The sequence below is a fragment of the Campylobacter sp. 107 genome (assembly GCF_002383835.1).
GTDB lineage: Bacteria > Campylobacterota > Campylobacteria > Campylobacterales > Campylobacteraceae > Campylobacter_D > Campylobacter_D jejuni.
On the sequence record NZ_NXBA01000018.1, the window covers coordinates 1 to 165,356 of the forward strand.

The following is a 165,356-nucleotide window of genomic DNA, read 5'->3' on the forward strand; positions in this document are numbered from 1 at the left end:
CTCAAGATGATAATTCAAACAAAACTTTAGAAACTCAAAATTTAGAACATGACAATTTAGAACAAGAAACAATTAAAGAACAGACTCAAGAAGACACTCAAACTGATTTAGATTTAACTTTAGAAGATGGTGAAAGCGAAAAAGAAGACTTAAGCCAAGAACATACAGCTTTGGATACTGAGCCTAGTTTAGATGAGCTAGATGATAAAAATGATGAAGATTTAGAAGATAACAAAGAATTACAAGCTAATATAAGCGACTTTGATGATCTTCCTGTGGTTGAAGAGCAAGAAAAAGAAATGGATTTTGATGATCTTCCTGAGGATGCTGAATTTTTAGGTCAAGCAAAAGATAATGAAGAATCAGAGGAAGTTTTAGAGGAGTTTGCTCCTGTTGTGGAAGAAGATGTTCAAGATGAAATGGATGATTTTACTTCAAATTTGAGTACTCAAGATCAAATCAAAGAAGAACTAGCTCAACTTGATGAGCTTGATTATGGTATTGATAGTGATAATAGTAGCAAGGTCTTAGAAGATTTTAAAGATGAACCAATTTTAGACGATAAAGAATTAGGAACAAATGAAGAGGAAGTGGTTGTGCCAAATTTAAATATAAGTGATTTTGATACATTGAAAGAAAGTGATATACAAGAAGCTCTTGGAGAGGAAATCTTAGAAAAAAATGAAGAGCCTATAGTAAGTGATGTAACTAAAGATGATAATAGCGAAGAGATAGTTAATGAGCTTAGCCAAAGCATAGCAGGAGCGATCACTTCAAGTATTAAAGATGATACCTTAAAAGCTGCTCTTAAGGGTATGAATATGAATATAAATATAAACATTAGTTTTAAAGAGGATTGAAATTGCAAGGTTTTGTTTTGTTGATTTCAGGTCCTAGTGGTGCTGGAAAATCAACTCTTTTAAAAAAACTTTTTGATGAATTTGAAGATGAGCTTTATTTTTCTATTTCTTCAACAACTCGCAAACCAAGAGAGGGTGAAAAAAATGGAATACATTATCATTTTATATCCCATGAAGAATTTCAAAAAGGTATAGATAGTGATCATTTTTTAGAATGGGCTAGAGTGCATGAAAATTTTTATGGTACTTCTTTAAAGCACACTCAAAATGCTTTAGATAATGGAAAAATAGTTGTTTTTGATATTGATGTGCAAGGATTTAAAATAGCCAGACAAAAAATGGCCGATAAGATTGTTTCTGTTTTTATTACTACAAAAAATAAAGATGAGTTAAAAAAAAGACTTATTAAGCGAAATACTGATACAATAATACAACTAGAAAGAAGATTACAAAACGCTAGTGATGAAATGAAAGAGCTTAGCGAGTATGATTATCTTATCATTAACGATGAGTTAAAGCAAAGTTATGAAGCATTGCGAGCGATTTTAATCGCCCATAAATTTAGAACCAAAGGGCAGAATCTAGGGCAAATTCAAAATATTTGGAATGAAGGAGAATAAAATGGGTGGTTGGTCAAGTCCAAGTCATTGGTTGATTATTTTATTGATTGTTGTATTGCTTTTTGGAGCAAAAAAAATTCCAGAACTTGCAAAGGGTTTAGGCAAAGGTATTAAAACTTTTAAAGATGAAATGAATAATGATGATGAAGTAGCAAAAAATACTCAAAAAATAGAAGAAAACAAAAACACAACTAATAATACAAATGCTGATGCAAGTATAGACGAAACAAAAAAAGCTTAAGGTTTAGTCTTTTGAAAAGTATTATTTTTAATGAAATTAAAAAGATTTTAGAGTGTGATTTTGCGCTTGAAAATCCAAAGGATAAAAATTTAGCACATTTTGCCACCCCTTTGGCTTTTTCACTGGCTAAGGAATTAAAAAAATCCCCTATGTTGATCGCTAGCGACTTAGCGAGCAAATTTCAAAATCATGATTGTTTTGAATCAGTTGAAGCTGTAAATGGGTATTTAAATTTTAGAATTTCCAAAACTTTTTTAAATGAACTTGCAAATCAGGCTCTAGCAAATCCAAATGATTTTACTAAAGGAGAAAAAAAACAAGAAAGTTTTTTGCTTGAATATGTGAGTGCAAATCCTACTGGGCCTTTACACATAGGACATGCAAGAGGCGCTGTTTTTGGAGACACCTTAACAAGACTTGCAAGACATTTGGGTTATAAATTTGATACAGAATACTATGTCAATGATGCGGGTAATCAAATTTATTTACTAGGGCTTTCTATTTTACTAAGCGTGAAAGAAAATATACTTCATGAAAATGTTGAATATCCAGAGCAATATTACAAAGGCGAGTATATAGCAGATTTAGCAAAAGAAGCTTTTGAAAAATTTGGTAAAGAATTTTTTAGCCAAGAAAATATCCCTAGTTTGGCTGATTGGGCAAAAGATAAAATGCTTGTTTTGATTAAACAAAATTTAGAACAAGCAAAGATTAAAATTGACAGCTATGTAAGCGAAAGATCGTATTATGATGCTTTAAATGCAACTTTAGAATCTTTAAAAGAGCATAAAGGAATTTACGAGCAAGAAGGTAAAATTTGGCTTGCTTCTTCGCAAAAAGGCGATGAAAAAGATAGGGTAATTATCCGTGAAGATGGACGCGGGACTTATTTGGCAGCAGATATTGTTTATCATAAAGATAAAATGAGTCGTGGTTATGGAAAGTGTATTAATATCTGGGGAGCAGATCATCATGGTTATATCTCTAGAATGAAAGCTGCGATGGAATTTTTGGGATTTGACTCTAATAATCTTGAGATTATTTTAGCACAAATGGTTTCCCTACTTAAAGATGGAGAACCTTATAAAATGAGTAAAAGAGCAGGAAATTTTATCTTGATGAGCGATGTGGTTGATGAGATAGGAAGTGATGCTTTGCGTTATATCTTTTTGAGCAAAAAATGCGATACGCATTTGGAATTTGATATTAGTGATTTGCAAAAAGAAGATAGTTCTAATCCTGTGTATTATATCAACTATGCACACGCTAGAATTCATCAAGTATTTGCTAAAGCTGGTAAAAAAATCGATGATGTAATGAAAGCTGATTTACAAAGTTTAAATCAAGATGGTGTAAATTTACTCTTTGAAGCTTTGAATTTAAAGGCTATTTTAAATGATGCTTTTGAGGCTAGAGCTTTGCAAAAAATTCCTGATTATCTTAAAAATTTAGCTGCAAATTTTCATAAATTCTACAATGAAAATAAAGTTGTAGGCTCTGCAAATGAAAATGATTTGCTTAAATTATTTTCTTTGGTTGCTCTTAGTATTAAAACCGCATTTTCTTTAATGGGTATTGAAGCGAAAAACAAAATGGAACATTAAAACAGCATTTTGCTGTTTTAATAATTTAGCAAAAATACTGCTATTATTACGATAATGATACCTAAAATTCCTATTTTGTTTAATTTTTCTTTATATAAAATCCATCCACCAAGACAAGTTCCTATGATGCCTATAGCACCCCAAGTTGAGTAAGCTATGCTTAAAGGAACATATTTTAAAGAAAAAGAAAGTAGAAAAAAAGCAAGTATAGCATTGACAATCGCAGCTAAGCCCCAAATTTTATTCTTAAAACCATCTGATTTTTTTAGCAATAAATTTGCTACGATATCTAACAATGCCGATAGAACAATAATAAAAATATACATTATTCTTTAACCTCGCCTATATTAATCATGATAATTCCAACGATAGAAAGAACAATGCCTAGAATTTGAGTTAAGGTTAAACTCTCTTTAAAAACTATAAAAGAAACTAAAAGTATAAGAATAATCCCTAAAAGTTCCCATACAGCATAGGCTATGCCTACTTGAATTTTTTTAATCGCCTTGCCCATAAAAAAATAAGAAAAAGCTATAAATAAAGCCATAAATATATAGCCTAAAATTTGATTTTCCATTTTTAAAAAACTAGTACCTAAAACTTCAAATACAATAGCAGCAATCAAGAAAAACCAAGCAACAAAAAGTTCTTTTTTTGCGATATTCAAAAAGCTTCTCCCTAAAAATAAATGGTAAAATCATACCATTTAAAGCTTTAATTAGCCTTTTTAGTTTATACTTTTAAGTTTAAAAATCTTTAAAGAAAGTGAGAATTTATGGGACGAGCGTTTGAATACCGAAGAGCTTCTAAAGAGGCTAGATGGGATAAAATGAGTAAGCTTTTTCCTAAGCTTGCTAAAGCCATACAAGTAGCTGCTAAAGAAGGTGGCACTGATCCTGATATGAATCCAAAATTAAGAAGTGCTATAGCTACAGCAAAAGCAAATAATATGCCAAAAGATAATATAGATGCGGCTATTAAGCGTGCGAGTGGAAAAGATAGCGCAGATATTAAAAACATTCATTATGAAGGAAAAGCTGCACATGGAGCTTTGGTTATAGTTGAATGTATGAGCGATAACCCTACACGCACCGTGGCTAATGTAAAAGCTATTTTTAGTAAAAATGGAGGAGAAGTTTTACAAAATGGATCTTTAGGCTTTATGTTTACTAGAAAAGCGGTTTTTCATCTTGAAAAATTTGCAGGAGATTTAGAAGAATTAGAGCTTGATTTGATCGATGCAGGGCTTGAAGAATTAGAGCAAAATGAAGAAGAGTTAGTAATTAGCGGTGATTATACTGCCTTTGGTGAGCTAAGTTCTGCTATAGAAGCTAAGGGTTTAGTTCTTAAAAAAGCAGGGCTTGAGTATATACCAAACAATCCTGTAAGCTTTAGCGAAGAACAGCTTAGCGATATAGAAAAACTTTTAGATAAGTTAGAAGATGATGATGATGTTCAAGCTGTTTATACAAATATAGATTAAGGAGAAATAATGATAAAAACAATCGACACAAGCAAAGTAAATGAATACAAATTTGCTCTTATAGAAACTGAAAAAGGCACAATGAAATTAAAACTTTTTGGCGATGAGGCTCCGCAAACGGTTTGTAATTTTGCTACTTTGGCTAATGAGGGATTTTATAAAGATTTAAATTTTCATCGTGTGATCCCAAATTTTGTCATACAAGGAGGTTGTCCACACGGCAATGGTGTAGGTGGGCCTGGATATGAAATCATTTGCGAATGTGATGATCAAGAGCATAAACATGAGCGTGGAACTTTATCTATGGCACACGCAGGACGCGATACGGGTGGTTCTCAATTTTTCATTTGTCACAGCCCTCAAGCTCATTTAGATGGGGTTCATACTGTTTTTGGGCAAATTGATCCAAAAGATGAAGAAAGTTTAGAAGTTTTAGACTCTATACATCAAGGAGATAAAATTTTAGACATAAAAATTTGCGATAAAATTTAAAAATTTAAAATTTTAAAACTTTTTTGAAACTACAATATTTACAAAGCTAGTCATAAGTTTGATTAGCTAAAAATGATTAATGTATAATTTTTTTTTAAACTTTTTTTTCTATAATCACAATTTTAATTTGCTAAATGTAACAAAATTACAAGGAGTTATGATTATGAAAACTAAGTTTTCACTTATTTTAAGTGCTTGTCTTCTTTCATCTTCACTTTTTGCTAAAAATACAGATGATGAGATAACCAAGCTTCAAAAACAGCTTGCACAAATTCAAGCTGAACTTGCACAAATCAGAAAAGAAAGGGAAGCTCAAGCTAAGCAAAATGAAGCTGTAAAAGCTGAACTTGCTGATCTTAATGATAGAGCCGATGAAACAGAATTCCAAGCTGCTTTGAGCAAGGTTAAATTTGGACTTGAGTTTTCAACAGCAGTTTCAAATACAAACTATAAAGTTAGCGGACAAGATTATAGTGCTAATAACAAATGGATGAATGAGCTTCATTTAAATATGAATGCTGATATTAATGATAAAACCAAATTCTATGGTCGTTTATCTATGGCTAAAAATTGGTCTCAAATGGGTTGGAGTGGTACTCCTTATGACTTAGATGCAGGAAGAAACACAAGATCAAGCGGGCCTGTACTTTATGTAGATAGAGCTTATCTTGACTACTACATCACACCTGAATGGATTGCGACTGTAGGAAGACAACCAGGAACCGATGGACCAGGAAGTAATCTTAGAAACAATGCTTTAAGACAATCAACTTATCCAGCCTTAGCGATTAATGCTCTAGGTGATGCAGCAGTGATCACTTATAAACCTGAAAGTTTGCAAGATCATAAAGTAGCTATCCGTGCAGCTTATGGTAAAACTTATCAATGGGATGAAGAAGGCAAGGTAAGAGACTGGATGAGCGATCAAAAAGATGCTGATGCAAATCTTTACTATGCTGCAGTAGAAGGAGAGCTTCCTATAGAAGGCATGGGAGATAATTTAATATTATTTAATATTGCATATTTAAGTGATTTTGCTTTACCGCTTAATAATGGTCCAATTGGTTCTAATGGTATTATTCTTGATGATGATGGTGTGGTAAATTTAGGAGATTTAACTATAGCAAATCTTCATTTTGAAAATTATAAAGCTTTTGGAACGAATTTTAATTATTTTCTATCTTTAGGTTATTCTCACGGGAACAACAGTCAATTAAGCCCTATATTAAGTGGAATTCTTCAGACACAAGGTTATAATGGCAAGTTTAATGAAGAAGATGGTTATGCTGTGCATGTAGGCGGACGCTATGATTTTACCAAGGCTTTAAAAGTAGGGTATGAGTTCTTCTGGGGAAGTAGATACTGGTATACTATGAGCCGTCCAAGTATCAACGATCCACTTAATATAAGGATGACAAGAGGAACAGCACATGATTTTTATGTGATTTATCAACTTGATAGATATCAATTCTTACGCTTAAGTTATACTAATATCCAAAATATTTGGGGCAATCGTGGCTTACCATTTGGTGGAGCGAAAAAAGATAAAGCAAGAGCTGATAATATCATGTTAATGTATAATGTAAAATTCTAAGGAGCAAAAGATGAGAAAAATACTTTTTGCAAGTTTATTACCTATCATTGCTTTGGCTGATTGTGCAAGTTTGATGGCAAAATACGAAGCTCCAGAGCCAGAGTCAAAAACAATGAAACAAGTTGAACGCTGGATTAATAAAAAAGTTAGCGATCCAGCTGATGCTGCTGTTTTAAAAGAGTGTATGATCGCTCGTGCAGCGGACAATCCAAATCAAGTTTCAGTTGCAGGTAAATAAAAAAAAGCGGTATAAAACCGCTTTTTACTATTTAATCTTTTAAGCTACAATTTTTTAAAATTTTCTTCAAATAAGGCTAATATGCAAGAAATCATTTCTTTTATTGTTGAGACGGCTAGTGCTTGGGGGTATTTGGGTATTATTATCCTAATGACCTTAGAGAGTTGTTTTATACCTTTTCCAAGTGAAGTTGTTATGATACCTGCTGGATATTTGGCACATAAAGGTGATCTTGATATCACTCTTTGCATACTTAGTGGGACTTTAGGTTCTGTTTTAGGGGCTTTGATTAATTACTATATTTGCTTTTTTTGGGGCAAAAATTTTGTATTAAAATGGGGTAAGTATTTTGGTATAAATGAAGCTAAATTTGCTAAATTCGAAGAATTTTTTAACAAACACGGGGAATTTTCAACCTTTACTTGTCGTCTTTTACCAGGGATTCGTCAGTATATTTCTATGCCTGCAGGTTTGGTAAGAATGAAACTTATAAATTTTATACTTTTTACTGCACTTGGTAGTGCTATTTGGGTGGCTATACTTGTATTTTTGGGTTATTATATAGGGCAAAATGAAGAGTTGATTAAAACTTATTTAACTCAAATTTTAATCATTATAATTGTTTTTGTGGTTTTAGCAAGTTTAATTTATATCAAAATCAAAAAGCCTTTTAAAAAGGCTTAAATTTTATCTTTTACGCTTTGTATAGCGTTTTTGATTTGTTGTTTTGAATTTTCTAATTTTGTTTTTTCTTTTTCATTGAATTTTAATTCAAAAACCTTTTCTATACCATCTTTTCCTATGATAGCGGGCATTGAAAAAGCTATATCATCAAAAACCACACTTACAGGATGTAAACTTTTTCTATCTTCTAGGATTGCTTTGGCTAAATTTGCACAAGAAGTTCCTATGCCAAATTCTGTCCTTCCTTTGCGTTCATAGATGAAATATCCCTCGCTAATCACGGCTTTTTCGAGTTCTTGTATATCTAAATCTTTGCCTAATTTTTGCTTATAAAAATCTAATAAATTTTGTCCTAAAACGCTTGCATTAGAAAGTGCTGCAAACTGAGAATCTCCATGTTCACCAATCATACAAGCAAAAATATCTTTTGAATTTATGTTTAAATCTTTGGCTAACAATTTCTTAAGTCTTGAACTATCTAAATTTGTTCCACTACCAAAAACATGATTTTTAGGTAATTGGCTTAATGCTTGAGTGTAGTAAGTTATGGTGTCATTTGGATTTGTTGCGACAATGTATTTGCCTTTAAAATTAGCATTTTTTAAGGTTAAGACAATGTCTTTAAGTTCGAGAATATTGTTTTGAAGTTCTACTAAGCGACTAGGTAGTTCTTTTAAACTTTCTTTTCTAAAAGCTAAAATGATAATATCACAAGAAGCTAAATTTTCTAAATTTAGCGCATGAAAAATTTTTGTATAAGAAAAATGAATGGCTGACATATCTTCCAAATCTCTTGCATGAGCTAGAGCTAAATCTTGCTTTATATCATATAAGTAAAGTTCTGAACAAATTCCTTGAGTAGCTATGCTATAAGCACTAGCAGCTCCTACATAACCTAAACCAACTATACCGATTTTTGCCATTTTTTCTCCTTATTTATTTTAAAATTTGCTATAATTATAACAAATTCAATCAAAGATTATTAAAATATGGAAAAACCTGATATACAAAGATTAACTAATTTTTTAATCGTATATACTAAAACTTTGCTAGGTGCTGGAACTTATACAGCTAGGGTGGCAAAATGCGTAGGAAGAATAGCTGAGGTTTATGGCTATGAGATAAATATCAATTTCTTTTTTCATCATATTACTTTAAATGTTGTAGATATGGATGATAACTCCATTCAAAGAACTTATGTTATACCCAATCATCATGCTCATGTTAATTTTAAACTTATTTTTGATTTAAGTGCTTTAAGCTGGGCTATATATGATCACAAATACGATCTTGAAAAAGCAAAAGTCGTTTTTGAGCAAATTTCTCAACAAAAAAAGCATTCTTATTTGCTTAATCTTTTATTTGTTTCTATGGCAAATTCAGCTTTTTGTAGGCTTTTTGGTGGTGATTTTGGCGCTGGAATTTTAGTGTTTTTTGCAACTTTTGTGGGATTGTTGTTAAGATATATTTTAACTAAAGCAAAGATTGATTTAAGAATTCAATACATCCTTTGTTCTTTTGTCTCATCGTGGTTTGTATTTTTTGGACTGGATATGGGATATACCAATACCTCTGATGTGGCTTTGGGTTCTAGTATCTTGTATCTTATACCAGGGGTATTTTTTATAAATTCTGTGATTGATATATTAAAAGATCATATTTTAATGGGGCTTAGCCGTATTATCAGCGTGGCTATTTTGATTTGTTGTATAGCACTTGGAATTTACATGACACTTAGTATTTCGGATTTTGGGATTTTAAGATGATTGAATTTATTTTAAGAGATATGTTTTTTGCTGCTGTGGCGGGATTTGGCTTTGCTTATGCTTGCAATCCACCTTTAAAAACCCTTATTTTATCCGCTCTTTTAGCGGCAATTGCACATGGGCTTCGTTTTACTTTGGTGGAATATTTTCATTTTCAAACTTTAGCAATTGCAACTTTTGTTGCTTCATTTTGCATAGGATGTTTAGGAATTGCTTTAGCAAAAATCATCAAAACCCCTGCTGAAATCATCGCTTTTCCTGCTCTTATTCCTATGATACCTGGAATTTATGCTTATAAAGCGATTTTGTATCTTATTTCTTTTATACGCAGTGATGATTTGAAGGCTAAGTCTGAATTTTTGGTTCAATTTTTTGATTATTTTTTTACAACTGTTTCTGTGACTTTGGCTCTAGCTATAGGAGTGAGTGTTACTTTACTTATATTTTTTGAGCAAAGTTTTATGATGACTAGACATGTAAAAAAACATTAAAACTTGTTGTAAATTTGTTTAATATTTCTTTTTATAATTTTAAATCAAAAAAAATAAAAAGGTATTGTATGTTATGTCCAGTTTGTAATGTGGATTTGGTTATGAGCGATAGGAGTGGAGTTGAGATTGATTATTGTCTAAAGTGTCGTGGCGTTTGGCTTGATCGTGGAGAACTTGACAAAATCATAGAACGCAGTGTCCCTAATACAGCAAATTTTAACCAAGCTCCAAGACAAGAGTCAAGATATAATGACTCAGCTTATCATCAGCATAATGATTACTATAAAAAGAAAAAGAAAGAAAGTTGGCTAGGCGAGCTTTTTGACTTTTAATTTTTATAAAAATAACAAATATTTATATCCTTTTTAGCTTAATATCTTAAAATGTCAAGCAAAAAAGGATATAAGATGTATAAATTTTTATCACACGAGCCTTTAGCTAACAAATCTTGTCATCATAATCACGAAGAACATTCTCATGAACATCATCATTCCCATGCCGATGCAAGGAGTGTGGATAAAAAGATTTTAAAAATTTCTCTTTTAATGACTTTTTCTATGATGCTTGTGCAATTTATTTATTCAATCCTTTCAAATTCTTTGGCACTTTTAAGTGATACTTTGCATATGTTTTTTGATGTTTTTTCCTTAGCTCTTAGTTTTTTAGCCATTATAGCCGTAGAAAAATGGCAAGATCATCAAAAGACATTTGGGTATTTTCGTCTTGAAGTTTTAGTGACTTTTATCAATGCTTTAACCATTATTTTATTGGCTTTATTTATCATTTATGAGGCTATAGAAAAATTTATCAATCCAAAAGAAATTGATGCTAAAACCATGATAATTGTAGCTATTTTGGGCTTTTTGGTAAATGGGATTAATGCTTTGATGATGTTTAAGGGTGCAAATTTAGAAAATGTCAATATGAAGTCCGCTTTTTTGCATATGATGAGCGATTTATTGGGTTCTTTAGCGGTTATTATAGGTGGGATCGTGGTGTATTTTAGCGGTATTGTTTATATAGATACGATTTTAGCTATTGTATTATCAATCTTGCTTTTAAGATGGGCGATTATCTTGCTTAAACAAAGCGCTAATGTCTTGCTTGAAAGTTCTCCTGTGGATATAGAAAAAGTAAGACAAGTTTTGCTTTTAAATCCTAGTGTGGATGAGGTAGTGGATTTGCATATTGCTCAAATTACCAATAAAATGCTAGTAGCTTCTATGCATTTAAAAGTGAAAGTTTGTGATCTAAAGGAATTTGAAAAACTATCTCAGGATTTATCCCATAAGTTACTACATGAATTTGAAATCGGGCACATTACCATACAACCTATAAGGAGTGAAAATGAAATTTAAAGTAAAAAATGTTAATTGCATGAATTGTGTAAATTTGATCAAAAATTCTCTTGAAGATGAATTTGGAAATATAGAAGTGGATTTGGAGCAAAAAATTTTAAGTTTAAATTTAGAAGAAAATCAAGTATCAAATTTTACGAAAGAATTTCAAGATTTAGGTTTTGAGATCGTAGAGCGTTTATAATGGAAGAATTGCGTATAAAAATAGGTAAAATGACTTGCGTTAATTGTTCTAACGCTATAGAAAGAGCTTGTAAAAAAATTGGTGGTGTTAAAGATGCTAGTGTTTCTTATGTGAATTCTAGCGGGGTTTTTTTACTTGAAGATCAAGAAAAACGCAAGGATATCATCGCAAAAATTCAAAATTTAGGCTTTGAAATTTTAGAAGATGAACAAAGCTTGAACGCATACAAGGCAAAAAAACACTTAGAATTAAGAAAAAATTTGCTCTTAAGTATAGTTTTGAGTGTGATTATTATGTATTTTGAAATGTTTGTTAGAAGTTCTTTTTCGCAAAATATTCAAATGGCTTTGAGTTTTTTTGGGATATTTTATTGTGGGAGAGACTTTTTTTCTCATGCTTTTTTGGGGTTTAAAAGTAAAAATTTAGATATGAATACTCTTGTAGCTTTGGGGACTTTGAGTGCTTTTGTGTATTCTTTTTTAGTGTATTTGCAAATTTTTAAAGAAGAAGATTTGTATTTTAGTGGTGCAATGATGATTATTTCCTTTGTGCTTTTAGGAAAATATCTTGAAAGTAAGGCTAAATTTAAGGCACAAGATTATCAAAGAATTTTAGAAAATATAGACACAAAAAAGACAAAAATTTTGCTTGAAGATGAAAGTATCAAAGAAATTTCAAGTTCTTTTGTCAAAAGTGGCGATGTACTTTTGGTAAAAGAAGGAGAAAGCATTGTTGCAGATGGAGTAGTGCTTTTAGGGAGTGCAGAGCTTGATATGAGTTTTTTAAATGGGGAGTTTTTGCCTGTTTTAAAAAAAGAAGGCGATGAAGTTCAAGCAGGAGCAGTAGTTTTAAATGGTGCTTTAAGGATCAAAGCAAACAAAAAGGCTATGGATAGTACTTTAGAACAAATCAAAAATCTAGTTTTTGAAGCAGGAAGTATCAAAAGTCCTTTGGTAAATTTAGCAGATCAAATTTCTAAATACTTTGTAGGGGGTATAATATTTTTTGCTTTTTTAGTTTTTGTTTTTTGGGTGCTAAAAGCAGATTTAAATACAGCTTTTTTACACTCTTGTGCTGTGCTTTTGATCTCTTGTCCTTGTGCTTTAGGTCTTGCAACGCCTATAGCTTTGGTTGTGGCAAGTGCAAATGCGGCAAAAAATTTCATTCTTATTAAAAATCCTGCTGCTTTAGAAAAATTAGCCTTAGTTAAGTATGCTTTTTTTGATAAAACAGGTACATTAACAAAGGAAAATTTGAGTATTTTTAAACACAATCTTTCTAAAGATGATTTTGATAAATTATGTCAAATTGAAAGTTTAAGCTCTCATCCTATAGCTAAGGCTTTACATAAAGATCATTTTTTTGATTTAAAGGGTGAGGGAAGAGTGATTGTGGGTTCTGGTATAAAATACAAAGAAGATAATGATAATTATCTCGTAGGCAATGCACAGTTTTTACACGAAAATGAAATTGACACAAAAGAAAGTGATATCTTTTTTGATACTTTTAAAGAATATGTTAGGGTGTATTTTGCTAAGAATAAAAAGTGTTTAGGCGGTGTTTTGTTAAGCAATGCTTTAAAAGATGGAGCCAAAGAGCTTGTGTTAAATTTAAAAAAGCAAAATCTTAAAACTTTTATTTTAAGTGGTGATCATGTAAAAAATGTAGAAAAAATAGCCAAAGAATTACAAATAGACGAATTTCACGCTCAACTTAAGAGTGAAGAAAAACTACAAATCATCCAAAAATTTGAAAAAACTCTTTTTGTAGGAGATGGGATCAATGATGCGGCGGCTTTATCTGCTGCAAGCGTGAGTATGAGTTTTTCAAAAGCAAATGAACTTGCTAAAAAAACAGGAGATTTTATCTTGATAAAAGATGATTTATCAGCGATTTTTAAATGTTTTAAACTTGCTAAAAAAACACGCGGTATTATTAAGCTAAATCTTTTTTGGGCTTTTATTTATAATGTGCTTTGCATTCCTATCGCGGCAGGATTTATACCTTTTATCACTTTAAGTCCTCATATAGCAGCACTTGCAATGTGTTTTAGTTCTGTTACTGTAGTGCTTAATTCTTTAAGACTTAAAAGAATTTAAAAATTTAATTTTTATTAATAATATATTATATATAATTAATATTATAAAAATATATTATTAAAGGAGTATAAATGCAACAAAAATGTTTTTGCATAAGCAAAATGATTAGATTTTCAAAAATTATTATTTTGCTTACCGTTGCATCGTTAGCAGGTATAGTGGTTTTTGGAAATGTGACAGATTACAATTCTAATTTCCAATTTGTTTCGCATGTGATGAGTATGGATACAAAGCCTGATTTATTTAGGTAATGCTATAGTTTATATGGCTATTACTTCTCCCGTGATTCATCATATAGGCTATATAGCAATTATTCTTTTTGAAACTTTTATTGCCTTAACAGCTCTAAAAAAGGTGCTTATGATATGTTAAAGCTAGAAATTTAGATGCTCAAAGCTTTCATAATGCTAAGATTTTTTGGGATTATTTCTTTAACTTGTGTATTTTATGGTTTTTTGCCTTCCAAGTAGTTGTTGCAGAATGGTTTGGAATGTGGATGAGTAAGGTTTAGAACGGTTTACCTGATACTACAAGATTGGTAACTTATATGTTTTTAGCTTTGATTTTCATCTCTCTTAAAAATGATGATTAATTTTCTATACTAGGCTCTCCAAAACAATCTTTAAGAGCCTCTTTAAGATCTTCTTGTGGGTCAAATTTTTTGGCCCCTTCTTTAAGCATATTAATAGAACTTTGAATATCTATGTTTTTATTTTCATTGTTTGGTAATTCTTGAGTTAAGGATTGAAGCTTATTTTCATCAATTGTTAGTACTTTTTGCACATTAATTTTAGCATTTTCCCCAAATTTAGCCTTAAAAAGTTCTTGTATGAGTTTAAAACCTTTATTGAGTGTATCGCGATTTTGTCCTTGTGCGTTTGAGTTTATATTTAAAGTATTGTTTTCAAAACTAATAAAATTTGTACTTTGTTTAAAGCATTCTGCAAGATCAAAATCCCTATCATAAATACTATCAAGTAAGATTTCATAAGCATTTTTTTCTGTTTTTTTCTCAAGATGAGGTATGATAGGAGAAGGTGTGATCCTAGGTATAATATTTGTTGTATTTTCTTGTTTGATTTCTTGGATTTGTGCGTCAATTTCTTTTAAATGACTTGCTTCCATCATCATAAAAGCCATAACACAAAGCGTAAAGCCATCATCATCGCAAAGCATATTCTTAGCTTTTGATAAAATACGGAAAAATCTTTCATAAATTAAAGTAGAAAATTCTGTACTTTTTGCAAAAAAACTTTCTTTTAAATAAAAAAGCATTTCATCAATCACGCTTGAGGCTTCATAGTCTTGTAATTCCTCTAAATACGCAAAAACTTTTTCCTTGTCTTTTGTTAAGATAGCCTGATAAAAGGCTTTGATTTTTTGAGGATCTAAAAAGCCTAACATATCTGTAATTTTACTAATGCTGATTTCATTTTGACAAAAAATAATAGCTTGGTCAAGCAAGGTTAAAGTATCTCTTAAAGATCCATTGCCGCTTCTTGCTATAAATTTTAAAGCTTCTTCTTCAAATTTAACATTTTCTTTAAGTAAAATTTCTTTAAGATGATTTAAAATTTCACTCTGTGGAATTTGTTTAAAGCGAAAATGTTGTGTTCTTGAAAGCACAGTAGCTGGAAGTTTTAAAGGATCTGTGGTTGCAAGTATAAATTTAACATAACTTGGGGGTTCTTCTAAGGTTTTTAAAAGCGCATTTGCAGCCTGTGGGGTAAGCATATGTACTTCATCAATGATGAAAATTTTAAATCTTGCCATAGAAGGGGTGTATTTGGTTTGTTCGATTAAGGCTTGTATATCTTCAAGCCCACGGTTGCTTGCAGCATCCATTTCTATAATGTCTATATGTTTGCCTTCAAGTGCTGCAAGACAGTGTTTGCAAGTGCCACATGGAGTATCACTTGGTCCTTGTTCGCAAACTAAAGCACGAGAAAAAATTCTAGCACTTGAAGTTTTTCCACTTCCTCTAAGTCCTGAAAAAAGATAAGCATGAGCTAAGCGATTATGATTTAGGGCGTATTTTAAACTTACGCTAACTGTCTTTTGTCCTATGAGTTCATCAAAGGTTTTTGGTCTGTATTTAATCGCTAAAGCTTGAAGCATTTTCTACTCGTTCATTATAGATAAAAGTTCTACATTGTCTTTGGTTTTAAGCATTTTAGAATATAAAAATTTCAACGCTTCAACATCATCCATTTGAGAAATCGCTGAACGGATTGCCCAAATTTTTTGAAGATTTGCTACGCCTTGGAGCAATTCTTCTTTTCTTGTTCCTGATTTGATGATATTAATTGCAGGATAAATTCTTCTATCGGCGATATTTCTATCAAGAACTATTTCGCTATTTCCTGTGCCTTTAAATTCTTCAAAAATCACATCATCCATTCTTGAACCTGTATCAATTAAAGCTGTAGCAACTATGGTTAAAGAGCCTCCATTTTCTATATTTCTAGCTGCACCAAAGAAGCGTTTTGGTTTGTGTAGGGCATTAGCATCCACCCCGCCGCTTAGGACTTTTCCACTGCTTGGAGTTGCGGTGTTATAAGCACGTGCCAGTCTTGTGATACTATCAAGTAAGATGATAACATCTTTGCCTGTTTCTACCATTCTTTTGGCTTTTTCTATCACGAGTTCGGCTACACGCACATGATTATAAGCAGGTAAATCAAAAGTAGAACTAAAAACTTCGCCTTTTACACATCTTTGCATATCGGTAACTTCTTCAGGCCTTTCATCGACTAAAAGTACGATTAAATGCATTTCTGGGTGGTTTTTTGCAATAGCAGTAGCAAGTTCTTTCATAAGCTCTGTTTTACCTGTGCGTGGTGGAGCAACGATAAGCCCGCGTTGTCCTTTTCCTATAGGAGTAAAAAGATCCAAAACACGACCTGTAAGCTTCATTGCATCGTATTCGAGTTTGATTTTTTCTGTTGGAAAAATAGGGGTTAAGTTATCAAACAAAGGTCTTTCTTTGGCTTCTTGTAAAGGTAGATAATTGATCGCTTCGATTTTTAAAAGAGCGTAGTATTTTTCTTGATCTTTTGGTTCTCTAACTTGTCCTGTAACGATATCGCCTACACGCAGAGCAAATTTTTTAATTTGTGAATTTGAAACATAAGCGTCATTAACACTATCGCTAAGATTAGAGTCCATACCTCTTAAAAAGCCATAACCTTCGGAAGAAATTTCTAAAATCCCTGTAAAAAGTATAAAACCGCCTTTTTTTGTTTGTGCTTTTAAAATTTCAAAAATAAGTTCTTGACGGCGAAATTCTCTCGGGTTTTCGATTTCACATTCATTAGCGATTTTAACTAGATTTTCTAAATCTAATAATTTTAATTCTTCGATTTTATAACCTTCCACTGGAACGTGGGTTCTTTGATGTTGTTTTTTTTCTTTTTCCATAAGTCCTCGTAAGATTTAGCAGAATAATTTTTGTAAAATGTGATTTTAATAAAAAAATGCACTTTTTGTCAAATTTGTTTATAATTATAAAAAATATTTTTTTAAAGAATGATTATGAAATGTGAACATTGCAAACTTGATTATAAACAAGCCCAAATGATAGAGTATAAGGGTAAATTTTTTTGTTGTAAAGGTTGTGAGAGCGTTTGGGAAATTTTGCATGAAAGTGGATTAGATGAGTTTTATGAAAAGCTTGGAAATCAAACTTTAAGCCCTGTAAATTTTCAAAATGAAATGAAAAATTATGATGAGTTTATCACTAAAACCAAAGAAGGATTTAGTGAAATTTATCTCATGATACACGGTATAGAATGTGCAGCTTGTGTGTGGCTTAATGAGAAAATTTTAACCAAACAAGAAGGAATTTTAGAACTTGATATTAATCATTTAAACCATAAAGCACGCATTGTTTTTGATGAGCAAAGCATTTCTTTGGTGCAAATTTTAAGACTTATTGAAAGCATAGGCTATAAAGCGAGTGCTTATGATGCGAGCAAGGCTTCAAAAAAAGCGGATTTACTAAAAAGGGAATTTTATTCTAAGCTTGTTGTGGCTATAGCTTGTGTGATGAATATCATGTGGATAGCAGTGGCAAAATACGCAGGATTTTTTAGCGGTATGGATAAGGATACTAAGGATATTTTAAATTTTGCTGAATTTATCCTTTGTTCTCCTGTGCTTTTTTATACGGGATCTCATTTTTATAAAAGTGCTTTTAAAACTTTAAAAATGCATAGTTTAAATATGGATGTATTGGTGATTAGCGGAGCGAGTTTGGCTTATGTTTATTCTTTATGGGCCATGTTTTTTAGGGTAGGGGAAGTGTATTTTGACTCTGTGGCGATGATAATTTGCTTTGTTTTTATAGGTAAATATCTTGAGATGTTTAGCAAAAAGCGTGCTTTAGATACTATAGATGGGCTTAATGATTTTTTGCAAAATGAAGTTTTAGTTTTCAATGGTAAAGAATTTGTCTCTAAAGAAGTGCAAAAGGTTTGTTTGGGGGATAGAATTTTGCTTAAAACTGGAGATAAAATTTTAATCGATGGGATTTGTAAAAGTGGTGAAATGAGCGTGGATACTTCTTCTTTAAATGGAGAAAATACCCCAAAACTCATACAAAAAGAAGATGAAATTTTTTCAGCTTGTATAGTGCTTGATGGAAGTGTGGAGTATGAAGCAACAAAGCTTTACAAAGATTCAAAACTCAGTCAAATTATCCAGCTTTTAGAACTTGCAAGCTCTAAAAAAGCAAAACTTGAAAGTTTGGTTAATAGTCTTTTGGCTTATTTTTCTAGAACGGTTTTATTGATTGCTTTTATTTGTTTTGCTTTTTGGTTTTTTTATAAGGAAGAGAGTTTTGAAATTTCTTTAGTTAATGCGATTGCAGTTTTGATTATCGCTTGTCCTTGTGCTTTGGCTTTAGCAACGCCCGTGAGCAATCTTGTAGCTTTAGGTAGAGCTTTGAAAAAACATATTTTGTTTAAAAGTTCTAGCGTGATAGAGGATTTAAGCAAATGTGATTGTGTGGTGTTTGATAAAACGGGTATTTTAACCAAAATAGAGCTTGAACTTAAAGAGGTTTTTCTAGATAAAGCGCTTGATTTAAATGAGCTTTATAATTTTGTAAAACTTTCTAAACATCCTATATCTCAAAATATTGCGTCGTATTTAAAGCAAAAAGGAGCTAAGGATTTAAATTTGGATTTTAAAAAGCATTCGAGTATTCAAGCTAAAGGTTTAAGTGCTGAGTTAAATGAAGAGTTGCTTTTAGGCGGAAGTTCTAAATTTTTGCAAGAAAAGGGTATTGTGGCTAAAGAATTTGATAATACGCATTTTATTTTTACCAAGGAAGGTAAAATTTTAGCTTTTTTTGAGTTTGATAGTGTTTTAAGAGAAGGTGCAAAAGAGCTTATCGCTTATCTTAAAAAAGAAAAGAAAGAATTAATGATACTCAGTGGCGATCATCAAAAAGCAGTGGAAAAAATCGCTAAAAAGTTAGAAATTCAAAATTATCAAGCTTCTTGTTTGCCTGAAGATAAGATGAAAACTATAGAAAATTTAAGTAAAAATTACAAAGTTTTATTTGTAGGTGATGGGGTAAATGATGCACTAGCTTTAAAATACGCAAGTGTTTCAATGACTTTAAGAGAAGGAAGTGATCTAGCTATAGAAAGTAGTGATGTTTTGCTTTTGAAAAATGACTTGCTTTCTTTAAAAAAAGCCATCAAATTATCTAAAAACACCTTTAAAATTATCAAGCAAAATCTTGCTTTTTCTTTGTTTTATAATGCTTGCACCATACCTTTGGCTTTTTTGGGTATGATAAATCCTTTATTTGCTGCTATTTCTATGTCTTTTAGTAGTATAATAGTCGTTTTAAATGCTTTAAGGATTAAAGAATGAATAGTATAATCATGATGATGATAGGAGTTTCTATCTTAGCGTTTTTTATCATTTTGGCAACTTTGCTTTGGGGGATTAAAAATAAGCAATTTGATGATGATTATAAATTTACTACTTTAAATGATGATGAGGATTCTTTAGGTGATGCTATAGAATTAGAAAGACGTAAAAAAGAAGCTTTGGATAAAAAAAGGCTTTCTTAAAAAGGAAAGCCTTTTTTAGAAATTATTTTAAAGTTTCAATATGAGCTTCGATAGCTTTAAAATCTTCTTCAGTTAAACCTTTAAGGTTAAGTTTCATGATCGCACCTTGACCATAAGCATTTCTTTTACCTTCTGAATATTCTTTCATGTATTGAAGTCTTTCAGCAGAAGAAAGAGTTTTTAAGGCTGGAACTTTGTTTAAGTAAACTTTGTCAGCATTTGCACCATGGCATACTGCGCATTTTTTAAAAAGTGTAGCACCATCTGCAGCAAAAGCAGAAACACCAAGACATGCCAAAGCAGAAACTACTAATAATTTTTTCATTTGATTTCTCCTCAGTAAAAATTAGATTGCTAGATATTATATATCTTTATTTTTATAAAAATCTTAAGAAAATAAAGATAATGTTTATTTTCTTTTCAAAAAAGCTATATTATAATGTTTTTTATGAAAACAAAAGCATTATTTTTAGATAGAGACGGTGTGATTAATATAGATAAAAAATATGTCTATAAAATAGAAGATTTTGAATTTTGTGATGGAATTTTTGAACTTTGTAGATATTTTTTAGCTAAAAAATATTTGCTTTTTATAGCGACAAATCAATCAGGCATTGCAAGAGGATATTATAAGGAAAGTGATTTTTTTAAGCTTTGTGATTATATGCTTAAAGAATTTACTAAACAAGGTATAAAAATTGATAAAATTTATCATTGTCCGCATTTAGAAGGTTGTGAATGTCGCAAACCTAAAGCAGGAATGCTTTTAAAAGCAAAAGATGAGTTTAATTTAGATATGAAAAATTCTATTTTTATCGGAGATAATCTAAGCGATATGCAAGCAGGGTTAAATGCTAATATTGGCACTTTGATTTTGGTAAATGAAGAAAAAAAAGAAGGCGATTTTTTTAGACAATTTCAAAATTTAAAAGAAATTTTGAGCTTTTTTAAAGAAAAGGACATTTAAATGAGAGTAGCAATCACAGGTGGTGCAGGATTTATAGGTTCGCAACTGGCTTTAAATTTGCAAGAAAAACATGAAATTTTAATCATTGATAAAATGCGTAGCAATGCGACTTTTGAAAATGGAAATTTACAAAGTTTTGGGCATTTTAAAAATTTACTTAAATTTGATGGAGAGCTTTTTGCAGGTGATATTAACGATGAAAAAGTTTTAAAAAAGATTGAAGATTTTAAGCCAGAGATTATTTTTCATCAAGCAGCAATTTCAGACACTACGGTTTTTGATCAAACTAAGGTTTTACAAACCAATTTAAATACTTTTAAAGATTTTATAGAACTTAGCATAGATCTTAATGCAAAGCTTATTTATGCAAGTTCAGCTTCGGTTTATGGTGATGCAAAAAGTCCACAAACTGTAGGTAAAGATGAAGAACCAAAAAATCCTTATGCTTTTTCAAAATTGATGATGGATAAGTTAGCGAAAAAATACTACGATAAAGCTCATTTGGTAGGACTTAGATATTTTAATGTTTATGGAAAAGGCGAATTTTATAAAAACAAAACCGCTTCTATGGTTTTGCAATTTGGCCATCAAATTTTAGCAGGAAAAAATCCACGATTGTTTGAAGGAAGTGATCAAATTTATAGAGATTTTACTTATATTAAAGATGTTATTAGTGCTAATTTAATCGCCCTTGATTCAAAATGCGGGGTTTATAATGTAGGCAGTGGTAAAGCAAGAACCTTTCAAGATATAGTTGATATTTTGCAAAAAGAGTTAAAGACTGATTTGCCTTGTGAATATATCCCAAATCCTTATGTAAAATCTTATCAATTCCATACTGAAGCAAAACTAGATCAAACTTGGGATTATCAGCCAAAATTTAGTCTTGAAGAGGGGATTAAAGATTATTTAGATGAGATAAAAAGACTTTTTGAAAAGGAAGTAAATGCTTGAGTTTTTAAGCCAGAAAAAACCTAAAATTTTAATTATAGGGGATTTTATGGTGGATAATTACACTTGGTGTGATTGTTCGCGTATCAGTCCTGAAGCCCCTGTTTTGGTAGCTAAAACTCTTAAGGAAGATAAAAGATTGGGCGGGGCTGCGAATGTTTATGCAAATTTAAAAAGTTTAGGGGCTGATGTTTTTGCGCTTGGTGTTGTGGGTGATGATGAGAGTGGGAAATTTTTACAAGAAAATTTAAAAGGAGAATTTTTGATCCAAAAAGGACGCAAAACCCCTTTTAAAAATCGCATTATGGCACACAATCAGCAGGTTTTAAGACTAGATGAAGAAGACATAAGTGAGATTTTGCTTGAAAATGAGCTTATTGCTTTGTTTGATGAAAAGATTAAAGATTTTAAAGCTGTGGTTTTAAGCGATTATGCTAAGGGTATTTTAACGCCTAAGGTTTGCAAGGCTGTGATAAAAAAGGCTAAGGCTTTAAATATTCCTGTTTTAGTTGATCCTAAAGGCAGTGATTTTAGTAAATATAGCGGTGCAACCTTACTCACGCCTAATAAAAAAGAAGCTTTAGAAGCTTTGAAATTTGAAAATTTAGAGGGTGAAAATTTAGAAAAAGGGATTAAAAAATTAAAAGAAGATTTTTCTTTGCGTTATTCTATCATCACTCTTTCAGAAGCGGGGATTGCGCTTTTTGATGAGGGTTTAAAAATCGCACCTGCTAAAGCCTTAGAAGTTTATGATGTAACAGGAGCGGGCGATAGTGTGATTGCCGTTTTGGCTTTTTGTTTGGCAAATGAGATTGAAATTTTTAAAGCTTGTGAACTTGCCAATGAAGCTGCAGCCGTTGTGGTAAGTAAAATAGGTAGTGTGAGTGTGAGTTTTGATGAGATTAGAAGTTTTAAAAGTATGAGTTTTGAGAAAAAGATCAAAAATAAAGAAGAGCTTTTAACGCTTTTAAAACAAAATGATAAAAAGATTGTTTTTACAAATGGTTGTTTTGATATCGTGCATTTTGGACATATAAAATATCTTGAGAAAGCTAAAAGATTAGGCGATATTTTGATTGTAGGTTTGAACTCAGATGCGAGTGTGAAAAGACTCAAAGGCGAGAGTCGTCCTGTAAATTCAGAGTTTCAAAGAGCTTGTATGTTGGCAGCTTTTTATTTTGTAGATTTTGTAGTGATTTTTGATGAAAACACACCTTTAGAACTTATAAGCTTTTTAAAGCCTGATATTTTGGTTAAAGGAGCTGATTATAAAGATAAACTTGTTGTAGGTTCAAATTTGGTTTCAAGAGTTGAATTAATCGATTTTGAAGAAGGATTTAGTACGAGTAAGATTATAGAAAAGATTAAGGATAAAAAATGATAAATTTAGTAGAAAAAGAATGGCAAGAGCATCAAAAAATCGTTCAAGAAAGTGAAATTTTAAAAGGACAAATCGCTAAAGTAGGTGAGCTTTTATGTGAATGTCTTAAAAAAGGTGGTAAAATTTTAATTTGCGGAAATGGTGGAAGTGCAGCTGATGCACAGCATTTTGCAGCTGAACTTAGTGGGCGTTATAAAAAAGAACGCAAGGCTTTAGCAGGTATAGCACTTACAACCGATACTTCAGCGCTTAGTGCTATAGGAAATGACTATGGTTTTGAGTTTGTTTTTTCAAGACAAGTGGAGGCTTTAGGAAATGAAAATGATGTTTTAATCGGCATTTCAACCAGTGGAAAAAGTCCCAATGTTTTAGAAGCTTTTAAAAAAGCAAAAGAACTTAATATGCTTTGTTTAGGGCTTAGTGGAAAGGGCGGTGGAATGATGAATAAGCTTTGTGATCATAATCTTGTTGTGCCAAGCGATGATACGGCTAGAATTCAAGAAATACACATTTTAATCATACACACACTTTGTCAGATTATAGATGAGGGTTTTTAAGTAAATTTCTAGCTTCTTCTATAACCCTTTGAGGCTTTAAATCTTTCATGCATTTGTGGTGTTTTAAAGGGCAGATTTTTTGCATACAAGGCATACAAGCTAGATCTAAGTGTACTAATTTTGCGTTTTCATTTTGCCAAGGTGAAGTTTGAGTAAATTTCGTAGGGCCAAAAATAGCCACGGTTTTTACCTTATAAACCGCACTTAGGTGCATAGGACCACTGTCATTTGTGATGAAAAGATCGCAAAAAGCGATATTTTGACAAAGGGTTTTGATGGTGGTTTTATTGCAAAGATTTTTTACTTTTATATTTTGTTCTTTTAAAATTTGATAAATTTCATTACAAAGTTCTTGTTCGACTTTTCCTGCACCAAAGATTAAAATTTCATGACTTTGGCTGAAATTTAAAGCCACTTTAGCAAAATAACTCGCATCCCATCTTTTTGCACTTCCAAAGCTTGCGCCAGGGTTGAATCCTAGAATTTTTTTACCATTGTTTAAGATAAGAGGGTTTTGAAATTTTAGCTTAAAGGGAAGCTTTAAGTCTTTAGAATGAGCTTTTATGCTAAGTGAGTTTTCTATAAAATAAAGGTATTTTAAAACTTGATGTTCTTCTTTGTGCTTGTTTTTGTCAAAAAAATATCTTTGTTTCGTTTTAAGAATGTGCAAGATAATCTTAGAAGAAAACGCAGATCTAAAAGCAAAGCTAAGATCGATTTTACCAAGTTCTTTGCGTAAAGATAGAGCTTGTTTATAACGGGATAGTTTATTTTCTATGATGATTTTAGAATTAGGAAATTCTTTAAAAAGTGCTGTGGAAACCAAAGATCCATAAAGGATAAATTGGGCATTTTTAAAATGTTCTTTTATGGCGTATAAAGCAGGTGAAGCCATCACTGCATCGCCTAGCCAAGTGGGAAGATGTATAAAAATTTTCATAAATTTCCTAAACTTTGATAGAATTGTTTTTATTATTTTAACAAAATTTAGGAAAAATATGCCACAACTTTCGATCATAATCCCGCTTTTTAATTCTTGTGATTTTATTTCAAGGGCTTTGCAAAGTTGTATAAATCAGACTTTAAAAGATATTGAAATTTTGATTATTGATGATAAAAGTAAAGATAATAGTTTAAATATAGTTTTAGAATTTGCTAAAAAAGATCCAAGGATAAAAATCTTTCAAAATGAGGAAAATTTAGGCACTTTTGCAAGTAGAAATTTGGGAGTTTTACATTCTAGTTCTGATTTTATAATGTTTTTAGATAGTGATGATTTTTTGACGCTTGATGCTTGTGAAATAGCGTTTAAAGAGATGAAAAAAGGTTTTGATTTGCTTTGTTTTGATGCCTTTGTGCATAGAGTAAAAACCAAACAATTTTATCGTTTTAAACAAGATGAAGTTTTTAATCAAAAGGAATTTTTAGAATTCTTAAGCAAACAAAGGCATTTTTGCTGGTCGGTTTGGGCGAAGTGTTTTAGAAAAGATATCATCTTAAAAAGTTTTGAAAAAAATAAAATAGATGAGCGTTTGAGTTACGGCGAAGATGTACTTTTTTGTTATGTTTATTTTATGTTTTGTGAGAAAATAGCCGTTTTTAAAATTTGCATTTATCATTATGAATTTAATCCAAATGGAAGATATGAAAACAAAAATAAAGAAATTTTAAATCAAAATTATCATGATAAAAAGAAAAGTAATGAAATCATAAAAAAACTATCCAAAGAGTTTGCACATGATAAATTTCATCAGAAATTATTTGAAGTTTTAAAGAGAGAGGAAGTAGGGGTGAAAAATAGATTAAAATAGATTAAATTTTTTGATTTTAGTTCTAAAATATCTCTAAAATAAAGTTTATTTGGATTATAGTAGGAAATTGATTTTTTTATGATTTTTTCTTCTAGTAGGTCAAGATATTGGTTTATTTTTAAATTAAGATCAATATCATAAAAATCAGCAAAATGATATCTCCACCATTGAATTTTTAATAATCTTTCTATTGTTTTTTCATCAAATCTATATTTGATAATTTTGGCTGGAATTCCTGCAACTATAGCATAAGGTGGTACATCTTTAGTAACTACAGCTCTTTGTCCTATGACACATCCAGTCCCAAGTGTGATACCCTTGTTTAAGCAAAACATCTTTTCCTATCCAAACATCATCTTGTATAATTAAATGCGTTATTGATGAGCTTGGATTATGGTTAACTATAGGAAATGTTTTGTTGATGTGATTTTGACAAGCATCGTTAATAAAACTATGATTTGTTTCATAGGTAAAACTTGCAGTGCTGATTCTATCCATAGGGTGTTGAAAGTTAAACATAGAAACCCCATCAGCAATTGAACAATACCTTCCAACTTTTACATAATGAGGTAGAAAAGATCCACTAAAAGAAAATGAACCCATTTCATGTAAGATATTGCTAAATTTAAAAGCACAATATTCTTCTATCCCCCCCCGCACTCTCTAATTGATTGTTTTCCAATGGAATGGTTATAAAATCTTTGGTTTTTAGTCTTGAAAATCTTCTAGGATTTTCTATGTAAGTTTTTGTATAAATATTATATTGCTTTAATATATTTTTAATATATTTTTAATATATTTTAAGGTTATTTTTTCCATATCTGTTCAACCTTTTTTAAATCCTCCAAACAGTCAATATCTAAACTTGAGCTTTCATCCATTAAAAAATGCTTAGTTTTGCTTTGTAAAAAGCTAGGATTGTTTAAAAATTCTTTTATCTTTAAAATATAAATTGCACCATTGCTCATATAAGTTTTAGGCAATTTTTGCCTTGGTATAAAAGGATATTCATCATTACAAATCCCTGCTAAATCGCCACCATCATTGCAAACAAAGGCTTTTAGAATTTTATTATCACATTCGCTTACGCTAATTAGGGCATTTGCATTGCTATTTTTATAAAGATTAAAAGCCTCATCAATATGAATATTTGTTCTTAGCGGCGAAGTGGGTTGTAAAAAAACTACATCTTCATAATCTTTGTAAAATTTTAGAGCATGTAAAAGCACTTTATCGCTTGTAATATTATCTCGTGCAAGGCTAATTGGGCGTTTTAAAATATCAACATTTTGGCTTTTTGCATAATTTAAAATTTCATCACTATCACTGCTTACAACGACTTTACTAATGCTTTTAGCATTTAGTGCAGCTTTAATGGTGTAGTAAATTAAAGGTTTATTGTTTAATAAAACCAAATTTTTATTTTTAATACCCTTTGAGCCACCACGAGCAGGGATTATTGCTAAGCTCATTTTATATCCTTAAAAACTTTTTGCGTGCTGAGTTTAAAAAATTCTCCGCTTAATAAATATTCAAAAAATAATTTTGAGCTATCTAAAATCTCTAACTTAGCGCTAAATAGATCTTGTTTTTTATGAATGGTGTTAATAGCTTTTAGTATTTCATCGCTATTTGCATTAACTTTTAGTGTATTTTCATTGCCAAGTCTTCCATTTTGCCTAGAGCCAACTAAAATCCCTGCTGTTTTTAAGTATAAGGCCTCTTTTAAAATACAACTTGAATTACCTATTATAAAATCAGCATTTTTTAACAAAGTTATAAAATACTCAAATCTAAGCGATGGAAAAAGCTTAAATCTAGGGTTATTTTTAAGTTCTTCATAGCTTTGCAAGATTAATTCAAAGCCTAAATCATTATTTGGACAAATAACAATATAATTTTTGTTACTTTGTATTAGTGCTTTTACTAAATTATCTGCTTGATTTTTAATGCTTGTAATTTCAGTTGTAACAGGATGAAACATAAGTAAAGCATAATTTTCATAATTTATATCATAATATTTTTTTGCTTCATTAAGTGAAATTTTATTATCGTTTAAAAGTTCTAAATCAGGAGAACCTATAATAAAAATAGATTTTTCATCTTCTCCAAGTTGGATTAAACGCCTTTTTGCAAACTCATCATTTACTAAATGAATATGTGCTAGTTTTGATATAGCGTGGCGTAAGCTATCATCAATAGTTCCTGAAATCTCTCCACCTTCAATGTGTGCTACTAAGATATTATTTAATGCTCCAACAATAGCTGCTGCTAAAGGCTCGATTCTATCTCCATGCACTACGATTAAATCAGGTTTTAGCTCATTTACATATCTTGAAAATCCATCAATTGTAGTGGCTAAAGCCTTATCGGTTTGATAATATTTATCATAATTTATAAATTCATAAATATTTTTAAAGCCATTTTTATAAAGCTCTTTAACTGTATAGCCAAAATTTTTGCTTAAGTGCATTCCTGTTGCAAAGATGTAAAGCTCAAATTCGCTTGAGTTTTGCACCCTGTACATTAAAGATTTAATCTTAGAATAATCAGCCCTAGTACCTGTTATAAAAAGGATTTTTTTCACGCAAAATCCTCATAGCTTAACTGAGTATCATTTTCTATATCTCTTAATGCTTTTTTGCCTAAAATATTTTCAAATTCAGCCGCACTAATTCCACCAAGTCCAGGTCTTTTAACCCAGATATTGTCCATAGATAAAACTTCGCCTTTTTTAATATCTTTAATGCTAACTACGCTTGCAAAAGCAAAATCAATTGTAACTTGTTCTTGTTTAGCTGCTTTTTTGCTTTCATTATTTCCTCTCATTATAGCCATTTGCTCACTTTGCATAATTAGCTCTTTTAAAGCCTTTGTATCCATAGAACAAACTATATCAGGGCCACTTCTATTCATGCTGTCAGTAAAATGTCTTTCAAGCACACAAGCACCAAGTGCAACCGCACCTAAACACGCAAGATTATCTGTTGTGTGGTCGCTTAAGCCTACCATGCAAGAAAATTCTTTTTTTAATTCAAGTATAGCGTTTAATCTTACAAGATTATGTGGGGTTGGGTAAAGATTGGTCGTGTGCATTAAAACAAAGGGAATTTCATTGTCTAATAAGATTTTTACAGTTGGTTTTATACTTTCAATACTATTCATTCCTGTGCTAACTATCATAGGCTTTTTAAAGGCTGCTATGTGTTTAATAAGCGGATAATTATTACACTCACCTGAACCAATCTTAAAAGCACTAACTCCCATATCTTCTAAGCGGTTTGCACCTGCACGAGAAAAAGGTGTGCTAAGATAAACAAGACCTAATTTTTCTGTGTATTCTTTAAGTGCTAGCTCATCTTTATAATCTAAAGCACATTTTTGCATAATCTCATAAATGCTTATTTTTGCATTACCAGGAATTACTTTTTTAGCGGCCTTACTCATCTCATCTTCAACGATGTGGGTTTGATGCTTTATAATCTTAGCACCTGCGCTAAAGGCTGCATCTACCATAATTTTAGCTAGTTCTAAACTGCCATTATGATTAATGCCTATTTCAGGCACGACTAAGGGTGTTTTTTCTTCACTTATGATTATATTTTGTATTTTTATTTCTTTCATTTATTTTCCTTTGAAATAATGCTTTATATCACTAGGTAATCTTAATAGATCTTTTATCAACTTGTAATAAACATTTTCTTTAATTTTTATTTTTTTAAAATTAATATTTTTTGAAAATTTTCCATAGGCCTCACTAGAAGGTATGAGTATATCTTTAGTGTAGTTATTTTTTTCTTGTATGATAAAATTTGAATTTAAATTTGGCGCTAGTTCTATAAAATTTGCTAAAAGACTGTTAGGACATAAGCAATATAGTTTTATTTTGTAAGTTTTTTCTAGAAATTCTAAAGCTTTTATATCTGTATTTTTGCTGTGTCCGATATAGTGTGAGCGATCATTTTTAAAATCAGGGGCTAGTTTTAAAAGATTTTCTTGTTTGGTATCAAAAGCATAAGATGATCCATTTTGATAAAAATCGATTCCCGAAAGATAAATTTCTTTGTATCCTAGAGCTATAGCTACTGCACACATATAGATTCCTGAGGTAATTCTTTGATTGAAATAAATTTCGTGAAATTTAAAATAAGCATTAAATTCTTTAAGTTGTTTAAAAAAATCATATCCTAAATGAGCATCAGGAAAATAATCGTAAAAAGTTTTTACAAAATTTTCATTTTCTAGATGAGCTTGGTTGTAATTAGAACACATAATTAGTTCGGTCTCATATTCTTGATTTTGGATTAAATGTTTTAAAGTGTAGTATTGCTCAAAGAAGAAACCAGGGGTGTAAAACACTGCTTTGCATTTTTTACCAAGATAGTATTTATCTTCAAAATAAAATTGATTACATCTAAATACATCAAAATCATTTGGTAGCCTTGAATAATCAATTTCTTTTAAACTTGGTCCATTTCCAGCAATAATAACTTTTTTCATGATTATTTTCCATCAAGATTTATTTTTAACGATTTTATCAAAATAGATTTTATGTTATAATTAAATTATAATAAAATAAGGAATAAATATGTTTAAAATTTCAATCATCTTACCAACTTATAATGTGGAACAATATATAGCAAGGGCAATAGAAAGCTGTATCAATCAGACTTTTAAAGATATAGAAATAATTGTAGTTGATGATTGTGGAAATGATAATAGTATAAGTATAGCCAAAGAATACTCTAAAAAAGACAAAAGAATAAAAATAATCCACAATGAAAAAAACTTAGGTCTTTTAAGAGCAAGATATGAAGGTGTGAAAGTAGCAAACTCTCCTTATATAATGTTTTTAGATCCTGATGATTATTTGGAACTAAATGCTTGTGAAGAGTGTATAAAAATTTTAGATGAACAGGATGAAGTTGATTTAGTGTTTTTCAATGCTATTGTTGAAAGTAATGTTATTTCATATAAAAAGTTTGACTTTAATTCTGGTTTTTATAGCAAAAAAGAGTTTGTGAAAAAAATTATTGCAAAGAAAAATTTATATTGGACTATGTGGGGGAAACTTATAAGAAAGAAATTGTATTTAGAAGCTTTTGCGAGTTTAAAACTCGAGAAAGATGTTAAAATCAATATGGCTGAAGATGTATTGTTATATTATCCAATGTTAAGTCAAGCTCAAAAAATAGCATATATGAACTGTAATTTATATCATTACGTGCCTAATAATAATTCAATTTGTAATACTAAGAATGAAGTGCTTGTTAAAAATAATATTCAAGAGTTGCAGTTGGTTTTAAACTATTTAAGGCAAAATTATATTTTAAACAAGTATTGTAGCGTTCTCTATGTGCTAATTAAATATTTGCTATATATTCAAATATATAAAATAAAAAGAACAAAATTAATGGTTACATTGTTAGCTAAAATAAATATTTTAACTTTAAAAATTTTATTTAAATATAAAAAATTTTTAAAACAATGTTAAGAATATTTTTTTTAGAGTTTCTTTTGAAATCATAGAAGGTTCTATTTTATGATTAATATTTTGTAAATAGAATTTTTTAAATTCTTCAATACTTATCCAATTATATTTATAAATATCTTGAGCTCTATGTTTTTTTAAAAAAGGAAAATGATAATTATTTAATTCAGTGTGAAATAATATCCTGTGTTTATACTTTAATTGCTCTAAAGAGTGTATATTTGAAGAAAAACTTTGTTTTGTTGCTTTTTTCCAATTGTTATTGATTCTGTCAATTAATACTTCTTTCCATTTTAAGTTATAATTATTGATAAGCAAGCAATCTCCTGGTTCTTTCAATATATTGCCATTATTATCTTTACAAAGAAAAAAATTATCATTAAAATAGTGAATATCAACCCTTGAATAACTAATTACATCATATTTGTTTTTTGGTATATAGAAGCTTTTATAAAGTTTTTTAGCATCATAGATATGATCCACATCTATTTTTATAAGCCACTCATCTTTTGGTATAAAACTTGCAACATAATTATAATAGCTATAGAGTTTATTTTCTTCTGATTTTGGGTTTTGAATTTGAATTTCATAAGGATATTTTATTGGTATAAATGAAGGATATTGTTTGCAAAATTCTAGAATTATTTCTTCACTTCCATCGGTACAATCATTATATCCTATAACACCTCTTTGGATAGCAGGCAATATGCTTTCAAGAGAAGCTTTTAAGGTAATAGCTTCATTTTTTACTCGTATAAAAGCCCAAGGATTCAAAGGAGATTTTGGATCTTTAGATTTTTCATCATAATTAAAATATCCTTTATGCCCCTCCCGTATAATAGCTTTATTAAGTTTAATTAAATCTTCATTGTTGTATTTATTAATTTGCACAAGAGTTTTTTTTGGTAAATAAGAATCGATTTTATCTCGTTGTATGTTTTTTAGTAAAAATGTTTTTTTTATTTTATGTCTAATTTTTCTAAAAGGGATGAATAAGCAAATTATTTTCACAAAGTATGATTGAAATAGCATATAAAATATTTTCTCCTATAATTATAGTGATTATACCTAAAAATTAATTAATTTTTTATATTTTTATTATTAAATATTTTTTATTTTTTGCCAAAATTTCCAAATATCATAAGGAAGTTTTGTTTGAATAAAAGGTTTAATTAAAACTAATTGTTCCTTTAAATTTAAAGGATCTTTTTTAAATTTTTTAATCATTAAAGCTTTTTTGGCATAGCAAGGTAAAAATGTTTCTTTTATAGCAAGTGCATTTTCGTTTTTTTGATCTTTAAAAAATTCTATCAATTTTAAAGCAGTTATAACCCTGCTTGCTGCTTTTAAATAATTTTTTGCTTCCTTAGCGTTTTCCCCGAAAGTTTCATATATATCTTTAAAATACTCTGACACATTTGCTTTTGTAATCTTCTTATCATGATTTGATATACTGTTTGCTCTTAAACGACACAAATACAACTTTTGTGATAAAACATAAATTTTATTAGCACTAGCAAACAAAATTATCCCAAAGTGTATATCTTCATTGATAATAAAATTTATAAATTTAAGTTTAATTTGCTTTAAAAAATTAAAATCAATCATTCCATTCCATCCAAAAGAAATATCTCTAGATCCTACACTTAATGCTCGATTTGCATATTCTTTTGGAGTGATTATACATTCTTTTTTAAAATCAAAAATTTCCATCCTTGTTTTTTTGTGCTTATTTTTTATATTGTCTTCATAGGTGCAATCATGGTCAAACCACAATACATCCACATTTTTCATTCTTATAACACATTCTTCTATACAATTTAATTCCCAATAATTATCACTATCTAAGAATATAATATAATCTATACTAGGATAAGTAAAATTGGTTAAATCTTTTTCATTATTAAAAGCTTGAGAGCTTTTATATGCTTTATATATATTATAAGGATTATTACTATCCAATTGAAATTCTATTAAAGAATTTTCTTTTATATGTTGAGTTTTGTTTTTTAATTTATACTTTCCACTAAAGTATTCTATACCTACGTTTCTAGCTGAACTTAAACCCCCATTTTTCTTATCAAAAAGAGTTATTCTTTTATCTTTTAAGGTATATTTTTTTGCAATATTGAGTGAGTTTTCATCTGTACTACCATCATTTACAAGTATGATTTCTAAGTTGGTATAGGTTTGATTAATTACGCTATCTAAGCACTCTCTTAGATATTTTTCCACATTATAGATTGGTATAATTACACCTATTTTCTTCATGTTTTATCTCCAAGAAATCTTTTTATTTTTAATGGTATCTAAATAAATGTGATGATTGCTTTCAAGCATTTTTTTGCTATTTTCTTCGTGATAAATATGATAAGCAATAGCTTTAAATTTTAAGCGTCTAAAAATGCCTTTATTAAATAAAAATCTAGCAACAAATTCACTATCTTCCCTACCCCAACCAATAAAATTTTCATTAAAACCATCAAGTTCATCAAAATCAGTTTTAAAAAAACTCATATTGCAACCCCTAATACCTTTAATAAGAGTGGTTTTTTTAAAGATTTTTTCATCTTTTTTTGAAAGATTGTAAAGTATTTTAGCTAAAAAAGAATTTTTAGAACTTTTAAAATCTTTTTTATTAAAAGCTATGCGATAATCATCTTTGTTTAAAATTTCTTCGCTTTCTTTTTTATTTAAAATTACTCTTGAACCTTGTAAAAAAAGCTTTCTTTGTGCAAATTCTAAATGTTCTTTTATGAAATCTTTTTCCAAAATCATATCACCATCAATAACTATTATATATTCACTATCAGCGTTTTTTATAGTTTTGTTGCGACTTTTGCTAAGTCTAAACCCTTCATCTTCTTGCCAAATGTGTTTTAAAGGGCAAGGAAAATCTTTTTGATATTCTTTAATAAGCCTTGCTGTATCTTCTTTGCTACCATCATCTGCGATTAAAACTTCATTGGGTAAAAAAGCTAGATTTTTAACACTATCAAGTACTAATTTAAGGCGTTCTTTTTGATTATAGGTTGTTATTATTAAAGCACAAGTTTCTGGCTTTTGTCTTTGAAGTTCATATAATTTCATGTATTTAAAAAACACCCCTAAAGCATTGCAAACGCTAATTATAAAGCCTTTATAGCCGTATAAAAAGCCACTTTTTAAAAAATAATTTCTAAAAAAAGTCCAAAAAGCTCTTAAATTTGCTTTTAAAACACCACTTTTTTTGTGTATATTTTGTTTTGTCCAAAGGCTTGAGTAGTACTGCATTTTATTAATTAAGTGAGAGATGTCTTTATAAGAATAATGCCTTAATCCATTTTTAAGATGAATTTTTTTAGCATTGCTTGGTAGAATAAGACTTTCATGTACTAAATTATCATTAAAATGAGTAAAATTTTTATTAAAAATCCTTAAAACATAATCAGGCCACCAACCACATGCCTTTATCCATTCGCCTTTATAGAGATTTTTACGACTAAGCGCGATGATATTATTTTCTTGAAGTTCTAAATTTTTAAGCTCTTTAATACACTCATTTTCAAGCACTTCATCAGCATCAATGCTTAAAATCCAATCATTTTTTACATAGCTTAAAGCAAGATTTTTTAAAGCTCCAAAACCTATAAAAGCACTGTGGTAAATGTGCAAATTAGCAAAATCTTTTTTAAATTCATTAGCTATATTTAGGGTATTATCACTACTTTCATTGTTAAGTAAAATAATTTCATCAAAATCTTTTAAAGAATTTAAACACTCAAGCAAGGTTTGCTCTGCATTTTTTACGATGATAATAACGCTTATTTGCTTTAGATTCATTTTGCATCCTTGTAAATTTCCTTATTATAACTTGCAAAGCGTCTATGGAAAAAAAAGTATTCCCAAGGTCTTTTTTTAATCATTTCTTCGCAACTTTGTGCTTGATAAAGTGTCAGTTCTTCTAAGCTTGCATTTTGAGAATCTTTTGCTTTAAAAAACTCTATGCAAAATTTACCAGCTTCTTTATAGGCATAAACAGGGATGATCAAAGCATTGCTTCTTTGTGCGATAAGGCTTGCTCCCATTTGATAATTTACTTCTTTATTAAAAAATTTTAATCTTACACTTTCTTTTTCTACGCAGTCTTGATCAGTTAAAATTCCCAAAGCTCGCCCTTTTTTTAGGGCACTTAGCATTTGTCTTATACCGTCTTTTTTGTCAATAAGCTCTATGTCAAATTGAGTACGACTTTGGCTTAAAATTTCATACATAATTTCACTTTTTAACTTTTTTCCCACTATGGAAATCGCACCATATTTAGCTGCATAAGCAAGGCTTAAAATTTCCCAGTTTCCATAGTGTGCAGTTGTGAAGATAATAGGACGATTTAAAGCTAGAGCATCTATAAGAAAATTTTCATTGATGAAATTTACTTTATTGAGAATTTTTTCTTTAGTGGTGTTTTGATTTTGCAAACAATCAATCCCAAATTGAGCAAAATTTTCATAAATTTTTAAAGACAATTTATCGCGTTCTTTTTGAGTGTATTGAGGAAAACAGATTTGCAAATTTGTATCGATGATTTTGCGGTGTTTTTTGTTAAGATGAAAAGCGATTCTTGCTACAATCAAAGCTAAAAAATGCAAGATACAATCAGGCATAAAAGTAACAAAAAATTTCAAAATATAATAAAGACTAAGATATATTCTATCGCTATTTTTCATCAAGTAAGCCTTTGGCAAGTTTGAAGATATTTTCTTCTTCTATACGCGTGATACAAAAATCACTTTTATCGATATGCTTGGCATTTTGAATTTTTTTACCTGTATCAATGATTTTATTGATATGAGTTTGAAAAGCATTGCGGTAGCTTGGTGTTGCACCAAAAATCGTAATAGATGCTTTATTTAAAGCAAAAGCTAAATGTGTTGGACCACTATCATTTCCTATGATAAGATCCATCATTTTTGTAAAAGCCATTAGCTCTTCAAGATTAAATTTTGGCGCTAATTCTATATGTGTTTCATCAATACCACTAAGATTTAAAACCTCTTTAGCAAATTCGTATTCTTTTACATTTCCCCAAGCGAGCCAAATTTTTGTTTGTTGAAATTCATTGATTAAAAGTTTGCAAAGTATAGCAAGTTTTGTTTTAGGATAGATTTTATTTTCTACACTTGAGCCCACATGTATGAGTATGTTTTTTTCGTTTTTGTCGAGTTTGAGTTTATTATTTAAGAGTTGTTTTAAATTTTCATCTACGCTAAAAATATCTTGTTTAAAGGCTAAATTTTTGACATTAAAATCAGTATTTAACATAAAGGAGGTAAGACTTAAGTATCTTACAAATACATTTTCATTGTAATCTAACTCAAGTTTTTGGTTGTAGAAATTATGAGCAAAATTTTCTTTAAGACTATTTTTATCAAAACCAAAATTATTTCTACTTAAAATTCGACTTACAATAGCAGATTTTATGAGCCCTTGTAGATCTATTACTGCATTATAGTTGTTTTTTCTTGCTTTAAGAAGAATTTTTAGGCTTTTTAAAATTTTTTTGTCTTTTAAGGGCAGGGCATAGAGTTTGTCTATTAAAGGATGATTTTTGAGTATACCTTCAAATTTTTCATCTACAAACCAATGAATTTCTATATCTTTTTTAAAATTTTTGATAAATTGCAAAACCACGGCACTTTGTATAATATCACCAAGTGCTGACAAACGAACAATTGCTATTTTCATTAAAAGCCTAATATTTTAAAATTTTTGCTATGATTTTAGCGAAATTATTTAAAAAAAGGTTAAAAATGGCAAAAAATGAAGGTTATATTTGTGTTTTTGATTGTGAGAGTGTGCCAGATGTTGAGCTTATCCGCAAAACTTTGGGTTTTGAAGGAAGTGATTTAGAGGTAAGTTTAAAAGCACTTCAGTGGCAAAAAGAACAAAGTGGGAGTGAGTTTTTGCCTTTGCCTTATCATAAAATTATCAGTATTTGTGCGGTTTTAAGTGATAATTTTGGAAAATTTATCAAAGTAAATAAAATTGATGGACAAAATGAAAAAGAAATGATTGCTAATTTTTTTAATTTTATAGAAAATTATGAGCCAAAATTAGTCAGTTTTAATGGTAAAAATTTCGATATGCCTGTTCTCGTTTTAAGGGCTTTAAAATACAATTTAAAAGCAGCAACTTATTTGGATACTCAAAGTGATAAATGGAATAATTATAAAACAAGATTTTCAGAATTAAAACATTGTGATTTATTAGAATCCTTAGGATCTAATGGGCGCGGAATAAAGCTTGATACACTTTGTTCTATGGTGGGTTTGCCAGGAAAATATGATGTGCATGGCGATGAGGTAATGAAACTTTTTTATGAAAATAAACTTGAAAAAATCCACGAATATTGCGAAAGCGATGTTTTAAACACTTATATGCTTTTTTTAAAATATGAACTTATTAAAGCTAATGTTGATGAAGAAGATTATGTTGATTTTCTTTCTTATATGAGAGATTTTTTGCGTGAAAAAAAATCAGATCGTTCTTATACAGAAGTTTTTGCAAAAGCTTGTGAGAGTGAATTTTCAAAAGTTCGATCTTAAGTATTTAAGAAAATATATTAAAATTTATTTTTGACATTTTTAAAAAAAAGGAATGATGATGAAAATTCTTATTAGCGGTGGTGCAGGTTATATAGGTTCTCATACTTTAAGACAATTTTTAAAAACAGATCATAAAATTTGTGTTTTAGATAATCTTTCTAAGGGTTCTAAAATCGCAATAGAAGATTTGCAAAAAATAAGAGCTTTTAAATTTTTCGAACAAGATTTAAGTGATTTTCAAGGCGTAAAAGCATTGTTTGAGAGAGAAAAATTTGACGCTATTGTGCATTTTGCAGCAAGCATTGAAGTTTTTGAAAGTATGCAAAATCCTTTAAAATATTATATGAACAACACTGTTAATACGACAAATCTCATCGAAACTTGTTTGCAAACTGGAGTAAATAAATTTATATTTTCTTCAACGGCAGCCACTTATGGCGAACCACAAACTCCTGTTGTGAGTGAAACAAGCCCTTTAGCACCTATTAATCCTTATGGGCGTAGTAAGCTTATGAGTGAAGAGGTTTTGCGTGATGCGAGTATGGCAAATCCTGAATTTAAGCATTGTATTTTAAGATATTTTAATGTTGCAGGTGCTTGTATGGATTATACTTTAGGACAACGCTATCCAAAAGCAACATTACTCATAAAAGTTGCAGCTGAATGTGCCGCAGGAAAACGTGATAAACTTTTCATATTTGGCGATGATTATGATACAAAAGATGGTACTTGCATAAGAGATTTTATCCATGTAGATGATATTTCAAGTGCGCATTTAGCGGCTTTGGATTATTTACAAGAGAATGAAAGTAATGTTTTTAATGTAGGTTATGGGCATGGTTTTAGCGTAAAAGAAGTGATTGAAGCGATGAAAAAAGTTAGTGGAGTAGATTTTAAAGTAGAACTTGCCCCACGCCGTGCAGGTGATCCTAGTGTGTTGATTTCTGATGCAAGTAAAATCAGAAATCTTACTTCTTGGCAGCCTAAATATGATGATTTAGAGCTTATTTGCAAATCTGCTTTTGATTGGGAAAAACAGTGTTAAAAAAACTTTTTTTTATTTTAAGTAAGGAAGATAAAAATTTTTTATTTTTCTTGCTTGTTTTTTCAATATTTGTTTCTTTTATAGAAACTTTTGCAATTTCTTTAGTAATGCCTTTTATCACTTTGGCTAGTGATTTTTCTTATTTTGATCGTAATAAATATTTAATCAGCCTAAAAGAATATCTTAATATCCCTGTTTTTGAAATCATTGTTTATTTTGGAGTGGGGCTTATTGTTTTTTATGTGTTTAGAGCTTTGTTAAATGCGTATTATTTTCATCTTTTGGCAAGATTTTCTAAAGGGCGTTATCATGCGATCGCTTATAAGGTTTTTTCTAAATTTTTAAATATTAATTATGAAAAATTTACTCAAAAAAATCAATCTGAAATTTTAAAGTCTATTACAGGAGAAGTTTATAATCTAAGCACTATGATTTCATCATTTTTGCTTTTGATGAGTGAAATTTTTGTAGTGCTTTTGCTTTATGCTTTAATGCTTTTGATTAATTATAAAATCACTTTATTTTTAAGTATTTTTATGGTGTTAAATGCCTTTATTTTAGTGAAAATTTTAAGCCCTATCATTAAAAAAGCAGGAGTAAGACGCGAAGAAGCGATGAAAAATTTCTTTGAAATTTTAAATACAAATTTAAATAATTTCAAATTTATTAAGCTTAAAACCAAAGAAGATGGAGTATTAAGTCTTTTTAAAGCGCAAAGTGAAGCTTTTTCTAAAGCAAATATTACCAACGAAAGCGTAGCTGCGGTGCCTAGAATTTATCTTGAAGGAATAGGTTTTTGTGTACTTGTTTTTATCGTGGTATTTTTGGTGTTGAAAAATGAAAGTGATATTTCAGGTATTTTATCTACGATTTCTATTTTTGTTTTAGCACTTTATCGCTTAATGCCAAGTGCAAATCGTATTATTACAAGTTATCATGATTTGCTTTATTATCATTCTTCTTTGGATATTATTTATCAAAATTTAAGACAAGAAGAAGAAAATTTGGGCGAGGAAAAATTAAGCTTTAATCAAGAGCTTAAAATTTGCAACCTTAGCTTTGGTTATGAGGGAAAAAAATATTTATTTAAAAATCTTAACTTAAACATTAAAAAAGGCGAAAAAATCGCTTTTATAGGGGAGAGTGGTTGCGGAAAAAGTACCTTAGTAGATCTTATCATAGGACTTTTAAAACCAAAAGAAGGGCAAATTTTAATTGATGAGCAAGAATTAAATGCAAATAATACAAAAAATTATCGCCAAAAAATAGGCTATATCCCGCAAAATATCTATCTTTTTAATGACAGTATAGCTAAAAATATCACTTTTGGAGATGCGGTTGATGAAGAAAAACTTAATAGGGTTATCAAACAAGCAAATTTAGAGCATTTTATAAAAAATTTGTCTCAAGGAGTGCAAACAAAAGTGGGTGATGGGGGGAGTAATTTAAGCGGGGGACAAAAACAACGCATAGCTATAGCAAGAGCTTTATATTTAGAGCCTGAAATTTTAGTGCTTGATGAAGCAACTTCTGCGCTTGATACTCAAAGTGAAGCAAAAATCATGGATGAAATTTATAAAATTTCTAAAGATAAAACCATGATTATTATCGCACATCGCCTTTCTACGATAACGCAATGTGATAAGGTTTATCGTTTAGAACACAGTAAGCTTAAAGAGGAGAAATGATGAAAATAAGCTTTATTATCGCAACTTTAAATTCAGGAGGCGCTGAGCGTGTTTTAGTAACCTTAGCTAATGCACTTTGCAAAGAGCATGAAGTAAGTATTATTAAATTTCATGCAGGAGAATCTTTTTATAAGCTTGAAAATGAAGTTAAAGTTACAAGTTTAGAACAATTTAGATTTGATACGCTTTATTATAAAATCGCAAGTCGTTTTAAGAAATTTTTTGCTTTAAGAAAGGCTTTGAAAGAAAGTAAGGCTGATGTTTTTATTTCTTTTTTGGATACGACTAATATTGCTTGTATTGCTGCGAAAATAGGGTTTAAAACTCCACTCATTATAAGTGAGCATAGCAATGAAGCGTATTTAAAACCTAAAATTTGGCGTTTTTTAAGAAGGGTAAGCTATCCTTTTTGTGATGCTTTAAGTGTGCTTGGAAGCAGTGATAAGGTGTATTATGAAAGATTTGTAAAAAGGGTTAGGCTTTTATTAAATCCTTGTCATTTTAGCGATGAAATTCCTTTTGATTCTAGTTTTGAAAAGGAAAATTTGGTTCTTTTTATAGGGCGTTTAGATCACAACAAAAACCCTGCAATGTTTTTAAAAGCTATAGCGCATTTGGATAAAAATTTGCAAGAAAATTATAAATTTGTTATAGCAGGAGATGGAGAGTTAAGGCAAGAACTTGAATACAAGGTAAAATCTTTAGGAATAAAAGTTGATTTTTTAGGACGAGTTGAAAATGTCAAGACTCTTTATGAAAAAGCAAAAGTGCTTTGTCTTTGTTCTTTTGTAGAGGGTTTGCCAACGGTTTTAATTGAAAGCTTGTATTTTGAGGTTTGTAGAATTTCAAGTTCTTATTATAATGGTGCTAAGGATTTAATCAAAGATAATCATGATGGGCTTTTGATAGGTTGTGATGATGAAATAGCACTTGCTAAAAAACTTGAACTTGTTTTAAATGATGAAAATTTTAGAAAAGAACTTGTAAATAATGCCAAACAAAGGTGTAAAGACTTTGAAATTTCTCATATCAAAGAAGAATGGCTTAAGCTTATAGCTGAGGTTAAAAATGCCTAAACTTTCTGTGATAGTACCAACTTTTAATCGTCAAGTTTTGTTAGAAAAGGCTATTAAAAGCATACAAAATCAAGATTTTAAAGATTTAGAAATTATTGTAAGCGATGATAATTCTAGTGATGATACTAAAAGTGTGGTGCAAAATTTACAAAAAGATGATGATCGCATTAAGTATTTTTTAAATCAAAATTACAAACAGGGCCCAAATGGCAATAAAAATAATGGCTTAGATCAAGCAAGTGGCGAGTTTGTAACTTTTTTAGATGATGATGATGAGCTTTTATCTGGGGCTTTAAGTACCTTGATGCAAAAAGCAAATGAGGGTTATGCTCATGTTTTTGGAAATTGTTTGATAGAAAAAGAAGGAAATTTAAGCAAGGAATTTAGCGGTAAGGGCTTGGAAAAAGATAGTGAAATTTCTAAAAAAGATTTTTTAATGGCTAAATTTAGCGGAGAGTTTTTTTCTGTTTTTAAAAAATCTCTACTTGAAAACAAGCGTTTTAATGAAGAATTTTATGGCAATGAAGCCACGCTTTGGGTAAATTTATACAAGGAAAAAAGTTTTTATATCCATAAGGCTTTTAGGATTTATAGGATTTTTAGGCAAGATAGCGTGACTTTAGGGGCGAGTAAAAATGCTCATAGGGTGTATTTGGGATATTTAGAGCTTGCTAAAATTTTAGAAAATGAACTTAGAATGAGTAAGGATAAAGATTATAAAAAAACTTGTGCGAGTTATTATAAAATGGCAGCTTATTATGCAAAACTGGCAAAAAATTATAAAGCCCTTTATAAATGTTTGTTTAAAAGCCTGAATATAAAAATCAATGCTCCTGCTTTGATATTACTCATTTTAAGTATAATTCCAAATAATATGATTGAAAAATTATCAAAAATTCGGGTGGCTTTATGCAAAAATTAGGCATTTTTATTTATTCTTTAGGAAGTGGTGGTGCTGAAAGAGTTGTGGCGACTTTATTGCCTATTTTAAGTTTGAAATTTGAAGTGCATTTGATCTTGATGAATGATAAAATTTCTTATGAAATTCCAGAGTGTCAAATTCATTTTTTAGAATGTTCAAAACTTAGTGAAAATCCTATTTTGAAATTTTTAAAACTACCTTTTTTGGCTTTAAAATACAAAAAACTTTGCAGCAATTTGGGTATTGATACAGAATTTGTTTTTTTAAATCGACCTAATTATATAGCCTTAATAGCAAGAATGTTTGGAAATAAAACCCGCCTTGTGATCAATGAATGCACTACGCCAAGTGTGATGTATGCGAAAAATAATTTTAATTCTTTGGCAAATAAATTTCTAATTTCTTTACTTTATCCAAGAGCTGATTTAATCTTGCCTAATTCTAAGGGAAATTTAGAAGATTTAGTGCAAAATTTTAGTATAAAACCAAAAAAATGTGAAATTTTATACAATGCCATCGATTTAGAAAACATAGAGCAAAAAGCTCTTGAAGATATAGCTTTAAAAGATAAATTTATTTTAAGTGTGGGTAGGCTTGATAAAGGTAAAAATCATGCTTTATTAATTCGTGCTTATGCGAGATTGAAAACAGATTTAAAGCTTGTGATTTTAGGTGAAGGTGTGCTTAAAGATGAGCTTTTAACTTTGATTAAAGAATTAAATTTGGAAGAAAAGGTTTTGCTTTTAGGATTTGATAATAATCCTTATAAATACATGGCTAAATGCGAATTTTTTGCTTTTGCTTCTGTGTTTGAAGGTTTTTCAAATGTTTTAATCGAAAGTTTGGCTTGTTCTTGTGCAGTGGTTTGCACTGATCATAAAAGTGGTGCAAGAGAGCTTTTTGGCGATGATGAATTTGGACTTTTAGTAGAAGTAGATAATGAAAACTCTATGTTTCAGGGTTTAAAAACTATGCTTGAAGACGATAAATTAAGAAAAGCGTATAAAAACAAAGCTAAAACTAGGGCTAAAGCCTTTGATAAAGTAAAAATTGCACGCGATGCTTTGAAATATTTATTAGGATAAAAGATGTTGAAAAAAGAGTATTTAAAAAACCCTTATTTAGTTTTGTTTGCGATGATTATATTAGCTTATGTTTTTAGTGTATTGTGTAGATTTTACTGGATTTGGTGGGCAAGTGAGTTTAATGAGTATTTTTTCAATAATCAATTAATGATCATTTCAAACGATGGCTATGCCTTTGCTGAGGGCGCAAGAGATATGATAGCAGGTTTTCATCAGCCTAATGATTTGAGTTATTATGGATCTTCTTTATCTACGCTTACTTATTGGCTTTATAAAATCACACCTTTTTCTTTCGAAAGTATCATTTTATATATGAGTACTTTTTTATCTTCTTTGGTGGTGATTCCTATTATTTTACTAGCTAATGAATATAAACGTCCTTTAATGGGCTTTGTAGCTGCTCTTTTAGCAAGTATAGCAAACAGTTATTATAATCGTACTATGAGTGGGTATTATGATACGGATATGCTGGTAATTGTTTTACCTATGTTTATTTTATTTTTTATGGTAAGAATGATTTTAAAAAAAGACTTTTTTTCATTGATTGCCTTGCCGTTATTTATAGGAATTTATCTTTGGTGGTATCCTTCAAGCTATACTTTAAATGTAGCTTTAATTGGACTTTTTTTAATTTATACGCTTATTTTTCATAGAAAAGAAAAGATTTTTTATATAGCTGTGATTTTATCTTCTCTTACTCTTTCAAATATAGCATGGTTTTATCAAAGTGCCATTATAGTAATACTTTTTGCTTTATTTGCCTTAGAGCAAAAACGCTTAAATTTTATGATTATAGGAATTTTAGGTAGTGCAACTTTGATATTTTTGATTTTAAGTGGCGGGGTTGATCCCATACTTTATCAGCTTAAATTTTATATTTTTAGAAGTGATGAAAGTGCGAATTTAACACAGGGTTTTATGTATTTTAATGTCAATCAAACCATACAAGAAGTTGAAAATGTAGATCTTAGCGAATTTATGCGAAGAATTAGTGGCAGTGAAATTGTTTTTTTGTTTTCTTTATTTGGTTTTGTATGGCTTTTGAGAAAACATAAAAGTATGATTATGGCTTTACCTATATTGGTGCTTGGTTTTTTAGCCTTAAAAGGAGGGCTTAGATTTACCATTTATTCTGTACCTGTAATGGCTTTAGGATTTGGTTTTTTATTGAGCGAGTTTAAGGCTATATTGGTTAAAAAATATAGCCAATTAACTTCAAATGTTTGTATTGTTTTTGCAATTGTTTTAACTTTGGCTCCAGTATTTATCCATATTTACAACTATAAAGCGCCAACAGTTTTTTCTCAAAATGAAGCATCATTATTAAATCAATTAAAAAATATAGCCAATAGAGAAGATTATGTGGTAACTTGGTGGGATTATGGTTATCCTGTGCGTTATTATAGCGATGTGAAAACTTTAGTAGATGGTGGAAAGCATTTAGGTAAGGATAATTTTTTCCCTTCTTTTTCTTTAAGCAAAGATGAACAAGCTGCAGCTAATATGGCAAGACTTAGTGTAGAATATACAGAAAAAAGCTTTTATGCTCCGCAAAATGATATTTTAAAATCAGACATTTTACAAGCTATGATGAAAGATTATAATCAAAGCAATGTGGATTTATTTCTAGCTTCATTATCAAAACCTGATTTTAAAATCGATACACCAAAAACTCGTGATATTTATCTTTATATGCCCGCTAGAATGTCTTTGATTTTTTCTACGGTGGCTAGTTTTTCTTTTATTAATTTAGATACAGGAGTTTTGGATAAACCTTTTACTTTTAGTACAGCTTATCCACTTGATGTTAAAAATGGAGAAATTTATCTTAGCAACGGAGTGGTTTTAAGTGATGATTTTAGAAGTTTTAAAATAGGTGATAATGTGGTTTCTGTAAATAGTATCGTAGAGATTAATTCTATTAAACAAGGTGAATACAAAATCACTCCAATTGATGATAAGGCTCAGTTTTATATTTTTTATTTAAAGGATAGTGCTATTCCTTATGCACAATTTATTTTAATGGATAAAACCATGTTTAATAGTGCTTATGTGCAAATGTTTTTTTTGGGAAATTATGATAAGAATTTATTTGACTTGGTGATTAATTCTAGAGATGCTAAGGTTTTTAAACTTAAAATTTAAGGGTTGAAAATGAGAATAGGATTTTTATCACATGCAGGAGCGAGTATTTATCATTTTAGAATGCCTATTATAAAAGCGTTAAAAGATAGAAAAGACGAAGTTTTTGTTATAGTGCCGCAAGATGAATACACGCAAAAACTTAGAGATCTTGGCTTAAAAGTAATTGTTTATGAGTTTTCAAGAGCTAGTTTAAATCCTTTTGTGGTTTTAAAGAATTTTTTTTATCTTGCTAAGGTTTTGAAAAATTTAAATCTTGATTTTATTCAAAGTGCGGCACACAAAAGCAATACTTTTGGAATTTTAGCAGCAAAATGGGCAAAAATTCCTTATCGTTTTGCCTTAGTAGAAGGCTTGGGATCTTTTTATATAGATCAAGGTTTTAAGGCAAATTTAGTGCGTTTTGTTATTAATAGTCTTTATAAATTAAGTTTTAAATTTGCACACCAATTTATTTTTGTCAATGAAAGTAATGCTGAGTTTATGCGGAATTTAGGACTTAAAGAAAATAAAATTTGCGTGATAAAATCTGTAGGGATCAATTTAAAAAAATTTTTTCCTATTTATGTAGAATCGGAAAAAAAAGAGCTTTTTTGGAAAAATTTAAACATAGATAAAAAACCCATTGTGCTTATGATAGCAAGAGCTTTATGGCATAAAGGTGTAAAAGAATTTTATGAAAGTGCTGCTATGCTAAAAGACAAAGCAAATTTTGTTTTAGTTGGTGGAAGAGATGAAAATCCTTCTTGTGCAAGTTTGAAGTTTTTAAACTCGGGTGTGGTGCATTATTTGGGTGCTAGAAGTGATATAGTCGAGCTTTTACAAAATTGTGATATTTTTGTTTTGCCAAGCTATAAAGAAGGCTTTCCTGTAAGTGTTTTGGAGGCAAAAGCTTGTGGTAAGGCTATAGTGGTAAGTGACTCTGAAGGTTGTGTAGAGGCTATTTCTAATGCTTATGATGGACTTTGGGCAAAAACAAAAAATGCTAAGGATTTAAGCGAAAAAATTTCACTTCTATTAGAAGATGAAAAATTAAGATTAAATTTAGCTAAAAATGCCGCCCAAGATGCTTTACAATACGATGAAAATAATATCGCACAGCGTTATTTAAAACTTTATGATAGGGTAATTAAGAATGTATAAAAAAGTTTTTAAAAGAATTTTTGATTTTATTTTAGCTTTAGTGCTTTTAGTGCTTTTTTCTCCGGTGATTTTAATCACTGCTTTGCTTTTAAAAATCACTCAAGGAAGTGTGATTTTTACCCAAAATCGCCCTGGGTTAGATGAAAAAATTTTTAAAATTTATAAATTTAAAACCATGAGCGATGAAAGAGATGAGAAGGGTGAGTTATTAAGCGATGAACTTCGCTTAAAAGCTTTTGGAAAAATTGTTAGAAGCTTAAGTTTGGATGAGCTTTTGCAACTTTTTAATGTCTTAAAAGGGGATATGAGTTTTGTGGGGCCTAGACCTCTTTTGGTTGAGTATTTGCCTCTTTACAATAAAGAGCAAAAATTGCGTCATAAAGTGCGTCCAGGTATAACAGGATGGGCGCAGGTAAATGGCAGAAATGCTATTTCTTGGCAGAAAAAATTCGAACTTGATGTGTATTATGTGAAAAATATTTCTTTTTTGCTTGATTTAAAAATCATGTTTTTAACAGCTTTAAAGGTTTTAAAACGAAGTGGGGTAAGCAAAGAAGGCCATGTTACAACAGAGAAATTTAATGGCAAGAACTGAAAAAATTTATATTTATGGTGCTAGTGGTCATGGGCTTGTTTGTGAAGATGTGGCTAAAAATATGGGTTATAAAGAATGTATTTTTTTAGATGATTTTAAAGGAATGAAATTTGAAAGCACCTTGCCAAAATATGATATTTTTATAGCCATAGGAAACAATGAAATTCGAAAAAAGATTTATCAAAAAATTTCAGAAAATGGCTTTAAAATCGTTAATCTTATTCATAAAAGCGCGCTTATAAGTCCTAGTGCAAGTGTGGAAGAAAATGCAGGAATTTTAATCATGCCTTATGTAGTAGTTAATGCTAAAGCCAAAATAGAAAAAGGCGTGATTTTAAATACTTCAAGTGTGATTGAACATGAATGCATGATAGGGGAATTTTCTCATGTGAGTGTGGGGGCTAAATGTGCAGGTAATGTAAAAATCGGTAAAAATTGTTTTTTAGGGATTAATTCTTGTGTTTTGCCTAATTTAAGCTTAGCAGATGATAGTATTTTGGGTGGTGGAGCAACTTTGGTTAAAAGTCAAGATGAAAAAGGTGTTTTTGTGGGAGTGCCTGCAAAAAGAAAAATATGAAATGATTATAAAAAGATTTTTGTTTGATTCTTTGTAAATTTTTTTAGGTAAAATAGAGTCAATTTATAAAAATTTTGTTTTATACAAAGGATAAATCATGAGATTTTTTCTTTCTCCTCCGCATATGGGCGGCAATGAATTAAAATACATAGAAGAAGTTTTCAAAAGTAATTATATAGCACCTTTGGGTGAATTTGTAAATCGCTTTGAACAAAGTGTAAAAGATTATAGCAAAAGTGAAAATGCCTTAGCTTTAAATTCAGCTACAGCGGCTTTGCATTTAGCTTTAAGGGTGGCGGGGGTAAAACAAGATGATATTGTTTTGGCTTCTTCTTTTACTTTTATCGCTTCAGTAGCACCTATTTGTTATCTTAAAGCAAAACCTGTATTTATAGATTGTGATGAAACTTATAATATCGATGTAGATCTGTTAAAGCTTGCTATTAAAGAATGTGAAAAAAAACCAAAAGCATTGATTTTAACTCATCTTTATGGTAATGCTGCAAAAATGGATGAAATTGTTGAAATTTGCAAAGAAAATGACATTGTTTTAATCGAAGATGCTGCCGAAGCTTTAGGAAGTTTTTATAAGAATAAAGCTTTAGGAACTTTTGGAGAATTTGGAGCTTATTCTTATAATGGTAATAAAATCATCACCACTTCAGGTGGAGGTATGCTTATAGGAAAAAATAAAGAAAAGATTGAAAAGGCAAGATTTTACAGCACTCAAGCAAGGGAAAATTGTTTGCATTATGAACATTTAGATTATGGTTATAATTACCGTTTAAGCAATGTTTTAGGAGCTATTGGTGTAGCACAAATGGAGGTTTTAGAACAAAGAGTGCTTAAAAAAAGAGAAATTTATGAGTGGTATAAAGAATTTTTAGGAGAGCATTTTAGCTTTTTAGATGAGTTAGAAAATTCAAGAAGTAATCGTTGGTTAAGTACAGCTTTGATTGATTTTGATAAAAATGAACTTAATGCTTGTCAAAAAGATATAAATATCAGTCAAAAAAATATTACTTTGCATCCAAAAATTTCAAAACTCATAGAAGATTTGAAAAATGAACAAATAGAAACAAGACCATTATGGAAAGCTATGCACACTCAAGAAGTATTTAAAGGAGCTAAGGCTTATCTTAATGGCAATAGTGAGTTATTTTTCCAAAAAGGAATTTGTTTGCCAAGTGGTACGGCGATGAGTAAAGATGATGTTTATGAAATTTCAAAACTGATTTTAAAGAGCATAAAGGCTTAAAATGATTTTTTATAAAAGCAAAAGATTAGCATTTTTTTTAACTTCAGATATTGTTTTAATTTTACTTAGTGTTTATCTGGCTTTTTCTTTGAGATTTAGTGGAGATATTCCGAGTATTTTTTATCATGGCATGATGGTTTCTGCTATTATTTTGCTTATTTTAAAACTTTCATTTTTGTTTATTTTTAGAATTTATAAAGTAGCTTGGAGATTTTTTTCTCTCAATGAAGCAAGAAAAATTTTTATTGCTTTGCTTTTAGCTGAGTTTTGTTTTTTTCTTATTTTTTATTTTTTTAGTGATTTTTTTAATCCTTTTCCAAGAAGTGCTATTGTGATAGATTTTGTTCTTTCTTATATGTTTATAGGTACTTTAAGAATTAGCAAAAGAATGCTTGTGGATTTTAAACCTTCTAGAATGAAAGAAGAAGAAACTCCTTGTATTGTAGTAGGGGCAACTTCTAAGGCATTGCATTTGTTAAAAGGTGCAAAAGAAGGTTCTTTGGGACTTTTTCCTGTGGGTGTGGTTGATGCGAGAAAAGAGCTTATAGGGACTTATTGTGATAAATTTGTTGTAGAAGAAAAAGAAAAAATAAAATCTTATGTAGAACAAGGGGTAAAAACTGCCATTATTGCTTTAAGACTTGAACAAGAAGAGCTTAAAAAACTTTTTGAAGAACTTGTAGCTTATGGTATTTGCGATGTAAAAATATTTTCTTTTACAAGAAACGAAGCAAGAGATATTAGTATAGAAGACTTGCTTGCTAGAAAACCAAAAGATTTAGACGATAGTGCTGTGGCAGCTTTTTTAAAAGACAAGGTAGTTTTGGTAAGTGGGGCAGGTGGAACTATAGGTAGTGAACTTTGTAAGCAATGTATTAAATTTGGTGCTAAGCATCTTATTATGGTTGATCATAGTGAGTATAATCTTTATAAGATCAATGATGATTTAAATTTATATAAAGAAAAAATTACTCCTATTTTACTGAGTATTTTAGATAAGCAAAGTTTAGATGAGGTGTTAAAAACTTATAAACCTGAGCTTATTTTACATGCAGCCGCTTATAAACATGTGCCTCTTTGCGAACAAAATCCACATTCAGCAGTAATCAATAATATTTTAGGAACTAAAATTTTATGCGACAGCGCTAAAGAAAATAAAGTAGCTAAATTTGTGATGATAAGCACAGATAAAGCAGTACGACCAACAAATATTATGGGTTGCACTAAAAGAGTTTGTGAGCTTTATACTTTAAGTATGAGTGATGAAAATTTTGAAGTTGCTTGTGTGCGTTTTGGTAATGTTTTAGGTTCTAGTGGTAGTGTGATACCAAAATTTAAAGCACAAATTGCTAATAATGAGCCTTTAACTTTAACACACCCTGATATAGTGCGTTATTTTATGCTTGTGGCTGAGGCAGTGCAACTTGTTTTACAAGCTGGGGCTATCGCAAAAGGGGGAGAACTTTTTGTTTTGGATATGGGTAAGCCTGTGAAAATCATAGATTTAGCTAAAAAAATGCTTTTACTTTCTAATCGCAATGATTTAGAAATTAAAATCACAGGCTTAAGAAAAGGTGAGAAGCTTTATGAAGAGCTTTTGATTGATGAAAATGATGCTAAAACGCAATATGAGAGTATTTTTGTAGCAAAGAATGAGAAGGTTGATCTTGATTGGCTTAATAAAGAGATAGAAAATTTACAAATATGTGAAGATATTTCAGAGGCTTTATTAAAGATTGTACCTGAATTTAAACACAATAAAGAAGGTGTATAATGTATATAAAAGATATACAAAGATTTGAAGATAATCGCTATCGTGCTAGAGCTTATATGAGTTATATTTTAACAAGAAATCTACCCAATAAACTTCCTGACATTCACCTTGAAACGATTAAAACAGCTTTGGATAAAATAGCTCATGAAGTTGTTGTTTTTGATGCTTTGTATATTTTAGATATTTCAGGCATGCAAATAGAAAATGCGATTTCCTTAAATAAGGCTCATGAAATAGGACAGGGTGAGGATAGAAGTACTCGTTCTTATTTTTATAGAGCTGTAAAATTAAGACGATGTGTTTTAAGCGATCCTTATCCTTCGGTTTTAAATAATGAGCTTTGCGTGACAGCTTCTATGCCAATTTACGATGATAAAAATAACTTGCTTTTTGTTGTTTGTATTGATATCAAGCTTGAAGATATTTTAAAGATTATTCAAGCAGGAAAATTTGAGTTTGTTTTTACTCAATTTAGTCGTTCGGTATATTTTTGCTTCGCACTGGTTTTATTTGTGATTACTTGTTTTTTATTTCAAAAAGGTTTTTTTAGTCTTTTTGATAATCAAGCTATAGGTATAGAACATATGTTTGAAAGTACCATCGCTATAACTTTGGCTTTAGCTATTTTTGATTTGGCAAAAACTTTGATCGAACAAGAAGTATTAGGAAGGACAAAAAAAGAAGAAGGTGGAATTCAAAAAACTATGGTGAGATTTTTGGGTTCTATTATCATTGCTTTAGCTATAGAAGCTTTGATGTTGGTATTTAAACTTGCTATTGGTGATCTTTCTCAGATGATTTATGCGATTTATCTTATCGGTGGAGTGAGCTTGCTTCTTTTAGGTTTAAGTGTATATTTATTTACGGTTAAGTATAAAAATAATAATATTTGAGTAAAAATTTAAGTAAAAGATGATATAATGCTGTTTTTTAAAATTTTTTAGCTTGATTAATAAGGCTAAAAAGGGTAAAATAAAACTATAAAAACTTTGAAAGGACGAAATTGTGAAATTGTTAGTTGTTGATGACAGTTCTACTATGAGAAGGATTATTAAAAATACCCTAACAAGACTTGGACACGATGATGTTTTAGAAGCTGAGCATGGCGTTGAAGCTTGGGATTTATTAACTAAAAATGAAGATGTAAAAGTTTTAATTACAGATTGGAATATGCCAGAAATGAATGGCTTGGAGTTGGTAAAAAAAGTAAGAGCAGAGAAAAAATATGAAGATATGCCTATCATCATGGTTACAACTGAGGGCGGAAAAGCTGAAGTGATTACTGCCTTAAAAGCTGGCGTAAATAACTATATTGTAAAACCTTTTACTCCACAAGTTTTAAAGGAAAAACTTGAAGATGTTTTAGGAACAGGAAGTGGAGAAGGTGCAGCTGAGTAAAGGCTGATTTTTAAAATTCTAAATGCAAAAAAAATATTATGAATTGTTCTTTATCGTAGAAGAGCGGTATAAAAATTTATTTCTTGATTTTGCTTTTGATTTAGGTATAGAAGCCGTAGAAGAGAAAGATAATGGTGTTTACATTAGATCCCATGAGAGTTTAGAAGAGTTTTCATGGGCACTTGAAATATTTGCTCAAAAACTTACAACTACTTTCAATTTAAACCATAAAATTATTTCTAATTTAAGTCTTGTAGAGAAAGAAAACAAGGACTGGATACAAGAATATAAAAAAGGCATAAAACCTATCTTAGTGGATAATGTTTATATCCATACAACTTGGCAAGAAGAAAAGAAGAATTGTATAAATATAAAGATTAATCCAGCCTTAGCCTTTGGCTCAGGACATCACGAAAGCACATATTCTTGTGTAAAATTTTTACAAAAATTTTCTAAAAGTAAATTAAGAGCTTTAGATCTTGGTTGTGGTAGTGGAATTTTGGGTATTATTATGGCAAAGTTTGGTTGTAATGTTGAAATTTGTGATACTGATGAATTGACTATTGATAGTTCTTTAGAAAATGCAAGATTAAATGGTGTCGATTTTCACAAGGCTTGGTGTGGATCTATAGATAAAGCAAATGGTTTATATAATCTAATTGTTGCAAATATCATTGCAGATGTGATTTTAATTTTAGAAAAAGATATTAAAAACCATTTAGAAGATAATGCTATACTTATTTTGTCAGGAATTTTAGATAAATATTCAACAAGAATTAAAGAAAAATTTCAAGATTTGGAACTCATTGATGAAATGCAAATCAATGAGTGGTGTAGTTTTGTATATAAAAATAATAAAAAAAGGATAAGTAATGAATAATAATACCCAAAATAATAAGGGTAATCCGCAGGGTAATAATTTTTTTAACAAAAATCCCATTTTTATTTTTGCGATTTTTGCAATTGTAATGATAATTATTTTTAAGGGATTTTTTGATGGCAATGGTTCTTTTGGCGGGGCATTGAATGGCAATGAAGTAAATAAAAATGTCCCTTATTCTGAGTTAAAAAAGCTTATTGAAAGTGGACAAATCAATCAAGTTAGTATAGGACAAACAACAATCAAAGCGATTTCAAGCTCTCACAATACTGTTTATACAGCAAAAAAAGTTAATGATCCTGAGCTTGTGAGTTTACTAGATAGTAAAAATATCGCTTATGGTGCGTATTCTGAAACAAATTGGTTTACGGATATACTTTTTTCATGGGTTTTGCCAGTATTTATTTTCTTTGGTATTTGGATGTTTTTGGCAAGTCGTATGCAAAAAAATATGGGAAGTTCTATATTGGGTATAGGAAGTTCTAAGAAGCTTGTAAATTCAGAAAAACCTAAAGTAAAATTTAGCGATGTAGCTGGTGTTGAAGAAGCTAAAGAAGAAGTAAAAGAAATTGTAGATTTTTTAAAGTATCCTGAAAGATATATTAAATTGGGAGCTAAAATTCCAAAAGGGCTTTTACTTGTTGGGCCTCCAGGTACAGGAAAAACTTTGCTTGCAAAAGCAGTTGCAGGTGAAGCTGATGTGCCGTTTTTTAGTGTTTCAGGTTCGTCTTTTATAGAAATGTTTGTGGGTGTAGGTGCTTCTCGTGTGAGAGATTTATTTGAAAATGCAAAAAAAGAAGCTCCTGCTATTGTTTTTATAGATGAAATAGATGCTATTGGTAAAAGTCGTGCAGCAAGTGGCATGATGGGTGGAAACGATGAAAGAGAGCAAACTTTAAATCAGCTTTTGGCTGAAATGGATGGCTTTGGGACAGAAAGTTCCCCAGTCATTGTTTTAGCAGCAACAAATCGCCCAGAAGTTTTAGATGCAGCGCTTTTAAGACCAGGAAGGTTTGATAGACAAGTTTTAGTTGATAAACCTGATTTTAAAGGTAGGTGTGATATTTTAAAAGTGCACATGAAAGATGTCAAAATCTCCCCAAAAGTTAAAGTAGAAGATATAGCACGCTTAACCGCAGGGCTTGCAGGAGCTGATCTTGCAAATATTATTAATGAAGCAGCGCTTTTAGCGGGTAGGGATTCTAAAAAATATGTAGAACAAAATGATTTAGTTGAAGCTGTTGAAAGAGCTATAGCAGGGCTTGAGAAGAAATCACGTCGTATTAATGAAAAAGAAAAGAAAATTGTTACTTATCATGAATGCGGTCATGCTTTGATTGCTGAAACTACCAAAGGCGCAAAACGTGTAAGTAAGGTTTCTGTGATTCCGCGTGGTCTTGCGGCTTTAGGTTATACTTTAAATACTCCTGAGGAAAATAAATTTTTAATGCAAAAACATGAACTTATCGCTGAAGTAGATGTACTTTTGGGTGGTCGTGCAGCTGAAGAAGTGTTTATAGGTGAAATTTCAACGGGTGCAAGTAATGATTTAGAAAGAGCAACCGATATCATAAAAGCTATGATTTCTATGTATGGTATGAGTGAAATTGCAGGACTTATGGTACTTGAAAAACAAAGAAATACTTTCTTAAGTGGTGGACAAACTATCAAAGATTATTCTGAAAAGATGGCAGAATCTTTAGATGATTATGTAAAGAAAACCTTGGATGAACGCTATAAAGATGTTAAAGATACTTTAAATACTTATAAGGGAGCGATTGAGACTATGGTTGCAGCCCTTTATGAAGAAGAAACTATTGAAGGTAATAAAGTGCGCGAGATTATTAAAGAGTTTGAGGATCAAAATAGTCTACCAACTCGTTTACAAGAACTCGAAGAAGTTAAAACTGAAGTTAAAGTAGAAGAATGAAAGATTTTATTGCAAAAGATGGATATTTAAGTCTTATTGTTTTAAGCTTGATTTTTATTTTTGTGTGGATTTTTTATTCTTTTTCCATCTTACTATTAACATTAATTGTAATTTGTATTTTTCTTTTTAGAACACCCAAAAGAGAACTTGTTTGTAGTGATGAAAAAGCTATTTTTGCACCTATAGATGGTAGGGTTGCTAAAATAGAAAATATTCATCATAAAGATTTGGGTGAATGTGTTGAAATTACTATTAAAAATGCTCTTTATGATGCTGGAAATTTTAATACACCTTTTGCAATGTCTATAATAGATATTCGTTTACGACATGGACTTTTTTTGTGCAGTGAATTAAAATCTGTAAAAATGATGAATGAAAGAGCTTTTATTTTGGCAAAAGTTAAAGAGAGTAAAATGATAGCCTTGCGAATCTATGCAGGTTCTTTTGATAGAAAATTAAAGCTCGATAATATTTCTCATGATTTAAAAGCAGGAGATAGAATGGGTTTTTTAATTAATGGCTCTATAAGTTTACTTTTACCAAAAGATACTAGAATTCATATAGGCTTAAATGATGAAATTAAAGCAGGTTCATTGCTAGGCTATTTTGCGTAAGGAAAAATAATGAATAACAGACCGCAACTAATTTATATTTTACCCAATCTTTTTACAGCTGCTTCAGCTTTTTTAGGGGTTATTTCTATTATAGCTTCAATACATGGAAATTATTATACAGCTTTGATTTATATTATTTTATCTTTGATTTGCGATGGGCTTGATGGCCGTGTTGCAAGACTTACAAATTCTACTTCAAAATTTGGGGTAGAATTTGATTCTTTGGCTGATCTAGTAGCTTTTGGAGTTGCTCCAGCGGTTCTTTTTTATATGGCTATAGGTTATGATTTTGGAAAACTTGGATCTTTGATTACAGCTTTTTTTGTGGTTTTTGGAGCTATTCGTTTGGCGAGATTTAATGTTACCACAGGCACTTATGAACCCTCCGTTTTTATAGGTCTTCCTATACCTACTGCAGCAGTTGTGAGTGCTATATGGACTTATGCGTTTATCAGTTATGATTTTTTAAAGCCTTATGGCGTAGTTTTTTTGGTGCTTCAAGCAATTTTAGGGCTTTTAATGGTAAGTAATATACGTTATCCTAGTTTTAAAAAGCTTGATTTTAATCGTTCTAGTGTTTTAAAAGTTTTGATTATTTTAATTATAATATTTTCATTTTTATATCTTTACCCTCTTGAAAGTTTAGTAATTTTAGCAAGCTTGTATGTGCTTTATGGAATTATTCGGGTTTTATATACCATTATCGTTTCAAAATTTAAGATAAGAAATCAAGAGTAAAATTTTTCAATGACTTCGCATTCTTCTTGAGTGAAGCCAGCTTTGATTCTTGCTTGAATGTTAAGTTGTTTTCCCGCAAGAGAGAATTGTTTAAACGTTTTGCAAAGCTCAATAAAATCATACCTGTTTTGATTTGCAAATTTCCACCAAGTATCTCCTTTTTTAACGTGTTTTATTTCATCATTAAGTATAATTTCAAGATATTCCATTAGAAGATTTTTAATGGAATGATTGGAACTTTGAAGTTTTTGAACAACAAAGGGGTTGGCATCAAGCCCTTTAGCTTCTAAACCTCTATGAACTACTCCCATTCTAAAGCTTAAAGAGTCTTTTGTAGCTTCTAGAGCAGATTCTAAATTATCATGCACTGGAAAATTTCCATATTTGTAACCAAGTTCTTTAAGTGCTGAATTTAAAAGTTTGAAATGTTTAATTTCCTCATCTGCTACCTCCAGCCAATCGTAATAAAATTGCAAAGGTAGATTTTTAAAGCGATAACTCGCATCTAAAGCCAGGTTAATTGCATTAAATTCTATATGAGCGACTGAATGAATTATTTTAGCAAGCGCATGAGTTGAATTGACAAATTTAGGCCTTCTTATACGCGTAGGATGAAGCAAGGTAATTTGTTTCGATGTATTTTTTTTGAAAATGCTTTGATGCTCGTGATTAAAAATAAATTTGTGGCTTTTAAAGTCTTCATAAAAATTTTGAAAAGAGTGAAATTTTATAGTTATATTTTTTTCATATAAAATATCTTGAAGTTCTTGAAAAAATTCTTTTTGCATTTAAAACTTTCTTGAAAATTGTAAAAATTTATCATTTAAAATTGAAATTTTAATTATATAATATAAAAATTATTTTACAAGGGTAGATCATGAAAGAATTAAATGAAGAAGAAAAAAAAGTAATTTTAAATAAAGGAACAGAAGCTCCTTTTAGTGGGAAATATAATGATTTTTATGAAAAAGGAATCTATCAATGCAAGCAATGTGGAGCTTCGCTTTATAAATCCGAAGATAAATTTAAATCAGGTTGTGGATGGCCTAGCTTTGATGATGAAATAAAAGGGGCTGTTAAAAGAATTCCTGATAAAGATGGGATTAGAACCGAGATTGTATGTGCAAATTGCAATGGACATTTAGGTCATGTTTTTGAAGGAGAAGGATTTTCTGCTAAAAATGTAAGACATTGTGTAAATTCTATTTCTTTGGAATTTGTAAAAACTAAGGATTGATAGTGTTTTCTAGTATGGGTTCTGAGCTTTATTTGATGTTTTTTGCTGCAATTACTTTACTTGCTATATTAAATCCTTTTGGTAATTTAACTCAATTTTTGGCTATGAGTGATGGATTGCCTTTAATGCTTCGAAAAAAACTTTTTAGAACTATTCTCTATACAGCTTTTACTATAGTTTTGGTGTTTTTATTATCAGGACCTTTATTTATGAACTATATTTTTAGAGTTTCATTGGATGATTTAAGGGTTTCTGGTGGTTTGGTTCTTATTATAATGGCTATTAAAAATTTACTTTTTTCAACAAAAATTGCAACTAAGGATTTTAGTTCTTATCAAGATATGGATGATAAGGAAATTTTAAGACAGAGTTTAATACCTATGGCATTTCCTATGCTTGTTGGGCCTGGAACTTTAGCTAGTGTTATTGTTATAGCCGAAGATGGTGGGCTTGATGTTGCTCTTGGCGGAGTAATGATAGCTTTTATTTTTATGTTTATACTTTTTCATTTTGCAGCTACTATAGAAAAAATAGTTGGAAAATTGATTTTACATGTTTTTTCTCGTATAGCACAAGTATTTATTGTTGCTATGGGGTTTAAGATGATTATTGTAGGTTTAAAGGATATATTTAACTTATAAATTAATATAATTTTAAGTAAATAATACTATATAAATATGATATAATTTTAAAATAATTTATTATTAAAAAGGTGAGTTTTATGTTTGGTGCTAAGAAAAATAATACTAAAATAATTGAACAACTTGAAAAAAAATGTAATGGTTTAGGAGATATTTTAAGATCTATTGGGAATACCATGGCGGTAATTGAATTTACTACCGATGGCGTTATTTTAGAGGCAAATCAAAATTTTTTAACAACTATGAAATACTCCCTTTCAGAGATCAAGGGTAAGCATCATAGTATGTTTTGTTTGCCTGAAGTTGTTAATTCTTCAGCATATAGTGATTTTTGGAAAGATTTAAGAGATGGAAAAGCTAGAAGTGGTCTTTTTAGACGTATAGCTAAGGGAGGGATAGATGTTTATTTAGAAGCAAATTATCTTCCAATTAGTGATAATAATGGTTATGTTTATAAAATTATTAAATTTGCCAATGATATAACTCAAAGACATTATGAAATGCTTGATCTTAGAAATACTATTGCTGCTGCTAATCGTTCTATGGCTATTATTGAATTTAAACCTGATGGGACTATTATTACGGCTAATGAAAATTTTTTAAGAACTATGGATTTTAATATTGATGAGATTAAAGGAAAGCATCATAGTATGTTCTGTGATTCTAATTATAGACACTCTAAGGATTATGTTCAATTTTGGGAAGATTTAAGAGAGGGCAAATTTCAATCAGGTAAATATATAAGATACGGAAGAAATAATAAAAAAGTATACCTTGAAGCAAGTTATAATCCAGTTAAAAATGATGATGGAAAAATTTACAAGGTTATTAAATTTGCTACAGATATAAGCGAACAAGTTAAAAAAGATCAAGAAAAACTTCGTCTCATAAGCGAACTTGCAGAAAAAAATGACAATCTTACTCAAGATGGAGATCGTGTAATTGAAAACACTGTTTCAAATGTTCAGAATATTGCTGATATGATGTCTCAAAGTTCAAATCTTGTTTCCTCTTTAAATCAACAATCAGATGAAATTAAATCTATTATTCAAACTATTAGTGATATTGCTGATCAGACTAATCTGCTTGCTTTAAATGCTGCTATTGAGGCAGCACGTGCTGGTGAACATGGAAGAGGTTTTGCTGTTGTTGCTGATGAAGTAAGAAGTTTAGCTGAAAGAACAGGGCATTCGGTTAATGAAATTACCACTACGATTAATTCTATTCGTAATGTTACATCACAAGTGGTTGAGAGTATTAAAAGCGGTTTAGAGGATGTTAATCAGAGTGTTGAACTTGCAAAAGAAGCAAGAGAGTGTATGGAGAAAATTCGTGAAAGCTCTGCTGAAGTTGCTAAAGCGATGTCATAAGCGTGATTTTCACGCTTATTTTTAAGTAATTAAATCTTTAAAATTTTTAAAACCACTTTCTTGATTGCATTTTTCTTTTAAAATATTTAAAAATTCTTTCCTAGAAATATTATGAGCACCCATAAATTCTAAATGTTGGTTATAAACTTGACAATCTATGATAAAATCATAAGGTTTTAATAAATCACAAAGTTTAATCATGGCAACTTTAGATGCATTTTTTTTAATGCTTACCATGCTTTCACCAAAGAAAACCTTGCCTAAAATTAAACCATAAATTCCACCTATAAGTTCATTATTTTCATAAAGTTCAAGGCTATGCGCATAGCCTTGGGTAAATAACTTATAATAAGTGGTAATAAATTCATCATCTATCCAGCTTTGAGAGCGTGTATCGCGACATAATGTAATTAATTTTAAAAAATCATAATCAAGTTTAATTTGATAGAGATTAATAAATTTTTTCATATTTTTTTGGATGTGAATTTGATTTGGAATTAAAATGCATCTAGGATCTGGACACCACCAAGTTACAGGTTTACTTGTCCATGGGAATAGACCAAAAGTATAAGCTTTTACAATAAAATCAGCTTCTAAATTTTGACTTAAAAATACAGGAGCATTTTTAGGCGCATTGAGTAATTTAGAATATAAATTCGAGCTTTCCATTTTTACCAAGTTTGATTTTAGCTATACCACCTTTTTTAAGCTTTCCAAATAAAATTTCATCACTGATTTTTTCTCCTATTTCCTCAGAAATTATGCGTTTTAAAAGCCTTACTCCAAATTCTTTATTATAGGCTTTTTTAGCTAAATAAATTTTAGCTTTATCATCCACTGATAATTTTATATTATTTAAATTTTTAGAAATTTCGTCAAGTTCTTTTTCGATAATTTTAACAAGTATAGCATCGTTTAAATCATTAAAATGTAAAATTTTATCAATGCGATTAATAAATTCTGGAGCAAAAAAGTCTTTGATAGCACGATTACTTTTTTCTTCATTTTTACTTAAAAAACCAAGCTCATTGCTTTCTTTAAGTCCTAGATTAGATGTCATAATAATGATTGTATTTTTAAAATCTACTTTAAGACCACTATTGTCGGTGAGTTCAGCATTGTCAAAAATCTGTAAAAAGGTATTGCTTAAATCAGGATGAGCCTTTTCTATTTCGTCAAAAAGAACAAGACTGAAAGGATTTTTGCGAATAGCATTGCTTAAAAGTCCACCCTCTTCAAAACCTATATATCCAGCTGGAGATCCTATTAGTTTACTTATAGCATGTTTTTCTGCATATTCACTCATATCAAAGCGTTCTAAATTTAAACCTAAAAATTCAGCTAAAGCTTTGCAAAGTTCTGTTTTTCCAACTCCACTTGATCCAGTAAACAAAAACACTCCGCGTGGTGTATTGGAATTTTTAAATCCTGCGAAACTTTGCTTAAGTGATGAAACAAGGCTATCTATAACTTCATCTTGGCCAAAAATTTTTGCTTTTAAATTTGTTTTTAAGTTCATTAAAGCTTTATTTTGATCGAATTCAAACATTTTGTGATGGTGGGTCATTTTTGCTAAAACATTTTCTAAATCTTTTAAATTGGCATTTTTTTTAGCTCTTGGATTTAAAGCAAAAGAAGCGCCAAGTTCATCGATCAGATCTATAGCGCTATCAGGTAAAAATTTATCATTAAAAAATTTTTTACCCCAAATTACAGCATATTGAAGAATTTCATCGTTTAATTTGATATGATGAAATTCTTCATATTTGTTTTTTAATCCTTTAAGAATTTGCAAGCTTTCTTTTTGGCTTGGTTCATCTACATTTATTTTAGCAAAACGGCGACTTAGGGGTTTATTTTTATCAAAAGTATTTTTATATTCCATAAAAGTTGTTGCACCTATGCATTTTAAAGTTCCATTGCTTAGAGCTGGTTTTAAAAGATTGGAAAAATCAGTATGAGATTCTCCTGTGCTTCCAGCTCCTACTATAGTGTGAATTTCATCAATAAATAAAATAGCATTGGGTATTTTCTCAAGTTCACTTAAAATTTCTTTAATTCTTTTCTCAAAATCTCCACGGTATTTTGTTCCCGCAAGTATACTAGCCATATCAAGACTAAAAATTTTTGCATTTTGTAAGTTTTTAGGCACCTTTTTTTCAGCAATAGCCAATGCTAATCCCTCTACAATGGCTGTTTTTCCAACTCCTGCTTCTCCTACTAAAATAGGATTATTTTTCTTGCGACGTGAAAGAATTTGCATCATTCTTTCAAGTTCAAATTTTCTTCCTATTAAAGGATCAATTTTGCCATTTTGAGCTAAAAGTGTTAAATCACTTGTGTGGTTGTTTAAATTTTGTATATTTTCATGATTTTGAAGTTCTTGAATTTTGTTAAGATTTATGTTGTGTTTTTTTAAGAGATAGCTAGAATAACTTCTTGAATCCTGTATGAGCTTTTCTAAAAAATCTATAATTTTAATTTCATTATTTTTATTTTTAGATGAAAGTAAGATTTCATCTAAAACAACAGATATTGTAGGTTCTATTTCTTGTTTAATAACTTGATTGTTTTGAGAAATGTAATTTTTTAATTCAGTTTCTAGAAGTTCAAGATCTCCATCTGAAAATTCTTCAAATATATCCTTAAAATCAGTGCTTAGTTTTAGTAATGCAAACAGTACATGCTCACAGGTAACAAATTCATGGTGGTTTATTAAGCTTAGATTTTTGGCATTATCAAGATATTTTTGTAAATTTTCTTGGTATTTCATTCTTCTTCTACCTTTACTTGTAGTGGAAAATTAGCAAGTTTAGCCGCATCTATAACTTTTTTTTGTTTTGAAAGAGCTATTTCTTGAGTGTAAATGCCACAAATTCCAGAACCATTGTGATGAATTTCTAACATTGTTTGACTTGCTTTTTCAAGGTTTTGATGAAAAATATTCATCAAAATTTCTATGACAAAATCCATGGTTGTTACATCATCATTTAAGAGTATAACTTTATACATTTTTGGTTCACTAAGTTTTGTCTGCTCTAGAGTTTGGATTTTTGGCATTATTTTCCTTTGTAGATTTTATTTAAATCTTCTTGCATGAGTTCTGTTGGAATTTTACCAAGATAAAAATTTGTTGGAGCATTATTATTCCAGTAATCGCTTATTTTTTGATAAATTCCATTTTTTAAAACAACTTTAAAAGGAAGTTGCTCCATATTTTGATAGTCTATATCTTTTAAAATTTGAGCAATAATACGATCATTAGATCTGCCATTGCTTAGAAAATAGTAAGCACCATAATCATCCGCGAATTTTTTAACTGTTTCATCGCTAACATCTTCAAAATGTGTAAGTCCTATAATGATAAATTTGCTAGAATTATTTTTCCAAAGTTTGCTAAGATCTAAAGCTTCTTCTTTACATGGGGTGCAAAAAGTGCCAAAAAAATCAAACATTAGAACTTTTCCTTCCTCTCCTTCCACCACAAAACCTTTATCTGTTCTTATTAAAGTTTTGCTTCCACCATTTACACTATTTAAGACTATTTTATCTCCTTTGTGATACTCTTCAAACATAAAATCATTTTGAATTTCTTCTTCCTTGGAGCAAGCATTAAGAAAAAATGCTAAACTTATTAAAAATAGGGCTAAAATTTTTTTCATTTATTTTCCTTTATTTGTAATTTTTCATAGCAGCTCTAGCTTCTAAATCGGCTTGCTTTTTCTTTAAAGTTTCACGCTTGTCGTGCAAATTTTTCCCTTTAGCTAAAGCAAGGGTAGCTTTTACTTTATTTTTTGTGTTAAAATAAAGATCTAATGCAACGATAGTATATCCTTCTATACTTACTTTACCTAATAATTTATCAATTTGCTTTCTATGCATTAAAAGCTTTCTAGCGCCTCTTTCTTCGTGTTTATAGAAAGAATGTGTAGTATGAAGTAATGAAATATGAGAATTAAGTAAAAAAATCTCATTTTTTATAATGCGAACAAAAGAGTCTTTAAGATTTGCTCTTCCTGCCCTTAAGGCTACAACTTCACTTCCTTTAAGGACAATTCCGGCTTCAAAGCGTTCTATGATGCTATAATCAAATAAAGCTTTTTTATTTCTCGCAATAATTTTCATCGATCAACCTTAAAAACACTACTACCGCTACCGCTTAGAAAAAAATCTTCTTGTAAGTAAGACTTCATTTTAGGATATAAAGTTGCACAAGGAGTAAATAAATCATTTAATTCTTTGTTTTTAAAATTTTGTAACAACTCTTTTGTGCTGAGTTTTTTGTATATTTGCGCTTGATTATTGTTTTTTTGAAAGTCAAATATTCCTCTATCAAATTCATCATAAACAGCTTTAGTTTGGCAAGATATTTGTGGAAAAGTCCATTTTAAATTAGGTATGTCATCTTCAAATTCTTCTATAATTTCGCCACAGCTACTTACATTAGCAGAGTGAAAGCCACTTAAAAAAAAGGCAATATCACTTCCTAGTTGTATGCTTAAATTTATAAGTTCTTGTAGGTTTAATTTTAAATTTAAGGTTTCATTTATTAGCAGTAAAAAACTCGCACAATCGCTACTTCCACCTCCAAGCCCAGCACATACTGGGATATTTTTTGTGAGTTTTAGACTTTTTTTGCTAAATAATTCTTTTAATTCGTTATTATATCTTCTAGAAAGTAGCAAATAAGCCTTTTGAATAATATTATTTTCGCATTTAAAATTACTAATGATTTCAAATTCTTTTTTAGAATCTGATTCTTTGTCAACAAGCTCAAGCTCATCAAAAACATCTTTTAAAAGTATAAATCGTGATTCTAAAAGATGATATTTTCTTGAGTCAAAACCGGTAAGTTTTAAAAAAATATTTGCTTTAGCGTAAGCTTTCATTTGATTAGTTTTTTGCTTAAGTCATCAAGTTTAATATCATTCTGAACAACAGAATGCAAATTTTCATCCTTTACTTGTTGAACAAGTTCTTTTCTAAGTATCATAAGGGATTTTGGAGCTTCTATACCTATTTTGGCATATCCTTTCCCTGTTTGAACGACTTTGATTTCTATACCTTCTCCGATAATTATACTTTCATTTTCTTTTCTTGATAATATTAACATTTTTCAACCTTATTTAGAAGATATTTTACTGTATTTTCTTTAATATTAATTATGCTAAAATATTTTTCTGTTTCAATATAATAATCTCCTTCATCATGAAATTCTAATTCTTCGACAAAAATTTTAGCACCATTTTCGAGTTTATTTAAATCCTTGATAAAATTTGGCTTTAGGTTAATGTATTTTAACACATTTAAGCTTTTCTCATTATTATAAACAAATTTGCCTTCTTTAATACGCTCTAAAGAGCTTAAAGTCGCATTAATACCTAGTTTTCTAGCAAAAAGTTCACAATAAGATCTTATATAAGCACCTTCACTGACTGTGATTTCAATATTTAAAAAAGGATGATTATAGCTTAAGATCTTGCAATCAAATACTTCCATTTGACAAGGTTTTAAATTTGCTTCTATACCTTTTTTTGCAAGTTCATAGGCGCGAGTTCCATTGATTCTTTTGGCGCTAAATTGAGGTGGTGTATAGGAGATAATTCCTTGCATTTGATCAATAATTTGTTTTAAATTTGCAAGATCAAATTCTTTTATATTTTGAATTTCTTTTATATTTTGATCATCAAGACTTAAGGAGTAAACTCCAAGCCATAAAGTAGCTTTATAGGTTTTTGGAGTTTTTTTTAAAAAACGGAAAAGTTTTGTGTATTGTCCAAATGCAACGATTAAAACCCCTTTGGCGAAAGGATCAAGAGTGCCAGAATATCCTGCTTTTTTATTTTTATATTTTTTCTTTAAAGTACTTAAAAAGGCATTAGAACTCAAACCCTTTGGTTTAAAGGCTGCAAAGATCTTGTTCATACTGCTTTTTCCACAAAGCTTGCCATGATTACACGCATTATACCACCAAAATTAATATTAAGCTTTTCCTCTTTTCCGCTTTTATTAACTTCAACAACCCTGCCAATGCCAAAAATTTTATGTTTAACTAGATCTCCTTTGCAAAAACTAGTTTTTTGTATATTTTGATTTTTTGATTTTTCATTGATTAATTTACTTTCTTCTAAGAAGCGACTAGGATTGATATTTGCTCTTGAACCATGATAAAAACGAGAATTTGCAACACTTATTGTGAGAAATTTCTTGGCGCGAGTGATGCCAACATAAGCAAGACGGCGTTCTTCTTCGAGATTTTCTTCGCTATTTAAAGGAAAAAATCCTTCGTCAAAGCCTATTATAAAAACATAATCAAATTCCAAACCTTTGCTAGCATGAATGCTCATCAAGCAAACACATTCTTCATCTAAATTATCTTGATCGCTTAATAAAGAAATTTCACTAAGTAGATCTTCTAAAGAAGCTTCGGGATCTTCTTTGAGTTTTTCTCTTAGATTAGCATAAAACTCATCAAGATTTCTGATTCTTTCATCTCCATCATCTTGCTCTGAAAAATAATCTTTAATTTTAAATAATTCTTCTATATTGTCAAAAACCTTTTTTGCATTATCGTAGCTTTTTAGAGTGTGAATATTTTGTATAAAAATATTTGCTTCATTTTGTGCTTTTTTTGTTGTTAAAATTCTTACACCACCATCGCTTTCGCATAGGGCATCAAAAAGTGAAATTTGACGTTTTTTTGCATATTCTTCTAAATTTTTTAGGGCTTTTTCTCCTATGGATCTTTTAGGGCGATTAATAATACGTTTAAACGACAAATCATCGTTTGGATTTAAGATAAGTCTAAGATACGAGATTAAATCTTTTATTTCTAATCTCTCATAAAAACGCATACCGCTAAGTAGTTTATAAGAAATTTTTTCCTTCATAAATGCTTCTTCTATTGCTCTTGATAGTGCATTAACTCGAAATAAAATGGCGATCTCTTTAGCTTCTACTCCAGAATTTAGCAATTTTTTTACTTCTTGAGCGATATATAAACCTTCATCTTTTTCGTTTTCGTTTTTTAATATTTTAATATTTTCCCCAGTATCTTTAGTGCAGATTAAAGTTTTTCCAAGTCGTTGCTCATTGTGAGATATGAGATTATTTGCTGCTTGTAAAATAGTCCCTACTGAACGATAGTTTTGTTCAAGTTTTACAAGTTTAACATTTTTAAAATCATTTTGAAAATTTAAAATATTTTCAATTTTTGCTCCACGCCAACTATAAATACTTTGATCATCATCACCAACAACTGTGATATTTTCATGCATACAACATAGATTTTTTAGAATTTTATATTGCAAGGTATTAGTATCTTGATACTCATCAACTGTAATGTAATTATAAAGTAAGCTTTGTTCTTTGGCAAAATTTATATCATTTTCTAAAATGAGATTGCTTAGCAATAAAAGATCATCAAAATCTACAAAATTTTGTTTTAATAAGTATTCTTCATAAGCACGGTAATAGTTGGCAAATTTGTATTCATTTTGATATTTTTCAAAATTATGTTCTTTTAGTAAATTTAAATCTTCAAAGACATTGCTTACTCTTTTGCCTTCATTTTTGCAATAAGATATGTATTTGATAATATCATAGACATTATCTTTGTTTTTATCATGGATTAAGTCTTTAATTATTTTTTTTGTATCATCTGTATCGATAACAATAAAACTATTTTTACGCTCCAATCTTTCAAAATGGAGTTTTAAAAATAAAAGTCCAAATTTATGAAAGGTGCAAAGCAAAGGATTGTGATTGCCTTGTAGAAAATTTAATGCTCTATGACGCATAACACTAGCTGCTTTATTTGTAAAAGTAAGAGTAAGAGTGTTATGTGAGGGGATGCCTACTTCACCGATAAGATAAGCAAGACGAGTGGTGATAGTTTTGGTTTTTCCACTACCTGCACCTGCTAGGATAAGCATGGCTCCATCAATGTGGCTTACCGCTTGTTTTTGACTATCATTTAAATCTTCAAATAGATTCATTTTTTGAAAATATCTTTATTTTTTGGATTATTTAAAAATATATTTTTAGATTTTTGTAAATTTTTGCTATCTTCACGTTTATAAAGACTAAAATTAACAAATAAAATGCTATTTTCTACTTGAATTTGCGTGATAGCTCCTAAATCAACCTTTACAAAACTATCAAAATCATCATTTCCAAAACCTGCGTGAAATTGAATGAAATCTTTATTTAGTTGTATGGATTCAAAGGTGTATCCTCCAAGAGCAAAAAGAGCATAAGGATTTTGTTTAATATCAAGCTCTTTGGGAAGCTCAGGGTTAAAATCTATGAAATTTGTATTTGCAACTATGGAAAATTCTATATTTTCTTCTATAAGGTGTGAAATAACTTCATAACAATGCTTTTGCATGGTATGGATAAAATTTTCATTTTTTAAGATTGTTTCTAGCATGATTGTAACTCCATGAATTCATTGATGAGTTTTTGAATTTCTTTTATGCCTATTTCCCAAAAATTTTCATCTTCTATATCAAATCCAAACATTCCTACTAGTTCTTTTGGACTCACGCTTCCGCCTAAAGAAAGCATTTTGATATAAAGTTCTTTAAAATTTTCACATTTTTTACTTTTGTAAAGTCCATAAAGAGCTAAAACTAAAAGTTGTGCATAAGCATAAGCATAGCAGTAAAAAGGAGAATGGATAAAATGAGGAATATAACTCCACCAAGAAGCATAATTTTTTGTAAGTTTTACGCTGTCTTGAAACATTTTTTGAGATTCTTCCATCCAAATTTTATTGATTTCTTCAGTGTTAAGTTCATTTTCTTGAGCATGTAAGCGTCTTTCAAAACAAGTAAAATTAATTTGTCTATAAAAAGTTGCAAAAATATCTTCGATTTTATTTGCATATAAAGATAGGAGTTCTTCTTTTTTTAGCTTATCTTTAATAAAATCAAATACGAGCATTTCAGCAAAAACTGAAGCTGTTTCTGCGGTGGTTAAAGGCGTATTTTGATTTAAGTAGCTTACATTATAAGAAAGTTTTTGATGGATAGTGTGTCCTAATTCATGTGCGAGTGTAAAAAGATCGCGTCTTTTATTGGTGTAGTTTAATAAAACAAAAGGATGTGCATCAGAAGTTGCAGAATGTGAAAAAGCACCCCCTTGTTTATTTTCTTGCGGATAAACATCAATCCAACCTTGATCAAAAGCATTTTTTGCTATATCATGAAATTGCGGAGAAAAAGCTTGAAATGCCTCTAAAACAATATTTTTACTTGTTTTAAAATCAAAACTTGCTTCTTTTCCTATGGGTGCATATCTGTCATAGTCTTTAAGTTCATCATAGCCTAAAATTTGTTTTTTTCTTTTGTAAAATTGCGATACTAAGTTAAAATGTTTTTGCGCACTTGCTATCAAGGAATCAACACTTTTTTGTGAAATTTGATTGCTGATATGTCTTGAAATTTCAGCATTTTCATAACCTCTTAATAAGCTTATGTTTTTTCTTTCTGTTTTTATCATATTGATAATAAAACTTAAAAGTCTGCTATTTTTTTGCAAAACTTTACTGAATTTTTTGGCAGCTTTTTTACGTATTTTTCTATCTTCATCATACATTTTGCTTAGAATTTCTTCTTCGCTAAGTTTTTTACCTTCAAAAGGGATTTTTAAAGCGCTCATGCTTTCATCAAAAAGTCTACTAAAAGCATTTGCGCCTGTATTTGAAAGATAAAGCATAATGCGTTCTTCATTTTTGCTAAGATTATAACGTTTGTTTTGCAATAAATTAGAAAGATAAAAATCATAATCTTTGCAAAAAGTTGTAAATTCTTGACTTTTTTCAGGAGCCAACTCACAAAATTCAAGCTCGAAAAAGAGTAAATTTTCTTCTATTTTTTTACACTCTTCTTCGTATTGTGCATAAAAAGAACCATTTTGAGTGTTTTTAGCAAAAAGTAAATAAACATAAGTCATGATTTTGCCAAGAGCTTGATTTAAATTTTCATAATCTTTTAAAGCTTGCAAAAACTCATTAGTATTTAATGTATAAAGTTTATTTTCATAGTTTTTTTTGAAATTTAAACTTTGTTGGATTTGATCTTGTGTAAAATTTTTCAATGCTTCTTTATCGTGAAATAAAGCACTTAAATCCCATTCTAACATTTTTTATCCTTCATTTTCTAGTATGAGTTTTTTAAGAACAGCCATTCTAATGGCCACTCCATTTTTAACTTGTTTTAAAACTAAAGTTCTTTCATCACTCATCATTTCATCGCTTATGTCAATATTGCGATTAACAGGGCCTGGATGTAGTAAAATAAGCTTTTTATCTTTTACTAAGCTTTTTTGAATGCAAAAATCATTTGCATAGTCTTTAAGTGAAGCATAAACGGTTTTATTATGTCTTTCTGTTTGTGTTCTAAGACTCATGATGATATCTGAATTTGCTATGATATTCTCATCAAGCTTATAATGTTTTTTAAGATGGGTATTAGGCATAAAATGTGGTGGAGCTACTAGGGTAATATCAAGATTAAATCTGCTTAAAAGTTCTATATTAGACGCTGCAACGCGGGAATTTTTAATATCACCTACGATGCAAATTTTCTTACCTTCGACATCGCCTTGAAAATGATTATAAATAGTAAATAAATCTAGTAAAGCTTGGGTAGGATGGGCGTGTTTTCCATCTCCTCCATTAACAACTGGACAATGCATATGCTTTGCTAATATCAAAGGAACTCCTGAGTTTGCGTGTCTTACAACAATAGCATTAGGACTCATGGCATCTAAATTAGCAGCAGTATCATAAAGAGTTTCTCCTTTGCTAGAGCTTGATCTTGAAACATCAAGGCGTAAAACCCTAGCACCTAATCTTCTTGCAGCGCTTTCAAAAGATGAAAGGGTGCGTGTAGAGTTTTCAAAAAAAATTGTCGTGATACTTTTTCCTTTAAGAAAAGTTCTAGGTTTTTCATCTAAGAAATCACTTGCTTCTTTAAAAAGCTCCATAATTTCGACTTTATTAAAATCCTTTGTAGTGATGAGATGACGCATGTTTTTGCCTTATTTGATATTGTAATTTAATTCATTTTTAGAACAAATTGCTGTAAAAAGAACATCTGTAGAACTATTTAAAGCAGTTTCAACACTATCTTGAATAACCCCTATAATAAAACCTATGGCAACTACCTTCATAGCAATATCATAGTCTATATTAAATAAAGAACAAGCCAAAGGTATAAGCAGTAAAGATCCGCCCGCAACTCCGCTAGCCCCACAAGCTGCAAAGGTAGCAATAATGCTTAATAAAAAGGCTTGTAAAAGACTGATTTCTATACCAACGGTATTGGCTGCAGTAAGACTTAAAATAGCTATAGTAACTGCTGCTCCTGCCATGTTGATAGTAGCTCCTAAAGGTATAGAAATGCCATAAAATTCTTTATCTATGCCAAGTTTAGCGCAAAGTGCCATATTTACAGGAATATTTGCCGCTGAACTTCTTGTAAAAAAGGCAAAAAATGCACTGTGCTTTAAGCAGATAAAAATCAAAGGAAAAGGATTTTTTCTTGTATAAAAAAAGACTATTAAGGCATTGATAACAAAAGTAACAAAAAGCATAGTAGCTACAAGTAAAATTAAAAGTTTTACATAACTTAGTAAACCTTGTGCTCCTGTTTGTGCTACAGAATTAGCCACAAGTCCAAAAATTCCAAAAGGAGCAAGTTTTACTACAAATTTAACAATTTTTAAAACCCCTTCATTAATGTCTATAAAAACTTGTTTTGCTTCGTTAGAACAGTGTTTTAATGCTATACCTCCAGCTATTGCCCAAGTTAAAATTCCTAAATAATTTCCACTTGAAAGAGCATTTATGGGATTATCAACAATTTTAAATAAAAGATCTTTGAAAATATCACTCATGTGGGTTGGAGATGAGTTTGTAGCAGTTTGAACTCCATCTAAAACAAGCTTTACAGGGAAGAAAAAATTAGCAAGAACTGCACAAGCTGAAGCAAAAAAGGTGCCTACTATATATAAAATGATAATATTTTTGATCTTAGCACCACTTTGAGAAAAATCTTTAGTGCAAATTGAGGTTAAAATTAAAATAAAAACAAGCATAGGAGCGATAGCTTTTAAGGCACTTGTAAAAAGTATTCCAAGTAAATTTGCAATTTCAGATATTTCTTTAGAGCTAATGCCTATAAGTATTCCTAGTGCTATACCTATGCAAATTTGAACTATGAGGTTGCCTTTAGCGTAGCTTTGAATGATTTTAGAAAACATAAAAACCTTTTAAATATTTTTTATATCAAAAGTTGATTTTAACTAACTTTTGCTTAATTTTAGAGAATTTTTAATTTATCAAGCTTTGATAAGTTTATTTGGATACAATTGTGGTTCATTTTAAATGAAAGGACTTTTTATGTATCTATTCACTTCAGAAGTCGTAAGTGCAGGTCATCCAGACAAGTGCGCTGATATAATCGCTGATACGATAGTGGATATACTCTTGAAAAATGACAAAAATTCAAGGGTGGCGAGTGAGGTTTTTGTCGCAGGAAATAAGGTTGTGATAGGAGGCGAAGTTAAGTCAAATCACAAACTTAGTAAAGCTGATTACGATAATTTAGTTAAAGATGTTTTAAAAAACATTGGTTATGACGGAGCAGGCCATTTTAGCAAAGAGCAGTGTTTACATCCTGATGAGGTTGATGTTATGGTGTTTTTAAATGAACAAAGCCCTGATATCAACCAAGGTGTCGATCAAGAAGATGGCGAAACAGGAGCAGGTGATCAAGGCATTATGTTTGGTTTTGCAAGTTGTGAAGCTGAGGAATATATGCCAGCAGCTATTAGTTATGCAAGAATGCTATGTGATAGAGTTTATGCTTATGCAAAAGCAAATCCACATGAACTTGGAGTGGATATTAAAACTCAAGTGACTATAGATTATGGCACTAAGGCGAATTTTGAAAATTGCAAACCGCAAAGTATTCATACTATAGTAGTTTCTGCACCTTGTGTTGAAAGTATGAAAATAGAAGATTTAAGATCTTTAGTGATGAAACTTATCTTAGATAGTAATTTACCAAAAGAACTTTTTGATCCTAATAAGACTAGAATTTTAATCAATCCAACTGGTAAATATGTTAATCATTCTTCTTTACATGATAGTGGTTTAACAGGAAGAAAACTTATAGTAGATAGTTTTGGAGGTTATTCTCCAATAGGTGGTGGTGCGCAATCGAGCAAAGATTATACTAAAGTTGATAGAAGTGGACTTTATGCAGGTAGATGGTTAGCTAAAAACATAGTTGCAGCAGGGCTTGCTAAAAAATGTATAGTTCAACTTAGTTATGCTATAGGTGTTGCAAAACCTACTTCGGTAAGCGTGGATTGTATGGGCACAAATACCAGTGTAAATGACGATGTTTTAAGTGATTTTGTAATGCAAAATTTCTCTTTAACGCCAAATTGGATCCGTGATAAATTTCATCTGGATAAACCAAGTAAAGAAACTTTTCTTTATGCGGATGTAGCAGCTCGTGGGCAAGTAGGACAAAAGGACTATCCTTGGGAAAAACTTGATGCTCTAGAACAGTTTAAAAAGCTACTTTAAAAAACTAACAATATTATACAAGCTTAAACAAGGCTTGTATAATTATAAAAAATTAATAAAGTTATATTAATTTTTGACTTAGAGGGATATTTTTCAATATCCCTCATAAATATAAAAGTTAGGAAGGAAGCTAAATTAATTTAGCTTTGGGGTAAAAACCCCTCTAAGTCAAAATATTGTTTGACAGAATTATAATATAAAATAACTTAAATTACTTTAAAATTAAAATTTAATATTATTTTTTATCATTAAATATTTCTTTGAATAAATTTTTCCAATCTTTGCTTAAAAGCTTTTTAGGGAGTATAACTATATTCTCTTTGCCATTTGTAGCATGATAAACACTAACCCCATATTTACTTGCATAAAATTTCATTAAGAGTTGCTGGAGTTTGTATTCGCTACTATTATTAAACCAAGCATTGTTGCTTAGGGCTATAATAATTTGTGAATTTTGATAATTTTGTTCTTTGGTAGCTTCATAACAAATTGCATTTGTGATAATTTGATTATCTAATTTATATTTGCTTTGTATAGGACCTTTGGAAAATTCTTCAATATTTTTGAGAAAATATTTTTTTGTTAAGTCTTTAAAAAATGGAATTTCTTCACCAAAGGGAACTAAAAAATGCTTATTTAAAATATAGACATTGCCTTTTTTAAAGATATAAGTGCTATTGTAAGTATGCTCTTTTTCAACATGAAATGCTCCTGTAATAATGGTGATTTTATAAGATAATTCTTTAAGCATAAGCTCATATTTGGTATTTTTTAAATCAAAAGCAAAAGCGGTTTCAGGCAAGATTACAAGTTCTTTTTTTTCATTTATAGCTTGAAGTATATCTTGAATTAAGATATCAGAATTTGATTTTAAATTTTCTTGTAAAAATTTTTGATCTTGAGAGATATTAGTATTGATGAGTTTGTAGTTTAAATTAAGAGTTTGAGCTTGTTTTTCATTATATTGAAATCCACTAAAGAATAAAATAAGAACAATTGCTATTTTATAATATCTTGATATATAACCCTCATAGATGAAATATGCTATTAAAAATATGCAAATAATGCCACGATAACTTGGGTCAAAAAAACCATAAACTGTAAAAATCCCCCAATTAAACCAATCAAATCCTAAAGGATGGATAAAACTTATGCAAAAAATTCCACAAAGCCTTAAAAAATCAAATTTTAATAAATAACATAATCTAAAAAGTAACCCATAAATAAAACCAATGATAATTGGTGTAATTGGTACTAAATAGTTTAGATTAAAATAAATTGAAGATAAACCAATCCACCAAAACCAAAGAATCCCTACAAAAAAACCTATCCAAAAATATTGTTTAGAAGTTTTACTTTTTAGAAGTAAAACTAACCCCCAAATAGCTAAAAATGGACTAATGGTTTGTGTAAAAATATTTTCAAAAAATGATAGATAAATAGAATTTGAAAGTAAAATTGCAATAAAAAAGACTTTTATTATTTTAAAAATGATAGAATTAGTGTTTAATTTTTTTGGAATAAAGGAAAAATATGGCAGAAAATTCAATTTTAACTTCATTGTTACCTCTTGTAGTGTTATTTGCAATTTTTTATTTCTTGGTAATTAGACCACAACAAAAACAAGCAAAAGCACATAAACAAATGCTTGAGTCTTTGCAAAAAGGAGATAAAATCATCACTAATGGCGGACTTATTTGTGAAGTCGTAAAACCAGAGGAGGATTTTATCAAAGTTAAGCTTAATGAAGATAATGTTACTGCAAAAATTTCAAGAGAATTTATAGCAAAGAAAATTGATGCGTAATTCTAAAATCAATTATCGCTTGATTATTTTTATGGCGGTATTTATTTTTGGAGTGGCTTTTTCACTCCCTTCTTTTTTGCAGTCAGAACGTGGTGCGAAGATTAATTTAGGTCTTGATTTGCAAGGTGGGTTTTATATGCTCTTAGGTGTAGATAATGAAGAAGCTGTAAAATCTAAAATAAAATCAATTGCATCTTCATTGAGTTATTCTTTTAATAAAGAAAATATTTTAAATGATGGCTTAAATACCCATGATGATATTTTAGAATTTACTTTGCTCGATAATGCGGATGTTGCAAAAGTTGAAAATTTGCTTAAAGAAATAAAAGGAATTAATATACAAAGTGAAAATATGCACTATAAAATTTCTTTTACCTCAGAAGAAGTAAAAAATATAGAAAATTTTGCACTTTTACAAGCAGTTGAAACCATAAGAAATAGGCTTGATCAATTTGGTTTAGCAGAGCCAACAGTTGCTAAACAAGGTGATGATAAGATTTTGGTTGAACTTGCTGGGATTAAAACCAAAGAAGACGAATTAAGAGCAAAAGAACGCATCACAAAAGCAGCACATTTGCAACTTATGGAAGTTGATGATTCTAAAATGGGTCAAGCTTCTACAATGAGTGATGCTGAGGCTGCGAGTTATGGACTGATTTTAGTGCCTGATTCTAGAAATCCAAATTTAAAATATACCTTAAAAAGTATACCTATTTTAGATGGATCTATGCTTACTGATGCTAGAGTAGGACTTAGCGATAAGAGTAATTATCCTGTGATTAATTTTACTTTAAATGCCGAGGGTTCTAAAAAATTTGCTGATTATACAGGAGCAAATGTTGGAAAGCGTCTTGCTATTGTACTTGATAATAAAGTATATTCTGCTCCATCTATTAATGAACGCATAGGCGGAGGTAGTGGGCAAATCAGTGGAGCTTTTACTCAAGAAGAAGCACGCGATGTGGCGGTAGCTTTAAGAAGTGGAGCTTTGCTTGCGCCTGTAAAATTACTTGAACAAAGAAGCATAGGACCATCTTTAGGTGCTGATAGTATTAAAATGAGTATGATAGCCTTAATCGGTGCATCGGTTTTTATTGTAGTATTTATGATGATGTATTACGGTGTGGCAGGAATTTTTGCAAATATTGCAATGCTAGTTAATGTTTTGGTAGTAGTTGCCGTTATGGCTATGTTTGGAGCAACTTTAACTTTACCAGGGATGGCAGGACTTGTTTTAACTGTGGGTATGGCAGTAGATGCAAATGTGATTATCAATGAGCGTATACGAGAACTCTTGCGAGATGGAGTAAATATAAGAGTTAGTATAGAACAAGGTTATAAAAATGCTATGAGTGCGATTATAGATTCAAATATCACTTCTTTAGTTACTTCGGTAGCACTTTATGCCTATGGAACAGGAGCAGTTAAAGGTTTTGCTGTGACTTTGGGAATTGGTATCGTTGTTTCTATGATTACAGCTATTTTAGGAACTCATGGAATGTTTGATTATTTTATGCAACGCATAGAAAAAAATAATAATACAAGATTTTGGTTTGGTTATAGGAGAAGATAATGCAGTTTTTTAGCGAAAAGAAAATTTATGATTTTATGAGAATGCGTTTTGCTGCTATTTCCTTTTCTTTTATTTTGTTTTTTAGTTCTATTTATTTACTTTGGGATAGGGGTTTGCAATATGGCATTGATTTTAGCGGAGGAACTTTAGTTCAGCTTAAATATGAAAATGCAGCTCCTATAACGCAAATTCGAGAAATTTTAGAAAATCAAGGAACTTTTCAAAATTTATCTGTAACTGAGTTTGGAAGCAATGAAGAAGTAACTATACGCTTTTTAGGAAGTAATGATAATGTAAGCAATGATATAGGTGAGCATATAAGCATTCTTTTAAAGGATACGGGAAAATTTGAAGTGCGTCGTGCTGATGTGGTAGGTCCAAAAGTAGGTGATGAACTTAGAAATAAAGGACTTATGGCTATAGCTGTATCTTTGATAGCAATTTTAATTTATATAGCATTGCGTTTTGAGTGGCGTTTTGCTCTTGCGGCTATAATCAGTGAAATTCATGATGTTGTGATTACTTTAGGGGCAATTTCTTTATTTAAAATTGATGTCAATTTAGATACTTTGGCTGCTGTTTTAACTGTGCTTGGGTACTCTTTGAATGATACAATTATTATTTTTGATAGAATCAGAGAAGGTATTAAAACAAGTAAAAAAACCGAATTTGCACCTATTATTAATGAAAGTGTTTCAGTAACTTTATCAAGAACGGTTTTAACTTCAGGATTGACTTTAGCAACCGTTGTGATACTTTATTTCTTTGGCGGGGAAATGATACAAGGATTTTCTTTGGCTTTAATTGTAGGTATTATAGCGGGAACTTTAAGCTCTATCTTTGTTGCAAGTCCGACATTATTATGGTTTAAATTTAGTGTGCTTGAGTTTAGAAATAAAGAAATTGAAAAAGCAAAAAGAAAACAAGATAAAGAACGCAATCGTGCAATGTATGAAAAAGGAACTGTGTAAGGAGAATTTATGGCTTATGAAGCAAGTTTAATAGAAAAAAAATGGCAAAAAATTTGGGATGAAAATGAATATTTTGAGCCAAAAGATGACTTAAATTTGCCTAAAAAATATATTTTATCGATGTTTCCTTATCCTAGTGGACGCATTCATATGGGGCATGTAAGAAATTATACTATAGGTGATGCTTTGGCAAGATATTATCGCAAGATAGGTTTTAATGTTTTACATCCTATAGGTTTTGATAGTTTTGGTATGCCTGCTGAAAATGCAGCTATTAAACATAAAATTCATCCTAAGTCATGGACTTATGAAAATATAGCTTATATGAAAAAAGAACTTTTTTCTTTAGGTTTTTCTTTTTCTAAAAAAAGAATGCTTGCTACTTCAGATCCACTTTATACAAAATTTGAGCAAGAATTTTTTATTAAGATGTTTGAAAAAGGTTTGATTTACACTAAAGAAGCAAATGTAAATTGGTGTGAACAAGATCAAACGGTTTTGGCTAATGAACAAGTTGAAGACGGAAAATGTTGGCGTTGTGGTCATGAAGTGGTGCAGAAAAAAATGCCAGGTTATTATGTAAAAATCACTGCTTATGCTGAGGAACTTTTAAAAGATTTAGAAGAATTAAAAGATAAATGGCCTAATCAAGTTTTAACTATGCAAGAAAATTGGATTGGTAAAAGCGAAGGTTTGGAATTTTCTTTAAATTTAGACGAAGAAAGCAAGCAAAAAACCAAAGAAAGTTCTTTAGAAGTTTTTACTACAAGAGCAGATACAATTTATGGAGTTTCGTATATCGCTTTAGCTCCAGAACATAAGATTGTTCAAAATTTGCTTTCACAAAATTTATTAAATCAAGATGTATTAAATAAAATCAAAGTTATTCAAAATCAAAGCCCAAGAGAAAGACAAAGTTCTGAAAAAGAAGGTTATTTTTTAGGAATTTATGCCATTCATCCTTTAAGCGGAGAAAAAATTCCTTTATGGGTGGCTAATTTTGTCTTGGCTGATTATGGTAGTGGAGCGGTTATGGCTGTTCCAGCTCATGATGAAAGAGATTTTGAATTTGCAACAAAATATAATCTTGCCATCAAACAAGTTATTCAAACTCAAGAAAATTTACCTTATACGCAAAAATCAGGAAAATTAATCCATAGTCAAGAATTTGATAATCTTGATTGTAATGAAGCAAGATTAAAAATCATTTCTCAGTTTGAAGCTAAAAATATAGGAAAAAGGGTTGTAAATTTTAAAATTCGTGATTGGGGTGTTTCGCGTCAAAGATATTGGGGTGCGCCTATTCCTATGATTAAATGTCAAAGTTGTGGTGTAGTGCCTCAAAAACTAGAAAATTTACCTATTACTCTGCCTGAAGATGTGCAAATTACAGGTGAGGGTAATCCACTTGATAAACATCCAACTTGGAAAAATTGTATCTGTCCAAAATGTGGTAAAGAGGCTCAAAAAGAAAGTGATACTTTAGATACTTTTTTTGAAAGTTCTTGGTATTTTGCACGTTTTGCAAGTGATGAGAAAACTTGGCAGGAAAAAGCTTTAGATGAAAAAAGTGTAAAGTATTGGATGAGTGTGGATCAATATATAGGTGGTATTGAACATGCAATCTTGCATTTACTTTATGCGAGATTTTTCCAAAAAGCTTTAAGAGACTTGGGTTATTTAACACAAAATGAACCTTTTGATAGACTTTTAACTCAGGGTATGGTGTTAAAAGATGGTGCTAAAATGTCAAAATCAAAAGGCAATGTTGTAGATCCTGATGAGATTATAGAAAAATACGGTGCTGATACCGCAAGACTTTTTATACTTTTTGCTGCGCCTCCGGCTAAAGAGCTTGAATGGAATGATGATGCGGTTGAAGGAGCTTATAGATTTATTTGCAAACTCTATGATAGGGCGCAAAATGTTAAAAAAGGTGAGCTTGTAGAATTAAAACAAGAAAATTTAAATAAAGAAGAAAAATATGCAAGATTAAAGGTGTATGAAGCTTTAAAAAAATCTTTTGAAGTTTATCATCAGAGTTTTGCTTTTAATACTTTAATTGCAGCTTGTATGGAAGCTTTAAATGCTTTAGCGCTTTGTAAAAATGAAGCTTTGGAACAAGAGGCTTTTTATATTATTTTAAATATCTTAGAGCCTATTATTCCTCATGTTTGTTTTGAGCTTAGCGAGGAGCTTTTTAAATGTAAAAATTTCAAAAAATTAGAACTTAAAGAAGAGGTTTTTGTAAAAGATACTTTAAATTTAGCTGTAAGTATCAATGGTAAGAAAAGGGCTGAATTTGAAATTTCAAGTAGTGCGAGTAAGGAAGAAATTTTAGCTTTCGCAAAAGAAAATACCGCTAAATGGTTCGAAGGTAAAAATATAGTTAAAGAAATTTATGTGGAAGGAAAGCTAGTTAATCTAGTAATCAAATGAAAAAGATTTTGATTTTTTGTATAGGTTTATTTTTAGGTGCTTGTGGATATATTCCTACATCAAAAATCGCTAATAATATTTTTGATGAGAAAGTTTATGTTAATGTTGAATTAAGTCAACAAGACCCAAAAAATAGTATCTATGTTGCTGATACTTTAAAAGAAATGGTGATTTCAAAACTAGGGCGTAAGCTTGCTTTAAAACATGAAGCTGATGATGTAATCAATGTTAAAATGAATAATTTAGAATTTATTCCTTTGGCCTATGATAAAAATGGCTATGTTATTAGTTATAAAGCTAAGTTAAATTTGGATTTTAATGTTGTTTTTAAAGATGACTCAAGTCAGGCTTTTAGTACAAGTGGGAGTTATAATTTTGAAATTTCTCCAAATAGCATTATTAGTGATTCTGCAAGGTATGAGGCTATTAGAGCGGCTTCAAGTGAGGCATTTGATGAGTTTATTTCCGTAATTGCTATTAAAGGGCAAAAACGTGGTTCCAAATACTAATGAAATAGCAAAGCAAACTTTAATTACATTAAAAGAAAGAAAACTAAAGCCAACCCCTGAAAATTATACGGAAATTTTTGAAGAATTGTCTTTAAAATATGGTATTACAAGTTCAAATAAGGCTAAACTTGATAAATACAAAACTTTACTTTTACCAATTTATCAACAAGAATTAAACTCTAAAACCATACGAAGTTTAGAAGAGTTAATTAGTTTTTTAATTTCTGTTTTAAATAGACAAAGTGGAAAACAATTTAGTGAATTTTTTGATTTTTTATCTACCATATCTAAAACTTTGCAAATAAGTAAAGACAAAAAGATAAGAGATTTGGCTAAAGTGACTTCGATTAGAATTTCTAAAACTATGGATAGTGAAAGTATTTACTTGCTTACTAAAAAATGGAAAGAGCTTGAAAGAAATTACGATGAAAATGACTTAGAGGAACAAGCTCGTAAATATGGCGTTAGCAAATATGATGATTATGATAGTGTGATTAAAAAACTTTTAGTCAAACTTGAAGAGCGTAGTTATGAGCGTTTTAGTGAATTATTATGTTTGGGTTTAAATCCTTCATTGGTGGAAGATTTAAAAATTCAAGGTTTTATACAAAATTTAACACAAAAGCCTTTTGTAATAGGCGAAGAAAATTTCAAAAACGAATTAATGGAATTTATAAATCATCGTATAATGGTTGATAATATGTATGTCCAAAAAAATTTAAATTTTTTTAATGATAATCTAAAAAAAATCTATGAATTGCTTGTCTTGCTTAATAAATCGAATGAAAAAAATATGGATTTTATCAATACCTTAAAACCAGATGAAAATGGCGAAGTAAAACTTAGTTTTGAGGATTTAAAGCTAAAATTTAAACAACTTGGAGAAAAAATTACATCTTTAAATAATCAAATTGAATTCACGCAAAGCTTAGAGGAGAGAGAGGCTTGGAGTGTTCTTAAAGAGCTTGATAAAATGGATGAAAATTTTAATAAGTATAAGGTTAATTATTCTTTAGCTTTATTTTCTATAGTAAATTACCGTTTCATTATGGAAAAATATGGTATGGGAAGTTTGAATGAAATTTTTGTTCGATTTAAAAAAATTTTAAAAGATTCTTGTAGTGAATTTGATGAACTGTGGATGATAGATGAAAAGAGTTATTTGATTGTTTCGCCAGGAAAAAGCAAAGATGAAATTACACAGCTTGTAAATACAAATCTTAAAACTATAGAAAATTTTAGATTTATTTATAAGCAAGATATTATAACTCCTAAAATTCACGTGGCTTATCTTGATAAGCAAAGTAAACCAAGTATTAATATTTTAGATGAGTTAATAAAGCAAATTGCAGCGGTTAATGAACAATATAATGAAAGTTGAGAATTTTTTAGCTCAAAAAAGTATAAATTACGATAAAATTGATCGTTTTTTGATGTTTAGAATGTATGAAAAATATAAGAAATATTTTAAAAATATTCCTATAATCCAGCTTATAGGCACAAATGGTAAAGGTAGCACGGGTAGATATTTAACCCAACTTTTAGAAAATTTAAATTATAAAATAGGGCATTATACTAGCCCGCATATTTTTAGTTTTAATGAAAGATTTTATCTTGATGGTAAGATTGCAAATGATGAAGAATTAGAACAAGCTCATATAAGACTTGAAGAAATTTTTAAACAAGACTTGCAAAAATTAAGTTATTTCGAATATGCTACTTTTTTAGCTATGATTTTATTTCAAAAATGCGATTTCATTGTTTTAGAAGCAGGAGTGGGTGGAGAATATGATGCTACTTCTGTTTTTGAAAGAAGAATGAATATTTTTACAAGAATTGGATTTGACCATATTCAAATTTTGGGCAATTCTTTAGAAGATATTGCAAGAACCAAGCTTAAAGTTATGGCGCCTATAGCACTTATAAGTGATGAGCAAGAGCAAAATGTTTTAAATTTAGCAAAAAAAATTGCTTTTTTAAAAAAAGCTAATTTGCAAGTTTCTTCTTTAAATCCTTTTTTGAAAGAAAAATTTGAGATTTATTGTAAAAAGTTTGTTTTACCTTGTTTTTTAAAGCATAATTTAAAGCTTGCATTAAAGGCTTGTGAAATTTTAACTTCGCAAGAAAAAACCTTAGAAGCTTTAAAAAAGTTGCAAGAGTTAAATTTGCAAGGAAGATGCCAAGAAATTTCTCCAAATTTTTTTGTTGATGTGGGTCATAATCCTATGGCTGCTAAGGCTATGATTGATAAATTTCAAGGAGAAAAAATAAATCTTATTTATAATGCTTATTTGGATAAGGATATTTTTCAAATTTTAAATACATTAAAGCCTATTATTGATACAATACAAATATATAAATATAAAAGCGCAGAACGAAAGCTGGCTGATGATGAAATTTATAGTATTGCATCAAAGCTAGGTATACAATGCAAAGAATTTGTAAAAATAGAAGAGAATAAAAAAAATCTAGTTTTTGGTTCTTTTATGTTGGTAGAAAATTTTTTAAAGGAGTGGTGTGGTAAAAAATAAATTCACTATTACCATTACAGATATTAACGGTTCAAGACATTTTTATTTAAATCAAATAATCAAAAAAATAGTTTTTTATACTATTGCTTTTATTGTTTTATTTTTAGTTTTTAGTGGTTTTTATATCAAATATCTTGATAGCAAACTTAGTGATATCAGTGAAAAGCGTGAGGAGCTTTTGAAAAAAAGCAAAGAATTGGAATTATCTAATTCGCAAATGCAAAAAAGCATAGAAGAAAAAACTCAGCAGTATGCAGCTATAGAAGATAAAATAGCTTCTTTTGAAGAGGCTTTGGGCTTAGAAGCAGAAAATAATCTTACAATTAGTGCAAGACTTGATAATCTTCAGCTTACCAATGAGCAGCAACTTGGAATTTTGGGGCAAATTCCTAATGGATGGCCTATTGAAAATAAAGGCATTACAGGAAATTTTGGCTGGAGAGAGCATCCTCTTTTAAAAAGAAGAGAATTTCATCCTGGCATTGATTTAAGAGCGGAAATTGGTACTCCTATTTATGCACCAGCAAGTGGAGTAGTGGAATTTTCAGGTTATAGTGATAATGGCTATGGCTATAATGTAATTTTATTGCATAATTTTGGTTTTAAAACAGTATTTGCTCATATGATGCGCAAAGAAGTGGTCAAAGCAGGTCAATTTGTTAATAAAGGGCAGTTGATAGGTTATAGTGGCAATACAGGTCTTTCTACGGGGCCGCATTTGCACTATGAGGTAAGGTTTATTAATAAAACTTTAGAACCTTTGTATTTTTTAAATTTGCAAAGAAAAAATATGAATGATTTTTTTAATCAAGAAAGGAGAGTTCCATGGCAATCTTTAATAAAGGCGGTATCAGCCCAACATCCAGCTCTAGCTCAGAAACAACAGTAATTTCTTCAGGTGCGAGAATTGAGGGTAAATTTTATTTTGCTTCTATGCTCCATGTTGATGGAGAGTTAAGTGGCATTATTCATTCTGAAAGCATTGTGGTTATCGGAAAAAATGGAAATTTAAAAGGTGAATTACAAGCAGATAAAATTGTAGTAAATGGGTATTTTGAAGGGCAACTTGAGGCTAATAGTTTAGAAATTTTAGCGGGCGGAGTTGTTAATGGTGATATTTCAACGCAAAAAATTTCTATAGAAAATGGCGGTCGCTTTAATGGAACTAGTAAAATTAAAGAAGATACTATCAAACTTATTGAAAATAACAACGAAGAATAATGCAAGCTTCATTTTATGAATACTTACAAAATCCAAAAATTTGTGAACTTTTTCTTTGTAAAGATGAAAAACAAGCAGATTTACTCGCTCAAGTTTCACGATTTAAGGGTTTAAAAACTTTTGTTTTACCTGATTTTAGAGCGCAGTTTGGAGATGATTTAAGGGCTTTTTCTAAAGAACTTTTTGATCTTTGTAAGATTTTAAATGCTTATCATAAAGAAGAAGAAAAAAAAATCCTTATTTCTCCTTTAAATACTGTTTTAAAAAAACTTCCTTCAAAAAAACATTTACAAAATTATCATATCGATAAAAAACAAAATTTTGATTTGAAATGTTTTGAAGATGAAATTTCAAGATTGGGATACGAATTTGTAGATATAGTTCAGGATAAAGGTGAAATTTCAATTCGTGCGGATATTATTGATATTTTTTGTATCAATGAAGAAAATCCTATTAGAATTTTGCTTTTTGGCGAAGAGATTGAAAGTATAAGATATTTTGATTTGCAAAGTCAAAAGTCTATCCCTAATGAACTGCAACATTTTGAAATTTGTCCTTTTTTAAAATATTTTGACAAAGAAAATTATGAAATTTTTAAGGATAAATTAGAAGATTTTCAAAGCGATACTTTAACACATGATATCAATTCTTTAGGGTTTTGGTGTATTGATGATTTTTTTGATTATTTGGAGCTTGATTTTTTAGCTTGTGAAAAGTTTGATATTAATGAATATGAAAAAGATATAAGTTTTGTGAATGCAAAAATTTTACCTCAAGCTAAAAAATTTAAAGAATTGCAAAGTTCTTACAATAAAGATTTTTTTGAATTTCATAAAAATAAAAAAATCACACTTTTAGCTAAAAACGAAGCTTTATTTAAAGCTTTAGAGCTTGAAGATACTCAAAATATCCATTTTATAAAAAGTGATTTAAGACTTAATCTTATTAGTCCTGAAGAGCTAATCATTTCTTTAAATCAAAAAGAAAAACAAAAAACAAGAAAAAAAGCTAGTTTGATTATAGATGAGCTTAAAAATGGGGATTATATAGTACACGAAGATTATGGGGTAGGTAAATTTTTAGGTCTTGAGATGATAGTGATAAGCGGAGCAAAAAAAGAGTTTGTTGCTATAGAGTATCAAAATTCTGACAAGCTTTTATTACCAGTGGAAAATCTTTATTTAATTGATAAATATTTGGGCGTGAGTGGATCTATTCCAAGCTTAGATAAACTAGGTAAAACAAGCTTTATTAAACTTAAAGAAAAATTAAAAACTAAACTTTTAGCCATAGCTTCTGAAATTGTTATTATGGCGGCTAAAAGATCTTTGGTGCAAGCAAAAAAAATTACAGTGGATTTAAATAGACAAGCTGATTTTATAGCTAGTGCGGGTTTTGTTTATACAAGTGATCAAGATAAAGCCTGTCATGAAATTTTGCAAGATTTTCAAAGTGGAAAAGTCATGGATAGGCTTTTAAGCGGTGATGTGGGTTTTGGAAAAACTGAAGTTGCTATGAATGCTATTTACTCAGTAGTTAAAAGCGGATTTTGTGCATTTTTATTTGCACCTACAACTTTGCTTTCTCATCAGCATTATAAAACCTTAAAAAAGCGTTTTGATCCTTTTGATATAGAGGTTTTTAAACTTGATCGCTTTGCAAGTAGTGCAGAAAAAAAACAGGTTTTACAAAATTTAAAAGAAAATAAAGCTTGTGTAGTTGTAGGAACTCATGCACTTTTAAGTGTAGAATGTGAAAATTTAGCTCTTGTTGTTATCGATGAGGAACATAAATTTGGAGTGAAACAAAAAGAAAAGCTTAAAGAAATCACTCAAAATTCACATATTTTATCCATGTCAGCAACCCCTATACCAAGAAGCTTAAATCAAGCTTTAAGTTCTATAAAATCTTATAGTGTTTTACAAACTCCACCAGAAGATAGAATAGATGTAAGAACTTTTGTTAAAGAAAATGATGACGCACTTTTAAAAGAAGCTATAGCAAGAGAGTTAAGACGTGGTGGGCAAATTTTTTATATTCATAATCATATTGCAAGTATAGAGCAGTGTAAAAAGCATTTATTAGAACTTTTTTCTACTTTGCGTATTTTGATTTTACATTCTAAAATTGATGCTAAGGTACAAGAAGAAGAAATGTTAAAATTTGAAAATAAAGAATATGATTTGCTTTTAAGTACTTCTATCGTAGAAAGTGGAATTGATTTGCCTAATGCAAATACTATCATAGTAGAAAAAAGCGATCGTTTTGGTATGGCTGATCTACACCAATTGCGTGGGCGTGTGGGAAGAAGTGATAAGCAAGGTTATTGTTATTTTTTAGTTGAAGATAAAAATGCTATCACAAAAGATGCCTTAAAGCGTCTTGTTTCCTTAGAAAGTAATTCTTTTTTAGGCGCAGGTTCTATTTTGGCTTATCATGATCTTGAAATTCGTGGCGGTGGAAATTTATTAGGCGTGGATCAAAGTGGACATATCGAGCAAATTGGATATAGTTTATATCTTAAAATGTTAGAAGATGAACTTAATGCTTTAAGTAAAAATGAAGTGGATCAAAAAGAAAATAAACTTGATTTAAAACTCAATGTTAATGCCTTTTTAAATAGTGAGCTTATCAGCGAAGATCGCTTAAGATTAGAACTTTATAGAAGACTTAGCAAGTGTGAGCAAGTTTATGAGGTTTATGAGATTGAAGGTGAAATTGAAGATCGCTTTGGAAAACTTGACATTTATACTAAGCAATTTTTATCTTTGATTACTATTAAAATTTTAGCTTTAAATAAATTTAAAAGCATTAGTAACTATGAGCAAAATATTCAATTTACTGCTTTAAATGATGAAAAAGAACTCATCAAGGCAAAAAGCAAAGATGATGATGATATTTTAGAGGCAATTTTAACGCATTTAAGAAAGGCTTAAAATGGATTGGAATAAAACTTATGCAGCAATTTATAGAGCAAGAAAAGATTATTTAAAGCCTATTTTTGAAATCGATCCTATTGCTTTAAAAGATTTAGTAGGTATGGAAAGTCAAAAAAAAGCACTTTATGAAAATACTTTAAATTTCATTCAAGATAAGGGAGCAAATCACGCACTTTTATGGGGATCTAAGGGCACTGGAAAATCAAGTTTAATTAAAGCTATATTTAATGAATTTAAAGAACAGGGCTTAAGACTTGTCGAATTAAATAAAGAAGACTTATTTGCCTTAGCAGATATCATCGATGAAATCAGATTAGAAAATTTTAAATTCATACTTTTTTGTGATGATTTTTCTTTTGAAAAGGGAGATGATAGTTATAAATTTTTAAAACCTTTACTTGAGGGAAGCATAGAAAAAGCCCCAAATAATGTAATTATTTATGCGAGTTCAAATCGTAGGCATTTATTAAGTGAAAGCATTACTGATAATCTTGATACGCAAATCACACATACAGAACTTCATTTAAGCGATGCTGCTGAAGAAAGATTAAGCTTGAGTGATAGATTTGGTTTGTGGTTAAGTTTTTATCAGGGAAATTTAGAAGAGTATTTAAAGATGATAGATTTTTATTTTAAAGATTATTCTTGTGATAAAGAGCTTTTACACGCTAAAGCTAAAGAATTTGCTACTCTAAGAGCAAGTAGAAGTGGTCGTACCGCAAAGCAATTTTATTTAGCTTTTAAGGAGAATTTTAAATGACTGGAGCACAAATTTTTACCAAGCTTTTAAATTTGGATTTAAATTATCATGATTTTGATTGGCTTGAAAATCAAGGATTGAGTGAATTTGAGCTTTTAATTTCTGTCGTTTTAACTCAAAATACAAATTGGAAAAATGTCTTAAAAGCTTTAGAAAATTTAAAAAAAGAAAATATTGCAAGCTTAGAACAAATCAATACTTTATCCAATTTAGAACTTGCAACTTTAATTAAGCCTAGCGGATTTTATAATACCAAAACTAAGCGTTTAAAAGGTTTGGTAGAAAGTATCATAAACACTTATGAAAATTTAGAAAATTTTAAAACAAATGCAAGCAGAGAATGGCTTTTAAATATCAAAGGTTTAGGTTTTGAAAGCGTTGATAGTATTTTAAACTATCTTTGCAAAAGAGAGGTTTTGGTTGTAGATAATTATAGTTTGCGTTTGGCTTTTTACTTAGGTTATGAGTTTGAAAATTATGAAGAATTAAGAGAATTTTTTCAAAGTGGCATAGAGAGTGAGCAAGAAAATTTGTATAAAATTTTAGGAAAAAAATGCGAACTTTACGAACTTTATCAAATTTTTCATGCTTTGATTGTAGCTTTTGCAAAACAGAGTTTTAAAGGACAAAAATTAAGCCCTAAGGGTGAAGAATGGATCAAAATTTTAAAGGAAGATTTATGAAAGCAAAAGGAAGCGAGCTTATACCTGTTTTAACTATAGCAGGGAGTGATTGTAGTGGTGGAGCAGGGATACAAGCCGATCTTAAAACCTTTAGTGCACACAATCTTTTTGGTATGAGTGTGGTTTTAAGTGTGGTAGCTGAAAATACCGCAAGGGTGATTTCTGTACACGATATACCTACTCAAAGCGTGGATGAACAAATGCTTGCCGTGTTTGAAGATATAGTGCCAAAGGCAACTAAAATCGGAATGATAGGTTCTTGTGAATTAATGAGCTGTGTAGCTAAAAATTTAAGCGAGTTTAAACCTCAAAATGTAGTTATTGATCCTGTAATGTTTGCCAAAAATGGCTATGCTTTAATGCCGCAAGAAAATTGTGATTTTTTCAAACAAACTATAATAAAATTTGCAGACATTCTTACTCCTAATATTCCTGAAGCAGAGTTTTTATGTGGTTTTAAGATCGCTAATGAAGAGCAGATGATAAAAGCAGCTAAGCATTTATGCAGCTTGGGGGCTAAGGCAGTTTTACTTAAAGGCGGACATAGTGAAGCAAATGCCAATGATGTGCTTTATGATGGAAAAGAAATTTATATTTTAAAAGGCGAACGCATAGAAACTAAAAATACTCACGGTACAGGTTGTACGCTTTCTTCGGCTATTGCTAGTAATTTAGCTAAAGACAAGGATTTATTTCACGCTGTTAGTGAAGCTAAAGAGTATGTAAGAAATGCGATTTATTATTCACTTAATCTTGGAAAAGGTTGTGGTCCTACAAATCATTTTTTCAAGTTTCTAGATGAAAAATAAATTAGATCTTAGCCTTTATTTGGTTGCTACTAAGGGAAATAAAAGCGAAGAGTGTTTTTTAAATACTTTAGAAAATGCTATAAAAGGCGGAGTAAGTATCATACAACTTCGTGAAAAAGAGCTTAATGTAAGAGAATTTTATAAACTAGGCTTAAAGGTGCAAAAACTTTGCAAGTCTTATAAAATACCTTTTTTGATTAACGATAGGGTGGATATAGCTTTAGCCTTAGATGCTGATGGGGTGCATTTAGGACAGGAAGATTTAGAAGCAAAACTAGCTAGAAAGCTTTTAGGAGATGAAAAAATCATAGGCTTAAGTCTTAAAAAGTTAGAACAACTTGAGTTTATACAAGGAGTAAATTATCTAGGTTGTGGAGCTATTAAGGCAACGCCTACTAAAGAAAGTTCGCTTTTAAGCCTTGAGCTTTTAAGTCAAATTTGTGATAAAAGCCCTATAGGGGTTGTAGCCATAGGTGGGATTGACAAAGAAGCACTTGTTGAGTTAAAGGGTATAAATTTAAGCGGTGTGGCTGTGGTTAGGGCGATCATGGATGCTAAAGATGCTTTTTTGGCAGCTAAAGAGCTAAAGCGTAAAATCTATGAAAATTTATCTCTTAAATGAAACTCCTTTTGAAGGGGTGGAAAATCTTATTTTAAATGAGATTGTTTTTTATAATTTTAGTGTGGATTTGAGTTTGTATGATGCTTTAATCTGCACTTCAAAAAATGCTTTAAAAGCTTTACAACATGCAAAAATCACTTTAAATTTCAAACTCAATTTATACGCTGTGGGACAAAGTACAGCTCAATACGCTAAAAATTTAGGTTTTAAAAAGATTAAAATTCCATCAAAGGCTTATGGAAAAGATCTTTTTCTTGAATTTAAAGAGGAGTTAAAAATGCAAAAATGTTTGTATTTAAGGGCTAAAAATATTGTTTCAACTTTAAATTTGGATCTTAAAAATGTAGGTGTGGATTTAGATGAAATGATTGTTTATGAAAATGTTTTTAAAAAAGGCGACAAAAAGCTTATCCATCCTGCTATTTTTATATTCACCTCTCCTTTAAGTGTAGAAAATTTTTTAAAATTTTATAGCTTAAAAGAAGAAGATAAGGTTGTAGTTATAGGGCAAAGCACAGCAAAGAAGCTTTTAAATTTTAAAAATCTTTATATATGCGAAAATCAAAGTCTTTTAGACTGTGTTAAGCTCGCTAAGACTTTGGTTTAATTTTTTAAATTCCAAAAATTTTCTTTAGGATAAATAATAATGCTTTTTGTGAGTAAAATTTCATCATTGACGTTTTTATCACGATTTAAAGCAATACTAATGTGGGCTATAATAACACCATCTTTGCTTAAATTTGCATCGGGATTGAAGTTGGAAAATTTAAAATTAACACATTGTGCAATAGGATAAAAATATTTTATTTTAATCAAAGCTTTTGTGTAATTAAAATATATATTATCTAAACATTCTTTATTTTCTTGCTTTGCTTGATATAAAAAATATTTAGAAAATTGTGTTGCATTGTGACTTAAAATTTGAGCTTGAAGGTAGTAATAACTATCTTGGATTATTTTTGGAGTATAGCTGGATATGTTTAAGGTCAAGCTCATCCATAGACTTATTAGTAATATTAAAAAAATTGTCCAAATTAAAACATAAGCTTTTTTCACAGTAAAATTCTTTTTTCAAAGCAATGTTTTGTTTGTCTTTTTAGGCAAATTTTTAATTTATTGTTTTGCAGGTTAAATGAGCTTATGTTTTTAGAAATTAATCCTTGTTGGTTTAATTGTTCATTAAATTTTGGCTTTATTTCATACATAAGTTCTTCATTTTGCAATTTGATAACTAATTGAGCTTGCAAAGGAATAAAACTACCTGTAAAATTTGCAGATATACCATTTTCCAAGATGGATATTTTTTCAATCTTATTAATTTTATAAGCATAGCTAATATGCTCATTGTCGCTATATAAATCTTTTCTATTTTGGAGTTGTGTTTTAAAATCAGAATGAGGTGAATAAAGTGTATGATTATTTTCTAAAATAAGAGCAGAATTAATAAGATAAAGTTTATTATCTTTTAGGCTAATTAACTCATCTTTTAAAAGACATTTTAATGTATTCTGTGAAAATGTAATATTAATACAATTTTGTATTAATTTTTCTATTTTAAGCAAGTTTAAATGTGCTTGAGTGATAAGATTGTTTGTATGTAAAGCAGTAAAATTTAAATGATAAAAATCCATTAAAGGTTTTGAAAGTAAGCTAGTTATAAAAGTAAAAAGTATTAGTGATATTATAAGTTCAAAAAGTGTAAAAGCTTTGCTCATTCTTTAAAATAAACGCTATAATTTTGATCTTGAAAGTATAATTTTTGAAATTGAAATATACCATCATTAACAAACTGTTCTTGTAAAACTATAGGTTTTAAGGCTGAAGTTTGAAGTATGATGGTTTTAAAAATAGGCTTTTCATATAATTCTTCTTGAAGTTTATAGAGTCTTTCAAAAATATTTAAATTTTCATAGTTTTTGTAAAGTTGAATATAGTAATAAAAAATGCCAATGAAAATTAAAGATATGATCGTTATAGCACTAATGCTTTCTATAAGTATGAAAGCCTTTTTCATTTGGCGCTGCTAGCATTTATGGCTTCAAAAAAACTTCCGCGAATTCCTTTTTGTTCGAGTATTTTTATGCCTTTTATTGTAACTCCGCCAGGGGAGCAAATATTTTCTTTGATAATAGCTGGATGTTCATGTTCTAGTAAAGCACTAGAGCTTTTAAATAAAGAGCGCGTAAGATTAAGACTAAGTTCTTTTGATAAACCTTCATAAACTCCAGCATTAGCAATGCTTTCTGCTATAAGTGCTAAAAAAGCAGGAGCGCAGCCGCTAATCGCCATAGCTGCATTCATTTGTATTTCATTATCTAATTTATAAGCCGAGCCAAAAGTTTTTAAAATGTCTAAAATTTCATTTTCAAAATGAGAGTTTTTAAGTATATATGGTGTGGTTGAAGCCTTGTATTTAGCTGCTGTATTGGGTATTATTCTAACATAATTTTGAGCTTTGATGGTTTGTAGTTTTTCAAAATCAACATTGGCTAAAACAGAGATTAAGATACGTGCTTGTCCTTTTAGCATTTGAGCAATATTTTCTAAAGCATAAGGTTTAAATGCTAAAATAACATCTTTACCTTCTATGTTAAAATCTTTGTAAAGTAAGGTTTTAAAGCCTTCTTTGGCGAGGGCTTGAAGTTTTTCTATACTTCTTCCTACTATACAAATTTCATAATCATCTTTTAATCCATAGGCTAAGGCTGTTGCCATAGATCCATTTGCAAGTATATAGAGCATTATTTTTTAATATAATTAGCAATTTGATCAGCTTGAAAAAAGTCGGGATAATTAACTGTATCTAGTATCACTTGTACCATAGTATTATTATCAAGATTAATGACTACTGGAGCTAGAAAATTCACTGTCGATTCTTCAATGCTTTTTGCTATGGCTACTATATTAAAAATTTTCATATTAGATTCAGGTGTTAAAGAAAGAAGCTCTTGATAATAAGTTGGTATATCAAATTCATAATCAGGTCTAATCAAATAAGGATTAATTAAAACAAAAGAAAAGTCTTTACCATCAAGACTTTTAAGTCTTACAAATACTTCATCGATAGTTGAAAATTCCATATTTTTGGTTTCTTCAAAACCTAAGATAGGGCATTTAACAGCTAGGGTCATGTTTTCTCCTTAAGTTATAATGTTTAATATTTTAACATAAAATAAGCAATAATCATTCCAAAATTTTAAATTATTTAATTAATTTTATTATAATTTTAGAAGAACATAATTATAAAATCGTTAAAATATATATTTTTGAGAATATAAATCAAGGTGAAGTATGAAAAAAGGTATTTTTTTATTGGTTTTTTTAAGTGTTTTTTTTAGTGCGTGTAGTACGAAAAATGATGAAGGTTTATACAATCTTAGTGCTAGTGAGTGGTATAAGCAAATTATTAAAGATTTGCAGGACAAGGATTTGGAAAAAGCTGATGATCATTATAATGGTATGGCAAGTGAGCATGTTGCCGATCCTTTATTGGAAACTACTTTAATTATTTTAGCACAAGCTCATATGGATGAAGAGGAATATAAGTTAGCTGAATTTTATTTAGATGAATATAATAAAAAATTTGGAAATTCACGCAATGCTGATTATATTCGTTATCTTAAAATTAAGGCAAAATTTGATGCATTTGCAGTGCCAAATCGTAATCAGGCTTTAATGCTTGAAAGCCAAAAAGAAATAGATACTTTTTTGAAAGATTATCCTTATACAGAATATGAACCTTTGGTTCAGACAATGCTTACAAAATTTAATTTAGCGGTTTTTTATCTTAATAGCACTATAGAAAATCTATACCAGCGCATAGGGCATGATGAAAGTACACAAATTTATAAACAAAGACTTCAAGAAAGTGAATTTTATCAGCAAAGTATTATCAAACCTGAGCTTCCTTGGTATAGAAGTATATTTGAAAGATTTTAATAAACAAGGAAAATAAATGCAGATTGAAGAGATACAAAATTATCCAGCAAATTTACCAGTATTGGTTGAAGATGAATTATTTTTATATCCTTTTATGATAACTCCTATTTTTATTAACGATTCATCCAATATGAAAGCTTTAGATCTCGCGATTAAAAATGATAGCATGCTTTTTGTTGCACCTTCAAAGTTGGAAAATGGAAGAAATTTTGATGAAATTTATAATTGCGGAGTGATTGGGACTATCATGCGAAAAGTTCCTTTGCCTGATGGAAGAGTGAAAATACTTTTTCAAGGATATGTCAAGGGTAAAATTATAGAGCAAATTTCTAATAAACCTTTAGAAGCCAAGATAGAACTTATAAAAGAAGACTTTTTAGAAGGAACTAAAAAAGAAGCACTTCTTGAAGTTTTAAAAGAGAAAGTAAAAAATTTGGCAAATATTAGTCATTATTTTTCTCCAGATCTTTTAAGAACAATTGAAGAAGGTTTTGATGCATCTAGGATTTGCGATTTGATTTTAAATACTGTGCGTATTAAAAAACAAGTTGCTTATGAGTTTTTTGTTTTAACAGATCTTGAGCAAAAATTAGTAAAATTAATAGATTTAATTGCTCAAGAAATAGAAGCTAATAAAATTCAAAAAGAAATTAAAAATAAAGTACATTCTCGTATTGATAAGGTAAATAAAGAATATTTTTTAAAAGAACAATTAAGACAAATTCAAAAAGAGCTTGGTTCTGATACGCAAAAAGAAGATGAGGTTAGAGAGTATCAAAAGCGTCTGGAGTTAAAGAAGAAATTTATGCACGAAGACGCTTATAAAGAAATCAAAAAACAAATTGAAAAATTCGAACGCATTCATCAAGATAATTCCGAAGCATCGATGATTCAAACTTACATAGAAACAGCATTAGATGTTCCTTTTGAAAAAATTTCTAAGAAAAAACTTGATATTAAGGAAGTTTCAAAACAGCTCAACCATGATCATTATGCATTAAATAAACCAAAAGAACGCATAGAAGAATATTTTGCAGTTAGGGAACTTTTAGAAAAAAGAAAAATAGCAGAAAAAGATGGTGCTAAAGTTATACTTTGTCTTTATGGGCCTCCTGGCGTGGGTAAAACTTCACTGGCAAATTCTGTTTCAAAAGCTTTAAAAAGAGAGCTTATTCGCATAGCCTTAGGTGGACTTGAAGATGTTAATGAGCTGCGTGGTCATCGTAGAACTTATATAGGCGCTATGCCTGGACGTATTACTCAAGGACTCATAGAGGCAAAACAAATTAATCCTGTAATTGTATTGGATGAAATTGATAAATTAAATCGCAGTTTTAGAGGCGATCCAAGTGCGGTGCTTTTAGAAATTTTAGATCCAGAGCAAAATTCTAAATTTAGGGATTATTATTTAAATTTTAATATTGATTTAAGTAAAGTCATTTTTATAGCAACGGCAAATGATATTAGCAATATTCCTGCACCTTTAAGAGATAGAATGGAATTTATAGAACTTAGCTCTTATACTCCAAGTGAAAAATTTCATATAATGAAAAAATATTTAATTCCAGATGAGCTTAAAAAACATGGCTTAAAATCCAATGAATTATTTATTGATGATGAAACTATAGAGCTAATCATTAGCGATTATACTCGTGAATCAGGAGTTAGAAATTTGCGTCGCAAAGTGGCAGAGTTGTGTCGTAAGAGTGCTAAAAAACTACTTTTAGAAAATATTAAAAAAGTCATTATTAATACAAAAAATTTGAATGAATTTTTAGATAAAAAAGTTTTTGAAATAGAAAAAAATAATGGAGAAAATCAAGTAGGTCAGGTCAATGGTTTGGCTTGGACAAGCGTAGGTGGAGATGTTTTAAAAGTAGAGGCTGTAAAAATTAAAGGTAAAGGAGAATTAACGCTCACAGGAAGTTTGGGTGATGTAATGAAAGAATCAGCTAGAATTGCTTTTAGTATGATAAAAGTTTTAATCGATGAAGGAAAAATAAAAATACCTAAAAAAATAATTATTGATCCTAAAGTTAATGTTTATGATAGTTATAATATTCATATACATGTGCCAGATGGAGCTACTCCAAAAGATGGCCCAAGTGCAGGTATTACGATAAGTACAGCTATTGCTTCTATTTTTAGTGATAAAAAGGTTAAAGCAGATGTTGCAATGACGGGTGAAATAGATTTAAAAGGAAAAGTTTTACCAATAGGCGGATTAAAAGAAAAATTAATTGCAGCTTATAAAGCAGATATAAAAACAGCTTTAATTCCAAGAAAAAATTACGAAAGAGATTTAAAAGATATTCCTAGTGAGGTTAGAGACAATATGGAAATCATTGCTGTTGATACTTTCAGTGATGTTTTAGAATATACTTTGGTTTAACTTTATTTTGAGAATAAATGTATAAGAAAGCAAACTTTTTACAAGTTTGCTTTAAAAGATTATAGTCCTTCAAAAGGATTATTGATTACTTCTTTTCTATCCACTATATAAGGGATAAGAGCTACATGTCTTGCACGTTTGATTGCAACTTCTACCATTTCTTGGTATTTTTTGCTTGTGCCTGTTAAACGGCGTGGCATGATTTTAAATCTTTCAGATAAAGCATGTTTTAACATTGCTGTATCTTTATAATCAATAAATTCAACTTTTGCTTCAGTGTATTTGCAATATTTGCGAGAGTATTTTCTTTTTTCTGCCATAGTTTATCCTTTAAAATGGTAAATTAGTATCATCGCTATCATAAGCATCGATATCAATTTCTTTTAATTTTTCTTCGTGTTGTGGGTTTTGGTTTCTTTGTGGAGCAGGGTTTGCTTTTGCTTTATTAAAATTTTGATTTTCACTCATATAAGGATCATAGCTTTGATTTTCATAGTTTCCACTATAATTGTTGTTTGAAAAGCTATTATTGCCAAAATTTCCGCCTTGTTGTGGAGCATTGGAATTGCCAAGCATTTCCATATTTTCAACTTGAATGCTATGTTTAGAGCGATTTTGTCCATTTTGATCACTCCATTGTTCAAATCTCAAACGTCCTTCTATGAGTACTTTTGAACCTTTTGTAAGGTATTGGTTTGCAACTTCTGCGGTACGACCATAAAAGTTTATATCAATAAAGCAAGTTTCTTCTCTTTTTTCTCCATTTGCGGTAAATCTTCTTGTTACTGCTATAGCGGAAGCTCCAATAGCACTACCGCTTTGTGCATAACGCATTTCTATATCACGTGTAAGATTTCCAACCAAAACAACTTTGTTAAACATCTTTTTCCTTATTGAATTTCAGGAGCATCTAAAGGTTTAATTTCTTTTTTAGATTGCTTAATCCCGTGGCTTAGTTTTTCCCAAGCTGCAATTTCTTTTTTATTTTCATATTTTACGATTAAAAATCTTATTACTTCTTCAGTGATTCTTAACACCCTTTCAAGCTCAGCGATCAAGTTTGTAGGAGCTTTGAAATAAATCACAAAATAAGTTCCTCTTTCGTATTTTTTGATTTTATACGCTAATTTTCTAGTACCCATTGGAACAACAGTTTCAATTTCTGCACTATTTTTGGTTAGGACTTCTTTAACGAATTCCAACTTCGCATTCACTTCCTCTTCGGTAAGTGTTGGTTTTAAGATAAATAAAACCTCATAATGTTTCATCTTTTCTCCTTATGGATATTAAAGCCCATTTTTATGAGCAAGGATTTTGCATAAAGCAAGACTAGATTATATCAAAATATACTTAATTAGTCTTGAATACTTAAGGTTTTATCTAAATTTGTTTTGATTTCTTCAAGCATAGCAAAACGTTTTTTATACATGGAGCGTTTTTGCGAAGGGATTTCTTCTAGGTTTTTTTGAGAGTGGTGGAGTTTATAGTATTTGTGTTTATTGATTTTTATTAATTCTCCACCATTTTCTAGCCAAATTTTTTGATAATCTACAAAATAGCCTTTTTCTTTTCCTTTTTGAGAACGGATTTGATTTTTTTCATGTACACCTAAAGTAGCTTGAAGTTTTAAAATTTCACAAAGCATCTTAGAGCATTCTATAAGTAAAGCAACAGGGCGCAAACCATGACATTTTTTAGTTAAAATTTTATTAATTTCTAAAATATTAAAATCTTTGTATTTATGTCCTTGTATACAAGAAAGTAGAAGATTGTTTTCTAAAGTAAAGCAAAAATTACATTGTGAGATAGTGTATTTTTTAAATTTTAAAGAAAAAGCCCAAAAACCTTCTTCGTAAACATTATGGTTATATCCTAAAAAAAGCTCAAAATCTTCATCAAAAGAAAAAATTATTTGTTCCTCGGGAAGAAATTTAAAACAAGCGAGTCCCTTATCAACATCATAAATAAGTGTTTTAACACGTTCATTTGCTTTAAAACTTTTATCGCAAAATCTTCTTGTAGCATTGTAACAAGCATAGGGTCTTTGAGAGAAAAAGTCTTTTAAATGTTTATTTTTTTCTTTATTAAGCGTTTTTTCTAGAAGTCTTACTTGAGGAAAATATAAAATTTTTCTTGCTTGAAAACGCAAATAGCGCCAAAAGATTATACTTTTTCTTCTATCAGTAAAATTTGGAATAGGGTAGGAAAATTTTTTATTCACCTATAATCCTTGATATATCATTATAAGTTGCAAAGAGCATTAAACTTAAAAGTATTGCCATGCCTGTATAGCTTAAATATTCAAAAGTACGCTGTGAAACTTTGCGTCTAAAAATCATTTCATAAAGATTAAAAAGTATATGTCCTCCATCAAGCATAGGAATAGGTAAAAGATTTAAAATGCCTAAATTTATAGAAATTAAAGCAGTGATAAATAAAAGCAAAGTAAAGCTATTTTGTGCAGCCTTTGAGGTAATTTCAGTCATGGTGATAATACCGCCTAAATTTTTTGCTTCAACTTCGCCACTTATGAGTTTTACAATACCCTTGATGATGAGTGTAGAAGCTTGAAAACTTTCTTGTGCGGCATATTTAAAACTTTCTAAACCTTGGTGTTTTACAAGAGTGCTTGTCCCATTTGGACTGACTCCAAGTTGAGGTTTTTCAACGATTTGTCCAAAGTCATTGTACCCTTGTCCTATTTTTGGAGTTAAAATAAATTCTAAATTTTTTCCTTCTCTATTGATTAATATTTTCAAAGGATCTAAACTTAAATGCTTTGAAATTTCATCAAAGGTTTGAATTCTTATACCGTTAATTTCTAAGATAGTATCATTTTTTTGAAGTCCTATTTCTTGTGCAGCAGAGTTTGGCGCTATGTTTCCTATTTGCGGAGCAAGTTTGTTTAGACCTAAATTTCCTATGATAATATAAAGAAAAAAAGCTAAAATTAGATTAAAAAATGGTCCAGCAAAAAGAATATAAATCTTTTTTAAAGGACTTAAAATACTATAGCTATCTTTGTCTAGATTTTCAAAACCAGGATGCATATCATCTTGTCCTTTAAGTTTAACATATCCTCCAAGTGGTAAAGCGCTTAAGCGATAGTTTGTGCCTTTAAATTCACGTTCTATAAGACTTTTTCCAAATCCTATGCTAAAGACTTCAACTTTTACACCTAAAGATCTTGCAGCTAAAAAATGTCCTAATTCGTGAAAGAAGATTAAAAATGAGATGACTAAAACAGTTGCTAAAAATTCAATAGAATAAAATTTAATTCCCAAAATCAAAATAACAATTAAAAACAATAAAGATCTCATTTCTCTCCTTTTTTTTGAGCTTTTATATAAGTATAGATGTATTCAAATCCAGAATAAAGAGTTAAACTCAAAGCTATGTAAAGTAGAATTTCTCCGCCTATCCACTCCATGATTAAAAATCCTATCGCAGTCATTTGAAAAGCGGTTTTAAGCTTGCCTGCAAAAGAAGCATTGACATTTAAATTTTCACTGATCATTACAACTCTAAAACCCGTGATAAAAAATTCCCTTACTAGTATAATATAAATTACCCATTCATTAGCTTTTCCTGTAAGTAAAAGCCCTAAAAAGGCTGCTAAAACAAGCATTTTATCGGCTAATGGATCTAAGATTCCACCCAGTTTTGTAGTTTGTTTCCAAGTTCTTGCGATGTATCCATCAAAAAAATCACTTAAAGCTGCTAATGAAAAAGTTAAAGCAGCAAAATATTTAATCCAACTTTGATGAATATTTTCAAAATGATGAATTAATAAAAAAAATAGCAAAGGCGCTAAAACCATTCTAAAAATCGCCAAGATATTGGGTAAATTCATAACAAGCCTTGTGAAATTAAATGTAAAATTATAATCAAAATTGTATAAAATTTAAGCAAAGACTTAGTAAAAATACAAAAAAGAATCAGTTTATTTTTATTTAAATTTTGCTTTTAAGCAAAATTTAAATAAATTTTACAACTTCATCAAAACTAAAACGATTTTTTTGAGGATTTTTTTCATCGTTGCAATATCCTAAAGCCACCACCAAACTTGATCTTTCTTTTTGAATATCAAGTGATAAATAAGAATTAAGCTTTTGTTTATCAAAACCACCTATAGTGCAGCTTGCTATATTTAAAGCATTAGCACTGTAAAGTATGCTAGCTAGAGCTATATGAGCTTGTTCTCTTGCATAAGATATTTTTTCTTCTTGATTTAGAGATTTTAAAAAAGGCATATAAGCATCTAAGCGTTTTTGAATTTCTGTTTCACTCATATCTCTTTTTCTAAGTTTTTCTTCAAAATAATCCAAAAAATCAAGTCTTGAAATGATGATAATTAACGCAGCACAATCTTTTACATGTTTTTGCTGGTTGCAAATTTTAGAAAGTTCTTCTTTTCTTTTCTCATCTTGCACTACTATAAATTTCCAAGGTTCCAGTCCTAAGGAGCTAGGGCTTAATCTTGCTATTTCTAAAATAGAATTTAAATCCTCTTTTTTGAGTTTTTCATTTTTAAAATTTCTACAAGAATATCTTGTGCTAAAAATTTCAAGTTCTTTTTTCATTATTTTTCCTTGTAAAATTCGACGACTTCATTAAAATTTAAGCGTTGAGTAGAATATTTTGGTTCATGGGCTTTATATCCTAAGGATAAAATTACAGCAGTTTCAAAAGGATAAGTTAAATTAAGAAAATTATCAACCTTAGCTTTTTCAAAGCCACCTATCATACAAGAATCAATACCTAAGCTCATTGCAGCTAGCGACATCTGCATCATAGCAAGATAGCATTGAAGTTGTGCATAATGATAGAGTTCATTATCATTCATTGCATTGGTTTTATGAGTATAAATTTCTAAAATTTTTTGAAAATTTTCTTCGCTAGAACCTGAGAAACGACGCACTTGTTTTTGTGCAAATTCATCTTTGCTTTGAAGATCTTTTCTTGCTAGAAAAATGATATTATGACTCGCACTTGCTACATTTTGTTGATTGTAACATAGAGTTGAGAGCTTAAGATTATGTTCTTTTTGTTCTAATACTACAAATTTCCAAGGCTCAAATCCATGTGAGCTTGGGGCTAAGACTCCGCTTTCTAAGATAAAATGTAAATCCTTTTCATTGATTTTTTTATCATTAAAAAGTTTACAAGCTCTGCGTTTTGAAATTAGTTCTTTAAAATTCATTTTATTCCTTAAAATCAAAAATAATAATATTAATTATAAAATGCAAAGCTTAATCAAAAAATATTATAGTTTGATATTTTTCTTAAAAACAAAACCAGATTTTTCAAAACCCATTTTTTGGATATAAAATTCATGATCTTGTGTTCTAAAAAAGCTTGAGCTTAGTTCTAATTTTTCATTTCCTTGATCTTTTGCCCAAATTTGTATTTTTGTCAAAAAAGCTTAAACCTATACCTTTTTCTTTTAAAGTTTCATCTACGACAAAATCACAAATATAAAGACAATGATTATGATAAGGTATATTAAAAGGCATGACTCCACAAGCTGCTTTGTAATTTCCCTCATTTTCGTAGGCAAAAAGTTTATAATGTTGAGTTTGTGTAGTAAGTTGGAATTTGTCTAAAAAAACTTTCAAAGATAGGTTATTTCTTAATTGTTTTATCAAGGGATAAATTTTTTCCAAGTCTTCTTTTAGCTTTATTTCTTTCATTTTTAAATCCTTTAAATTTCAAAAATCTCAGGTTTTAATTTTAAAAGTAAGCAAAAAGTTGCTAAAACGGCTTGTTCTTGCATAAATTCACGATCCCCATTTAAATAAAGCGTTTCTTGGATAAAAGTTCCATCTCTAAACATTGCACCTATATAAATAGTACCTGATTTTACTTTTCCCTCATCTTTTTCGCCAGTTACTCCGCTAATAGCTAAGGCGAAATCAGGATTAGCTGTTTTAAAAATACCTTTTAGCATAAAATAAACACAACGTTCACTGTATTCGCCATTATTCTCTAAGACGCTTTCGCTAATTCCAAGCCATTCGTGTTTGATGCGGTTGGAATAACTTACAATAGAACCTTCAAAAATTTCACTTACACCTGAAATTTTGGTTAAGGTACTTGCACAAAGTCCACCTGTGCAACTTTCAGCAAAAGAAATTTTTAATTTTTTTTCTAAAAGTTTAGAGCTTATAAAATGTATAGGATCTTTACCTAAAAACACCTTTTGTCCAAAAAGATTTTTTACGCTATTTAAAAAACCATCAAGTTTTCCAAAATTAGCACAAGTGGCCTTAATAAGCACAAGATTATCTAAAAGCTTAGTTGATTTTATACTTATCTCATAAGATTTTGTTAGGGTTTGCAGTAGCAATATAGCGCTTTCATCATCCATGCCAAAAATGCAAAAATATGCAAAATTTAATTTTATATGCCCAAGAAGATTGGGTAATTTTTCGCTTGGATTTATTTTAACGACATTGATTTTTGAATTTGAAAAATTACACACAAAGCTATTTTTACTAAATTCTGCTTTATCTGGAACCAAGGTATCATCTTTTAAGATAAGATTATCATCATTCAAAGTTGCTAAAATTTTAGCAACAGTTGCATAATGCAAAGGGCTTGTAAATAAAGTGATAAAATCGTACTGATTTAAGAGATTTTCAAGCAAAAAGGGTAAATCTTTATCAGTTTTATTTTGTATGCGAATTTCGTTGATTTCTTTAAATTTTTCTTCATAAGTTCTATAAATATAATTTTTGAATTTTTCGTTTATAGTAAGCTCATCTCCTATAAGATAAAGCAAATGTTTCATAAATTTTCCTTTTTTTCTTATAATTATAGCCAAAAACAAAGTAGAAATTAAAGCTAATTTGAGTAGAATTTAAGATTATTAAAAATTAGGTGGAAAAAATGGACTACAAAGAAACTCTACTTTTGCCCAGCACCAGTTTTGCTATGCGGGCGAATTTAGCGGAACTTGAGCCGCAAAGATTTAAAAAATGGTTTGAGCAAAATTATGCTTATGAAAAAATGAAAGAAAATCGCAAAAATGCGAAAAAAAGTTTTACCTTACACGATGGTCCCCCTTATGCTAACGGACATATCCATATAGGACATGCTTTAAATAAAATTTTGAAAGAAACTATTATAAAAACGCATTATTTTAAAGGTGAGAGTGTGCGTTTTACTCCAGGGTGGGATTGTCATGGTTTACCTATAGAACAACAAGTAGAAGTAAAGCTTGGAGAAAAGAAAAAAAGCTTAAGCAAGAAAGAAATTCGTGAGTTTTGCAGACAACATGCGAGTGAATTTGTAGATATCCAAAGAGAAGAATTTAAAAATTTAGGCATTATTGCGGATTGGGATAAGCCTTATTTGACTATGAAATTTGAGTTTGAAGCAGCGATTTATAGAACTTTATGCGAGATTGCTAAAAAAGGCTTACTTTGCGAGCGTTCTAAACCTGTTTTTTGGAGTTGGGCGGCAAAGTCAGCTTTAGCGGAAGCTGAAGTAGAGTATCAAGATAAAGAAGATTATTCTATCTTTGTGGCTTTTGATTTAGATGCAAAAGCTTGCGAAAAATTAGGCGTTTCAAAAGCAAGCGCAGTGATATGGACAACTACGCCTTGGACTTTAGTGGCTAATCAAGCTATAGCTTTAAATCCTAATGAAAATTATGTGATCACTAAAGAGGGTTTGGTTTTTGCAAGTGCTTTACTTAAAAGTATGGTAGAAAAAGGACTTACAAGTGGAGAAATTCAAAAAGAATTAAACGCAAAAGAATTTGAAAAACTTGAAGCTATCAATCCTTTAAATGGAAGAAAATCTGTTTTAATCATGGGTGAGCATGTATTGATGGATGGTGGAAGTGGACTTGTGCATACTGCACCAGGACATGGCGAAGATGATTACTATGCTTGTTTGAAATACGGTATTGAAGTTTTAATGCCTGTTGATGATGGTGGATGTTATGATGAAACTTTAAGAGCTAAAGAGCTTTTGCCTTCTCATTTGCTTGAAGAGTTTATAGGTCTTCATATTTTTAAGGCCAATGAAAAAATTTTAGAACTTTTAGGCGCAAAACTGTTACATTCTTCTAAATTTATACACTCTTATCCGTTTTGCTGGAGAACACATAAACCTGTAATCTATAGAGCTACTAAACAATGGTTTATTTTAATGGATGAGCCAAAACTTCAAGGAAAAACCTTAAGAGAGTGTGCAAAAGAACAACTTTTAAAAACAACTTTTTATCCGCAAAGTGGGGTAAAAAGAATAGGCTCTATGGTGGAAAATCGCCCAGATTGGTGTATTTCAAGACAAAGAGACTGGGGAACGCCTATAGCCTTTTTTAGAGATAAAAACACTAAAGAAGTGATTTTTGATGATGAGCTTTTTGACTTTGTAGCAGCTATCTTTGAAAAACATGGCGCTGATGCGTGGTGGGAGTTTGAAATCAAAGATTTAATTCCTACAAATTCAAAATACAACGCTGAAAATTTAGAAAAAGTATATGATATTTTAGATGTTTGGTTTGATAGTGGAAGTACTTTTAATGCGGTTTTAAATAGCGGACTTTATGACGCAGGAGAAAAAAGAGCAAGTATGTATTTAGAAGGAAGCGATCAGCATCGTGGTTGGTTTCAAAGTTCTTTGCTTGTAGGTACAGCGATCAATGAAAATGCACCTTATGAAAGCATTTTAACTCATGGTTTTACCACTGATGAAAAAGGGCAAAAAATGTCTAAATCTAAAGGCAATGTGATTGCTCCTGAATACGTAGCAAAAACCTATGGAGTTGAAATTTTAAGACTTTGGATACTTTTAAGTGATTATTCAAGTGATTTAAAAATTTCAGACAATATCTTAAAACAAGTGGGTGAACAATATCGCAAAATAAGAAACACTATAAGATTTTTACTTGCCAATACAAATGACTTAAAAGATTTAGAAGTTAAAGAATTTAGCTTTATTGATAAATGGATATTAAGCCGTGCAACTAAAGTTTTTAAAGCAAGCAAAGAGGCATTTTTTGCTTATGAATTTGCTAAAGGTTTTAGTTTGCTTTTAAATTTCTTAAGTGCGGATTTAAGTGGGATTTATCTTGATATCAGTAAAGATAGACTTTATTGTGATAGCGAAAATGCTCAAAGAAGAAAATCCGCTCAAGTGGCTATGGCTTTGATAGCAAAAGAGCTTTTAAATTTACTTGCTTCAAATTTAAGCTATAGTGTAGATGAGGCTTTAGAACATGCTAATGTTTTAATCAAAGGCGATGCAAAAGATGTATTTGATCTAAGTTTAACTCAAGATTTTGATTATGATTTTGGTATAGATGATACATTTTTAATGAGTGCTAGAGAGAAATTTTTTGAACAAATTGATATACTTAAAAAAGATAAAATCATTAAATCTACTTTGGAATTAAATTTAAAGATCAGTTTTAATAAATTCCCAAATGAGGAATTAGCCGATTGGTTTATGGTAAGTCAAATCAGCAATGAAAATGAAGAAATTTTGGCTGAATTTGAAGTAGAGAATGAGAAATTTAAAATCACCAAAGCTTCACTTTGTAAATGCCCAAGATGTTGGAAACTTCAAAGTAAAGATGAAGAAACACCTTGTTTAAGATGTGAAGAAGTTTTAAAAGGGATTCAATGCTAGAAAATCCTATTCCAAATAGCATTATCATCACAACTATAGCGGTGGTTTTGGCTTTTAGTGCTTTAGCAGTATTTTTGATCAAAAAAACAAAGGAAAATAAATGATAACTTTAAAAGAAGCTTTAAAATACTCCAAAGAAGAACTTGAAAATTTAAAAAAAGAACTCAATGAAAAAGCAAAAAAAGAAAAAAAAATAGGTGCTTATATCGAACAATTTTTAGATAAAGACTTAAGTGTTTCAGGTGAAGGTGTGCCTGTAGCTATAAAAGATAATATCAGTGTAAAGGGCTGGGAGCTTACTAGTGCGAGTAAGATTTTACAAGGTTATATCGCTCCTTATGATGCAAGTGCGATTGTTAATTTAAAAGCTAATGGTTTTTCTCCTTTTGGGCGTTGCAATATGGATGAATTTGCTATGGGAAGTTCAACAGCGAGTTCTTATTATGGCAAAACTTTAAATCCTTTAAATTTTGAGCGTGTGCCAGGTGGTTCAAGTGGTGGAAGTGCTGCTGCGGTAGCAGGTGGCTTGGCTTTGGCAAGTTTGGGTTCTGATACAGGAGGATCTGTACGTCAGCCTGCAGCTTTTTGTGGTTGCGTAGGATTTAAACCGAGTTATGGAAGAGTGAGTCGCTATGGTTTGGCTTCTTATTCTTCAAGTTTAGATCAAATTGGGGTTTTAACGCAAAATGTAGAAGATGCGGCAATTTTATATGATGCGATCGCAGGATATGACAAAATGGATAGCACGAGTGCAAATATCGAGTTTATCAAAACCGCTCCAAATTTAAATGCAAATAAAAAATTAAAAATTGCAGTGATTGAAAATTATGTCAATGATGCAGATAGTGAAGTAAAAAACGCACTTTTAAAAACCATAGATATGTTAAAAGCTAATGGACATGAGATTGTATATAAAAATTTGCTTGATTCTAAGTTTGATATCGCAGCGTATTATATCATCGCAACAGCTGAAGCAAGTGCAAATTTAAGTCGTTATGATGGGGTGCGTTATGGCAAGCGTTCTGAAAATATCCAAAATTTAAAAGAAATGTATGTAAATACACGCAGCGAAGGTTTTGGAGAAGAAGTAAAAAGAAGAATTTTGTTAGGAACTTTTGTTTTAAGCAGTGGATATTATGATGCGTATTATATCAAAGCACAAAAAGCTAGAGCTTTTATCAAGGCAAAATATGAAGAAATTTTGCAAGATTGTGATCTTATTTTTATGCCTGTAACTCCTACAACGGCTTTTAAATTTGATACTCAAAAAAGCCCTATGCAAACTTATTTAGAAGATGTTTATACTATCTCTGTAAATTTAGCAGGACTTGGAGGCATTAGTGTGCCTGTTGCAAAAGATAAAGAAGGGCTTAATATATCAGCACAACTGATTTGCAAAGCTTATGATGAACAAACCTTGTTAGACGGGGCTTTAAGTTTAGAACAAATGATTAAACATTAAGGATGAAAGATGAAAATTGTAAAAAGAGCTTTAACTTTTGAAGATGTATTATTGCGTCCTGGGTATTCTGAAGTTCTACCTAAGGAAGTAAAAATTCACACTAAACTAACAAAAAATATCACTTTAAATATGCCTTTAATTTCTGCGGCTATGGATACCGTTACTGAACATAGAGCTGCTATCATGATGGCAAGACTTGGAGGACTTGGGGTGATTCATAAAAATATGGATATAGCCTCGCAGGTTAGAGAAGTAAAAAGAGTGAAAAAAAGCGAAAGCGGGGTGATTATCGATCCTATTTTTGTAAGTCCTAAAGCAAGTGTTGCGGAAGCTTTAGAAATCATGGCAGAGTATAGAATTTCAGGTGTTCCTGTAGTGGATGAAGATAAGAAACTAATAGGCATACTTACCAATCGTGATTTAAGATTTGAGAGTGATTTTTCAAATTTGGTTGAAAATGTTATGACTAAAATGCCTTTAATCACTGCTCCAAAGGGTTGTACTTTAGATGATGCGGAAAAAATTTTCAGCACCAACAAAGTAGAAAAACTTCCTATAGTTGATGAACAAGGACGCTTGGAAGGACTTATCACTATAAAAGATCTTAAAAAACGCAAAGAATATCCTGATGCCAATAAAGATAATTTTGGAAGATTACGCGTGGGTGCGGCTATAGGAGTAGGGCAAATGGATCGTGTGGATGCTTTAGTTGAAGCTGGCGTTGATGTTGTTGTGCTTGATTCTGCGCATGGACATTCTAAGGGTATTATTGATACGATAAAAGCGATTAAAACTAAATATCCAAATTTAGATCTTATCGCAGGAAATATCGCCACTGCAGCTGCAGCAAAAGCACTTTGCGAAGCAGGGGTAGATGCGGTTAAAGTAGGTATTGGGCCAGGAAGTATTTGTACTACGCGTATTGTTTCAGGTGTGGGTGTGCCTCAAATTTCGGCCATTGATGAGTGCGTGGAAGAAGCAAATAAATTTGGCGTTCCTGTGATAGCTGATGGCGGGATTAAATATTCAGGTGATATCGCAAAAGCTTTAGCTGTAGGTGCGAGTTCTGTTATGATAGGATCGCTTTTAGCTGGAACGGATGAGAGTCCAGGAGAGCTTTTTACTTATCAAGGAAGACAATATAAGTCTTATCGTGGTATGGGCTCACTTGGGGCTATGCAAAAGGGAAGTTCGGATAGATATTTTCAGCAAGGTACTGCTCAAGATAAACTCGTTCCTGAAGGCATAGAAGGGCGTGTTCCTTATGTGGGAAGTATAAGAAGCGTGGTGCATCAACTTTTAGGAGGTTTGCGTTCTTCTATGGGTTATGTTGGGGCTAAAGATATAGAAGATTTTCAAAAAAGAGCCGAATTTGTTGAAATTACCACTGCAGGGCTTAAAGAAAGTCACGTGCATGATGTTACTATCACTCATGAAGCACCAAACTACAAGGTTAATCATCAATGAGTTTTGAAGAAAATTTAAAACACGCTAATGAATCTTTGGAAAAATTAAATAATCAAGAGCTTGCCTTAGATGAAAGTGTAAAAATTTATAAAGAAGGTTTAGAGAGTATCAAAAAAGCAAGACTTGAGCTTGAAAAAGCAAAATTAGAAGTGGAGCAAATCGATGAGTAAAATAGCAGCTTTACAGTTTCCAACTTTAGCTTTAAGTGAATCAAGGCTTGATTATTATCTTAAAGCTTCAAAAGACAATGGAGCAAATTTGGTAGTTTTGGGCGAATATGTGATCAATAGTTTTTTTACAGAACTTTTACACATGCCAAAAAATATGATAAAAGAACAAAGCGAAGCTAAAAAAGAAAGCTTGATTAAACTTGCTAAAAAATACGAATTAGAAATCATCGCTCCTTATGTTAGTGTTGAAGCTAAAAGTTATAAAAAACTTTGCTTAAAAGTTACTCCAAATGGTGTTAAAAGTTATGAACAGCAAATTTTAATGCCTTATGAACATTGGAATGAAGAAAAATTTTTCAGCAACAAAACTCCATCAGAATTAAAAATTTTTACTTTTAATTATGAAAAAATAAAATGTGCTTTGCTTTTTGGTTTTGAGACACATTTTGATATTTTTTGGCAACAGATTATGGCGAAAAAAATTGATTTGGTTATCGTTCCTAGTGCTTGTACCTTTGAAAGTAAACAAAGATGGGAAGAACTTTTAAAAACAAGAGCGTTTTTAAATTCTACAAGCATTTTAAGAGTCAATCGCATAGGTAAAACAAAAGATGAATGGAATTTTTACGGTGATACTTTGTTTATCAATGCTTTTGGTGAGATAGAAAGTAAATTAGGTTCTGAAGAAGAAATGCTTATCATAGAGCCTAAAAAAATTGATGAAGCAAGAAAACTTTGGGGTTTTGATAAAATTCTTAAGAATTTTTAAAGAAGATGAATATGAGAAAAATTTTACTTCAAATTTTTATTTTTAGTGTATTATTTATAGTAACTTTTACCATTAATCGTATTTTAATGCAAAATTCTTTTATCCCTACTGGTTTAATTAGCGATAAAAATGAAATCTTTTTAATGTATCTTTTAGGTGTTTTTCATGATATAAGATTTTTAAGTGCAGCGTTTTTACCATTCTTGCTTTGTGGTTTTTTAAGTTTAATTTTTTCTAATATAAAAATAAATAATAAATTAGTAATATATAGTAAAAATTTTTATTTCATTTTTTCAAGCATTTATATAATTGTTCTTTCTTGTCTTTGTATAGGATTTTCTTATGCAAAATACTATTATTACGAAATTTACAAGACTAAATTTGATATTTTTATGTTTACTCTAAAAGATGATAATACAAAAACTATTTTAAGTATTATTTATCACGATTATCCAATTTTAAAAATTTTAGCTTTAATGTTGATTTTTGGAGTTTTTGTATTTTTTTTAAATTTGAAAATATTAAATTTAAAGCTAAAACCTGTTAATTTAAGATTATTTCCCTTAATAGCTTTAAATTTAATATTAATTATTGTTTATGTTATAGCCTTAAGGGGTCCCTTTAAGCATGTGGCTATAAATGTGCAAAATTATTCTTTTAGCGAATATAGTGTTGTAAATGATACAATGTTAAATCCAATTATGGCATTTTCTTGGGCTTTAAAACAATATAAAGAAGAAGCAGCTTTGAAGGTTATCACACCTTTGAAAGCACAAGAACTTAAAGAAAAACTTTTTGATTATTTGCATCAAAGTCCTATAAATCTAAAAGCTGAAAAGAATCATCCTAGTGTATTTGTTAACTTAATGGAAAGTTTTGGGCTTAATTTGGCTGATTTTACAAATACGGAACATAATTTTTTGGGTTCGTTAGATAAACATTTTAAGCAAGATTTTTTATTCAAACGCTTTTTGAGTTCTAGTAATGGAACTATACCAAGTTTTGCAAACTTATTTTTTGTAAGTCCATTTTCTAATATTTCCACAAGTAAATTTCAGAAAACTTATTTAGATTTAACACCTATTGCTATTTATAAGAAAGCAGGATATAAGGTGATTTTTGTAAGTGCAGGTAATGGATCTTGGCAAAATATTAAAAATTATCTCAGTATTTTGGGGGTAGATGAGATTATAGATGAAAATATTTTAATGAAAGAGTATAATGGAGCAAAAGATAGCGAAAATGGTTATGGGGTAGCTGATGAGTTTTTATATAAAAAAGTTTATGACTTACTTCAAAAAAATCCACACAACACCCTTATAATTGCTCTTACTATTTCTAATCATCCACCTTATAAAATTCCACAAAATGATTTGCCAAAATTACAAAACATTCCGCAAACTTTGCTTAATATGCTTCCTTATGAAAAAGATAAACAAGATAACATTATCAAAGCTTATACTTATGCAAACAATGAATTTGGAAAATTTCTAGATAAAGTAAAACAAAGTCCATTTAAGAATAGTGTCATTATAGCAGCAACTGGAGATCATAGAGTACGCGAAATGAGTATAGATTTAAATTCCCAAAAAGCTTTTGCTTATAGTGTACCTTTTTATCTTTATATTCCTAAGGATTTACAAGATGATATTTATTATGATAAAGATCGTGTAGGATCTCATAAAGATATTTTTCCAACTCTTTATGCTTTAAGTTTAAATAATGTTAAGTATTTAAGCGTAGGCGGAAGAAATATGTTAGCAAGACCAAGTGATGAGAAATTAGAATTTGGGATCAACGATGCTGTATGGATTGATAAAAAAGGTATTTATAGTGGCGGTAAATGGTATTATTTTGAAAGTAATGATACTTTAAAAGATATGAATAAAGCTTTTAACCTTGATGTTTATACTAAAGACTTTGATAAATTTTATAGAGAGTTAAATTTATATCAATTAGCCGAGCGTTTAGGCATTTCAAAATAGGATTTATATTTTCTTTTTAGTAAAAAAGTGCTAAAATTTAGCCTTTAAAGTATAAAGGTTTAAATGATGCAAAATATCCATTTTATCGGCATAGGCGGTATAGGAATTTCCGCTTTAGCAAGATTTTTAAAAGAAAAAGGTTTTAAGATTAGCGGAAGTGATCTTAAAGAAAGTAAAATCACTAACGAACTAGAAAAAGAAGGGGTTAAGGTCAGTATCCCTCATCATAAAGACAATATTTTAAACAAAGATTTAGTTATTTATTCTGCTGCTATCAAAGAAGAAAATCCTGAATTTAAACATGCTAAAGAATTAGGCGTTAAATGTCTTTCACGCAAGGAAGCCTTACCTCTTATTTTAGAAGATAAGCGTGTTTTTGCAGTTGCAGGAGCACATGGAAAAAGCACGACTTCAAGTATTTTAGCTTCTTTACTTGATGATGCTTCTGTGATCATCGGAGCGATTTTAAAAGAATTTGGTTCAAATATGATTTATAAAGAAAGTCAAAACCTTGTTTTTGAAGCTGATGAGAGCGATAGTTCTTTTTTAAATTCAAATCCTTATTTGGCTATAGTTACTAATGCAGAAGCAGAGCATTTAGATCATTATGGTAATGAAGTTTCAAAACTCCATTATGCTTATACGCAGTTTTTAGATACGGCTAAAATTCGCGTGATTAATGCTGAAGATGAGTTTTTGAAAAATTATAAAAATGAGTCAATCAAGCTTTATCCAAGTAAAGATATCAAAAACTGCACCATGTGTATAGAAAATTTCAAACCTTTTACAAGCTTTGAGTTAAAAGATTTAGGTGAGTTTAAAGTTTTTGGTATGGGATATCATTTAGCCCTTGATGCGTCTTTGGCGATTTTGGCGGCTTTAAATTTCTTAGATATAGAAACGATAAGAACTAGACTTAAAAATTATCAAGGTATTAAAAAGCGTTTTGATATTTTACATGCTGATGAAAATTTGGTTTTAATCGATGATTATGGTCATCATCCCACCGAAATAAAAGCGACTTTAAGTGCAGCACAAGAATACGCAAAATTAGGCGGATATAAAAAAATCACAGCTATCTTTGAACCCCACCGCTACACGCGTTTGGCTGCAAATTTAAAGGAATTTGCAAGGGCTTTTGAGAGTATTGATGAGCTTGTAATTTTACCTGTTTATGCTGCAGGAGAAGAGCCTATAGAACTTGATTTAAAAGCGGTTTTTCCTAAGGCTTTATTTGTGGAAGATATTAAAAGAGAGGGTAAATTTTTGGTAGCTTCTAAGGGGCAGGTTTTTGAAGAAGGGCTTATTATAGGTTTTGGCGCAGGAGATATCAGCAACAAATTAAGGCAAAAGAATGAGTAGGTTTTTTTTATATCTTTTAATCATCTTAATTTTAGCCTTAATCACTTTTGCTTTGCGTGAAAAATTAGGCAAAAAAACTAAACCTTTTTTTGGTATTTTACTTGTGATTTTTATTGTTTTAGCAGTATTTTTTGAATTTGAAAATACGCAAAAAAGTCATTTAAGAACAGATATTATCGTAGCTTTTAATCAAAATAAAAATATTTTATGTAAAGATATCAATGTTTCTAAGGCGTATTTTAATTATGAATTTGGTACAGGAAGTTTTATTTCAAAGGATAATAATCAAAGTTTTAATTCTTTAATCATAGATATTAAAGATTGTAGGTTAAATGATGAATGATACAAAAGAAGAATTGATCTCAAAGCTTGATTTAAACAGCTATTTAGAAGAGTTTAAAGCCCTTTTTGCAAGAGATAAAGAGATTTTTTTGCAAGGAGATTCTAATCTTCATTTTAAACGCATACATGAGCTTTGCGAGGTGGAATTTCCTACTATGCCAGAGCTTAGCAATCTTGATAAAGCCTTAGTTCATTTAAGCAAGCAAGGAATTTTACATTTAGATGAAATTTTTGAATTTGTAAAAATTTTTCGTTATTTTGAAAAGTTAAAAAAAATAAAACTAGGAACAAATTTAGACTCTTGGCTACAAAAGATAGAATTTGTTAGCGGGGCTTTGGAGCTTTGTTTGAATTTCGATGAGAAAGGAGAATTAAAAGAAAGTTTAGATGAAAGACTTGTAAATCTTAATACTGCTTTAAGATTAAAAAATGAAAGCATAATAGCTGAGTTTAAGAAATTTTGCTATACAAAAGCTTTAATGCCTTATCTTATCGATACACAAATCCATCTTATAAACAATCTTGAAGCCTTGCTTGTAAGAGGTGGGTTTAATCACGCTATTAAAGCAAAAATCATAGGTAGAAGTAGTGGCGGTGGCTTTTATATCGTGCCTTTAAGTGTTGAAAATTTGCAAAATGATATAGAAAAAATCAAAAATCAAAAAGAAGAAATTTATTATGAATACGCTAAAAATTTCTCAGCTTTTTTAGCAAAAAATCTACCTTTTTTAAAATTTATCAATACAGCCTTTGATCTTTTTGATCATTATAGTGCTAGGGTTTTGCTTGCTAAAAAAAGGGATTTTGAATTTGTTTTGTGTGATCAAAGTACGGATTTAGTGCTTAAAAATTTCGCTCATCCTGCCTTAAAAAATCCAAAAAGCGTGAGTTTGGAATTTAAAAAACAAGTTTTCATCATCACAGGGGTAAATGCAGGCGGAAAATCCATGCTTTTAAAATCCATGCTGAGCGCAGCATTTTTAGCTAAACATCTTTTACCTATGCATATTAAAGCCAGTGAAAGTAAAATCGGTACTTTTAAAGAATTTGATGCCATCATAGAAGATCCGCAAAATGTTAAAAACGACATTTCAACTTTTGCAGGAAGAATGTTGCATTTTTCTAGACTTTTTTCTAGGAAAAATTTGCTTTTAGGTATCGATGAAATAGAGCTTGGAACAGATTTTGAAGAAGCGGCTTGTTTGTATAGTGTGTTAATTTCAAAACTCATAGCTAATAATCTTAAAATCATCATTACTACACACCACAAACGCCTTGCCATGCTTTTAGCAAAAAATGAGCAAGTTGAACTCATCGCTGCCTTATATGATGAAGAGCTTTCACGCCCAAAATACGAGTTTTTAAAAGGCACCATAGGAAAATCTTATGCTTTTGAAACCGCTTTGCGTTATCAGATTCCGCCGAATTTAGTTAGCGAGGCTAAAAAGCTTTATGGCGAGGATAAAGAAAATTTAGAAGAGCTTGTGGGTAAAAATATCAATCTTGAATTAGAACTAAAAGCTAAGCTTGAAAATGTCGAGAAAAAAGAGCAAAAAGTCGATGAAATTTTACTTTCCTTAAAAGAGCAAAAAGAAAAAAATGAACAAGAATTTCGTACGAGTTTGAGAAATTTAGAATTTAAATTTCACAAAGCCATAGAAGAAGCTAAAAAAACCATACAGCTTAAAGATATAAAAGACAAGCAAAGAAGTCTTAATAAAGCCAATGAACTTAAAAAAGAAATCATCTTGCCAAGTATGGAGCAAAACGAAGAATTGCGTGTGGGGGATTTTGTAAAATATGAAAAAATTAAGGGTAAAATCATAAGCATTTCTAAAAACGATGCTATGGTTGAAAGTGATGGGATCAAACTTCGTGTGCCTTTAAAACTGCTTAAAAAAAGCACTCCTACACCTAAAATAAGTCCAAAAACAAGCATTAGTGTGGCAAAACCGACTAATCTTAGCGTTAGCTTGGATTTGCACGGGCTTAGGAGTGATGAAGCTATTTCAAGGCTTGATAAATTTATTTCAGATGCTTTGCTTGCAGGCTTTGATGAAGTTTTAGTTTACCATGGTATAGGAACAGGAAAGCTTGCCTTTGCTGTAAGAGAGTTTTTAAAAACCCATAAAAGTGTCAAGGGCTTTAATGACGCACCGATCAATCAAGGTGGCTTTGGTGCTAAGGTGGTGAGATTATGAAAAACATTATGATATTAAGCGGAGCGGGTTTGTCTGCTCCAAGTGGGCTTAAAACTTTTAGAGACAATGATGGACTTTGGGAAGAATATGATATGATGGAGGTTTGCTCTGCAACAGGTTTTAGAAAAAATCCTAAAAAAGTACTTGATTTTTACGATGCAAGAAGGGCGCAACTTCAAAATGTAAAGCCAAATCATGCTCATGAAAAAATCGCACAATTAAAAGAAAAATGGGGTAAAAATCTTTTTGTCATCACGCAAAATGTAGATGATTTGCTAGAGCGTGCAGGGTGTAAAGATGTAGTACATTTGCATGGCTTTTTGCCTGAACTTCGCTGCTTAAAATGCGAAGAAATTTTTAATATAGGTTATGAAAAAATCACAGATAAACAATGCCCAAAATGCAAAAGTAAGGATTTAAGACACAATATAGTCATGTTTGAAGAGCAAGCTCCTGCTTATGCTACGCTTTATTCTTTGCTAAATCAAACTTCGCTTTTTATCAGCGTAGGCACAAGTGGGGCGGTTTTGCCTGTAGGGCGTTATGCTTCAATGTGCGAAAAAAGTATTTTAAATATCTACGAAAAAGATGCGAATTTAGAGCGGTATTTTGATAAAATCTATATAGAAGATATTATAAGCGCTATTGATAAAATCGCACTTGATATAGAAAATTTTATGAAAGATGGTAATGTTTGATTCTTTTTTAAGTGGAGTTTTTTTGGGCTTTGGAGTGAGTGTGCCTTTTGGACCTGTAAATATTTTGATTTTAACTTATGCACTAAAAGCTTTTAAAAATTCCATAGCTGTAGGACTTGGAGCATTTAGTATAGATATGCTTTATCTTTTTTTGCTTCAATTTGGGCTTTTAAATTTCTTAGATAATGTCATTTTTATGCGTTTTTTGGCGATTTTTGGTTTTTGTTTTTTAACTTATATGGCGTATTTGATGCTAAGAAAAAAGAAAGAAAGCTTAAATTTAGAGCATAAAGAATTTAAAGAAAGTCTTTTGAAAAGTTATATTAAAGGAGCTTTTTTAAATGGTTCAAATCCTTTTGTGATAGGATTTTGGCTTAGTGCTGCAAGTGTGGTTTTAAGCAGCGATCATGCTTATTTGATGACTTTAGGGCTTGTTGTGGCTATACTTTTTTGGGTAAGTGCTTTAGCCTTTGTGGTGGCAAGATATAGTCATGTTTTTAGTGCAAAAGTTGTTTTTATAATCAATATAATTTCAGCTATAATTATAGAGTATTTTGCTCTTAATTTATTATATAAAACTTTCTTAGGATAAAAAATGAATGCAAAAGAATTTTTAATCGAACTTTTAAAATTTAAATCTGTTACGCCAAATGATGATGGAGCTTTAAATTTCATCGCTATGGAACTGAGTGATTTTGAAGCTTTTTTTATAGAAAAAGAAGGCATTAAAAACCTTTTACTCACTAAAAAATTTAAAGATGAAGGCGAGCATTTAGCTTTTGGTGGGCATGTAGATGTGGTGCCTGCAGGCGAGGGTTGGAGTAATAATGCTTTTGCGCCTGTGGAAAAAGAAGGCTTTATCTATGCAAGGGGTGCTCAAGATATGAAAAGCGGAGTAGCAGCCTTTGTGGATGCGGCAAAGAATGCGGATTTTAAAGGAGCAAGACTTAGTCTTATTTTAACAAGTGATGAAGAAGGCGAAGCTATATATGGAACTAAGGCTGTTTTAGAATGGATGCAAGAAAGAGATATGCTACCTGATTATGCTGTGGTTGCCGAGCCAACCTGTGTTAAAAAAATCGGCGATAGTATTAAAATAGGGCGTCGTGGTTCTATCAATGGAAAACTTTTAATCCGTGGAAAACAAGGGCATGTTGCTTATCCTGAAAAATGTATCAATCCTGTGCATGATTTTGCGCCAGTTTTAAAGCTTTTAGCGGGTTTTGATCTTGATCCTGGAAGTGCTGAATTTAGTCCTTCAAAAATCGTTATAACTGATATTCGTGGGGGTATGGGGGTGTGTAATGTTACTCCAAATGATTTAAAACTTATGTTTAATGTTCGCAATTCCCCTGATACAAGCTTAGAAGATGTAAAAAGTTATGTAGAAAAAATTTGTCATGGTTTAAACTATGAGTTAGAGCTAAAACAATCAAGCGAAGCTTTTTTGACAAATATCGATAATAAAATCGTTCAAAAAATGAATGAAAGCGTTCAAAAAATCACTCATGAAGTGCCAGGGCTTAATACCAAAGGCGGTACAAGTGATGCAAGGTATTTTGCAAAATACGGTGTAAAGGTAGTAGAATTTGGGGTTTGTAATGATAGAATTCACGCTATTGATGAAAGGGTAAGTATAGAAGAATTTGAAAAGCTTTGCCTTGTTTTTAAAGACTTGATAGAAAATTTTTAAAGGTTTAGGATGATTGAGGAAATTTTAAAAGATAGTGATTACAAGCTAGATCTATTTAGTAAAAAAGCTATTGCTGAATTGGAAACTAAAATTATAGCTAAAACAAACAAAAATAACCAAATTATATACTATACTAATTGCCTTATCCGCGATAAAGAAATTAAACTTACGCCAGAAGAAATTGTGCGTCAGCTTTATATCGATAAGCTTTTAAATGAATATAACTATCCTAAAGATATGATAAAAATTGAATTTGGTGTGCATTTTGGACGCGAAGTAAAAAGGGCTGATATTGTGATAATGGATAAAATCCAAATCACAGTCCCATACATCATTATAGAAGTAAAAAAGCCAAAGTTGAAAGATGGTAAAGAACAATTAAAAAGTTATTGTAATGCTACAGGTGCAACTATGGCTGTGTGGTGCAATGGTAAAGAAATTAGCTATTATCATAGAAAAGATCCAAATTATTTTGAATCTATTCCAAATATTCCTGCATCAAACCAGACATTACCGGATCTGTTGAAAGTAAAATTTACCTTTGATGATTTGATTAAAGAAGATATTTTAAAAAGTCAAAAGCGAAGTTTAAAGAATTTAGTTACAGAAATGGAAGATGAGGTGTTGGCAAATGCTGGAGTTGATGTATTTGAAGAATGTTTTAAGCTTATATTTATAAAACTTTTTGATGAGCTAGAGGGTGCAAGAGATAGAACAAAGAGCTTAGAGTTTAGAAATTATGGAGAGTCTGATTCTGAACTTAAGCAAAAAATAGAAAAACTCTTTGATAAAGCAAAGAAAAAATGGGAAGGTGTATTTAATAATGATGAGAAAATTAAACTTTCTCCTTCGCACCTAAGTGTATGTGTATCATCATTGCAAAATGTAAAGTTATTTAACTCAAATTTAGAAGTGATTGATGATGCTTTTGAATATCTAGTGAATAAATCCTCAAAAGGTGAAAAAGGGCAATATTTTACTCCGCGTTATGTAATAGATATGTGTGTAAAAATGCTAAATCCTAAAAAAGATGAAAGTATGATAGATACTGCAAGTGGAAGTTGTGGATTTCCGATACATACTTGTTTTTATGTGTGGCGTTCAATTTATAAAGAAAGAGGCATAGAAGCAAGTCATCTCTTTACAGCTCAAGAAAAGATTTCTGAGTGTCAAGATTATGTAAAAGAAAAAGTGTTTGGTATAGATTTTGATGAAAAGAGTGTGCGCGTATCAAAAATGCTTAATCTAATTGCAGGTGATGGGCATACAAATGTTTTGTATTTAAATTCCATTGACTTTGATAGATGGGATGAATGGGTAAAAGATGATGAAGATTGGCAAGATGTGTATTTTGAAGGTTTTAAACGCTTAAAAAATTTAAGAGTAACTAAAAATCAAAATAGGGATTTTAATTTTGATGTTTTAATGGCAAATCCGCCTTTTGCAGGAGATATAAAAGAGAGTAGAATTTTAGCTAGATATGAGCTAGGCAAAAAAGAAAATGGCAAACCTCAAAGTAAGGTAGGAAGAGATATTTTATTTATCGAACGAAATTTAGATATGTTAAAGCCTGGTGGTAGAATGGCTATTGTATTACCACAAGGGCGTTTTAATAATTCAAGCGATAAATATATAAGAGAATTTATCGCACAAAAAGCTAGAATCTTAGCGGTTGTAGGACTTCATGGAAATGTCTTTAAACCACACACGGGGACAAAAACAAGTGTTTTATTTTTACAAAAATGGGATGATAAATTATGTCCAAAGTGTGAGGACTATAATATCTTCTTTGCTACTATGAATGAGCCTAGCAAAGATAATTCAGGCGAAAAGATTTATTACCCACTTTTAGATTCTCATGATCATTTAGTAGTAAAACATGATTTATTTCATCCGCATTTAGAAGGAGATGAGCCTATAAAACAAAAAGATGAAAGCCAAGAAGAGTTTGACAAAAGAATACAAGAATATAGATTAAATGTAGAAAAATATAAAGACTTGCAAAAAGATGGCATAGCTGAAGCTTTTATTGAATTTGCAAAAGCAGAAAATTTGAGTTTTTGGAAAGAATAAGTGAATGGATAATATGAAAGAATTTAAAATTTTTTGCGATGAAAGCAATCATTTATCCTACAAAGATAATCCAACTTTGTGTTCAAAGGTTATGGTATTAGGAGCGCTTAAAGTTCCATCATCTGAAATTATTAAAATTAATAAAACAATTAAATATTTAAAGCATAAATATAAATATAATAAAGAAATTAAATGGACAAAACTAAATTTAAGTCAAAAAGGTTTTTATGATGAATTATTAGAATTCTTTTTTTCTTCTGTATATATGTGGTTTAAAGCTGTATTAATTCCAAATAAAACCATTCTACAACATGATATTTACAATCAAGGAGATCATGATTTATTTTATTATAAAATGTATTATCAAGCATTGCATAATTTAATAGATATTGATACAAAAATAAAAATATATCTTGATTATAAGGATACGAAGAGTGGAGATAAAATAAAAGGATTGGAAAAAGTTTTGTTTAATAAATTTAAACAATCAGTAAATATAAAAATTTTTACAATTCAATCACATGAATCAAATATTGTTCAACTTGTGGATTTGTTAATAGGTGCTATTTCATACAAAGCAAGAAATGATATAGAGCATGTAAGTGAAATAAAAAATTATATTATAAATAAAATTGAAACATTGGCAAATATTGAATTGGATGCAGGAACGCCACCTTGGGAAAATAAATTTAATATTTTTAGGATTCAATTGAGTAAAGGTGAACAATAATGTATCATCTCTTGGATTTTAGCACTTGTAAATGTGAAAATGAAAAATTTGACTTAGCTTATAAAATTTTCAAACAAGACTTTATTGAGGCTCCATTGTATTTAGCAGGTTGTATTTATATAGATCCGCAATCACATAAGAAGCATAAGGGGAAAGAAAAGATATTTTGGCATATCACAACACGAGAAAACAAACAAAATAAAACAAGGGAGTTTGATAGCCAAAGAGCTTGCAGAATAAATTGGATCAAACAAATTATTCTCAATCATACTCATCCCGAAATTAAAGCTTTTTATTATAAAGAGAAACGGGCAATCCGTTTTTATTTGTGGTTACATAACCATAATTTTATAGTTATTTTACAAAAGCTAGGCAGAAGTAGTTCATTTTTAGTGACAAGTTTCTACATAGATAAAGGATATAATAAAGATACCTATGAAAAAAGATATAGAAATTATATAAACGGAAATGATATAGAACTAAAGAATTGCGAATGGTTTTAGGGGTTTGGTGCAGATTTAGGCATCTGCAAGAAGCATAAAGCTAGCCATCTCTTTCTACCACCGGTAGTTGAGCTTTATAATTATAAATATTTTTTACTTAGATTGAAATAAAAAAAAGGAATAAAATGAATCTAAACCAAACTTTGCAGGAAAAATATCCACATTTAGAAGTAAGTGTATTAAAACTTAGTGAAGCTCAAAAGGATAATGAGAGTAAAAGAATAGATTCTGAATACTTTAAGAAGGAGTATTTGGAGAATGAAGCAATTATTAAAATAAAAGATAATTATGCTTTTTTAGAAAATTTCATTGTAAAAATGACAGGCGGTGCTACCCCACTTGGAGCAGATTATCCAGACAAGGGTATTCCATTTTTAAGAGTGCAAAATATTATGCAAAATTATTTTAATGTCGAAGATATTGTCTATATATCGCAACAAGATGATGAATATTTAAAAAGAAGTCGTTTGAAATTCAATGATGTTCTTTTGACAATAACTGGGATTTCTTATGGAAAATCAGCGGTTGTAGAAAGAGACTTGGTTGGAGCAAATATTAATCAGCATTCTGTAAAAATTGAAGTAAAGAATATAAATCCATATTTTCTATCTACTTTTTTAAATTCTAAATTTGGAAAATTGCAATCCGATAAAAAAATTACAGGAGTAACAAGACCAGCATTAGATTATCAATCCATTAAGAAGTTTCTTATTCCTATTTTCCCTATGGAATTTCAGTTAGAAATTCAAAATTTGGTAAAAGATTCTCATAAGGCATTAGAAGAAAGTAAGGAGTTATATAAAAAAGCAGTGGAAACTTTATACCTTGAGTTAGGACTTGATCCAAAGAATCCATTGCAAAGTTTGCTAGATTCTAAAACAAATAATCCTACAAAATCACTCAATATCTCTATACACACATTAAAAGAATCTTTTCTAAAAACAGGAAGATTGGATAGTGAGTATTATCAAAAGAAATATGAAATAAATGAGAAAATTATAATGAATAAGAAATATACTGTATTAGATAATTTGGTAAGTATTACAAAGTCAATAGAGCCGGGTTCGAATTTATATAAAAATAAAGGAATACCTTTTATAAGAGTTGCAAATTTGACACAATATGGGTTAAGTGAAGCTGATGTTTTTTTAGATGAAAAAGATTTTTTTCCGCAATATTTACAAATTTTATATCCGAAAAAAGATACTATTTTATTTAGTAAAGATGGGAGTATCGGTGTTGCGTATTGTGTAAAAGAAGACAAGGAAGTTGTAACTAGTGGTGCTATTTTGCATTTAAATATAAAAGATAAAGAAAATATTTTACCTGAGTATCTAACATTGTTTTTAAATTCTGTTTTTGTAAAGCTACAAGCACAAAGAGATTGTGGCGGATCTATCATATCTCATTGGAGGATTGAAGATATTAATAAGGTTTTAGTGGCGATACTTGATATTAAAACCCAAGAAAAAATTGCAAAATATATACAAGAAAGCTTTAATTTAAGGAAAAAATCTAAACAATTATTAGATAATGCAAAAATTAAAGTAGAAGAGCAAATACAAGGAAAAGTATGATTATCAACGGAGAAAAATTTGAATTTAAAGAACTTAGATTTATGGATTTTATCAAAGAAAAAGGTTTTAAAATCGAACTTATCGCCTTGGAATTAAATGGAGAGATTGTACCTAAGAGTGAATTTGAAAATTTGATTTTAAAAGAAAACGATAAAGCTGAAATTGTAAGTTTTGTAGGAGGTGGATGATGAGAGTAAAATTCAATGGCAAAGAACTTGATACAGACTTTAAAACAAGTTTGGAATTTTTTGAAAATATCAGCAAAAATGAAAATGATGTATGGATTATCAATGGTTTTGCAACAAAAGAGAATATTGCTTTAAACGAAGATGATGAGCTTTTTTGTATAGAAAGAAATACTTTACCTCCAAAAGATGCGCTAGACGCTATGATGAGAGCAAGACACACTCCAAAACTTCATGATAAACTTAAAAATGGGCGCGTGGCAGTTTGTGGTTTAGGTGGGCTTGGATCGCACATTGCGATAAATTTAGCAAGAAGTGGAGTGGGGTATTTAAAGTTGATTGATTTTGATGTGATTGAGCCTAGCAATTTGAATCGTCAAGCTTATCGTGTAAGTGATTTGGGTAAATTTAAAACCGAAGCTTTAAAAGAGCAAATTAGCGAGATTAACCCTTATATCAGCGTTGAAATTTGCACTTTAAAAATCGATGAGGATAATTTAAAGTCTTTGTTTAAAGATATAGATATAGTTTGTGAAGCCTTTGATAGTGCTATTGCAAAAGCGATGATAGCGCAAAATTTTCATAGATTTTACAAAGATAGTATTTTAATCTGTGCTTCAGGACTTGCGGGCTATGGTGATAGCAACAGCATACAAACAAGAAAAATTGCTAAAAATTTCTATGTGTGTGGGGATTTGGTAAATGGTGCTAAGCTAGGAAATGGACTTATGGCGCCAAGGGTAAATATTTGCGCAGGACATCAAAGTAACCTTGTTTTAGAGCTTTTAGCAAATAAGGAGTAAAAATGCAAGAAAATTTAAAAAATGATAAATTAAAAATAGGCAAATACGAGTTTGATTCAAGATTTATTTTAGGTTCTGGAAAATATTCGCTAGAGCTTATAAAATCAGCCATAGAAGAAGCTAAAGCGCAGATTATCACTCTAGCTTTACGCCGTGCAAATACAGGGGAAATTGCTAATATACTTGATTATATCCCTAAAAATATCACACTTTTACCCAACACTTCAGGCGCAAGAAACGCCGATGAAGCCTTACGCATTGCAAGGCTTTCAAGAGAGCTTGGTTGCGGAGAACTTATCAAGATAGAAGTGATAAGCGATAGTAGGTATTTGTTGCCTGATAATTATGAAACGATTAAAGCTTGCGAGCTTTTAGCTAAAGAGGGTTTTACACCCCTACCTTACATGCATGCTGATCTTTACGCAGCTAGAGCTATGCGTGATGCAGGAGCTGCGGCTATCATGCCTTTGGCAGCACCTATTGGGAGCAATAAAGGCTTATGCGCTAAGGAATTTATACAAATTTTGCTTAATGAAATTGATTTGCCTATCATTGTAGATGCGGGTATTGGAAGTCCTGCACAAGCTTGTGAAGCTATGCAAATGGGAGTAAGTGCGGTGATGGTAAATACAGCTATAGCTGAAGCTAAAGATATAGCCTTGATGGCTAGAGCTTTTTCTTTGGCAGTAAATGCAGGAAGAGCGGCTTTCTTAGCAGGTTTAGCAAGTGTGAGCGAGGCTAAAGCGAGTTCTCCATTAACAGGCTTTTTAAGGGATTGATTATGCAAGATTATATGCAGTATTTACCTCACATGCAGGAAATAAAAAGCGAAATTTTAAACAAGGTTTTAACTCAAGTTCAAAGCTATGATGAGAGTCAATTTAGCGCTAAAGATGTTAAAAATGCTTTAAATCAAACGCATTTAAGTATAGAGCATTTAAAAGCCTTGCTTTCAAGTGCAGCAGAAGATTTCATAGAAGAATTAGCCTTTAAATCCGCCAAAGTCAAGCAAAAATATTTTGGAAATTCTATCTCTCTTTTTACTCCGCTTTATTTGTCAAATTATTGTAATTCTAAATGTGTTTATTGTGGTTTTCAAAAAGGCAATAAAATCGCAAGAGCTAAGCTAAATGAAGCTGAAATTCACGAAGAAATGCAAGCCATTGCTAAAAGTGGTTTAGAAGAAATTTTAATGCTAACAGGCGAGGGCAGGGAGTTTGCAAGTGTAGAATATATAGCAAATGCTTGCAAGATTGCTAGAGAGTATTTTAAGGTTGTGGGCGTTGAAATTTATCCTATGAATGAAGATGAATATAAAATTTTGCATGAAAAGGGTTGTGATTATGTGACTGTTTTTCAAGAAACTTACAATCCTCTAAAATATTCTAAAATTCATTTAGCTGGTGAAAAACGCATTTTTCCTTATCGCTTTAATGCTCAAGAAAGAGCTTTAAAAGCGGGTATGCGTGGAGTGGCTTTTGGGGCGCTTTTAGGCATAGATGATTTTAGAAAAGACGCTCTTGCTACGGCGCTTCATGCACATTTTTTACAACAAGCTTATTCGCATGCTGAAATTTCTATTTCAGTGCCGCGTTTAAGACCTATTATCAATAATGCCAAAATCCATCCTAAAGATGTAAGTGAAAAACGCCTTTTGCAAGTACTTTGTGCTTATAGACTCTTTTTGCCTTTTGCGGGCATTACCATTTCAAGTCGTGAAAGAATAGGTTTTAGAGATGAGGTTATCAAGCTTGGTGCTACTAAAATGAGTGCAGGAGTGAGTGTGGGTATAGGTGAGCATAAGGGTGAGAAAAAGGGTGATGAGCAGTTTGAAATTTCAGATGATAGAAGTGTAGATGAAATTTTAGCTATGCTTAAAAGATCCAATTTACAAGCTGTGATGAGCGATAGTATCTATGTGGGATAAAAAAATCATCGCCATAAGCGATAGAAAATGTGTAGAAATAGACTTTTTAAAGCAGATTGAAAAACTTGCTAAGGCTAAGGTAGATGCTATAGTTTTAAGAGAAAAAGATTTAAGCGAATTTGAGTATTATGACTTAGCAAAAGAAGTTTTAAGCATTTGCGCAAAGCAAAAAGTGACTTGTTTTTTGCATTTTTTTGATAGGGAGTGTTTAAAATTGGGACATCGTTATTTTCACGCACCGCTTTCTTTGCTAAGAAAAGAACCTAAATTAACAAAATATTTTCATATACTTGGTACTTCAGTCCATAGCAAAGAAGAGCTTTTAGAGGCGATGAGTTATAAGGTAAGTTATGCTTTTGTAGGGCATATTTTTGAAAGTTCTTGCAAGGTGGGTTTAGAGCCTAAAGGGCTTGATTTTTTAAAATCCTTGCTTGAATTTAGTCAAATTCCACTTTATGCTATAGGCGGTATCAATGCTCAAAATATAGAAAATTTTAAAAATATAAATATAGCAGGCGTTTGTATGCGTGAAATTTTAATGAAAGAAAAAGAACTTAAAAAGTATCTTTTAGAATGTAGGCAAAATTTACGATGAATAAAATTCTTTCTTTACCAGAAGATTTAAAGCAATTAAAAGGTGTCAATTATAAAAAAATTAAATCTTGCACTTTTGCTAAATATACACAAACGGATACTTCGCATTCTACTTTTGTTAATGTAGGAAGTCATCTTTTAACTTTTGTTCGCAAAGGATATAAAATTTTACATACTGCATCAAAAGATTATAAGATTAACTCTTATGAAACTTTGTTTTTAAAAGCTGGGAGCTATACTTTAAGCAATGTAGGACTTAGCAAAGGAGTTTATGAAGCTTATTTATTTTTTTTTGACAATGCATTTTTAATTGAACTTATTTATAAGTATAAAGATTTTTTTAAACTAGATCAAAAGTTTCAAAACTATGAAATTTTTTGGGTAAAAAATGATAAGATTTTGCAAGGAATTTTGGAAAGTTTTTCACCGCATTTTGAAGAAAATACGCAAATTTTAGATCCTATAGTGAGTTTGAAATTTGAAGAGATTTTTTTACATTTGCTTTTAAATAAGAATATTTATTTTATTAGTTTTTTATCAGGAATTTTAAAAGAATTTCGCCTTGATCTTTCCCAACTTTTTGAGTATTGCGGTAGAGAATTTTTAAGCGTAAATGAAATGTCTAATTTTGCGAAATTAGATTTAGCAACTTTTTCTAAAGAATTTAAGAAATGTTTTGGACAAAGTCCTAAAAAATGGTTAGATGAAAAAAGGTTGCAAAAAGCAAAGATTTTACTTAAATTTTCTAAAAAAAATATCAATGAAATAGCTAATGAGTGCGCTTTTTCTTCGGTAGCTTGGTTTATTGAAAGATTTAAAGAGAAATATGAGCAAACTCCTAAGCAATATCAAAAAACAAAAAACTTGTATTTTTTATCAAAAAACTAGCACATTTTTTTTATCCAAATAAATATAATTCAATGAAAATATTTTTAAATAAAGGAGAAAATATGAAAAAATATGTTTTAAGTTTAGCGCTTCTTGGAAGTTTGCTTGGTGCAAGTGAATTAAAATATCAAGAATTTGATGGTTTTAAAAGCCCTGAAAGTATTTTTGTAGATAAAAACTATGTTTATGTATCTAATGTAGGAGAAAAACTTGAACCTTTGGCGAAAGATAATGATGGATTTATTTCTAAGCTTGATAAAAATGGCAAAGTGCTAGAATATAAATTTTTAACCCATCTTAATGCACCAAAAGGCATGATGGAGATTGGAAAAACTCTTTATGTGGTAGATATCGATGTTTTACGCGGTTTTGATCTTAAAACTAAAAAAGAAATTTTTAATTTACCTATTAAAGGTGCAATCTTTTTAAATGACATAGAAAAATTAGACGACAATACGCTTTTGGTTAGCGATACTGGCACAGGGCTTATTTTAAAGGTTGATTTAAAAACTAAGCAATATGATGAATTATTAAAACTTGATTTAGCAAAATTTGGCGGTCCAAATGGGTTATATCTAGATAGAAAAAAACATAAGCTTTTTATAGCTGGTTATCATCCTGATGGTGTAAGTGGCGGTGTTGTAATGGCTTATGATTTAAATACAAAAGAACTCAGTATAATTAAAAATGAAAAAGAATCTTATGATGGAATAGTTCCTTATAAAGATGGTTTATTGGTAAGTTCTTGGGGAAATAATCTAAATGGATATATTTATAATTTAGATAATGTTAAATCTGTAAAACTTGAACTTCCTTTGATGAAAGGTCCTGCAGATATATTTATTGAAGGTAATATTTTATGGATTCCTAAGATGGCAGAAGGTAAAATATTCAAAGTAGAACTTAACAAATAAGGCTTTTATGGCTTCTTTTAAAAAGATATTTTGGATTAATGTTATTATTGTTATTATTGTAGCTTTTAATCTTAGAGCCCCAATTACTGCAGTGGGGCCTATTATTGATATTATTAAAGATAAGTATTATTTAAACTCAACCGTAGCGGGCATACTTACAAGTCTTCCTTTGATAGCTTTTGGAAGTATTTCTTTTATTGTGGGGTATTTTTCTCCTATTCGTGCTATTGTTTTTGGAATTTTTTTAATTTTTTTAGGCGAAATTATTCGTTCTTATTTTGGTGTATATGGCTTATTTTTAGGAATGTTAGCAATGGGCTGTGGTATAGCAATTGCAAATGTTTTACTTCCTAGTTTTATTAAAGAAAAATTTCCAAAAAAAATGGCAAGTATAATGGGAATTTATAGTCTTGTTTTGAGTATTTCTTCGATTATGGGTATTGCTTTAGCTATACCTTTGCTTAGTGTATTTGATTTAGCTGGAGCTATGTTTTTCTGGGCTATTTTTTCTTTTGTAGCTTTAGTAGTTTACTATCCTCAAGCTAAAAATGGTAGATTTTTTCGTATTAAGAAAAAAACTCATAAAAAAATCAATCTTTTTACAAATTTAACAACTTGGAAAATTACTCTTTTTATGGGATTTCAAAGTTTTTTAGCTTATTCTTTGTTTTTTTGGTATGTTCAAATTGTTGTAGAAAAAGGATTTGATAAAGAATTTTCTACAAGTATGGTTTTATTTGCTCAACTTGTTGCAGCTCCAGTGTCTCTTTTTGGCCCTTTACTTTTAGGAAAATTAAGACAAAATTTACATACTTTTTACATAGCAGGTTTGTGCAGTATGTATGTGATCGCTTTTGGTATGCTCTTTATTTTTGATAGTAAAATTTCTATTATTATCAGTGCTTTTATCATGGGTTTTCCATGGGGTGGAGTTTTTGGCATTGCGTTGCTTTTTATTGCACAAAAAAGCTCTAATGCTCAAATAGCAGCGAGACTTTCTGCTTTAGCTCAGGGTTTTGGATATTTAATTGCAGCACAAGGACAATGGATTATAGGTTTTTTGCATGACAAATTTGAAAATTTTTCATTTGCTATTTTGATGTTAGTTTTTGTTGGAATTTTAGTAAATATCTTTGGATATTTATCTTATAAAAGTCAAATTATCAAATAAAGCTTTTTGGATTAGCATATCTGCGCCATTTTTTTGGGTTATATTTTGCAATCTTGTAGAAATATTTTCTAGATTTAGTTTTAATATTGACTTAAAAAATTCATCAAGATTAATAGAGTTTTGCATAAAAATTTGACATAAAGCTTGATCTTGTAAAAATTTAGCATTAAAGTATTGATGATTTTTAGCTGCATAAGGATAAGGTATAAAAATAGTGGGCAAAGTATTAGCACAAAGTTCAAAAAGAGTACTTGCACCTGCTCTTGATATAGCTAGATCTGCATTTTTCATTTTTTCTTCCAAATTTAAACTAAAATCAAAAATATCAGCTTGGATATTTAAGCTTTGATAATGTTTTTTGCACTTTTCAAAATCATTTTTTCCACATTGATGGATGATTTTGATATTTTGTTCTTGAAGTTTTGGTGCTAAATTTAAAGCTAGTTCGTTGATAAAATGAGCTCCTTGTGATCCTCCTAAGAAAATAATATTTTTTAATTCTTTGCGAATCCTAGCATTATCAAAAAATTTATCTGCTACAGGATAAGGGCTAATTTCTTTTTCAAAGGCGCTAAAAAATTTTGTAGCGAAAGGTTTTAAAAGCATATTTAAAGAGCCGCTTTTTGAATTTTGTTCATGTATAAAAAGAGGCAAATGTGAGAATAAAGCCGCAAAAGATGCAGGAGCTGCACTGTATCCACCTACACTAAAAACGGCTTGGATGTGGTATTTTTTAAAAATTTCTCTACAATCTTTGGAGAGTTTTAAGGTGTGGAGTAAAGAACTGATTTTGTCAAATTTGCTTTGATTAACCACTCCTTTAGAGCTTAAAAAAAATTTTTCCTTAAAGCGTACTTCATTTTCAAACCAAGCTTTATCTTGACCATTTTGACTGCCTATGTATACACATTCTATATTTTTTTTAATCGCACTTTCTAATAAGCAACGCACTATGGCCAAATGTCCCCCAGTTCCACCACCTGTTAAAGCTATTGTCATAATTTAACCTTTTTTGAAATCATTAATACATATCCTATGCCTATACAAATTGCCCACATTGAACTTCCTCCATAGCTTAAAAGTGGAACCGCTACGCCTTTTAGTGGAGTAAGAGAAATAATACCAAAAGCATTCATAAAGAAAGAAAAAAGTAAAAGTAAGGCTATGCCTGAACAAAAAATAAAATCTTGTTTAGCTTCACATCTTCCTGCAATTCTAAAAATTCTTAAAATCATCCAAAGATAAATATAGCAAATAACCCCAAGACCTAAGAGTCCTATTTCTTCAGTAATTCCTGAAAGAACAAAGTCAGTATGCACTTCACTCAAAAAGCCTAATTTAAAAGTTCCAAGTCCTAAGCCTTCGCCAAACATTCCTCCATGGGCTATAGCATTTAAAGAGTGTGAAATTTGATAAGGCTCGGTATTGCTACTTACTCTTAAAGCATTTGCCAGCCAATCAGGAAGCATAGGTAAAAAAGCATCTTGTATATTTCCCCACCAAGAAGCGATTCTTTGAATTCTTCTTTGGTTGCTAAAAATTACCATTATACCTATCATCATAATAATTAAAGTTCCAAAAGCAAAAAGCCTTTTACTAGCTCCTGCAAAAAAAGCTAAAGCCAGAATCAAAAAGAAAGAAATTACGCTTTGTCCTAAATCGTTTTGAGTGATATAAATATATCCTATAACTATAGAAGCTAAGATGCAATAAGGCAGAAGAATTAAAGCCTCGTGTCTGATAGCTTTTTTGCTATCATCAATACGCCTTGTATAGCTCCATGCTAAAAAATAAATCAATCCTATTTTAAAAAATTCCACAGGAGAGATAGAGAGTGGGCCTAAGCGTATCCAGCGTTTAGCTCCTCCGCTAGCTGTTGCTAATGCAGAAGGTAAAAATGGCAAAATGATGATAAAGATAAAAGAAATAATCAAAATAGCTAAAATAATTTTTTTAGAAAGTGCTTTATCAGGGTCTAATCGAGAAATAAAAAACATTATAAGTATGCCACTAATTCCAAAAAAAAGCTGACGAATAAAAAAATGAAACTCGCTATAGTCAAGAAAAAGAACAGTAAAAGCTGTAAGAGAGTATGAAAATACTATTCCTATGGTGATTAAAATACAACTTAAATAAAATAATCTTTTATCAGCAACCATTATAATTATAACTTTTCTTTATTGGAATTAAAATTTTAAAAAGTTTTATTATAACTAAAATAAATTAAATTTTTTGCTAAGTTTTTGTAAGGAAAATTTGCTAAAATTAACAATAAAAATATAACAAAAAAGGCAAATTATGAATCAAATCCATAAAATTCTCATAGCAAATAGAGCTGAAATAGCTGTTAGAGTAATCCGTGCTTGTAGAGATTTGCATATTAAAAGTGTTGCAGTTTTTACAGAGCCTGATCGTGAATGTTTGCATGTAAAAATCGCAGATGAGGCTTATCGCATAGGAACGGATGCTATAAGAGGATATTTAGATGTTGCTCGTATTGTTGAGATTGCTAAGGCTTGTGGTGCTGATGCGATTCATCCTGGTTATGGATTTTTAAGTGAGAATTACGAATTTGCTAAGGCTTGTGAAGATGCTGGAATTATTTTTATAGGTCCAAAATCTGAAGTAATCCATAAGATGGGAAATAAAAATATCGCTCGTAAGTTAATGGCTAAAAATGGCATACCTATTGTTCCAGGGACTGAAAAATTGAATTCCTATAGCATGGAAGAAATTAAAATTTTTGCTGAGAAGATTGGTTATCCTGTTATTTTAAAAGCTTCAGGTGGTGGAGGTGGACGCGGAATTCGCGTTGTTCATAAAGAACAAGATCTTGAAAATGCCTTTGAATCTTGCAAAAGAGAAGCTTTAACATACTTTAATAATGATGAAGTATTTATGGAAAAATATGTAGTTAATCCCAGACATATAGAATTTCAAATTTTAGGAGATAACTACGGAAATATTATCCATCTTTGTGAAAGGGATTGTTCTATTCAAAGAAGACATCAAAAGGTAATTGAGATAGCACCTTGCCCTGGAATTTCAGATAATCTTAGAAAAACCATGGGTGTTACAGCTGTGGCAGCTGCTAAGGCTGTAGGTTATACAAATGCTGGAACTATAGAGTTTTTGCTTGATGATTATAATCGCTTTTATTTTATGGAAATGAATACAAGAATTCAAGTTGAGCATCCAATTACTGAAGAAATTACAGGTATTGATCTTATTGTAAGACAAATTCGTATTGCAGCAGGAGAAATTTTGGACTTAGAACAAAGCGATATTAAACCTAGGGGTTTTGCTATTGAAGCTAGAATTACTGCTGAAAATGTATGGAAAAATTTTATTCCAAGTCCTGGAAAAATAGGAGAATACTACCCAGCTCTTGGACCATCTGTTAGAGTTGATAGTCATATTTATAAAGACTATACTGTGCCGCCTTATTATGATTCCATGCTTGCAAAGCTTATTATTAAAGCAACAAGTTATGATTTAGCGGTTAATAAACTTGAGCGTGCTTTGAAGGAATTTGTGATTGATGATATTAGAACAACAATACCATTTTTAATTGCCATTACAAAAACAAGAGAATTTAGAAGGGGGTATTTAGACACCTCTTTCATAGAGACACATATGCAAGAATTATTAGAAAAAACAGAAGATCGTCATCAAGAAAATAAAGAAGAAGTTATAGCTGCAATAGCTGCTACGCTTAAAAAAATACGAGAAAGTAGGGAATAATAGATGGATTTTTTAGACAGTCTTAAAAGTATTAAAAAAGAAATGCAAGCTAACACCAATACTTCAAAATTAGCGAAGAAATCAAGCAAGAGTGGAGCAAGTGTAAAAAATTTAGAAAAACTAGCCAAAGATATTCGCGAAAAAAATCAAGAAACAAACATAGATAAGGAAATGCAAGAAATTTTCTTAAAGCAAGAAAAACTACAGGATGAATTTTCCGAATTTATCAAAAATACAGATATTAAGAAAATTTAATGCTTGAGATTGGTTTTTGTACTCTTGAAGATCAGTGTCCTTACTTAAAGGATAAACGTTCAAGAATAGAGTATAAATACATTGAAAATTGCCCTAAAGAAATCAATAATGAGCTAATAAAACGAGGTTGGCGTCGTTTTGGTAGGTATTTTTCACGCCCTATTTGTAAAGATTGTGATGAATGTTTAAGTCTTAGAATTTTAGTTAATGAATATAATTTTTCAAGAAGTGAAAGAAGGGTTGTAAATAAAAATATTAACACCAAAGTTATACTTAGAACACCCAATTTAAGCAATGAACATTTGTTTTTATATGATAAATACCATCGTTTTATGGAAGAAAAAAAGAACTGGAAGCGTTATGATTTAAGCTTTAAACAGTATTATAATCTTTATGTCGATGGTTTTATGAATTTTGGATATGAGCTTGCATTTTATATAGAAGATAAGCTCGTTTGTGTTGATTTGATTGATATTTTAGAGGATGGAATTTCAAGCATTTATTGTTTTTATGATCCTGATTTTTCGTATTTTTCTTTGGGTAAATTTTCTTTGCTCAATGAAATACAAATAGCTAAAAAAATGAACTTAGATTATATTTATCTTGGGTATTTTGTAAAAAAGTGTCAATCTTTATCTTATAAAGCCGATTATACACCCAATGAAATTTTAAAAGGCACTAAAGAGCTTTTTGAAAATGAGGTTTTATGGGAGAAATAGATGCAAATCGTGCAAACTTTAGAAACTATCAATGTTAATACAGATGATATTAGCGTATTTCAGTATTTTAAAGACTTGATTACCAAAAATTTCACAAAGGTCATAGGACGAAAAAATAAAATTTTTTCTTTTTTTGAAGAAAATGAAATTCCACAGCGCCGTTATTTCTTAAAAGTTTTAGATCAAAAATATCGCAAAAGCACAAATGAAGGTATAGAGAATTTACAAGATGCTCATTTTAAAACTTTTAGATTAATTTTTGAGCAAAATAATATGCTTAAGCCTATGTTGTTTATCAAGATTGATTTTGTTGCGGGTAGAATTTTGATGAAGTTAAGCTCTAATGAAAAATTATTTATTACTTATATAAGAAATTATTTTCAAGATCATTATATAGAATATAATGAAATGACAAATATTCTAATTTTAGAATATAAAAACGAGAATACCCTTGAACTTTTTGAAGCTTTTGCAGATGAGAGCGAGCATTTAAAATATTGCGTGAATTTTGAAGTTGACCGCGAAGAGTATAAAAAATTTCGCCAAAATATTCACAATAAAGAAAATATGAAATGGAAATTTAATGCTTTAGCCAAGCTTTTTAGTAATTATTTTAATACTTTAGAATGCACTCCGCAAAATGATCTTAGTGAAATCAGACAAAAATATTTGATTTTGGTAAAACTTTATCATCCTGATTTTCATCAAGGAAAAAGTGCAATAGAAAAAGCTTACGCAAGAGAACAGTTTGAAAAAATACAAATTGCCTATGATAACTTAAAAGCACTTTATAAGAATAATACTTAAAAAAAATTAAATTAATCATTTTGGTTAATTTAATTTTTCTCTCTCATAAATTTTTCTTAATTTGCTATCTAGTTTAAAACAGAATTTAAAAAGTGCAGGTACTACGAGTAAGGTAAGCAAAGTCGAACTTATAAGTCCAAAGATAATGGCTATTGCCATAGGAGAATTAGCTTCATAGCCCGCACCCCTTGAAAGAGCAAGTGGGAGCATAGCAAAAATCATAGCAAAAGTTGTCATCAATATAGCCCTTAAGCGCGATTTTCCAGCGATTAAAAGAGCTTTATCGGGATCTAAACCTTCATGGCATTTTTTATTAGCTACATCTACGAGTAAAATAGCATTTTTCCCCACCATACCAAAAAGTAAGATGATGGCAATAAGTACAAAAAGTGAAAAATTATGCCCTGTGATAAAAAGCCCTATAGAAGCTCCGCCAAAGGCTAAAGGCATGGTTATCATGATGATTAAAGGCAGAATAAAACTTTCATAAAGTACGGCTAAAACAAGATAAATTAAAACAAAAGCAAGTGCTACTGCCATAGCAAAACCTTGCACGGTTTCACCTAAAAGATTGATAAAGCCTGAAAAAGCATAGCTAAGACTTGGATTGTTATTTAAAATTTTATCCATATTATCTAGTAAAAGTTTTTGCACCGCTCCTAAGGAAAGATCATTCACTCCAGCTGTGATTTTCACAGAGCGGTTTTTATTGTAACGATTGATAGTTTTTAAATCTTTACTGTATATAAAATCCACCACGCTTGAAAGTTCTAAATTTATACCTTGGTTGTTTTTAATGCTAATGCGCTTTAAAGCTTCTATGTCTTTTTTAAATTCTGGAGCAAAACTTAGGATAATATCATCTTTTGAATTGCCTCTATCCATGCTTCCTACGCTAAGTTGCGAGAAAGAATACCCTAAAACCCCAGCGATATATTGAGGATTGACATCTAAAAGTTTGGCTTTTTCTTTGTTGATGTGTAAGGCTACTTCATCTTTTGTGGCATTAGCATTATCACTTATATCTACAATGCGTGCATTAGTGCCTAAAATTTCTTTTGCCTGAGAAGCAGCTTCTTTTAGAGTGTTTAAATCATCTCCTAAGATTAAAAATTGCACGGGATCATCAATGCCTGCACCCTCTATCTTTGGAAGTTCTAAAATTTTGATTTTTAAACTTTCATCTTGAAATTTTTGACGATATAAACTTACTATGGCACTTTGTCTTAAATTTCTTTCGTCTAAATTTTTAAGTTTAACATAAATTTTAGCCTTTGTAGCATCTTTGGCATCATCATAGCCTACAAGTAAAAAAGCGTATTTGACGTTGCTATCATTTTTGATTTTTTCAAGCAAATTTAAACTTTTTTCTTTCATGGCTTCTAAACTTAAATCCTTTTTGCTTTCAAGCAAAACTTGAATTTCACTATCATCTTCCATAGGTAAAAAATCAAGCCCTATGCGAGTGGCTAAAGCAAAAGAAAGCCCTATAAAAACAAGAGTGGCTAGGATAAATTTTACTTTATTTTGTAAAATTTTATAGAGTAAATTTTCATACTTTTGCTCTATTTTTTCAAAAAAAGCTTCTGTTTTTTCATAAAACTTGTTTTCTTTTGGATTTAAAAATCTTGCCCCAATACTAGGTATTAAAAATACAGAAACCAAAAAGCTTATAACTATCCCACTTGCAACGCTTATGCCTAAGGCATTGAAAAAAAGCCCTGATATAGAGTTCATATAAGAAATAGGGATAAAAACACAAAGTAAAACTATACTTATGCTTAAAACACTAAAACCTATTTCATTGATACCTAAAAAAGCAGCTTGTAAAGGCGGATAAGTTTTTAGTTTTTTAGCAATATTTTCAATCACTACTATAGCATCATCGATAAAAATTCCTATGCTTAAGGTTAAAGCTATAAAAGTTAAGCGGTTTAAATCATAGCCTAAAAGATCGATAATAAAAAAAGTTGAAATGATAGAAGTAGGTATAGCTATGCAAGCAATGAGAGTTGCACTTAAATTTCTTAAAAATAAAAACACGATAACAAGGGTTAGAAAAATCCCCAAAACCATATCAAAAATCACTTGAGAAAGGTGCTTGTGGATATTTAAGCTTTTATCATAAAGCATATTAATGCTTATATCTTTTGGAATTTGTTTTTCTAAAATAGGCAAGGCATTTTTGACATTTTTAATCATTTCAAGGGTGTTATAATTTGTGATTTTTCCGAGTTCTAAAAGCACCCCTTCTTTACCTTCGTATAAAGCACTTTGTTTTTCATCTTTATAAAGGCTTGAAATATTAGCAATATCGCTTAAAAATACTCCTGTTTTTATGCGAAGATTACTAAGTTCTTCTAAATTTGTGGCTTCAAAATAGCCTTTGATGATATAGTTATCTTGATTGTTGTTAAGTTCGCCTAGGGCTTGTTTAAAATTTTGACTTTTGATGATATTTGCTACATCAAGGGCGTTAAGATTGTATTTTCTAAGTTCGTTTGGTTTTAATTCTATGCGAATTTGGGGTTCTAAAAACCCCTTAGCTTCGATTTTACCTACTCCTTCAACTCTTTGCAAAAAAGGTTTTATTTTATCATTGATTTCACGCATGAGTTGTAATTTATCTTTAGAATATAAAAAAAGCGAAATAGCAGAACCAGAATCTGAACTGATTTTTTCAATTTCAGGCTTAGAAGGTAGGCTTAAAGTTCCTATTTTATCACGCACATCATTAGCAGCTACTTCAAGATTTTTACCCAGTTTAAACTCCACTACACTCACACTAAAATTATCATACGCAGCTGAGGTTATGGTCTTTACTCCATCGATTTCACTTAAAGCATTTTCTATTTCTTTAGTGACTTTTGATTCTACGAAATTTAAATCCCCATTTATCTTACTTGTGATTTTTATAAGAGGTATGGAAACATTAGGAAATAAATTTACACTCATGCTAAAAGCAGAGATTAGCCCAAAAATCATAAGAGCTAAGAAAAACATTAGCACGGTAATAGGTCGGTTTATAGCTAGTTTAAACATTTTTAATCTTTAGTGATGATTCTACCTTCACCAAAAAGCCCTGGTGTTAGATTTGTGGTTTGCACTTCAGCATAAATTTTTCTTGTTTTTACTTCTATACTTGGATAAATAAGGCTGATTTTTCCTTTCAATTCTGTACCATTTTGATCGATTTTATAAAAGAAATCATCGCCTAATCTAACTTTATCTTTATATTTTTCATCAAAACTTAAAATCAGTTTGCTTTGTGGATAGGAAAAAATTTCTATTAAAGGTTGAGCTACTCCTCCTACTCCTTCGCCCACTTGTATAAATTTGTTTGCGATAATAGCATCATAAGGTGCGCGTAATTCTTTTTTTGCCATGATATTTTTATAATAAGCTATATCGATTTTTGCTTTGTTTAAATTTAAATTAGCAGCATCAAACTTAGCTTTCATATCTTCATAGCTTTGTTTGTCTATAACATTTTCTACAGCTTTGATTTTTTGCATCCTACTTTTGGTATTTTCGTATTCTACAAGGGCAAGTTGATAAGAATTTTGAGCATTTTGAAGAGCTATTTTTTCACTTTCTTGATCAAGAGCAAGTAAAAGTTCTCCTTTGCTGACTTTTTGTCCAATTTCTACAGGAATTTTTTGAACCAAACCTATGCTTTCAAGGGCAAGTTTGCTTTGTTTTGATGCTTCTACATTGAAACTTGCGTAAATTTCTTCGCCAAAGGCGCAATTAAAAACAAGAAGTAAAAATAGAATTTTTTTCATTCTTTAACCTTTGAATTAAGATCTATACCCGCATTAAAATAATAATTTGCTTTAGTAATTTCAAATTCATTTTTAGCAAGCTCTAAATCGCTTTGTGCTTTAAATTTAGCCTCTAAAGCTTGAAGATATTCTACATAAGAAACAAGTCCTGCTTGGTATTTTTTATCTACACTTTCAAAAGCTAAATTTGCAGCATTTAAGCTAAGATTAAGAGCTGAAATTTGTTCTTGTAAAACTTTTAAACTTTTGTCTAAATAATTTAATTCTTCTTTATTTTTTCTCTCGCTAAATCTTGCATTTGCATTGGCTATTTGAACATTTAAACGCTCTTTTTCAACTTCTTTCGCCCTTGCATTGAAATCAAAAATTTTCCATTCCATACCTAAAATAAATTGATTACCTTGAGAATATTTTTCTAAGAATTGATCCGCTAAATTTGCAAAAGGAGCTGGAACTTTTGGATTATAATTGTTTTTATAAAAGTTAAAATTATCTTGAATATAAAATTTTGGAAAATATTCAGCTTTTGCTAAATTTACACTTTCTTTAGCAAGATTGATTTGTTCTTTAGCTATCATTACTTCATAGTTTTGACTTTTTTCTTGTTGCGGATTTTCTAAAAAAGCATTCCCTTGCACTTTAAAATCTGTATCGCTTAAAATTTTAATCTCTTTTTGTATATTGGCAAGTTTTAATTCATTTTGACTGAGCTCTAATAAGCTTAAATGGTATTTAGCCTTAATGCTTTCAAGTTCATCTTTAGGGCTAAGTCCTGCGTCGTAAAATTTTTGCAATCTTTCAAAAGTTGATTTTAAAAAAGATACTTTTTGTTGATTGGCTAGTAAAATTTTTTCAAGACTTAAGGTGTTAAAATAAAGTGTGATTGCATTTAGGGCAAGGTAATTTTTATTTTGTTCTTTGTCTAAAAGGCTTAATTTTTCTCTGCTTTCTAAAGCTCTTAAATTAGCCTCTCTAGCGCCCCCATCAAAAAGCAAAAAATTAAGAGAAACTTTAGCAAATAAACTTTCTTGTGGATCGATAATGAAGCGATCTTTATTGTTGGCTACATAAGCTGAGTTTAGACTAAGAGAGGGTAGGTAATTTCTAAAAGCTTGTTCTTTGTCTAAATTTGCTTGTTCGCTTTGCATTTGCTTAATGAGATAGGATTCATTATTTTGACTTAGTGCTATAAATTCGTGCAAATTAGAAGCTAACATTACTAAGGGATAAAGAGCTAAAAATATAGCTGATTTTAAATATTTTTCAAGCATTTGATATTTTAATATGCTTTATATAAATTTCAATTGAAGTTTTTTATATAAAATAAAATTTATTTGTTTTAAACATAAATTTTGTTAAAATCCTAGCTTTAAAATTTTATATTTAGGATGAAATTTTGTCGGTAAAAAATATTAGAAATTTTTCTATTATAGCTCATATAGATCATGGAAAATCTACTCTTGCAGATAGGATTATTAGTGAGTGTGGTGCTATTAGCGATAGGCAGATGAGTTCACAAGTTATGGATACTATGGATATAGAAAAAGAGCGTGGTATCACCATAAAAGCACAATCAGTGCGTTTAAATTATAAATTTAATAATGAAAATTTTGTTTTAAATCTTATTGATACTCCTGGCCATGTGGATTTTTCTTATGAAGTGAGTCGTTCTTTGGCAAGTTGTGAAGGGGCTTTGCTTGTAGTAGATGCTTCTCAAGGTGTTGAAGCACAGACTATAGCTAATGTTTATATAGCGCTTGAAAATAATCTTGAAATCATTCCTGTGATTAATAAAATCGATTTACCTAATGCTGATGTTGAGAAAGTAAAGCATGAAATCGAGCATATTATAGGTATAGATTGCAAAGATGCAATTTGCGTGAGTGCAAAAACAGGAGTGGGTATAAAAGAGCTTATAGAAACAATTATTACTAAAATCCCTGCACCAAAAACAGATGATGAAGCTCCTACTAAGGCTTTAATTTATGATTCTTGGTTTGATAATTATTTGGGTGCTTTGGCTTTGGTTAGGATTTATGAAGGAAGTATTGCTAAAAACGATGAAGTTTTAGTCATGAGTACGGATAAAAAACATATAGTTCAAGATCTTTTTTATCCCCACCCTTTAAGTCCAATTAAAACTCAATCTTTACAATCAGGCGAAGTAGGTGTGGTGGTTTTAGGGCTTAAAACCGTAGGTGATGTACAAGTAGGCGATACCATCACTTTGGTAAAAAACAAAGCTAAAGAAGCCATAGGTGGTTTTGAAAAGGCTAAAGCTTTTGTGTTTGCGGGACTTTATCCTATAGAAACGGATAAATTTGAAGATTTAAGAGATGCTTTGGATAAATTAAAGCTTAATGATAGTTCTATTACTTATGAGCCTGAAACTTCTTTGGCCTTAGGCTTTGGTTTTAGGGTAGGATTTTTAGGGCTTTTACATATGGAAGTTATCAAAGAAAGGCTTGAGAGAGAATTTAATCTTGATTTGATTGCTACAGCTCCAACTGTGACTTATGAAATTTATCAAACCGATGGAGAGCTTATTAAAATTCAAAATCCTAGCGAGCTTCCTCCTGTTAATAAAATCGATCATATAAAAGAGCCTTATGTTAAAGCTACTATCATTACTCCAAGTGAATTTTTAGGGAATTTAATCACTCTTTTAAATCGCAAAAGAGGAGTGCAGGTTAAAATGGACTATATCACACCTGAGCGTGTTTTGCTAGAATATGATGTGCCTTTAAATGAGATTGTGATGGATTTTTATGATAAATTAAAGTCCTTAACAAAAGGTTATGCGAGTTTTGATTATGAGCCTATAGAATTTAGAGTAGGGGATTTGGTAAAACTTGATATTAAGGTAGCGGGTGAAAATGTTGATGCGCTAAGCATTATCGTGCCTAATGAAAAAGCGCAAAGTAAAGGAAGAGAACTTGTTAGTGCTATGAAAGAAATAGTTCCTAGACAGCTTTTTGAAGTGGCCATTCAAGCAAGTATTGGAAATAAAATCATCGCAAGAGAAACTGTTAAATCCATGGGTAAAAATGTGACAGCAAAATGTTATGGTGGGGATATTACTAGAAAAAGAAAGCTTTTAGAAAAGCAAAAAGAAGGTAAAAAAAGAATGAAAGCTATAGGTAAGGTAAATTTACCTCAAGAGGCTTTTTTGAGTGTTTTAAAGATAGATTGATGATAAATTTAAAACTTGGCTTGAAATTTGCTTGTATTTTTAATACAATTTTAAAATAATTTTCTAAGGAGAAAAAATGTTTAAAAAATTTTTGATTTTTATAGTGCCTATTTTATTTTTGAGTGCTTGTGCAACTAAACAAGATACTTTTGCTCAAGTTAATCAAATTTCTAAAAATTCTCAATGCAGTTCTTGTGAAAGTCCTGGTGGTTTTGAAGCAAAGATTAAAGGGCTTTTGTACATTAGCGATGTTGGAATTCAATGTTGTGCCAATAAACGCACTTTAGACACCGGTATTGCTTTGAAAAAGGTTTATTTACATAGATTTTATGATTTAAAAGAAGGGCAAAAGGTTTTAAATGCTAAAGGGAAAAAGTTATTTGTTGATGTGAATTTTAATGCGGTATTTTATACTTATTTAAAACAAGAACTTGAAGCTAGAGGAATAGTTGTGCTTGACAATAACGATCAAAATTCACCTTATGTGAGTAAGATTGATTTAGAATTTATATCTTATGGAGCAACTCAAGATGCTATAGGATTACATTCAAAACTAGTAGGAGTTTTGCAAGTTAGTGATATAAATAAAAATAAGAAATTTACAATCCGCACCAAGCAAGATGTACAAGGTTTTGATGATTTAAAAGAAACAACTTTTTATACTCATTTGTTAATAAAACAAATGGCAAATAAAGCAGCTAGTTTAATCTCTGAACTTTGAGGTGTATAAATTGCGGAGCTTTTGCTCTGCTCTGCTTTTGTGAATTATGCGAGCTAGAGCTTTCTGAATTTTCCTTAAATGTAAGAAAGCTTGATAATAATTTCAAAGTCTATTCTTTTTATAAATACCATGAAATACAACACTTGCTTCACTCTAAACATTATTTTTATGGTTATTTTGTTTATAAAATGCTTGCTAAATTAAGTTTTGCAAAATTTAAAGATTTTTTTGATCCTAGAATGACAATTAATGTTATAGCTTTAGATGATAAGGTTGAAGATATGCTTTATTCGCATTCTGCTATTTTAGCTAGATATCTTAAAACAAAATTTGTAAAACCTGTTTTTAATGTTTTAAAAGCACAAAATCATATTAAATATTCTGGAAAAAGTTTAGAATTTCGTCAAAAACATAAAAGAAATTACAAACTCTTAAAAACCATTCACGAACCTGTAATTTTAGTAGATGATATTGTAACGACTGGTTCTAGCCTTTTGGAAGCTAAAAAAGTTTTAGAAGAAAATAAAATTTCTGTACTTTTTGCTCTTGTTTTAGCTGATGCAAAAGTTTAATATGCTATAATCAAAACTTTGAACTAATAGAAGGATTTTTATGGAGAATATTTTTAGCAAGGATTCTGATATTGAACTTGTAGATATAGAAAATTCTATAAAAAGTAGTTACTTAGACTATTCTATGAGTGTTATTATAGGTCGTGCTTTGCCTGACGCAAGAGATGGTTTAAAGCCTGTTCATAGAAGAATTTTATATGCTATGCAAAATGATGAGGCAAAAAGTAGAACAGATTTTGTCAAATCAGCCCGTATAGTGGGTGCTGTTATAGGTCGTTATCATCCACATGGAGATACAGCAGTTTATGATGCTTTGGTTAGAATGGCTCAAGATTTTTCTATGAGATATCCAAGTATTACAGGACAAGGCAACTTTGGATCTATAGATGGTGATAGCGCTGCTGCGATGCGTTATACTGAAGCAAAAATGAGTAAACTTTCTCATGAGCTTTTAAAAGATATAGATAAAGATACGGTCGATTTTGTTCCAAATTATGATGGTTCAGAAAGTGAACCTGATGTCTTACCTTCTAGGGTTCCAAATTTATTATTAAATGGTTCAAGTGGTATAGCTGTAGGTATGGCGACAAACATCCCACCTCATAGTTTAAATGAGTTGATAGATGGACTTTTATATTTGCTCGATAGTAAAGATGCAAGCTTAGAAGAGATTATGCAGTTTATCAAAGGTCCAGATTTTCCAACAGGTGGAATAATTTATGGTAAAAAAGGTATTATAGAAGCTTATCGCACAGGGCGTGGTCGCGTGAAAGTGCGCGCTAAAACTCATATTGAAAAAAAGACAAATAAAGATGTTATTGTTATAGATGAGCTTCCTTATCAAACCAATAAAGCTAGGCTTATAGAGCAGATTGCAGAGCTTGTTAAAGAAAAGCAAATTGAAGGAATATCTGAAGTAAGAGATGAGAGCAATAAAGAAGGAATCCGCGTTGTTATAGAGCTTAAACGTGAGGCTATGAGTGAAATTGTTTTAAATAATCTATTTAAATCTACTACTATGGAAAGTACTTTTGGTGTGATTATGTTGGCAATTCACAATAAAGAACCTAAAATTTTCTCTTTGTTAGAACTTTTAAATCTTTTCTTAACCCATAGAAAAACAGTTATTATTAGAAGAACGATTTTTGAACTTCAAAAGGCAAGAGCAAGAGCTCATATTTTAGAAGGTCTTAAAATTGCACTTGATAATATAGATGAAGTGATTGCTTTAATTAAAAATAGTTCTGATAATAATACCGCAAGAGATTCTTTGGTAGCTAAATTTGGTCTTAGTGAGCTTCAAGCCAATGCTATTTTAGATATGAAACTTGGTCGTTTAACAGGACTTGAAAGAGAAAAAATCGAAAATGAACTTGCAGAATTAATGAAAGAAATTGCAAGACTTGAAGAAATTTTAAAAAGTGAAACCTTGCTTGAAAATTTAATTCGCGATGAATTAAAAGAAATTAGAAGTAAATTTGATGTGCCACGTATTACTCAAATTGAAGATGATTATGATGATATTGATATTGAAGATTTGATTCCTAATGAAAATATGGTTGTAACTATTACGCATCGTGGTTATATTAAGCGTGTGCCTAGTAAACAATATGAAAAGCAAAAACGAGGCGGAAAAGGAAAATTAGCCGTTACGACTTATGATGATGATTTTATAGAAAGTTTCTTTACGGCAAATACACATGATACACTTATGTTTGTAACAGATCGTGGACAGCTTTATTGGCTTAAAGTTTATAAAATTCCTGAAGGCTCAAGAACGGCTAAAGGAAAAGCAGTGGTAAATCTTATTAATTTACAAGCTGAAGAAAAAATCATGGCTATTATTCCAACCACGGATTTTGATGAGAGTAAATCTTTATGTTTCTTTACTAAAAATGGTATTGTAAAGCGTACAAATTTGAGTGAATATCAAAATATCAGAAGTGTAGGAGTTAGAGCGATCAACTTGGATGAAAATGATGAGTTGGTAACTGCTATTATTGTTCAAAGAGATGAAGATGAAATTTTTGCCACTGGTGGTGAAGAAAATTTAGAAAATCAAGAAATTGAAAATTTAGATGATGAAAATCTTGAAAATGAAGAAAGTGTAAGCACACAAGGTAAAATGCTCTTTGCAGTAACCAAAAAAGGTATGTGTATCAAATTCCCACTTGCTAAAGTGCGTGAAATCGGCCGTGTAAGTCGTGGGGTGACGGCTATTAAGTTTAAAGAGAAAAATGACGAATTAGTAGGTGCAGTTGTTATAGAAAATGATGAGCAAGAAATTTTAAGCATAAGTGCAAAAGGTATAGGAAAACGCACAAATGCTGGAGAATATAGATTGCAAAGCAGAGGTGGCAAGGGTGTAATTTGTATGAAACTTACAGAAAAAACCAAAGATCTTATTAGCGTAGTTATAGTAGATGAAACTATGGATTTGATGGCTCTTACAAGTTCAGGCAAGATGATACGTGTTGATATGCAAAGCATTAGAAAAGCAGGGCGTAATACGAGTGGTGTCATTGTAGTTAATGTGGAAAATGACGAGGTGGTTAGCATTGCTAAGTGTCCTAAAGAGGAAAATGATGAGGATGAGTTAAGCGATGAAAACTTTGGTTTAGATTTGTAATAAGTTTAAAGTTGGAACGCTTATTGCTTTTTATTTTTTACTAATTACAATATTTTGAAGGTGTAAAAATGAAAAAAATTTATTTTATGCTAGCAATAGCAGGAATTTTCGCTGGTTGTGTACCAAGTGCAAACAGTGCAACTAAAAATTCAAGTGCAAATAGCACTGCCCCATCTCAAGATGTTATCGTGCAAAAAGTCGATAAAGATGATGTGCGTGATATTATCAGAGAAGAAAAAATGTTGGCTCCAGATGCTAGCGAAACGGAACTTAGTTTTACAGCAGTTGGTGAAGGGATTGCTCCGATGAATACAGTTTCTACTGCTCAAGCCCTAGCTTTAGCAAAAAGAGCAGCGATTACAGATGCTTACAGACAGCTTGCAAGTAAGCTTTATGGTGTGAAAGTGAATGGTAAAGACACTGTAAAAGATGCAATGCTTAGAAGTTCAACTATTACTGCGCAAGTAAATGGTTTGATAAAAAATGCAAGTATTATTGATGAGAATTTTAATCAAGGGCTTTATAGGGTAAACTTAGAACTTAAAATCGATGCAGACAAGTGGAAAGAATTGTTTGCTTATTAATCTTTCTTAGCTTTAAGCTTTTTGCCCAAGATGAATTTATTTTTTGGGCAGAGCTTTCTAGTAAAAATTTCATTCTCTTTCATCAAAATCAAAATTTATCCTTAGCAATGACGCAAAGCGAAAATGTTGAAGAACAATGGGTATGTGAAATTTCTTATAGTGATCAAGATTTAAAAGTTTTACCTCGAACTTCTTTAGGATTGATTGATGATAATATGCCAAAAACAATTAAATTTAATTTTTTAAATTCTCATAAAGATGAATTAAGCGATTGCTTTATAGGAGCTAGAATCAGTGTTAAGGATATTGTTAATACTGACTTATTACATGCCCAAAGCGAAACTTATGTCAAAATTTTACCCTTGCGTTTTACCGTGGAATTTGGCGAACAAAATGCGATAATTTATTATCTTAAAAAAAAGTAAATTCAAAATTAAGCGCAAATTGGATACCATAGCAGAAATTTTTTAAAAGGCTTAGGATGAATTTAGTCATAGTAGAAGATGATATTAATATGCGCAAATCCTTAGAAATTGCATTAGCAGAGTATGAAGAATTTAATATTAAATCTTATAAATCTGCCACTGAGGCTTTAAAAAAAATAGATGATAATACAGATTTGATTATTACAGATATTAATATGCCAGGAATTGATGGCATAGAATTTGTTAAAGCCTGTGAAAATAAATATGATTTTATTATTATGACAGGAAATGCTACTTTAAGCCGTGCTATAGAAGCGGTTCGTTTGGGAGTAAAAGATTTTCTAACCAAGCCTTTTGATGTTGATACTTTAGTCGAGGCTATTAAGCGTGCTAAAATCATAAGAGAAAAAACAGCCGATAAAAAAAGCAAAAAAAATGAAAAAAAAGAAGAAAATAAAGATTTTTTTTCAACTTCTCCTAATTTAGAAAAAACATTAAATTTAAGTCAAAAAGCGGCTAAAACTGATGCCTCTGTAATGTTTTTTGGAGAGAGTGGAGTAGGAAAAGAGGTATTTTCTCGTTATATTCACACTCATTCTAAACGCTCTAATAAGCCTTTTGTTGCTATTAATATGGCAGCCATTCCTGCAAATTTGATTGAAAGTGAGCTTTTTGGTTTTGAAAAAGGTGCTTTTACTGATGCTAATGCAACTAAAATAGGGCTTTTTGAAATGGCTAATGAGGGCACTTTATTTTTAGATGAAATTGGCGAAATGCCTTATGAAATTCAAGCCAAACTTTTAAGAGCTTTGCAAGAAAAAGAAATTACGCGACTTGGAAGTACAAAAAGCATCAAAATAGATGTAAGAATTATCAGTGCAACTAATGCAAATTTGGATGAAAAAATAAAAAATGGCGAATTTCGTTCAGATTTATATTATCGTTTAAACACTGTTCCTATTAATATCCCGCCTTTAAGAGAGCGTAAAGAAGAAATTTTAGGTATAGCTCAAAAGGTTTTAGAAGATACTTGTAAAGAATATGATTTTAAGGAAAAACAGCTCAGCCAAGAAGCTAAAAATGCTTTACTTGAATATGATTTTCCTGGTAATATTAGAGAATTAATATCCGTTGTACAAAGAGCTTGTATTTTAAGTGAAAATGATGAAATTTCAAGTGAAGATTTGTTCTTAGAAGCTAGAAGTATAAAAAAAGATGTAAAAAATTTAGAGAAAGAATTGATTTGTGAAGTTCTTTTAAGTGTAGATTATGACAAGGATCAAGCTTCTCAAATTTTAGGTATGGATATAAAAATTTTAAATGAAAAAATTAAAAAATATCAAATAAAGGATAAGTAATGTCAAAAAAACAAAAAATAGCCATTGTGGGTGCTACTGGTGCGGTTGGGGAAGAACTTTTAAATGTTTTAGATGAACTTGATTTTCCATTGGAAAGTATTTTACCTTTAGCAAGTGTAAAAAGTGTAGGTAGTGAAGTAGAATTTAAAGGCAAAGCTTATAAAGTCAAAGAACTTACTGAAAATGTATTTAAAGAAAATCCTATTGATATTGCTTTTTTTAGCGCAGGTGGAAGTGTGAGTGAAAAATATGCTAAATTTGCAGTAGAATCTGGTGCTGTTGTTATTGATAATACAAGTCATTTTAGAATGGAAAAAGATGTTCCTTTGGTGGTTCCTGAATGCAATCCCGAGGATATTAAAGATTGGAAAAAAACAGGGATTATTGCTAATCCAAATTGTTCTACTATACAAATGGTGCAAGTTTTAAAACCTTTAAATGATGCATTTAATTTAAAGCGTGTTGATGTAAGTACCTATCAGGCTGCAAGTGGAGCAGGAAAAGAAGGAATGCAAGAATTGGTTGAAGCTATGCAAAGTTTTTTTGCTTTTAAACTTGATGAATTTGAACCTCAAACTTTTCCTTATACTTTGGCACTTAATCTTATTCCACAAATTGATGTTTTTATGGATAATGATTACACTAAAGAAGAACTTAAAATGATTAATGAAACTCAAAAAATTTTACATAAAAATTTAGAAGTTTCGGCAACTTGTGTTAGAGTGCCTGTTTTAAGAAGTCATAGTGAAGCCATTACTATGCATTTTGAAAAAGAAATAGATGTAAAAAAAGCTAAAGAAATTTTAAAAAAAGCACCAAGTGTTGTTGTCATAGATGATCCTAAAAATAAAAAATACCCTATGCCTTTAATGACAAGTGATACTAATGAAACTTATGTAGGAAGAATTCGCGCTGATGTGTATGATAAAAAAATACTACATCTTTGGTGTGTAGCAGATCAAATTCGCGTAGGTGCTGCAACAAATGCTGTGCGTATTGCGCAAAAATGGTTAGAATTAAAAAATGAATAAGGAAAAAAATGTTAGAGAAAATATTTGAATCTTTGCTTGTTAGAAGTCGTATTGTTACAATTTTACCCGTAATTTTTGGTTTAATTGGGGCTTTTGTATTGTTTTTTATTGCAAGTTATGATGTTTTAAAGGTTATATTTTATACTTATAATTATTTTTTTGATGCAGGTTCTAATGTGGATTTGCATGAGGATGTGGTGGCTTTAATTATAGGGGCTGTTGATCTTTATCTTATGGCTTTAGTTTTGTTTATTTTTTCTTTTGGAGTTTATGAGCTTTTTATCAGCGAAATAGAAGAATTTAAACAAACAAAACAAAGCAAGGTTTTAGAGGTGCATAGCTTAGATCAATTAAAAGACAAGCTTGCAAAAGTTATCATTATGGTCTTAGTGGTAAATTTCTTTCAAAGGGTTTTGCAGATGAAATTTGCTACTCCTGTGGATATGGCTTTTCTTGCTGGATCGATTTTAGCTCTTTGTGTAGGACTTTATTTTTTACATAAAGGTGGTCATTAACAAGGATTATCTTTTTTTGATATAATCGTTTTTTGTGTTTAAAGAATAAAAATGAAAAAAATATTTTTAATTGGTATGATTTTAAATCATTTTGTTTTTGCAGCTCCATTAGATGAAGTCTTTAAAGATATAGAAGTTTCAGGGACTGTTCGTTATTGCTATGATATTAAAAAAGAAAAAAATTACAACAAAAAAACACATAGATATCAAAATAAAACACAAACGGAAATTACAATAAAATAAGGAAAATCATGATTGCACGCTGGTTGTTTATTAGTTCAATATTTGTTGTTGCGCTTTTTGGTATTAACTTGAAATCATTTTTTACTTATACCTTTGATGCAAATAAGCAATATGATATGGAAAAAGCGAAGGCTTTGTATTTTCAAAATAAATGCAATACTTGCCATGGAGATAATGCTGAAAAGAGTGTTATAGGATCTAGAATTTTAAAAGATATGTCTCCTGAGGATATTAAAGGAGCTTTGATAGGTTATACTCTTGATAGTAGTAGTTCTACAACAGCTTCTCAAATGGCTTTTTATGCTAGAAATTTAAGCCACGAGGATGTAGATAATATTATTGCTTATATTAAAGGTGGAAATTTTGCACTTGATTTGCAAGTAAAAGACCTTCTTGAAGAAGAACCTGCGCAAAAAACAAAACATAATATATTTCTAAAATAAAATGTAAAAACTATAATTAAAAGGAATGCTATGAAAAAACTAACTTTAACTTTAGGTGTTTTAACTATGGTAAATTGCTTATATGCTAAGGATATTAATATAGGAGTAGTTTTACCTTTAACTGGAACTGTGGCAGCTTATGGGCAAGATGTTTTTAACGGAATTGAACTGGCTAATAAGCTACAGCCAAAACTTTCAAATGGAGATGTTGTTAAACTTATCACAATAGATACAAAAGGAGATAAGCTTGAAACTTCAAATGGAGTTAATCGTTTAATAGCAACAGATAAAGTCCTTGGGATTATTGGTGAAGCTACAACTCCAAATACCATTCAAGCTATTTCTATAGTAGAAGAGAAAAAAATTCCACTAATAGCTCCAGTGGCATCTGGAGATAAATTGCTAGATAAAAAGAAATATGCAAGTAGAGTTTGTTTTAAAGATAGTTTTCAAGGAGATAAATTTGCCACTTATATATCTAAGGATTTAAGGCTTAAAAATGCTGTTATCATTATAGATCAAAGCAATGTTTATTCTTTAGGTTTGGCAAGAGCTTTTGAAAATTCTTTTAAGAATAATGGTGGAAAAATTATAAAAAAACTTGTTATTAATTCAGGAGATAAAGATTTTAGAGCTGTGGTTTCTCAACTTAAGAGTTTAAATCCTGATTTTGTTTATATGCCTATTTATCATCCTGAAGCTGCTTTAATTGCGAGACAAGCAAGACAAGTTGGTTTTGATAAACTTTTAGCAGCAGGAGATGGTGTTAATAATCAAACTTTTATAGATCTTGGCGGAAGTGCTGTTAATGGAGTAATTTTCACTGATAGTTTTGATTATAACAATCCATCTACACAATTAGGAAAAGATTTTGTTGTAGCTTATGAGAAAGTGAAAGGAACAAAAGAACTTCCAGCATTTTCGGCTATGGGGGCTGATGCGTATTTTGTAATGTTGAATGCTATGAATGCTTGCGTTGATAATCTTAACAGCGAATGTATTAATAGTAAAATTCATCAAACTAAAGATTTTCAAGCTGTTGGTGGTGTGATTAGCATAGATGAAAGCGGTAATGCTATTCGTTCTGTTGTGATTAAAGAAATTCAAAATCAAAAACAAAATTATAAAACAATTATAAATCCATAATTACTAAAATAAAGGTAGAGAATGAAAAAAAGTTTAATTTTAGCAAGTATTCTAAGTTTAAGTTTAAGTGCTGCGGAAGTTAAAATAGGAGTTGTTTTACCGCTTAGCGGAGCTACTGCAGCATATGGGCAAAGTGCACTAGAAGGGATTAAACTTGCAAATTCAATGCAATCAACTTTAAGTAATGGAGATAGGGTTTCTCTTGCTATTATTGATACTAAAGGTGATAAATTAGAATCTTCGAGTGGAGCAAATCGTTTAGTTTCTCAAGATAAAGTTATAGGTCTTATAGGAGAAATGGTTACTGCTAATACATTGCAAGTTATGCGCGTAGCAGAAGATAATAAAATTCCATTGATCGCTCCTGCTGCAACTGGTGATAGATTGCTTGATAAAAAAATATATTCTTCTCGAGTATGTTTTATGGACAGTTTTCAAGGTTCATCTTTAGCAAAATATGTTTTTTCAAAACTTAATTACAAAAGTGCTGTTATTGTAGTAGATCAAAGCACTGACTATTCCTTAGGTTTAGCAAAAGCTTTTGAAAAACAGTACAAGTCTAATGGTGGTCAAATTCTTAGAATTTTAAGAGTTAATTCAGGTGATAAAGATTTTAGAGCTATTGTAGCTCAAGTTAAAAGTTTAAATCCAGAATTTATTTTTTTACCGCTTTATTATAGCGAAGCTTCTTTATTTGCAAGACAATCAAAACTCGCAGGTTTAAATATTCCTATGGGTTCTGCAGATGGAGTTGCTGATCAAACTTTTATTAGTTTAGCTGGAGATGCAAGCGAGGGTTATATTTTCACAGATAGTTTTGATGCTAATAATCCAACTACAAAATTAAGCAAAGAATTTATCAGTGTTTATGAAAAAGCTAAAGGAACAAAAGAAGTTCCAAATTTTTCGGCTATGGGTGCTGATGCGTATTTTGTAATGTTAAATGCTATGAATGCTTGCGTTGAAAATCTTACTAGTAAGTGTGTCAATGAAAAAATTCACCAAACTAAAAATTATCAAGGTGTTTCTGGTGTTATCAGTATTGATCAAACAGGAAATGCAACTCGTTCTGTAGTGGTTAAAGAAATTAAAAATCAGAAGCAAAATTATAAAGATATTATCAATCCTTAAAGGAAAAATAGAAAGATTATGGATTCTACTTTATTTTTACAACAACTTGTTAATGGACTTAGTTTGGGCAGTATGTATGCCCTTATTGCTGTTGGCTATACTATGGTTTATGGCGTGTTAAGACTTATTAATTTTGCTCACGGCGATATTATGATGGTTGGTGCTTATGCGGCTCTTTTTTGCATGACTAATCTAAATGTTCCTTTTCTAGGAGCTTTGTCTTTAGCAATGATTTTTGCTGCTTGTGTTGGAATAGCTACAGATAGAATCGCTTATAAACCTTTAAGACAGGCTCCTAGAATTTCCTTGTTGATTACAGCAATCGGTATTAGTTTTTTCTTGCAAAATCTTTTTAATATGCTTTTTACTTCAACACCTAGAACTTTTACACCGCCAAGTTATTTTGAGGAAAGTGTTAATTTTGGTGGAGTGATAACAACTTATGGTTCTTTAATGGTTCCTGCTCTTACATTTGTTATTTTAATAGCGGTGTTATGGATTTTGTATAAAAGCAAATATGGTATAGCTATTCGTGCTTTGGCATTTGATATACAAACAGTAAATTTAATGGGTATAGATGCAAATCGTATTATTGCTATAGTTTTTGCCCTAGGTTCAGCTTTGGCAGCAGTTGGGGGTGTTTTTTGGGCTGCAAATTATTACTCTGTTGAACCTACTATGGGAACTTTAATAGGTTTGAAAGCTTTTGCTGCTGCAGTTTTAGGAGGTATAGGTTCTGTGGTAGGTGCAGTTTTGGGTGGACTTATTATAGGATTTACTGAAGTTGTTGTTGTGGCTTTTTTTCCAGATTTATCAGGCTTTAAAGATGCATTTGCTTTTATTTTTTTGGTGTTTATATTGTTATTTAGGCCTACGGGAATTTTAGGTATAAATTTTGAAAAGAGTAGGTTTTGATGATGGTTAGAATTAAGGTTTTACATTTAATCTTTTTAATTGCTTCAATTATTTTTATTTTCATTTCTCCTTATATTTTTGGGGATTATGGATTAAACATTGTTAATCAAATTGCTATTTTTATTATTTTGGCTGTGAGTTACAATCTTATTAATGGTGTAACTGGACAATTTTCACTAGAACCCAATGGATTTGTTGCGATTGGAGCTTATGCGGCTGCTTTAGTTCTTTTAAGTGCTGATGCAAAAAATGATCAGTTTTTTTTAGATGGTCCTAGTTCTTTTATTTTAGCTATCCATTCAAATTCCTTTATTCTAGCTTTAATTATGGCTGGAATTTGTTCATCTTTACTTGCCCTGATTTTGGCTTTTGCTGTATTTCGCGTGAGAGGGGATTACTTGGCTATTGTAACTTTAGGCTTTGGAATAATTATTAAAATAGCTGCTATTAATTTTCCTTCTATTACTAATGGCTCAAGAGGGCTGGTAGATATTCCACAATTTTCCACGATCTATTGGACGGGTGGTATTGCTATTGTAGCGGTTATTTTAATTTTAAATATAGTTTATTCTAAATATGGTCGTGCAATGAAGGCTATAAGAGATGATGAAGATGCTGCAAGCGCTATGGGAATAAATACTTTTTGGATAAAAACTTTAGCTTTTAGCACTTCAGCATTTTTAGAAGGTGTAGGTGGCGGACTTTTGGCTTGTCTGTTGACTACCGTATCTCCAACTCAATTTGATTTTTTACTTACTTTTCAACTTTTGATTATTATTGTTTTGGGTGGACTTGGTTCTACTACAGGTGCTATTATAGGTGCGATATTGGTTATTGGTGGAAGCGAGTGGCTTAGATTTTTAGATGAGTTAAATATAAAAATAGATTCTTTAAATCTTGATATCCAATCAACACCAGGGCTTAGAATGGTTGTTTTTTCTATTGTTCTGATTTTGGTAATGCTTTTTGCAAGAAAAGGCATAATGGGTTATTACGAGTTGAGTGATGTGATTAGAGGGATTAAAAAGCGTTTTAAAAGGAGTAAAAAATGATTTTGGAATTAAAACAAATTTCAAAAAGTTTTGGTAGTGTTAAGGCTATTAATGAAACTTCTTTTAAAATCAATGAGGGCGAAATTTTTGCTTTAATTGGACCTAATGGGGCTGGTAAAACAACTCTTTTTAATATTATAACAGGTAACTATAAACCTAGTTCAGGTTCGGTTGAATTTCTAGGAGAAAGAATTGATCACTTAAAACCTCATAAGATTGTGCATTTAGGAATAGCTAGAACATTTCAAAATATTAGGCTTTTTTCAAGTATGAATGTACTTGAAAATGTTCTTATTGGTTTTAATAAACAAATGAAATATAATATTTTTGAAGCCTTTTTGCATTTAGGGCGTTTTGGAAAAATAGAACAAGTATTTAAAGAGAAGGCTTATACAATATTAGAAGAACTTGGTATTGTAGAATTTGCCAATGAAAAGGCTACTAGCTTAAGTTATGGACAACAAAGAAAAGTTGAGATTGCAAGAGCAATGGCTACTCAGCCAAGATTATTATTGCTTGATGAGCCAGCCGCTGGGATGAATAGCTCTGAGAGCGATGAACTTGCTGAGCTCATTTTTAAATTACGAAAAGATTATAAAATTAGCGTTTTGCTTATAGAGCATGATATGAAATTTGTCAATAAATTGTGTGATCGTGTATTGGTGCTTGATTATGGAAAAACAATTTTTGAAGGTAAACTTTGCGATGCTGTAAATCATAAAGAAGTAATTGCTGCGTATTTAGGGGATTTTGATGCTAATAGTTAAAGATTTGCATGTTTATTATGGATTAATTGAAGCTGTTAAAGGGATTGATTTTAAAGTGGAAACAGGTCATATTGTTTCTCTTGTAGGTTCAAATGGAGCAGGTAAAACTTCAACTTTAAATGCGCTTTTAAATTCAGCTAAAAGAACCGGTGAGGTTAATTTCTTAGGTTATGATACTAAAAGGCATTTAACTCATACTTTAGTTCAAAAAGGTATAGCTTTAGTTCCTGAAGGAAGGCGTGTTTTTATTAATTTAAGCGTAGAGGAAAATTTAAAAATAGGTGCTTTTAATAATGCTGAAAATTATGAGCATTTAAGAGAGCAAATGTATAAACTTTTTCCAAGACTTGCAAGCAAAAAGCATGCTTTAGCTGGAACATTGAGTGGAGGGGAAGCACAAATGCTTGCGATTTCAAGGGCTTTAATGAGCGAACCAAAACTTTTGATGTTGGATGAGCCTTCTTTGGGACTTGCTCCAAAGATTGTGGGTGAAGTTTTTGATATTATTGTGCGTTTAAAAGAAGAGGGTATAACTATTCTTTTGGTAGAGCAAAATGCTTATTCTGCATTAAAAATAAGCGATTATGCTTATGTTTTGGAAAATGGTCATATTGTAATGAAAAACGAGGCTAAAAATTTAATAGGTGATGATGAGATTAGAAAGAAATATTTAGGGCTTTAAAATTTAAAGGAAAAAGAATGAAAAATATAATAAAAAGCATAGGGGATTTAAGAGTTTCGGTTGCATTGTTTTTGCTTTTTGCGCTTTTTTGTGCTTTGGCAACTTTTATTGAAAGTGCTTATGGAACTCCTACGGCTTGGGCAATGGTTTATGATACTTTTTGGTTTGAATATATACAACTTTTACTTGGTATTAATTTACTATGCGGGATGTTTCGTTATAAAATGTTTGGGCTTAAAAAATTGCCTTTAATGATTTTTCATATTTCTTTTTTATTTATTTTAGTGGGTTCTGCAATGACAAGATATGCTGGTTTTGAAGGTATTTTACCTATTAGAGAGCATACTCAAAATTCACTTATAGAAAGTTCTAAGACTTCTTTGCGTATTTCTGCTATAAAAGATGGAGAACGCTATAGTGCGGTTAATGATCGTTATATAGGAAATTTGCCTTTTGCTAATTCTTTTAAACTAAAACTTAATTTAGGTGATGATCAAGCTGTATTAAAATATAAAGATTTAATCTTAAATGCTCATTATACTTATAAAGAAAATAATAATTCTGATCCTTTATTGGTTTTGATGCTTTCTCAAAAAGGATCTCAAGGCGTTGATGTTAAATTTGAAAAAGGTGAAGTTAAGAATATAGAAGGGGTTAACTTTGCTTTTATGAATGATAATGTTAAAGCACCTTTTGTAAAAATTGATGAAAATTTAACTTTAAGTTCAAGTGAAAACTTACATTTTCTAAGTATGCTAGATGGACAAAATTTAGACCTTAAAATTGGAGAAAAGGCAAATGCTAAGGAAAGAAGACTCTATGAAATTAATGATATCAGCTTTGTAGTTAAAGTTGCTTCTTTGCACGCGCAAGAAGCTTTAGAAGGTTCCAATAGACCTCAAGATGAAAGTTTTTGGTTATGGTTTAAATCTGCTTGGTTAGAAGTGGGTAGAACTATGTTGATTTCTACTTTTGGCGAGCCTCAAAATTGGAAAAATTCTTTATTATTGCATTTTAAAGATTTTGCCTTAAGTAATGAGAATAAAAACTTAGAATTAACTGGCTCTAATGCTTTGAAATTAGAATTAAGCTATAAAAATGAAAATAAAGAATTTTATATTTTTGAATATAATAAACCTATTATGATAGAACTTGCAGGTCAAAAATTCTTTATTTCTTGGGCACTTTCTTATGAACAATTGCCTTTTGATATTTATTTAAGAGATTTTGTATTAGATCGTTATCCAGGTTCTATGTCTCCAGCGTCTTATGCAAGTGAAATTACTGTAAAAAATAATAATGAAAATTTTGATTATAGAATTTTTATGAATAATGTTTTAGATTATGATGGCTATAGATTTTATCAAAGTTCTTATGATCAAGATGAAAAAGGGACTGTTTTATCTGTAAATAAAGATCCAGGCAAAATACCAACTTATATAGGTTATTTTTTGCTTTGTCTTGGAATGTTTATGAATTTTTTAAATCCACATTCTAGATTTAGAACTTTGGCAAGATTGATTAATAAAGACACTTTAAAACATACAAGTGTGATTATTTTTATTTTATTGTTATCTTTTGGTTCTGAAAAGACTTTTGCTCAAGATTTAAATTCGACCTTACCTATGGTAAATACTAATCATGCTAAAGCTCTTGCTACTTTAATAGTTCAAAAATCAGCAGATGGAAGAATGGTACCTTTTGATACGCTATCAAGAGAAATTTTAGAAAAAATTCATCAAAGTGATAGCTATAAGGGTCAAAATTCTAATGCTGTTATGCTTTCTATGCTCGTTGATGTAGATAAATGGCAAATGGAACCTTTTATTTTAATGCCACAAAATCAAGCAGTTCGTGATGCTATTGCAAATATTTTAGAAATTCCTAGTGCTAAATATATTTCTTATAAAGATTTCTTTGATGAGAATAACCGATATAAACTTCAAAAATATATTGAAAATGCAAATCGTAAAAACCCAAATGCAAGAGGAGTTTTTGATAAGGAAATTATAAAACTAGATGAAAGAGCTAATATTGTAAATTTAGTTTTTAGTGGTGAATTATTTAAATTTATTCCTGTTCAAAATAACCCAAATAATGTTTGGCTTGCACCTTTTTCTGCTGTAACTACTCTTAAGGGGGATGAAGGGCATATTGTTTTGGCTTTAATACAGAATTATTTTAGTGCCGTGGAAAATGCTTTTAAAGATGGTAATTGGACTAGAGCTGATGAAGGCTTGAAATTTATCAAAGAATATCAAGAAAAAATAGGATATAAAGTCATGCCTAGTAAAACCAAGGTTGAAATGGAAATTTTTTCTAATAAGGCTGAAATTTTCGTTAAACTCGCTCCTGTATATTTAATTGCGGGTTTTTTACTTTTGATTCTTGTTTTTTCTAAAATGGTCGTACCGAATTTAAAAATCTCTTTTATATTTAAAGTGGTATATGTTTTAAATGTTTTAGCTTTTGTAATTCATACAGTAGGTCTTGGACTTCGTGCTTATTTATCAGGTCATGCTCCATGGAGTAATGGCTATGAAAGTATGGTGTATATAGCTTGGGCATTGTCTTTGTCGGGTATATTTTTCTCTAGAAAAAGTCCTATAGCCTTGTCATTAACTTCTATTTTATCTGGTGTTGTATTAATGGTTGCACATTTAAGCGAAATGAATCCGCAAATTACAAATCTTGTTCCTGTGCTTAATTCTTATTGGCTTAGTATTCATGTATCTGTTATTACTGCTAGTTATGGATTTTTAGGACTTTGTGCCTTACTTGGTATCTTTACATTGTTCTTAATGTGTTTTCTTAAGAAAGATGGAAAATATAATCTTAATATTTTGAGAAATATTACAGAGGCTACAAGAATTAATGAAATGGCAATGATTTTTGGACTTTGTTTGCTTACTGTAGGAAATTTTTTAGGAGCAATTTGGGCAAATGAAAGTTGGGGGAGATATTGGAGTTGGGATTCTAAGGAAACTTGGGCTTTAGTTAGTATTTTGGTTTATGCAGCAATTTTGCATCTTAGAATGATTCCAAAATATTGTAATCAATTTGTGTTTGCTTTATGGAGTATGTTTGCTTATTGGGTTATTATTATGACTTATTTTGGAGTAAATTACTTTTTAACAGGACTTCATTCTTACGCCGCAGGTGAAGCGGCTCAAATTCCTGATTATGTTTATTTGGGATTTGCGTTGATGGTGGTTTTAGCTCTTTTTGCAAGAAGGAAGCGAAATTTTGTGGGCAAACTTTAAATGAGCCATATTTTTTTGGTTATTTTTTGTGCTGCTTTAGCGCTTTTATTGTTTTTAGCCATGATTGCTTATCTTATTACAAGTGATGGCAAAAAAACAATTAAAAAGCAAAAAACTAGCCAAAAGCAGCATGTAGCCGAAAAGACTAAAAAATTTGATACAGACTTAGATAAAATGATAATTGCTGCTTCCGATGTTAAGCTAACAGATATTGAATTAAAAGAACTTGCCAAACTTTATGTGCAGACACATAAACTTGGTTCAAAAACTTCTAAAGAATTAGATGAAGCAACAAAAAAGAAACTAGAATTTATTTCTGCGTTGGCTGCAAATATTAATGCAAGTGCACAAACTGTAAGTTACTTAAATAAAGAACTTAAGAAAATTTCTGGATCTTACAAAAAAGAAATTGATGCTTACGAGCATATGGGATTAGCTAAAAGAAAAATTAAAGAAGGTAAATAATATGGTGCGCTCAAGAGGACTGTGATTTATAGTGAAAATACCTAAAATAACATACTTTAAAAATTAATAATACAAATAACATATACTTTAACATATACTTTTTAAAAAATAAAATTTTTAAAATATAGAAATTCAATAGAAAGGAGATAGGCTTGGTTAAAAGTTTGTTTGGTAAGCCAAAGGGAAATTATAGCTCCCCTTTAAAAAGGGGAAATCAAGTATTAATAACACTTGACAACTATTATACATAATAGTATAATAATTACTATAATTTTATTGGACGATTTAATCACAGCCATTAATGCCAAAGGTAGCCGCCTTTGGCATCTACCTTTTATAATTATACCAAACAAATTCTTTAGCTTCTTAATACATTTTATTTATGATTGAATCTTATCTTTTAGCATAAGCAAGAAAAATATAAATTAAAAAATAAAATAATTCAATAGAAAGGAAGATAGGCTTAGTTAAAAGTTTGTTTGATACCGCAGGTAACCCACTCCAGTTTCCCCAAAAATTGAGCTTGGTTAATATGCCTTGACTATAAATAAACAAAGCAGTATAATAACCACTAGAATGAGTTTTATGTACCTCCTTTCAGGGGTTTTACAATTTAGCCGTAGGGGGTCAGCCTGCGGCTTAAACCCTTAATATAATTTACCAAACAAACTCTTTAACTTCTGAAACAATTTATGAAAGATTTTTGTATAAGTTTTAATATTTTATATGAAAATTTAGGTGTAAGCTATAAACAAGAAGCCTTTCGAGCTAGCTAAGAATACTTGGCTTTAGTTAGGAACCTCCTACTTCTAAGTGTTAGCGAAAGTAGGAGTAATCACAGTTTTCATTGTTTTAAAATTTTTCTCTTCGTTATTAATAGATAATTTTGATATATCATATCTATCCCAAAAGATAAGCTCTAAGGGTCGTTGTAAAAAATGATAAGCTAAGCTTATAAAAATAATCAAAGCTATAAGCAAACCGCAGGGCATATAAAATCTTTTAAGTTTGTAAAAAGGTTTTTTCATGGATGCTCATATTTATTTTAAATTAGCTTTTTCTAGCATTTTATTGTCCCAACCTTCTGGTAAATCTTTTATGCTTGGATAATAAGGGCGTAAAAGTTCTATATAAACTCCTTTCTGATAGGAAAGCTCAAAATAATACTTTCCTAAAGCAGAAGGGATAAGCTTTGCATCTCCGTGATAATTTCCATCAGAATAGACAAAATTAGGGCTATCAAAAGGGCTTCTAGGAGAAACATATGGGCGCACTCCTATTTCATCATAAGCAAAATAATCATATATGTTAAATTTAAAAATACCATTATTGCCAAAGCCATAATCATAATAATCATTAAAATAACCATTTTCTCCTTCAAATCCCATATCAAGCAATATTTTTTCATAACGCTTATTTATTTCTTCGTTTAAATTTTTATAATCTATTTTTGTGTCATCCATATAAGCTGCAGGATTAAAAAGAAGCTTGGTTTCATCTTGAAACAAACCATAAGAAAGCTCTAATAAGAAATCTTTTAAACTCCAAACCAAATCAGCATAAAAATACTCATCATCAAAAGTGATTAAATAATCTTCATCTTTTTTATTTTGTTTTGCTAAATAATCAAGCATAGCAAGCAATATTGGATTTTTTTTAATATAACTTTTATCTTTAAAATTATTAGCTTGTTCTTTTGTAAGAATGCCAACTTCTCCTAATTGATCATAAATTTCATCACTAAATACGAAAGGTTTTATGCCATGGTTTTTATTGATTGCATCAATATAATTTTTTATTATCATTGTGTTTTTACTATAAAGTTTTTTCACATAGGAAATGATTTGTTCTTGGCTTAAAATTTGAGTGTCTTTTTCTATTTTACATTGATACTCTAAATTATTTGGACTTTCAAAATAATAACCCCCATCCATACCATCATAAAATTTAGGTTTAATATAATTAGGATTTTTATTAGCAAGCCATAAGGGATTTTTTATCTTTTTAACTTCTTCTTCTAAATTTTCAAATTTAGCGGGTATGTATTTTGGGATGAGTTTGTTGCCTTTTTTATCAAAAACAATTTTACCAAGATATATGCCAAATTTTGGATTATAGCATTCAAGCTCATTCATATCATTAAATTTCCAAAAATATTGCTCGCTAGGACAAATATTATTATAACTTTTTATGTTTGTATTTATGGCTAAATAAATAGCATAAGGTTCTTTTCTGGTTTGTAAGAAATCTTTATGTTTAAATATATTCTTTATGGCTACTTCTAACATATCAACCCCTATATTTTTCAAAATAAAATGTGCTTATTCTCGCATCTCTTTCACTTGGAGAAAACCAATAAATTGCAGGTTTATCTGAAAATATACTGTATTTATAAGGTTTAACTCCGACACAATCTGTATAATTATTACTAATTATACATTTTTTATCATACGCCCAAAACATAACAACATTTTCAAATTTAAAATATTCATTAGAATATATGAGTTTAAAAATGCTTTCTGTATGTTGATTTTTTATTTCTTTAGAATTATTTTTATCAATATAAAAATGTCTAAATTCGTGAAAAAAAGTTGATAATATCTGTTCTTCTTTGTTTTTTAAATTCAAATATAATGCTTTTTTTCCTACACTATTATAAGATCCGTTATTGTATTGTTTAAACTCTTTATAAATAGTTGGAATTGGTGGTTCTATGTCGAAAGCTTTTACCAAATCTTCAAGAAATTCTTGAAAAAACATAATTTTTTCCTCATCACTTTTGTTTGAAAATTCACTAAATTTTGCTTTATAGCTTGGTATGATAAAAAATTTCTCATCAGAATAAACATCTATAAATTTTTTAACAAATTTCTCTCTTTCTTTTAAATACTTATCTCCATCACTTACACTTTTAATAAATTTTTCATTAGCTAAATCAAATCTATAATAAATATAAGCAATTTTTCCTGCAAGTTGGGGATAATTTTTAAAAAATTCATAATTATTTGTTTCTTTTGCTTTTTCTTTAAAACTTTGGCAAGCTTTTAAAAACTCTACAGCCTCAAAAACACTAAAAATACAATTTGTTTGAATTATATCACTATTAAAATCATTCCTTAGTTTACTTTCTTCTACATCCTCATCATCTCCAACTCCCACTCTAAAGCTCATATCTATGATGATGTAATGATCTTCTAAATTAGGCATAGTTTTTTCACTACTATAAGCAAATAAAACTATGTAGTATTTATAATCTTGTATGTCTTCTTTAGGCTCGTTGCTTCTATTTATAGGCAAGCAAAAGGATAAAATATTGTCTTCATAGCTTTCATTATAAATCAAATCATCATTTTCAAATAATACCTTAAGATTTTTTTCATCAATATAGCCATTGCAATCATGTAATAATAAATTTAATTTTTCTTTGCTTTCACATTCTACAAAAGCCCATTTTAGTTTTTCATCGCTTTCTTTTTCTAATTGCAATTCTATATAAGTCCCTGGTGCAAAAGAAGCATTTAAATCAATATGGGAATTTTCATGAAATATTAGTGTTTTATTCATAAACTTTTCCTACAAATATAATTTTATTATCTATTTTTTCAGGGTAAGCCACTTTGAGTGAGATTATATTTTCCCCCTCACTCCGCACAAACTTAGCTTGCTTACTTAAATCCTCTAATAACTGTGCTTGTGCCATACCTATGCTACCACTACTGCCAAACTCTCCCTTTTCATTGATGCTATAAAGATATAGATTATCTTTTATTATGCTTTGCTCTTTTTTATCTTTTTTGCTTGTTTTGTTTTCTTTTTCATTACTTTCTTTTATTTTTACTTCTTTAAAAGTTTTAGAACATTCTTTATTGGTATATAATCTTACACAACATTTTCCCCAAGTTTTTCCTATTTCAAAGGGATAATCTTTTAAAAAGCTAGGGTTAGTATCTTTAGCTATTTCATTAATCTTTAAATAATATTCTCCTTCAGGCAAAGTGCCAAATCTATCTTTAATACTTTCATCATCATAATAAAAATAAGCTTTTTTACCTTTACTTGTATCTTTTTCATCTTGGTAAAAATAATTTGCAATTTGCTTTTTACTTCTTTTTTGATTGTCTGCCTTAGCAGTACCACTTCTTGCCATATAAGAATTAATTAATTCATTTCCTTTATAATGATAGAGATTAAATCCATCATAAACTAAATGATCTTTTGCTTTAAATTTAAGTATGAGTCCAACTTTGTGATGGGTATAATTATTAAATATCCTTGTAGCATTTTGTAAAGGAGTAGGAAAATAAGCTTTGCTTTCATCAAGCTTTACTTTAAAGCTATAACAATCACTAAAATACTTTTCTTTATCAAATCTTATTTTACCCTTTTCATCACTGCGTCTTTTTAGATTAACTACTCTTAAGGCTTCATCATGTTTAAAACCTTTGATAATGATTTTAGCATTAGCAATGGGTTTATTGTGTTCATCTTTTAAATATAAAGAGATAAAGCAAGGTTCTTTAGCACTGAATGAGGATTCATTTAAGTGTTCTTTTGAAATTTTGTTAAAACTTGTATTGTTGTAAGCAATTTCTTTTTTAAGCTCTTTGGGTTCTAGTTTAATATTTAAACTTTCTTCTAATAAAGAATAATTTTTAATCTTTGCATTATGATTGTTATATTTTATATTCAAATCCCCTAGAGAATTTAAATCCTCTTTATCGTATTTAAAATAATAAAGCAAATTTTCTTCTTTATCTTCAAATGAAAACTCATTATTTTCTTTTGCACCTAAAAGAAGTTTTTCATAAAAAAATACTCTTGTGCTAAATTCTTTAAATTTAATATCATATTCTTTTTCTATTCTTTTAATGTCAAGTAAAGATTCATTTTTAATAAAAATATCGCAATGACTATCATAAATATGGATTAAATTTGACATCGATGAAGCATTATTTAAAAAGATAATTTTTTTATTTTTGTCTTTATTTTCTAAGATGAAATGGTTTAGGTTTTTAGAATGAGAAGATAAAAGATAAAAATCTTGTTCTTTTGTGCTATTTGTATTTTCTTTTGTATCACTTTCTTGATTTGAATTTTCATCTTGATTTAAATTTTTATTTATTTCTTTGTTTTTATTTTTATTTATTGTTTCGTCTTTACTATTTATTTCTTTATTTACAATCAAAGAATTCATATAAGTTTGATAAGCATTTTCTAAATCTTTAAAGCCAAGTTTTTTAAATTCATCAATACTTTTATAAAGTTCTTTTCTTGCTTTTAAATAAGTATCGTTT

The 165,356-nt window shown here is 30.1% G+C and carries 165 protein-coding genes and 4 pseudogenes; 112 read left to right on the forward strand and 57 right to left on the reverse strand.

Translation table 11 applies throughout. The annotated features are described in order from the left end of the window. From BGS40_RS01555 to argS, 4 genes and pseudogenes are all read left to right on the forward strand, one after another. A pseudogene (locus BGS40_RS01555) lies at positions 1-860 on the forward strand (highly acidic protein); the annotation flags it as partial. After that, positions 857-1,480 carry a guanylate kinase gene (gene gmk / locus BGS40_RS01560; protein ID WP_074484159.1) on the forward strand — a complete coding sequence of 208 codons (624 nt, stop codon included), beginning with the start codon at positions 857-859 and terminating at the stop codon, positions 1,478-1,480. The pseudogene BGS40_RS01555 and the gene gmk, both read left to right, overlap by 4 nt. 1 nt (position 1,481) lies before the next feature. Further along, positions 1,482-1,721 (forward strand): twin-arginine translocase TatA/TatE family subunit, encoded by a 240-nt coding sequence (locus BGS40_RS01565; protein WP_002852866.1) that lies wholly within the window; start codon positions 1,482-1,484, stop codon positions 1,719-1,721. An 11-nt stretch (positions 1,722-1,732) separates the two neighbouring features. Continuing rightward, the gene (gene argS / locus BGS40_RS01570; protein WP_087704353.1) at positions 1,733-3,325 is read left to right on the forward strand and encodes an arginine--tRNA ligase; all 1,593 of its coding nucleotides are present in this window, start codon (positions 1,733-1,735) and stop codon (positions 3,323-3,325) included. 17 nt (positions 3,326-3,342) lie between these two features. On the opposite strand, the gene BGS40_RS01575 is transcribed toward argS, so the two are convergent. Then, on the reverse strand, positions 3,343-3,651 hold the full coding sequence (locus tag BGS40_RS01575; protein ID WP_002777309.1) for a DMT family transporter: 309 nt from the start codon (positions 3,649-3,651) through the stop codon (positions 3,343-3,345). Further along, a complete protein-coding gene (locus BGS40_RS01580; RefSeq protein ID WP_002777281.1) occupies positions 3,651-3,992 on the reverse strand; it encodes a DMT family transporter in 342 nt (113 codons plus the stop codon). Before BGS40_RS01580 ends, BGS40_RS01575 begins: the two co-directional genes overlap by 1 nt. 108 nt (positions 3,993-4,100) lie before the next feature. On the opposite strand from BGS40_RS01580, the gene BGS40_RS01585 reads away from it, so the two are divergent. The 5 genes from BGS40_RS01585 (at position 4,101) to BGS40_RS01605 (ending at position 7,816) form a co-directional block, all read left to right on the forward strand. Next, entirely contained in the window at positions 4,101-4,808 is a 708-nt protein-coding gene (locus BGS40_RS01585) for a YebC/PmpR family DNA-binding transcriptional regulator (RefSeq protein ID WP_002780603.1), read from the forward strand. 9 nt (positions 4,809-4,817) lie between these two features. Then, positions 4,818-5,300, forward strand: a complete 483-nt coding sequence (locus tag BGS40_RS01590) for a peptidylprolyl isomerase (protein ID WP_002890174.1) — start codon at positions 4,818-4,820, stop codon at positions 5,298-5,300. A 163-nt stretch (positions 5,301-5,463) separates the two neighbouring features. Next, entirely contained in the window at positions 5,464-6,894 is a 1,431-nt protein-coding gene (gene omp50, locus BGS40_RS01595) for an outer membrane tyrosine kinase (RefSeq protein ID WP_096738263.1), read from the forward strand. A gap of 10 nt (positions 6,895-6,904) precedes the next feature. Next, a complete protein-coding gene (locus BGS40_RS01600) occupies positions 6,905-7,132 on the forward strand; it encodes a hypothetical protein (RefSeq protein ID WP_002822505.1) in 228 nt (75 codons plus the stop codon). An 81-nt stretch (positions 7,133-7,213) separates the two neighbouring features. Next, complete coding sequence (locus BGS40_RS01605) at positions 7,214-7,816, forward strand: DedA family protein (RefSeq protein WP_002855976.1); 603 nt, start codon at positions 7,214-7,216, stop codon at positions 7,814-7,816. Here BGS40_RS01605 and BGS40_RS01610 read toward each other — a convergent pair. Then, a complete protein-coding gene (locus BGS40_RS01610; protein WP_052803431.1) occupies positions 7,813-8,739 on the reverse strand; it encodes an L-lactate dehydrogenase in 927 nt (308 codons plus the stop codon). The two genes, BGS40_RS01605 and BGS40_RS01610, sit on opposite strands and share 4 nt — an antisense overlap. 66 nt (positions 8,740-8,805) lie before the next feature. On the opposite strand from BGS40_RS01610, the gene BGS40_RS01615 reads away from it, so the two are divergent. The 8 genes and pseudogenes from BGS40_RS01615 to BGS40_RS09955 all read left to right on the forward strand — a co-directional run. Next, the gene (locus BGS40_RS01615) at positions 8,806-9,582 is read left to right on the forward strand and encodes a threonine/serine exporter family protein (RefSeq protein WP_052803432.1); all 777 of its coding nucleotides are present in this window, start codon (positions 8,806-8,808) and stop codon (positions 9,580-9,582) included. Next, positions 9,579-10,073 carry a threonine/serine exporter family protein gene (locus BGS40_RS01620; protein WP_004306693.1) on the forward strand — a complete coding sequence of 165 codons (495 nt, stop codon included), beginning with the start codon at positions 9,579-9,581 and terminating at the stop codon, positions 10,071-10,073. The genes BGS40_RS01615 and BGS40_RS01620 overlap by 4 nt, the downstream gene beginning before the upstream one ends. 68 nt (positions 10,074-10,141) lie before the next feature. After that, positions 10,142-10,405, forward strand: a complete 264-nt coding sequence (locus tag BGS40_RS01625) for a TFIIB-type zinc ribbon-containing protein (protein ID WP_096738264.1) — start codon at positions 10,142-10,144, stop codon at positions 10,403-10,405. Positions 10,406-10,480: 75 nt separating this feature from the next. Beyond that, on the forward strand, positions 10,481-11,431 hold the full coding sequence (czcD, locus tag BGS40_RS01630) for a CDF family cation-efflux transporter CzcD (RefSeq protein WP_096738265.1): 951 nt from the start codon (positions 10,481-10,483) through the stop codon (positions 11,429-11,431). Next, positions 11,421-11,615, forward strand: a complete 195-nt coding sequence (locus BGS40_RS01635) for a heavy-metal-associated domain-containing protein (protein ID WP_002852760.1) — start codon at positions 11,421-11,423, stop codon at positions 11,613-11,615. Before czcD ends, BGS40_RS01635 begins: the two co-directional genes overlap by 11 nt. Then, positions 11,615-13,714 (forward strand): copper-translocating P-type ATPase CopA, encoded by a 2,100-nt coding sequence (gene copA, locus BGS40_RS01640; RefSeq protein ID WP_096738266.1) that lies wholly within the window; start codon positions 11,615-11,617, stop codon positions 13,712-13,714. Before BGS40_RS01635 ends, copA begins: the two co-directional genes overlap by 1 nt. Positions 13,715-13,785: 71 nt before the next feature. After that, positions 13,786-13,965, forward strand: a complete 180-nt coding sequence (locus tag BGS40_RS01645; RefSeq protein WP_002917130.1) for a DUF2165 family protein — start codon at positions 13,786-13,788, stop codon at positions 13,963-13,965. A gap of 137 nt (positions 13,966-14,102) precedes the next feature. Beyond that, a pseudogene (locus tag BGS40_RS09955) lies at positions 14,103-14,225 on the forward strand (hypothetical protein); the annotation flags it as partial. A gap of 77 nt (positions 14,226-14,302) precedes the next feature. On the opposite strand, the gene BGS40_RS01660 reads toward BGS40_RS09955, so the two are convergent. Then, a complete protein-coding gene (locus BGS40_RS01660; protein ID WP_052781703.1) occupies positions 14,303-15,832 on the reverse strand; it encodes a DNA polymerase III subunit gamma/tau in 1,530 nt (509 codons plus the stop codon). A gap of 3 nt (positions 15,833-15,835) precedes the next feature. Then, positions 15,836-17,134, reverse strand: a complete 1,299-nt coding sequence (gene rho / locus BGS40_RS01665; protein WP_002852852.1) for a transcription termination factor Rho — start codon at positions 17,132-17,134, stop codon at positions 15,836-15,838. Between the two features lie 108 nt (positions 17,135-17,242). Here rho and BGS40_RS01670 point away from each other — a divergent pair, with 108 nt between their 5' ends. After that, positions 17,243-19,600, forward strand: a complete 2,358-nt coding sequence (locus tag BGS40_RS01670) for a heavy metal translocating P-type ATPase (protein WP_096738267.1) — start codon at positions 17,243-17,245, stop codon at positions 19,598-19,600. Continuing rightward, entirely contained in the window at positions 19,597-19,803 is a 207-nt protein-coding gene (ccoS, locus tag BGS40_RS01675; RefSeq protein ID WP_096738268.1) for a cbb3-type cytochrome oxidase assembly protein CcoS, read from the forward strand. Before BGS40_RS01670 ends, ccoS begins: the two co-directional genes overlap by 4 nt. 22 nt (positions 19,804-19,825) lie before the next feature. On the opposite strand, the gene BGS40_RS01680 is transcribed toward ccoS, so the two are convergent. Beyond that, entirely contained in the window at positions 19,826-20,128 is a 303-nt protein-coding gene (locus tag BGS40_RS01680; RefSeq protein ID WP_002852762.1) for a c-type cytochrome, read from the reverse strand. Positions 20,129-20,208: 80 nt separating this feature from the next. On the opposite strand from BGS40_RS01680, the pseudogene BGS40_RS01685 reads away from it, so the two are divergent. From BGS40_RS01685 to gmhA, 4 genes and pseudogenes are all read left to right on the forward strand, one after another. Continuing rightward, positions 20,209-20,770, forward strand: a pseudogene (locus BGS40_RS01685) (D-glycero-alpha-D-manno-heptose-1,7-bisphosphate 7-phosphatase). Continuing rightward, positions 20,771-21,724: an ADP-glyceromanno-heptose 6-epimerase gene (rfaD, locus tag BGS40_RS01690; protein ID WP_087691938.1), complete on the forward strand. Its 954-nt coding sequence runs from the start codon at positions 20,771-20,773 to the stop codon at positions 21,722-21,724. Beyond that, the gene (gene rfaE1, locus BGS40_RS01695; RefSeq protein WP_096738269.1) at positions 21,717-23,102 is read left to right on the forward strand and encodes a D-glycero-beta-D-manno-heptose-7-phosphate kinase; all 1,386 of its coding nucleotides are present in this window, start codon (positions 21,717-21,719) and stop codon (positions 23,100-23,102) included. Before rfaD ends, rfaE1 begins: the two co-directional genes overlap by 8 nt. Continuing rightward, positions 23,099-23,659: a D-sedoheptulose 7-phosphate isomerase gene (gmhA, locus tag BGS40_RS01700; RefSeq protein ID WP_052793751.1), complete on the forward strand. Its 561-nt coding sequence runs from the start codon at positions 23,099-23,101 to the stop codon at positions 23,657-23,659. Before rfaE1 ends, gmhA begins: the two co-directional genes overlap by 4 nt. On the opposite strand, the gene waaF is transcribed toward gmhA, so the two are convergent. After that, positions 23,640-24,599 (reverse strand): lipopolysaccharide heptosyltransferase II, encoded by a 960-nt coding sequence (gene waaF / locus BGS40_RS01705; protein ID WP_096738270.1) that lies wholly within the window; start codon positions 24,597-24,599, stop codon positions 23,640-23,642. The genes gmhA and waaF overlap by 20 nt on opposite strands. A 58-nt stretch (positions 24,600-24,657) precedes the next feature. On the opposite strand from waaF, the gene BGS40_RS01710 reads away from it, so the two are divergent. Further along, positions 24,658-25,470, forward strand: coding sequence for a glycosyltransferase family 2 protein (locus BGS40_RS01710; RefSeq protein ID WP_096738271.1), 813 nt, complete (start codon positions 24,658-24,660; stop codon positions 25,468-25,470). On the opposite strand, the gene BGS40_RS09875 is transcribed toward BGS40_RS01710, so the two are convergent. The 6 genes from BGS40_RS09875 to BGS40_RS01735 all read right to left on the reverse strand — a co-directional run bounded on the left by BGS40_RS09875 (position 25,410) and on the right by BGS40_RS01735 (position 29,970). After that, positions 25,410-25,805 carry a hypothetical protein gene (locus BGS40_RS09875; protein WP_308203023.1) on the reverse strand — a complete coding sequence of 132 codons (396 nt, stop codon included), beginning with the start codon at positions 25,803-25,805 and terminating at the stop codon, positions 25,410-25,412. The two genes, BGS40_RS01710 and BGS40_RS09875, sit on opposite strands and share 61 nt — an antisense overlap. Next, positions 25,735-26,073 (reverse strand): hypothetical protein, encoded by a 339-nt coding sequence (locus BGS40_RS09635; protein WP_257841689.1) that lies wholly within the window; start codon positions 26,071-26,073, stop codon positions 25,735-25,737. Before BGS40_RS09635 ends, BGS40_RS09875 begins: the two co-directional genes overlap by 71 nt. A 203-nt stretch (positions 26,074-26,276) precedes the next feature. Beyond that, positions 26,277-26,942: an acylneuraminate cytidylyltransferase family protein gene (locus tag BGS40_RS01720; RefSeq protein WP_096738272.1), complete on the reverse strand. Its 666-nt coding sequence runs from the start codon at positions 26,940-26,942 to the stop codon at positions 26,277-26,279. Beyond that, positions 26,939-28,057: a UDP-N-acetylglucosamine 2-epimerase gene (neuC, locus tag BGS40_RS01725; protein WP_096738273.1), complete on the reverse strand. Its 1,119-nt coding sequence runs from the start codon at positions 28,055-28,057 to the stop codon at positions 26,939-26,941. The genes BGS40_RS01720 and neuC overlap by 4 nt, the downstream gene beginning before the upstream one ends. Further along, the gene (gene neuB / locus BGS40_RS01730) at positions 28,054-29,094 is read right to left on the reverse strand and encodes an N-acetylneuraminate synthase (RefSeq protein WP_096738274.1); all 1,041 of its coding nucleotides are present in this window, start codon (positions 29,092-29,094) and stop codon (positions 28,054-28,056) included. The genes neuC and neuB overlap by 4 nt, the downstream gene beginning before the upstream one ends. After that, a complete protein-coding gene (locus tag BGS40_RS01735; protein ID WP_096738275.1) occupies positions 29,095-29,970 on the reverse strand; it encodes an alpha-2,3-sialyltransferase in 876 nt (291 codons plus the stop codon). It abuts the gene before it with no gap. 88 nt (positions 29,971-30,058) lie between these two features. Here BGS40_RS01735 and BGS40_RS01740 point away from each other — a divergent pair, with 88 nt between their 5' ends. After that, positions 30,059-30,964, forward strand: a complete 906-nt coding sequence (locus tag BGS40_RS01740) for a glycosyltransferase family 2 protein (RefSeq protein WP_096738276.1) — start codon at positions 30,059-30,061, stop codon at positions 30,962-30,964. Here BGS40_RS01740 and BGS40_RS01745 read toward each other — a convergent pair. The 5 genes from BGS40_RS01745 to waaC form a co-directional block, all read right to left on the reverse strand. After that, on the reverse strand, positions 30,950-31,993 hold the full coding sequence (locus BGS40_RS01745; RefSeq protein ID WP_096738277.1) for a beta-1,4-N-acetylgalactosaminyltransferase: 1,044 nt from the start codon (positions 31,991-31,993) through the stop codon (positions 30,950-30,952). The two genes, BGS40_RS01740 and BGS40_RS01745, sit on opposite strands and share 15 nt — an antisense overlap. Before the next feature lie 69 nt (positions 31,994-32,062). Further along, positions 32,063-33,232 carry a glycosyltransferase family 2 protein gene (locus BGS40_RS01750; protein WP_096738278.1) on the reverse strand — a complete coding sequence of 390 codons (1,170 nt, stop codon included), beginning with the start codon at positions 33,230-33,232 and terminating at the stop codon, positions 32,063-32,065. A gap of 3 nt (positions 33,233-33,235) precedes the next feature. Then, complete coding sequence (locus BGS40_RS01755) at positions 33,236-34,783, reverse strand: glycosyltransferase family 2 protein (RefSeq protein WP_096738279.1); 1,548 nt, start codon at positions 34,781-34,783, stop codon at positions 33,236-33,238. Then, positions 34,780-35,667 carry a lipid A biosynthesis lauroyl acyltransferase HtrB gene (gene htrB, locus BGS40_RS01760; protein ID WP_096738280.1) on the reverse strand — a complete coding sequence of 296 codons (888 nt, stop codon included), beginning with the start codon at positions 35,665-35,667 and terminating at the stop codon, positions 34,780-34,782. The genes BGS40_RS01755 and htrB overlap by 4 nt, the downstream gene beginning before the upstream one ends. Next, on the reverse strand, positions 35,657-36,685 hold the full coding sequence (gene waaC / locus BGS40_RS01765) for a lipopolysaccharide heptosyltransferase I (protein WP_096738281.1): 1,029 nt from the start codon (positions 36,683-36,685) through the stop codon (positions 35,657-35,659). Before waaC ends, htrB begins: the two co-directional genes overlap by 11 nt. A gap of 65 nt (positions 36,686-36,750) precedes the next feature. Between waaC and BGS40_RS01770 the strand changes: the two genes are divergently transcribed. The 18 genes from BGS40_RS01770 to pssA all read left to right on the forward strand — a co-directional run bounded on the left by BGS40_RS01770 (position 36,751) and on the right by pssA (position 56,410). After that, entirely contained in the window at positions 36,751-37,545 is a 795-nt protein-coding gene (locus BGS40_RS01770; protein ID WP_096738282.1) for a 3'-5' exonuclease, read from the forward strand. Positions 37,546-37,603: 58 nt separating this feature from the next. Beyond that, entirely contained in the window at positions 37,604-38,590 is a 987-nt protein-coding gene (gene galE / locus BGS40_RS01775) for a UDP-glucose 4-epimerase GalE (protein WP_096738283.1), read from the forward strand. Continuing rightward, a complete protein-coding gene (gene pglK / locus BGS40_RS01780) occupies positions 38,584-40,278 on the forward strand; it encodes a BC-type lipopolysaccharide transporter PglK (RefSeq protein WP_096738284.1) in 1,695 nt (564 codons plus the stop codon). Before galE ends, pglK begins: the two co-directional genes overlap by 7 nt. After that, complete coding sequence (gene pglH, locus BGS40_RS01785) at positions 40,275-41,354, forward strand: GalNAc-alpha-(1->4)-GalNAc-alpha-(1->3)-diNAcBac-PP-undecaprenol alpha-1,4-N-acetyl-D-galactosaminyltransferase (protein WP_096738285.1); 1,080 nt, start codon at positions 40,275-40,277, stop codon at positions 41,352-41,354. Before pglK ends, pglH begins: the two co-directional genes overlap by 4 nt. Further along, a complete protein-coding gene (gene pglI, locus BGS40_RS01790; protein ID WP_096738286.1) occupies positions 41,347-42,276 on the forward strand; it encodes a GalNAc(5)-diNAcBac-PP-undecaprenol beta-1,3-glucosyltransferase in 930 nt (309 codons plus the stop codon). Before pglH ends, pglI begins: the two co-directional genes overlap by 8 nt. After that, positions 42,264-43,361 carry an N-acetylgalactosamine-N,N'-diacetylbacillosaminyl-diphospho-undecaprenol 4-alpha-N-acetylgalactosaminyltransferase gene (pglJ, locus tag BGS40_RS01795; RefSeq protein ID WP_096738287.1) on the forward strand — a complete coding sequence of 366 codons (1,098 nt, stop codon included), beginning with the start codon at positions 42,264-42,266 and terminating at the stop codon, positions 43,359-43,361. The genes pglI and pglJ overlap by 13 nt, the downstream gene beginning before the upstream one ends. A gap of 3 nt (positions 43,362-43,364) precedes the next feature. Next, positions 43,365-45,506: an undecaprenyl-diphosphooligosaccharide--protein glycotransferase gene (pglB, locus tag BGS40_RS01800; RefSeq protein WP_052793766.1), complete on the forward strand. Its 2,142-nt coding sequence runs from the start codon at positions 43,365-43,367 to the stop codon at positions 45,504-45,506. 9 nt (positions 45,507-45,515) lie between these two features. Further along, positions 45,516-46,646: a N,N'-diacetylbacillosaminyl-diphospho-undecaprenol alpha-1,3-N-acetylgalactosaminyltransferase gene (gene pglA / locus BGS40_RS01805; RefSeq protein ID WP_096738288.1), complete on the forward strand. Its 1,131-nt coding sequence runs from the start codon at positions 45,516-45,518 to the stop codon at positions 46,644-46,646. Then, positions 46,639-47,241 carry an undecaprenyl phosphate N,N'-diacetylbacillosamine 1-phosphate transferase gene (gene pglC / locus BGS40_RS01810; protein ID WP_096738289.1) on the forward strand — a complete coding sequence of 201 codons (603 nt, stop codon included), beginning with the start codon at positions 46,639-46,641 and terminating at the stop codon, positions 47,239-47,241. The genes pglA and pglC overlap by 8 nt, the downstream gene beginning before the upstream one ends. Then, positions 47,228-47,818, forward strand: coding sequence for a UDP-N-acetylbacillosamine N-acetyltransferase (gene pglD, locus BGS40_RS01815; protein WP_002899503.1), 591 nt, complete (start codon positions 47,228-47,230; stop codon positions 47,816-47,818). Before pglC ends, pglD begins: the two co-directional genes overlap by 14 nt. Before the next feature lie 97 nt (positions 47,819-47,915). Then, entirely contained in the window at positions 47,916-49,076 is a 1,161-nt protein-coding gene (gene pglE / locus BGS40_RS01820) for a UDP-N-acetylbacillosamine transaminase (RefSeq protein WP_052785356.1), read from the forward strand. A gap of 1 nt (position 49,077) precedes the next feature. Next, positions 49,078-50,850 (forward strand): UDP-N-acetylglucosamine 4,6-dehydratase (configuration-retaining), encoded by a 1,773-nt coding sequence (gene pglF / locus BGS40_RS01825; protein ID WP_052785357.1) that lies wholly within the window; start codon positions 49,078-49,080, stop codon positions 50,848-50,850. Then, positions 50,850-51,743 (forward strand): PDC sensor domain-containing protein, encoded by an 894-nt coding sequence (locus tag BGS40_RS01830; protein WP_002856519.1) that lies wholly within the window; start codon positions 50,850-50,852, stop codon positions 51,741-51,743. The genes pglF and BGS40_RS01830 overlap by 1 nt, the downstream gene beginning before the upstream one ends. 112 nt (positions 51,744-51,855) lie before the next feature. Further along, positions 51,856-52,248 (forward strand): chemotaxis response regulator CheY, encoded by a 393-nt coding sequence (locus BGS40_RS01835; RefSeq protein ID WP_002866134.1) that lies wholly within the window; start codon positions 51,856-51,858, stop codon positions 52,246-52,248. Positions 52,249-52,270: 22 nt separating this feature from the next. Next, positions 52,271-53,128 carry a 50S ribosomal protein L11 methyltransferase gene (locus BGS40_RS01840; RefSeq protein WP_096738290.1) on the forward strand — a complete coding sequence of 286 codons (858 nt, stop codon included), beginning with the start codon at positions 52,271-52,273 and terminating at the stop codon, positions 53,126-53,128. Further along, on the forward strand, positions 53,121-55,058 hold the full coding sequence (ftsH, locus tag BGS40_RS01845; RefSeq protein ID WP_002856296.1) for an ATP-dependent zinc metalloprotease FtsH: 1,938 nt from the start codon (positions 53,121-53,123) through the stop codon (positions 55,056-55,058). The genes BGS40_RS01840 and ftsH overlap by 8 nt, the downstream gene beginning before the upstream one ends. Next, positions 55,055-55,672 (forward strand): phosphatidylserine decarboxylase, encoded by a 618-nt coding sequence (locus BGS40_RS01850; RefSeq protein ID WP_096738291.1) that lies wholly within the window; start codon positions 55,055-55,057, stop codon positions 55,670-55,672. Before ftsH ends, BGS40_RS01850 begins: the two co-directional genes overlap by 4 nt. Positions 55,673-55,681: 9 nt before the next feature. Further along, entirely contained in the window at positions 55,682-56,410 is a 729-nt protein-coding gene (gene pssA / locus BGS40_RS01855) for a CDP-diacylglycerol--serine O-phosphatidyltransferase (protein ID WP_002859122.1), read from the forward strand. Here the strand turns inward: pssA and BGS40_RS01860 are convergent. Continuing rightward, positions 56,401-57,198 carry a ferritin-like domain-containing protein gene (locus tag BGS40_RS01860; protein ID WP_096738292.1) on the reverse strand — a complete coding sequence of 266 codons (798 nt, stop codon included), beginning with the start codon at positions 57,196-57,198 and terminating at the stop codon, positions 56,401-56,403. The genes pssA and BGS40_RS01860 overlap by 10 nt on opposite strands. Before the next feature lie 89 nt (positions 57,199-57,287). On the opposite strand from BGS40_RS01860, the gene BGS40_RS01865 reads away from it, so the two are divergent. The 3 genes from BGS40_RS01865 (at position 57,288) to cetZ (ending at position 59,658) form a co-directional block, all read left to right on the forward strand. Beyond that, positions 57,288-57,647: a methionine-R-sulfoxide reductase gene (locus BGS40_RS01865; protein ID WP_002826104.1), complete on the forward strand. Its 360-nt coding sequence runs from the start codon at positions 57,288-57,290 to the stop codon at positions 57,645-57,647. Between the two features lie 14 nt (positions 57,648-57,661). Then, positions 57,662-58,288: a MarC family protein gene (locus BGS40_RS01870; protein WP_002860212.1), complete on the forward strand. Its 627-nt coding sequence runs from the start codon at positions 57,662-57,664 to the stop codon at positions 58,286-58,288. Positions 58,289-58,368: 80 nt separating this feature from the next. Beyond that, on the forward strand, positions 58,369-59,658 hold the full coding sequence (cetZ, locus tag BGS40_RS01875; protein ID WP_002876149.1) for an energy taxis response protein CetZ: 1,290 nt from the start codon (positions 58,369-58,371) through the stop codon (positions 59,656-59,658). A 21-nt stretch (positions 59,659-59,679) separates the two neighbouring features. On the opposite strand, the gene aat is transcribed toward cetZ, so the two are convergent. From aat to sstT, 13 genes are read right to left on the reverse strand one after another with little or no spacing between them, the layout of a single operon-like run. Next, complete coding sequence (aat, locus tag BGS40_RS01880; protein WP_002826100.1) at positions 59,680-60,327, reverse strand: leucyl/phenylalanyl-tRNA--protein transferase; 648 nt, start codon at positions 60,325-60,327, stop codon at positions 59,680-59,682. Then, positions 60,302-62,431, reverse strand: a complete 2,130-nt coding sequence (locus tag BGS40_RS01885) for an AAA family ATPase (protein WP_096738293.1) — start codon at positions 62,429-62,431, stop codon at positions 60,302-60,304. The genes aat and BGS40_RS01885 overlap by 26 nt, the downstream gene beginning before the upstream one ends. Next, on the reverse strand, positions 62,428-62,718 hold the full coding sequence (locus BGS40_RS01890; protein WP_096738294.1) for an ATP-dependent Clp protease adaptor ClpS: 291 nt from the start codon (positions 62,716-62,718) through the stop codon (positions 62,428-62,430). Before BGS40_RS01890 ends, BGS40_RS01885 begins: the two co-directional genes overlap by 4 nt. Next, a complete protein-coding gene (locus tag BGS40_RS01895) occupies positions 62,718-63,320 on the reverse strand; it encodes a TlpA disulfide reductase family protein (protein WP_087691958.1) in 603 nt (200 codons plus the stop codon). The genes BGS40_RS01890 and BGS40_RS01895 overlap by 1 nt, the downstream gene beginning before the upstream one ends. A 10-nt stretch (positions 63,321-63,330) precedes the next feature. After that, positions 63,331-63,783: an SsrA-binding protein SmpB gene (gene smpB / locus BGS40_RS01900; protein ID WP_002852861.1), complete on the reverse strand. Its 453-nt coding sequence runs from the start codon at positions 63,781-63,783 to the stop codon at positions 63,331-63,333. Further along, positions 63,780-64,547, reverse strand: a complete 768-nt coding sequence (locus BGS40_RS01905; RefSeq protein ID WP_002859130.1) for a 4-(cytidine 5'-diphospho)-2-C-methyl-D-erythritol kinase — start codon at positions 64,545-64,547, stop codon at positions 63,780-63,782. The genes smpB and BGS40_RS01905 overlap by 4 nt, the downstream gene beginning before the upstream one ends. Continuing rightward, positions 64,544-64,771 (reverse strand): carbon storage regulator CsrA, encoded by a 228-nt coding sequence (gene csrA / locus BGS40_RS01910; protein ID WP_002852854.1) that lies wholly within the window; start codon positions 64,769-64,771, stop codon positions 64,544-64,546. The genes BGS40_RS01905 and csrA overlap by 4 nt, the downstream gene beginning before the upstream one ends. Then, a complete protein-coding gene (truB, locus tag BGS40_RS01915; protein WP_002852653.1) occupies positions 64,765-65,583 on the reverse strand; it encodes a tRNA pseudouridine(55) synthase TruB in 819 nt (272 codons plus the stop codon). The genes csrA and truB overlap by 7 nt, the downstream gene beginning before the upstream one ends. Beyond that, positions 65,580-67,655, reverse strand: coding sequence for an ATP-dependent helicase (locus BGS40_RS01920; RefSeq protein WP_096738295.1), 2,076 nt, complete (start codon positions 67,653-67,655; stop codon positions 65,580-65,582). Before BGS40_RS01920 ends, truB begins: the two co-directional genes overlap by 4 nt. Next, complete coding sequence (locus tag BGS40_RS01925) at positions 67,652-68,089, reverse strand: hypothetical protein (RefSeq protein ID WP_002852822.1); 438 nt, start codon at positions 68,087-68,089, stop codon at positions 67,652-67,654. The genes BGS40_RS01920 and BGS40_RS01925 overlap by 4 nt, the downstream gene beginning before the upstream one ends. Beyond that, complete coding sequence (locus BGS40_RS01930; RefSeq protein ID WP_002892214.1) at positions 68,083-69,804, reverse strand: M3 family oligoendopeptidase; 1,722 nt, start codon at positions 69,802-69,804, stop codon at positions 68,083-68,085. The genes BGS40_RS01925 and BGS40_RS01930 overlap by 7 nt, the downstream gene beginning before the upstream one ends. A 3-nt stretch (positions 69,805-69,807) precedes the next feature. After that, positions 69,808-70,695 (reverse strand): aspartate carbamoyltransferase catalytic subunit, encoded by an 888-nt coding sequence (locus BGS40_RS01935; RefSeq protein WP_002855708.1) that lies wholly within the window; start codon positions 70,693-70,695, stop codon positions 69,808-69,810. A 9-nt stretch (positions 70,696-70,704) separates the two neighbouring features. Next, on the reverse strand, positions 70,705-71,928 hold the full coding sequence (gene sstT, locus BGS40_RS01940) for a serine/threonine transporter SstT (RefSeq protein WP_096738296.1): 1,224 nt from the start codon (positions 71,926-71,928) through the stop codon (positions 70,705-70,707). Between the two features lie 139 nt (positions 71,929-72,067). Here sstT and metK point away from each other — a divergent pair, with 139 nt between their 5' ends. Beyond that, a complete protein-coding gene (gene metK / locus BGS40_RS01945; protein ID WP_002852836.1) occupies positions 72,068-73,264 on the forward strand; it encodes a methionine adenosyltransferase in 1,197 nt (398 codons plus the stop codon). 235 nt (positions 73,265-73,499) lie between these two features. Here the strand turns inward: metK and BGS40_RS01950 are convergent, their stop codons facing one another. After that, on the reverse strand, positions 73,500-74,825 hold the full coding sequence (locus BGS40_RS01950; RefSeq protein ID WP_096738297.1) for an apolipoprotein N-acyltransferase: 1,326 nt from the start codon (positions 74,823-74,825) through the stop codon (positions 73,500-73,502). Here BGS40_RS01950 and yajC point away from each other — a divergent pair. From yajC to BGS40_RS02025, 15 genes are read left to right on the forward strand one after another with little or no spacing between them, the layout of a single operon-like run. Next, positions 74,798-75,070, forward strand: a complete 273-nt coding sequence (gene yajC / locus BGS40_RS01955; RefSeq protein WP_002786346.1) for a preprotein translocase subunit YajC — start codon at positions 74,798-74,800, stop codon at positions 75,068-75,070. The two genes, BGS40_RS01950 and yajC, sit on opposite strands and share 28 nt — an antisense overlap. Then, on the forward strand, positions 75,063-76,643 hold the full coding sequence (gene secD / locus BGS40_RS01960; RefSeq protein WP_096738298.1) for a protein translocase subunit SecD: 1,581 nt from the start codon (positions 75,063-75,065) through the stop codon (positions 76,641-76,643). The genes yajC and secD overlap by 8 nt, the downstream gene beginning before the upstream one ends. Beyond that, positions 76,643-77,614, forward strand: a complete 972-nt coding sequence (gene secF, locus BGS40_RS01965; protein WP_096738299.1) for a protein translocase subunit SecF — start codon at positions 76,643-76,645, stop codon at positions 77,612-77,614. Before secD ends, secF begins: the two co-directional genes overlap by 1 nt. A 9-nt stretch (positions 77,615-77,623) precedes the next feature. Further along, positions 77,624-80,053 (forward strand): leucine--tRNA ligase, encoded by a 2,430-nt coding sequence (leuS, locus tag BGS40_RS01970; protein ID WP_096738300.1) that lies wholly within the window; start codon positions 77,624-77,626, stop codon positions 80,051-80,053. Then, positions 80,050-80,562, forward strand: coding sequence for an LPS assembly lipoprotein LptE (lptE, locus tag BGS40_RS01975; RefSeq protein ID WP_096738301.1), 513 nt, complete (start codon positions 80,050-80,052; stop codon positions 80,560-80,562). Before leuS ends, lptE begins: the two co-directional genes overlap by 4 nt. Continuing rightward, positions 80,546-81,943: a hypothetical protein gene (locus BGS40_RS01980; RefSeq protein WP_052793779.1), complete on the forward strand. Its 1,398-nt coding sequence runs from the start codon at positions 80,546-80,548 to the stop codon at positions 81,941-81,943. The genes lptE and BGS40_RS01980 overlap by 17 nt, the downstream gene beginning before the upstream one ends. Beyond that, the gene (locus tag BGS40_RS01985; protein WP_096738302.1) at positions 81,909-83,093 is read left to right on the forward strand and encodes a folylpolyglutamate synthase/dihydrofolate synthase family protein; all 1,185 of its coding nucleotides are present in this window, start codon (positions 81,909-81,911) and stop codon (positions 83,091-83,093) included. The genes BGS40_RS01980 and BGS40_RS01985 overlap by 35 nt, the downstream gene beginning before the upstream one ends. Then, complete coding sequence (locus BGS40_RS01990; RefSeq protein ID WP_002880806.1) at positions 83,080-83,982, forward strand: M23 family metallopeptidase; 903 nt, start codon at positions 83,080-83,082, stop codon at positions 83,980-83,982. The genes BGS40_RS01985 and BGS40_RS01990 overlap by 14 nt, the downstream gene beginning before the upstream one ends. Further along, positions 83,919-84,314: a bactofilin family protein gene (locus BGS40_RS01995; RefSeq protein WP_002868630.1), complete on the forward strand. Its 396-nt coding sequence runs from the start codon at positions 83,919-83,921 to the stop codon at positions 84,312-84,314. Before BGS40_RS01990 ends, BGS40_RS01995 begins: the two co-directional genes overlap by 64 nt. Then, positions 84,314-87,250 carry a DEAD/DEAH box helicase gene (locus tag BGS40_RS02000; protein ID WP_096738303.1) on the forward strand — a complete coding sequence of 979 codons (2,937 nt, stop codon included), beginning with the start codon at positions 84,314-84,316 and terminating at the stop codon, positions 87,248-87,250. Before BGS40_RS01995 ends, BGS40_RS02000 begins: the two co-directional genes overlap by 1 nt. A 1-nt stretch (position 87,251) precedes the next feature. Next, positions 87,252-88,013: an ATP-binding protein gene (locus BGS40_RS02005; protein ID WP_002852748.1), complete on the forward strand. Its 762-nt coding sequence runs from the start codon at positions 87,252-87,254 to the stop codon at positions 88,011-88,013. After that, positions 88,010-88,696: an endonuclease III domain-containing protein gene (locus BGS40_RS02010; RefSeq protein ID WP_052781742.1), complete on the forward strand. Its 687-nt coding sequence runs from the start codon at positions 88,010-88,012 to the stop codon at positions 88,694-88,696. Before BGS40_RS02005 ends, BGS40_RS02010 begins: the two co-directional genes overlap by 4 nt. After that, entirely contained in the window at positions 88,693-89,505 is an 813-nt protein-coding gene (gene thiD, locus BGS40_RS02015; RefSeq protein ID WP_052779729.1) for a bifunctional hydroxymethylpyrimidine kinase/phosphomethylpyrimidine kinase, read from the forward strand. The genes BGS40_RS02010 and thiD overlap by 4 nt, the downstream gene beginning before the upstream one ends. Continuing rightward, entirely contained in the window at positions 89,495-90,127 is a 633-nt protein-coding gene (gene thiE, locus BGS40_RS02020) for a thiamine phosphate synthase (RefSeq protein ID WP_052779711.1), read from the forward strand. Before thiD ends, thiE begins: the two co-directional genes overlap by 11 nt. Further along, a complete protein-coding gene (locus BGS40_RS02025) occupies positions 90,105-90,734 on the forward strand; it encodes a uroporphyrinogen-III synthase (protein ID WP_096738304.1) in 630 nt (209 codons plus the stop codon). The genes thiE and BGS40_RS02025 overlap by 23 nt, the downstream gene beginning before the upstream one ends. Here the strand turns inward: BGS40_RS02025 and BGS40_RS02030 are convergent. The 5 genes from BGS40_RS02030 to fliW are packed head-to-tail and all read right to left on the reverse strand — an operon-like array spanning position 90,731 to position 93,258. Continuing rightward, positions 90,731-91,183 (reverse strand): hypothetical protein, encoded by a 453-nt coding sequence (locus tag BGS40_RS02030; protein ID WP_002859148.1) that lies wholly within the window; start codon positions 91,181-91,183, stop codon positions 90,731-90,733. The two genes, BGS40_RS02025 and BGS40_RS02030, sit on opposite strands and share 4 nt — an antisense overlap. Continuing rightward, positions 91,180-91,842 carry a hypothetical protein gene (locus tag BGS40_RS02035; RefSeq protein ID WP_052793783.1) on the reverse strand — a complete coding sequence of 221 codons (663 nt, stop codon included), beginning with the start codon at positions 91,840-91,842 and terminating at the stop codon, positions 91,180-91,182. Before BGS40_RS02035 ends, BGS40_RS02030 begins: the two co-directional genes overlap by 4 nt. Beyond that, positions 91,839-92,141, reverse strand: coding sequence for a type II secretion system protein (locus BGS40_RS02040; protein WP_002853046.1), 303 nt, complete (start codon positions 92,139-92,141; stop codon positions 91,839-91,841). Before BGS40_RS02040 ends, BGS40_RS02035 begins: the two co-directional genes overlap by 4 nt. Beyond that, positions 92,138-92,869, reverse strand: coding sequence for a pyrroline-5-carboxylate reductase (locus BGS40_RS02045; RefSeq protein ID WP_002859150.1), 732 nt, complete (start codon positions 92,867-92,869; stop codon positions 92,138-92,140). The genes BGS40_RS02040 and BGS40_RS02045 overlap by 4 nt, the downstream gene beginning before the upstream one ends. Next, positions 92,869-93,258 carry a flagellar assembly protein FliW gene (gene fliW, locus BGS40_RS02050; RefSeq protein WP_002852982.1) on the reverse strand — a complete coding sequence of 130 codons (390 nt, stop codon included), beginning with the start codon at positions 93,256-93,258 and terminating at the stop codon, positions 92,869-92,871. The genes BGS40_RS02045 and fliW overlap by 1 nt, the downstream gene beginning before the upstream one ends. A gap of 160 nt (positions 93,259-93,418) precedes the next feature. Here fliW and BGS40_RS02055 point away from each other — a divergent pair, with 160 nt between their 5' ends. After that, positions 93,419-94,066, forward strand: coding sequence for an outer membrane protein assembly factor BamD (locus BGS40_RS02055; protein ID WP_096738305.1), 648 nt, complete (start codon positions 93,419-93,421; stop codon positions 94,064-94,066). Between the two features lie 16 nt (positions 94,067-94,082). Continuing rightward, the gene (gene lon / locus BGS40_RS02060) at positions 94,083-96,458 is read left to right on the forward strand and encodes an endopeptidase La (RefSeq protein ID WP_096738306.1); all 2,376 of its coding nucleotides are present in this window, start codon (positions 94,083-94,085) and stop codon (positions 96,456-96,458) included. 59 nt (positions 96,459-96,517) lie between these two features. On the opposite strand, the gene rpsR is transcribed toward lon, so the two are convergent. The 10 genes and pseudogenes from rpsR to BGS40_RS02110 all read right to left on the reverse strand — a co-directional run bounded on the left by rpsR (position 96,518) and on the right by BGS40_RS02110 (position 103,251). Continuing rightward, a complete protein-coding gene (gene rpsR / locus BGS40_RS02065) occupies positions 96,518-96,778 on the reverse strand; it encodes a 30S ribosomal protein S18 (RefSeq protein ID WP_002853032.1) in 261 nt (86 codons plus the stop codon). A gap of 10 nt (positions 96,779-96,788) precedes the next feature. After that, positions 96,789-97,340 carry a single-stranded DNA-binding protein gene (locus tag BGS40_RS02070; RefSeq protein ID WP_087691968.1) on the reverse strand — a complete coding sequence of 184 codons (552 nt, stop codon included), beginning with the start codon at positions 97,338-97,340 and terminating at the stop codon, positions 96,789-96,791. Positions 97,341-97,348: 8 nt separating this feature from the next. Then, a complete protein-coding gene (gene rpsF, locus BGS40_RS02075) occupies positions 97,349-97,726 on the reverse strand; it encodes a 30S ribosomal protein S6 (protein ID WP_002853062.1) in 378 nt (125 codons plus the stop codon). Positions 97,727-97,812: 86 nt separating this feature from the next. Further along, positions 97,813-98,679 carry a VirK family antimicrobial peptide resistance protein gene (locus BGS40_RS02080; protein ID WP_057095876.1) on the reverse strand — a complete coding sequence of 289 codons (867 nt, stop codon included), beginning with the start codon at positions 98,677-98,679 and terminating at the stop codon, positions 97,813-97,815. Then, positions 98,672-99,778 (reverse strand): RIP metalloprotease RseP, encoded by a 1,107-nt coding sequence (gene rseP, locus BGS40_RS02085; RefSeq protein WP_096738307.1) that lies wholly within the window; start codon positions 99,776-99,778, stop codon positions 98,672-98,674. The genes BGS40_RS02080 and rseP overlap by 8 nt, the downstream gene beginning before the upstream one ends. Further along, a complete protein-coding gene (gene pgsA, locus BGS40_RS02090) occupies positions 99,775-100,311 on the reverse strand; it encodes a CDP-diacylglycerol--glycerol-3-phosphate 3-phosphatidyltransferase (protein WP_096738308.1) in 537 nt (178 codons plus the stop codon). Before pgsA ends, rseP begins: the two co-directional genes overlap by 4 nt. Before the next feature lie 124 nt (positions 100,312-100,435). Continuing rightward, the gene (locus BGS40_RS02095; RefSeq protein WP_002853045.1) at positions 100,436-101,041 is read right to left on the reverse strand and encodes an NAD(P)H-dependent oxidoreductase; all 606 of its coding nucleotides are present in this window, start codon (positions 101,039-101,041) and stop codon (positions 100,436-100,438) included. Next, a complete protein-coding gene (locus BGS40_RS02100; RefSeq protein ID WP_002858394.1) occupies positions 101,041-101,661 on the reverse strand; it encodes an NAD(P)H-dependent oxidoreductase in 621 nt (206 codons plus the stop codon). The genes BGS40_RS02095 and BGS40_RS02100 overlap by 1 nt, the downstream gene beginning before the upstream one ends. A gap of 63 nt (positions 101,662-101,724) precedes the next feature. Further along, a pseudogene (locus BGS40_RS02105) lies at positions 101,725-102,151 on the reverse strand (GNAT family N-acetyltransferase). A gap of 11 nt (positions 102,152-102,162) precedes the next feature. Continuing rightward, a complete protein-coding gene (locus BGS40_RS02110) occupies positions 102,163-103,251 on the reverse strand; it encodes a CinA family protein (RefSeq protein ID WP_096738309.1) in 1,089 nt (362 codons plus the stop codon). A gap of 98 nt (positions 103,252-103,349) precedes the next feature. Here BGS40_RS02110 and ileS point away from each other — a divergent pair, with 98 nt between their 5' ends. The 25 genes from ileS (at position 103,350) to BGS40_RS02235 (ending at position 129,617) form a co-directional block, all read left to right on the forward strand. Next, complete coding sequence (ileS, locus tag BGS40_RS02115) at positions 103,350-106,103, forward strand: isoleucine--tRNA ligase (protein WP_096738310.1); 2,754 nt, start codon at positions 103,350-103,352, stop codon at positions 106,101-106,103. Then, positions 106,097-106,207 carry a membrane protein gene (locus BGS40_RS02120; RefSeq protein ID WP_002869114.1) on the forward strand — a complete coding sequence of 37 codons (111 nt, stop codon included), beginning with the start codon at positions 106,097-106,099 and terminating at the stop codon, positions 106,205-106,207. Before ileS ends, BGS40_RS02120 begins: the two co-directional genes overlap by 7 nt. Continuing rightward, entirely contained in the window at positions 106,204-107,565 is a 1,362-nt protein-coding gene (gene gatA, locus BGS40_RS02125; protein WP_052781747.1) for an Asp-tRNA(Asn)/Glu-tRNA(Gln) amidotransferase subunit GatA, read from the forward strand. Before BGS40_RS02120 ends, gatA begins: the two co-directional genes overlap by 4 nt. A gap of 9 nt (positions 107,566-107,574) precedes the next feature. Beyond that, positions 107,575-109,032 (forward strand): IMP dehydrogenase, encoded by a 1,458-nt coding sequence (gene guaB / locus BGS40_RS02130; protein WP_002870560.1) that lies wholly within the window; start codon positions 107,575-107,577, stop codon positions 109,030-109,032. After that, positions 109,029-109,202 carry an exodeoxyribonuclease VII small subunit gene (gene xseB, locus BGS40_RS02135; RefSeq protein ID WP_002853034.1) on the forward strand — a complete coding sequence of 58 codons (174 nt, stop codon included), beginning with the start codon at positions 109,029-109,031 and terminating at the stop codon, positions 109,200-109,202. The genes guaB and xseB overlap by 4 nt, the downstream gene beginning before the upstream one ends. Further along, a complete protein-coding gene (locus tag BGS40_RS02140; RefSeq protein WP_096738311.1) occupies positions 109,195-109,971 on the forward strand; it encodes a carbon-nitrogen hydrolase family protein in 777 nt (258 codons plus the stop codon). Before xseB ends, BGS40_RS02140 begins: the two co-directional genes overlap by 8 nt. 11 nt (positions 109,972-109,982) lie before the next feature. Continuing rightward, on the forward strand, positions 109,983-111,956 hold the full coding sequence (locus BGS40_RS02145; RefSeq protein WP_096738312.1) for an LTA synthase family protein: 1,974 nt from the start codon (positions 109,983-109,985) through the stop codon (positions 111,954-111,956). Between the two features lie 63 nt (positions 111,957-112,019). Continuing rightward, positions 112,020-113,318, forward strand: coding sequence for a UDP-N-acetylmuramate--L-alanine ligase (gene murC / locus BGS40_RS02150; protein ID WP_072241183.1), 1,299 nt, complete (start codon positions 112,020-112,022; stop codon positions 113,316-113,318). Further along, positions 113,311-113,661, forward strand: coding sequence for a hypothetical protein (locus tag BGS40_RS02155; protein ID WP_002805008.1), 351 nt, complete (start codon positions 113,311-113,313; stop codon positions 113,659-113,661). Before murC ends, BGS40_RS02155 begins: the two co-directional genes overlap by 8 nt. Then, the gene (locus BGS40_RS02160; protein WP_096738313.1) at positions 113,651-115,861 is read left to right on the forward strand and encodes an endonuclease MutS2; all 2,211 of its coding nucleotides are present in this window, start codon (positions 113,651-113,653) and stop codon (positions 115,859-115,861) included. The genes BGS40_RS02155 and BGS40_RS02160 overlap by 11 nt, the downstream gene beginning before the upstream one ends. Further along, positions 115,858-116,559 carry an SIR2 family NAD-dependent protein deacylase gene (locus BGS40_RS02165; protein ID WP_096738314.1) on the forward strand — a complete coding sequence of 234 codons (702 nt, stop codon included), beginning with the start codon at positions 115,858-115,860 and terminating at the stop codon, positions 116,557-116,559. Before BGS40_RS02160 ends, BGS40_RS02165 begins: the two co-directional genes overlap by 4 nt. Next, positions 116,552-117,151 (forward strand): LysE family translocator, encoded by a 600-nt coding sequence (locus BGS40_RS02170; protein ID WP_002779102.1) that lies wholly within the window; start codon positions 116,552-116,554, stop codon positions 117,149-117,151. The genes BGS40_RS02165 and BGS40_RS02170 overlap by 8 nt, the downstream gene beginning before the upstream one ends. Positions 117,152-117,154: 3 nt before the next feature. Beyond that, positions 117,155-118,252: a succinyl-diaminopimelate desuccinylase gene (dapE, locus tag BGS40_RS02175; RefSeq protein ID WP_096738315.1), complete on the forward strand. Its 1,098-nt coding sequence runs from the start codon at positions 117,155-117,157 to the stop codon at positions 118,250-118,252. A gap of 9 nt (positions 118,253-118,261) precedes the next feature. After that, positions 118,262-120,325 (forward strand): N-6 DNA methylase, encoded by a 2,064-nt coding sequence (locus tag BGS40_RS02180; protein ID WP_002830929.1) that lies wholly within the window; start codon positions 118,262-118,264, stop codon positions 120,323-120,325. A gap of 4 nt (positions 120,326-120,329) precedes the next feature. Further along, the gene (locus BGS40_RS02185; protein WP_052793793.1) at positions 120,330-121,055 is read left to right on the forward strand and encodes a DUF3800 domain-containing protein; all 726 of its coding nucleotides are present in this window, start codon (positions 120,330-120,332) and stop codon (positions 121,053-121,055) included. After that, entirely contained in the window at positions 121,055-121,558 is a 504-nt protein-coding gene (locus BGS40_RS02190; protein WP_052775994.1) for a hypothetical protein, read from the forward strand. Before BGS40_RS02185 ends, BGS40_RS02190 begins: the two co-directional genes overlap by 1 nt. 125 nt (positions 121,559-121,683) lie before the next feature. Beyond that, positions 121,684-123,135 (forward strand): DNA methylase, encoded by a 1,452-nt coding sequence (locus BGS40_RS02195; RefSeq protein WP_096738316.1) that lies wholly within the window; start codon positions 121,684-121,686, stop codon positions 123,133-123,135. Then, on the forward strand, positions 123,132-123,323 hold the full coding sequence (thiS, locus tag BGS40_RS02200) for a sulfur carrier protein ThiS (RefSeq protein ID WP_044260438.1): 192 nt from the start codon (positions 123,132-123,134) through the stop codon (positions 123,321-123,323). The genes BGS40_RS02195 and thiS overlap by 4 nt, the downstream gene beginning before the upstream one ends. Further along, a complete protein-coding gene (gene thiF / locus BGS40_RS02205) occupies positions 123,320-124,123 on the forward strand; it encodes a thiamine biosynthesis protein ThiF (protein ID WP_096738317.1) in 804 nt (267 codons plus the stop codon). Before thiS ends, thiF begins: the two co-directional genes overlap by 4 nt. 2 nt (positions 124,124-124,125) lie before the next feature. Beyond that, the gene (locus tag BGS40_RS02210) at positions 124,126-124,902 is read left to right on the forward strand and encodes a thiazole synthase (RefSeq protein WP_057100806.1); all 777 of its coding nucleotides are present in this window, start codon (positions 124,126-124,128) and stop codon (positions 124,900-124,902) included. A gap of 2 nt (positions 124,903-124,904) precedes the next feature. Further along, complete coding sequence (gene thiH / locus BGS40_RS02215) at positions 124,905-126,050, forward strand: 2-iminoacetate synthase ThiH (protein WP_096738318.1); 1,146 nt, start codon at positions 124,905-124,907, stop codon at positions 126,048-126,050. Next, positions 126,040-126,645: a thiamine phosphate synthase gene (locus BGS40_RS02220; RefSeq protein ID WP_096738319.1), complete on the forward strand. Its 606-nt coding sequence runs from the start codon at positions 126,040-126,042 to the stop codon at positions 126,643-126,645. The genes thiH and BGS40_RS02220 overlap by 11 nt, the downstream gene beginning before the upstream one ends. After that, positions 126,642-127,532 carry a helix-turn-helix domain-containing protein gene (locus BGS40_RS02225; protein ID WP_002852985.1) on the forward strand — a complete coding sequence of 297 codons (891 nt, stop codon included), beginning with the start codon at positions 126,642-126,644 and terminating at the stop codon, positions 127,530-127,532. The genes BGS40_RS02220 and BGS40_RS02225 overlap by 4 nt, the downstream gene beginning before the upstream one ends. 62 nt (positions 127,533-127,594) lie before the next feature. Further along, positions 127,595-128,446, forward strand: a complete 852-nt coding sequence (locus tag BGS40_RS02230) for an ATP-binding protein (protein WP_002918514.1) — start codon at positions 127,595-127,597, stop codon at positions 128,444-128,446. A 7-nt stretch (positions 128,447-128,453) separates the two neighbouring features. After that, a complete protein-coding gene (locus BGS40_RS02235) occupies positions 128,454-129,617 on the forward strand; it encodes an MFS transporter (protein WP_002867169.1) in 1,164 nt (387 codons plus the stop codon). On the opposite strand, the gene murG is transcribed toward BGS40_RS02235, so the two are convergent. Beyond that, entirely contained in the window at positions 129,588-130,616 is a 1,029-nt protein-coding gene (gene murG / locus BGS40_RS02240; RefSeq protein ID WP_002875943.1) for an undecaprenyldiphospho-muramoylpentapeptide beta-N-acetylglucosaminyltransferase, read from the reverse strand. The two genes, BGS40_RS02235 and murG, sit on opposite strands and share 30 nt — an antisense overlap. Next, complete coding sequence (gene ftsW, locus BGS40_RS02245) at positions 130,613-131,776, reverse strand: putative lipid II flippase FtsW (protein ID WP_002856578.1); 1,164 nt, start codon at positions 131,774-131,776, stop codon at positions 130,613-130,615. The genes murG and ftsW overlap by 4 nt, the downstream gene beginning before the upstream one ends. Before the next feature lie 139 nt (positions 131,777-131,915). Between ftsW and BGS40_RS02250 the strand changes: the two genes are divergently transcribed. Genes BGS40_RS02250 through BGS40_RS02265 form a run of 4 tightly spaced genes read left to right on the forward strand, consistent with a single transcriptional unit; the run spans position 131,916 to position 135,142 of the window. Beyond that, entirely contained in the window at positions 131,916-133,361 is a 1,446-nt protein-coding gene (locus tag BGS40_RS02250; protein WP_002856595.1) for an acetyl-CoA carboxylase subunit A, read from the forward strand. Positions 133,362-133,364: 3 nt separating this feature from the next. Further along, positions 133,365-133,616 carry a hypothetical protein gene (locus tag BGS40_RS02255; protein WP_002853000.1) on the forward strand — a complete coding sequence of 84 codons (252 nt, stop codon included), beginning with the start codon at positions 133,365-133,367 and terminating at the stop codon, positions 133,614-133,616. Next, a complete protein-coding gene (locus BGS40_RS02260; protein WP_002853863.1) occupies positions 133,616-134,335 on the forward strand; it encodes an arginyltransferase in 720 nt (239 codons plus the stop codon). The genes BGS40_RS02255 and BGS40_RS02260 overlap by 1 nt, the downstream gene beginning before the upstream one ends. Then, complete coding sequence (locus BGS40_RS02265) at positions 134,336-135,142, forward strand: adenylosuccinate lyase (RefSeq protein WP_002866067.1); 807 nt, start codon at positions 134,336-134,338, stop codon at positions 135,140-135,142. A 24-nt stretch (positions 135,143-135,166) separates the two neighbouring features. On the opposite strand, the gene cmeF is transcribed toward BGS40_RS02265, so the two are convergent. From cmeF to cmeD, 3 genes are read right to left on the reverse strand one after another with little or no spacing between them, the layout of a single operon-like run. Beyond that, positions 135,167-138,184, reverse strand: coding sequence for a multidrug efflux RND transporter permease subunit CmeF (cmeF, locus tag BGS40_RS02270; RefSeq protein ID WP_096738320.1), 3,018 nt, complete (start codon positions 138,182-138,184; stop codon positions 135,167-135,169). A 2-nt stretch (positions 138,185-138,186) separates the two neighbouring features. Beyond that, complete coding sequence (gene cmeE, locus BGS40_RS02275; RefSeq protein ID WP_096738321.1) at positions 138,187-138,927, reverse strand: multidrug efflux RND transporter periplasmic adaptor subunit CmeE; 741 nt, start codon at positions 138,925-138,927, stop codon at positions 138,187-138,189. Further along, positions 138,924-140,198: a multidrug efflux RND transporter outer membrane subunit CmeD gene (gene cmeD / locus BGS40_RS02280; protein WP_096738322.1), complete on the reverse strand. Its 1,275-nt coding sequence runs from the start codon at positions 140,196-140,198 to the stop codon at positions 138,924-138,926. The genes cmeE and cmeD overlap by 4 nt, the downstream gene beginning before the upstream one ends. Positions 140,199-140,323: 125 nt before the next feature. On the opposite strand from cmeD, the gene lepA reads away from it, so the two are divergent. From lepA to BGS40_RS02375, 19 genes are all read left to right on the forward strand, one after another. Continuing rightward, a complete protein-coding gene (lepA, locus tag BGS40_RS02285) occupies positions 140,324-142,120 on the forward strand; it encodes a translation elongation factor 4 (protein ID WP_002837927.1) in 1,797 nt (598 codons plus the stop codon). 76 nt (positions 142,121-142,196) lie between these two features. Continuing rightward, complete coding sequence (gene mapA / locus BGS40_RS02290) at positions 142,197-142,841, forward strand: outer membrane lipoprotein MapA (protein ID WP_002852941.1); 645 nt, start codon at positions 142,197-142,199, stop codon at positions 142,839-142,841. Continuing rightward, positions 142,838-143,413: a ComF family protein gene (locus BGS40_RS02295; RefSeq protein WP_002853564.1), complete on the forward strand. Its 576-nt coding sequence runs from the start codon at positions 142,838-142,840 to the stop codon at positions 143,411-143,413. Before mapA ends, BGS40_RS02295 begins: the two co-directional genes overlap by 4 nt. A gap of 40 nt (positions 143,414-143,453) precedes the next feature. Then, positions 143,454-146,042, forward strand: a complete 2,589-nt coding sequence (gyrA, locus tag BGS40_RS02300) for a DNA topoisomerase (ATP-hydrolyzing) subunit A (protein ID WP_002869125.1) — start codon at positions 143,454-143,456, stop codon at positions 146,040-146,042. Between the two features lie 68 nt (positions 146,043-146,110). Further along, on the forward strand, positions 146,111-146,626 hold the full coding sequence (flgP, locus tag BGS40_RS02305; RefSeq protein WP_002852972.1) for a flagellar assembly lipoprotein FlgP: 516 nt from the start codon (positions 146,111-146,113) through the stop codon (positions 146,624-146,626). Continuing rightward, positions 146,602-147,051 carry a flagellar assembly protein FlgQ gene (gene flgQ / locus BGS40_RS02310; RefSeq protein WP_002888259.1) on the forward strand — a complete coding sequence of 150 codons (450 nt, stop codon included), beginning with the start codon at positions 146,602-146,604 and terminating at the stop codon, positions 147,049-147,051. Before flgP ends, flgQ begins: the two co-directional genes overlap by 25 nt. A gap of 56 nt (positions 147,052-147,107) precedes the next feature. Then, on the forward strand, positions 147,108-148,409 hold the full coding sequence (locus tag BGS40_RS02315) for a sigma-54-dependent transcriptional regulator (RefSeq protein ID WP_002919906.1): 1,302 nt from the start codon (positions 147,108-147,110) through the stop codon (positions 148,407-148,409). Further along, the gene (locus BGS40_RS02320; RefSeq protein ID WP_096738323.1) at positions 148,409-149,440 is read left to right on the forward strand and encodes an aspartate-semialdehyde dehydrogenase; all 1,032 of its coding nucleotides are present in this window, start codon (positions 148,409-148,411) and stop codon (positions 149,438-149,440) included. Before BGS40_RS02315 ends, BGS40_RS02320 begins: the two co-directional genes overlap by 1 nt. Positions 149,441-149,448: 8 nt before the next feature. After that, positions 149,449-149,955: a YqhA family protein gene (locus tag BGS40_RS02325; protein WP_002852919.1), complete on the forward strand. Its 507-nt coding sequence runs from the start codon at positions 149,449-149,451 to the stop codon at positions 149,953-149,955. 51 nt (positions 149,956-150,006) lie between these two features. Next, positions 150,007-150,198 (forward strand): mini-MOMP protein, encoded by a 192-nt coding sequence (locus BGS40_RS02330; protein ID WP_052793801.1) that lies wholly within the window; start codon positions 150,007-150,009, stop codon positions 150,196-150,198. Between the two features lie 8 nt (positions 150,199-150,206). After that, positions 150,207-150,641 carry a c-type cytochrome gene (locus BGS40_RS02335; RefSeq protein WP_052793802.1) on the forward strand — a complete coding sequence of 145 codons (435 nt, stop codon included), beginning with the start codon at positions 150,207-150,209 and terminating at the stop codon, positions 150,639-150,641. 30 nt (positions 150,642-150,671) lie between these two features. Then, entirely contained in the window at positions 150,672-151,787 is a 1,116-nt protein-coding gene (locus BGS40_RS02340; RefSeq protein ID WP_087691989.1) for an ABC transporter substrate-binding protein, read from the forward strand. Between the two features lie 21 nt (positions 151,788-151,808). Further along, a complete protein-coding gene (locus tag BGS40_RS02345) occupies positions 151,809-152,918 on the forward strand; it encodes an ABC transporter substrate-binding protein (protein WP_052793804.1) in 1,110 nt (369 codons plus the stop codon). Between the two features lie 18 nt (positions 152,919-152,936). Continuing rightward, complete coding sequence (locus BGS40_RS02350) at positions 152,937-153,833, forward strand: branched-chain amino acid ABC transporter permease (RefSeq protein ID WP_002852952.1); 897 nt, start codon at positions 152,937-152,939, stop codon at positions 153,831-153,833. Further along, entirely contained in the window at positions 153,833-154,885 is a 1,053-nt protein-coding gene (locus BGS40_RS02355) for a branched-chain amino acid ABC transporter permease (protein ID WP_096738324.1), read from the forward strand. The genes BGS40_RS02350 and BGS40_RS02355 overlap by 1 nt, the downstream gene beginning before the upstream one ends. After that, complete coding sequence (locus BGS40_RS02360; protein ID WP_052793806.1) at positions 154,882-155,652, forward strand: ABC transporter ATP-binding protein; 771 nt, start codon at positions 154,882-154,884, stop codon at positions 155,650-155,652. Before BGS40_RS02355 ends, BGS40_RS02360 begins: the two co-directional genes overlap by 4 nt. Then, complete coding sequence (locus BGS40_RS02365) at positions 155,639-156,334, forward strand: ABC transporter ATP-binding protein (RefSeq protein ID WP_096738325.1); 696 nt, start codon at positions 155,639-155,641, stop codon at positions 156,332-156,334. The genes BGS40_RS02360 and BGS40_RS02365 overlap by 14 nt, the downstream gene beginning before the upstream one ends. Before the next feature lie 17 nt (positions 156,335-156,351). Beyond that, positions 156,352-159,597, forward strand: coding sequence for a cytochrome c biogenesis protein (gene ccsA / locus BGS40_RS02370; protein ID WP_096738326.1), 3,246 nt, complete (start codon positions 156,352-156,354; stop codon positions 159,595-159,597). Positions 159,598-159,612: 15 nt separating this feature from the next. Further along, positions 159,613-160,062: a hypothetical protein gene (locus BGS40_RS02375; protein ID WP_079460096.1), complete on the forward strand. Its 450-nt coding sequence runs from the start codon at positions 159,613-159,615 to the stop codon at positions 160,060-160,062. 809 nt (positions 160,063-160,871) lie between these two features. On the opposite strand, the gene BGS40_RS02380 is transcribed toward BGS40_RS02375, so the two are convergent. The 4 genes from BGS40_RS02380 to BGS40_RS02395 are packed head-to-tail and all read right to left on the reverse strand — an operon-like array spanning position 160,872 to position 165,256. Beyond that, positions 160,872-161,090: a hypothetical protein gene (locus tag BGS40_RS02380; RefSeq protein ID WP_180753096.1), complete on the reverse strand. Its 219-nt coding sequence runs from the start codon at positions 161,088-161,090 to the stop codon at positions 160,872-160,874. Positions 161,091-161,102: 12 nt separating this feature from the next. Then, on the reverse strand, positions 161,103-162,371 hold the full coding sequence (locus BGS40_RS02385; protein WP_087704505.1) for a hypothetical protein: 1,269 nt from the start codon (positions 162,369-162,371) through the stop codon (positions 161,103-161,105). Then, the gene (locus tag BGS40_RS02390) at positions 162,352-163,626 is read right to left on the reverse strand and encodes a hypothetical protein (protein ID WP_087704506.1); all 1,275 of its coding nucleotides are present in this window, start codon (positions 163,624-163,626) and stop codon (positions 162,352-162,354) included. The genes BGS40_RS02385 and BGS40_RS02390 overlap by 20 nt, the downstream gene beginning before the upstream one ends. Beyond that, positions 163,619-165,256 carry a hypothetical protein gene (locus BGS40_RS02395; protein WP_257841692.1) on the reverse strand — a complete coding sequence of 546 codons (1,638 nt, stop codon included), beginning with the start codon at positions 165,254-165,256 and terminating at the stop codon, positions 163,619-163,621. The genes BGS40_RS02390 and BGS40_RS02395 overlap by 8 nt, the downstream gene beginning before the upstream one ends. Positions 165,257-165,356: the final 100 nt, after the last annotated feature.

Bases quoted from the DNA above. Each gene is read 5' to 3' on its own strand.
- BGS40_RS02210 (WP_057100806.1), top strand. From the start codon at position 124,126: ATGCAAGAAAATTTAAAAAATGATAAATTAAAAATAGGCAAATACGAG.
- BGS40_RS02180 (WP_002830929.1), top strand. From the start codon at position 118,262: ATGATTGAGGAAATTTTAAAAGATAGTGATTACAAGCTAGATCTATTT.
- copA (WP_096738266.1), top strand. From the start codon at position 11,615: ATGGAAGAATTGCGTATAAAAATAGGTAAAATGACTTGCGTTAATTGT.
- rpsR (WP_002853032.1), bottom strand. From the start codon at position 96,778: ATGGCAGAAAAAAGAAAATACTCTCGCAAATATTGCAAATACACTGAA.
- BGS40_RS01860 (WP_096738292.1), bottom strand. From the start codon at position 57,198: ATGCAAAAAGAATTTTTTCAAGAACTTCAAGATATTTTATATGAAAAA.
- BGS40_RS02100 (WP_002858394.1), bottom strand. From the start codon at position 101,661: ATGAATTTTAAAGAACTAATTTCAAAACGCAGAGCTTGTAAACTTTTT.
- galE (WP_096738283.1), top strand. From the start codon at position 37,604: ATGAAAATTCTTATTAGCGGTGGTGCAGGTTATATAGGTTCTCATACT.
- pglD (WP_002899503.1), top strand. From the start codon at position 47,228: ATGGCAAGAACTGAAAAAATTTATATTTATGGTGCTAGTGGTCATGGG.
- BGS40_RS02315 (WP_002919906.1), top strand. From the start codon at position 147,108: ATGAATTTAGTCATAGTAGAAGATGATATTAATATGCGCAAATCCTTA.
- BGS40_RS01645 (WP_002917130.1), top strand. From the start codon at position 13,786: ATGCAACAAAAATGTTTTTGCATAAGCAAAATGATTAGATTTTCAAAA.
- BGS40_RS01735 (WP_096738275.1), bottom strand. From the start codon at position 29,970: ATGAAAAAAGTTATTATTGCTGGAAATGGACCAAGTTTAAAAGAAATT.
- BGS40_RS01710 (WP_096738271.1), top strand. From the start codon at position 24,658: ATGCCACAACTTTCGATCATAATCCCGCTTTTTAATTCTTGTGATTTT.
- cmeE (WP_096738321.1), bottom strand. From the start codon at position 138,927: ATGAAAAAAATTCTATTTTTACTTCTTGTTTTTAATTGCGCCTTTGGC.
- BGS40_RS02260 (WP_002853863.1), top strand. From the start codon at position 133,616: ATGCTTGAGATTGGTTTTTGTACTCTTGAAGATCAGTGTCCTTACTTA.
- lon (WP_096738306.1), top strand. From the start codon at position 94,083: ATGCAGATTGAAGAGATACAAAATTATCCAGCAAATTTACCAGTATTG.
- BGS40_RS02355 (WP_096738324.1), top strand. From the start codon at position 153,833: ATGATGGTTAGAATTAAGGTTTTACATTTAATCTTTTTAATTGCTTCA.
- BGS40_RS01575 (WP_002777309.1), bottom strand. From the start codon at position 3,651: ATGTATATTTTTATTATTGTTCTATCGGCATTGTTAGATATCGTAGCA.
- thiE (WP_052779711.1), top strand. From the start codon at position 89,495: ATGAAAAATAAATTAGATCTTAGCCTTTATTTGGTTGCTACTAAGGGA.
- BGS40_RS02140 (WP_096738311.1), top strand. From the start codon at position 109,195: ATGAGTAAAATAGCAGCTTTACAGTTTCCAACTTTAGCTTTAAGTGAA.
- BGS40_RS02225 (WP_002852985.1), top strand. From the start codon at position 126,642: ATGAATAAAATTCTTTCTTTACCAGAAGATTTAAAGCAATTAAAAGGT.
- BGS40_RS01840 (WP_096738290.1), top strand. From the start codon at position 52,271: ATGCAAAAAAAATATTATGAATTGTTCTTTATCGTAGAAGAGCGGTAT.
- pglI (WP_096738286.1), top strand. From the start codon at position 41,347: ATGCCTAAACTTTCTGTGATAGTACCAACTTTTAATCGTCAAGTTTTG.
- BGS40_RS09875 (WP_308203023.1), bottom strand. From the start codon at position 25,805: ATGTTTTGCTTAAACAAGGGTATCACACTTGGGACTGGATGTGTCATA.
- ftsW (WP_002856578.1), bottom strand. From the start codon at position 131,776: ATGGTTGCTGATAAAAGATTATTTTATTTAAGTTGTATTTTAATCACC.
- BGS40_RS02335 (WP_052793802.1), top strand. From the start codon at position 150,207: ATGATTGCACGCTGGTTGTTTATTAGTTCAATATTTGTTGTTGCGCTT.
- yajC (WP_002786346.1), top strand. From the start codon at position 74,798: ATGGCAGAAAATTCAATTTTAACTTCATTGTTACCTCTTGTAGTGTTA.
- BGS40_RS01670 (WP_096738267.1), top strand. From the start codon at position 17,243: ATGATTATGAAATGTGAACATTGCAAACTTGATTATAAACAAGCCCAA.
- ftsH (WP_002856296.1), top strand. From the start codon at position 53,121: ATGAATAATAATACCCAAAATAATAAGGGTAATCCGCAGGGTAATAAT.
- BGS40_RS01615 (WP_052803432.1), top strand. From the start codon at position 8,806: ATGGAAAAACCTGATATACAAAGATTAACTAATTTTTTAATCGTATAT.
- BGS40_RS02025 (WP_096738304.1), top strand. From the start codon at position 90,105: ATGAAAATTTATCTCTTAAATGAAACTCCTTTTGAAGGGGTGGAAAAT.
- sstT (WP_096738296.1), bottom strand. From the start codon at position 71,928: ATGTTTTCTAAAATCATTCAAAGCTACGCTAAAGGCAACCTCATAGTT.
- BGS40_RS01625 (WP_096738264.1), top strand. From the start codon at position 10,142: ATGTTATGTCCAGTTTGTAATGTGGATTTGGTTATGAGCGATAGGAGT.
- BGS40_RS02340 (WP_087691989.1), top strand. From the start codon at position 150,672: ATGAAAAAACTAACTTTAACTTTAGGTGTTTTAACTATGGTAAATTGC.
- cmeF (WP_096738320.1), bottom strand. From the start codon at position 138,184: ATGTTTAAACTAGCTATAAACCGACCTATTACCGTGCTAATGTTTTTC.
- BGS40_RS02365 (WP_096738325.1), top strand. From the start codon at position 155,639: ATGCTAATAGTTAAAGATTTGCATGTTTATTATGGATTAATTGAAGCT.
- BGS40_RS01635 (WP_002852760.1), top strand. From the start codon at position 11,421: ATGAAATTTAAAGTAAAAAATGTTAATTGCATGAATTGTGTAAATTTG.
- htrB (WP_096738280.1), bottom strand. From the start codon at position 35,667: ATGAAAAATAGCGATAGAATATATCTTAGTCTTTATTATATTTTGAAA.
- csrA (WP_002852854.1), bottom strand. From the start codon at position 64,771: ATGTTAATATTATCAAGAAAAGAAAATGAAAGTATAATTATCGGAGAA.
- flgP (WP_002852972.1), top strand. From the start codon at position 146,111: ATGAAAAAAATTTATTTTATGCTAGCAATAGCAGGAATTTTCGCTGGT.
- BGS40_RS02145 (WP_096738312.1), top strand. From the start codon at position 109,983: ATGAGAAAAATTTTACTTCAAATTTTTATTTTTAGTGTATTATTTATA.
- BGS40_RS02255 (WP_002853000.1), top strand. From the start codon at position 133,365: ATGGATTTTTTAGACAGTCTTAAAAGTATTAAAAAAGAAATGCAAGCT.
- BGS40_RS02345 (WP_052793804.1), top strand. From the start codon at position 151,809: ATGAAAAAAAGTTTAATTTTAGCAAGTATTCTAAGTTTAAGTTTAAGT.
- BGS40_RS02110 (WP_096738309.1), bottom strand. From the start codon at position 103,251: ATGAAACATTTGCTTTATCTTATAGGAGATGAGCTTACTATAAACGAA.
- gmhA (WP_052793751.1), top strand. From the start codon at position 23,099: ATGATAAATTTAGTAGAAAAAGAATGGCAAGAGCATCAAAAAATCGTT.
- pglA (WP_096738288.1), top strand. From the start codon at position 45,516: ATGAGAATAGGATTTTTATCACATGCAGGAGCGAGTATTTATCATTTT.
- thiF (WP_096738317.1), top strand. From the start codon at position 123,320: ATGATGAGAGTAAAATTCAATGGCAAAGAACTTGATACAGACTTTAAA.
- pssA (WP_002859122.1), top strand. From the start codon at position 55,682: ATGAATAACAGACCGCAACTAATTTATATTTTACCCAATCTTTTTACA.
- BGS40_RS01770 (WP_096738282.1), top strand. From the start codon at position 36,751: ATGGCAAAAAATGAAGGTTATATTTGTGTTTTTGATTGTGAGAGTGTG.
- BGS40_RS02185 (WP_052793793.1), top strand. From the start codon at position 120,330: ATGGATAATATGAAAGAATTTAAAATTTTTTGCGATGAAAGCAATCAT.
- thiH (WP_096738318.1), top strand. From the start codon at position 124,905: ATGCAAGATTATATGCAGTATTTACCTCACATGCAGGAAATAAAAAGC.
- BGS40_RS01610 (WP_052803431.1), bottom strand. From the start codon at position 8,739: ATGGCAAAAATCGGTATAGTTGGTTTAGGTTATGTAGGAGCTGCTAGT.
- pglE (WP_052785356.1), top strand. From the start codon at position 47,916: ATGAGATTTTTTCTTTCTCCTCCGCATATGGGCGGCAATGAATTAAAA.
- BGS40_RS02190 (WP_052775994.1), top strand. From the start codon at position 121,055: ATGTATCATCTCTTGGATTTTAGCACTTGTAAATGTGAAAATGAAAAA.
- BGS40_RS02055 (WP_096738305.1), top strand. From the start codon at position 93,419: ATGAAAAAAGGTATTTTTTTATTGGTTTTTTTAAGTGTTTTTTTTAGT.
- BGS40_RS02035 (WP_052793783.1), bottom strand. From the start codon at position 91,842: ATGAGCAAAGCTTTTACACTTTTTGAACTTATAATATCACTAATACTT.
- omp50 (WP_096738263.1), top strand. From the start codon at position 5,464: ATGAAAACTAAGTTTTCACTTATTTTAAGTGCTTGTCTTCTTTCATCT.
- BGS40_RS01565 (WP_002852866.1), top strand. From the start codon at position 1,482: ATGGGTGGTTGGTCAAGTCCAAGTCATTGGTTGATTATTTTATTGATT.
- pglC (WP_096738289.1), top strand. From the start codon at position 46,639: ATGTATAAAAAAGTTTTTAAAAGAATTTTTGATTTTATTTTAGCTTTA.
- BGS40_RS02040 (WP_002853046.1), bottom strand. From the start codon at position 92,141: ATGAAAAAGGCTTTCATACTTATAGAAAGCATTAGTGCTATAACGATC.
- BGS40_RS02390 (WP_087704506.1), bottom strand. From the start codon at position 163,626: ATGAATAAAACACTAATATTTCATGAAAATTCCCATATTGATTTAAAT.
- BGS40_RS02250 (WP_002856595.1), top strand. From the start codon at position 131,916: ATGAATCAAATCCATAAAATTCTCATAGCAAATAGAGCTGAAATAGCT.
- BGS40_RS09635 (WP_257841689.1), bottom strand. From the start codon at position 26,073: ATGGGTTCATTTTCTTTTAGTGGATCTTTTCTACCTCATTATGTAAAA.
- BGS40_RS02395 (WP_257841692.1), bottom strand. From the start codon at position 165,256: ATGAATTCTTTGATTGTAAATAAAGAAATAAATAGTAAAGACGAAACA.
- BGS40_RS01905 (WP_002859130.1), bottom strand. From the start codon at position 64,547: ATGAAAGCTTACGCTAAAGCAAATATTTTTTTAAAACTTACCGGTTTT.
- BGS40_RS01755 (WP_096738279.1), bottom strand. From the start codon at position 34,783: ATGAATCTAAAGCAAATAAGCGTTATTATCATCGTAAAAAATGCAGAG.
- BGS40_RS01745 (WP_096738277.1), bottom strand. From the start codon at position 31,993: ATGCTATTTCAATCATACTTTGTGAAAATAATTTGCTTATTCATCCCT.
- BGS40_RS02045 (WP_002859150.1), bottom strand. From the start codon at position 92,869: ATGCTCTATATACTTGCAAATGGATCTATGGCAACAGCCTTAGCCTAT.
- BGS40_RS01895 (WP_087691958.1), bottom strand. From the start codon at position 63,320: ATGAAAAAAATTTTAGCCCTATTTTTAATAAGTTTAGCATTTTTTCTT.
- BGS40_RS02070 (WP_087691968.1), bottom strand. From the start codon at position 97,340: ATGTTTAACAAAGTTGTTTTGGTTGGAAATCTTACACGTGATATAGAA.
- rpsF (WP_002853062.1), bottom strand. From the start codon at position 97,726: ATGAAACATTATGAGGTTTTATTTATCTTAAAACCAACACTTACCGAA.
- BGS40_RS01750 (WP_096738278.1), bottom strand. From the start codon at position 33,232: ATGAAGAAAATAGGTGTAATTATACCAATCTATAATGTGGAAAAATAT.
- pglH (WP_096738285.1), top strand. From the start codon at position 40,275: ATGATGAAAATAAGCTTTATTATCGCAACTTTAAATTCAGGAGGCGCT.
- rseP (WP_096738307.1), bottom strand. From the start codon at position 99,778: ATGAGATCTTTATTGTTTTTAATTGTTATTTTGATTTTGGGAATTAAA.
- rho (WP_002852852.1), bottom strand. From the start codon at position 17,134: ATGGAAAAAGAAAAAAAACAACATCAAAGAACCCACGTTCCAGTGGAA.
- gatA (WP_052781747.1), top strand. From the start codon at position 106,204: ATGATAACTTTAAAAGAAGCTTTAAAATACTCCAAAGAAGAACTTGAA.
- aat (WP_002826100.1), bottom strand. From the start codon at position 60,327: ATGGAAAGCTCGAATTTATATTCTAAATTACTCAATGCGCCTAAAAAT.
- truB (WP_002852653.1), bottom strand. From the start codon at position 65,583: ATGAACAAGATCTTTGCAGCCTTTAAACCAAAGGGTTTGAGTTCTAAT.
- cetZ (WP_002876149.1), top strand. From the start codon at position 58,369: ATGTTTGGTGCTAAGAAAAATAATACTAAAATAATTGAACAACTTGAA.
- pglJ (WP_096738287.1), top strand. From the start codon at position 42,264: ATGCAAAAATTAGGCATTTTTATTTATTCTTTAGGAAGTGGTGGTGCT.
- BGS40_RS02000 (WP_096738303.1), top strand. From the start codon at position 84,314: ATGCAAGCTTCATTTTATGAATACTTACAAAATCCAAAAATTTGTGAA.
- rfaD (WP_087691938.1), top strand. From the start codon at position 20,771: ATGAGAGTAGCAATCACAGGTGGTGCAGGATTTATAGGTTCGCAACTG.
- BGS40_RS02160 (WP_096738313.1), top strand. From the start codon at position 113,651: ATGATGAATGATACAAAAGAAGAATTGATCTCAAAGCTTGATTTAAAC.
- secF (WP_096738299.1), top strand. From the start codon at position 76,643: ATGCAGTTTTTTAGCGAAAAGAAAATTTATGATTTTATGAGAATGCGT.
- BGS40_RS01585 (WP_002780603.1), top strand. From the start codon at position 4,101: ATGGGACGAGCGTTTGAATACCGAAGAGCTTCTAAAGAGGCTAGATGG.
- BGS40_RS02005 (WP_002852748.1), top strand. From the start codon at position 87,252: ATGGATTGGAATAAAACTTATGCAGCAATTTATAGAGCAAGAAAAGAT.
- BGS40_RS01925 (WP_002852822.1), bottom strand. From the start codon at position 68,089: ATGCTAGAAACAATCTTAAAAAATGAAAATTTTATCCATACCATGCAA.
- BGS40_RS02195 (WP_096738316.1), top strand. From the start codon at position 121,684: ATGAATCTAAACCAAACTTTGCAGGAAAAATATCCACATTTAGAAGTA.
- BGS40_RS02155 (WP_002805008.1), top strand. From the start codon at position 113,311: ATGAGTAGGTTTTTTTTATATCTTTTAATCATCTTAATTTTAGCCTTA.
- BGS40_RS01740 (WP_096738276.1), top strand. From the start codon at position 30,059: ATGTTTAAAATTTCAATCATCTTACCAACTTATAATGTGGAACAATAT.
- fliW (WP_002852982.1), bottom strand. From the start codon at position 93,258: ATGACCCTAGCTGTTAAATGCCCTATCTTAGGTTTTGAAGAAACCAAA.
- BGS40_RS02165 (WP_096738314.1), top strand. From the start codon at position 115,858: ATGAAAAACATTATGATATTAAGCGGAGCGGGTTTGTCTGCTCCAAGT.
- BGS40_RS01620 (WP_004306693.1), top strand. From the start codon at position 9,579: ATGATTGAATTTATTTTAAGAGATATGTTTTTTGCTGCTGTGGCGGGA.
- czcD (WP_096738265.1), top strand. From the start codon at position 10,481: ATGTATAAATTTTTATCACACGAGCCTTTAGCTAACAAATCTTGTCAT.
- BGS40_RS01995 (WP_002868630.1), top strand. From the start codon at position 83,919: ATGGCAATCTTTAATAAAGGCGGTATCAGCCCAACATCCAGCTCTAGC.
- BGS40_RS01680 (WP_002852762.1), bottom strand. From the start codon at position 20,128: ATGAAAAAATTATTAGTAGTTTCTGCTTTGGCATGTCTTGGTGTTTCT.
- lptE (WP_096738301.1), top strand. From the start codon at position 80,050: ATGAAAAAGATTTTGATTTTTTGTATAGGTTTATTTTTAGGTGCTTGT.
- BGS40_RS01930 (WP_002892214.1), bottom strand. From the start codon at position 69,804: ATGTTAGAATGGGATTTAAGTGCTTTATTTCACGATAAAGAAGCATTG.
- BGS40_RS01865 (WP_002826104.1), top strand. From the start codon at position 57,288: ATGAAAGAATTAAATGAAGAAGAAAAAAAAGTAATTTTAAATAAAGGA.
- mapA (WP_002852941.1), top strand. From the start codon at position 142,197: ATGTTTAAAAAATTTTTGATTTTTATAGTGCCTATTTTATTTTTGAGT.
- ccoS (WP_096738268.1), top strand. From the start codon at position 19,597: ATGAATAGTATAATCATGATGATGATAGGAGTTTCTATCTTAGCGTTT.
- BGS40_RS01830 (WP_002856519.1), top strand. From the start codon at position 50,850: ATGTATATAAAAGATATACAAAGATTTGAAGATAATCGCTATCGTGCT.
- pglB (WP_052793766.1), top strand. From the start codon at position 43,365: ATGTTGAAAAAAGAGTATTTAAAAAACCCTTATTTAGTTTTGTTTGCG.
- BGS40_RS02330 (WP_052793801.1), top strand. From the start codon at position 150,007: ATGAAAAAAATATTTTTAATTGGTATGATTTTAAATCATTTTGTTTTT.
- leuS (WP_096738300.1), top strand. From the start codon at position 77,624: ATGGCTTATGAAGCAAGTTTAATAGAAAAAAAATGGCAAAAAATTTGG.
- BGS40_RS02170 (WP_002779102.1), top strand. From the start codon at position 116,552: ATGTTTGATTCTTTTTTAAGTGGAGTTTTTTTGGGCTTTGGAGTGAGT.
- BGS40_RS02320 (WP_096738323.1), top strand. From the start codon at position 148,409: ATGTCAAAAAAACAAAAAATAGCCATTGTGGGTGCTACTGGTGCGGTT.
- guaB (WP_002870560.1), top strand. From the start codon at position 107,575: ATGAAAATTGTAAAAAGAGCTTTAACTTTTGAAGATGTATTATTGCGT.
- xseB (WP_002853034.1), top strand. From the start codon at position 109,029: ATGAGTTTTGAAGAAAATTTAAAACACGCTAATGAATCTTTGGAAAAA.
- BGS40_RS01935 (WP_002855708.1), bottom strand. From the start codon at position 70,695: ATGCGTCATCTCATCACTACAAAGGATTTTAATAAAGTCGAAATTATG.
- waaF (WP_096738270.1), bottom strand. From the start codon at position 24,599: ATGAAAATTTTTATACATCTTCCCACTTGGCTAGGCGATGCAGTGATG.
- BGS40_RS01885 (WP_096738293.1), bottom strand. From the start codon at position 62,431: ATGAAATACCAAGAAAATTTACAAAAATATCTTGATAATGCCAAAAAT.
- BGS40_RS02325 (WP_002852919.1), top strand. From the start codon at position 149,449: ATGTTAGAGAAAATATTTGAATCTTTGCTTGTTAGAAGTCGTATTGTT.
- BGS40_RS02220 (WP_096738319.1), top strand. From the start codon at position 126,040: ATGTGGGATAAAAAAATCATCGCCATAAGCGATAGAAAATGTGTAGAA.
- murG (WP_002875943.1), bottom strand. From the start codon at position 130,616: ATGACAATAGCTTTAACAGGTGGTGGAACTGGGGGACATTTGGCCATA.
- BGS40_RS02095 (WP_002853045.1), bottom strand. From the start codon at position 101,041: ATGAAAAAAGAACTTGAAATTTTTAGCACAAGATATTCTTGTAGAAAT.
- BGS40_RS02380 (WP_180753096.1), bottom strand. From the start codon at position 161,090: ATGAAAAAACCTTTTTACAAACTTAAAAGATTTTATATGCCCTGCGGT.
- BGS40_RS01660 (WP_052781703.1), bottom strand. From the start codon at position 15,832: ATGCTTCAAGCTTTAGCGATTAAATACAGACCAAAAACCTTTGATGAA.
- thiS (WP_044260438.1), top strand. From the start codon at position 123,132: ATGATTATCAACGGAGAAAAATTTGAATTTAAAGAACTTAGATTTATG.
- BGS40_RS01590 (WP_002890174.1), top strand. From the start codon at position 4,818: ATGATAAAAACAATCGACACAAGCAAAGTAAATGAATACAAATTTGCT.
- BGS40_RS01920 (WP_096738295.1), bottom strand. From the start codon at position 67,655: ATGAATCTATTTGAAGATTTAAATGATAGTCAAAAACAAGCGGTAAGC.
- BGS40_RS02360 (WP_052793806.1), top strand. From the start codon at position 154,882: ATGATTTTGGAATTAAAACAAATTTCAAAAAGTTTTGGTAGTGTTAAG.
- BGS40_RS02350 (WP_002852952.1), top strand. From the start codon at position 152,937: ATGGATTCTACTTTATTTTTACAACAACTTGTTAATGGACTTAGTTTG.
- metK (WP_002852836.1), top strand. From the start codon at position 72,068: ATGTATCTATTCACTTCAGAAGTCGTAAGTGCAGGTCATCCAGACAAG.
- dapE (WP_096738315.1), top strand. From the start codon at position 117,155: ATGAATGCAAAAGAATTTTTAATCGAACTTTTAAAATTTAAATCTGTT.
- BGS40_RS02120 (WP_002869114.1), top strand. From the start codon at position 106,097: ATGCTAGAAAATCCTATTCCAAATAGCATTATCATCACAACTATAGCG.
- BGS40_RS02230 (WP_002918514.1), top strand. From the start codon at position 127,595: ATGAAAAAATATGTTTTAAGTTTAGCGCTTCTTGGAAGTTTGCTTGGT.
- BGS40_RS01605 (WP_002855976.1), top strand. From the start codon at position 7,214: ATGCAAGAAATCATTTCTTTTATTGTTGAGACGGCTAGTGCTTGGGGG.
- ccsA (WP_096738326.1), top strand. From the start codon at position 156,352: ATGAAAAATATAATAAAAAGCATAGGGGATTTAAGAGTTTCGGTTGCA.
- cmeD (WP_096738322.1), bottom strand. From the start codon at position 140,198: ATGCTTGAAAAATATTTAAAATCAGCTATATTTTTAGCTCTTTATCCC.
- neuB (WP_096738274.1), bottom strand. From the start codon at position 29,094: ATGAAAGAAATAAAAATACAAAATATAATCATAAGTGAAGAAAAAACA.
- gyrA (WP_002869125.1), top strand. From the start codon at position 143,454: ATGGAGAATATTTTTAGCAAGGATTCTGATATTGAACTTGTAGATATA.
- BGS40_RS01870 (WP_002860212.1), top strand. From the start codon at position 57,662: ATGGGTTCTGAGCTTTATTTGATGTTTTTTGCTGCAATTACTTTACTT.
- BGS40_RS01850 (WP_096738291.1), top strand. From the start codon at position 55,055: ATGAAAGATTTTATTGCAAAAGATGGATATTTAAGTCTTATTGTTTTA.
- rfaE1 (WP_096738269.1), top strand. From the start codon at position 21,717: ATGCTTGAGTTTTTAAGCCAGAAAAAACCTAAAATTTTAATTATAGGG.
- BGS40_RS01600 (WP_002822505.1), top strand. From the start codon at position 6,905: ATGAGAAAAATACTTTTTGCAAGTTTATTACCTATCATTGCTTTGGCT.
- BGS40_RS02265 (WP_002866067.1), top strand. From the start codon at position 134,336: ATGCAAATCGTGCAAACTTTAGAAACTATCAATGTTAATACAGATGAT.
- pgsA (WP_096738308.1), bottom strand. From the start codon at position 100,311: ATGAATTTACCCAATATCTTGGCGATTTTTAGAATGGTTTTAGCGCCT.
- waaC (WP_096738281.1), bottom strand. From the start codon at position 36,685: ATGAAAATAGCAATTGTTCGTTTGTCAGCACTTGGTGATATTATACAA.
- ileS (WP_096738310.1), top strand. From the start codon at position 103,350: ATGGACTACAAAGAAACTCTACTTTTGCCCAGCACCAGTTTTGCTATG.
- thiD (WP_052779729.1), top strand. From the start codon at position 88,693: ATGAAAGCAAAAGGAAGCGAGCTTATACCTGTTTTAACTATAGCAGGG.
- BGS40_RS02235 (WP_002867169.1), top strand. From the start codon at position 128,454: ATGGCTTCTTTTAAAAAGATATTTTGGATTAATGTTATTATTGTTATT.
- pglF (WP_052785357.1), top strand. From the start codon at position 49,078: ATGATTTTTTATAAAAGCAAAAGATTAGCATTTTTTTTAACTTCAGAT.
- BGS40_RS01720 (WP_096738272.1), bottom strand. From the start codon at position 26,942: ATGAGCTTAGCAATAATCCCTGCTCGTGGTGGCTCAAAGGGTATTAAA.
- BGS40_RS02010 (WP_052781742.1), top strand. From the start codon at position 88,010: ATGACTGGAGCACAAATTTTTACCAAGCTTTTAAATTTGGATTTAAAT.
- murC (WP_072241183.1), top strand. From the start codon at position 112,020: ATGATGCAAAATATCCATTTTATCGGCATAGGCGGTATAGGAATTTCC.
- BGS40_RS01890 (WP_096738294.1), bottom strand. From the start codon at position 62,718: ATGCCAAAAATCCAAACTCTAGAGCAGACAAAACTTAGTGAACCAAAA.
- smpB (WP_002852861.1), bottom strand. From the start codon at position 63,783: ATGAAAATTATTGCGAGAAATAAAAAAGCTTTATTTGATTATAGCATC.
- secD (WP_096738298.1), top strand. From the start codon at position 75,063: ATGCGTAATTCTAAAATCAATTATCGCTTGATTATTTTTATGGCGGTA.
- BGS40_RS01950 (WP_096738297.1), bottom strand. From the start codon at position 74,825: ATGAAGTTAAAATTGAATTTTCTGCCATATTTTTCCTTTATTCCAAAA.